Origin of the sequence: Terriglobus roseus, assembly GCF_900105625.1 — a bacterium.
Lineage (GTDB): Bacteria > Acidobacteriota > Terriglobia > Terriglobales > Acidobacteriaceae > Terriglobus > Terriglobus roseus_B.
The window spans coordinates 458475-689160 of sequence record NZ_FNSD01000001.1; the positions used below are offsets into that span (position 1 = coordinate 458475).

Below are 230686 nucleotides of genomic sequence, written 5' to 3' on the forward strand. Positions count from 1 at the left end.
GCCGGTTGCCAAGTGCGCAGCGAGCGTGGCAGCCCAGCGTTCTCCTAAAAAGGCTGCCCGGCAAAGTCGTTGCAGACTTACCCTGAGAAAATCGGGTCAAGCGAACTGGGACTTCGCGCTAAGGGGACATCAGTGCCAGGTGTCACCGATTCTTTTCTGACACCATGTAAATGGTCGAGTATTCGTCCTGCCATCGACCGCTTTGAGGCGCGGTGCAACCTGACTTCCCCGCCCTCCCAAAGAATTACGCCCGCATTGTCATCAGACTCGAAGCCTGTGTCGCTTCCGGAGACATCGTTGGCTACGATCATGTCGACGCCTTTCTCGCGGAGTTTTCGCCTTCCCTCTTCGAGTATGTTCTCGGTCTCAGCCGCGAAGCCAACCACCAATGTCCCTGCAGCGCGGGCTTGAACAACCTGCCGGAGGATGTCCGGCGTCTGCGTGAGTTCCAGGGTCAGGCTCGCCTGCTTCTTGAGTTTTCGCGTCGCGGGTGAGACCACGCGATAATCCGAAACGGCAGCCGCCATAATAACCATCGATGCTCGATCTAGCTGCGTAAGTACCTGCTGCTCCAACTCAGAGGCCGTCGTGACCCGCAGATGATCACAGCCCACAGGTACGGGGATGGCGGTTGATGCACTGATGAGAATCACCTTCGCGCCGCGCGCGAGTGCAGACTCGGCGAGTGCAAAGCCCATCTTCCCGCTCGAGCGGTTCCCGACGTAGCGCACGGCATCAATCGGTTCACGCGTCCCTCCCGCAGTGATGAGGATGGTCTCTCCGGCCAAATCAGATGTGCGTTGTCCAAGCTCAAAGACGTGATCTGCGATCTGCATCGGCTCTGCCATGCGCCCATCGCCCACCATGCCACACGCGAGTTCCCCACTGCCCGGCGCGACGATGTGGACGTTTCGCTGTCGCAGGGTCACTAGGTTCGATTGCGTTGCGGGGTGCGACCACATGTTAGAGTTCATCGCTGGCGCAATTATGATTGGCATCTTCGCGGCCAGGCATACCGAAGATAAGAGATCATCCGAAAAACCATGGGCCATCGTCGCAATGAAGTTCGCAGTCGCTGGAGCGATCACCAGGAGATCGGCATCCTGCGTGACACGGATATGCTCGATGTCGAAGCCATGGGCTTCATCGGTTGCAACATCGCTATTCACAGGTTGCCATAGAGACGTCATGACCTGTTGCCCGCTGAGTGCCGCGAAGGTCAATGGCGTTACGAAGCGCTCTGCATTCGCGGTCATGATCACCTGCACGGTTGCGCCTCGCCTTCGCAACTCACGTGTTAGTTCGGCGGACTTGTAGGCAGCGATGCCGCCACACACTCCCAGCAAAATCTTCACGACGTAGCCTCTCCCAGGTCAACGATGCAGTTGTCGACCAGACGTGTCTTGCCAACCCACGCTGCCACCGCAACCAGAGTTTCGGGCAGAAGTTCTTCGACACTCTCCAACGTCTCCGGATGCACGAGATCCGCATAGTCGACTCGCAATGAACCAGAAGACTTCAGGTCTCCCATCATGCTGCTGCGAAGGTGCGCAACGCTTCGTTCACCGTTCGCGACCGCATCCTCGACATGACGAAGGGAGCGCGACAGTGCCTGTGCATCCCTTCCTTCGCATTCGGTGAGATAGCGGTTCCTGGAACTCATCGCCAGCCCGTTGTTCCTGCGGACTGTTGGACACACAACCACTTCCAGTCCGTAGTTGAGATCGCGCACCATGGCGCGCAACACGGCGACTTGTGCGGCATCCTTCTGCCCAAAGAAGGCATAGTCCGGCTGGACGATGTTGAAGAGCTTGCTGACTACCGTGGCGACGCCGCGGAAGTGCCCTTGTCGCGACGCACCATCCAGCCGCCCGCCGATCTCCGGGACATCTACGACGGTTTGCATCGCCGTGGGATACATCTCGGCCGGTGTAGGAGCAAACAGGATGTCGACTCCTTCCTGTTCGAGGAGCGTGCAGTCTTCTTCGAAGGTACGTGGATAACGTGCGAAGTCTTCCGTCGGACCGAACTGCAACGGGTTAACGAAGATGCTTGCCACCGTGCGATCACAGCGCTCGCGTGATGCGCGCACAAGGGACAGGTGCCCCTCGTGCAGCGCACCCATCGTCGGCACCAACCCTAATGATTGTTCGACTACGCCTCGTTGATATCCCCTGCAAGCGGAGCGCATTTCCATGGGCGAGGTCACTATCCGCATACGACGACCTCATTGGCGCGTAAAGCGTCCGTCACTTGCAGCGATACGCCTTTGGGCATGTGATAGCTTTCGGCATCGTTAGGAAAAGTCTTTTTTGTCACCGCATCGCGATAGCTTCGAAGGCCTAGCTCAAGGAACTGTCGACCGTTCCCGAAGGAGCGTACAAACTTCGGTCGCTTCGCGAAGGACAGTTCGAAGAGATCATGGAAGACAAGGATCTGACCATCGCAGTCTGGGCCGGCCCCGATACCGATGGTCGGGATTGTGAGCAGCGCTGTGATCTGCGCTGCAAGCTCACGGGGGATGCCCTCGAGGACCAGGGCGATCGCCCCCGCCTGCTCGAGTGCCAGGGCATCCGCGCGTAGCTGATCGGCCGTCGCTTCCGACCGTCCTTGCACCTGGTAGCCACCCATCCGGTACACCGACTGCGGCGTGAGGCCGATGTGGCCCACCACGGGTATCTCCGCTGCTGTAAGCGCTCGCACGCGCGACGCCTGTGTTGCGCCACCTTCCAACTTCACCGCCTCGGCTCCAGACTCCTTCACAAGGCGCAGGGCGTTGCGCAAGGTGTCCTCCACGGAGACCTGATAGCTGCCGTATGGCATGTCGACAACAAGCATGGCGCGTTCCACACCACGCCTGACAGCGCGGGCATGATGCAGCATGTCATCCATGGTGACGCTGAGTGTGTTGTCGTAGCCAAGGACAGCCGTGCCGAGGGAATCCCCCACCAGAAGTAAGTCGATGCCAGCCTCATCCACAAGGCGCGCCGTTGGGTAGTCATAGGCTGTAAGGGCTGTAATGGGGGTGGCAGCTTGCTTGCTTCGCAGCAGCGCTTGCGGCGTGACCTTTGTCACGCTCCTGGGACGTAGAGCGTCCCGCACTTCCGTAAGACTCATCTCTTCTCCAGTGCCACTTCGCACTGATGCGCGAATGCAGCCCGTTGCCAGCAGTATAGCGACTATGCACCACGAAATGCATGTACCAGCGCCTGCACTACAGCCAGCCTGGCCGACGGAAGATGTAACGCAAGGCTAAAGCCACGTCTTCCCATTGCAGTAAGCCGTTCAAGATGTCGGTCGCCTGTTCGAGTCCCATCGTCCCCACCACTCAAACGCTGATCAGCAGACGAACGAATCCAAATTCGATACAAGCGCAGTAGAAGGCTCACGTCGCGTGCTTGGGCTCCAGCATCTTTGTCTAGCAAGAGCATCTCCACGACATTGCTCTCTGCCTCCGGGTGTCTGAGTGCCCTCGCCTGTGTGGTCACACCTACCTTTTCGTGCGTCGACATGCAAGTCGCACATGATGCCTTCGTGCCATGCCCGCGCTGTAGCACAACAGCGCCGTATAACGCTGCAACGAAAAGCGATCAGCGAAGGTTGCACCCGCTGGTCATGTCATCACCGATCATGGTCTTGCTACGACATCTTGCGCAGCAGAGCCTCAACGTCTTGACTTGCATTTCCCGCATAAGTAGAAAGCCCTAGTCTCGGAAACGCCACTCAAAGACGTTCCGAAATCTAAAGCCGATTCGTTCGCCCTTCTGGAGGCAGTATGTTTTGCAAACGATCCTTGGCGAGGCCACTCATTGTGGCTTCGTTCGTGCTCCCGCTCGCCCTGAGCGCAGTTGCACAGTCTGACAGTTCCTCGCTGTCAGGCACCGTCACCGATGCGTCGGGCGCGTTGATACCGAACGCGAAAGCGACCATTCACAATGAAGCAACCGGTTCCGACAATGTGGTCACGACCAACGCAAGCGGCAACTTTGTTGTTCCGAACGTGCGGCCAGGCGCATACACCGTAAAGATTGAAGCCGCAGGTTTCCAGATTTCTACGCTCAGCTCTGTCGCTGTTGATCCGAGCATCGGCAAGCATGTCGATATCGTCCTGAAAGTCGGTGACACTGGCGTATCTGTCAATGTTGAAGCGAACATCAATACCGTTCAGACAGAGAGCGCGGTTGTCGGTCAGCTCGTCACGCAGGAGCAGGTCAAAAGCATCCAGCTCAACGGCCGCAATCCGATGTACCTCGCGCAGATGGAGCCCGGCGTTGTAAGAAATTCACCGATGGCCGCTTTCTCCTTCGGTCTCGACAACGGCCTGAACATCGGAGGCGCTCGCAGCCAGGAGAGCCTGCTGACATTGGACGGCGCCCCCATGGTCCGCACGCGGTCGAACGGTACCTCGGTCGGTGTGGCAGATGTCGATAGCACGTCTCAGGTCCAGATCCTCACCAGCAGTTATCAAGCGGAGTACGGTCGCTCCGCTGGTGGTCAAGTCCGCATGGTGCCGAAGAGCGGCACCTCGGAATTCCATGGCTCCGCATTCGAGTACCTGCGTAATAACTTCTTCAACGCCAACCTCTGGCAGCGGAAATTGCCCGGCAATGCCCTCAACATTCAACAGCATCCCCAGTCGTTCCGGTACAACCAGTACGGCTTCAACATCAATGGACCCGGTTATATTCCGGGCTTCATGAACAAGAGCAAGACGCATCTGTTCTTCCTGTTCGGCCAGGAATATACAAAGTACGTTCAGGATGAGACGATATTCCGCAAGGTCCCCACAGCGCTCATGCGTACGGGCAACTTCAGTGAGTTGCTTGGACCGAATATCTTCTACAGCGGCGTGCAGCAGATCGTAGACCCGACAACCGGGGTGCCCTACGTCAATAACACGATTCCAGCGGCACAGCTTAGTGCCAACGGTCTTGGCCTGCTCCGTGCGTTTCCTAATCCAAACGCTTCCGGCAGCAACTACAACTGGCTTGACTCTGCGCCGAACATCCAGAACCAGCGCAAGGATACGCTCGTCGTGGATTGGATTCCCTCTGACCCGCACCGCATCCGCTTGAGCATCCTGAACTACGCGTTCAACCAGGTGTCTCCCCACAACGGCAACTTCAATCTGCTGCCGCAGCTTTGGCAACGCCCGAACCAAATTGCCGTTTTGCACTACTCGTGGACGATCAATCCATCGATGGTGAACGAAGCAATCGCCTCTGCAGCGTCAGATCATGTAACGATCGACATCGATCAAACAAAGGGCGGTGCGGACCGCACTGCATTCGGAATCAATTACCCCTACTTGTATTCACCAGCAACGAAAAATATCCCTAACAAAATCCCGACGGTCCAGCTGCCTAACTTTGACCTTCTGGACGGTACGCCATATCCCTCTCGATCGGGCGGTATCGTTTACAGCTTCGCTGACAATCTGACGAAGGTATGGGGTAATCACACAACTAAGTTCGGCGTCGTTGCGGAGTATTCCGGCGAGAACAACTTCGATCAGATCACCGTGTCGAATACACCGGGATCCACCAACAACCAGAACGGTAAGTTCACTTTCACCGACACCCGTACCGGGGGCACTACCAGCAATGCCGGCGTTGCCAATGCCGCTTTGGGTCTCTTTGACTCGTACGGCGAGATCGGGCAGCGCTCCTACACGCTGTACCGCTCCTGGATGTACGAAGGCTTCGCCCAGGATTCATGGCACGCCACATCGAAATTGGTGATCGAAGCCGGCCTGCGTTACAGCTGGTACAACCCCTACTACGCTAAGTGGGGAAACCAGTCCGTGTTCAGCCAAAAGGACTACAACTCAGGAATTGCCGCAACTGTAAACCCGGTGACGGGCGTCGTAACCGGAACTGATCAACAGCGCCTGAATGGTGTTGTTATTCCCGGCAGCGGCTTCCCCAGCAGCGCAAACGGTCACGTCTCAACCGACATTCTTGCAAACGGGTACGCGTACCTCTTCCGCGGCTACAGCAGCCAGTACTCCCCCACGGTCAAGACGAATATTCAGCCACGCCTGGGTCTCACCTACCAGTTGCATCCTGGCATGGTCCTGCGCGCAGGTGGTGGCCGCTACGTCCAGCGTCTCGGGATCACGGACAATGTCTTCACGGGCGGCAACACACCGTTCCAGCCTTCATCGACCGTACAGCTGGGTCGCGTGGATTCACCGGGCGGCGCGGGAGCGAACAACTTCCCTCTGAACTACTCTTCGCAGGCTTATAACTATCCCAGCCCCGAAGCCTACAACTGGAACCTGACTCTTGAGCAGGAAGTACCTGCCCTTGGCGTATTAACCATGTCATACGCCGGCCGCAAAGGCATCCACCTTGAGAACATCCTGAATGCCAACCAGCTTCAGCCGGGAACAGTGCAAGCGAACCCCGGAATTAATCAGGATGCGTTACGACCGTACAAGGGCTTCTCTAACATCAACCAGGCAACAAACACAGGCGCATCAAACTACAACGCGTTGCAGGTTAACCTGCGTCGACGCCTCACGAAGGGGTTGCTCTACGGTGTGGCGTATACCTGGTCGCGTTCGTTCGATTTCGGTTCGAGCAACGGAACGAATCTTCCGAACGCCTTTGACAAAAACATCAATTACGGTCGCAGCGACTTTGACGCCACCCATGTGTTCCTGGCGAACTTCGTTTACAACATCGACCAGTTCAATCATTCGGAACACCTGATCAATCGCGCGGTGCTCGGTCGTTGGCAGTTCTCTGGAACTCTTCAGGCCCAGACCGGACAACCGCAAAACGTAACGACCAGCGTCGACTTCGCCGGTGTTGGACCCGGTTCGGGCGCGCAGATCATCCCGATCATCAAAAAGGTGCAAACGATCAAGGGCTTTGCGGGCCAGACCGGGACGCAAAAGTGGTTCGACACCTCTGCGTTCGTGACCTCCAATGCAGTTCTGACCTCTCAATACGCGGGTAAGTTCGCTGGGCGAGGTTCACGTAACCAGATCATCGGTCCCGGGTTCCAAAGCTATAACGCCGCTCTCAATAAGAGCTGGACGCTCGTCCCCGGACATGAAAATACGGCACTCACCTTCCGCGCCGAGGCCTTCAACCTGCTCAATCATCCAACGGCAGACAACCCGGACGTCGGATACACTTCGGGAACTTTCGGCGAGAGCACCACGAAGGGTCAGACTTACGGCGCAGATCGTCAGTTCCAATTCAGCCTGCGCCTTGGGTTCTGACGAAAGACAACGCTCCACACTCTAGGGTTCCGCTCATGGCGGAACCCTAGCTTTATGCCCGGCTGCGTCAGCTCTCAGTCTGCTCGAAATGTAAGGACTCGACCGCTGCATTGGTAGTTCCCCTCCTGGGTTCGCGAGCAACTTACAGGAATGTGAAGGTTCCGTGAGCGATCGGCAGGTGCAAGCTCCGCTGGCAGCGTGATGACTGCAGAGCTTCCAACCGGAAGTCGTATCGCGAGTCGCCTGGCTTGCGGCTTCCACGAGACGAACACCGCTCCCTTGGGGGTCATGGTCGTGCCCTCCACCAATTTCAAGCCACCGCTTTGCGGCTTGATCTGGAGCAAGCTGCCACCCGGCTGCGAAATCCTTACGCCAAGAAGACTGTCATGAAGCCACACAAGGGCCACGGAGTTCCATCCGTGGGATCCCGTAGGATCCAGAGGCTGGGCAGGGTTTGGCGTTCCGTCCTGCAAGCCAAGATCTTCACGACTGACCCAGTATTCCGGTAGTGGGCCGCCCCACGGTCCCTGAAGAATCACAGGGTTCAGGTTCCGCGGATCGCCCGGAAGGTAGGGTGCGAATCGTTCAAGCAGGTGCCGCACCGCCCGGTTCGCGTCACCCGCCAAGGTAAGTGCGTTCAGCGAACGATACAGATAGGTGGGGTTGTTCCAACGATCAACCTTGTCGGTAGGATTGCCGTCCGGCGCAGAGAAGCTGTAGTCAAGATCAGAAGCTGCTTCTTCCGGTGTAAGCAAGCCCCCTTCAATCGCCATCGCCTGTGCGGCCTGACTGTATCCTCGCGTCACATCCGTGCGCCCGGGAGCAGCGACGTCGTCCACATGCAACGGCACCTTTCCGGAGCCAGGAACCAAGTGGTCGCGGCGGAATGCTGCGAGCATACGATCGTGCATCTTCGTCCATGCCACCGCATGATCGTGATCACCGATCGCTTCCGCCATCGCAATGGACAACGTCAGCCGTTGAATAATCTGCGCGGACGCGATGCCGCTTGATTGCCCCTGCGCTGCATGAGAACCAATACGGATGTCGGCAAAGACATTGCTGTCACGCCAAAGCCCCGTTCCATCGACCTTAGACAGCACCAGGTCCCACCACTTCACAACCTTCGGCCAGTAGAGGACCATGCGCGATGTCTCACCCGTCCACAGGTAGTCGTCGTAGAGCGCGCCAACCCACTCGGCAGACCAGTCCGCATTGGACAGGATGGGATAGTTACTGGGAGGAAACGGATGGAGATGGCCGTCCGCGGTCTGGCTTTCTGATGCAAGCCGCAGAAATAGCTGGCGAAGCCTGACATCGCCGAACCACTGCGCAGCGAGTTGTGCGCGCAGTCGTGCATCCTCCAGCCACATGCCGTCCTCTCTGCCAGGCGTATCGACGTAGGTGTCGCTCATCGAGACAATGGCGTGCTCCAGGCTGAGGCGCACCACAGCATCCAGACGCTTGGCGCCACTGTGAAAGCTTCCCTTCACGTCCGTTGGATATTGCGAGCTGATGAAGCCCGCCTGCCGCACACGAAACACGCCGTCTTTGGGGAAGTAGAGATGCACCGTGAGCCAGCGGGCCGTGCGTTCCTCCGGAAACTCGACATGTTGCGCACCTGCTGTCGCGTAATAGCGATCGATGTACCCCTTACCAACGATGGCCTCCGGATTGATCCAACCGTTGGTGTCCACCAGGAATTTACCCGTAAGCGGCGATCGATTGAGCTCACCGTATGCAAAATCAATCGTCGGAGCGGTGCCCTGCGCAGTTGCTGATAGGAAGGGATACCCGTGGACGGGACGGCCAAAGTCGAAGGTGATGTAGCGAGTCTCTCCGGCATGCCCTCTCACTTCGATCGCATGGGTCTCTTCCCCGAAGGGTCGGACCATCGCTTGGGCGCCGAAGGGATGATACTCGCCGTGAAGGATGGCAGATCCAATTGCAACGGGATCGTTTCGCTCCACGTGTGGCTCGATGACGGTTCCCTGCGCAAGAAGGAGCCGCGGCAGAACCGGTCGCTCGCGCTGGCCGGGCGTTCCACTTGGCAAGGGATGTGCCGGCCACGGGCCGTCGGTGACGACTTCGGCATTCGTCCACTTGGACTCGTCGAAGTCCTTGGTGAATGCGAACGCTGGCGGTATGAGAGCACCGTTGACAAATTGTGCGAAGCGTATGCGGTGGTCGCCTGCGCCATCCGTACGCGCTGAAACACCTACGATCTGCTTTTCATTCGCCGCGAACTCATCGGCGTGCCGCACCTTCCATCTTGCGTCAGAGCTTACCCATGAGGACGCCACAAAAACACCAGCGTGTTTGCAACCGGTGCGTTGAAAGGCGACGATTGGACCCCAACTGTGATTCAGGATCACCACCGTATTCACACCGACATGCAGCAGGCCGCGTGCGTCGATGGTTTCCGTCGTGATCAGCGGCTCGGCGTACCGCGTAACCTTTCGACGGACGATGGTGCCGTTGATCCACACGTGCGCGTTGCTGTCCGCGGCGACATGCAGCGTGGGATCCGCAGGTAGCGAGGCAAGATTCACCTCGCGCCGGAAATAGGTGAACGAATTGGTGGGGCAAGGGGAACCGCTTGGTGTCGAGATCCAAACCGCGCTCGATGGGCTGGCGTCCTGCGCGGTCATAGCCATCGATGTCCCTGAAACAAACAAGAGGGACACGGCCAGCACACGCGCAGCCTGGTGCTGCAAGAAAGACGTTCTCAAGGACGCCACCTCCCTTTTGCCGTAACTTTGGCTCGTCCGATGATCGTAAGCGAAATGGCCAAATGACAGACTTCCACGCCAGGCCCTGCGAACCGCACGGGTGTGCTCCGTGCCAATCTTGCGCACATTGGAGACATTTGTGAGTAGTCACGCAAAGGAACGAAACCGGGTGTCACGACATGACACACCAGACCCTTCGCGAGGAGTTGCGTAAGCGGCGGTTCCATGGGCTCTGCCTTCTCGACCCCTGACGCTGTCGCGCGACCGCTTCCATGTTGGAGAATGCAGTATGTGTTTCAGGCAGAGATTCCCCAACGCAAGATTGCTGCTGGCTTCTATCGGTCTGCTGATCGGCAGTACCCTTACCCAGGCCCAGACACCTGCTGTCTGCTTCAGCGAGCAGTCACAGGAGGCAATTGATCGCTCGATCGATGCGCTCATTGCGAAGATGAGTATTGCAGAACGCATTGCGCAGCTGCAGGATCGTGCTCCGGCGATTCCGCGGCTGAATGTTCCCGCCTACAACTGGTGGAATGAGGGTCTGCACGGACTTGCCCGCAACGGGTATGCGACGGTCTTCCCGCAAGCGATCGGCCTTGCCGCCACGTGGGATGCGCCGTTGCTGAAGCAGGTCGGCGACACGGTGTCGACCGAAGCTCGCGCGAAGTTCAACGCTCGCGAAGAGAAGGACTCGCCGCGTTATGGCGGCCTCACGATGTGGTCACCGAACGTGAACATCTTTCGCGACCCACGCTGGGGGCGCGGGCAGGAGACCTATGGCGAAGATCCTTACCTGACGGCCACGCTAGCGACAGGTTTCGTGCAGGGTCTCCAAGGAGCCGATCCGTTCTATCGCAAGGCCGACGCGACACCCAAACACTTCGCGGCACACAGCGGTCCAGAGGAGGGTCGCGACAGCTTCAATGCTGTCGTATCGCCTCACGATCTTGCCGACACCTACCTGCATGCCTTCCATGTGCTCACAGGTCAGGCGAACGCTGCCGCGCTGATGTGCTCCTACAACGAAATTAATGGAACACCCTCCTGCGCGAGCGCTACGAATCTGCAGAGCATGGTGCGGCAGGATTGGGGTTTCAAGGGGTATGTCGTATCAGACTGCGATGCCGTCGGAGACATCTCTGCCTACCATCACTATGCTCCCGATAAAGCCCACGCTGCTGCCGCAGCTCTGAACGCTGGTGTTGACCTCGATTGCGGCAAGACTTATGCCGCTTTGCAACAGAGCCTGGAACAACACCTCGTAAGCGAGGCCACGTTGAACCTTTCGCTGCATCGACTTTTTCTGTCACGCGTGAGACTTGGCATGATGGATGCGCCATCGTGCTCTCCCTATGGGCAGATTGCCACCTCAGAGATCGACTCCGCAGCGCATCGTGCATTGGCACTGCGTTCGGCGGAAGAGTCCATTGTGCTTCTGAAGAATGACGGCACGCTGCCGTTACACGCAGCGACGGAGCGCATCGCAGTGATCGGTCCCACAGCTGACACGCTGAAGGTTCTGGAAGCCAACTATCACGGAACGGCGCGCAACCCAGTCACGCCTTTCGACGCCCTCCGATCATCGTTCGCGCACGTGGAGTACGCCCAGGGAAGCCTGCTGGCGGAGGGGGTCTCCGCACCGGTGCCACGCGATGCCTTACGGCTCAACCCGAATGAAGACGCGGCGCGCGGGCTTCACGCCGAATACTTCAATGCAGGGATGCCGGGCGGTGCGCCAGTCGAGGAAGCGACTGTCGAAAGGGTGGAGTATGACATCGATCGTGTCGCACTCACCCCAGCGCTGACCTCGAAGCAGTACAGCGCCCGATGGACCGGCTTCCTTCTACCTCCGGCGTCAGGGCAATACGTGCTACGCGTTAATGTCGAGCGGTGCTGGGATTGCAAGACTCATGACAGCTTCGCTTTGTATATCGACGACAAGCTTGTTCTCGATAACCGTGGGGAGAAGGCCGATCCAGACCGTGTGTCTCTGAATTTTGCGGATCAGAAGTCGCATGCCCTGCGATTGGAGTATCGCCACACCGGTGAGGATGAAGGCGTCGCGCTGGAATGGGAACCGCCCGCGTCTGCTCTGTTGGAACAGGCCGTGAAAACAGCCTCCAAGGCAGATGCGATCGTGGCCTTTGTGGGCTTATCACCTGACTTGGAGGGCGAGGCACTCCAGGTGAAGTTGAAAGGTTTTAACGGTGGTGACCGCACCAGTCTGGACCTGCCGGAGGCTCAGCGCACGCTGCTCCGCCAACTGCAGCAGACTGGCAAGCCATTGATCGTGGTGCTCACTTCCGGCTCAGCGGTCGCATCCGGCGACGAAGTGGAGAAGGCCAAGGCGATGCTGGAAGCCTGGTATCCCGGCGAAGCAGGCGGAGAGGCCATTGCGAACATCCTGTCCGGGAAATCCAACCCCTCCGGACGGCTGCCCATTACCTTTTATCGCTCCGTCTCCGACTTGCCACTTTTCGCCGACTACAGCATGGCCCATCGCACCTACAGGTACTTCGATGGTCCGGTCCTATACCCCTTCGGTTTCGGTTTGAGTTATAGCCGCTTCCGCTATGGTGCCGTTCGCCTCACGAGCTCGACCGCGAGCAGCACCACACAGATTACTGCCCTCGTGAAAGTAAGCAATACCGGGCGTGTCGCTGGTGGAGAAGTTGCAGAGCTTTACCTGCAACCACCGCAGCAGCGCGGCGCACCGCGACTGGCGCTCGAAGGTGTGCAGCGCGTCACATTGCAGCCGGGAGAGGAACGCGAACTCTCCTTCATCCTGACACCGCAGCAAATGGGGACCGTGAATGACAGCGGCCAACGCAATCTGAATGCTGGAAGGTACCGGATCTATATTGGCGGATCCCAGCCATCGCTCAAAACACGGAACGCGGGAAGATCGTTTCAGGTCAAGCGCACGGAGGCGCTGACGCCTTAGAAGCAATCGGTCATCACGGTGGAGATTTCGAAACGGCGGGGACTGCGCAGGCTGCCGCCTGCACGTCACCTCAATTCCAGAGGGTCATCAGTTCTGCAACGGCTACGACAGCCTGGTCGCGGCCGTTGCGCTTGCCTTGGTAGAGCAGGCGATCTGCCTCTTCCACGACCTCTTCCGGCCGCCGGTTCACCATCTCCGGTACGACCGGCAAGGCTCCGCAACTGATCGTTAGATACAACGGACCCGCGCTGGTCTGCACCGGCACCGATCGTACCGCCTCGCAGATCCGCGCGCTGACGCTGGCCAGGTGCTCTGGGCCGCAGCCATCCAGCAGCAGCAGAAATTCCTCGCCACCGTAGCGTCCCACGGCACCCTTCCGCACGTTGCTCCGCAGCCTTGACGCAACCTCGCGCAACACTTCGTCCCCAACCGTGTGACCGTAGGTATCGTTGATCAGCTTGAAGTGATCCAGATCGCACAGCATCACGCTGAATGGTTCCGAGGGGAGGATTGCCCTATCCATCTTGTTCGCCAGGAACTCAAAGATTGCGCCGCGGTTCAGCAGTTGCGTCAGCGCATCCTGCGTCGCATGCACACGCATCTCCTCATGCGCCTCGACCAGGATGTCTTCCAACTGCAAGATCCGCCGCCCCGTTCGCAGCCGCGCGAGCAGCTCTTCTGGATGACAAGGCTTCGTCAGATAATCATCCGCGCCCGCCTCAAGTCCAGCGACCAGGTCCTCCTTGGAATCCTTCGATGTAAGCAGCGCAATGTAGATGTAAGCCTTCCGCAGTCCACTGCGGATCGCACGGCAGACCTCAAGCCCGCTGAGCCCCGGCATCGTCCAATCGAGCAACACCAGCCGCGGTCCGTCTTCTTTCGACAGGATCTGGATCGCCTCCAAACCGTCCTTCGCCGTAACCACCTCGAAGTCTGTCGTTCGCAGCATCCGCTGCATCAGCAGCCGGCTTACCGCATCATCGTCTGCCACAAGGATCTTCACCGAAGCGACTCCTGGCAGAGCTGCTGCAGCGCCCTCACCACACGCGGCATCTCCTTCTCTAATTGGGGGATAAGGTCGGAAGCCGCGGACAGATCAGAGGCGCTGCCGAGATGTTCGAGCTGCGCTGCAAGCGCCGCGCCGCGCGTCGCCGCCAAGTTCGCGAGCGCCCCCTTCAGCCCATGCGCCGCCCGCCGAAGCGCATCGCCGTCTCCGCAGGCAACCGCGTCGCGCAAGGCCATCAACTTCTCCGGGTAGTCCTGTTCAAACGTCTCGGACAGTTCCGCGACAAACTCCACGTCCCCATCTATCCGCTCCAACAGGTCCGTCGCATCAACGACCTGCTCCTCTCTTGGCTCTGCGGCGTCATCTGCCATCGCCGCCGCTTTGCGGGCCGTGTACGTCTCCAACACGGTATCCAATTCCTGCGGACGGATCGGCTTCGACAGGTAGCCATCCATATCTGCAGCCATGCAGCGCTCGCGGTCGCCCTTCATGACCAGTGCAGTCATAGCCACAATGGACAGACGCTCGCCCGTTTCAACCTCGCGTGCACGAATCGCCGTCGTCGCCTGGATACCGTCCAGCTCTGGCATCTGCACGTCCATCAGCACCAGGTCGTACCGCTTGCTTTCGCTTGCCTCAACCGCTTCGCGGCCATTGTTCGCGACGACGACCGTATGCCCGCGCTTCTGTAACAAGCGAACCGCCAGCTTCTGGTTCACCTCGTTGTCTTCCGCCAAAAGGATGTTCAACGAACGTGCAGCGGGCAGATCCGCCACCAGCGTCGACTGCGTAATCATGCTCTTATCCTTCTTCCGATCCGTGCTGCCACCCAGCGCACGTGCAATGGCATCCTGCAATTCCTGCCGTCTCACCGGCTTCAACAGGTAAGCCGAAATCCCAAGCTGCTCACACCGATTCGCGTCGCCGTGGTGCCCACCTGAAGACAGCATCATCACCGTCGGCAGCGCCAACGATGTGTCCTGCTTCATCTGTTGCACCACCATAAAGCCGTCCATCTTCGGCATATGCATATCCGTCAGCAGCAGACGGTACGGCGAGCCTTCGAGTCCCGCTGCATGCAGCATCGCCAGTGCCGTGTCGCCCTCAGGAGCGCTTGTGACCTCCATACCCCAGAGCCGCAGAAGCCCTTCAAGAATCCGCCGATTCGTCTTGTTGTCGTCGACGATCAGGACCTTCACGCCTGCCAGCAGCGGTAAGGGTTGTGGAACGACGGCTGTCGCCGTGGCATCGGCCACCCGTGGCAGCGGAACCATGAAGTGAAACTGAGATCCTTTGCCTGGCGTGCTTTCGCACCAGATACGGCCCCCCATCAGTTCCACCAGCCGGCGCGAGATCGTCAAGCCCAGCCCGGTACCGCCATATTGCCGCGTGGTCGAAGTATCAGCCTGGCTGAAGGATGCGAAGATGCTTTCCAGTTTCTCCGGCGAAATGCCAATCCCCGTGTCACTGACGATGAAATACATCTGGTCCGGCCCTTCGCTCGGATCTGCCATCGCCACATGCAGCGACACTTCTCCGCTGCCTGTGAACTTGATTGCATTCCCCACAAGGTTCACGACGATCTGCCGAAGCCGTCCCGGGTCACCAAGCACCACGTCCGGCAGGTCCACACTGACGTCGCAGAGCAGTTCCAGACCCTTTTCATCAGCTCGCAGTGCCAGCGTCTTCAACGTCGTCTCGACACACTCACGTATGTCGAAAGAAATCGTCTCCAGATCCACCTTCCCGGCTTCGATCTTTGAGAAGTCCAGAATGTCGTTGATCACCGTCAGCAGAGAGTCCGCGGAAAACTTGACCGTCGTCATGTATTCGCGTTGCTCGCGGCTCAACTCTGTTTCGAGCGCAAGATCGGTCATGCCGATCACGCCGTTCAAGGGCGTCCGGATCTCATGACTCATGTTGGCCAGGAACTCGCTCTTAGCGCGATTCGCGGCTTCCGCAGTGATCCGGGCCTCTTCCATATTCCGCTCGGCCAGTTTGCGCTGCGTCACGTCATGCACAAACGCCGCGAACATCTTCTTCTCGCCCACCGCAATGGCAGAGACAGCCATCTCCGCAGGAAACACGATGCCCGTCCGATGCAGTGCCAGCACCTGCATCCGACCGTGCAGACCGCCATCCGCATCCATTGCGGAAAAGTCCAGTGCTGTTGCGCCGTCGGTTTCCGACCGCAACAATCCCGACACCGGCCTGCCAATGATCTCGCCCGCGTTCCATCCGAAGGTTTGTGTTGCCTGGTCGTTCCAGTCCGTTACCAGGCCGTTCTCTGAGATACCGATGAACGCATCGAATGCCGCACGCACAATGCGCCGGTAACGCTCCTCGCTGCTCTCCAATGCTTCTGCGTGGCTGGAAAACCTGCGGTCGATGAATGCCGACAGGTAAACCAGGCTCAACAGCACCACCGTCACCAGCACGATGCTCGCGGTGCCCAGGTCAGAGATACCGACCGCATGCCGCAAACGGTCCGAAGCCATCGGTGCGCGCATAAACGACACGGCCGCCATTCCCAGGTAGTGCATCACGGGAATCGCCAGACCCATCACAATGGCGCTCACGCTCTTGCGCCAGCTGAACATCGACCGAATATGCCTGGAAGCGAAGGTCAACCGCAGGGCGACAAAGGAAATGACCACCGCAGCCACGACCGACAACGCTACCAGCGTCATGTTGTACATGGGCTCAGCGTCCATACGCATCGCAGCCATTCCCGTGTAATGCATGGCCGCAATACCGCCGCCCATGAACAGACTGGCAACGCCGGTCGCGATCCACCCCAGGCCACGGCGGCTCACCATATACAGAGCCAGCGCCGAAGCCAGCACAGCCGCCAGCATGCTCAGCAGCACCGTCGGCCAGTCATACAGCACCGGCATATCCATCCGGTAGCCGAGCATTCCGATGTAGTGCATCGACCAGATGCCGATGCCCATCGCCATCGATCCGCAAGACAGCCAGGAAAAGCGTGCTCCTGCGGTTCTGGTGGACGTCACTCGTCCCGCAAGGTCAAGGGCGGCATACGCCGACAGGATTGCAATGCCGATGGAAAGAAGCACAAACGAAAGCTGAGACTGTCCATGCATCATGAGTTCACTGTTCACAATCGCTCCACATCCGCGATGCCACAGTCCAAGGGAGAAAATTTGTTCCAAATAACCCATCACTCTATCGGCGATTCGGCATCTAAATCGCCCGCGTTAAGCAGACCCGCAGGACTACCTCACACAATACGGTGCCTTCAGCACAATGTGAGTACACCGATGGTGTTATCTACAGGACACTTTCTTCCCACAGTGCATCGAGACTGGACGGATCGGCTTCGTCGGTGAGCAGCACGCACGAGGGACATCGACCCCACCCCACCATCCAAGGCGCCGCCGCTACCAAGGATCGTGTACACCGGCTCTTACGGGGTCGGAGTTGCCGTTCGCCTGTACACACCTACATTCGTTACCGACACGCCCGTAGAGTCTGAGGAGATCGTCGTGATCGTCATTGTCCGACCATCATCCGACAGGGTGCGCTTGCTCGTCGCAGCCACTTGAAATGCGTTGCGATAGGTGGCAATCACGGCGGCTCCGTCTCGCTGAAGACTTACGGGAAGCAGGATGCTCTTGCTGCCTGTTACCATGGCGGGCTTGCCGTCATAGTCGGCTGTGTAATCCACGTCGAATGGCTCGCCTGCCATCGGCTGCGTATGCGAGTGATAGTGCACTCCACGAGCTTCCCGTGTCATCTCAATGGTCATTTCCCTGGGGCACGTCTTCCCGGGATAATGCGATAACTCCGGCTCAAGAATCCACGTCCCTAAAAAAGGGTCCGAGGCACCTCCAGCGCCTCGGACTTGTGAAGGACTTAATGTCAGTAGAAAAAACACGACGGCAGTCGGAAGTTTCATAAGGACTCCAGAAAACCCCAACATCAAAGGGCCCTCAGAAACTCCAGGATGGATTGCTTATCGACTTCCGGCAGTCTGTTGAAGCGACTGACAGTCCCGTTCGCCTCCGAGAAGCCATACTTCGCAGAGTCGCGATCCTTTGCAGGGTTATCGCCGCCGTCGAAGCCGGGGAATGAGAAGTGGTCCTGGATGGCGGTCATCAGGTCGGACGTGCGTCCGTCGTGCAGGAAGTAGATACGCTGCCCCAAACCCCAGAGTGGCGTGGTCCGAAACTCATCGGGACCAGCATTCCCCTGCACAATGTTGTCCGCCAGAGTCGCGCCCATGTGGTGCACCAGCAGATCGGAGTACAGGTTCACCGTCTGCCCGCGGAGAGCCACGGTATGCGCACCGACTTCATCCCACTGGCCGGACGGGTTGGCCGTGCCGGGCGTCTGCATGGAAGGCGTGTGGCAGAAGGCGCAACCGACCTCCTTGAACAACTGCTTCCCGCGCGAAGCAGAGGCGGTCATCGGAGCGGGCTGCGGAGCGTCCACAAAACGCATGAACTCTGTGAACATAAGCCACGCGGGCATGATCTTCAGGGGATTGTTGTAAGACACTGCGTCGGTGCGCGGAACATCAAAGGGCTCGTAGGCTTTGTTGCACTCGGGATCTTCGTTGCGGGCGATCGGAAACAGATCGTTGCTGATGCCCATCTCCACGTTGTACGCTTCACCGGCGAAGACTGTCAGCGAGGCATTTTGTGCCTTCCATCCGAAGCGGCTGATCGTTCCGGTGTTCGGGTTGATGTTGGGACGACCCTCGATACCAAGCGACCGCTTCTCGTCGCGGTCGGCACGCATATTCTCCCGAATGGTCGAGTCCTGAATCGATTCAATCAGCCCAAGTCCGAAGAGCTGCAAGGGAATGCGAAAGGCCAGATTGCGCTCCTGCATCTCCCTATCGAAGTCGGGCTGCTGCACTCGGCAGGCCGCCGGAACGTCTGATCGACCCGCGAGGGTGAACAAGCTATGGACGCCACCGTCCCGTGCGCCATTCTTTCCAAACTTGAACCGCACCTCGCGGAAGGCGCCGTTGCGTTCCTCGAAGCTGGGCACGGTATTGTTCGCACCCATCCTGCCAGCCACCTCGAAGGCAGCGTTCTTCCGCTGGGCACTGCCACCGATGGCAGGCTGGGAGTGGCAGGTGAAACACTGGTCTGCGTTGAAGACCGGCCCCATACCCGCCGAGTTGACGAGCTTCTTGGGCGAGAACGGATTGCTCGGATCGGGATCGAGCGGCAGCACGCCCTGGGGCTGCTGCACGCAGGTGTCGCAAGTGCCCTCAAGCTCCGAGACACGAAGCAGACTTTCCGTGAACAGTGCGATCTCGTTCGCGTTCAAGTTAGGAACAGGATTCGGAATCGCGCTCTTCGGATTCGGGCGCGGCCCGGGATCGCGCGCGCGGAATCCCGGAGGTGTGTGCTGGGCGAATGCCGGCGTGAGAGACGAGGCAGAGAAGAGCAGCAGGAACAGAGGACGCAAAGCGCGACGGACAGGCTTCACAGGTCGAACTCCTTGGAATGGCCTTCTCCCTGGAGCATCTCGATGACATTAACGGGACGCGTGAGGCGCAAGCGAAGACCCGGAGTTGTCGGTGCTGGAGGGATGAATCGACAATGCCTCGCAGCGATCCTTTTCGCTCTTAGAAAAGTCCTCTGTTTCTCTTAGGTTTTTATTAGCCGTTCTAAGTCGATGAAAACAAGGAGGCGCGGAGCCGGTGAGCAGACAGACCGGACATGAACCGCGGGCAACCTACGATTCCATGGGCGTGCTTAGAGTTGAGAGCGACCCCGTGTCGCTTGTTGGAGTATCGGAAATCCAGGATCTGCACCGCTCAAGCGCTGCAAAAGAGCCTGGTAAGTGCTCTTCGCATCCTCTAGCCTTCCTTCCGCGACGTAAGCCTTCGCCAGATTCAGCTGAACGACATTCAACAGCGGGTCATTCAGCACCAGGCCGGGATGGTCGGCTATCTTTTGAAATTCCGCAGCAGCGTCGGACGCCTTTCCTATCGCCATAAATGCCTGGCCACGAAGGAAGACTGCGTCCAGCGGCAGGCTCATTTCAAATTGCGAGGTTCGTTGAAGCAACTCAATCGCCTGCTGCGGCTGTTTGTGGGCCAGCGCGAGGGCTGCCTGGATGGAAGGGACATAGTCGCGGGTAACGAGCGTGTCCTCGGGAAATCGCCGGCGGAGATCCGAGACCAGCTTCCCAGATTCGTCATCATGGCCGGTCATCGCGAACACCAGCGCGGCGGGGTATTCAACACTACGCCCGTTCGATAGCCCAAGCGCAGCACGAGCTTCCTTCACAGCCAACTCTGGGTAGCCGTAGAGTGCGTCTGATATCGCTTCCGTCGCGGTAAGCTCTGCCTCAGCCTCTGGCTTTGAGTTGCGCCGCGTGATGCTCACGGCCTGCTCCTGAAGAGCCTGCGCCTGAGACATCCTTCCTGCTTGTGCCATCGTGGCGGCTCTGTAGTGCAACAACCAGGGATTCGTAGGCGCCGCATCGGACGCCCGCTTCATGCCTTCCGGATCATTTTTCAGAAAGGCCATCCGATAGGCCGTACTGACAAAGCCGGGCAGAAAGAGCTTTCGCTGCGATGCCTGCCGCAACACCTGCTCGGCCTCGCCGACACGATTGAGAGCGATCAGATTGACCGCGGCATTCCGGTAACCCACCACGAAATCGGGATCGATAGAGATCGCGTCCTTCGCTTCTGCCAGGGCTCTTTCATACTGGCCGTACGCGGGGTACACCATCCCGGACAGGAAGACCCGCGGGTAAACATCGCGTGGATACAGCTGGATCCACGCCTCGCAGGCAGCCTTTGCCTTCTCAAGATTTCCGCTGACCAAAAGTTCGTAGGAGACATCGATCGAGAGTTGCTCGCGATAGCTTGCACGTTGACGCAAACCATAGGCTGTCTGCGTACTCTGGATCGCAGACGTCTCCTGACCGAGGTCGGCATACATCCGCCCCAGCCACACATGCGCTTCGGCAAACTCCGGATCCAACTCGGTCGCTTGCAGGAATAACGGCACGGCTGCGGCACTGCCCTTCGCATTGAAGATATTCATGCCCCGGCTAAAGGCCTTTAGCGCGTCGAGCGACGAAGTAGTCGCCTCGGCAAGCGGTGTATCCAGATCGTGGATGGACGTCCGAGCCTCCCCAATACGGGTGCGGAAGCGCGTTGAGATCTGGCTGAGGGCGTTCAGCGCATCTTCTTTTCGTGCGATCTGGACCTGTTCCGCCTCCAGGTTCTCGCCCGTGCTGCAGCGTCTGGCCTGCAGGCTGATGACATACTCATTCCCCAACCTGGAGATGGAGCCATTGAGCACCACGGTCCCGCCGATCCGTTGGCAGAGCTCCCGGCCAACCTCCAGTGTGAGCGGAGCGTCGCTCTGCAAGCCCATTAATTTGAGCGTGGTCCGTATCTGACTATCGCTTGCCAGTCGCAGAACGGGCGACTGTTCCAACTGCACCAGCGTCCCCTGACGAAGCGCATAGTCGAAGACGGGGTCTCCCGTAGTGTTGGCAAAGTCAGCAAGGACGATCGTGTCTTTCGTACTGAACGCCGCCGCCCGATGCCTCTGATAAAAAAGGAACGCCACGAGGCCCGCGACGAAGAGTGAGGCCGCAACGGCGAATGCCACAGGTGCTTTTCGCTTCGGCGGGATCCCGGATGCTTGCCTTTCCGGACGAATATCCGCGGCGGGCACATCAGCAGAGGGAGCCGTGGCTTCCTCGAACGTGGACTGTTCAACGAGCGTCGCAGGGGCAGGATCCGGGCCCACTTCCGGGGCTACATCCATCGGACGGACTGCGACCTCTGCAATGAACCGGTAGCCGCGCGTGGGTACCGTCTCGATGTACCGTGGCACGCGCGGATCGTCCGCCAGATGCTTGCGGATCACGGCAATGGCCCGCGTCAAGGTCGTTTCCTCGACGTAGGTGTCTTTCCAGACAGCCTCGAGGAGCGCCTTCTTTTCCATCAGCTTGCCCTGGTTCTTGACCAGAACAAAAAGCACCTGAAGTGCACGCGGCTCAATCGACAGGCGCCGGCCGTCACGGCTGAGGGAGAATTCCTGCTCGCTGAGCTCAAAAGTGTCAAACAGATAAAGCATCGGGGCCTCTCACCGTAAGCGCCTCAGAAAAATCTCACAACAGATCGATAAAACAGCTACCCGCGAATCAATGCTTCTGAGCTACGACCAAGATACTGGCCGCGCCGCAGCTAACGCCACAGGCGTGGATTGGTCCGGCTTTCATAGGGCGCACATCGAGACCGCAATCTACTCCCAGGCTCATTCGGTGCACAGCATTCGGCGAATGCCGAAGCGTTCCCCAGTTTATGGCATGGGAGACCTGCGCCTTTTCAGCGTCATTTGGGGTAGGAAAATTTCGAAGTGAATGAGCCTGTATTCGAAGAGGGAGGCGGGAGGGTGTTACAGCACGTACGTGAACTGGAGCGCTGGACGCGCCTTGATGAGTAGATTGCCATTTAGCCACATGAAACTGAGATCAGTACGAAGTATCGAGGACACCGCCATAGGGCTGAGGCGGTAAAGAATCGCTGCGGGCGTGGATCTCAAGGTAGCGGCACTCTATGTTGCTTTCTCGATCACGCAAGTCTCTTACCTTGGAAGCTTGATGCTGCGGTGAGCAAAGAGCAGCGTGACTATTCGCCCTCGCTGTCAATCAGGCTGTCGACGTCCTGATCCTCCTCAGAGTCATCCAGGAGCTGGCCCTTCCGTGTGGCAAATTCCAAAACATCTTTCCCATCGAGCAACACCGTGCCAACTCCCGGGATTGAGACGAGAAGATCACCGCCCACAACTTCCACATCCCCTCCTTTCAGTTTTGTCACTCATACTCCGCCTATAGGCCACTCCTTGGGTCGATCACTAACCTTCTGCAATCACCCGTGCGGAAAGTCATCATCCTGCGCACGTAAGAAAACAGCAAGGGCGCAGCGAGATCAAATCTGTATCGGTCACCTGACGACGTTATGCCCATTGCACGACAGACGACGTGCGTCAGAGTCCGTTCTTATACCCCTACGGTTGACGACTTCCAGCTGCGCCGAGTTCGTGCCCCCTCACGGAGCAGCATCCTGCGAAAGATGTCGATCGAATGAAGGAGTCCTTCCGTGCAAATCACTGGCAACCTCTTGGTCGATTGCCTCTCCCCGTCCCTCCGGACGGTAGTGCTTCAAGGTGCCCAGCGCGTGCAGCTTCGCGCGAATAGCCCAATCTTCAGAGCGACACCGCCGATGAGCCTGCTCTTCGTAACCGCTGGTGCGGTCTCCGTAACTACGAAGCTTCAGGACGGGGCTACACCGGAGGTAGCCTCCATGGGACGCGAAGGCCTTCTAGGCTATGAGCTGCTTCTTGGCGCCCGATCTTTGACCAATGGGTATCTCATGTTGGGGGAAGGCTCCGGCGTCAGCGTCCCGCGTCGACATCTGGAGACCTTGTTCCAGGAGGATAACGAGTTCCGTATGCGCATCCTGGAACTCGCATTGGCGCAGACCAGTGTCACGAAGCAGCTGACCGCCTGCAGCCTGACTCACGAGGCCGACCAACGGCTCGCCAGGTGGTTACTCTCCACATCTCATCATCTCGGTTCCCGCACAGTATCGGTGACGCAGGAGCTCATCAGTATGCTGCTCGGCGTCCGTAGGACAACAGTCTCACTAATCAGTAAGAGATATGAGCGTGAGGGACTGACACGCACCCGGCGCGGCGTGATGACGATCCTGGATCGCGATGCGCTGTCAGCCCGGAGCTGCGAATGCTGCCGGACACTCGTTGCTCTCAACAGCTCGATATACGGACAGCATCAGGATGCTTGGAATGCAAGCCATCATACGGACTCATTCCCGGCAGGTCCGGTCGTGCATGGAATTCCGGACGAGTTGCAGGCGCAGCGATGAACCACGGCGGTAGGCGCCTTTGCGTCGATGAAAAACTGCGATCGCGCTGCCCTCGCCGGTCCATCCAGGAGATCTGCACTTACACATCGTGGAAGTAATACGAAACGTGGTCTGATCTCCTGGCGCTTCCTGTGTCGGAGGCTTCCCCACGCTCGCAATCGTCAACCGGTGAATGTTTGCATAAGATTCGGCTCGGCAAGCACCGCGCTGAGTGCCTCTGCAGTGATTGGAGGGCTGAAGTAATAGCCCTGTCCTTGACGACAGTGTGAACCCTTCAGAAACTCCATCTGCTCCTTCGTTTCGATCCCTTCGGCGATGACGCCCTTATGCAGAGACCTTCCCATGTTGATGATGGCCCGTACCAGAGATGCGTCCTGCTGCTGCGAAGTACAGTCGGCAATGAAGGAGCTGTTGATCTTGATCACGTCAATTGGGAAGTCACGGATATAAGCGAGGTTCGAATAGCCGATGCCAAAATCATCGATTCCCAAACGGATGCCGGTCTTTTTAAGCGACGAGAAAAGCGCCCGCTTCTCTTCTGTCTGCAGACGAAGTACCGATTCAGTGAGCTCAAGTAAAGCACAGCCCGGGTTTGCTCCGGCCTGCTGAATGATTGATTCGAGATGGCTGTAGTAGCCAGGTTGCCGCAGCTCCATTGGCGACACGTTCACGGACATCATAATTTCGGGAAAGCCATCATCGCGCCAAAGAACTTGCTGCCGGATCGCCTCTTTCAGCACCCATTGGCCAATCGGAATGATCAGTTCCGACCGTTCCGCAACCGGAATGAAGCTGGACGGCGTGAGCAGCTTGCCGTCCGGAGTTTGCCATCGCAGAAGAGCCTCGACTCCACAGATCCGCCCCGTCTCAAGATCAACCTGCGGTTGGTAGAGGAGTCTGAACTCCTCCGATGTCAGGGCCCTGCAGAGCGCGGCTTCGAGATTGATGCTGCGATGAAGGAAGCTCGATGTGGCCGAGGTTTGGGAGTGTACCCGGTTGCCTCCGGCCTGCTTCGCTGCGTACATGGCAGCGTCGCCCTCTTGTAAGAGCTCACCCGCGCAAAGGTGCCTACGTTTCTGTAAGACGGCGCCTATGCTTGCCGTTAGGTTTAGCGTCTCGCCGTCAACCAGAATCGGCATTCTCATCGAGGCCAGAACCAGATCCGCCAGTGACATGAGTGCTTCGGGCGATGGGAGCTCCGGAAGCAGGATCACGAACTCGTCGCCACCCAAACGACAGACAGTATCCGATCCGCGTACGACGCCCTTCAATCTCCTTGCGACCGCACGCAGGACCGCGTCCCCAACACCGTGTCCGCGCGAGTCATTGATCGCTTTGAAACCGTCGAGGTCGAGGTACAGCAAGCCGATCAGGTGAGGATGGCGGGAAAGCGAGGCGATGGCCTGGCCGATCCTGTCTTCGAGGATCATCCGGTTGGGCAGGTCGGTAAGCGGATCATGATGAGCCTGGTGAACCGCTTTGAGGAGGAGGATACGCGCGAGGCTTGCGTTCCGAAAGTTGATGACGGCTCCCGCGACCGCTCCCAAACGGTCGTGGACGGGTGAGATCGCGTCTTCGATGGGCAGCTTCACCCCATCCCTGCGGATAAGCACAGTGTCCAGCGGCAGGCTCCGCTCCCGATCGTCCTTCAGCACTGCTTCCACAACAGCAGACAAGGCCAACTGATTGGTGCCACCAACGGTCCGGAAAACCTCCGAGGCTGGCCGCCCCAGAGCCTCTTGCCAGGACCAGCCGGTAAGGCGAGCTGCCGCCGGGTTCATGTAGATCACGGTTAAGTTCCGGTCGATTGCGAGAATGCCATCGCTCAACGATTCAACGGCCTCAACGGCTCTTGAAGTCGCACTTGGATCGGGCAGAGAGAAGAAATGATCCGTCACGGTCAGCTCCGGATTCGTATCCCCTGAGTCTTCATAGACTTGTGACTCATGGTCTGCGAAAAATAAATGGAGGCGTCATTCTACGTCTGTCCGATTTCAGACATAACACTTTCGCGGGTGTGTCCGTTTCATGAAGCAACAACTATTAGGACAGCACGCAACGCGCAGGGAGGTTCAGCCTTCTCGGGGCTACGTCCAGCGCATGACTACATGAGCTCACCGCAGACGGAAGGGTTCACGGTCGAACCGCTGCCCGATCCTCTATCCTTGGTCTTATCTTCATGATGCCTTCGTTCGCGCTGCTGAGCGCACTCGTCACACTCGGTGCTCTCTTCAGCTACGCGAGTCACCGCGTGCTTCGCTTACCAACGAGCATCGGGACGATGCTGCTGTCCTTGGCGACGGCCTGTGTCCTCATCGTGGGTGGACACACCATCCCGGCGCTCCAGAGTGGCGCCCATATTCTGGTATCTGGCATCGATTTCAACCAGGCCGTGCTTCACGGCATGTTGGCCTTCCTTCTGTTTGCCGGAGCGCTGCAGCTCGATCTGAAACAACTGGAACGCGAGATGGCCCCTGTGCTCAGCCTTTCCGTTGTCGGAACTGCCTTATCCACAATCCTTGTCGGGTTCTTGTTTCGCACAGGCCTTCACCTGGTCGGCATTCCGATCAGCTGGAAAGAGGCGCTGCTCTTCGGAGCTCTCATCTCTCCAACAGATCCCATCGCGGTTTTGGATATGCTGCAGCGTGTGGGTGCCCCGGCGGAACTCAGAATTCAGCTTGCGGGCGAATCGCTGTTCAACGATGGTGTGGGCGCCGTGATCTTCGTCGCACTGCTGGGCGCGGCCACAACAGGAGCAGGCCAACACGGTCTCCCCTCTCCGGCGACCTTCGGAGTTCTGCTGCTTGTTGAGGCGGGGGGCGGCATCGTGTTGGGGGCGACGCTTGGCTACCTTACCTACCGACTCATCCGGGAGGTCGATAGCTACCGCGTCGAGGTAATGCTGACGCTGGCTTTAGCCATGGGCGGTTACGTCCTTGCCGATAAGCTCCACCTCTCGGCCCCTCTCGAAGCCGTCGCTGCCGGGCTGATGGTCAGCGGCACTGCACGCCGCTTTGCTATGTCTCCGGCAACGCGCGATCATCTGGAGAAGTTCTGGGAGTTGATCGACGACATCATGAACGTCGTGCTCTTCCTCCTGCTGGGACTTCAACTGCTCGTCCTTCCGCTTGGCTTCTCCCTGCTGATCGCCGGCTTGATCGCCATTCCAGTCGTGCTCGTTGCGCGCTTCGCAAGCGTAGCGACGGTGGTGCGGACGCTGGCGCTCTTTCGTCGCAAAGTCACCGGCAACGTCACCGTGCTGACCTGGGGTGGCCTGCGTGGAGGCCTTGCAGTCGCTCTTGCACTCTCGCTGCCCCAGGAACCGGCAGGCGAACGCAATCTGCTGCTGGCAGCGACTTACATCACGGTTATTTTCTCGCTGCTTGTTCAGGGGCTGACAATCTCACCGCTGCTGCACCGCCTGCAACGGCGCCAGGCTCCTTTCGGCGTCCAGGGCGGATAACTCGTTCCTACGTCGAAATGTCCTCAGCGGGAAGTCCTGGAGCTCAAGCCGCCAAAAGCAAAGTGCCTCCCATTCCGGGAGACACTTTGATTTTGGTGGCTGCTTCAGATGGACTGATTCAGAACGCGATTCAATCGCTGAACGAAGACGGCAGGGTCCTTGAGTGGAACGCCCTCAAGCAAGAGTCCTTGGTCGAAGAGGAGCCATGCGGCGTCTTCCACCTTGCTGTTGCTGGGATCAGCCAAGAGCTTCCGGATGATTTCGTGATCGGGATTGATCTCCAAAGTCGGAGTCGGCTCAGGCAATTCTTTCTGGCCCATCGCTCGCATCATCTGGCGCATGCGGGCACTGGGTTCATCTTCATCCGACACGATGACGGAAGGGCTGTCAGCCAGGCGCGATGAGGCTCGAACCTCCTTTACCGCATCGCCCAGAGCCGCTTTAATCTTCTCAAGCAACGGCTTCAGCTCCTCAGACTTTTCGGGAGCGGAGTCATCCTTAAGGTCCTCAGATGCGGTGGCAGAATTAACTGCCTTCAGGTCGATGTCTCCGTACTTCGGCACAGACGAGAAGACGATCTCGTCGATGTCATCGTCCAGCAGAAGTACCTCAATCCCCTTCTTCTTGTAAATCTCCAGCAGAGGCGAGTTCCGCAGCATGCTCTCTGACCCGCCCGTAATGAAGTACAGCGCCTTCTGCTCAGGCTGCATGCGGTCCTTCACTTCGGCAAGCGAGGTGAGGCCATCCGCCTTGGTCGTCTTGAAGCGGACCAGCTCCAGCAGAGTGTCACGGTTCGCGTAGTCGCCGTAAACGCCTTCCTTCAGCGGCCGGTTGTATTGCTCGATGAACTGCCCGTATTTGGCTGGGTCGTTCGCGGCGATGGTCTTCAACTCGCCGAGGATCTTCTTTACGCTGGCAGTCTTGATGCTCGTGAGCACCTTGTTCTGCTGCAGAATCTCGCGTGATACGTTCAGTGGCAGATCTTCGGAATCAATGATGCCGCGGACGAAGCGGAGATACGGCGGCAACAGCTCCTTCGAATCGTCCATGATGAAGACGCGCTTTACATAGAGCTTAATGCCACCCTTGTAGTCCGCCTGGTACAGGTCCGACGGGGCCTTCGCCGGAATGTAGAAGAGCGTGGTGTACTCCATCGTGCCTTCAGCGCGGGTATGGAACCAGAACAATGGATCTTCCCACTCACCGGTGATGGACTTGTAAAACTCCTGGTAGTCCTCGTCGGTAAGTTCAGACTTGCTGCGCTGCCACATCGCGCTGGCGGCGTTGACCTGCTCCGTGACGCGAGACTTTTCAGACTCCTTCTTCTCGGCGTTCCACTCACTCTTGTCGTAGGTGAGGAAGATCGGAAACGCGATGTGATTGGAGTACTTTTTGACGATCTCCTGCAGGCGATAACCGTTGGCGTATTGCGCGCCTTCGTCGTTCAGGTGGATCAGAACGGTTGTCCCAGCGGACGCGCGGGCACCCGACCCAGTTGCCTCTTCCAGATCAAAACCGGTCTTACCGTCCGAGGTCCACTTCCAGGTCTTGTCTTCGCCGGCCTTGCGCGAGAGAACCTCAACCTTGTCGGACACCATGAAGACCGAATAGAAGCCGACACCGAACTGGCCGATCAGGTTCGAGTCCTTCTTCGCATCGCCAGAGAGCTGTGCAAGGAAGTTTTTCGTGCCGGAGCGGGCGATGGTACCAAGGTGTGCGACCAGATCCTCTTCGTTCATGCCGATACCGGTATCGGAGAGGGTTAACGTCTTGGCGTCTTCGTCGAGCGTCAGGTCGATGCGCGGTGCATCAATGCCACTGCCAACGAGCGCTTTAAGCCGCTCATCGGTAAGAGCCAGATGGCGGAGCTTGTCGAGCGCGTCGGAGGAGTTGGAGATGAGTTCGCGAAGAAAGATCTCCGGGTGAGAGTAAAGCGAATGGACGATCAACTGCAGGAGCTGGCTGACTTCGGTCTGGAACTGTTGCTTTGACATGGCAACTCCATTATGGCCAAGAATCGCGATGCGGTGAAGCCCCGGCAGCACATGAGCGCTGCCAGGGTGTCGACATCAGACCACCACGCGGCTCCGCTCTACGCTCCGGGAACCGCAGACCTAACCGGAACGGGGCCAGTCCGAATCATCCTGCCCACTCGTCTCCTTCTTCGACTACGTAGTCTGCCTTCCCTTCAAAAAAACCGTAGACAGACGGCACGAGTAGCAGTGTCAACGCCGTCGAGCTGACGAGGCCGCCGATCACGACAATGGCGAGCGGGCGCTGAATCTCAGAACCGGGTCCCGTTGCGAACAGGAATGGCACCAGGCCAAGGGCGGCAACAGTCGCCGTCATCATTACGGGCCGGAAGCGGAGACGCGTGCCCTCACGCACCGCGTCGTCCTGGCTCATACCTTCCTGGCGCAATTTGCGGATATAGGAGACAAGGACGACTCCGTTCAGAACCGCAATGCCCCACAGAGCGATGAAGCCCACCGAAGCAGGGACTGACAAGTATTCACCAGACAGGAACAGACCCAGCACGCCGCCGATGGATGCGAGCGGTAGTACCGTGATGATGAGCGCCGCGAACCGCACAGACTTGAACAGCACAAACAGCAGGAAGAAGATTGCAGCGATGGTGATGGGGACGATGATCATCAGGTGATGAAGGGCACGCTCCATGTTGTGGAATTGTCCTCCCCACTCAATGAAGTAGCCCGCCGGCAGTGGCACCTGCTTATCAACTTTCCCCTGCAGTTCCGATACAAAACTGCCGAGGTCGCGCCCCTGCACATTGACACCCACGACGATGCGTCGCTTGCCCATGCTGCGGTTGATGAGCGCAGGACCTTCAACAACCTTGACGGTTGCCAGCTCCTTCAGCGGCACACGAGGCCCATCCGGAGAACTGATCTGAAGCTCGCGGATATCGTCCATGCTGTCGCGTTGTGCACGCGGTAGCCGAACCACGGCTGCGAAGCGGCGCTCACCTTCGTAGATCTCCGTTGCAGATTTCCCTGCTATGGCGGTTTCGATAATCTCATTCACGTCCGCCGCGTTGATGCCATAGCGGGCGATGGCCGCACGGTTGATGTCGATGGTCAAATACTGCTGACCGCCGACACGATCGACGCGCGTGTCCTGTGTGCCCTGAATGCCGCTTGCCACCTTGGCAATCTCATTCGCCTTGGCGACGAGCACATCCAGGTCATCGCCGTACAACATCACGGCAACATCCGCACGGACGCCTGACACCATCTCATCGACGCGGTCGCTGATGGGCTGCGACATTACCAGGTTGATGCCGGGGATGGATGCAAGCCGCTCGCGCATCTCGTCGGCAATCTTGTCCTGCGTACGATCTCGCGGTCGCTCATCATAAGGCGTGAGCGATGCGAGCACGTCGGCCTCGTTGGGACCGGCAGGATCTGCAGGCGACTCGCCACGGCCGATGCGCGACACAACATTCTCGACGCCCTTTACCTGCATCATGCTCTTCTGCATCGACATTTCCATCTTGAGCGATTCTTCAAGAGAGATATTCGGCACACGATCGGCATTTGGCGAAAGGGTGCCTTCCTGCATTTCCGGGATAAATGCGGTACCCAGGAACGGGAAGAGCGACATAGCCGCGATGAAAATGACGCCAACCGCGACCACAGCTTTCCGACGATTCTCCAGCGTCCATCCGAGCAGGGCATCATAAGGCCGCCGAAGCAGCCGGACAAGCCGTGTATCGTCCTCCGACCCACCTTTCAACAGGTACGAGGACAGTACCGGTGACAGCGTGAGTGACAGCAGCAGTGAGATCGCCAGTGCAATGGCAATCGTGTAGGCAAGCGGCGCAAACATCTTGCCTTCCATGCCCTCCAGAGTCATCAGCGGCATGAACACCAGGATGATGATGGTGACGCCAAAGACCGTAGGCGTTGCGACCTCGGTGACTGCCGCAAGTACGATGTTGAGCTTCTGTCGTGCGCCGATAGCCTCCGCCGCATGTTGCCTTGCATGGCTCAACTTCGCGAAGACATTTTCGACGACGACAACTGACCCGTCCACCATGAGGCCGATCGCGATCGCAAGACCGCCAAGCGACATCAGGTTCGCCGACAGACCCACCTGGTTCATGATCAGGAAGGTCAGCAGCGGTGTCACGACGAGCGTGGTGCTCACGATAAGACTCGAACGAATATCGCCGAGGAAGAGGACCAGGACAACGATGACAAAAAGAATGCCCTCGCCCAGCACCTCAGTCACCGTGTGAATGGCTGCGTCGACAAGCTGCGACCGATCGTAGTACGGCACGATCTGCAGTCCACCCGGGATCATATGGCGGGCGTTGATGTCGGCGACGCGCTCCTTCACGCGGCTGACGATCTCCTTGGCATTCCCACCGCTGGTCATCAGCACAACACCGCCGACCGCCTCAGTGTAGCCATTCTTGATCATGGCGCCGTAGCGAACTTCAGTCCCCAGTCGCACCTCTGCGACGTCACGGATGTAAACCGGTGTGCCCCGGCTTTCTTTCAGAACGATGTTGCGGATGTCTTCAAGATTCCGCACCAGGCCAACGGAGCGGATGAGGTACTGCTCCGCGTGCTGCGGCAAAATGCCGCCGCCGGCGTTGGCATTGTTATGCGCCAGTGCATTGCGCACATCGTTGACGGTCAGGTTGTAGTAGTGCAGCTTCTGCGGATCGACCAGTGTCTCGTATTGCTTGACGAAGCCGCCCGTCGAATTGATCTCTGCAACACCCGCAATGGAACGAAGCAGTGGTCGAACAACCCAGTCCTGCAGCGTCCGGCGCTCGACCAGCTCCTCGTTCGTCAGGACATGCTTATCGTCCGCTTCACCCGGACGTTCCAGTGTGTATTGAAAGACTTCGCCCAGTGCATTCGTGATGGGACCGAGCACAGGCGCAACGCCCTCCGGCATGCGGTCGCGCACCTCTGAGAGACGTTCCGAAACCATCTGCCGTTCCAGGTGAAGATCGCTGCCATCCTGGAAGACAAGCGTGATCAAAGATAGGCCCGGCTTGTTGAGGGAGCGCATGTCCGTCATGCCAGGCAAGCCGGTCATCGCAATCTCAATGGGAACAGTAACGAAACGTTCGACCTCTTCGGGCGATTTCCCCGACGCCTCGGTCGCGATCTGCACCTGGACATTCGCGACATCCGGAAAGGCGTCCACAGAGAGGTGCTTTGCCGCGTTGAGACCGAAACCAACGAGCACAAGAGAGACCACAACCAGGATCAGCCGCTGCCGAAGCGCGCCCGCAATGATGGCTTGCAACATGCTTAGCGGCTCCCCTTGATGGCATCCTGTTTGCGTTGATTATTCAGGTGGAAGGCACCGTCAAGAACAATAAGCTCATTGGCGGTGACACCGCTTAATACCACGCGTTCGTCGTTGCTCTCGTCCCCCAACTGCACCTCGCGCAGCAGGAAGCGATTCACCGCAGTCTGGACGAAGATGTAGTCCTTGTTTTCTTCCCGGACAATGGCAGTCTGTGGGACGGTCAGCTTCTTTTCTGTGTGACCGCCAAAGGTCACGCTGGCCAACTCGTCCGGCTTAAAGAGTCCCTGGTTGTTCCGCAGATCCATGCGCACTTCAACGGTGCGTGTTGCGGGGTCAACAGTGGGTGCCACATAGGCCAGCGCTCCGTGGATATCCTGTTCCGGCCGTGCCGGAATCCGTACGCTCACTTCAAGTCCCTTGCGTAACATGCCTGCCTCTTCTTCCGGCACATTCGCTACGACCCATACGCTTGAAAGATCCGCGATCGTGTAAGCAGGATCGGCGGGTTGAACGACCTGCCCCACGGTTACTTTGCGTTCGAGAACGGTGCCCGCGCGCGGCGTCACAATGGGGTAATCCGCACTGAGCCTGCGCGTGCTCTGCAACACCTTCATCTGCGAGTTCGTCATGCCAAGCCCGCGCAGTTGCGTCTCGTACGACGACACCTCCGCGCTTGCCTGCACCAGCTCTGCGCGACGGCGCTCCAGTTCAGCCCGGCCAATCACATCAGCTTCCACAAGCTGCTCTGCGCGTTTCGTTGCGGCCTCTGCGAGCGTCTGGTCAGAGTAGGCCTTGATCAACGACATCTGCGTGTCTGAAAGGTTCGTGCTGTGGAGTGTCGCAAGCACAGTACCCGCGTGAACATACTCGCCTTCAAAGGCATTCAGTTTGAGAATGCGACCCGCGACCGGAGAGCCGACGCGGGCGATGCGGCTTGCATCTGTCTCAACACGTCCAGAGACCTGCAGCGTGCCTCGGACATCCGTGAGACGTGGAGGTCCAATCTTCAAGCTGCCGGTAAGGGCTGGCGGAACCTTCACCGCAAACGGATCGGTCTGGGTCTCAGCGGCCGCAGGCTTGACCTCTTTCTTGCACCCGTCGAGCGACAGCACGGAGGCTGCCGCAATGACGGCAAGGAGGGAGACGCGGAGGGGCATCCGAGTGCATGCGTAGAGATTCAAGGCTGGTGAGGTCACGGTCTTCCTCCGGGCACAATGGCGCCAAGTTCTTCAAGATCAATCAATGCAGACTGGCGCGCGAACTGTGCGTTCAGCAGATCTCCACGGGCGCTCTGCAGGACACGTTGCGCATCGAGCACCTCCACAATGCCACGCTCGCCGTAGCGATAGGCGGCCTGTGCCGCGTCCACCGCGCTGGACGCCGCACGGAGTTCGCCAGCCTCAAGCGATGTCGCCTGCTGATCGGCGAGCTGGTACTGCTCATACGCACGTTCGGTCGCGGAGATCAGTTCCAGTCGCCGCTGATCCGCTTCTGCTTGTGCCTGCGTGATGGCAGCCTTCGATTCCTCGATAGGCCCTCGACGACGGTCCCAAAGAGGAATGGGCACCGTGACGCCGGTGCGCCAGAAACGAAGATCGGGTTGGTTCTCAAACTCGGCGAAGACGGTGGGCTGCGGAATACGCAGGCTGCGTTCGCGTGCGAGTTTGGCGTCCGCGGCCTCGACATCTGCCTTCGCCTGCGCGATCGCAGGGTGTGTTCGCAGCACCCCTTCTCGCAGGACAGCCAGCTCGGGTAGCTTGATGCGCGCGTCGAGGGTGCCCTGCGGATCGAGTGCTTCGTCAGCCGGTGCAGCAATCGCGATCCGAAGCAGTGCGATTGCGTTTGCAAGCTCCAATTGCGCGCTGCGGACCGCGAAACCCGCACGGCCCAGTTCCGCCTCGGCACGCGTCAGTTCCAGGCGGCCCTTCTCGCCAACGCGATATTCCACTTCCACGCGACGCCGCAGATCTTCCACGAGCTTCAGATTCTCCTGCTCGTGCCTCACTTCTTCCTGCCTGCGCAGAACTTCGTAGAAGGCATGTTTCGCATCGGCCGCGACAGAGCGTGTCACACCCTGCTGGCCGAAGCCTGCGCTGGTGCGTGCGAGTTCTGCGGCGCGGGTACGGGCCCGACGTTCCGACGGTATCTCGACCGGCTGATAAGCCGCGTAGTGCTGCAGCAGTCCGGGAACACCAGGGGTCGCGATCGGCCGCGCATACTGCCGCCCTCCATACACTTCGACGGACGGATTGCTATAGGCCCGACTGGTCTGTACCGCCGCAGCAGCACGCTGTGAGGCCGCCGCTGCGCCGCGGAGACGAGGGCTATTCTGCTCTGCCATGGCGACTGCTTCCGCAAGGGTCAACGGATGTGCCGGCGCCGCTGCGGGCACATCAGGCAACGGCGGAGGCAAGGCCTGAGTTGTCACAGGCGAGTTCACGGTCGCAGGACCGGGCGGACTCAACGTCTGACCTGAACCGGCAGAAGCCAGGAACAGGGCTGCGATGGGAATCACTGCATAGGACTTCACGAGACCTTCAAGTGCAATCAGTGGGCCAACGCGGATTCAAGCAAGAACGGGCGTTTCGCGCAACGAGCTGTCCCTTATGGGACAGTGATCCCTACCGTAACGACGCAAAGCGGACACCTCCGATGCCTGCACCCCGCATGGCTGCCGTTGCACAGTTTGGAGGATCGATTGCAACGATCATCATCCATGCAGCGCGCCGCTCAGATCGCGATCTATCCCACTCCGATGCGCCAGCGCCCAGCGTGGGAGAATACTCCCATGGAGTCCGTACAAAGCCGGATTCGTTCGCCCGAGTGGAAGGCTGCGGTCATCGCGTTCCTGATCGTTGCGCTCGCCGTCACGACGTGGATCATACCGCCGCATGCAGTCGTGCTCCACAACATCCTTCATCACCTGAACATTCTTCCGTTCATGCTCGCCGGCATGATCTTCGGATGGAAGGGCGCGCTGCGCGCCATCGTATTCGCTGTCGCGCTTCAGTCCCCCATCATCTATCGACACTGGTATCGCGCTCCCGTGGACGCGCAGGATCAGGTCGTCGAACTGAGCACCTTTGGCATTGCCGGCATGATCGCGGGGCTTGTCGCCGATCGTGAGCGGATGCAGAGAGCACGCGTTGAGGCGACCAAGCGCGAACTCGAACGCGTCTACTCGGAGTTGCGCGAGAACATCCAGCAGATGAAGAAGACCGAGAGGTTGACCGCTGCCGGTGAACTCGCTGCGAGCCTGGCGCATGAGATCCGAAACCCACTCGCCAGCATCAGCGGCGCGGCGGGTGTTGTCGCACGCGGGCATGCACCCGCAGCCAGCCAGCAGGAGTGTCTCGAAATCCTCATGAAGGAATCGCAGCGCCTGAATAAACTGCTGACAAACTTTCTGGACTTCGCGCGTCCGCGTCTGCCCCGCTTTCAACCGACGGACCCAGCCGCTGTCCTGCAGTCGGTAACGACCCTCGCTCAGCACAGTGGAGTGGAGCGTGGTGTCGATGTTGTGCTTCACACGAAGACCCTGCATGGAGAGGTAGAGTGCGACGCTGAGCAGGTGAAGCAGGTGCTCCTGAATCTGGTCCTGAATGCAATCCAAGCCACGACCGCGCCAGGAACAGTAAACATTCGGGCCGCCATGGATACGCAGAGCTTATCCGTTGAAGTGGAAGACGAGGGTTGCGGTGTTGAGCCGGAGAACATGGACCGCCTCTTCGATCCCTTCTTCACCACGAAAGAAAATGGTTCCGGACTGGGCCTCGCGGTATCTGCCAACATCGTCGCGCAGCACGGCGGTACCCTATTCTGCCGCATGAATGAAGCCCATCGGCGAGGGATGACCTTCCGTGTGGATCTGCCCTTGCATCCACCGTCCGTAAGCGAATTGGCAAAGGCGAAAGATAAGGCGGTTCTGGATTGAAGAAGGCCAGCATCCTTGTCGTGGACGACGACAGTAGTCTGCGACGCGTCATGAAGATTCAACTGGAAGAGGCAGGCTACAACGTATCGCTTGCCGCTGACGGTGACGAAGCATACGGTATGCTGCCGGAACTGCAGCCAGCCCTCGTCATCACGGATCTGCGCATGCCCAGCGGCGGCCTTGACCTGTTGCGGAAGATCGCGGTCTCCGCGATGGACACGACAGTCATTGTGATCACCGCATTCGGTACGGTTGAGACCGCTGTTGAGGCAATGAAGATCGGCGCGTACGACTACGTCACCAAGCCGCTGGACTTCGATGCCCTGGTGCTCGTCGTGCATCGAGCAATGGAGCGGCAAACACTCCGGGAAGAAGTGCGGGCCCTGCGGTCTGTGCTCGATCAGCGTTTCGGATTTGAGAACATCATTGGTCGTGCCAAGAGTTTCCTGCGGGTCCTCGATCAGGCATCGCGCGTCGCGCCGCATGACACGACCGTACTGATTCAGGGCGAGACTGGCACGGGAAAAGAGTTGCTCGCTCGAGCGATTCACAACAACAGTGGAAGACGCGCCCGCGCCTTCGTTCCAATCAACTGCGGTGCTATCCCGGAGGACCTCGTCGAATCCGAATTGTTTGGCTATGTTCGAGGCGCCTTCACCGGCGCACTCACAAACAAGACCGGTCGCATCGAAGCGGCCGAAGGCGGAACGCTGTTTCTGGATGAAGTAGGTGAGTTACCGCTGGATGCGCAGGTGAAATTGTTGCGCGTGCTGCAGGAAGGCGAGCTTGCAAAGCTAGGCGCCAGCACGCCCACGCGAGTTGATGTGCGCGTGATCGGAGCAACCCATCGCAATCTCGCCGCGATGGTAGAAGACGGGACCTTTCGTGAAGACCTGTATTACCGGCTCACGGTCGTATCGCTGCGTATTCCGCCGTTGCGGGAACGACGCGATGATCTGCCGGAATTGATCGACGTTTTGTTCAAGCGAGCCAAGGAAAGGCATGGCCTGCTTCAGGCGCGGATGTCTCGACCACTGCTACAAAAGCTCATCAGCTATGCGTGGCCGGGGAACGTACGCCAGTTAGAAAATGTTATTGAGCGTCTCCTGGTGCTGTCGGCGGACGATCTGCTCACGGAAGACAATCTTCCGGAAGACCTACAGGCGGCGTCAGAATCCAATGCCTCGCCACTGAACTTTCCGCTACCGGAAGAGGGCATCAGCCTGGAGGCAGTCGAGCGCGAGTTAATCAGCCAGGCGCTTGCCCGCTTCGATGGGAACCAAACGCACGCCGCCCGATATCTGGACATCAGTCGGCGGGCGCTCATCTACCGGATTGAAAAGCACGGCATCTTTCACGAGGATCAGCCGGAATAGAACACGGCTTATCGCGTGCGCCACTTCGAAGACAGAGCCGCAAGCTGATCACTGACCGTGACAGGCGCCGCCTCTTTGGCCGGACGACTCTTTGGTGAAGCTCCGGACGGCGCCTGCAATGCTTTGATAGACAGCGCAATGCGCTTCGTCTTCGTGTCCGCTGAAAGCACTTTCACCTTCACGATTTGTCCCGCTTTGAGTATCTCTGCCGGATCTTTGATGAACCGGTTCGATATCTCAGAGATGTGGACCAGACCATCCTGGTGAACACCAACATCGACGAAGGCACCAAACTTTGTCACGTTGCTCACAACACCTTCGAGCACCATGCCCGGCACAACATCGGCAAGATCGCGTACCGCTTCGTTAAAGCTCGGAGCGACAAAGGTGTCGCGTGGGTCACGTCCCGGCTTCTTCAACTCTTCCAGGATGTCGTTCCACGTGAAGGTGCCCGCGCCGAAGCTGCTCTGTTTCACACCCGAGAGCAGATGTGGCGAACGAATCAGGTCCGCGACCGGCGTGGAAAGCGACTGCGCAATCTCTTCGACGAGGCCGTAGGACTCCGGATGAACTGCAGTGTTGTCCAAGGGCTGCTCGCCATCGCGAACGCGTAGGAAGCCCGCCGCTTGTTCAAATGTCTTCGGCCCAACGCCCGGGACCTCATGCAGCTGTGACCGTGATCGGAACTGACCATGCTCATCTCGGAAACTCACGATATTAAGGGCAACGCGCTCTGTGACGCCTGAGACGTACCGCAGCAACGTCCACGACGCTGTATTGAGGTCAACACCAACCCGGTTCACGCAACTTTCAATGGCAGCCTCGAGCGACTGCTGCAACTGGCGTTGATCCACATCATGCTGATACTGCCCGACGCCGATGGACTTCGGGTCGACCTTCACCAACTCCGCAAGCGGATCCTGCAGACGGCGTGCAATCGAGATCGCTCCACGTACCGTCAAGTCAAGGTCGGGAAACTCCTGGCGGGCGATGTCCGATGCCGAGTACACACTTGCCCCGGCCTCCGAAACCGTAACGCGGAAGATACCGGAAAGGTTCTTCGCTTCCAGAAACTCGCGGAGGAAGGCATCCGTCTCACGCGATGCGGTACCGTTGCCGATCGCGATGGCACGGATATTGTGCTTTGCAATGAGTGCAGCCAGCTTGTCCATCGCTTCCTTGGTACGCCCTGTGTGCGGATAGATCACATCGTCCGCAAGGAACTTACCTGTCTCATTCACGACGGCCAGTTTGCAGCCCGTCCGCAGCCCCGGATCGACACCGAGCACCCCGATGGGACCGGCTGGCGCGGCCAGCAGCAGATTCTCAAGATTGTCGCGAAAGACATCGATCGCCGCCGCATCCGACCGACGCTTCAGCTCCATACGAATCTCGACCTGGATCGATGAGTTGAGCAGACGCTTCCAGCAATCGTCGATGGCAAGGTTGAGATGCGCGGTCCAATCGCCATCGGCTCTTAGAACACGAGACCGGATGAGCCCGAGAACCCGCGGTTCCTCCAGCTCGATCAGCCAGTACAGAACGTTCTCCGATTCGCCGCGACGAACCGCGAGCATGCGATGGGACGGGATCGTCTTCACCGGCTCGCGATAGTCGTAGTACATCTTGAACTTCTCTTGCTCATCGACGGCATCGAAAGCTTTGCGGCTGGTGATGAACCCTTCTTCGAACATGAGGTGACGCGTTGCCTTTCGCACCTCCGCATCTTCACTAATCCGCTCCGCAACAATGTGGCGGGCTCCTTCAAGCGCATCGTCGATTGTTGCAACTTCCCTCTCCGGATCGACGAGCGATTGGGCCAGTGCAATGAGATCCACCGCTGCAGGAGCCTGACCCCAGATGTAGTCCGCCAGAGGCTCGAGCCCCTTCTCTCGCGCGATGGTCGCCTTGGTGCGGCGTTTCGGCTTGTACGGCAGGTACAGGTCCTCCAGTTCGGAGCGATCCATTGTCGCGAGGATGCGCGCCTTCAAATCGTCGGTCAACTTACCCTGCTCTGTGATCGACGCAAGGATCGTCTCGCGTCGCTGCCGAAGTTCCTGGAAGTATTCGGCTTTCTCTGCAATTTCGCGGATCTGTACCTCGTCCAGGTTGCCCGTCGCTTCCTTACGATAGCGAGCAATGAACGGGACCGTGGAGCCCTCATCCGTCAAGGCAATGACAGCGCGCACGCTGGGTAAAGGCAGGTTCAGAAGTTGGGAGATGTGGAGAAGGTAGGCTGCGTCGAGGGGTACGGAAACTGGCATGCTTCTTGCAGTCTAAACTTCTGCCCTCAGGAAATCATGGCCGGCGTTTGCAGGCAGCACACGGACACCTCGCGGACGCGACGATGACTCATCGCTAAGTTGAAGGACCGGCAATGCACCGTCTTCGAGAGGCCCGCAAAGTACGAGCGATGCAATCCAGTCCCATAGGCGGAACGTTTACTTCGACAGATCGCTCACGATGAGCACCGGGCAGTGCGCCGACCTCAGGATCTGTCCGACCGGATGCCAGGTGAAATGGTCTGCACCGGCGACGCGCTCACCGCTGCCCAGGACAATCAGCGCCACGCCTTCCCTGTCCGCCATTGCGAGCGTCTCCGCGGCGGGATCGCCGTATTGCACACCATAGCGGATCTTGCTGGACGCCTCCGTCGGTTCGGCCAGAGCCATACGCATCGTCTCTTTGGCGAGGTCTTCCTTCCAGAGTCGGTCCGAAGCTTCTGCGGGCGGACGGTCGGCCGCAGTGTGCATGGCGATCAGGTCCGATCCGAGCCGTTCCGCGATTGCCTTCGCGTACTCCGCTGCACGGACGTTCAAGCCGGATGGCGTGCTCGCAAAAAGCACGGCACCTTCGCGCCGCATAGTCGCTTCACACGCAGGCCCACACACAAGGACCGGGCAAGTGCAACGGAATGCAAGGGATTCTGATACGGAGCCGAAGAGAAATTGCTCAATCCCCTTCCTGCCGTGCGATCCAACAACAACCAGGTCGGCATTTGTCCGCGTTGCGGTCTGCAGCATCAGCTTAGCCGGCCCCTCAAAGGAGACAACCTGGGTGACGCCTTTTTCCGAATGACGGAGATGCTCGCGAATCTCTCGTGCCACCTTGGTGTGCGCTTCCTGCAGGACGTCTTCTTTGAGTTCCTCATAGTAAACATCGACCACGCCAGGGGGCGGCGGCACAGAGTGCGTCACGATGAGCTGCGCTCCAACGGAGGCAGCAATCTCCTCGGCCCAGCGCAAGGCTCTGTTACCGCAATCGTCATTGACATAGCCGACCACAATCTTATGAATGGACAGCGGCGGAACGGACACGACCGGCTTGCTTTGACCTGTGGGTTCAATGGTGAAGATTGACTGCGACATGAGATCCTCCTGCAATCTCAGGATGCGCCGGTACCCATTGCATTTCTGTGATCGCAGTCACACGGGGGGCCGCGGAAGCTTACATTCTCCAGGCCTTTGCGGCATAGAGTCACACGAAGAAGACACGATAGCTAAGGACGCAAATCCTCGAATTCCTCTCGAACACCATCTATCCTCTCCCGATACATACGAGCATCGCCATAGGGCAGAAAGGAGCGGTAGCGACTGTGCTGAGTGATCAACTTTTGCGCATGCTTCAAAGGGCACCAGTGCTGCTCTGTTCGTCCGACGATCTCCATGACATAGGCGATCAACCCGTTGGCGTACGAGCAGTTGATGCAGTTGAAGCGTTCCAACGCGTTGAGATAGAGCAGCGCTCCCCGATCAAAGATCAGATAGTCCGACCGTCTCGCCTTGGGAATGCCATAAATCGGGAAACAGATCGCCTGGTAGAGCGAGACGAAGACATCCAGCATAAGAAATGCGACCAGGCAGAGATAGATCAGTGGGGCCGTCAGGAAAGCAAGGGGCCGCGCACTGAGCACATATTGAAGCAACGGAGTTTTCGTTCTGCGATGGGTCTCCTTGACGTCGTCCGGGAAGACCGGCGTACGCCCCTTCATGGGGTACATGGGAAAAAGATCTGCTTCGTTCTTGGGAGCCGGCACAGCGACCACTTGCGACTGTTCATCCATCGAAAAGCCTGCTCTCATATCCGGCCTTTGAGGGAGCGCAACGCAGACCCCGGATGCGTTCATCCTACGCTTGGCAATCAGACGAGCCAGGAAGGAACCCGAACTGAGTTTCCGGCTGCCGTCCGATCACTTCAAGCACGCGTCGGTGTAAACATTCCTGGCATTCCAAAGGGACCAGCCGTCAGCGTGGGCGTCCGTGGCTGCACGGGTTTGTGATGCGACCTCTGCAGCGCCAAATGGACGGCGTGAGAACGCGTAATCGCGGAAGCCCTGGATCCACGGCCGGAACATCTTCGGATCAGCATGGGTGCGCTTGATCGATTCCTCGAGTGAGAGTCGAACGGTCTGGTAGATGTCTTCATTCGTGCCCACGGGATTTGGGTGCCCGGGGATGCCAAAGCTGAATCCTGAGGGATAGAGCATAGGACACACGTAGTCCACTGCCGGCACGATCTCCTCAAGCCGCTGACCAATGCCGGTGTCATTCCTGTTCCACAAGACATAGCCGAAGATGTCGACAGACAGGAACGCGTTGAAGGGCTCGAGTGCTTTGTGCGCTTCCGCCAAGAAACTGGTGACTGCCTTCACGCGGCCAGCTTCGTCGGCGGTTCCGCTGAACTGCAGCTTCTGCGGGCAATCGGGGAAACGCACATAGTCGAACTGCACCTCATCGAAGCCCGCCTTCGCAGCTTCAACCGCGATGGCGATGTTGTAGTCCCGTACCTCGCGACGGAAGGGATCTGTCCACGAGAGGTGTTCCCTGTCCTTGAACAACCCACCTGAATTCAAGCGAACTCCATATTCAGGATGTGCCGTAGCAAGCGGATCGTCTTTGAAGGTGACGATCCGTGCGATGAGATAGATGCCCTTGCTATGAAGATCCGTCACCAGGTCGGGCAGTGAGCGGATGGTTGTCATCCTGCGCGCACCGATCTGTGTTGCAAGCGGGATCGCGCTCGGATAGGCAAGGTTGCCTCGATCAGACTTGATCGTGATCACGAGCGCGTTGGCGCCGCCTCTCCGAATGATATCGAGCACTGGCTCGCGCAGTGCCTTGGAAGCGATGCCATATTCCGTGAGATACAAGGCATGAACTGCGATGGGACGTAGTGAAATCGTCGACTGCTCACGCAGCGCCGCGATGTCTGAGTGGTAAGGCCAATAACCGATCGCGCGCGCACTCACGGACTTTGCGGATGCCGCAATCTCAATGCTGCCGGAGCCGTCTACTGGCGCGGTTCTGCCATCGATCACGACCGTAACGCGCGACACTGCTTTGCCCGTGTTGGCGTCGGTGATAAGCACGCGCTGCGATACAGCAGCAACGCAATCGCGGACTGTCCATATGCCGAAGGCAGCGAACAGGAGAACAAGACGCATCGCGTTCATCGCTTCTCCCCCAGCCTGGCTGCAGCCATCTGCTCGAGCACCGGGAAGCCTGCGAGACCAGGGTGATCGAGCAATGCGATGGATTGCCAATCTGGGATCGTTCGGCATTGCGATCTTTCCGTCGTATGCAAACGCGGCGGTATAGCCCGCCTGCTCCGCTGCCTGCATGAGGTCGTCATCGAAGATGCCGTAGGGCCACGCCAGCAAATGAACCTGTATCCCAAGGCGCTGTTCGAGAATTGAGCGAGACTTCACGAGCTGATCGTGAACCAGGGCCGCGTATGCCTGCCCGTCCAGTCGCTTCCGCTCCGCTCGGAAGTCGGGGTGCCAAAGCGTGTGAGACTCGATACGGACAAGCCCGGACGACTTCATCTCCTGCAACTGTTCCCACGTCAGCGCGTACGATGCCTTCGAGATGACGGTCGGATAGATGAATAAAGTGATGGGGATGTGACGGACTTTGATCAGCGGGTAAAGCTCGGTGTAGACGGACCGATGCCCGTCATCGACCGTAATCGCCACTTGCCGAACGCTCGGCGGCAGGCGGTTCTCTGTCACCATGGACACGACATCCTGCAAAGGAACGATGCGGTAGCCATGCTTCGCGAGCCAGTCTATTTGCTCCACAAAATTTTCTGTAAGGACCGTGGTCGCACCCGTCTGTCTCTGGTCAAAGCGGTGGTATACAAGCACAGGGATGCCGCGAACCGGATCGCGCTGCGCCTTCACGGGTAAAGGCCAAAGGATCAGCAGCAACAGGAACAACTTCGACATGAAGGCCTCTGCATGGACTATGTCTGATAGCGGTCTGCATGGACGTGATGTGCGTCACAGGCGGTCGAAAGAATCACGAATCGCCGTGACTTGTCACACCAACGACATGGGGGATTCTTCGATGCACATCGAACGTCATCGCATCAATCGAGTCGGCTGGCTTCGTGCTTCGGTACTGGGTGCGAACGATGGCCTGCTGTCGACCGCCAGCCTCGTGCTTGGTGTCGCGGCAGCTCACGGAACACATCACGCCGTCCTGATCTCCGGCGCTGCAGGCCTTGTCGCCGGAGCCATGTCCATGGCCGCGGGCGAGTATGTCTCCGTCTCGTCGCAGGCTGACTCGGAGGCATCGGACCTTGAGCGCGAGCGGCAGGAACTCGCCACCGATCCTGTCGGCGAACACAGTGAGTTGAAGCACATCTATGTGAGCCGCGGCCTCACGCCAGAACTCGCAGCCGAGGTTGCAAAACAATTGATGGCAAAGGACGCGTTGGCTGCCCATGCTCGCGATGAACTGGGCATTGCAGACGGTTACACTGCCAGGCCAGTGCAGGCAGCGCTCGCTTCGGCTGCAAGCTTCGCAGCGGGCGCGGTGGTTCCGCTGATTGTCGGAGTTCTGGCCAGCCAACATTTAATCCCGCTTGTCGTTCTGACGTCCCTGGTGTGCCTGATGGTCCTGGGCGGTCTGGCCGCTCGCGCCGGCGGTGCGGGTGTGCTGAAGGGATCCCTGCGTGTCACCTTCTGGGGAATCCTGGCTATGGCCGTGACATTCGGCGTCGGCGCGCTCGTTGGAGAAGCAGTGCCGACTCTCTGACCATCACAAAGGCCAGATGGTCCAGACTGCAATCAGCGTCAGCAGCATCATGTCTGCATACAGCAGGAAAAGCACGCCCCCGTGGTGAAGGTCCCAACTAACGTGCATGCTTCGGACTGCGTCGCGTGTCGCTGCCATGCAGAGGATGAAGGGGAGCACCATCAACCAGCGATTGGCCTCTGAGCCATGCACTCTCAGAAACGCTGCGCAGAGGAATCCCGCAAAAGCGAACATCACCCCGCGTGCGACATAAGTGCGCGGCCTGCGAGCCGATCGGTAGCGAGTGGGCGGCAGCACACGATATGGCAGACGGCCGTTATAGGGAGTGGAGTTTGCAGGGACGGGCTTCGGTGTCAGCATCGATCCTCATCTAGCCCTGAGAATCCGCTACAAACGCAACGCGTGGCTGTGATGTCCATCACAGACCCTTGGAATCTCCCGAGCCGACAGCGATGGCAGGTATGACCAAACCACTGTGAGCGCGGTCACAGCGGCACGGTACTCCCGTCGCTACTTTCAGGGAGAACCGATCTCCGATGAAAGGCAGTAATCCTATGTCGACCGCGGCTCCCACCAATTACCCCTACGCAATTCCTCACGAAATCCTGCTTGCGTTCGATCCAGCGGATATGAATCAGAAAGCGATGGAGTGCTCCAAGTCGCTGGCGCGCCGCTTTGGATCGCATGTGACCATCGCGCACGTCAGCCAGCCGGTAAGTCCCATTGTGACTCCCGAAGGTATGTACTTCGAGGATCTGGACAGGAGCGCAGCCGCCATCACGGATTCCCAGTTAGACCAGGCGGTGGAAGATCTTCGCGCCAGCGGCCTGAAGGCCGACCGTGCCGAGCACTGGGGTCTTGTCACTGAGGAACTACAGAGCCTTGCACGCGAGAAGTCAGCCGACCTGCTGGTGCTCGGGACCCATGCGCCTCGCGGCCTGGACCGCTTGTTCTTCGGTTCCACCGCCGAGGATGTAGCCGACCGCTCGGGCTGGCCGGTGATGATCGTCGGGCCGAATGCGGACATGCCGAGCGGTGCCTGGGCACCAAAAGAAGTTGTCTGCATCGTTGGGCAGTCACGCGAAGACGTCAGTGCGGCAGTGTACGGATACCACCTGTCTCGTGAAGTAGGCGCGGCGTTTACGCTGTTCTCCATTACTGACAAAGGCTCAGAAATTGCGAATCCCGTCGACAGCGAGGTCTTTTTTCGGAGCCTGGCGGACCAGCTCCCGGGCGTGAACGTCTCACACGAAATTCCACGGCGCGAAATCCGCCAGGGCATCGCGAAGGACTCTGTTCTCAGGCTTCTGAAAGCACTTCAGCCGGGAGCCGTGGTGATGGCTGCGGAGCATGCCGGCCCACTGCACAGCCACTTCCACCGCGATCTGCTGTCAGACGTTGTAGGAGAAGCAAAGTGCCCCATCATCGTCGTAGCTAAGGATGATCAACGTGCGCAGGGGTAGACTGGACGCCTGACCATGGCACAGCAGATGGAACACTTACGCAGTTCCCTCCCCAAGCAGGCGGGGACATGGTCGGATCCAGAGCGGTGGCTCGCTGCGATTGTGGAGTCATCCAACTCCGCCATCATGGCGGAGTCCCTCGAAGGCACCATCATGACGTGGAACGCGGCGGCATCCCGCATCTTCGGCTATACCGCGGAAGAGGCGATCGGTATGCCGGTCTTCGCGCTGGCGTGGCCGGGCGAAGAATCCATCGTGCGCGGGCTGCTGGATGTGCTGCGGCGCGGCGAACGTATCGATAACTTCGAAACCTCACGCAGACATAAAGACGGGCACCGGGTCTTCATCGCGCTGAGCCTCTTCCCCATCAAGGATGAAGATGACGTCGTAATTGGCATCGCCAAGATCGCGACGGACATCACCCAGCGAAAGGCGGCAGAGGCGGCAGAGGCCCAGACCCGCACGGAATTGCTGGCAGAGCGGAAGTATCGCGAAGTGATCGAACATGCGCCGGACGCAATTCTTGAGGTCGATGCCGGCGGCATCATCGTCATCGCCAATCAGACCGCGGAGAGACACTTTGGCTACCCGCGGGAGGAATTGCTGGGCGCTCCGATTGAGATGCTGATTCCCGCAGCGAACCGCTCACAGCACGCATCGCATCGAGACGCTTTTATGCAGGCCGACCGGGCCAGGGCCATGGGCGAGGGACTCGACCTGAGCGCCCGGCGCAAGGATGGATCTGAGTTTCCCGTTGAGGTCAGCTTGAGTCCCATCGTGATGGATAGCGGCGTTCTTGTCGTCGCTGCCATCCGGGACGTCACGGAACGGCGACGGTCCGATCAACAGGTGCGCCTGTTGCAGGAGAGCTATCTCAGCGAAGTCTCCGCGCGTCAGCAGGAGGCAGAGCGCCTGAATCGCTTGAAGAGTGAGTTTCTGGCAAGCGTCAGCCACGAACTTCGCACACCCTTACACACCATCATCGGCTTTACGGATCTGTTGCATGAAGACCCTCAACACACACTTTCCGAACGCCAGTTACGCTTCGTTGAAAACATCCGGCGCGATTCAGAACACCTTCTGGAACTCATCAATGATGTGCTCGATCTAAGCCGGATTGAAGCCGGTGGACTTACGATCCATCCGGAAGAACTCTCGCTCCATCAGGCATTCACCGAGGCCATCGAAACCGTGCGGCTCTCCTGCGAAGCGAAGGCGCTGCGGGTGACCGTCTCGTGTGATCCTGACCTCGTGTTGCTGGCCGATCCGACGCGTCTCCGTCAGATCCTTACCAACCTGCTGAGCAATGCGATCAAGTTCACCGCTCCCGGTGGCGCCATTCGCATGAAGGCAACCCGCGAACCGGGATTTGCGAAGATCTCGATCCGGGACAACGGTATCGGCATTGCCCCGGAAGAGCTCTCAAACATCTTCGGGAAGTTCTACCAGGTGGGCGTGACCACGGGCGGCGTGCGCGAAGGCACTGGCCTTGGCCTGGCGATCTGCAGAGAACTGGTGGAGACGCAGGGCGGCTCTCTCTCCGTCAGCAGTCAGTTGGGAACCGGAAGCATCTTCTCCTTCACCATGCCACTGCCGTAGCAGCCATGTGATCTCGGTCACATCGCGCCACCCGGTGTGCAGCTATCTTCATCGAATTGCCGATCTGCACGCCTCTTCTCTGCTGGGATTCTTGATGATTGCGACTTGCCTTATCGCTGATGGAGCTGCCCTCGCGCGCGAACTATTGCGGTCCATCCTGGAAGATATGGGGTTCGACCTGATGGAAGCGGCGAATGGAGAGCAGGTCGTGCGTCTGGCAATCCTCTTCCCACCGCACGTCATCGTCATGGACATGGATCTGGCGAAGAAGAATGGCCTTGAGGTCATCGCGACGTTGAGGCGGCACGCTGCCTTTAAAGAGACTCCCATCATCGCCATGACCTGTGTCTCTGCGGAGCACCACCCTGCGCGTCTGCGTCAGGCTGGTTTTACCGACGTCCTGGTGAAACCCATTCGCCCGGCAGCCCTGCGATCCCTGCTTCAGACCGTTCTGGCGCCTTAGGAAGACAAGCCGTACTTATTCAGCTTGTAGCGAAGCGCATCGCGCCCAATCCCGAGGCGCCTTGCGCTCTCTGACTGGTTTCCCTTCGTCTCCCGATGGATCTGTTCCAGCAGCTGCCGCTCCTGCTCGGCAAGTCGGGAGACCGTCGCCGCCGGCGACGGCTGCGACCCTGCCACGACATCTGCCGGTAGATCTTCCCCTTCAATCAGTTCCCCCTCCGACAGCATGCAGGAACGTGCGATCACATGCTCAAGCTGCCGGACATTACCGGGCCAGTCATAGCGGTTCAGAATCAGCTGTGCCCGAGGCGAGATGCCACGGACTTTCTTCTGGAACTCTGCGGAAAATCGAACTGCGAACTGACCGGCCAGCAGCTCAATATCGTCCCTGCGATCGCGCAACGGCGGGACTTCAATCTCCACCATGGACAGCCGGTAGAAGAGATCTTCCCGAAAACGGCCCTCTTTGGCTTCCTGCTTTAGATTGCGATGGGTGGCGGCGATCACCTTCACGTTTACCCGCGTCGGAACGAGCGAACCTATTTTGTAGATCTCCTGGTTCTGAATGGCGCGCAGCAGTTTGGCCTGTGTTGCAATGGGCATATCGCCAACCTCGTCGAGGAACAGCGTGCCACCGTCAGCCGCGACGAACAGACCGGTCTTGTCCCGGTCAGCGCCGGTGAACGATCCGCGAGTGTGTCCGAAGAGCTCGCTCTCAAACAGCGTCTCCACGACGGCCGAACAATTCAGCACAACGAAGCGCCCCTTCACCCTGCTGCGCGCATGAATCGCCTGCGCAACAAGATCTTTGCCTGTGCCGGTTTCGCCCTGAATCAAGAGCGTCCGGAAGTGCGGCGCCACCTTGTCGATCAACGCGAAGACGTTCCACATCGATGCACTCTTCGCCAGGAGCCCCTCAAAGCTGAAATCGTCGAACTGCGTCGAGGAGCGTGATAACGCCACCTTGCGGCTCTCGGCTGCGGCCAGTAGATGCCGGACACGGTCTCGAAGGGCGGCCACCCTGACTGGCTTCTGCAGGTAGTCTGCAGCACCGTTGCGTATGGCCTCGACGGCGGTCTCCGTAGTGTAGTGGGCCGTCATCAGGATGACGTTCGTGGCCGGCGCAAACGCCATGATCTCGCGCAGGACGTCGAGGCCGCTCAGCCCCGGCATCACCAGGTCCGTGATGACCAGCTGGGGCTTCAGCTTCCGCACCAGGTCGAGTCCAAGCACCGGGTCCGAAGCCGTGTGAATCGCGACATCCTTCTGCTCAAGTGCCGCAGTGAGCAGTTCCAGGCTGCTGAGGTTGTCGTCGATGATGACTGCGCGGATCAACTCGGCCATAAGAACCTGCAGCTGCGTTATCTGGCCCAATATGCTGCGCCAAAAGACGCAGTGGCCCCTGTTCAGGGAACCGAAAGAAAGCGACAAGTGATTGATATCACAACAATGTGTGTTTGGTTCCCCAAATGCTACTCCCGCGGTAGAGAAGCTCAGGAGACACGCATGTCCAAGTGCACGAACTGCCCACATGTTGGTAAGTACGCGTTCTGCAATTTGGGCGAAGCGGCCAGAAATTTTCTGGAAGCCAACTCCATCACCATGGAGTACCCGCGCGGCAATGTTCTTTTCCGCGAGGGCGAAGCGGCAGGGGCAGTCTTTCTCGTCTGCAGCGGCAAGGTCAAGTCCACAGCGACTTCAACCGAGGGCCGGTCGGCGATTCTGCGGCTTTCGGGACCCGGAGACGTGCTGGGCATGAGTGCCGTCATGGGCTCGACACCCTACGAAATCACCGCGGAGGCCGTACTGCCAAGCCGGATTCGCGTGCTTCATGCGCGCGTCCTGCAAGAGTTCATGCGCGAGTTCAACGACGCCAGTCTTGGCGCCGCGCGCGCGCTCGCACAGGACTACCGATCCGCTTTCCACGAGATGCGCCTGATGGCGCTGCCGGAGACTCCCGCAGGTCGGCTGTCGCGCCTGCTCCTTGACTGGTCGGAAGAGAGCGCTGCCGCGGGAACGCCGCTCACCATGACGCTGACCCACGAGGAGCTGGCGTGCATGACGGCAACGACCCGCGAGACGGTGACCCGGACCCTGAGCCGTCTTCGGAAGGAAGGCACCATCACCATCAAGGGCATCTCGCTGACAGTGCTGAAGCCTGCCGCACTCCGTCAGCTGGCAAGCTGCTAGGTACGTGAGGCCAAACAATTCCGAAATCCCCCTGCCACGTCGGCATCTCTGGAAGACGAATGGACTGCATCGAAACAATCCGGAACCGCAGGTCTGTTCGATCCTTCAGCGATCGGTCTGTGAACGCTGCCACGGTGCAGGATCTGATTGAGGCTGCAAGCATGGCTCCGAGCGCTCGGAATGCGCAGCCCGTCGCCTTCTGGACGTTCCTGGATGCCGACAGCATCGAGGCGCTAGGCCATCAGGTGAAGAACTGGATCATGCAGCATCCACCCAACGAACCATTTACCTCTCCGATGCGGCCAGTCCTCTCCGCGGCGGATTACCGTGTGTTCTATGGGGCTCCGGTCCTGATCCTCGTCCTGGCCACGTCCCGACAGGCAGACACACGGGACGCGTGCTGTCTTGCAGCAGAGAACCTGATGCTGGCCGCGCGTTCCGCAGGGCTTGGTTCGGCATGGGTAGGTATTGCGACCGACTATTTCGAACTACCAGAGACCAAACGCAAGCTGGCGATCCCTGAGAGCTACACGGTGGTCGCCCCCCTTGTTCTTGGGTATCCCACAGCATGGCCCGCCCCCACTGCCCGGCGCGCGCCCGAAGTACGCTGGTGCGCCCTGCCCCATCCGAGCCATCTCGCTTAAAAAAAGTTCGCCAAAGTCCCGCCCGGCGAAGACTCACATTGCAGCCGCGTAGGTCGGGCGCACGGGCTTGGGAAGCAACGGCATCTGGACGTCTGGCGGGACCGTCGCTGCCTGTTCACATGGCAGCGCAACATGAAGCACGCCATCAGAAATCCAGGCCGCAGAGCGAGATCCGCGAACCGTTTGCGGAAGCTTGACGCGTGCGTAGAACATCTTCGCTCCTCCATCCGCATTTTCTGTGTAGCCGCAGAGACCCAACAGGCTCCTCTCCGTGTGCAGGCGGATGTCTTCTGCGCGATAGCCACCCACCGGAACGCGTACGAGCATGCCGTCATTGCGAACGGTGGACGAGACTTCGGCCGGATCCAGAACAAGCTCCTCGGCAAACTTCCAGTCCTGCTCAGTAAGCGGTCCCTCCCAGTTTCTGGACTTCGGGATTTCAAGCGTCTTCGCACCGATGCACGACTCGATGTGATGGACCATCGAGAAGAATTCCATGGGAGTTGTTGCCCGGACCATCTCCGCCGTATTCGTCGCCGATTGCTCCATCACATGCATCTGCTCCCTCTTTCCCGTGCGCTTTCGCTACGCGCCCAACCGGGCGATGAACTCTACTTCTTCGCTGACAAATCAACGGTGCCACCGGACAAAGGACGAGGCAGTGATGCCAATCACCGAGGGCGGTAAATCAGGTCACTGTCCTGCGCGCGGAGTGCGCCTAGTTTGAGGTCAACAGCAATATCGGAGACCGAAATGCCCGTGATCGGAAATCGCCCGGAAATAACCCTGGATGACATTGTTTTTGCCACAGACTTCGCTCCTGCATCCGCGCGGGCCGAGACCTACGCAGCACAGATCGCCCGCCGCTACGGCTCGCGATTGCATGTCGTAACGGTTGTGGATCTGAACACACCCATTCCTGCGGGCGATGGAACCTGCGTGTTGCCCATTCAAGACCTGGTCGAAGCACGGCATGCACAATTGAATGCGCTGATCTCCAGGCTGTCCGGCGTTCAATCCGTACTACACGTGGCTGAGTCGTTCTCCGTGGCGCAGGCAATCCTGAATGTTGCCATGGAGTGCGGTGCCAACCTGATCGTGATGGGCACAACTTCGAAGGGCGCGCTCAAGAAGCTGGTCCTGGGTTCGGTCGCGGAGGAAGTTATCCGTACCGCGAGAATCCCGGTCCTGACGATCGGGCCACGCGTCGCTGCGAGCACCGATGCGATCGTGCCATTTCAGAAGATCCTGTTTGCGAATGACATGAGTCCACAGGCGAACAAGGCGCTGCCGGTCGCGCTGGCATTTGCCGAAGATGGAGGCGCCCGTCTCGTTATCTGCCGCGTGAATAAGGGCGAAGGCTCCACGCTGCTGTCTGAGGATGACATCGCCCTAGAGAGTTCGCTGCTGAAGGCGCTGCCAGCGGCCGCGATCGACTGGTGCGATCCAGAGTCCATCGTTGAGCATGGCAACCCATCGGAAGCACTGGTTGCACTGGCAGACCGCACGGGCTCCGACCTGATCGTGCTGGGATCGCGCCGCTCTACCTTCCGGCTGGAATACCTGGAACGAGGCGTCACGCCCGCGGTCATCGCACAGGCGAAATGCCCCGTCCTTAGCCTGAGCGCTTAGGGTCGCCAAGCAACATCGAGGAGGAACATCCGATGCCCGCATCTTCCATCCACCTGTCCCCGTTCCCCGTATGGCAAGTCAATCGTGGGCCCTCCACGCGCAGGCACTGGCTCAGCTATTTGCTGGGAGCCGCTTACATCGGCCTGCTGTTGACATGGCTTGCCGTGGTTGTGCTTTGAGTCGTTGTGCTTTGAAAGGATCCACGCACCGATGATGGAAAGACCCATGTCCCCGGTAAGCATGCGCGCGGCAATCTTCCGTGGGACTGGTTCGCTATCCGTAGAACAGGTGCCGACGCCGCAACCGGCGGCGGGCGAGTCCCTGATCAAAGTCCTCGCCTGCGGCGTTTGCCGCACCGACCTCCACATCCTGGAAGGGGACCTGCCCCAGCTTCAGCCGGCAATCATTCCCGGCCACCAGATTGTAGGGGAGATCGTGACCACATCCGGCAACCGCTTCGTCGCAGGCGACCGAGTCGGCGTGTCCTGGATGGGCGGCACCGACGGAACGTGTAAATTCTGCCGCAGTGGCAGGGAGAACCTGTGCGATCAAGCCGTCTTCACCGGCTACTCCCGCAACGGTGGCTACGCGGACTATGTCACGGCGCGCACAGACTTTCTGATTCCTCTCTCAAGCGCGATGACCCCTGAGGTTACGGCACCGTTGCTGTGTGCGGGCATGATCGGCTTTCGCAGCCTTCGTGTTGCGGAGGTGAAGCCCGGCCAAAGGGTTGGCCTCTTTGGCTTCGGCGCGTCGGCCCGACTGGTCATGCCGGTACTGCGGTTCTGGGGATGCGAGGTCTATGTCTCGACGCGAGGCGAACGCCACCGTCAGGAAGCCGTCGCCATGGGTGCCGTATGGGTCGGCGATGCCTTCGACCAGCCGCCTGTGGCGCTCGACGCGGCCGTCATCTTCGCGCCGGTTGGCAGCGTGGTTCTTGCCGGTCTGAAGTCCCTCGATAAAGGCGGAATCGTCTCGATCAACGCCATTCACCTCGATGGGATGCCTGCCTTCGACTACGACTCAATCCTCTGGCATGAGCGCCAAATCCGAAGTGTCGCGAACATGACGCGACAGGATGCAACCGACTTTCTGAGCATCGCCCAGCAGATCAAGATCACTCCCGCAATCAGGGTCTTCCCCCTCGAGCAGGCGAAAGAAGCGCTGGCCGCCATCAAGGATGAAGACGTCGTCGGCTCTGCGGTCATCGTTCCGTGAGTGACCTGAGCAGATCGCAGCCAATTGATGCGAAGGACTACGTAGGCCTCACGACGCGGGAGGCAGCGGATCGCCTCAAACAGTTTGGAGGGAATGAAGCGTCGACGAAGCATCGGAAGGCGCCCTGGCTCGATCAACTACTGCTTCTCTTCAATCCCCTTTCCATCGTGTTGCTCGTTGCGGCCGCCATCTCCCTCTCCATTGGCGAACATTTCGATGCCATCCTGATCACGGCCATCGTTCTGATCGGCGGCGCCATCGACTTTGCGCAGACCTACCATGCACGCATCACCATCGAGCGTCTGCGGGCGACCGTCGCCGCAATGGCGACGGTTCAACGCGACGGCTCATGGCGGGACATCCCGCGGTCTGCGATCGTCCCCGGTGATCTGGTACGCCTATCAGCCGGTGACCTGGTCCCGGCAGATGCGCGGCTCATTGAATCGCGCGACCTGGCTGTACTGCAAGCCATGCTCACGGGCGAATCCACATCGGTAGAGAAGGTAGCGACCGCCCAGGCCGCTTCCCAATCGGCGGACGCGACCAACATGATCTTCCTTGGAACGTCCGTAATCAGCGGCACCGGGACGGCAATCGTGACGGCAACCGGTCGCAATACCGCGTTTGGCGACATCGTCGCCCACCTTGCGTCCAGACCTCCCGAGACTGCCTTCGATCTGGGCATCAAGCGCTTCAGCTACATGATTGCCCGCATCGTCTTCGTCATGGTGCTGCTGGTCCTGGCGGCCAACCTTGCGATGCATCGTCCGCCGATGGAGTCATTGCTCTTCGCCGTTGCATTGGCCGTCGGTCTTACCCCGGAATTCCTCCCGATGATCACCTCCGTCACGCTGTCGCGGGGAGCGGTTGCAATGGCCCGCAAGCATGTCGTTGTGAAGCATCTTCCCGCGATTCAGAATCTGGGAAGCATCGACATCCTCTGTTCCGACAAGACCGGCACGTTAACCGCCGGCACCATGTCGCTGGTCACAAGTGCAGGGCCGGATGGCGTCGTGTCGACCACTGCGCTTGATCTCGCGGTCATCAACAGCAGCGTCCAGGCGGGCATTCGCAGCCCTCTGGATGCGGCCATTCTTGCTGCAGGTACTCAGACCGGACAAGCTACGAAGGTCGACGAACTTCCATTCGACTTCCAGCGCCGCCGACTGTCTGTGATCGTCGACCGTGCGGGCGAGCGCACACTCATCTGCAAAGGTGCTCCCGAAGGTATCTTCCCGCTGGTCACATCCCTGCTGGTCAACGGAGAGACGCAGCCGTCAACCAGCGAAGCCATCGTTCGCGCGCAGAACTACTGCATCGCCCAAAGCAGTCTCGGCTATCGTGTCCTTGCGGTTGCCGTAAGATTGCTGCCAATGCAGTCGCGCTACACGCTGGCGGACGAGTGCGCCCTGACGCTCTGCGGTTTCCTGTCCTTCGCCGATACGATCCTGCCCGACGCGGCCGAGACGATCGCTCGTCTGTTGCAGGACGGAGTCAGCATCAAGATCCTCTCCGGCGACAACGAACTTGTTGCGGCACACATCTGCGCAGAGGCTGGACTCAACGTCACCGAGATCGTACTGGGCAGCGACCTGGAATTAATGAGTGAGACGGCCCTCACGCAGGTCGCGGAACGGGCGAACGTCTTTGCCCGTGTCTCACCTCCACAAAAGCTTCGCATCCTGACAGCGCTGCGCAGGCGCGGCCATACGGTGGGCTTCATGGGCGATGGCATCAACGATGCTCCCGCACTCCACGCCGCCGACGTCGGCATCGCTGCGCCGCACGCGGTCGACGTCGCGCAGGATGCAGCCGATGTCGTCCTGATGCAGCCGGGCCTTTCGGTACTGCATCAGGGCATTCTGGAAGGCCGGCGCGCCTTCGGCAACGTCATGAAATACCTGCTGATGGGGACCAGTTCGAACTTCGGTAACGTGCTCAGCATGGCCGCCGCCGCCGTTGCACTGCCATTTCTCCCGATGCTTCCGGCACAGGTGCTGCTGAATAACTTCCTGTATGACCTTTCGCAGTTGACCATCCCAACGGACCGCGTGGATGCGGAGTATTTCGCACAACCGCAGAAATGGGACATCGCGATCATTCGTCACTTCATGATCCTGGTCGGTCCCATCAGTTCCGTCTTCGACTTTCTGACCTTCTATGTCCTTCTACATTTCTTCCGGGCTGGTGAAACCGAGTTTCACACGGGGTGGTTCGTGGAATCCCTTGCGACACAGACGCTCGTGTTGTTGGTGATACGCACCGTCAGGTCGCCCTTTCAAAGCCAGCCAAGCTGGGGTCTCCTGGCATCCGTGGTGCTCATCGTGGCGACCGGCATCTGGCTGCCCTACTCACGCTTCGCGGCGAGACTCGCGTTCAGCCGTCTGCCTTTGAGTTACTTCGTGTTTCTGTCCTTGGCAACGCTCTGCTACCTGGCGCTTGTCGAAGTAGCAAAGCGCTACATCATGGCACGTGCCAGGCAGCGAGTCTTCCAATCGCGCACGAAGGAGGTCGTGCAGGCCTGATCGCTCTTCCGTCGTGGGACAGCTTGCTATCGAGGCGCCTTTGAAGGCGCTACCAGACCGATCCCGTGTCCGCGGTCCCGCTCAAAGGAGACCTTCGAGAAAAGCATGCGCAGGGACGTTGCAGATTGCGCAAGACCGAACAGCAGCAGGTAGAGATAGATTGCGGTCGCCAGTTCTGCGGGAGAGAACCTCGATCCTGCATGGATTCGAATCGCGGTGTAGGTCACGCCAAAGCACGTGGCCACAAAGGCGCCTGCGAAGTCCCAGAGGGCCCATCGCTGCGCCCTGTTGTGGTTGAGAAGGACAAACTCACCCACAGCGGTGCTGAAGGCCTGCACAACGGCCATGGGCAGGAACCACTCCACGGCGGCATGATCGAAGAGCAGCGTGAGAAAGAGAGCACCGATCACGATACCCAGTGCGCCCTGGATCTGCATCACCCGCCTCGGCCACCGATGCGGATACGCAAGGCTGCTTGCCAGTAGAAGGACACTGTCGACGATGCCGTAGACGGCCAATGCGGCGACAGCCACGGCGATGCCGACGGAAACCAGGAGCAAACTCTTGTCCATGTCCACCGTGACCATCACAAGGCAACCGGTAAGAAATGCAAGGCCGCCGCGCACCAGGGTCATCATCCAGAAACGTCGAAATTTATCCCGCATCGCTAACCCTCACGGATTCAGCATCGGGCACGGACACTTGTGCGGCAGTGACACCGAGCATTCGACGCGGTGACGCACATCACAGCTTTCATCTGCCCGTTCGCTCTAGGTTGATGCCGGAGGTGTTTCGTGGGCTCCGTTTCGAAACTACCGGCAGTGCGCTCCTCTGAACCTTCCGTCGCGGTCGACCTCGCGGCTCCTGCGCTCCAGTTGAAACGCGTGACGGTGTGCACAGACTTTTCCGAAGTATCGGCACCAGCCGTCGACGAGGCCTATCGCCTCTGCCTTCGCCACCACGCCGCGCTAAGCATTCTCTTTGTCCTTGAGCATGACGATCTCTCCGAATGGCCCGATGCAGAGAAAGAACTGGCACTGCTGGGTCTCCAGCGTCGCCACGAGCTGGACCTTATGGCTGCGCGACTGGCGACACCGTCCGTTGTGGTACGACCCATCTTTCTGGACGGGAACGCGTCCACCGTTCTTCTGCAGGCAATCCAGGGCGAAAGCCCTGATCTGGTCGTCGTCGGAACGCATGGCCGGCGCGGGATCGACAGACTCCTGCTCGGGTCCACCGCTGAGGCCATCGTCCGAAGCGCGGAGTGTCCGGTGATGACAGTTGGGCCGGGTGCGCTGCGGGCCCATGATCATGCTGCTGGGCCCATCGTATGCGCCACGGACTTCCACGACGGTGCGGAGGAATCCGTCGCCTATGCCGCGTTCCTCTCCGAGCAGCACCAGGTACCGCTGCACTGTATTCATGTGCTGCCGATGTCCTCCATTGCCACCAAGAATCACATCGTCGCGACGATCATGGAAACAGCGCTTGTCGACCTGCAGATGTCGTCCGGGAAGAATGCATTTCAGCCTTCAAGTCGGGCGGTCTTCGGTCGAGAGGTCAGTCGTGCCGTAGTGGAATACGCACGCGAGGTCCACGCGTCGGCCATTGTCCTCAGCGTTACCCGGCGAACCAGTCTGTCCTCGCATCTGCCCCTGCGCAGGACCTCACGCATGCTCATCCTTGCGAACTGCCCCGTGTTCACGCTCTCTCACGAGAAGCACGTCTCGCCTCTGCTTCGCTCAACCGTGATGTAGGTCAGTCCTACACCATGGCATGCCGCAAGAGCCCGCTTGCAAAACGCCTACTGTGCCGGAGTCACTGTGATGCGAGGCCTGGTTGCACGTCGTGGTGACGAGCGGTGCTGCGCAGACGTGTGCCGTGTTGGGGCGTTTCGCGGGGAGCTGGCGGTGCGAATGCCACCGGGGGATCCGTAGGCTTCTCCGTGGCGGACCACTGCCTTCTCATTCACCACGCGGCCTTCCTGATTGAAGGTGGAGCCGATGGGCAGGAAGACGCTGATCACCTGGGCCTGGCCCGCACTTTCCGCTCGCACCTGGATGCGAGAGGGGTCAATGCCCTTCTCCTGCGATAGGTATTGCTTCACGTTGACGGCCCGCTCCGCGGCCAGGGCGATGCCTTCCCTGCGCGTGTGATCGCCCACCAGTACCAGCGTGGCATCCTGCTGGTGCTGCATTGCCAGCGAGATGTCATCGAGGCAAGCCTTCGCCTCATTGTTCACACGAGCCGGACGGCGGCGATCTCTTGTGAACGAGACAGAGCACATGTCGCTCTGGAGCGGCAGGGCCGGCAGCGAGGTCTGTGCCGCGGTTCGTGTCACCGAGACCGTCACGTTGGTCGTCGCCGTTGCCATGTGTTGCAGATCATCGCGCGCCGAGCAGGTGACCGCAATGTCGCCTGCGGTGGTCGCGGAGAGTGTTGCCACGTTCCCCGTCTGGCTGATGGTTCCTGCGGTCGAGACAAACGTGTAAGTGAGGGGCCGGTTCCGCACTGTGCTACCCGTTGCCGTGATGGTCGTACGACCGCCGACGTACAGGGTCGCGGGTAAGGCAGAGCATGTGATGGTGGGCGGATCGTAAGGCCGGATCGTGAAGTTCGCATTGCACGAAGCACTCTCGCGCCCGTGCCTGTCCTGAACGGCTGTGCCCATCACGCGATAGTCGCCAACGGGCAGACCGGCCGTGTCGATCGCGATGACGTCTCCGCCCTTGCCCAGAATGCGACCACCGGAGGTCGTCCAGGTGAACTGGATGGGCTTCAGCTCATTGAACCCGAGCAGTTGAGACGCAACGTTCACCGGGTCGCCAGGATATACCTCGACATGCGCGGCAGAGCAGCTCATCTGTCGCACCATGTCTGCATGCTGCGCTCCGCCCAGCCGCAGGACCAGGCCCGCGCTGCCGGCGATCGTATTGATCTTCGCCAGACCACCGAGGGCGCCGTTTCGCTGCAAAGGACCAAAGTCGTTGTAGTTGTACTGGTAGTCAGCCTGGAGCAGTCGCACACCGAACCACTCGTGCCGCAGAGACGGAATCCAATCGAGGCCGACGCCGGCAGTGCCGGTCCACCCCCATTTCTTCACATTCAGCGCAGGTCCGCCGAAGTAACTGGGACCGGCAAGCGCGTGCGCAAACGGTACAAATTTGTGTACATTCCCCTGCAATTGCAGGCCGAAGCCTGTCGTGTACTGCGTGCTACGCACCGGATCAACATGCGCACCGGCTTCCGCCTGGATGCCAAGCCACGGCTTCAGGAAGTAGGTGACGCTGCCTTCCGCGCCGTAGGGCAAAGGCTTGTAAGGAACATAGTTAATGTCCGCTGACATGGGATGCCAGTAGGAGTAGCCTGCAAAGACTTCGACCCTCGGGCGATTCAGTTCGCCATCGCGGCTACGGAGAGCCTGTCCAAACGCAGCCTGTGCAGAAGTGGCAAGGCAGACGAATCCCAGCATCAACTGCTTTTTGTCTTTCATGCCCATGTGTGGACACAGTCTATAGGTAGTCCACCGGACATAAGGTGCCACTTCAGGGGCATACTCTCCGTGCCGCAACCGCGGCATTCCGAGATGATTTCGACGTGAAACGTACAAAGGCCGCCCACGACTGGGCGGCCTTTCGAAAGCTGACCCACCGACGTAAGGGTCTGCTTTGTGATGCGGAGTAATGCAGTGCTTAGTTGTTGATCGCGACGTGCAGCGTGACCGGAACGTCAACGGCGGTGCCGTTCAGCGTACCTGGGGTGTAGCGGACCTTGCTGACCGCATCCAGAACACGCTCGTTGGTCGCGCTATCCAGCGACTTCACAACGTGTACGTTCTGGGGGACGCCGGCCTTGTCGACCGTGTACTCCACAACAACCTCACCAGAGACGGCGGGCGATGCAGCAATCTTCAGAGCGTTCAGACGGACGGGTGCAATCAGGCCGGTGTAGATGTGCGGTGCAGCGGCCTTCACAGCGCTTGCCTGGAAGGCGAACGCGGGAGCATCGACGGATGCTACGAGATGCGACACATTCGAGTGCAGAGCCTGTGCAGGCATCATGACGGGGGCGATGAGCAGAGCGGCGGCGGCGAGGATCGAGCGCATGGGTTGAACTCCTTGATTGGGTCGTCGGTTAGACATGTTTGAGGCGTCCCTCGGTGTGTTCAACACCAAAATATCGCCTTTACCTAATCGTTGTCAACAAATCCTTGAAATTATTTTCAACAGAGCTACTGAATCGTCTCATTAGCATGCCACTTTTGCACTTAACTTGCTTATTATCAATTGGATAAATCCATTTTTTCTTGGTCGCTTTTCTGCCCATCCCTAGGCAATAAACAATGGGCCGGCACAAGTGCCGGCCCATTCACTGCCCTCATCTTCGAGTCGTTACGGAGTTATCGCAGCAGGCACGACCGGCAGGCTGATGAAGCTTGCACGAGCGCCGTCGTGGTAGATCCGCTGCGTCGCCTTTTCGTAGTCGGCAGGCTTCGCGTTAAAGATGTTTGGCACAAACTTCTGCGGATTGCGGTCATAGAGTGGGAACAACGAGCTCTGGACCTGGACCATGATCTTGTGACCGGGCTGGAAGACATGGTTCACATTCGGCATGTCCCACTTGTACGTCAGCGCTTCGTTTGACTTCAGTGCTTCAGGCTTCTCGAAGCTGGTGCGATAGCGCCCGCGGAAGATGTCCATGGATATTGGTAGCTCATAGCCTCCCATCGGCTCGGAGTGTCCATCCGGGAAGACGTCGATGAGCTTCACAACCCAGTCGCTGTCGGTGCCCGACGTTGCTGCAACCAGATTGACCTTTGGGACACCGCTCACACGCAGCGGCTCCTTCAGCACGTCGGTCGTGTACGTGATGACGTCCGGGCGGCCGTCCACGAAGCGCTGATCCGTGACCAGCCACGTCCGCCAGTTCTCGCCTGTGTAGGGACGAGGAGAGAACGGCACAGGCTTGGCGGGATCAGAGACGAATTCATCGAATTTCTCACCACCGCTCTTCGGTGCATCGAAACCGAGCTTTCCACCGGCTTCCAAGTAGAGCGGCTTTGACTTGTCTGTGCAGCCTGCCTCGCAGGAAAGCGGCCACTTCTCCAGGCGATCCCAATGATCTTCGCCCGTGTTGTAGATGAGCACAGGCGGCGTCTTGGCGACGGGCGCGCCTTCCCGCAGATACTGATTGAAGAAGGGCAACTGTACGTTCTGGAGATAATCCGCGGTCGTGTCTGTGTCCCAGACCAGCGGCCCAAGCTGGTGCCCTTCCCGGTTCACCTGGCTGTGAAACCACGGCCCCATCACCAGGAAGTTCATGTTGTTGTTCTTGTCCCTTGGCTCCCAGGCGGCGTAGCTGTGATTCGCGCCGTACATGTCTTCCTGATCCCAGAGGCCCTGCAGCCACATGGTGGGCACGGTCAGGTCGGTCTTTGCAATCAATTTATCCAGTGCCTGCGACTGCCAGTAGGCGTCGTACGCTGGGTGCGCCTCCACCATCTTCCAGAAGGGCAACTGCTCTTCGCCCATCGCTCGGGCCATATCGCCTGCGGAGCCCTTACTCAGGAAGTTGGTGTACTCGTCGTGCCCCTCACGGGAGACTCGCACACCGGCGCCGCGAGCCGTAGTCTGCGAGATGAAGTAGTCGAGGTTGGGCTGGCGGAAGGCGCCGTACTGGAACCAGTCGTCGCCCATCCAGCCATCGACCATCGGGCTCTCCGGCACCGCTGCCTTCAGCGCGGGATGCGGATGCAGCAGTGCCATGACGACCGTAAAGCCTTCATAGGAGGAACCGGTCATGCCAACGCGCCCGTTGGACTCCGGCGTATTCTTCACCAGCCAATCGATCGTGTCGTAGGCGTCGGTCGTGTCGTCCGCACCCGTGGGATTCCAAGGGCCGACGGGTGGCGGCGTCATCAGGTAGACACCTTCGGAACCATACTTGCCGCGCACGTCCTGGTAGACACGGATGTAGCCGTCGCGTACGTACACCTCGTCGCTGAGGTTCAACTCATCAATCATGTGCGGCGCGTCGGGCTTTACCGTACCGCGACCCGCAGGGACCGGTGCAGCAGCGCTCCGCCCGCTGGATGCAGCGAGGAGAGCCGCCTTCGGATCGCGTGCCGCGTGGGCGCGTGCCGCAGCGTTGTAGCAAGTGCGTGTCAGGAGGATCGGCGCGTTTTTAATGCCCTTCGGAATCACAATCACCGTGTACAGCTTGGTCCCATCCCGCATGGGAATCATGACGACGCGCTTCTCGTAGTCGCGTTCGACCTTTGGCGCATCGACGGCTGCAGCAGCCTTTGGCGGCGTAAAGGTTTGCGGAATCATGTTGCTGTCCATGGGACGCGGAGGCGCTGCACCCTTCTCCTGCGCGTATAGGGGAGCAGCAACAGCGGCGACGGCCAGGACGGCCACAGCCCAGCGGGAATGACTGATCATGAATCTTCCTTCGGCCCGGAATGCAAGGGCACACAAAAAATGAGTGCCCTCAGCATAACGCGCTGCAACTCACCCGACGGAAAGGCGGGACAGCATAGGGACATCGACCTGGATTTGATCAAGTCCCTGCGCCCCTAATTCATTCCTGTCGCTACTCTTTAATCCCTCCAACTACTGCGGCAAGACCAGCTCATCCAGCGCCATGAAGTCACGCAAGATGGGATCATCGCTCTTCTCAAGCTCCGCGAGCGTTCCAAAGAAACGTGCGGTGCCCTCATGCAGGAAGAGCAGGCGATCCGCGAGCTTCTTCGCGAAGCGCATGTCATGCGTCACGACGATGCTGGTCAGGTGCAGCTGCCGCTTCAACCGCTCGATCAGATCGCCGAGCAAATGGGCCATTAAGGGATCCACCATGGTTGTGGGTTCGTCGTACAACACGGCTTCCGGCTGCGCCGCCAGCGCACGCGCAATTGCCACGGAACGCTTCATGCCGGTGGACAGGTCGCTCGGCAGAAGGTCGTCCATACCGGCGACGCCTACCATCTCCAGCAGTCCCTTCACTACCTGGCGAATCTGCTCTTCTTCGAGCTCGCCCTTTTCGCGCAGTGGGAAGGCAACATTCTCACCGACGGAGACGGAGTCGAAGAGAGCGCCGTTCTGGAAGACCATCGTGACCTTGCGGCGGATGGGCTGCATCTCTTTCTCATTGAAACCGCAGATGTTTTCGTTCGCGACAGAGATGATGCCCTTATCCGGCTTCAGAAACCCCATCAGCATCTGCAGCGAGACAGACTTGCCCACGCCTGACCGGCCGAGGATGCAGAGTGTTTCGCCAGGCTTGACGAAGAAACTGACGTCTTCCAACACCTTGAAGTCGCCGAAGGACTTGAAGACGTGCTCGAACGAGATGTACGGCTTCCGGCTGTCTTCAACGGAGACTTCGTTCTGCTCCTTGGACTGCTCAAAGAACTCGCCCACCTCTTCCGCGACGTCTTCTGAGACTTCGTCCACGAGGGGCTTGTTCAGCAACTCCTCGGTAGCCTGCTCATCGGCGGTCAGAGGCACATCCTGCTGGGCCGATTCATCGTCGCGCAGCACCTGGTCCTGCTTCTGCAACTTGTTCTGATCTTCGAGTGGCTGGTCGGGCATGCTAATTCGATGCACCTCGCGCGACTTCGGTCGGAACTCCCGCGAGATCGCGTGCGATCTCAAGATCTGCGGGCGTATTGACGTTGACGAACGCACGCGACGCAGTGACGGCTGACACCAGCGACGATACCTCAAACGTGCAGATGGATTTACCGTCTGCCCCCGGGGTGCAAGGATTGTCTGCCACAGCATGAAGCACCGGTTGAAGCTTCAGAGCGCCATTCTGAAGTGCCTGGCGAACGACCTCGCGCGCATCCGCGCGGATCAGCAGGGGCAACGGCTGCGCGAAGCCCTCCGTGACCATGTGCGCGACCGCGGCACCTGAGGCGATAGCCGTTGCCACGAATCGAATGAGCAGCGAGGAAGGCAGCAGCGGTAGGTCGATCGGATGCAACAGCACGTACTCGGCACCGGCGGCATCCTGCAGGGCTGCATCCAGAGCGCCAACCGGCCCGCATCCGCAGGTGACGTCCGGCACAGTACGGCCGTAGACGCTCAGGCGCTGGCAGCGATCGGGCGTGCCGCACAGAATGGCCGGATCGCTACCCGGAACAGCTTGGTGTACCACGCGGAGAGCCCGCTCCAACAAGGTCTCGTCGCCCATGCGTAGCAGTGCTTTATCGATGTCATGGGATCCCGGTTCGCGTTGCATCCGCGAACTTTCACCGCCGGCAAGAACATAGGCGCGGATCATGCGCCCAACAATGTGAGGAAGCGAATAATTGACTCCGTCCCGCGGTAGAAGTTACTGAGGTTGAACTTTTCATTAGGCGCGTGCAGATTATCGTCGGGCAGGCCAAAGCCCATCAGGACGGCCGGCACTTTCAGCTGCCGTGCGAAGTCTCCCACAATGGGGATCGATCCTCCGCCGCGAACAAAGACGGTCTCCTTGTTGAAGACCTCGCGCATTGCGTCCGTCGCGGCCTGCACGAACCGGTTGTCCGTGCCTACGACGATGGGATCTCCTGAATGGATCATGCGGACTTCGATGGATACTCCCTTCGGCGCGATGCTTGACACGTAATGTTTGAGCTTCTCGAACGTATCGGCAGGCGTCATGCCAGGCACAAGCCGCAACGAAACCTTCGCCAGCGCCTTTGCCGGAATCACGGTCTTCGCACCCGCACCGGTAAAGCCACCGGGCATACCGTGCACATCGAGTGTCGGTCGCGCCCACGTGCGCTCCAGAACGGAGTACCCTGGCTCACCCGGCAGGGTACTGCTGCCCACCTCTGTTTCGCGATAGTGCTCTTCGTCGAAGGGCAGCGACTTCCAGGCCGCCAATTCTGCTGCAGTCGGCGCTTCGATGCCGTCGTAGATGCCCGGGATCAGGATGCGCCCCTCATCATCTTTCAGCTTCGCGATCACTTGAGACAACGCGACGAAAGGGTTGGGAGCAGCGCCTCCGTACATGCCGCTGTGCAGGTCGGTGCGAGCGCCATGGACCTCTATCTCCGTGTAGATCATGCCACGCAGACCTATACACAGCGTGGGCAGATCGGGCGCGAACAGATCGGTATCGCAGACCAGCGCGACGTCGCAGGTCAATTCTTCGGGATGCTCACGCAGGTAGGCTGCAATACCTTCACCGCCTACTTCTTCCTCGCCCTCAGCCAAAACGCGGATGTTCACCGGCAGCGGCCCGGCCTGCAGGAGCGCCTGCAGTGCTTTGACTTCCATCCAGAGTTGGCCCTTGTCATCGACCGCGCCACGCGCATAGATGTTGCCATTCCGCTCGGTCGGCTCGAAGGGCGGTGACACCCATTCGTCCAGCGGATCAGGCGGCTGCACATCGTAGTGACCATAGCAAAGGATCGTTGGTTTGCCGGCAGCGTGCAGATGATCGGCGTAGACCAGCGGGTGCCCCGAGGTCTCGATGAGACGCACGTTCTCCATCCCAATCCGTTTCAGCTCGTCTGCAAGAAACTGCGCAGCGCGGCGAACGTCGCCCGCATGCTCGGGCAGCGTAGAGATGGACGGGATACGCAGGAAATCCTTGAGTTCAGCGAGCGCGTTCGCCTTGTTTCCAGCGGCGAATTCGAGTGCAGATTGCGGCATGTCTTTCGTGATCCTCTTATGACCCTGTGCAAACTTCTTATTCTGATTGCGCCAGCTCGACTCCGGGCGAACAATCAGGTGCATGGCCAGCACACCACAGACAGAGCACACGACGCAAACGGAACGTACACAAACCTGGGATGCCGCGCGGTATGCGGCCAACGGGCGCTTCGTCGCCAATCTTGCCGGCGAAGTGCTCTCGATGTTGGATGCAAAAGCCGGCGAACACATCCTGGACCTGGGCTGCGGTGACGGTGCCCTGACGGAACGCATTGCGGCGAGCGGTGCGGAAGTCACCGGCTGCGACGCGGACGCGTCGATGCTGGCTGCGGCAAAGCTGCGTGGATTGACGACTGTCCAGGCTGACATGCGCTTGCTTCCCTTTCACGGCGAGTTCGACGCGGTATTCTCCAACGCCGCACTGCACTGGGTGACGGATCAGACCAGCGTGATCCGAGGCATACACCGGGCGCTGAAGCCTGGCGGACGCTTCGTTGCGGAGATGGGCGGACTCGGCAATATCGCCTCCCTTCGGACGGCTCTGTCGGCCGTTTTGAGACGATTCCATCTGGACGCCGAAGCGATTGGTGGTTCCTTCTATCCGTCCGAGGCAGATTACCGGGCTCTGCTGGAAGCGAATGGCTTCCGCGTGGTGACGATGGCACTTGTGCCGCGGCCGACGCTGGTGAAGGCGGGCATGGAGGAATGGCTCAGAACCTTCCGCAGCGGCGTTCTGGCGCGCCTTCCCGAATTAGATCGCGAGCCGGTCATTGCCGAGGTCACAGATCTGTTGCGACCGATGCTTTGTGATGGCAGCGGTCAGTGGTGGGCCGACTACGTCCGGCTGCGATTTCATGTCGAGCGTGACTGAGCGCTCATGCGCCTGTGCGATTCGTCGATAAGGCCTTTGGAGCACACAGGCCATGATCGAACTCACACGTCTCAACGGACACCCGATGGTCGTCAACAGCGACCTGATCAAGCACGCAGAGGCCATCCCCGACACAACGCTGACGCTCGTCACCGGCGAAAAGCTGGTGGTACTTGAGAGCTGCGCCCAGGTCACGGCGCGCATCCTGCGTTATCGCGCACATGTGCTGGCTGAGGCATGGCCCTCCGCCGAGACAGCCATTGCCGCACACAACGCGCTGCGCCTTGCCATCGACGCCGAACGCCGGGCCAACGACTAGAACTGCTCAGCAGACGGAGGAACCGCATGGATCTCGCAAGCATTGGTGGCATCGTCATCGCTCTTGTCGCCATTTTGGGCGCCATGATGATGGAGGGCGGCAGCATCGGCCAGATCACCCAGCTGACCGCCGCCATCATCGTGATCGGCGGCACAGTGGGTGCAGTCAGCGTGCAGTTCCCGCTCAATATCCTTCTTGCATCGCTCAAAGGCATCCTGGGTGTGTTTCTACACAAGGGACATGATGACGAGGCTGTCCTGAAGCAGATCGTCGAGTTCGCCAATAAGGCCCGTAAGAGCGGCATCGTGTCGCTGGATAGTGATCTTGCTGGCGTCCGAGATCCCTTCCTGAAGCAGGGCCTGATGCTGGCCGTGGACGGTACCGAGTCCGGTGAGGTCCGCAAGATTCTGCAGCTTGAGATCGACAACAAAAGCGAGATGGAGGAGAAGGTTCCCCAGGTGCTGGAGTCCGCAGGCGCCTTCGCACCGACCGTCGGCATCATCGGTGCGGTGCTTGGCCTGATCCAGGTAATGCAGCACCTCGACAACATTGACGAGGTGGGTAAAGGCATTGCGGTTGCCTTCGTCGCGACGATCTATGGCGTGGCACTGGCGAACCTGTTCTGCCTGCCTGCGGCGGGCAAGCTGAAAATCCGCCACAAGGAGCACGTCATGATGCAGGAGATGATGCTTGAAGGCGTCATCAGCATCCTGGAAGGCCTGAATCCGCGCATGATCGAGACGAAGCTGAAGACTTTCATCTCGAACCCGAGCGCGGAGGCTAAGGCTTAGCCGTGGGCAAGAAAAAGCACGCCGAACACGTCAATCACGAGCGCTGGCTCGTCTCCTGGGCCGATTTGCTTACGCTGTTGTTCGCATTCTTCGTGGTGATGTTCGCGTCAAGCGTCAGCGATAAGAAGAAGTCCGCGAAGATGGCCGCGGCAATGCAGACTGCCTTCCAGCAGAACGGTGTCTTCGAGGCACACGCTGCGAAACCGCCGCTCGCGCCCGGTGGGGGCACGTCCAGCGGCGATCCCAATCCACTGGAAATGCCGATCGAAAGCTCCCAAGCAAAGAGCTATGGCGATGCCGCCAGGAAGGCCATCGAAGCGTCGATCGCGCCTGCATTGCAACAGCACTTGGTCAGGATGCGTGAAGCGGAGGACGGCATCACGCTGTCTCTCGATAGCGCTGGATTCTTTGCTTCGGGATCCGCCGAGGTGAAGGCGTCGGTCAAGCCGATCCTTGCAAAGCTTGCCGCAGCTCTGCCGCAGGGTGCGCTCCGCGTGGAAGGCCACACGGACAACCAGCCGATCCACACTGTTCAGTTCCGCAGCAACTGGGAGTTGTCCACGGCGCGCGCTGCCTCTATCGCAGAGGTGCTGATGCAGCGCAGTCTTGTCTCACCCGCCGACTTCACCATCGCAGGTTATGGTGAATTCCATCCTGTCTCGGGGAACGACACGGAGGCCGGACGCGCAGCAAATCGTCGCGTAGACATTGTGCTGCTACGACCGAAGACCGGTGCTGTGATCAAGAAGGAAGGTCCGCCAAGGCCGACGATATGACCCACTAACCCGAGGCCAGGAATCGGGTGCCAATGGGTGGATTATCGCTCGAGGCGGAAATTCTCCGTCTGGCTTAAACGGTTCGCACTTTGTGCGAATACCCCACCCTTTCGCGATGCTGCGAAAGAATGGGGCACCTCGATGCCAGGACTGTCACGCGGAGACTACGCTGCTGCTTCCTGATCGCGGTTCTTCAGGTGGCTCCAGACGAACCAGATGATGCCGGCGAGCACGAGCACGATGATGGCTGCGTCGGCCTTATGCAGCACGCGCTTCAACATGCTGTGTGGATCGTTCCAGCTAGCACCGGCCTTCATACCGACATAAGCGAGCGCAAAGCACCAGGGCCAGGAACCCAGAAATGTATAGATGTGGAAACGCAACTGCGGCATGCGCGCGATGCCTGCGGGCAGCGCGATGAACGTCCGCACAACCGGCAGCAGTCGGCCAATCAGGACCGTGATGTCGCCGTACTTCTGAAAATAGCCGTCAACACGGTCCAGGTCGTGCTTGCTCATCAGGACGTAGCGGCCGAACTTCTCCACCAGCGGACGCCCGCCGTACGCGCCGATCCAGTAGGCGATGACAGAGCCGATGTTGCAGCCAATGGCACCTGCCGTCGCGGCGGCGTAGAGGTTCATCTTGCCCTGGTCGACGACGAAGCCCGCAAAGGGCATGATGATCTCGCTGGGCAGCGGTATGCATGCGGATTCAATCGCCATCAGAAGCGCGACGCCGGGATAGCCGATCGCCGAGATCAGGTGCGTGACGTACGGCAGAAGAAAGTTAATGATTTTTTCGGTCATGTTGTTTGGGGGAACTGCGCAAAGTATACCCGCGCAAGGAGTTCCTCAACCTGAATATCACCTTACTCACCCGGGCGCCTGCCGCTCCGATATCCGTCAGGCCGTCCGCTTCCGCTGATATCCTTGAAGACATGGCTGAGACTGTAACCGCGCCCGAGACCCCGACTAATTCCGCACACACCGTCACACCGGTAACGGCTGCGCCTGCAGTCACGGGCGGACGGCCCGCGAGCAGCTATGGCGCTGCTCCGGCCACGCATGGTGGCCCACCGGTCAAGCGGCAGATTGTTGCCTTCTCTTTCTACAAGATCCTCCCCGAGTGGAAGCGCCTGCCCGCCGCCGAGAAGGCTGCAATGAAGACTGCGTTCGTCGAGGTGATCGACCGCTGGAACAAGCCCGGCGAATTCCTGACGCTGACCTACTCGACCGTTGGAACGCGTGGCGATGTGGATATGTGCGTCTGGTCCATCTGCTACTCGGTCGAAGAGATGAACCGCATGCGCAGCGAACTGCTCTCGACTCCGCTCGGCGGCTACCTTGAGACCCCGCACAGCTTCCTCTCCATGACGAAGCGTTCGCAGTACCAGATCGACCGTGAGGATGAAAGCGAAGGCGAAGGCCGTGGCGCAATCCGTCCCGGCGGCCACAAGTACATCTTCGTCTACCCGTTCTGGAAGACCCGTCCGTGGTACCTGCTGTCGCTGGAAGAGCGCCGACGCCTGATGGAAGAGCACATCCGCGTTGGCCTGGCCTACCCGCGCGTCAAGCTGAATACAACGTACTCATTCGGCATCGACGACCAGGAGTTCGTCGTCGCGTTTGAGACGAATTTCCCTGAAGATTTTGTCGACCTGGTGCAGCAGCTTCGCGAGACCGAGATCAGCATGTACACGCTGAAGGACTTCCCGATCTTCTCGTGCGTGCGCGTTACGCCCGCCGACATGCTGGATCGACTGGGCTAATGGCCAAAGTCGTTAAGCCGGCAAAGCCGCTGCCAGCCAGGAAGGCGATCTCACCTGCGGCCGCGAAGGGGATACGAGCGCGGCAGATTGCTGCGTCCGAACCCGTCGCGCCGAAGAAGGCTGCTGGCAGGACGAAGAAACCCTTGGCACCGGAGCGCATCGCTGCCATTATTGATGCGCTGGCGAAGACATATCCGGACGCCGTCTGCGCGTTGCACCACAGCAATGCTTGGGAACTTACCGTTGCCACGATCCTCTCGGCGCAATGCACGGACGCGCGCGTGAACATGGTGACACCGGCGCTCTTCCACGCATATCCGACGCCGAAGGCGATGGCGCACGCGACGCCGGAAGAGCTGCAGCCGATTCTGAGTTCCTTGTCCTTCTTCCGCATGAAAGCGAAGTCGCTGGTCGGCGCGGCGAAGGTCGTTACGGAGGAGTTCGGCGGAAAAGTTCCGCAGACCATGGACGAGATGCTGCGTATTCCAGGAGCTGCACGCAAGACATCCAACGTGGTGCTCGGCAGCTGGTACGGCATAGCGTCCGGCGTGGTCGTGGACACACATGTCCTGCGGCTGTCGAGACGGCTGGAACTCACCGAGAACGACGATCCGGTGAAGGTCGAGCGCGACCTGATGCAGATCATTCCGCAGACGGAGTGGATCAACTTCTCCCATCGCCTGATCCATCATGGTCGACAAATCTGTGACGCGCGTAAGCCGAAATGCGTGGACTGTTCGCTGGAGACACTCTGCAATTCTGGCGACAAGACCTGGGCATCGCATTAACGGAACGGTCCGAGGGGTCCCCCCCCCGCAATTTTTGCAAAAATTAGATTCAAAAGGACTTACGAGCACGTCGGCCCGTAAAAATTAGATTCTAATGGACTTACACGCAAAAATCTCATTCTAAAGGACTTAGGGAGATCGTGGAATCTTCCGCCTCGCCATACTGGCGTGGAAGGCCTACTAAAAGGATAACAGTCAGACGCTAAGTACGGTCCACCTACATCCCCTTTGTATTGAGAGAGATACATGGTCCCGGGACTTGACACGGTCGGACATTACCCCGCAAACGAGTTGGAGATCGAACTGAAAGCTACAGACGTACGGATTGAGTTACTGGCTGGACTGACCGCGGCCCTGTCGTTGGTCCCCGAGGTGGTCGGCTTCGCACTGGTAGCACATGTAAATCCGCTCACAGGCCTGTACGCCGCGTTCATCATCTGCCTGATCGCGGCACTGTGGGGCGGTCGGCCCGGCATGATCTCTGGGGCTGCCGGCTCCATGGCCGTAGTGTCGGCGGGTCTGGTGGTGCAGCACGGCGTGGAGTACCTGTTCGCAACCATCATCCTCACCGGCATTCTGCAGATGCTCTTCGCCGCGTTTCGGCTGGGCAAGTTGATCCGCATGGTGCCCCATCCCGTCATGCTTGGCTTCGTGAATGGCCTGGCGATCATCATCGCGTCCGCCCAGTTACAGCACTTCCATGTGCACAGACCAGACGGTACAGAGGGATGGCTGGCACCAGCAGGATTGCTCACGATGCTGGGGCTGGTAGCGGTGACCGTGCTTGTCACTGTTCTGCTGCCAAGGTTGACACGATCCTTCCCGTCTGCGCTTGCCGGTATCCTTGCCGCAACAGCAGTCGCTTTCGCGCTTGGCATCCGTACGCGAACCGTTGGCGACCTGGCATCCATCCATGGGACACTGCCCGTCTTTCACCTGCCACAAATTCCCTACACCTTCGCGACGCTCCAGATCATCCTGCCGTACGCGCTGATCCTGGCGGTCATCGGTCTGGTCGAGACGCTGCTGACGCTGAACCTGATCGACGAAATCACCGACACGATTGGCCAACCAAACCGCGAGTCAATGGCACAGGGCGCAGGCAATCTTGTTGGAGCGCTCTTCGGCGGCATGGGCGGTTGCGCCATGATTGGGCAGAGCATGATCAACCTGAACGCCGGTGGGCGCCGACGGCTGTCCGGCGTTGCAGCAGGCGCATTCCTGCTGTCGTTCATCCTCGTCGCATCTCGACTGATTGAGCGGATCCCGCTGGCCGCGCTGGTCGGTGTGATGTTCGTTGTCTCCGCAGAGACCTTCAACTGGAAGAGCCTGCGCAATATGTTTCGGATTCCCGGCCATGACACGCTCGTGATGGTCGTGGTGACGCTCGTGACTGTTCTGACAAACCTTGCAGTGGCGGTGGTCGCTGGCATCGTGATCGCGGCGCTCGTCTTTGCATGGGACCATGCGCAACAGTTGGATGTGGAGATCGCGCAGACGACCGAGGCGAAACGGTATCTGCTGCGTGGCAGTCTATTCTTCGCATCCGCAGCGCAGTTCACGCGATTCTTCACACCGAAGGAAGATCCGGCAGACGTGTACGTGCAATTCGATCACGCACGCATCATGGACTCGTCCGCACTCGAGGCGATTGAAGCTCTGGCAGGTCGTTACCGCGCGCTGGGCAAGACGTTGCATGTACGAGGTCTCAGTGAGAACTGTGACCGGCTGCTGCGCCGCAAGGATGGCAAGGTGACCCTGCTGCCGCCCGAGTCTTTCGACATCGCCTGAGACAGGCGGCGCTGCCGTCGCGCGTTGCTACTGGTTTCGCAGCGCCGTGGCCACCGCGCTGGCGAGTGCGGCGACACTTGCATCCCGGGCTTCAATGGTCGGCTTGTGGCCCAGATCGCGCAGCGTGGCTGTGGTGATTGGACCGATCGAAGCGAGCACGATGCCGGGCGGCAGCGTCACCTTTGCCGCGTCCATCAAGGCGAAGAGATTCTGCACAGCAGACGAGCTGGTGAAGGTGATGGCGTGCACGTTCGGCAGTTCGCGCTTAAGGCGATCCACCGATTCCATGGGAATGATGCTGCGATACGCGGGACTGAGCGTGACTTCGGCCCCGGCATCGGTAAGCGTATCGATCAGGACGTCACGGCCCTGCTCTGCACGCACGAGGAGCATCTTCGATCCCTTGGCGTGGGGCACAAGCGACTTGGCGAGTGATTCCGCGATCGCGGTCTGTGCCTGCAGGCGCACGGGAAAGCCTGCCTCGCGCAGTGCCTTGGTTGTGGCGGCGCCGATGCTTGCGATGCCGCAGCTGAGTGGGACGGCCTGATCCTCCAGTCGCTCGGCAAAGACAGCGACGGCGTTGGCTGACGTGAAGAGCAGCCAGTCGTACTCGTCGAGCTGCGTGAGTTCGCGATCGAGCGATGCGTAGTCGTCCGCAGGCGGAGCCAGAGCGATGGTGGGAATCGACACCACGCGCAGACCGTACGCAATGAGTGCGTCGCCAAGGGCAGACGCCTGGTGGGGCGCGCGTGTGACCAGAACCCGAGCTGCCAAGCGTTACTCCGCGTCCGCCATGGCGAAGTCTCCCGCCAGCAGCTCTCGCGCTCCCTGCGCGATCAGGTCGTTTGCGGCACGCGTGCCGAGGCTCTCGGCGGACTCGCCCGCTGTAGCGAAGAGCGTAACCGTTGCCATCGCTTCACCGTCCGGTGAAACGACGGTCGACTGCAGCTTTGCGACACCGTCCACTTCCGTACAGAGGGCGCCTACGGGCAGTGAGCAGCCGCCGCCAAGCGCGTGCAGCAGCCAGCGTTCCGCCTCTACGGCGTAACGCGTGTGGGCGTTGTCGAGCGGCTTGATTGCGGCAATGGTTGCGGCATCGTTTGCGCGCGTTTCGATGGCGAGTGCGCCCTGTCCGGGCGCGGGGCACATCATCTCCGGGTCGAAGCGCTGGCGAATCCAGTCGGCCTGCCCTGGCAGGTCTTCGCCGTGCCGATGGCTATCGCCATCGAAGTGGTCGGCCAGATGATCGTGATCAGGATGCGTGATGCATTCGATGTGCGGCTTGCGGCCGAACTCGGGGTGCAACGGATCGAGGTCGACGGGCTTCAACAGTCTAGATCCAAGGCGGTCAAGACCGGCTGCCGCGAGTACCAGTGCGTCGCAGTCGCCTCGACCGAGCTTGCGAATGCGTGTGTCGATGTTCCCGCGAATGGCGACGAACTGGAACTCTGGGTTGTGCGACCGTAGTTGTGCGATGCGACGCGGCGAAGTCGTGCCGATGCGTGCATTCGATGGCAGTGTGTGAATCTGCAGCCATTCGGGCACCAACAGCACGTCGCGAGGGTCGGCACGCTCCGGGATGGCAGCGAGTGTGAAACGAGCATCAAGCTGTGTCGGCAGGTCTTTGAGCGAGTGCACGGCGAGGTCGATGGAGCCGCCCTCGAGCGCCTCTTCGATCTCTTTGATGAAGATGCCCTTGCCGTCGATGTTAGCGGGGATCTTGCCGTCCGGGCCGAGCACGCTGGCAGCGAAGGCGGGATCCTGCAGGCGGTCGCCGGTGGTGCGGATAATGATGATCTCCGCGGTGTGGCCAAGCGCGCGCAGGTGTGCGGCGATGTGGTTCGATTGCCAGAGCGCGAGCCGGGAGCCGCGCGATCCAATGCGAAGGTGCATGCGGCCATCATACTGCGCTCGCGTTTCGATGCAAGTTGCGTACCAGCTTTGAGGCGTCTCAATCGCCCATTACCTGCGGCCTGCACCTTCCGTCTCTCCCGTGCATCAGAGCAAAGGTACGGCTCACGATTTGCGATGACGCCAAATCCGCGCCGCGTGGAGTGGTGTGCAGAACAAGGACACACAGGAGACGAGTTCGGAGTCGCCGGTCACTGTGGCGCTGCGAAGCAGACGTGTATGGGCGTGGATCGGGGCTGCGGTGCTCATCGGCCTGCTTGCCTTGCTGGTTGCCGGTGAAGTCATGGTGCGTCGCGCCGGCCCCATCGTGAAGGGCCGCGTCATCGAGACACTGAGCACACGCTTCAATAGCCATGTGGAGCTGGATTCGTTCGACGTTTCTCTGCTGCAGGGTCTGTCGGTAAGTGGCGGTGGCCTTCGCATCTATGCACCCGCGGATGTCGTTGCGGCGGGCGCGACGGAGCCCCTGATCGCGATTCAGCGCTTTGAGTTTCGCACCTCACTGCGCAGCTTGTTTGTGAAGCCGATGCATGTCGGCACGGTTCACGTGGCCGGGATGACGATCTACATCCCTCCACGGCAGCAGCGTGCCGTCGGTGCTTCTTCGCCCCGGAAGCGTCGCAAGCTGGAGGTGCTTGCGGACGAGATTGTTGTGGAGAACTCAACGCTGGTGATTGGCACACTCAAGCAGGACAAGGAGCCGAAGCGCTTCCAGTTGCAGCGCATTCGTCTGCGCAACGTGGGCAGGACGGAACCGGCGCTGTACGACGCTACGCTGGTGAACGCCTTTCCCCGCGGTGACATTCATGCGACTGGTAAGTTCGGGCCCTGGAACGAAGAAGTGCCAGGCGAATCTCCGGTGACTGGCGACTACACCTTCGACCATGCCGACCTGAACACGATCAAGGGCATCGGCGGAACACTGTCTTCGGTTGGAAAGTTCAGCGGACGCCTCGACCGCATTGAGGCCGATGGGACCACCGTGACGCCGGACTTTTCACTGGACACGGCCAAGCATCCGATGCCGCTGACGACGCACTTTCACGCAGTGATCGATGGAACAAATGGCGATACCTATCTGCAGTCTGTGCAGGCAAAGCTGGGCAGCAGCCAATTCACTTGCGCGGGTGCTGTCGTCAATGTGAAGGGCGAGGGACACATCACGGACCTGGACGTGAACATCCCGGCTGGACATTTGCGCGACTTCCTCGAGCTTGCCGTGAAGACGCAGCCGCCCTTCATGCAGAGTGTCGTGAACATGAAAGTGCATCTGCGTGTTCCCTATGGCAAGGAGAGTGTGACCAGGAAGCTACAGATCCAGGGTGGCTTTACGTTGCAGCAGATTCACTTTACGAATCCGCAGGTGCAGGACAAGGTCGACATGTTGAGCCTGCGCGCCCAGGGCACTCCAAAGGAAGCAAAGCCTGGCGCCACCGATGTCAGGTCGCAGATGAGCGGATCGCTGGCGCTGAGCGGTGGACAGTTGACGGTCAGTCGCCTGAATTACCTGCTGCCCGGCGCGCAGCTCGCGCTGGACGGTGTCTACACGCTTGACGGTAAGACCTTCGGTTTCCACGGCAAGGTGCGCACGGAGGCGACACTCTCCCACATGATCGCTACGCCATGGAAGAGCTTCCTGTTGAGACTGGCCGATCCCTTCTTCAGCAAGCACGGCGCAGGTGCTGAGATCCCCGTGAAGATCACAGGGACGGAAGGCGCGCCGAAGTTCGGCCTGGACTTTGGCAACAGGGATAAGAAGAAGACAGAAGCTGAGGAGAGCAAGGACGACCTGCAAAGCCGCAAAGATGAACTTACGCCGGATGGCCGGATCGCGCGTCGTCCGCCACCGGGCTTGCCGATAACCAGGCGTCCGCGGCAATGAAAGAGGCGACCCGGAGGGCCGCCTCTCAGGTCGATCGCTCTACCGCGTCTACTGACGTGTGTGTGTCTTGCCGTTGCGGTTAGGATCCTGTGGCGGCTGGTTCAGGCTGCCGGCCTCCCTGCCTTGCTTGCCGATACCTTCGGCAGCGAGATGAACTTTTCCTTCGCTGGCCAGATGGGCGGCGTGCGAGTGAGCGTGCGCCTTATCATCGCCGGGGGACTGCGTCGACGTGCTCAGCCTTGACGGCCTGACTCAGCTTGTCACCGTGCATCTTGCTTTGCTCTTCTTTGATGTTTGCCATCGTTACTCCTTCGCGAGCGCTTCACGCGCCCTTGCTACCTTGTCATCCGATGCCAGTGGAGCGGTGTCGACCGGCTCATCGCCGAAGTCGCGGGCGCCGTACTCGTAGTCGGTACCGCCGTCGGTGTTCTGCTTGCCCGGGGCGAGCCTGGTGCGTTCCTCCTCATTCAACTGCCAAACCTGCTCGTGAGCATACTCGCCCGCAAGACCGCGGCTGTGTTCGCCCAGGCCGCGGGGTTCTCTCGGTTTGTCGTTCTCCGGTCCTGCCATGGAACCACCTCACCTTATGTAAGATGGAAGTGGGTGCTACGCAGTGGTCTGTGCGAGCGATCATTGGCTCCACTTGCATCGAACGGACTAGTGCCCCGTGCAGACTGGGTGCCCCATTCTTCCGCAACAGGGGTGGGCTGTCGTGCGAAGCACGAACCGCTTTCCTCTTACCCTCCGGACAGCGTGCCAAACACGGTCGCGCTGTGCGCGATACCTCACCCTTTGCGCAGAAACGCGCAAAAAAACGGGGCACCCGGATATGGTGGCGAGCGCTAGCGGTCGCGGCTGAAGAGGCGCTGGATGAGGCTGAGTGTTGCGGAGTCACCCTCGTTCGCGCTCTTGCGCAGGCCGGTCATAGGGGTGTGCAGGAATTTGTTCATCATCGAGCGGGTGAGCGCGTCGACGGCTTCCTGCTGCTCTGGTGTCAGTGAGCTCAGCCTGGTGCGGGCGCGGTCGAGTTCGGAGAGGCGCAGCTGCTCGGCGTGCTGTTGCAGAGCGAGGATGCCGGGAATGGCATCCAGCGTCTGAAGGCGAGCGGCGAAGCGATTGACCTCGTCGGAGACGATCTGCTCGGCTGCTGCGGCCTCCTCGGCGCGTGCGTTCATGTTCTTTGCAGCTACCTGTTGCAGGTCGTCGACGGAGTAGACGAAGGCACCGTCGACACCATTGACGGCGGGATCCACGTCCCGTGGCACGGCAATGTCGATGAAGAATACGGGGCGGCCCCGGCGCACCTGCAGGATGGCCTGCGCTTCGCGGACGTTAAACAGGTGTTCGCGTGCGCCGGTGCCGGTGACAATGATGTCGGCCTTGGGCGCGTGCTTCTGAAGGTCAGCAAATGGGACGGCAAGACCATGGAACTGCTCTGCCAGACGCTGTGCACGCTCCGGCGTGCGATTGGCGACAAGGATGGAGCTGGCACCCTGCGCGATGAGATGGCGTGCAGCCAGTTCACTCATCTTGCCCGCGCCGACGAGCAGCACCTGCTTGCCTTTCAGCGAACCGAAGATCTGCTTGGCGAGATCTGCGGCGACGGACGCGATGGAGACGGACGAGGAACCGATCTCGGTCTCGGTACGGACCTTCTTGGCAACGGTAAACGCCGATTGGAGCAGCCGTTCCAGCGTGGATGAGACTGCTCCAACCTCGCGCGCAACGCTGTAGCTCTCTTTCACCTGCCCCAGGATCTGCGGCTCGCCAACGACCATGCTGTCGAGGGACGAGGCGACACGGAAGAGGTGACGCACCGCTTCCTGCTCGCGGAATTCATAGAGGTGGGGGGCGAGCACCGAAGTCGGGACGGAGAAGTAGTCCGACAGGAAGCTGTGAAGGTCGCTGGCCGACTCGTGCTCCATGATCAGTTCCACCCGGTTGCAGGTGGACAGGATCAGGCCCTCGCGCACGCCGGGATGATGCAGCAGAGAACGCGTCGCATCGGCAAGGCGGCCCGGGGCAATCGCGAGCCGTTCGCGCACGTCGATCGGAGCCGAATTATGGTTAACGCCAAGTAGTGACAGGCTCAAGGGCGCCCCGCAAACTGGTGGACGCTACTAACCGTGTCTGCCGACCAAACGGCCAGCATAATGAAGAAAACGAAGGAACTGAGCCAGACAGCGCGGCGTCCGCGCAGACCGCTGCTGCGCCGGATAGCGATCATGGCTACGTAGGCGATCCACATCGCGAACGAGAGCAGCACCTTGGGGTCGCGAAAGTAGGCGGCGCCGTAGGTCATCTGCGCCAGTGCGGTGCCAATCAGAAGCCCCGCGGTCATGCACGGCAGGCCGATCAGCAGAGATTTGAGCGCGATCTGGTCAGTCGTCTCCAGCGGCGGCAGCTTGCTCAACATGCCGGCCGAGGTACGCGACTTGAGACGGCGTTCCTGGATCAGGTAGAGCACGGACGCCAGCACCGAGACGCAAAGCGCCGCATAGGCTGCCAACAGCAGGCCGATGTGGAGCCATAGCCATGCCGAGTGGAGCAGCGGGACGTCCAGTTGACGGCGGCCGGGCGCGAAGGCGGGGAGCACACCCAGGAGGAACACAGCGGGCAGCAGCACGACGCCGACGGTCAGGGTTCGGTATCGCGCGTAGACAGCGAGAAATGCCGATGCGAGCAGCAGGCCGAGGACCGCCTGGACCTCGCTTGCGTTGACCGGAACGAAACGGTGGGCGGCGTTCAGCATCTCTGCCACGGAGACGAAATGGAAGAGCAGCGCGGCAACAGCGGCGGGCACCGCCAACAGGCGCCAGCGGGGCCGGTCATAGAGCACGGCCGGCAGCACCGCCAGAGAGGCGACGCCGTAGAGAATGACCGCGACTTTGAGCCAGAATAGCGACATTGAGTTGCGTGAATCGCCCCGGTACGAACCGCGATCGAAACCAGCTACCAGTATACGAGCAGGCGATTTTTCAGCTCTCAGAATGGCGGTTGAGCGTCACACGGTCAGTGCTCTACTCAGCCGCTGTCATATGCGCGTCACATCAAAGTTGCAGGAATCCTGCTATCTCATCGAAATGGCGCAGATACAGTGACCTCCGGATGCGAGAAAGCCTGCATCCGAGTGAGGGAACGGGAACGAAGTGTCCCGGCAGGAGGAAGTTATGGCATTGGATTTTTCAGGTGACAAGCGCGTTCACGCAGGCGACGCAACCGAAGGCCAGACCACGGCCTACATCGAGAGCTACACGTCACAGGTTCCCAGCGGCATCTTTTTGACGGCTGCCATCGGTTCCATTACCGCCTCGCTGGTCTTCAAGGCCATCAAGAAGGATCACGCCGCGCTCTTCGTGGGCCAGTGGGTCGCGCCATTCCTGATCCTGGGTCTTTACAACAAGATGGTGAAGCAGCACGGCTCTGACGCCGAAACCCGCGCATAAGCGGAATCATCGAAACCAGTCTTCCGAGCGCCAGTATGCCGTGAACCGGTATGCTGGCGTTCTAGTCATGTCCGCAGAAAAAGCCACAATCGATCCACCCCAGAAGACCCAGGCGGAGACGCTTGCGTCGGACAAACTGTCGCCCATGATGCGACAGTTCGCAGCGGCCAAGGCCGCCCATCCCGACGCCTTGCTGTTCTTTCGCATGGGCGACTTCTATGAATTGTTCTACGACGACGCCGTCGTCGCCTCCCGCGAGTTGCAACTGACACTGACCGCGCGCGACCGGGAACGCCAGCAACCCATGTGCGGCGTGCCGTATCACGCAGCCGAGGGCTACCTGCAGCGACTGCTGCGCAAGGGCTACCGCATCGCAATCTGCGAGCAGATGGAAGATCCCAAGCTGGCCAAGGGCATTGTGAAGCGCGAGGTCACACGCGTCTTCACCCCTGGAACCGCACTGGACCCGAGTGCGGGCGCCGGCGAGAATACCTTTCTTGCAGCCCTTGCTGTCGCCACCGATCGCAAGGCAGCAGGCATCGCCCTGCTGGACCTGTCCACGGGTGAGTTCCGGACAACCGAGTTCCGTGGCTCGGATGCTGTGAGCGCGGCGACCGAAGAAATTGCACGGAATCGTCCGCGCGAGGTGCTGCTGCCAGCGGGTCTGCACCTGGGTGCATCGCAGCCTGGACTGGATGGTTCCGACGAAGGCGATGACATGCTGTCCTCCGTGCGAACGAAGACACCGGTGGAGGATTGGGTCTTCACAGCGGACTATGCCCTGCCGCTTCTGCAGAATCACTACCGTGCGCATTCACTGGAGGGCTTTGGACTTGCCGGCCACACGGCTGCCGCCACAGCAGCCGGCGCGTTGCTCCACTACCTGCGAGCGACAAAGCACGAAGAACTGGAACACCTGGACGTGCCGCGCTTTTACGAGCGGTCGACGTGTCTCGAGCTGGATGCCGTCAGCGTCCGAAATCTCGAACTGGTTGAGCCGCTTTTTAGTGGAGAGAGTTCGCAGACCACGCTTTGCTATGCGCTGGACGCCTGCCGCACGCCAATGGGCAAGCGGCTGTTACGCGCTGTGATTCTGCGGCCCTCGATTCAAGCGGGGGAGATCGCCGCGCGTCACGACGCTGTGGGCGAAGCGATGCGATCGCTTGCTGCGCGTGAGCGCCTGCGTCGGGCACTGGAATCGGTGCTGGATTTGGAGAGGCTGCTGGCGCGGCTGGCACTGGACTCTGCCGGCCCGCGAGAGGTGGTGGCACTGGCCCGGACGCTTGCTGCACTGCCGCCGGTGCGGGACGCATTAACCGAACTATGCACGGGCCGATGGGCGGTGTTGCGAGAGCGCTTCGACACCATGGAAGATGTCTGCGCACGCATCCAGGTAACGCTGGTCGACGAGCCTCCACTGAAGCTTGGCGAAGGCGACGCAATCCAGGTCGGCGTGGATGAGGAACTGGATGAGTTGCGTGGACTGAGCCGCAGCGGCCGCGAAGCCATCGCGGCCATCGAAGAACGCGAACGCACGCGCACTGGCATCGGCAGTTTGAAGGTACGCTTCAACAGCGTCTTCGGCTACTACCTTGAGATCACTAAAAGCAACCTGGCAAATGTGCCCAGCGACTACGAACGCAAGCAGACGCTCGTGAATGCAGAACGCTTTACGACGCCAGAGCTGAAGGATTACGAGCGCAAGATCCTGACGGCACAGGAACGTGTCGGCGAGATCGAGCGACGCATCTTTGCTGCGTTGCGACGCGAGGTGCTGGATAGCGCTGCGCGCATGCGCGAGGCCGCAAGACGGCTGGCGGAGATCGATCTGCTGGCGAACTTCGCGCACATCGCCGCTTTGCGTGGATGGTCCCGTCCTGAGATCGTCGAAGGCAGCACCGTCTTCGAGTTTGCCGAGGCGCGTCACCCTGTCGTGGAGCTGCGACTTGAGGAGGGTGGCTTCGGCCGCTTTATCCCGAACTCAGGTTTTCTGGATGGCGCTAACGGCCCTTCACTGGCGTTGATCACCGGGCCGAACATGGGCGGTAAGTCCACCTACCTGCGCATGGCTGCGCTACTCGCCATCCTGGCGCAGAGTGGATCCTTTGTACCGGCGGTTGCGTTGAAGATGGGTCTTGTCGATCGCATCTTCACACGCATCGGAGCCAGCGATAATGTCTCGCGCGGCCGGTCGACTTTCATGGTGGAGATGACGGAGACTGCGGCGATTCTGAACTCGGCGACTCCGAAGAGCCTCGTTCTGCTGGATGAGATGGGACGCGGCACCGCGACGTATGACGGCCTGTCGCTGGCTTGGGCTGCGGTAGAGCATCTGCACGATCGCGTGGGTGCACGGACTCTCTTCGCGACGCATTACCACGAACTAACGTTGCTGGAAGAGAAGCTGTCGCGACTGAAAAATCTTCGCGTCGCATGTCGCGAGACTCCACAGGGCATTGTCTTCCTGCACCAGGTTGAGAGCGGTGCTGCCGATCGCAGCTATGGCATCGAAGTGGCCAAACTCGCAGGCCTGCCGCGCGATGTGATTGCGCGTGCGCGTGCTGTATTGAAGATGCACGAGAAGGCCGAGAGCGCGTCCATCGCAGCGGCGGGGCAGGCTGTACAGGTTGCGCCTGCTCCGATGCAGATGACCATCTTCACGCCGCTGTCGCAGCGCGTTGTCGACCGTGTGCGCGAGGTGGACGTCGATCGCATGACGCCAATGGAAGCATTACAGTTGCTGGCCGAATTGAAGCGGGAGATCGCCGAATGACCGAAGCGCCGAAGCCGATGATTGTGGCCGGTGTGATGAGTGGAACCTCAGCCGACGGCGTGGATGTGGCTCTGGTGCGCATCGCTCCAAGCAAGGACAACGGCGCGCCAAAGCTCAAGCTGCTGGGGCACGCTGCATTCCCTTATCCCAGGAAGTTGCGCGAGGCCGTGGTTGCCGCTATGGACGCGAAGTCGATTAGCACGGCCGATCTCGCGCGCGTACATTGGCGCTTAGGCGAGTTCTACGGCGATACGATTGTGCACGCGCAACAGCAGCTTGGCGTGAAGGCGAAGCTGGCAGGTGTGCATGGGCAGACGGTCTATCACCAGGGCACCGCAACAAGATTCTTAGGTGACCCGCTGCGCTGCACCTGGCAGATTGGAGAAGCGAGCGAAGCAGCCGCACGTGCAGGCGTGCCGGTTGTGAGTGACTTCCGTCCTGCGGATATGGTTGCGGGTGGACAGGGCGCGCCGCTGGTGCCAATCTTCGATCGCGTCTTCTTCTCGCATCGGAAGCGGAACCGTGTGCTGCAGAATCTTGGTGGCATCGCGAACATGACGGCGATCCCTGCCGGCACGAGCGATCTGCTTGCATTCGATTCAGGGCCTGCGTCCGTTGTCATCGATGGCTGCATGCAAGCGCTCTATGGCAAGACATATGACCGAAACGGGGCGACCGCGAAGCGTGGTCGAGTGATCGAAGATGTTCTTCAACGTACGTTGAAGCTGCCCTACTTCTCTGCTACCCCACCCAAGAGCTGCGGTCGAGAGGAATTTGGCGGCGCCTTCGTAACGCGCTTCATCGCCGACTGCAGGAAGAACGGCGCTCAGGATACGAACGTGATTGCAACGGCGACTGCGTTGACTGCCGAAAGCATTCTGCATGCTTACCGCACGTTTGTCTGGCCATTCCTTGGGCAGCGAGCACCGTTGGCTGATGCGACGGACTACATCGTCGCAGGCGGTGGTGCAAACAACACGCTGCTGATGAACCGGTTGCGTGCAGGCCTTGCGCCGCTGGGCATTACCGTGAGTACGACGGCGGACCACGGTGTCCCTGCCGAAGCGAAGGAAGCGATGGCCTTCGCGCTACTTGCCTGGCTTCGATGGCACAAACTGCCCGGCAATGTGCCTTCGGCGACCGGTGCAACGCGCGACGCAGTGCTTGGACGGATTACGCTGCCATGATCGATCGCCAAAGGATTGTGTTTCGGAGCCTTCGAGGCGTTGTACTCCTGGGTTCGCTTGTCGCTCTGTCTGCGTGTCATGAGCGTCCCGATCGCGACACTGTGGTCATCGACATTGAAAGCTCACCCACGAATCTCGATATCCGCATCGGCAGTGATGCGCAGGCCGAGCACATCGGATCGCTACTCTTTGATTCCATCGTGCGGAAGGATGAGCATTACAACCTGCAACCGGCAATCGCCGATGCGTGGGAATGGCGTGATCCTCTGACACTCGTGCTGCACATCCGCGACGGGGTGCACTTTCACGATGGCAAGCTGCTCGACGCTGACGATGTTGCTTGGTCCATCGACAGCATGCACAACGGCGCGATCACGACGTCAAAGAGCGGCAACTTTGCCAGCGTCGACCACACGGAAGTGACTGATGCGCACACCTGCATCGTCCACCTGAAGAAGCCGGATGCAAGTTTGCTGTTCAACATGAGCGACGAACTCAGCGCGGTCGTGGAAAAGGGTGCGGGGAAAACGATGGGCGAGCACCCGATCGGCAGCGGTCCCTTCCGCTTCGTCAGCGAGGAGCAGGATAAGGACGTTGTGCTGGAACGCAACCCAGACTACTGGGGCGGTGCGCCGTCGATTCCTCGTGTGCGTTTCGCAATTGTGCCGGACTCAATCACCCGTGCTCTCGAGCTGCAGAAGGGTTCGGCAGACGCAACATCGAACGCGCTGACCGGCGATACCGTGGCAGTCATGGCGAATGATCCGAACCTCGTCGTTGAAAGCAAGCCAGGATCCATCGTGAACTACATGACCTTCAACGCCACCGATTCCCTGTTGAAGGACAAGCGTGTGCGGCAGGCGTTCGCCTATGCAGTGGATCGACCCGCGATCACGAAGGCGTTGCTACACGGCCAGGCAGAGGTACAGGACACGCTGCTGCCACTTGGGCACTGGGCTGCACCCGTTGCGAACGATCCCATTACGCGTTATACGCATGATGTGACGAAAGCAAAGGCGTTGCTGGAATCCGCTGGCTTTCATGCGGATGCGAAGGGTGTGCGGATCCACCTGACACTGAAGAGTTCGACAGATGACACCATGCGTCTGCTGGCAGCCATCGTGCAACAGCAGGTACGCGAGGCAGGCATCGATCTGACGCTGCGACAGAACGAGTTCGGCACCTTCTACAGCGATGTCACAAAGGGCGCCTTCCAGATCTACGTGTTGCGCTGGGTGGGATCGAATGAGGATCCGGATATCTTCCGCTATGCCTATAGCTCAGTCATGATGCCACCCAAGGGATCGAATCGGGGCCACTATACGAATGCCCAAGTCGACGCGCTGATCGCGCAAGGTGCAGGCGAAGTGGACCAGACAAAGCGACGCGAAACCTATTTGAAACTGCAACTCATCCTGGCAGATGACGAGCCGACGCTGGTGCTTTGGTCCCCCGACAACGTGGTCGTCCACTCGAAGCGATTACACGGCGTGGTTCCCGCATCGGCAGGCAGCTTTGGCTGGTTGCGCACAGCAACACTGCAGTAGTCGCAACGGTTGACGGAAAGGCCGAGTCTTCGTACACTCGAAGAGGCGGTTGAGTTGTTCGAACGACTCTCGCTTCCATCCTCTGCAGGGTTCTCCTGCACCGTATTGCCCTCTCGTTCAATGGTAGGACTAGCGACTCTGACTCGCTCAATCGGGGTTCGAATCCCTGGGGGGCAACCACCTATGCTGGTTGCAGCACTTCCTTCTACAACAAGGAATGATTGGTACCATCATCCTCACACATGTCATAGCTCTTTCCTTCAAACGAAGGTGCGAAGCTCTTTCGTCTTGTGGCTGGCGCTGTCCCGCTCCCCAAAAACAGGGCAGCGGAATGTCCGCTGCCCTGTGTCATGCGTTGATCGCGTCAGAAGGTAAGCCGCACTGCAGCCTGCACCTGACGCTGCGTGCCGGACGTATCGGTTGGTTTCGTCCCTGCTGTGGTGGTGATCGTGCCGATCGCTGTGCTGCCGACCGTAACGTTCGGATTACCGAGCTGCACATGATTGAGGACGTTGTATCCCTCCAGCCGGAAGTTCAGGTTTCCACCTTCCCAACGCGGAATGCCGAAGTCACGCTGCACGCTTAGGTTCAGTTGGTTTTGTCCGGGGCCGCGAATCGCACCCTTGTGCGTGTTACCAAAGGTGAACTGTGGCTGTGCGACAAAGCAACTCGTGTTGAACCATTGGCCGATTGTGTGTGGTGCATTCGCGTTCGCATTGCAGACCTGATTTGGCCGATTCGTCTGACCGGAGTTTGTGATGTCCGTGCTATCCGTCGGTGTGAGCGGCTGTCCACTCTGCCATACGTAGATGGGCGAAAGGCCCCATCCACCCAGCACGGCAGAGGCCAAGCGATTGTTCATAACTGCGTGGCCGCCCGCAGGCACCGAGAAGAGACCGGTGAGCACGTAGCGGAATGGGATATCGAAGTCGCTGGGCCCCCAGTTCGATGCATGATCGTAAGCATTCTGTAACTGGTCGCCGTTGGTGCAGGTATCGCATACGTCCAGCGCCTGGCTCAGGAGACCGAAACTGCGACCGTAGGTGATCGAGTTACGAAACTGTATGCCCTTGGAGAAGCGCTTCTCGACACGAGCTGATAGCCCCTCGTATTGTGTGGCGTTCCAGTCCCCGATTTGATTCACCGCAGACTGCGTCACGTTGAACAGCGGCCGGCGCGACTGGACCGTCGTGGCATTGTTCACGAGTGGCTGGTTGACATTCGACCGCCCCAATAGATGAACACCATGATTGCCAACGTAGTTGATCTCTGTGAGGACGGACCATGGGAGCTGCTTTTGTGCGGAGAGGCTCCACTGCTCGACATATCCCATCTGCATATGCTCGACCCAGCTGGTGATGCCACCTGTGTAGGTCGGAGCAAGGGTGAAGGTTACCGGATCCACCGCAGGCGGCCGTGGAATGGACTGCGACGCCGTCAACTGGAAGGACGTATTCGTATGGATCTGGTCGCTGCTCTGGCTAATCGCGCCGTAGTTGTTGTACGGAGGATTCGTGGAAAGCCGGCTGGTAATGCCAAGCCCCTGATCCTGTGCATAGAACATCCCGAACGAGCCGCGGATCGTCATCTCTTTTACGCCGGGAACGCGATAGGCGAAGCCGATACGTGGTGCGATGTTGTTCTTGTCTGCGTAGACCAGCGCACGCGGCAGCCGCGTGTCGATGCCGGACTTGATGTACTGAAGGTAAAGTGGGCTGTCCTGATCCGTAATGAAGTTCGCTTCGCGGTTGTTTACGTCGTAGAACGGAGTGAAGAGCTCATAGCGCACGCCGAAGTTGAGGGTCAGGTTCGTAGTCGCGTTCCACTGGTCATTTGCATAACCGGCGTAATACCAGCCACGCTCCTCGCTGCTGAGGGTGGATCCTGTATTGACGGAATTCGCGTAGCCAAGCAGCATGTCGGCTATGCCGTACCCAGTGTTGGAACGCGATGATGGCAGCTGTGTGAATGCGCCGGTAAAGCCAAGGCTCCCACGGCCATTTGAGGCGGCTCGCGTATTCGGGCGAATCCACATCATCTCGCCACCAAACTTGGTCAGGTGCCTGCCGTGAGACCAGGACATGTTGTCGGCCCAATCCCATACGCCTGATGTCTTGTGCAGCGGCGAGTTCCCCACTGCCTGGGAACCAATCGTGCTTTGACCGGTAATGGTGAAGGTGGGCCAACCCTCCGTGATGGCCGGGTCAAGCAGCCCGGGAACAAACTCCTGCCGGGCAAAGGTGCCGAGTCCATCGTCGGCGATTGTGGTCCAGGAGAAGCGCAGTTCGTTCAGTAATTGCGGTGTGATGATCCGGGTGTAGCCGGCTCCAATACCTTTCGAATCGATGCGGGTATTCCCGGGATCCTGCGCTCCCGGCAAGCCCACCCCGGTGAACGTGTTATTCAACGTTTCCCCATAGCGCGCAAAGAAGCTGTCCTTACTACTGAGGGTGTAATCCAGACGACCGATACCGTTCTTCACGTCTACCGTGCTCGGGATGTAGGACGTGTAGTAATGCGTGAAGGGATCGGTCGGACTCGTCGCGTTCGGCAGTGGAAACAGGTTCGCAAGCTGCTGCCCGAGCGTGTTGATGCGGGCCGTCGGGATTCTGTTTTGAGAGAATGGCGTGCGCGTATAGTTCGTACCCACCTGAGTGGTGGTGGAAGGGTCATACACAGTGAACTTCGATTGCGAGAAGTCCCCGGCACGTTCTAATGCAGTGGGCACTGCTGCCTGACTGAAGGAAGAAGACTTAGTGTGCCGACCTTCGTAGGCGCCGGAAAAGAAGAGCCGGTCACGAACGATGCGCCCTCCGAAGCTGCCACCGTATTGATTCTGTACCAATTGCTGCTTTGGCGATGCTGCCGTGGAGAAATAGGGCCGCGCATCGAGCGCCTTGTTACGGATGAAGTCGTAAGCCGAACCGTGCCAGCGGTTGGTGCCGCTCTTCGTGATGGCGTTGAGCAAAGCACCTGCCCCTGCACCAAACTCTGCAGAGTAATTTGACGTCTGCACCGTGAACTCCTGCAGAGCGTCGAGCGGTGGCCGCACCATATCGCGCTGCCCGTTATCGAGGCCGCGCAGGTAGTTGACGTTGCGTGCACCGTCCAGCAGGAACGAGTTTTGCAGGCCATCGTTGCCATACGCAACGAACGAGTTGTCGCGACCCGCATTCTGCGGCACAACACCCGGAATGTAATTGGCGGCCTGCACATAGTTCCGGCCATTCAAAGGAATATCCGTGAGTTCCTTATTTTCGATGACCTGTTGAATGGTCTGCGACTTGTCTTCAATCAGCGGCGCCTGGCTGGTTACCATAACGGAGTCCGCAGCCTCGCCAAGCTGCAGCGAAGGCTGCAGGGTCACCGTCGCGCCAACCTGCACGTTGATGGATTTCTGCTGCAACGTCTTAAAGCCGGGGGCTGCGATCACTACGTTGTAGTTGCCGGGTGGCACTAGCGGAACTTCCGCGATGCCCTTGTCGTTGGTTTGCATCGTCCTTAACTGCGCGCCTGTGTCCGTTCCGGTAACCGTGACTGTCGCTCTAGCAAGAGCTGCGCCGCCCGCGTCAAAAACTGTAATGCTGATCGCTCCGCTCGAGCTTTGCGCATGCAGCATGGTCGCTGACAGCGCAATCGCTGCCAGCGGTGCGCGCCTTAGGATTGCCCTGCGGTAGATGGATGGATTCATATGTTTTTCGCGGCCATGGACCGCTTCTCCTGAAGGTGTTGCCGTGGTTTGAAATCGGAACGCTGTCTGGTCTGCGTCAGTAAGAGTCACCCTGCTTGACCGCTGGCGGTGCATCGATATTGAGCGGATCGCCCAGCTTCGCCTGCATGGCTTTCAGCTTTGCGATCATCTCGGTCTTCACGCCTGCGTACTTCGGGTCATCGACAAGGTCATGCATCTCCCATGGATCGTTTTCCAGATCGAAGAGCTGAAAACGCTTGATTGGCACGTAGAAGATGAGCTTGTGCTGCTTTGTACGGATCGATCGCTGGATGACATTCAGCCACCCGAACATCGCGTCGTGGACGGGTAGCGTCGATTCTCCGGTCAGGTATGGCTTCAGACTGGGGAACTCCACGTGCGGCGGTACGGGTACGCCGGCTAACTCGCAAGTCGTCGCATACATGCTGTGCTGATAGACCATCTGGTCGTTATGCGAGCCCGGCTTGATGCCGGGTCCGCGTACGATCAGCGGCATGCGCATCGAGCATTCATACTGGTTCTGCTTCCCCATAAGGCCATGCTCACCTACAGCCAGGCCATGGTCCGCCGTCATGATCACGTAGGTGTTCTTCGCCTGCCCACTGCGATCCAACGCATCGAGCACGCGTCCAATCTGCGCGTCCATATGGGTGATGATCGCGTAGTACTCCTTGCGGTGTGTCTTTACATCAAATTCAGTCCGCGGGAACGGCGCCAACTGCTCGTCCCGCGTGTGGAAGTCACCCTGATCGAAGGGATGCTGTGGCAGGTAGTTCGGAGGAAGCGCGATCTTGTCCACCGGATACATCGCCTGATATTCCTCGGGCGCCTGTCGCGGATCGTGGGGCGCATTGAAGCCGACGTACATGAAGAAGGGCTTGTCGTGGCCCGCACGCTGCCCGTTCAGGAAGTCGACCGCAGAGTCCGCATAGACCTCCGAGGAATGCTTCGTCTCACCTTGCGGGCCATCAAGCCAAAGGTGCTTATCCAGCCAATGCCCCTTCAGTGTCCGATCCGTCGGGCTCCATTTGTTGCCAGGCGCAGGACGGTCGTACATGTCTTTCGTCGAATCCAGATAGCCTGGGCCGGTGGTTGCAAGATCGGTGAAGGAGCGCTGCAGCGACACCGCATCCAGGTGCCACTTCCCCGTCTGAAACGTGCGGTAGCCCGCGTTGCGCAGCGTTTGGCCCCACACGGGCACCATGCCCGACTGATTGTCCAGGAGAGCCTTCTGCGCCTTGAACGGAGACAGGCCGGTGTTCAGCATCGTGCGGCTTGCGACGCACACCGCACCTGTCCACGAACCGCTATGGAAGCAGTGGGTGAAGTGCATTCCTTCATGCACCAGCCGGTCGATGTTCGGCGTATGAACCTCGGGGTTGTTGATCGAATGGATCGTGCGGAACATGAGGTCGTCTGCGATTAAGAACAGAAAGTTGGGCCTGTCACCCGCATTGGCATCAGCGGAAGCGATCGGTGAATGCACCTGAGCGGCGGCCAGGGCAACAGAGGATAGTCCTACAAATTGACGTCGGTTCATGGGTGCTCTCAGTATGGGTTTGGCATGGGCCAATGTGGCACCAGCGATTCTTGTTGAAAGGCTCGGCAAACAGATGCGTTGCGAGGTGCTCGCGGAGCAATTAGCAGGAGATCTGTGGTTCATTTCTCAGACAAATTTCCAAGAACGAACCAGAAATCTCAACCACTTAAAGGCAACAACAACAAGCAGGCTCACTCGAGCGAGCGGCCTGCGCCGAGGTGATCGGCAACGTGTTTGCGTAGAAAATGGGAGGTGATAAAAGCATGACGTGTGAAACGTCAGAAACCTTGGTCGCTGCAGATGGTGCAACCGAACGGATGACGCGGCTTACCTTGCCAGCGATTCCATTCCCTTGGTCTCCGAGGCTCTGTTCCCTCCCTGTGCTCTATCGTAACCGACTCCCCGCCCACCTCTGACGAATCGCTGATGCAACTGTCGCGATCGCGCTTGACACCTCACACCTCGTCCCAACGCACACCCAGTGTGTTGGTCTTCGGTCGATGAGCAAGAAGTGACAAACCGATGACGAAAGGGTGACATCCGCCAGAGAACGGAGAGCCTAGTTTGATTCCCGACCACTGCAGAAGTAAGCCCGCGCGACGAATGATCTGCAGGGCCAAGGAGAATCGAATGAAACACTCTCGCAATGTCTGCAACGCGGTCCTGGCCAGTCTCGCTCTCTGGGGGGCCATTTTGGTCACAACACCTCTTCATGCTCAGGCACATCCGCCACTGATCGATCCGCTTCCCGCAGCCATCCCTTCCTCTGCAATCACAGTCAGCCTGACAACCGTGCTCTCCAACCTTGTGCAGCCCACGGCTGGTGCAACGGCTCCCGGAGACGAAGATCACCTTTATATTGCAGATCAAATCGGTCAGGTCTGGAGCGTGGATGTGTCACGGCATCCAGCTTCCACATCGCCGCACCTGGTGATGGATATCCGCAGTCTGATCATTCCCCTGGGTCTTGGACCTGCAAAATACGACGAACGTGGATTGCTTGGAATCGCTTTCCACCCCAACTTCCGACGCAACCACCTCTTCTACACGTACTCGTCCCAGCCAGTAAAGGGCAAAGCAACGTTCAGTACGCTGCCTGCCGGGGCCGTGCCGAACTGCCAAAATGTCCTGCAGGAATGGCGCATGATGGACCTCGGCGACGATAACTTCGTGGTCGATACCTCCAGCGTTCGCGAACTTATGCGCGTCGACAAACCGCAGTTCAATCACAATGGAGGCGCATTACTCTTCGGACCAGACCGTCTTCTTTACCTCTCGATCGGAGACGGCGGAGGTTCCAATGACTTTGGCGTAGGACACGCCGCCGCCGGCAACGCACAGACGCTGGAGCCGGGGAACGTGCTGGGAAAGATTCTCCGCATCGATCCGCGCGGTCACAATTCCGGGAATGGGCAGTACGGGATTCCCGAAGACAATCCGTTCACCTATTCCTCGTTGTCGCCAGCGCCTCAACCTGAGATCTATGCCTACGGCTTCCGGAATCCGTGGCGGATGTCCTTTGACTCCAAAACCGATGCTCTGTACGTCGGAGATGTAGGCCAGAACGACGTCGAGGAAGTGGATGTGGTGAAGAAGGGCAGAAACTACGGGTGGCCCAACAAAGAGGGTACGTTCCTCTTCGACGGCTTCCTTCCGGGACGTGGCGGCACCGGGTACGTCTGGCAAAACAGCCCCGGCGCACCCAACGGCTTGATCGACCCTATTGCAGAGTATGACCACGGCGAAGCGGAGGTCGCTCCTCTTCACTCTGGAGTCCATCTACGGCAAGCCGTGATCGGAGGCTTTGTCTACCGCGGAGAGCGTGCGGAAGCACTAGAGGGCAAGTACATTTTCGGTGACTATGGATCGGCTACCACGCCCATTCAGGGGCATCTCTATGTCTTGCGGGGTCACGACAAGCACATTGAGGAGCTTCAGGTAGATGGCAGATCTTCGCTCAACCTCGCGGTCCTGGGCTTCGCACAGGGACGCGACGGAGAGCTTTACCTTCTAGCCAGCCAAACAGGAACAGTGCTCGGTAACACTGGTGTGGTGATGCGGATTCGGTCCAACCAAATGGGTCGCGACGAGGACGATGGCCACAGACGCGACGAGGACGACGGTCACGGACGCCACGAAGACATGGACTAGACAGAACACAGTCTTGGGGCGCTGGAACTTATCGCCAACCCCACAAGGTCGGTTCTGCGCGGAAGGACGTGAGGCCGCAGTGGCTCTCACGTCCTCTTTTTTGTCCACTCGCGGGAAGGGTTGGTGAGTGTGGCGCTGTCGATCGCGAACCGAGTGTCGCACGAGAGATTCCCTGCGATACCCAGTGACCATCTAGCCCTATCATGCTGTTGTGGGGTCGGCAGACGACATCATGATGGAGGCAGGTGGTATGTCTACTGTGAAGCTGTGGACGGACGAAGATGTGGCTGGTGCACCAAAGGTCAGCGCGGTTTTTGACGACATCCGCGCCACGCGTAACTCGGATTTTGTAAATAATTTCTGGCGTGCGCTCGCGAACCAGCCAGAGCTTTTGCAACGGACTTGGGCAAGCGTGAAAGCTGTAATGATTGAGCCGGGCCTTCTTGATCCGCTGACGAAAGAATTGATCTACATCGCCGTCTCAACGGTCAATAGCTGCACCTACTGCACTCATTCGCACACCGCTGCGGCGCGCGCGAAAGGAATGACGGAGCAGCAACATGCGGAGTTGCTCGCGGTCATCAGCCTTGCAGCACACACCAACTCTCTGGCGAATGCGCTCCAGATCTCTGTCGATAAGGAGTTTTTGGTCGACTAAGTAAGCACGACCATCTCAGTCCCCTTGCCTCTCCCGGGAGATCTAAGCGCGCCATAAAGAATTTCGAATGACACTACAAAAGTTGCCTCGCTTGAAGTGAGGATCCTTGTCTGCCAGGACGTCTGCTTTCACGTTGCCAAAGGTGGTCTCCGGTTTGTGCTTGATCCCGTCGTAAAACGCCTGGATGATGTCTTCTTTGAAGTGCGGTGTCCGTGGGAAGCGCGCGACGATGTCATCCCGTACCTGATCGCTGAAGCTGGAATAGTCGATTCCGAGAACATCCATCTCGACACCTGCCGTCACCAGCGCAATTACTGGACTCATGTGGCGCGGTATACCCGGAGTCGTGTGGAGCGCTATTGCCGTCCAGACCTCATCGATCGCACTCTCTGAAATGCTTCGGGATCGGAGAAAGCTCCGGGCCGCGTTGGCGCCATCTACCTCAAAACGCTCCGTCGGGCTACTATGCTGCGCTATCAACCCGACGTCATGAAACATCGCTCCTGCGTAGAGCAACTCCCGATCAAATCTGAGCTTGAGGCGCTCACCAGCCAAAGCTCCGAAATAATACACGCGGCTCGAATGATGGAACAGCAGATCCGTCTCCGTATCACGGACGAACTCCCGAATCTCTCTCGTCAACTGGGTATCCGGGATTTCTATAGAACCCAGCGAGGCCGACAGGGTATGCAGCTCTGCGGACATGTCTTGCATTCTCCTTTGGGGTCGTTGGTGATGCGCTTCGCGTGGCACAAACCACCGCCAACGCTCCAACTGTACCCGCACAGGAATTGAGCATGATTGGCAGAAGTTTTCCTAGTTTGTAAAAGCTGACCCGTTCTATCGTGCCCCGGGACTCCATAAAGACCGAAATGCGCAGGTACTGGCTCGAAGGAAGCCAATGCAGAATCTGAAATGAAGACGGTGAAACAATGACAATCGCCCGCCGCGTCAGAACGTGGAGACGAGGTTTTCGCGGATCGCGTAGCGAACAAGCGCTGCAATCGTATTAACGCGCAATTTCCGATAGATGTTCATGCGATGAGTCTCGACTGTGCGGGTACTGATTTCGAGGTTTGCAGCGGCCTCTTTACTACTGAGTCCCATCGCAAGAAGCACAACGATGCCCCGCTCGCGCTGTGTCAGCTTGTCACCGATCTCTGCGTCGGTCTGCCGGTTTAGATATCCCGTCCGCATCATCTCCAGAGCGCGAGAGTGGTAGTACCGATCACCAACCAGGACCGCTTGTAGCGCTTGCCGCAGATAGATATCTGCTTCACTTTTCAAGACGTAGCCGTGCGCGCCGCACTCGACAATCGCGCGCAGAGTCGTTTCGGAATCGTGCATTGTAAGCACGACAATGCGGGTGCCGGGCGCTGTGCTGGCGACGGCCAATGCGACCTCAGGGCCACTCAGAATCGGCATGCTGAAGTCCAGGATAGCCACGTCAGGCTGCAGTTCGTCGATCTGGCGAACCGCATCGTCTCCCCTTGATGCTTCACCGACAACGACCCAGTCGTCACAGGCAGAGACTAGATCCCTGATGCCACGGCGCATCAGGTCGTGATCGTCGGCAATTACGATACGCATAAGATTCTCTCTCCCAACGGAACCTGAGCGCACAGTTCGACACCCCTGCCAGTCGACGTAACGCGAAGAGTTCCACCAAACTCCAGCAGCCTCTCGCGCATGCTGCTGAGGCCAACTCCGTGAAGTAAGGACAGACCGGATACGGGCGCCGGCATGGACGCAACATAGTTAGCTAAAGTGAGCTGCAGGAGGTCGCGCTCAAACGACAGCGTCAAACTTATGGAAGATTCCCTGGCGTGTCGAAGCACATTCGCGAGGCCCTCCTGGATAAAGCGGTACAGCGCGGTCTCAAGTGCCAGCGGCAGTCGCTCCTGCATTGGTTCGAGGTGCAGCTCGATTTCAATCCCGCTGCGCCGTTCAAACCCCTCGGTAAGCCAGAGGATTGCGGTGTGTAAGTCTGCTTCGCCAAGTTGGGGCGGATGCATCAGAAAGGAAGATGTTCGGATCTGGCCGACACAGACGTCCGCCAACTCGCTGGTCTGGGCGAGGAGTGACTCCATCCTCGCGTCGCCCGCGACAAGCTTCGAAATTCTTCGGAGATTCCACGTTAGTAACGCCAGGTCTTGCGAGAGAGAATCGTGGAGATCGCGCGCGAATCGCCTCCGTTCTTCCTCTCGTACAACATCCAGCCTTGTCGTCATCTGCTCAAGCACGGCGGTGACGTCCATGCGCTCGGTCACGTCCTGGTACAAGCCGTAGACGCCAAGGACGACACCGTCGACAATAAGCGGGACGCCGTGCAGTTCCACGTCGATGATGAGTCCATCTTTGCGGCGGCGCTTGGTAACGGTGTGGACCCGTTTGCCACTCAACACGCGGTGCGTTAATTCGGTCGCTTCTAGGAGGAAGTCAGGGCCAGCAATCATGCTGTCAAGTGCCCAGGTCTCGAGTTCCGCAGCTTCAAACTTGAACAGATCAAGGAATGCAGGGTTACAGAGCTGAAACTTGTGTTGACTATCCAAGACGATGATTGCGATGGGGTTGTACTGAATCAGCGCATGGAGATAGGCCGTTGACGCGTGATCATCCAGTTGCAATGCAAAACCTGTAGCTGCCGAGAAAGAAGCCTGCATATCGCCTCCACGTGAGTGGTAGTCGTAATGACAAAAGTGGATTCTATGAAGGAATAGCCGAATTTTAGCGCGGAAGCAATGTCATGTGAAACGGGCGTGAAGGAATTCCACGCCGTCTCATGACCGGAAACCGAATCTACTGCTTCGTAAAGATCTTCTTTGGGCACATCGCGTGGACACCGACGTTGCCATCGACCAGTTGGGTGATGTCGAGATCGACAGCCACGCTTGAGAGCATGTAGGCATCGTCACGTGTCATGTGCTTGGTTTCCACCAGGAAGTCGATCATGTCACGCAGCGCGTGTTCCGTCGCTTCTTTCAGGTCGGGGCTAAAACCCATCGAAATGTAATAGTCCGGAGTCTCTGCGCGCGGCCAAAGCAGCGCCTGTTTCTTGTGAACAATAAACTTGAACGTGCCCGTGAGGTACGTCTCCATCGCAGTGATATCGACTTCACCATTGCCCTGCCCTGCATGACCATCGCCTGCTTCAAACAAGGCGCCTTTGGCCGCGACCGGTATGTAGAGTGTCGTTCCGGCAACAAGCTCTTTGTTGTCCATATTGCCGGCGTGTGTGAACGGTGGAGCGGAATCGATCTTTCCGCCGGCGGGTGCTACCCCCATGCTGCCAAAAAACGGGTGCAACGGGATGTCGATTCCAGGAGCGAAATGCCCGATCATCCTGGCGCGGTCCAGCGGAATGATGCGGCTTCGACTGTAAGGAAATTCCATCGGAAGGAAGCCCCGATGAAGACCAAAACCGTTGCAGGCGAAGTTTGCATCGATGTCGATCTTCAGGATCTGCACTTCAAGCACGTCCCCTGGCTCGGCTTCTTCAATCGCGACCGGTCCTGTCAGGATGTGACCACCTGGTCCCTTGTCCTTCACTTCGTTATAGATGGCATCCGTATACGCCGGAATGTCTTCGGGCTTCACGCCTCCCTTCAGCATTCGCTCCCTCGGCCCGCACGTCGAGAGCGTTTGCATGACGACCGTGTCTCCCGATCTAACAGTCAACGCGGGTTTCGCCATGCCCGAGTAGTACCCCCATGCGACGGTATCTGGTTTCGCAAGCAACGTATGTTGCTGCTGCGCAAGCACCGGTAGGCTGGAGGTGGAAAGCAGGATGCCGGAAACGAAAAGTGCACGAAGCATCGGAAGAGTCCTTTCGCAAGAGCAGGTTACTTGTAGGCTGTCTCCCGATTATGCAGCACGTTCGACTGCTCCACGCACGCGGAAACTACGTATGCAACCTACGTATTTCTACTTAGGCGTACATTTCTGCGCTGCGATATCCGGTCCGGCTTTACACTCCCTCCAAGCGTCCCGCTAACGGATGACGAAGGCCGGCCCATGCGTGCACGGTCGTATAGGGAGGGCTACCCATTGAACCTGCTCAAGCGCAATCTTCGGCTCACGACGCTGCTTGTCTTAGCGTGCGGCCCCCTCTCGGCACAGCGCACAAGCCAACCAGGCGTTGAGAATACGCGATACCACTACGGCCAGGATCTGCCGATAAAGGTCCTGCATCACGTTCGCGTGATCGACGGCACAGGCGGCCCCGTCTTACAGGACCAGAGCGTCATCATCGAGAATGGCAAGATCACGCGGGTCGGTCCGGATGCACCGGGTCCTGCCAACGCAGAGACATTCGATCTGGCTGGCTACACCGTACTCCCCGGCCTCGTCGGAATGCACGACCACATGTACTACCTCCAACGGCCGAACACCACAGCCGACGGCGCCGAAGCGCCTGTCCTGCTGCCGCAGATGACCTTCTCCGCACCGCGCATGTACCTTGCCAACGGCGTTACTACGATACGCACGGCAGGCTCTGTTGAGCCGTATGCTGATATCAACCTGCGCAATCTGATCGATGCTGGCACCCTGATCGGGCCGCATATAGAACCGACGGCACCGTATCTGCAGGGCGTGAGCAACATTTTCATGCAGATGCATGTACTGAGCGGCCCAGAGGATGCGAAGAACTTTGTGAATCAATGGGCGGACGCCGGTGCGACGAACTTCAAGGCCTATATGCACATCACTCGAGCAGAGCTAAGCTCGGCGATCCAGACAGCGCATGCGCGCGGCTTGAAAGTGACGGGCCATCTTTGTTCCGTTACCTATGCTGAAGCAGCCGAGCTCGGCATCGACAACTTGGAGCATGGCTTTTTCGTCAATACGCAACTGGACCCTGACAAGAAGCAGGATCAATGCTCACGTGAGACGGGTGCGGCGACCCTCGCGAAGATGACGCCCGACAGTCCTGAGGCGACCGCTCTTGTGAAGCTGCTTATTTCAAAGCATGTAGCGTTGACCAGCACGTTGCCAGTCTTTGAGGCGTCCCTCGCCGGCAAACCCGCATTGCGCCCGAAAGCGCTCGCGACCATGTTGCCAGAGGCACGGGAAGCGTATTTGCTGGGGCGTAATCGACGGAACACTGCGCCTGATTCACCGGCTTTGCAGCGTTCCGCGCAGAACTACCGCAATGCCGCCGCGCTTGAGAAGAAGTTCGTCGAGGCAGGCGGATTTCTGATGGCTGGCCTCGATCCGACAGGCAACGGCGCCACCCTTCCCGGCTTCGGCGATCAGCACGAAGTGGAACTGCTGGTGACAGATGATGGTTTCACCCCGGTCGAAGCGGTCAAGATAGCCACGTTGAATGGCGCTACGTATCTCGGCAAAGCCGATCGGATTGGATCTGTCCAGGTCGGTAAGGATGCGGACCTGATGATCGTCAAGGGTGACCCTTCGACGCAAATAACGGATATCGAGAACGTCGAGATCGTACTGAAGGGTGGAACTGCGTGGGATTCCAACAAGCTGCTGGAATCCGTGCGCGGCCGTTATGGCGAATACTGAGCTCAAGAGCAGTCGAGAGGATGCGTGTCGCTCCTATCCGATCCGTGCAGGGCAACGTTGCAAGTTTGCTCTTTCCGGCAAGGAGCCTTATGCCATGCGGAGATGTAATCGCTGGAGAAAAGATGGCTTGCAACGCTCTCACTGATGCCAATCGACTGGCCTCTGCGTAGAAATACGGATGTTTTATTTTCATAAAACCTTCATAGTGCTAGTAACCCAGACAGAGGTTTCACGACTATGAAGAGGCGTCTTTCTCTCCTTAGCCGCACAGTGCTTGGATCATCCCTTGCCGCTGTGTCGCTCGCAACGCCGTTTGCGTTCGGTCAAACGTCTACCACTGGCGCTATCCGTGGCATCGTTACCGATGCGCAGGGGGCCGTGGTCGCGGGCGCTGCGGTCACAGCCACGTCGAAGGCAACGGCGCAGATCCACCGCACCAAGAGTGACAGCGCGGGCCAGTTCACCATCGGCTTGTTGCCTCCGGAAACCTACACACTCACCATCACTGCACCAGGCTTTAAGACGACAGAGCAGCCGCCCATCACGGTGAACGTGACGGAGACTTCCCGGGCAGACGCAGCCTTGACTGTCGGCAGCGAAGGCGAAACGGTGGAGGTTAGCGCAGGCACAGCCCAATTGCAGGTGGAGAACGCCACCCTGGGAACCGTGGTGCAGGGTGCGACGATCCGCGAAGTACCCCTGACGAACCGGAATTTTACGCAGGTGCTAACGATGTCGGCCGGCGTCTCTGGGGACGTCAACAACGCCGCGGCTTTAGGAAAAGGAACGCAGGATGTCTATGTGAACGGCGCCAGCAGCATCAGCAATAACTTCCACATGGATGGCGCGGACATCAACAATTTCGGCTCTGGCCGCGCCGGTGACTTCGTGCAACAGGCCGGCATTGCAATTCCAAATCCGGACACCCTGCAGGAATTCAAGATCCAGACGACGAACTACGACGCCGGGTTTGGTCGCGATGCTGGCGCAAACGTCGACGTCGTCACGAAGACGGGCTCCAACGCAATTCACGGATCAGTGTGGGAGTTCTTTCGCAATGATGTCTTGAATGCAAACGATACTTTCCTGAAGATCGGCGGCCAGAAACGTGCCGTGATGAAACAGAATCAGTTCGGTGGCACACTCGGTGGCGCCATCAAGAAAGACACGGTCTTCTTCTTTGGGTCCTATCAAGGTACCCGCCAGGTGAACGGTCTGTCTTCCAGTTCCCTTGCAAGCAATACCCTTTTCCCACTGAGCGATGATCGCAGTGCCGCCGCGATTGGTGCAGCGGGCTGCACCTCGGCAAAGCCATTCAATGGTGGTGTGTCGGTCGCGTGCAATGGAAGCAACATCAATCCTGTCGCGCTCAACCTCCTGCGACAGAAGATTGCAAACGGCACGTACCTCATCCCGACACCACAACGTATAGCCACGGTAAGCGGCAATACCGTTGGCCTCTCGACCTTCAGCATCCCGTCCCACTACAGCGAAGACCAGTTCCTCATAAACACGGATTATCTGTTCAGCGCGAAGCATACCCTGTCTCAGCGCTACTTCTACTCCCGTCAGCCGCAGAACCAGCCCTTCAGCAGCACCGCCAACACCCCGGGAAACGGCGTCACGCCCAACTTCAACAGTCAGGTAGCGGTATTGAAGCTGACCTCCGCGCTGAGTTCTCGATTGTTGAATGAGGGCTTAATCGGCTACATCCGCAGCGTGGGGCGATTGCAGACACAGGCAAATCTGACCTTCGATCAGATTGGCATGACAGCTCCCAGCGACCCTACGTATCCACTGACGCCGATCATCTCCACCACGGGATACTTCAGTCTCGGCGGCGTGAACAATGATGTCTCGTTCTCTGCAGTAAACACGTTTGAAATCAGCGATCAGGTTTCCTTCAGTCGTGGGCGTCAGAGCTTTCGTGCTGGCTTCACCGGCGAGAAGAATCAGTTCAACTTTGACGATCCCAACAACAAACGCGGCAGCGTAACTTTCTTGACGTTCCAGGATTTCCTGTTGGGCGAAAGTGCAGCCCAGAATGGAAGCGGTTTCAGCAACGTCAGCGCCAGCAGCAGTCAGCAGGGCTCGTACTACAAGGGCTTCCGCGGTACCTCGATGGCAATGTTTCTGCAGGATGACATCAAGCTAAGCAGCAGATTCACACTCAACACGGGCGTTCGTTGGGAGTTGAACAGTGGTGTCAGTGCAAATCATGGGCAGCTCAGCAGCTTCTATCCGTCGCTGGTCACACCGTTCCAGCCCGTTCCGGCGGGCGGTACCTTTGCCGGCTTTGTTGTTCCAAACAACTACCGACTCACGCTTCCTGCGGGCGTTACCCGTCTTGGGAGCACCAGTCTTTCGAACAACGACATCCCTTTGCATAACTTTGGGCCACGAGTCGGCTTCGCCTATCAACCCTTACGCGATACCGTGGTTCGCGGTGGATACGGACTTTTCTACACGTTGCCGAATGGCAACTCCGTCCTACAGACGCTTGGCGGTCAGCCCTTCGTAAGTTCGTCCACCCTTAGCGGCACTGCAAACGCTGCGGCCACCTTCCAGACACCGTTCACGACGACGCTTACGCCGGGTGTGTGGCGGCCGCGCTCGACCGCGTACACGCTCACTGTGACTGGCGTTGCGGACAACATCGACTCCCCTTTGGTCCAACAGTACAACCTCGAAGTGCAGCAGCAGTTGCCGAGCAAGTTCGTATTCGAGCTTGGCTACGTGGGCACGCGGGGTACGCGCCTCGCAGAATCGCGTGCGCTTAACCGTGCATATCTCGCAGGACCGTCCAATCCAATCAATGGCGTCACCACCAACACGCTAGCGTCAGCGAACATCCAGGCGCGCGTGCCGTATCAGGGGTTCACGCCAGGTGGGGTCACCAGGATTGAAACGTACGGCTTCTCAAACTACAACAGCTTGCAGGCTGTTCTGCGAAAGCAGATGTCCCATGGCCTGTATATGCAAGCTGCCTACACCTGGAGCAAAGGCCTGACCACCGTTACCGCTGGTGATGGAACGAATGGCGTCTTCGCCGGGGGAAGCGGCAACAGCAACGATCCCAACGACCGGCATCAGCGCTGGGGCCCGGCGGGATTCGACCGCACAAACCGCCTGGTCGTCGTGTACACCTACCAGCTTCCCACGTGGAAAAATGCAGGCGCGCTTGTCCGCGGTGTCACTGGTGGATGGAAGGTCTCAGGCGTCTCAACATTTCAATCGGGTAAGCCTTTGGTATTTACGGACACGCGCAACGGCACCGCCTTCGGTACTGCAAGTCGTGCACAGTTCGCACCAGGGTTCAGCAATAAGGACATCAAGAACGGAAATGGCGGATCCATGCTGGACCGCATCCGTAATAACACGTATTTCAACCCTGGCAGCACCGTGTTCACGGCGGCCCCCTTTGCGCCGAACAGCACAACCGTCACGCCGGGTGCACCTGTCACTGCGACCTCAGTTCCTACGCTCTATGGCAATAGTGCGATTGGCGCCGCGCGAGGTCCTGGCAATCAGAACTGGGACATGACGCTGGTGAAATCGACGAAGGTTGGCGGACTGCGCGAAGATGCCAACCTTGATTTCCGAACGGAGTTCTTCAACGTATGGAACCACGCACAGTACGCCAATCCCGGAACAGCGGTAGGCACAGCGAGCTATGGGCTCATCAACGCTTCGTCGGTAGCCCCCAGGCTGATCCAATTCGCACTCAAATACGGTTTCTAATCCAGCACCACTGATCCAGTTCCGCACGGGGCCTTTGCGAAGGTCCCGTGTGGAGTCGAGTTTCGCGCTTCTGCTGGGCAGCGGACTCCCCTACTCGTGAAACGTCCGCTGTCTCGGCAGCGTCTCCTTACGCATGGTTTGCCGCTCTAGATACGGTGGCTCGCGAGCGACTTCCGTGGCGAGCGCCTCGGCGATGGCGGTCATCGCCTCAATCCTTGGATGAAAGGGAGCTGGGCCGAATCGAAGGATATGCTCCGAGAAGACAAAGCCGTAGACCCAGGGCTGTGCCGAGCACACATCGTGCCCCTGGGTAATCTCCGATGCCTTTATTAGGCCTGAGTTCGTTGCTCTCGCAACCTCTGCCGTCACCGCCGCAAGACGTGCTGCTATCTGTCGACCTGTTTCTGCCTCCTGCGACGAGAGATGCAGTTGACCGCACGTACCCTGGCTTGGAAGGACCGTTGCGTAATCGATAAAGAGGACGCGCGCTACCGGAGCCCGGCGATGTATTTCTTGCACGACTCGGGTCATCTGCGCTGGCAGAGTGACAAAGGCTTTCTGGACCCTGTCATTCGACATGCCCATGCAAAGACCAACCCATCGTGCACCGGCTGGAACGGCCGCGGGATCATTTGCACAGGCCCATGCTCCAAGCGTTCCAAGGTAGAAGACATCGTTGCCACCAATTGTCACGGTTACCAGCTTCGTGGTCGTATCGACTGCATCAACCTGCGCTGGTTGGAAAAGCTGGCCGCCATCCAGGATATGCCTCGTAGTCGCGCCCGAGCACGTCACGTCTTTAAGCTTCATACCAGTTCGTTTCGCCAGCAGGTGCGCATAGTTTTCACTGGAGCGCATGCACGGGAAATAGCTGCCCGGAGCCCGCTGTCCATCGCCCGGCCCAGCCGCGAAGGAACTGCCCATCGCAACATACTCGGCATTCCCCGCAGGCAGCTGTACCACATGACGGATAGCGAGCGGCCCTGTCAACAGAACGAGGACAGCGATGCCGCACGCCACCTTTTGAGCGAGCACAGCAGCTGATGAAAACGGACCCGGCTTCCGCCGAGGAAAGCATACGATGCCCGCTTGCCTGCGAGTCTTCGAGAAACTGATCAAAGCCCACTTCTCCTCACCGACCGAGGCTGCGCAGATGTCGAGGAGCCCGCCCCGGACTCCCGCGTTTGAAGACTATGTTTGAGCTTCTCCTTGACTGCCGGCTCACATGGAGCGCTGTACACATTGCCCATCCAACATGGTCATCAATTTCTTACGCGCGCGGTAGGTGCGTGACTTCACCGCGGGCAGGCTGAGACCGCGCTTATCGGCAACTTCTACTAGCGATAGTTCCTCGTAGATGTAGTCCTGCGCTACCTCCCTCAGGCGAATGGGCAGCAGTGATACAGCTTTACCCAGATTCTTCCGCATCTGCCGACTTGAATATTCCTGCTCAGGGTTCAGTCCTGAGGCAGCGATGAGTACGAATGCTGCGTCGTCTCCGCCCGTTAGCTCTTCGAGAGAAGAGGAAGGTCTGGAACGTGCACGGCGCAAGCGCTGCAGACTGGCGTTCACCGCGATACGCGTAAGCCATGTCGAGAATTTGGCATTCCCTTCGAAGGTGTGGAGCTTTCGCAGAACGCTCAGGGACACTTCCTGCACGACATCTTCTGCATCCTCCCAATTCTTGAGGATCGCAGTTGCGGTGCGGCGAACCGTACTTCGATGACGGTTCATGAGTTCGCCGAAAGCCTCGTCGTCTCCAGAGCGTGCCAGCTCCACGAGATCCTCGGTGCTTCTCTCTTCGGATGAGTCACATCGAGCTTCAGACGGCATAACAGGCTCCTTGACGGTTCATTCGCTGAGTGAATCCAACGGAGTTGTGCGACTTCCGCATGACCTCTGAGGTTGCTCCTTCTGCCAGCACCCTCAGTGTGCGGGGGTGCTGGCATGGAGCGCACAAAGTCGCAGACTCTTCGTGGCACTATTTCGTCAGTGTCGTGGCCTTCTCGATCACTGCTGCGACTTCTTTTGGGTGCGACAACATCACAACATGGCTGGCCGGAAGAATCGTCGTTGAAGCGTTCATCTGCTTCGCCATGCTCTTCTCCTGATCCGGAGCGATCATGCGGTCGTTGCTCGAAACGACATACCAGGTCGGCTTATCGCGCCACGCAGCTTTGCTGATTTTTGCTCCGAAAATCGCACCGGCAGTCATTGGCTGCACCGCGACCAGCACGTCCTTCTCGCTTTCAGTCAGGTCCTGCGCAAAGTTTTCCTTGACACCCTGTTCCGTGAGCAGCAGGAAGCCATCTGCCTGCGGGGCCAGCGTGTCCATGCCAGGTGGCTTCGGGAAGGACTTGCTGATGTCGACAATGTTCTGTCCGCTGTCGGGAGCGAAGGCTGCGACATATACAAGTCCGGCAACTTTTGACTCATTGCCGGCCTCACTGATGACAACACCGCCGTAGGAATGTCCGACCAAAAGGACAGGACCATCCTGTGCGGCAATGGCACGCTTGGTGGCAGCGACATCGTCGTCAAACGACGTCAGAGGAATCTGCACTGAGACAACATGTAATCCCTTTGCCTGCAAGAGCGGAATGACCTTTGCATAGCTGGAGCCATCCGCAAACGCACCGTGTACGAGAACAACGTTCTTGATGGGAGATGATGTGGATTGTGCCATAAGCTTGCCTCCTTGGTTGAACAAAGTGAATGCAGCTGCGAGTGCGACTCGCGCGAGGAATTTCATACTTATCTCCACTTCTTGTTGCGTTCCAGATAGGGATATCTCCCAAATCTAGAGAAGTGATTGCCCGATCTCTTGGCAGATCAGGGCGCAATTTGGAAAACTTTTGAAGATCATGAAAGCGCCGCTGCTTACTGCCAATGGATCGCAAACTGCCGACGATATCGTCCCGGCGTGATGCCCGACACTTTCCCGAAGCTTTCCGTAAAGGTGGCCTGATCGGCATAGCCCACCTCATGGGCCACCTCTCGCAGTGAGAGGGAAGAGGCTTGGAGAAGATGCTTCGCGCGCTCAATCCTCAGCATTAATACGTGTCGATGTACCGACTCTCCGAACGTCTGTCGGAATGCCCTCGCGAAGTGTCCTACAGATAACCCGCATTCGGATGCGAGTTGCACCACACTGACGCCTTCGCGCAGATCCCCCGACAAACGCTTACGGACCTTGCGAATATGCTTCGGCGGAAGACCACCTGAGCATCCAGCTGGCCCGTCACTATCATTCGGTCTATGCCGATCTATGAGCCGGGATACGACGGCGCGTGCAAAGGCATCCTCAGGCTCGTGCGAGGTAAGCTGCTGCGCGTGAAGCAGATTCGCCATCGCGCGCGAAAGGTGATGAAGGACAGGGTCTTCGACCGCACGTAGCTGAGAAAGTGTTCTATCGGCGCCTCCAAACAATTGGTCATCGTGACGTTCACCCAGGCCTGTATCGATTCTGTATTCGATCAAGTCAATCGAAGATGGAGAGAAAAACGTGGCTTTGATCTCCGGATAGAGAACACACACTTCGCCGCGTTGCTGAGGGATTTTTACGGAACCCGTTGCATCCTCAGCATGGAGAGTAATTGTGGGGCCAATGTTTGTGATGACGCGAATGAGGGTAGCTTCGTGCGGGTACGGGCCGCCTACAAGATCAAACGGAAGCCCCTGCTGTGTACCCGATAAATCATCGCCAGCATTCCGACCGATCTTCGAAACTCTCAATCTGTATGGTCGCTGATCCGGGCGGTCAGGCCGACCAGCCGGGTGAATGGTCCTCATGCAAAGACTCCTGAGGTCTTCCTGGATCGAGTCGTCAGCAGTTGCCCACGAAGGATTTCTGACCTGCGGTGATGGCACGCCAGCGCCCCGGGGGAATACCGATCGCATTGGTAAAACAGCGGGTGAAGCTGGATTGATCTCCAAAGCCCACGTCGAGTGCGATTTGCGAGATAGGGCGGCTTGTCGTACTCAGGAGCACCCGGCTTCGGGCGACACGGGCTTGCACAATGTGCCGATGGAATGAGGTGCCGAAGGTTAGTCTGAAGCGGCGAGCAAAGTGACAACCCGACAGGCGGCACCTCTTCGCGACCGCTTCCACGGACACATCAACATTGCCTGCATTGTCCAATGCCTCCTGAATAACGACCAGCTGCCAGGCGTGGAACGGATCGCTCGCACCGTCATTCGGTTCAACGCTTGAAGAGGAGCAGGTCTGCAGCCTTTCGCATAACGCCTCAAGGATGTACTGGCGCGTGTCACTGCCCGCCGGTGCCCGACCGGCATGTGAATAGGTAAGTGCCAATGTCAGTTCGCGAGCGACGATGTCGTCAACGAACCGGAAATCCTGGGGATTGTCTGTTGCGTCTTCGATGAGATCCCGGCTGACGCACACCTTCAACCGCTCTTGACCCCTGAGGTCAGATAGACCAAATACTTGTTTGAACGTTGTGTCGGAAGGACAATGGAAGCGGCCACCCGTACCGTGAACTTTCAGATCCTTTGGAGTGGATGGGTTGTTGATGAAAAACGTTTGATAGGCTTGCAGCGCTCGGGTCTTACGCATCCTTAAAGCTGAATCCGCTGACACCCATATGTCGATGCTTTTCCCGCGTCGTCTCAGTACGACATGCGGCGAAGGCTTTCTTGAATCCTCTTCACGAAACAATGTTGAGGGCGACGGTTGACTAGCAAGATGAGCCACAGTGCTGATCCCTTCGATCCACACATCGACTTCACAGAGCATGTGGACTGCGCTCATGCTAGCTGTCACGCATAAGAGTGCGATAACCCCGTTCAGCCAGATTTCTTATCCCTCTTAAGAGGGGTATCATCGGACGCTTCCCCTCTCCGCGGACGAGGAACGCTGCGTCAGAAATCGAGGAAGCCGCGCTGTGTTGCTATCGTGACGGCATGGGTGCGGTCGCTGGCGCCCAGCTTTGAAAGGATCATCTTGAGATGTGCCTTGACTGTATGTTCCGAGATGGAAAGCTCGGCTCCAATCATTTTGTTCGACTTACCAAGCGCTACCTTGCTCAGCACATCGATCTCCCGCGGAGTCATCTGGTTGTCCATTGCGTGTTGCGCGAGTAGTTGTGCGATTTCGTCGGGAATCCGTCGCCGCCCTTCGTGGACTTCCCGGATGGTGGTGATGAGGTCACCGCGAAGCATATGTTTCAACAGGTAGCCAGCAGCTCCCATGCGAAAGGCACGCACGGCATGCACATCTCCAGCAGATGTTGTGAGGACTACCAAACGGGCGAGAGGAAAATCCGCACGAATGGCCGAAAGCAATTCCAGACCATTCATTTTCGGCATGCGGAGATCGATCAGAGACACGTCTGGCCGATGGACCCGGAACAACTCGAGCGCTTCCTCGCCATCTTCCGCCGAGGCGATTACTGACATGTCCGGCTCCGCATTGATCTCGGCAGCGATGCCCGAGCGCATCAGCGGATGATCGTCCGCGACTAGGACGCGGATCTCCTTACTCATACAAGCTCCCGGCATCGAATTGGAGTCCAGAGCGATGCAACAGGTTGATTCTGCCATAAGCCGGAAGGCATCGCTTCAGCAACGGCCCCCTCGATACGGAGAAAGAAAGTCGTCGCCGTTGCGAGAACCGCGACGAAACGGAGAGGCCTGATTTCGACATTGGCCTTCTTCCTTTGACAACAGTCATCGAGAATTCCAGTGGGACCGCGAGCGAGCGCTGCCATCTGGATCAATGGGAGCGATGCTACATATGAGCGCTTGTCCAGTCGTGATCGGGATCAACTCTTTTGGGATAATCAACCGTCACTTGCAACGGACGCGTGTACATGCCGCGGCAGCCGGAAGCCAAAGTCTGTTCCAACAAAATCTGGTCGCCCTCGCACAGAAATCGCTTCCAGTCCGTTCTATCGTTGCGCTGCCATACCGGAAGGCTGCAGACGAGGAGGTAACTTGAAATACACCGTTGGAAATTCAGTACTACATGTTGAAGTCCAGGGCGAGGGTCAGTCCGCTTTGGTCTTTCTCCACTATTGGGGAGGGACGCATCGCACATGGCAGGGCGTAGCCGCCCTGCTCGCCGATTCATTCCGTTGTGTGACGTACGATTCGCGAGGCTGGGGGGAATCAAAGGCGGGGAGCGATGATTTTTCCATCTCTGAACTCGCAGACGATGCCCAGGCGCTGGTTCGCCAGCGTGGCCTCGAGAAGTATGTGCTCATCGGTCACTCCATGGGTGGCAAGGTGGCGCAACTACTGGCATCGCGACGACCGGAAGGACTGACGGGGCTGGTACTGGTCGCGCCGGCATCCCCGGCCCCGACGCACTTCCCCGAAGAAGCATTCCAACAGCAGTTGCACGCCTATGACAATCGCGACACGGTCCTGCAGACGATCAACTTCCTGACGTCGAGTCCTCCATCGCCTGAGCTTGTCGAGCAGATTGTCAGCGATAGCTTGTCGGGATCACCCGCGGCCGTGATGGCCTGGCCAACCACTGGCCTAAGGGAAGACATCTCGGCTGAGGTCCCAAAGATCGATGTACCCACACTGATCCTTGCCGGAGAACACGACAACCTCGACTCGATCGAGCAGCATCGGCGGGAGGTGCTTTCCAGAATCTCCAGGGCATCACTGGAAGTTGTCAGTGGCAGCGGCCACCTGATTCCAATCGAAGCACCGCAGCAACTGGCCACAGCGATAAAACACTTCGTGTCGCAACTCAACTAACCCAGGGGCGGCCATCGATCCCATGGACCGATGGCCAATACTATCCTCCGCTGATTGTGTCGGCCTGGTAGAAGCCCTGATTCAGAACAGATCACTGCACAAGTGCATCAATCCAGCTAGGCGAATGCTCGAAAGGTTTCCTTGCGTGGCCAGTAGCACCTGCGCATCGCTCCTATCAAGCTTCGCGCAGTAAACGCTGCCAGCAGGGTCTGTCACGAACATTCAATGTCCTTTCAGGTCAAGCGCGAGGCAAACCCCTTACACCCAGATGTGACAAGGATTTGTAGTGCTACCGGTGAGGCCGGTTGCGTGTCCATCGAAGGAGTGTTATTCCGTTGTCCGCTTTTCCAAAGCGCGCGTTCTTTCGCAAGGAGCACCGAGCGTTGCAGGCCATAGACTTGCGCAACGAAGCGAGCGACGCGCGACTGTAAGGACGCGTTTCGCGCTGGAGGCCCGACTTGTCCCGGATCGTACGAATCCCCATTCTGCCGCTCAAGATATCCAACGCTCATCTGCTCATCGGTAATGGGGGATGCGTGCTGATCGACGCGGGACTACCTGGATCGGCACCGAAGGTCGAGAGGGCGCTGCTAAAGAACGGACTTTCGTTCCGGGACATCACGGCCATTGTGGTCACCCATGCTCATGTTGACCACGCCGGGTGTGCGGCCGAACTGCGGGAGAAGACACGCGCGCCCATCATCGCGCATGAGGCTGACCTTCCCTATTACAAGCGGGAAAAGCAGATGCAATTCTGTCCGACAGGATGGGCGGGAAGACTCTTCTTCAAGACACCTATCCCGCACGAGAGTTACGCGGCCTTTGAGCCGGATGTGTTGCTGCACGACGAAGAGACTTTTGACCTGTCGCCCTATGGGGTTACCGGCACGGTCACACACACACCCGGACACACGAAGGGCTCGATCTCCGTGGAGCTCGGCAATCGGGAGGCGATGGTTGGCGATCTACTCGCTTCGGGAATTTTCATCGGTGGCCTCCTTCGCACAGGCCATGCCATCAGGCCCCCGTTCGAGGATGATCCTGCCGCTGTCCGTAAAGAATTGCTGCGACTGGTTGGTCTGGGCTTCGAGCGATTCCACGTGGGCCATGGCGGCCCCGTGGAAGCCCACGAAGTCCGCCGTCACGCGGAGCGTCTCATCTAACCAGTCGGGCCATGCCGCAGCAGCCCAGGGTCATGACTCTCCCGACAGACCACCGAACCACCTCGCCGAGAGTTCCAGTGCCCGGGATCGAAATGCTAACCCGGCCCGCATGCGTATGTGTACTTCAGTCCCGCCGTGCTTTCTAAGTGAAATTTTAAGTTCTGCACCGGCTTCTTCCGCTCGCCGTCGCATGCTTGGCATGCCCCAGTGCCCCTGGCGGCCGCCTTCTTCTAAAATGCGAGGATCGATGCCGGTACCGTCATCCCACACACAGACGAGGAGCGTGCTGCGCGTGTAGTCAATTTCGACGCAGACATTCGTTGCACGCGCATGCCGGAAAGCATTGTTCAAACCCTCCTTCACGATCTTGAGGATCTCTTCCGAGGCCGCGACCTTCAGCACACGCTTCGTCCCGGCGGTCTTGACCTGGAATTGAGCGTCTGACATTTGCCCGATGTCTTCTCCATAGCCTCGGATAATCTCATCGAAGTCTCTTGGTTCGAACTGCTTCCGGGAATCGAAAACGAGGCTTCTCGCAGACGCCATGACCCGATTCATCTCTTCGAATGCGAATTGCAATCTTTGTTTCGAGGATGGTTCCAGTTCGATACGGGAGGTGACGGCATGGATCGACAGCAGGCCACCCTCTACCCCCTGAAACAGGGTGTCATGAAGATCGTGAGCGATGCGCTCCCGCTCAGAAAGGCGCTCCATCATGAGCGCGTTCGACCGCCGCACAAGATGGTTGACTCGCCATGTGTATAACAACCAGCCCAAGGCTAGAAGGAATACAAGACACATCATCCGGAACCAATTTGTCTGGTAGTAAGCCGGCAGCACCCGAATAGTGATCGCAGACCCTGTTGTATTCCAGACCCCATCGTTGTTACTTGCAATCACGTGGAATACATAGGTTCCAGGTGCGAGGTTCGCATAGGTGCTTTCCCTGTGATTTCCGACGTCCTGCCACTGCTTATCCCATCCATCCAGCCGTACCTTGAATCGGTTACGAGAGGCGTTGGTAAGACTGAGGGCAGTGTATGCGACGTTGAAGGACCTGGTATTTGGCGGCAGCAGTACGGTGTCGTTCGTAGGATAGCTGAGCTGGTCCGTGGACACTGACGTAATACTGACCGGCGGGACCATTGCATTCCGCTGTAAGTGTGCAAGGTCGACGGTCGCAATGCCGCTAATCGTCGAGAACCACAGCTTCCCCTGATGCAACTCACGCGACGGTGTGCTCGCAGTAACTCCGGTTCCGATAGACCAGTCCGAAGAGCCCGGCGCTATGGAAAGAGGCTCCGGAAGATCCGTTTCCGTGTCGAGGATTTCGTACTTCACACCCTTCGTATGGTCTGCCAAGTACGCTTGCAGATCGTCTTGGAAGATGTGCAGGATACTTCTTCCGGTGCTAAGCCAAAGGCCGTCGTGGGCCGTCTCCATGATCCGATGGACTGCGGGAAACGGTGTGCGGTCGATCGCGGTCACAGGGATGAAGCGAGTTCCTTGCAGGACTTCTAAGCCACCTGTTCCCCCCACCCAAACGTCCGATCCGATCGTCGACACGGTGCTTACTGTGCCAACGGCGAGGCCGTCCGCCGGCCCAAAGACATGGGAGACTACGCCATTCTGAATCAAGGCCACGCGTTGCCGCGCGTCGTACCCCAACCAGATCTGACCGTGCCCGTCGGCTTTCACGGACGTCGGCGCAATATCTGGATCGTGCGGCAGCACCGGAACATTCGTCCATGTGCTTCCCATCAGTTTCATCAAGCCCAGACCAGAGATCGACACCCAGATCGTGCCTGCATTATCAACGTCGAGCGCATAAATCTTGCTGTGAGAGTCGTATTTGGGATACGGGAACACCGCTACGGTCCCGTTTTTCCAGCGCCAAGTGTTATTGAGACCGAGAAACCACGTACTGCCATCGCCTGAATGGAGTGCAGAGGCAACGGCACGAATAGTGTCAGGAAGGAATGGAACAGGCTTATGGGAAGGAAGAAGCTCGGGCGGGAGGTCTGTGTCGTAAACGACGAAAAGACTGCCATCGGCTGCTGCTACGGGCGTGGGAGAGTAGCCTGTCTCGGTCCAACTCAGCCGTCTTGGACGAAAGCGATCCAGACCACCGTCAGTGGCTGCCCATATGTTTCCCTCCCTATCTTCCAGTAAGCGACGGATTACCTGCCCCGTTGCCCCATCTTTTCGACTGAATGTTTCCGCAATGGCAGCAGTGTCTTTCTTCACTTCGGAGAGATGTGCTGCAGATGGGAACCGTCTTACACCGTGTTCCGAACCCAGCAAAAGGCTACCGTCCGAAGGAAAGAGAATGTCCCAGGAACCGATGCTGATGGGCTCCGGCAATGGATCGGAGGTGGCTCTCTCAAGAGGGGAACGGAAGGGTCGGACGACTTCCTTATCCCCATCGGACAGCCAGAGCACGCCGTCGCGCGACTCCCTCACCGCCACGATCCGGTATATCGGGATTCTTCTGTCGAGGAATGCGTGACTCCCCGATGGAAGGTAGCGAAGGCTACTCCCAGTGCCTACCCACAATGTGTCCTGCCGGTCGACAAAAACACATAACGCTGAAGATTCCGGATAGTCCCAGTCCTTGCGTACCCTGTGCCACGAGGTCCCGTCGAAGCGGGTCAGACCACCGGTAACAGCAGCCCAGATAGCTCCGTCGTGCGTCCGCGCAATGGCCCTGGTAGCACCGTAGGCGTATCCATCTGCCTCCGTATAGGTGCGAGAGACGCCGTCCTTTAGGTAGGCGATGCGGCCACCTGTGTACGAGATCCAGAGTCCACCGTCAGGAGTCACCAGCAGATGGCTTGCTGCACCATCCGGCAGCACTCCGCGTATCGGCGTATAAGCTTCGAACGTCACACCATCGAAGCGGAACAGACCTGCAGTCGTGGAAGTCCAGAGGAAGCCGTCAGGCGTCTGAGCCAGCGACGTGACTGAGCCATAGAGCCCATCCTTTTCAGTCCACGCAGTGTGCTGCTGCTCATGGAGAGTCTGACTCACGCTTTGCGCCGCAATCGATTGCGTTAGGCCTCTTGAGAGAAGAAACACCAGCACGAGTAGGCCAAATGCCCAGTAGCATCTGACGCTGCGGTTCCGTTTTGCGCCTGTCCTCGCATGCTTCATCGAGTCTTAGATTCCTGAAACAAATGCCCTCTCGACAGGCAAGTCGGTAGCACGGCAATGTCCTGATTCAGCAGTCCCTAACGATCCGTGTCACGCACGCACCGGAAGCTGATATTCGTCGTCGCGCTGTCCGGCGTATTGGAACTGCGCGCCGCGACACGATAGCGATTACAGTATGACCGATGGCAAAGGTAGGACCCGCCCTTCAGCACTCGTGCCACACCCTCCGGCGGTCCCATAGGATTGTGCCGCGTGGCGTGCTGGTGCCACGTGGAATGCGACCAGTCGGCGATCCACTCCCATGTGTTCCCTGTCATCCCGTAGAGCCCGTAACCGTTCGGCGGGAAGGCATCAGCCGGACACGTCGCGGTAAAACCATCCTCTGCCGTGTTGCTGGCCGGAAAGACACCCTGCCAAATGTTGCACAGATGCTTCCCGTCAGGCGTAAGTGTATCTCCCCAAGGGTAGGCAGCCTGCTCCAGACCGCCACGTGCCGCGAACTCCCACTCTGCTTCCGTGGGCAGGCGCTTGCCCGCCCATGCGGCGAAGACTGCTGCATCGTTCCATGAGACATGCACTGCGGGATGGTCGGTGCGCGCGTCAATATTTGAGGTAGGACCTTCGGGATGGGTCCACGTTGCGCCCTCGACGGCCTTCCACCATTCGGCACCATGGACCTGCGCCGGTGCGTGTCCCTCGGAACCAGCGGGAAGATCACCCGCAAAGACAAAGGACCAGCCGATGCGCTCGGCCTCTGTTACGTACTGTGTCGCTTCCACGAAGGCGGCGAAGTCGCGATTTCGGACCACGAAGCGGTCCATCCAAAACGCATCCACCGTGACTGGACGGACCGGCCCCTCGCCGTCATCGGGAAAGGAGTCCGCTGACTCCGACCCCATGAGAAAGCGGCCTCCAGGCAATAGCACCATGTCCTCTGTGCTGCCGCTGGTTATTCGGATGCGATCTGTTGCGGTCTGCTGGGACGCCTTTAGGACTTCCGCATGTTGCTTGCTTGGAACGCAGCAGGGACTAACTCTGGTGTTCACTCAATCCCCCTCCCATGCGCGACGCTGTGCTCTGGCTCACTTGCCACCTCAATTTGTGCACCGTTGAAGATTGCATGAAGTGCCTCTTCCAGCACGCCTTGGCGGCGATCGTCGAAGATGCGACGTGCAAGATCGGCTCGTATTTCCTGGAGCGGCTGCAAGCCGGCAGGCTTATGGTCCTGAACCAAGGCTATGTGCAAGCCGAAGGGCGTCTCGAAGATTTCGCTTGGCTTGCGTGGCTGCAATCGAAGGACGTTCTCTTCAAACTCTGCCACCATGTTGCCGCGGGAGATCCATCCCAGTGCTCCTCCACCGCCTTTGCAGTCCGAGTAGCGCTCAGCGACTGCTGCGAAAGACTTGCCGCGTTTCAGATCTGCGGCGGCTAGTCTCAGCGTCTCCATTGCAGCCTGTCGCTCCGTTTCGTCCTCCGCGATCCTCACGATGTGCGACACCAGCCAACGCTCAGGCAACGTGAACGTCGCAGGGTTGGCGCGATAGATTGCTTCTACTTCCCGGCGGCTCGGTCGCGGCACGTGGCGCGTCAGATGCCGCTCTGCCTTACGTACAGCGGCTCGCTCTTCCATCTCATCCGTGATTCCGCGACCGCAAGACTGGTTGGCCGCACTGCCCCATACGGAGCGGCGTTCCTCTTCAATCTCCTGTTCCGTCACGGCCAAGCCTTCGCGATCTGCGACCTGTCGAAGCAGCACGGCTCGAAGCACGTTTCGCTCCGCCACCTCCTGCGCTTGGCGGAAGTCGGCTGGAGACGTCAACTGCATCTGCTCTGGCGTCATTCCGCCAGTGACCGCGAGGAATTCACGGTAGAAGCGTTCGTCGCTTATCAGTTCGCCGTCCACACGAAGTGCCATGCAGAACAGTTTACTTTCCATCGCCTGCTCGCGCTTTACGGCTCGAGGGATGACTGGAGACGGCACGTCCGATGCCCCACGATCCGGGACCTTGTTGCTTCTTCGCTCATTTCCACTTCAACGTCTTAAGAAGGGTTGCCGATGGATCCCATTCGCCGATCGCGGGATAGAGCAGCATTGCCTTTCGCAGTTCTCGTTCGCTTCCACTGATTACGGCATCGATCGCGGTGCGTTCATAGGCCTTAACTGCCAACACGAGACCGCGCACCGCCTCTGGGAGTGGGCCGACCGGTAGTGGAGAGATTAAGCCCTTTCCGACGACGCTCATCGCCTCGATGACATCGTCGGCTGCTATCTCAGGTATGGTGTCTGCGTTGCGGGTGTTGACGATGATGCGACTTGTGTCGTCACTAACAAGCGCATTCATAACCTGCAATGCAATGCGGTGATATCCACTGGCTGCGCGGAATGGGTCTTCCTGCGGCGCATCATCATCGAACGCGGAGCTCCCCTGTCCTTCCAGCTTCATGTACGAACCAGAACGGAGGTTCAGATAATCGATATAGGCTTGCAGAGCACCGGCGTCGTCACCGCCAGCGTGAAGCTTCAGCAGTTTCTCGGCCAAGGCCTCATTCATTTGTCCAATCTGTTCCCCACGGGTAGCCCCCTGGCGACGCTGATTCTCAAGTGCGCGGGTGCGTGAGTAGTAGAAGAACAGGTATTCCGTAGGGATCAGACCGAGTGCGCGAATCAAGTCAGGCTCAAATAACGGCGCCGAATAGAGCTGCAACAGGATCGCATCATCATTCAGGATTCTATGGGTGACATCTTCGCCTCGCAGCATGACTCTGCGCACCCACCCCAGGTGGTTCAGCCCGATGTAATCACACACGACTTCGTCTTGTGTTGCGTCCAACGCGATTGCAATACGATGAAGCATCTCCGTCGGCGTGTCACAGATGCCCACGACCTTTGCGTTGCTGTTCTGCATGATTGCCTGGGTGATAAGTCCCGCAGGATTGGTGAAGTTTACGATCCACGCCTGGGGTGCGACACGCTCCACTAGGCGCGCCTGCGCAATGGCGATCGGGATGGTGCGTTGTCCCATGGCAATGCCACCAGGCCCCGTAGTCTCCTGCCCAGGGTATCCACAGGCGATGGCAGCGCGCTCATCGTGTGCGCGTGTACCGGTGCCGCCGACGCGGACGCTGTTGAGTACAAACGATGCGCCATCGATCGCTTCTTCCGGCGTAGCCGCCACCCGAATGCGAAGCGATCCCCCGTCCCGTCGAACGACTTCACGGCTCAGCCTGGCCGTCATCTGGGCACGTTCCGGATCGAGATCATACAAAACCAGTTCTTCAGCCTGCAACGATGTGGCGGACTCGTTGATGCCAAAAGCAACAAGGGGGGTCCGCACCCCACCTCCGCCCAGAAACGCGATCTTACGCGGCATAGTGCTCCTCAAGAATGGCGCGGATCTCCGGCCGGTTCGGTAGTGCTCCTAATGCGCCCGCAGCGCGAGTGGACATAGCCCCGCAGATGCAGGCCCGCTCCAGCACCTCTCGAGGGCCGACACCATCGAGAAGTGCGTCAATAAATCCCGCGTCGAAGGCATCCCCTGCGCCGGTGGTATCCGTCACGGAAACGGTGGGTGGTCTGACGCGGTGCTTCGTTCCGTTTGACAGAGAGACCGCTCCGTCGCGACCAAGTTTCACCACGGCATGTTGTAATCCGAGGCTGCGACATCGTTCAAGATACTGGTCGGGATCACCGCTAAGAATCGACGCCTCCTTCTCATTTGGCATGGTGTAGTCAATCGCTCGAAGCACATCGACACTCGCCTCGTCCTGCAGCCAGCCCACATGGTGGCCCACGTCCAACGATGTAGTGGCCTCACGCGCTCTGAGTTTCGGAAGTATGTGCTGGGCAAGCCGTGCGCTGAGAGGCATGGCAAGATGTACGTGACGTGACCTGGCGGCTTTCAGAAGCAGGTTATCGTCGTGCATCAAACGTGCCTCCAACTCCTGATTGGCCCCGCGGAAGGTGAAAAACGTGCGGTCTTCCACGGTCGAGATGCTGACGCTTACGCCGCTGCGGACTGAACTACTTGCGATGCTGTCCGCGCCCACACCAAATTGCTCTAGTCGCTCTGCGATGCGTGAGAAGTTATCCTGTCCTACCACGCCGATGATCTGCACGCTGCGTCCGAGACGGGCAAGCGCACACGCTGTCGTCACCGCACCGCCGCCAAGCTCCCACTCGTACGCGTCGGTGAAGATCTCTTCGCCTGGCGACGGCCACGAGCGAAAGCCGCTGAACACATGGTCCTGATAAATCTCACCGATTACTGTGACGTCGTAATTCATGATGTTTGAAATGGCCACTCCTGTTGGCTTCTCGCACGTAGCAAAAAGGCTGCGACACCCGCGGCGCCAAGCGCAATAGCGATGGCGATGTGGCGCGGCTGCCCGGTGGTGACGATGTATGCCCAGCCAGCCAAAGCAACCACGACAGGCAATGGGTAAAGCGGCATGCGGAAGCTCTCCTCAGACTCTCCACGCTTGTTCCTACGAAGCAGGATGACGGCCACACACTGCGCCATGAACTGCAGCAAAGTCTGCACCACGATCAGCGCCGCAATCAGTTCAGCCAGAGAGACGCTGCAAAGGATTGCCGACGCTACTCCCATGAAGATGAGTGAAGTTGTAGGGAAATGCCCTCTGGCATGTACCTTCGCGAAGAAGTGGGGGAAGGTTCCGTCGACGGCTGCGGTATATGGCACACGCGAGTACCCCAGGAGGATCGCATAGGCGGACCCCCAACTCGCAAGCAGGATCAGGACCGTCACCGTTCTTGCAGCCCATGTGCCATGGATCGCACGCATGAAGTCAGCGACCACCGCGCTGGAGTGCTGAGCGCTCTGCCAGGGCAGCGTTCCGATGATCGAAAGATTCATCGCGAGGTACAGCATCGCAATCGCGACGATCGAAACCAGGACCGCCCGGGGGATATTTCGTCGCGGCGACTGGATCTCTCCGCCCAGCAGGCACACGTTGTTGTATCCGCCATAATCGTAAGTCGCTATTAGGGTCGCGGAGCCAAGTCCAGTCCAAAAGGCTCGGTTCAGATGAAATGCGCCTTCCGGAAAACTGAATGCAATCGATGCATTAAAGTGGAGGGCGCCGCTCACTACGATCCACACGCAGGTCGCTAGAACAGCGGACATTACGACCACAGACATCGCGGCGACAGAACGGATAGGGCGGTACAGGACAGCCATGTTCACCAGGCAAAGCGCCATGGCAAGGAGCTTCGCCTGCAGCGATGTCATGGGATGCAGCACCCCTGCATATTCCGCGAAGCCGACGGCGCCGGAGGCTATCGAAATGGGGCCAATCAGCAACGATTGCCACAGGAACAGGAACGCAATCATGCGTCCATAACTATGGGGACCGAAAGCCTGCAGCAGGTAGTGGTAGGGACCGCCGGAGCGCGGGAAACGGGAACCTAGCTCCGCCCACACCATGCCATCGCATAACGCCAGCAGCGCGCCCAGCACCCAGCCCAGCATGGCCTGTGGTCCCCCCATCGCGGCAAGGGCAAGCGGTATGGTCAGAAATGGTCCAACGCCCACCATGTTGAGCACATTGGCCGCGATGGCGCCCGGCAACTTCAGGCTGCGTTCAAGCTGTTCCGACGGTGCTGCCGTTTGCGTCATGCGTACTCAAGCGAGCTACTTCAGCTCAGGGTTCTGCGGCAGGCTCAACATATTGGCAAAGAGGCGGAAGGCGCCCGGTACACCGAGGGGTAGCTGCCGATAAAATGCATACGCGTTGTAGATATACACGCCCTTCCCATAGCGCGCGTACAGCAAGCCACCCTTTTGTTCAGGCTGTCCCTTATCGTGCGTTTCGACCAACGCAATGTACCTTGGATCCCAAGTCTGCAAGAACTTCGATCCACGCTCTTCAATCCATCCCTCAAAGTCTTTCGTTCCAATTTTGTTCGGCCATTGGAAGATCGGATTCTCAGGAACGAGAATATTGACTTTTGATTTTTCGTCCGTCACTTCTTCCGGATCATTGCTCATGACGTAGGGGTAAGGACCGAAGTTATGGTCAAACTCTGGGGTGTTGTATTGAACAACGGCAACACCGCCGTTCTCTACGTACTGCAGCAAACGGGCGTTATTGACGATGAGATCAGGCCGGACCGCATAGGCCCTCACGCCAAGCACGATGGCGTTGTAGCGGCTTAGATCGCCATTTGCAAGATCCTGCGCTGACAGGTACGAGACGTGAATACCAATCTGCTGCAAAGCAGCGGGAACATCATCACCGCTGCCTTCTACATAGGCCACATTCATTCCCGGTGCCACCTTCACATCGGTACCGGTGGTGCGATACGTTGCGGGCGCATAGAGAAAGTAGGGTCGCAACCCGGTATACCCAATGGTGGTGTAGCCCTCGGTATACTTCTGGCCATCAAGCTCCGCGACTGCGGTGACCTTATACTCCTTGCCCTCCTGCACCTTCGGCACAACGTTGAAGCTGACTGTCCGCTCCTCGCCCGTTTGAGTGAAGGAAACGGGAATGGCGGAGGGTTCGGCAGTCCAGCCCGAGGGCAAGATGAGACGTACTGTTGGCTTCACAGCCCCCTGCGCGTTGTTCTTGACACGGACGCGCACCGTTGTGGATTGGCTGTCGAGCGGAACGACACCGGCTGCTGGAGACAACGCTACCGAGAGCGCGGGTCCAACAGGCATAGGATGACGCACTACACCTGGTCCATTCAGCTTGCTGACCACTTGTACAACTGTGGTGAGCTCTACCTTGGCTCCCGCATATTCCAGGGTGGCGCGCGCCTCCAGCGGATAAGGCGATAGAGGCGTGTTCCGCTTCGCCTTTGCATCCACCTCATAAAAGGCGTTTTGCAATCCATCGCGTACAAAATAAGGGCGCGTGAAAGGTTCGCTACGGGGCACGGTCACATTGAACTTTAGATCGACAGCCTTGGACGGCTCCAGCAACCGGGGCGCCTCAGTCCGTTTGGCCTGCCAATCGCTCCCCGTCGTTCCCGTGACTTGCAGGTTATTGATGGCGACACCGCTGGCGGCAGGCTGATACAAGTGCACTGCCACCGGAAAGTTGAGCCCCGGTGTTGCCATACTGAACGTGGTCCGCGGCCCGCGGAACATGGCTGCGGCAGGGTCGTCGCGGTCGGGCGGTGTCACGTCGGCCTGTAAGGAGACTTCCAGTGCGGCAGCCAGTGCTTCATTGAATTGCCGCTGCTTTGCGCGCAGTTCATGCAATACGTTGTACTTTGCTTCAGCAGCCATCCGGCTTCGTTCTACGGTGTCGATGAGTGCCTCTGTGGCAAGCTTGCCTTCGGCAAGATGCGGTGCTATGGCTGACGGCTTTTGAGCTGAGAACTCCGCAATCGCCTTTTCGACGTGCGCGTTAATCGCCAGCAACTTACCGCGCAGCATCTCCTGAACTTTCGCGTCGGCAAGTGTCGCAATGCCGGCCAGCGAAATGTCGATGCCGTCGAAGAAACTTACCTCCGTGGGCTTCGCATCGATATGCGATCCAAAGCGGTGATACATGGCCGGCTGGTCCCCTGCGAACGGGACGCTCGGACCACCATTTTGCGATGCCTGAAAGCCCAGGCCTGTGCGCGAAATCTGCGTGTAGCTCTGCCCCAGAAATTCGTCAAAGGTGCCGGCTGGAATCTCTACCGTAACGCTGGGCTTACCGGGCTCCCACTTACCCGTTACATGATTCGTGACGCCTACTGGTCCCCAGGTATGGTTCGCATAGTCGTACATACCTTTCTCCGTGACCCGAAGGAACGGCGCGCGCGCATAGGTCTTTACCGGAGCCCATGGCAGCAGCCCCTCCTTGATCTGCTCTGGGAACATCTTCGGATCGCCGGCTGCCTTGAACACTTCCTGCGCCATTAAGCCTGCGGTCGCGTGCTGTCCATGACCATCTGTCGGTCCACCCACGAACACAGAACAGACGATCAGAGGGCGCACCGTACGAACGACACGCACGGCTTCCTCCAGCACTCGATCACGCCCCCACTGGCCGAGAGCCTCGTCGAGAGATTTCGAAAAACCATAGTCGGCCATGGACGTGAAGTACTGTGCGTCAAGTCCGTAGTAGCGACCTGCCTGCAATAGTTCTTCGGTACGGACCAATCCGAGGGCATCCCAATAGTCCGCTGACATGACGTTGGCTCCCCCCTCGCCACGATCCAGCGTTAGCAGCGCAACGCGCGCGCCTTCTCCTCGGCTCTCGTACGTGAGCGTCGCTCCATCTTCATCGTCGGGATGCGCGACGATCATCATCACGCTCGAGCGTGTGTGCAGTTTTTTCAGGGATTGCCACGTCGAGGCCGCGCCTTGATCTGGCGGAATGCGCCAGGCGTCCACCATCGGCTTGGCTGATTGTGCCGGCAACGGCGCGACGGAAGTAACAAGGCAGGCACTTGCCGCCAGGGAACAGAGAGCTTTGTTGAACATGCCCAACATGAAAGCCTCGCGGCAGGACGAGCGATCCGCGTCGATCGCCCTGCGGGATGGGTTTGATTAGAAGTAGAATTTACCGGCCAACTGTACCTGGCGAGCGGTATTCACAACCCCGCTGATACGACCGAAGGTTCCGGGCGTCGATACGGAAGCCGCTGGATTTGCCAGATTCGCGTGGTTGAAGACATTGAACCCTTCCAGGCGAAATTCAAGCCGCCTGGTATCCGTGAAGGCGAATTGCTTGAACAAGCTCATATCGAAGTTACGCCGTCCGGGCCCTGCAAACGCGCGAGGCCGGCATGTACCAAAGGTGCCAGCACCAGGCTGCGTGAATGCTGCGGGGTTGATGTACGCTGCTGTGCCCGACAAGCTCGTCAAGGAGTTGCGGTCATGGGTCGTGTTGTTAAATGCTCCGGCAAGGCAGTTGGCATACGCGGCGTGATTACCACCCGTCTGGCTGTTATCAGCAGCAGTCACATTGAACGGGTTGCCCGATTCAAACGTTGCAATGATGTTGTACTGCCATCCGCCGAGAGCCTTTGCCGCGAAGGACGTGTTATTGAGCAGCAGGCCATTCTGTCCAATAGGCAGCTTCCACTGCGCACTGAGTACCAAGCGATGACGCTGGTCGAAGGGTGACTGAGAGTATTCGTGCTCGTAGTCGTACGCATTCTGGGGGGTCGATCCCGCAGTGAGGTTGTCAGCGTAGTCGCTGAAGTTGTGAGCATAGGTGTAGCTGATCTGGTAGCCGAGGCCTTTTGTCATCTGGCGACGAACGCTGGAAACAAGGCCGTTGTAGTTCGTATTGCCGTCATTTGTCGCGAGCTCCAGAAATGCGTGCGTGCCGCCGTTATTCAAGTTGGCATAAGGAAATGCCACAGTCGGTGTTGCGCCGCTGAAACCGGTAATCAAACCCTGGTTGGCATTCCGAAGGCGATTCATCTTATGGCCCAGATTACCGACGTAGACCACTTCAACAGTAGTACTTGGGCTCAACTGAAACTGCGGTCCAAGGCTGAATTGCTGCACGTAACTGGTGCGCTGGTTTGGGTCTTGCCAATTCGACTTCTGAATATAAAGCGGCGTAGTTGCATTGGCGTAAGCGGGACCGGGGAAGCCGTTACGCAGCTGAAAGACGGTGCCGGAAGCCACCGTGGTGCGTGCGTCGTTAACGAATTTCAGAAAAGGTTGATTCTGTCCAAGCGCCGCCTCTGAGCCGATCCGGTTGTAGTACTGGTAGAACACACCATAGCCACCACGCAGAACCATCTTCTTGCTTGCCTGGAATGAGAAGCCTACACGGGGTGCGAAGTTATTCTTGTCCGGCTTTACCAGACTGCGCTGAAACCAGTTTCCGTCACGCGCGACCGTGAGGCTTCCTGCACCGCTGCCGTCGAAGTTTGAGAAGCTGTTCGTACGATTCAGCATGGGGGAATAGAGCTCATAGCGTGTGCCGTATACGATCGTCAGCCTTTGGGACGCACGCCAGGTGTCCTGCGCGAAGAACGAGTGACCAAACTGGTAGTTATGGACCACAAGGTAGCTGTTAAAGATGGTCTGATTCACATTCCCAAGCAGGAAGTCTGGCCATCCAAACCCGTTAGTGTTGGTAAAGACGCCGGAGAAACTCATGTAGCCCTGGGGTGCCGTTAGATCCAGGAAGTTGTTGGTATTGCGATGGTACTCATACCCGAACAACATGCTGTGATTGCCCTTGAGCTTTGTGAAGTTATCCAGAAACTGCCATACGCCTGCAGCCTGAAACTGCGGACGGAAGAGATCGACGCCAATCCGGCGAAATCCACCGGAGATGTTGATCGGCGGCAAACCGCCCGACTGCGGCGTGACCGGGATGCCAGTGAGCCCAACGCTTGGTGCCGCAGACGTTCCCAGGGTTACGCCGATTGGATTGCTATGGGCGCTGTCACGCCCCCAGCCAAAGCGGAACTGGTTGACCGCGCTGGAAGAGAGAGTTGTCGTCAGTCCGAAAGCAACCTCCTGATTGCGAATTTTGTAGTCTGTAGCGAAGCCACCATTTCCAATGTCCGAGTTCCCTGTCCATGGCGGATCCTGCCGATGCTGATCGAGGAAGCTGTATCGCGTGAAGAGCTGGTTGCGCTGTGTGACGGTGTAGTCGATGCGGGTGTCGAACGAGTTGACCTGCTGCGGCAGCTGATACTGGTAGACGTAGTTCGGTGTCCCGTTCCAGGCACCCGTGGCATTGTTTGGATTGGGCAGCAGCGCAGCTATCGCGCGCGCCACCGGGTCGATGCACGATGGCTGGATAACCTTAGCCACGATGCAACCTGTCTGCCCAGGTAATTGCCCCACAGGGTTGAAGGTCACCTCGCGCAAATCACCCGTCTTCATAGCAGCCGACGGAACGACAGAACTGACCGTGGTCGATTGAGTTGAACGAAGACCCTGGTAGTCCCCGAAGTAAAAGAACCTGTCACGGACGACATGGCCGCCGACCGTCCCACCGAACTGGTTCTGACTGAAGTTCCCCTTTGCCAGTGGTATCCCGACCACATGTTTATTCGCCCAGCTATTCGCGTCGAAGACGCTATTCCTCGCATATTCCCAGACACTGCCATGGATCTGGTTTGTACCGCTCTTCGTGGTCGCGTTCACGACTGCGCCAGCTGAAGTTCCGAACTCCGCAGAGTAAGTACGGGTCTGGAGGCGAAACTCCTGAATCGCATCCGGGGGCGGCTGTACGTTCTGGACAGAGCCCTCCTGCAAATTCGTCGATCCGGAATTGTTGTCGACGCCATCCAGCGCAAAGTAATTCTGCGTCTCGAGATTTCCGTTTGAGGAGAATCGATCCGGTGCCGGGTTCGCAGCACCGGGATTTTTGAAGATACCCGGCTCCAGAAGAGCCAGGTCAGCATAGCGTCGCGCATTCAGCGGCAGATCATTGATTTGCGTTGTGCCAATGACATTGCCGACATCAGCCGACTGCGTCTGGAGGCCCTGAACGGTCGAGACCACCTCGACCGTATCGGTCGCCGATCCCGCCATCAGGCTGAAATCGATCTGGGCGCGTGTCTTAACGTGAACTTCCACGTTTGCGTTCCGTGCGGTACTAAATCCGCTCGCCGTTGCCTCGACCGTGTAGGTGCCGGGAATGAGTGCGAGCGCCTGGTATGAGCCATCGCCGTTTGTCTTAAGCGTTGTGGCCACTCCTGTGGCGGTGTTGCGGATGGTGACGCTTGCGCCGGGAATCACGGCACCCGCAGCATCGCGCAGAGTACCAGTGATGGAGCCGTTATCAAGCTGAGCGAAGGCCGCAGGCACGCTGAGCAGCAGCGCGAGAGAAAGAACCGCGCTCTGCGCAGAACGGTAACGCGCAAACCGAAGAGAAGAAACTGCCAAAGTGCCCAGACCCATGTGCCTGCCCCTTAGGAATATCCCGATCTGCGGTTCGCTGCTATTGCCGCATTTATCGGTATCGTTATCGGTAACGGATGATGGCGAAGCTAACGCCTTGGCGCGCGATTGTCAACGAAAATTCACACGGATACTGCGCAGCTGGCGCCCCGATCGGCTAGGCGGGGCGCCGGGGTTTCCCGGACTTCAGTGTGGCCAGGTGCTGGCGAAGTTCTTTGGGCGTTGGGAGCCCCTGCGAACCGCCGGGCTGGGAAGCAGACAGGCTGCCACAGACATTTCCGGTACGCAAGCAATCATCCCACCCAGCGCCGTGAAGGAAAGAGTGCAGAAAACCGCCGTCAAAGGCATCGCCAGCTCCGGTCGCATCGACGATATCGATGGGGAGAGCAGACTGTCGGTATAGCTGACCATCCGCCATCAGCATGGCACCGCGCCTACCCAGTTTGACGACGGGGACTCGCACCCAATCCTGCAACTTTTCCAGCGCGCGCAGGGCGTCGTTGGTGCCGGTGATGGCCTTGGCCTCGTGCTCGTTGGGAAAGATGAATTCGCAGTGACGGACGATTGAAAGTAGCTGCTTCGGGGATAAATCCGGGTTCCATCCAAAGTCGGCGGATACAGTGATGCCCGAAGCCAGAAGGTCTCTCATCACTGGGATCCACTTTGACGGTCGTCGCAATGCACACGCAAAGTGCACGTGCCGAGCCTTATGCAGTTTGGCCAGAACCGTTCTGCTTGACAGCAGATCTTCAAGGTTCTGATTGATGGCATCGTGCGTCACCATCATGCTGTTCGATTGGTAGGCAACGGAGACGGTTAGCGCCGTCGGCTGGTCCTTGCGTACTTCACACGCGGAGACATCCAACCCCTCACGAAGAATCTCACCCCATGTGGGCAAAGTTTCTGCGTCGCCTCCGACGCGTGTCACGATGGCTGTTGCGCTGCCGAGTCGGCTGGCCGCCAGTGCGGAGGTCGCGAGTCCGCCACCGGGCGCAATCAGGAACGAGTCCGTCTTGACCTCTTCCCCGAATCGCGGCTGAGCACGGAGGCCGTAGAAGATCAGATCCGAGAAGAACTCGCCGAACACAACGAGGTCAAATTTATTGGCGCTCCCGGTTCGCAGAGCCATGCGCATCTATCCTTTCTTCTCTCGCCCAGCAGTGGTCGTAGATCGCGTCGTTGCACGCGCGATGACGCGCGGCGAGACGGTGAGCGAACGTGGTTTATCGTTGGCACCATTTTCAATCGCTTTCAACGCAAGGCGCCCGGCCTTGGTTCCAATCTCTTCTCCCGCCAGGTCGACACTGCTGAGTGCCGGACCAATCGAGCAGACTTGTAGGTTGTTGCCACATCCAATCACCTGGAAGTCTTCGGGCACGCGGAGTCCGCGCCCCAGGGCGGCATCCCGCGCACCTGCGGCAAGAGCGTCCGTATAGGCCATGACTCCGTCTGGCGCCATACGCCCCTGCAGCATTCCGCGAACTGCGCCGAAAGCAGATTCGTATTCGCTTCCGCCATGCCTTGGCTCGATAGCCAGTTCCTGTCGCGGCGCAATGCCGGCATCGCGATGCGCCTCCAGATATCCGCTGAAGCGCTGATCCGCCGCAAATGTTCTTGGACCCCGCAGGTAGGCGATCCGACAGGCGGAGCGCGCGAACAGGTGCTCTGCGGCAGCTTTTCCCACCTCAATCTCGCGAAGCCCCACGGACCAGGCTGGAAGCGTTGCCGGCTTCCGTCCGAGATACACGATAGGAACATGACTGTTTCGCAGCGCCTCGGGGGCGTCCGGCGAGCCGTCATTTCCGAACAGAAAGAGTGCATCCACCTGACGGGAAAGATGAAGCTCCGCTTCACGCTCCTCGCCCTCGGGATCATCGTCTGTCGAGGACACCACCAGGCCGTAACTGGCCGCGCGGAAGACCCTGTTTAAGCCGCGGCAGACATCTGCCACGTGAGGATCTCTGAGGTCACGAACGACCAGGCCCACCAGGTACGCCTGCCCTGTGCGGAGGCTGCGCGCCGAAATATTTGGACGATAATTAAGCTCCTGCATGCGCTTCAGGACCAGCGCCTTGGTATCAGCGCTTACGTCCACATGGCCGCGCAGCACCCTGGAGATCGTCATCTTGGACAGCTTGAGATCGTCCGCGATGTCCTGGAGCCGAATCTTCATGATAGGAATGCTGCCATGCTATCGCACTCACCACACTCGCTGGCGTCGTCGTTCCCTCATGTCCCGCCGCATCGTGCCCTGGTGCCTAAGGTCGCCACAAAGTGAGGTGATCACCGTTGATTCCTCGGAAGCGACCCTGACCACCCCGGATGCGTCTGAGAGATCATCTGGAGATTTATTTTTGAAAGCAATAGCCACCGTAGCTCTTCTTGTCTCATCGTCCGTCGTGCCATTCGCTGCGCAGGCTCAGCAAAGCCATCCGAAGGCCGGTAAGAAACGACCACCTCTGTCGGAGTCTGCGTTCCAATCGCAGGTTTTGCAGAAGCTCTCGCAGATGCAGACCGAGATCGAAGATCTTCGTGGACAGATGGCTGAGAAAGACGCGCAGATTGCGGCGCTGAAGCGAAGCAGCGAGAGTTCCAGCGGCGCTCAAGCACAGACCGCCGCGCAAGTCGACGCACTGGCGACCTCCACGGCGCAGACATCTGCGGGAGTCAGTGGTCTGCAGACATCGGTTGCAGCCGTTAGGCAACAGACCTCCGAGGTCAAGAACGATGTGCAGCAAGTGGCGCAGGAGCAGGTGGCGATCAAGAAAAATGTAGATGAGCCTGTGTCGATCCACTACAAGGGCGTGACGATTACGCCGGGTGGTTTTCTTGCGGGCGAGAGTATCTGGCGGCAACGCGCATTGAATGCAGATGTCTATACGAATTTCAACGGCACCCCCTACGGTGGAGCAGGCGAAGCTCACACCAGCGAGTGGGTGCCATCGGCGCGAGCCACCAGGCCCTCCGTCTTGATCACAGGTAAGGTCCCCTTCGGCACCTTGAGCGGATTCTTTGAAGGTGATTTCCTGTCGGCAGGCAGCACATCGAACAACCTGCAATCCAACAGTTACACGCTGCGCGTTCGTCAGGCATGGGGACAGGCCGCGTTCGGGCGCTACAAGTTCACAGGCGGTCAGATGTGGACATTACTATCAGAGAGTAAGAAGGCCGCAGACCCTGGGCAGGAGGCGTTGCCGTTGATCTTTGACGGCAACCTGCATGTCGGCTACACCTATGTGCGACAGCCCGGATTTCGATTCCAGGCGGCCCTGTCGCCAAAGACAACGCTCGCTGTCGCTCTGGAAGCCTCGCAGTATCAGTTCAGCGCTTCCAACGCGTCCCCAAACTTTTTCTTCGGGAACGCGGGAGCGGCGCCGGGCCTGAACAACCCTGGTATCACCTACACCAACCAGGTCGCTCCGGATGTAGTTGTGAAGGCCGCTTTTGACCCAGGCTATGGACATTACGAGATTGGTGGCGTGGTGAGGCTGTTCCGTGACCGTTACTACCCGGCTGGAACTACGGCAGCGAATGCACAGAACGACACTCGCGTTGGTGGCGGCTTCGTCGCAAGTGCGCGCTTCCCCATCTCAAAACTCGATCTCGGTCTGCACTTGGTAGCAGGAGACGGAACCGGACGATATGGCGCATCGATCTTGCCGGACGTGACCGTGCGACCGGATGGGACGCTGTCGCCTCTACGCAATGCACAAGGTCTGCTGTCCTTGGAATATCACGCAACCAAGAAGCTGGACCTGTTTGGCTATGCAGGTACGGAGTATGTTCAGCGAACGTTTTACCGGAGCGCCACGGGCACGCTGGTAGGCTATGCGCCGCCTTCCGCGAACAACACCGGATGCAATACCGAGGCCGTGCCCACGGGCTCCACGGGCTATCTTCCGGGTACAGGAACGTGCCTGGGAGCAACGCGCGATCTCGTACAGGGTTCCGTCGGATGGGTCTATCGCTTTTACAGCGGACCAGCGGGAAAGTTGCAGTATGGGGCGGCTTACAGCTATCTTTCACGCTCTGGCTGGGTGGGAACGGGCGGCGCTCCAACGGCGACGAACAACTTGGTGTACACCAGCTTCCGATACTTCCTGCCGTAGTGTAGAGAGGTTCATCAAAATCATGAAGGGAGCCGGGCTTACTGGCTCCCCTCACTAACCGATCCGCCAGGAACGCGCCGCTCGAATCTTCATGGATACGTTGAAGTCAGGCGAACGCCAGCACGATTGCACCCGCCGTAATCAGTGCTCCTCCAGCGGCCTTCATCAACGTGATGCGCTCTCCCAAGAGCGGCCACGCCAACAGAATGACGAAGACCACACTGAGTTTGTCGATGGGTGCTACCTTCGACGCCTGTCCCAAGGACAATGCGCGGAAGTAGCAAATCCACGAAAGCCCTGTTGCGAATCCGGACAGCCCAAGGAAGATCCAACTCCGACGCTCGATGTGCGCAAGGCCGTCATGCGCTCCAAAGCTGATGGCGATGACCCAGGCAAAGAGAACCACGACCGTAGTCCGGACAGCCGTAGCAAGGTTAGGGTCGACGCCAGCGACGCCTAGCTTGGCCAGTAGCGCAGTAGCCGCAGCAAAGACGGCTGAAAGCATCGCCCAAGCAATCCATGACATCGATGACTCTCCCTGCGTGATCCCACCTGCGCATGCCGGCGGAAGAATCTGTCCATGATCCTCTCATCGAAATATTAAGGCTAACTAAAGGCCATTTGTGTGATTCTGTAGACGCTGTTTCTGGTGGCGCAAGTGCGAGTCTTGTTGGTTGAGGATGAAGTCCGTCTGGCAGAGAATGTTGCGCGTGGCCTGCGCGAGGGTCCTGGTTATGCTGTTGACGTCGTTCACGATGGAGCAGAAGCGCTCGAGTTCTGCAACGCCGGCGACTACGACCTGATCGTACTGGATCTTATGCTGCCGGGCTGCAACGGTGACGAGATCGTACAAACCCTGCGAACCGCCAGGAAGACGACGCCTGTACTGATACTGACCGCAGTCAGTGATACCGATCGCACCATCGCATTATTGGACGCGGGCGCCGACGACTTCATGACGAAGCCTTTTGATCTGGGAGAATTGATAGCGCGCTGCCGGGCACTGATTCGACGCAGCAAAGGCGCGAGTCAGGCGCTGCTGCGCTTCGGCGACCTGGAACTGCACACAGGGGAACAGAGTGTGATTCGGGAGGGCCGGTCGATCGACCTCTCCCCCACGGAGTTCCGCATTCTGGAGTATCTGATGTATCGTCCACGCATCGTGGTATCGAAGCGGGAGTTGCTGGAGCACTTGTACGACTTCACATGGGAGCATCATTCCAACGTGATCGAAGTACACGTTTCGAATCTGCGAAGGAAGTTGCGTGGCAACCATGATCATGACGTTGTGGAGACGCTGCGCGGGCGCGGCTACCGCCTGGCGCAGTCCTAGTCGCCCGTGAGATCCCGGTCTATAACTCGTCAAACGGTTGTCAGTGTCCTGTTGGCGCAGATTGCGTTTGCTCTGGTGCTAGGTGCGGTCGCAATTCTGACGGAGCGCCATACCCGTATGCGTGCGTTGGATCAGCAGATTACGGGTCGTTCGGACTCCTTAATGGGAGCGATCCAGGATGCGGAAGACCCGGAAGACAACATCACCATCGACCCGGCGGAAGTCCACGTCATGCGCGAGGATCGCTATGCCGTTTACTCGGAGAGCGGCAAGCTGATCGGCAGGTCTGCGGACGATCAGCCAGCGCTGCCTTCTGTCGGCGCGATGGGCATGAGCAAGCTCCGAATTGGCACGGTGTCCTATCACGTGCTTCGTCGTAAAGCCTTACGCATCATTGATCGCGCGGAGAACGGTGGCGTAGGGCTGCGGCGTCCCGTCGTTCTTGTTTACGCCTCGCCCGAGAGCCATGTTCTACACGAGGTATTCGAGGCCGTCGGGCAACTCCTGGTCGCCATCGTGGTGATCTCAGTCGTCGCGGCTTTCACGACAGCTTCCGTGGTGCGGAAGACATTACAGCCAATTCGCGACCTCGCTTCCGCGGCACAGAAGGTGTCGCCAGCATCCCTGCACTTCGAGCTGCCGTCGAGTGCAATGCGGGTGGACGAACTTCGACCGTTGGCAACGACGCTCTCTGCGTTGCTCGACGAAGTGCGCGAGGCATTCGCAAAGGAACAGCGTTTCGTTGGCGATGCTGCACATGAAATGCAGACGGCCGTTGCAGTGGTTCGCTCTGCGATCCAGGTTCTTATGCTGCGGCGCCGCAGTGAACACGAATACATCGCGGGGCTCGAGCAGCTCCTACAGGACAACGCACGGGTGGAGTCGCTCGTGGCCAGCATGCTGGATCTCGCCCGCTTCGAGCAGGCATCTGAGGCAAGTACACCGAGCCTGAACTTTGCGGATGCGGCGCGTGAGGCCTGCGCGACCATGGAGTCGGTCGCAGAGACACAGGGGGTCCGACTGGTCGTCTCGGCCGATGACAGTGTCCGCACGAATCTGCGCATGGATCGGGCGCAGACGTTGCTGACCAATCTGCTTTCGAATGCAATCCGCCACAGCGCCGCTGGATCCACCGTCGTCGTGGCTGTCAAGAATGAGGCAGGCCACGCCATCCTGCAAGTGATCGATGAGGGCAGCGGGATTCGTGCGGAGGCACTCCCTCACGTCTTCGAACGGTTCTATCGCGAGGACCCCTCGCGATCTCGTGCCTCGGGTGGAACCGGCCTGGGCCTCTCCATCTGCCAGACCATCGTGAACGCCGCGGGAGGCCGGATTGAGATTACGAGCACCGCAGGAAAAGGCACGCGGGTGACGGCTTCCTTCATCAGCGCTTAATCGGCTCTAGCCAGACTTAATTGCTGGCCATTCCTGGCCGCCAGGTGAATACGATGAAACGATATACGGCATCTCTGGCAGCGACGTGCTGCCTTATCGCGATGAGTTCGATCGCGCAGACACCTTACAAGATTGTCGATCAGTGGAAACTCGGCGGCACGGGCGGTTGGGATTACCTGCTTGCCGATGGCGCGGCACATCGCCTTTACATCACGCATAATGGCCGCGTGGAAGTGGTCGATACGGCGACAGGTAAGGCAGTTGGTGCGGTGACCGGCCTGAAGAGTACCCATGGCGTCGCACTGGATCCGGATGGAAAGACCGGTTATATCAGTGATGGTGCGGGCAATGCCGTAGTCATTTTTGATCGATCGACCTTCGCCGTGCTTGCTACGATTCCGGCCGGAACAAACCCGGACGGCATCGCCTACGAGCCGACGACCAAGACCGTGTGGGCTTTCAACGGCCGTAGCAACAACGTCTCTGTGATCGACCCTGCCAAGAAGGAAGTTGTCGCGACCATCGCACTGCCTGGCAAACCGGAGTTTCCGCAGGTCGATGGTAAGGGTTCGATCTTCGTCAACATTGAAGACAAGAACAGCATCGTCAAGCTGGATGCCGCAGGCAAGAAGGCCGTAGCGACCTGGGCGCTACCGGGCTGCGAATCCCCTTCCGGCATGGCGCTCGACTCGGATCACAGTCGCCTGTTCTCCGTGTGCGACGGGAACAAGATGCCGGTGACGGATGCGAAGACCGGTAAGCAGATTGCTCTCGCAACCATCGGCGCTGGTCCCGACGCTGCAGGATATGACGCGAAAGCTCAACTGGCGTTCTCTTCCAATGGCGAGACCGGGACCCTGTCGGTCGTAGACGCGGCTAACGGGTACAAGACCGTGCAGACCCTCGCAACGAAGAAGGGCGCGCGTACGATGGCATACGATGCGACGAATAACAGAATCTATCTGATGACGGCCGAGTACGGTGCACCGGCAGCTGGATCGAAGCGGCCTTCCGTCTTACCAGATACGTTCACAGTGCTCGTCGTCGGCAAGTAACTTCTCCGCACGTGATAGGAGAGGCCCGCCGTTGCGGGCCTCTCCTATTTGCGTAACATGTCCGTTACACCACGATGGCCTCGTCGTGCGAGGAACGTGTGAGCCCGTAATAGATGAGGGGCGTCACGATGAGGCTAAGCAGCATGGAAATCGCAATGCCACCAATGACCGCAATTGCGAGCGGCTGCAGCATCTGCGATCCAGCGCCGATGGCGAGCGCCAAGGGAAACATACCCGTCACCGCCGCGAGCGCGGTCATCAGGATGGGTCGCAGGCGGCGCTGTGCAGACATCTTCATGGCATCCAGTGCGGACATTCCCTCTGCACGGAAGCGTTCATCTGCATCAAGCAGCAGTATCCCGTTCTTGGCTACGATGCCAATGACCATGATCAGTCCCATGAACGACGCGACGTTGAATGCGGTTCCAGTGATGAGTAACGCTCCAACGACCCCGGCAATGGAGAGCACGGAGGACGACAGGATAGCGACGGGAGCCGCGAAATTCCGGAACTCTGTCAGCAGCACACCGAATACGAGGATAAGTGCTAGCAATAGCACCCGCACAAGTTCGCCGAAGGACTTCTGCTGCTCTTCATAGGTGCCGCCATACTCCACCCGTACCGTCGCTGGAATGTGCATAGCCTGTACGCGTGCCTGCACGGCCTTCACGGCTGTTCCGAGATCGGTCCCTTCGAGCTGAGCGGTGACGGTCACCAGTCGCTGCAGGTTCTCTCGCTTGATCTCATTCTGGGGTGGGAGCTGCGTGATTTCAGCAAGCGAGCCAAGCGACGCGGTGCGGCCCGAAGCTGAATTGAAGACAGTGTCGCGAATGGTATCGAGATCTCTCCGTGTTGCGTCGCCGAGCCGAACACGCACGGTATACGGACGGCCGTTTGCAATCACAGGATCGTTAACCGTAACACCATCCAGGATCGAGGTTGCATCTTCTGCGGCTTCCTGCGGCGTGAAGCCCAAACGTGCGGCAAGTTGCGGATCTACCTGGAAGTTGGTGGCCGGTCCGCTTATGGTGTTATCAATGCCGTTCTCGATACTGACGACGCCCTTGACCTTACCGATCTCGTCAGCGATGCGCGGTGCGAGCTCACTAAGCAGCGCGAAGTCCTGGCTGAAGAGCTTGATCTGGATGGGTTCAGGCGCGTTAGACAGATCGTTGATGTTGTCCTGAAGGACCTGGATGTACTCAGTATCGAGCTGCGGTTCAGCGGCCTTCACCTTGGCGCGAACATCGGCGATGACCTCATCGATCCCGCGATCGCGCTTTCCCTTGAGCTTGACGGTCATATCGCCCGTGTTCGCCTCAGTGACCGCTGCAAGCCCCATCTGGAGCCCGGTGCGGCGGCTGACGCTCTCGACCTCCGGCGTCTTTCTGAGGATCTCTTCAACGCGCGCGAGCACATCGCCGGTGGACTGCAGCGAGCTTCCAGCCGGCATGATGTAGTCGAGGATGAATCCACCCTCGTCCATTTCCGGCAGTAGATCAGAACCGAGCGAACGGTACGCGAACAGCGTGCCAACGATTAACACTGCGCACATGCCTACGAGTGTCCAGGGTCTCGCCAACGAGAAGTCCAAGGCCCGGTGGTGCCACTGCATGACGCGCCCCAGGATCTTGCCAGGCTCACCGTGATCATGGGCACTTTCACCAACGGGCGTCTGCTTCAGCAGCAGAAGTGCAAGCCCCGGAGTGAAACTCACTGCCAGTACCAACGATGTCAGCAGTGACACCGTCATCGTGGTGGCAAGTGCGCGAAAGAAACTGCCGGTAACACCGGTAACCGCTACCAGCGGCAGGAAAACCACCACGGGCGTGATCGTTGACCCGATCAATGGCACTGAAATCTCTTTCAGCGCGAGGCGCACCGCGTCCAGGCGCGACTGTCCACTGTCGCGATGGAGCACGATGTTCTCAACGACCACGATCGCATCGTCAATCACAAGACCGATGGCAGCAGCCAGACCACCCAGGGTCATCAGGTTGAAGCTTTCGCCGATGAGCCAAAGCGCGAGTACGGTCGCAGCAACCGTGACGGGTATGACGAGACCTGCAATGAGCGAGGAGCGCCAGTCCCGCAGAAAGAGATAGAGGATGATGCAGGCGAGCACCAGACCGATGAGGATCGCGTCGCGCACGCTGCTGATACTCTCCCGAACGATTTGCGACTGGTCGTAGTAGGGCTTGAGGACGACGCCTTTGGGTAATTTCGTCTGGAGGTTCGCAACGACGGCGCCTACGCCATCCGCCACTGCGACGGTATTACTGCTGGGCTGGCGCGTGATGTTCAGCAGCACCGCGGGCTGATCGTCCGCAGTGACCGCGGTGTAGATAGGCATGGTTGCCTGGATGACATCGGCGACATCGCCAATGCGCACCGGCGCGCCGCTGGTCGTGGTTTTTACAGAAAGCTGCTTCAGGCCGTCTATATCGTGTGCCTGCGCGCCTACCAAGGCAAGAACAAGCTGATGATCCTGTTGATAAAGACCCGGAGAATCAATGATGTTCGAAGTCTGAATCGCATTTGTCAGGTCCAGGATCGTGACGCCCGCTGCCTGCAGCTTCGCCATGTTCGGAACAACATGGAACTCGGGGACCTGCCCGCCTTGAATGGCTACAGTGCTTACGCCGCTCACGCGGTTGAGCGGTGGCTTCAACGTGTATTGCGCCAACTCCCATAGCTGCGATTGCGAAAGCTTATTCGAAGTAAGCGAGTAGCCAAGAATCGGGAATGTTGCAAAGGTTAGCCGGTTCGTCGTGAGCTTCGCCGTTGATGGCAGTGATTGCTGTACTTTGCTCAATGCTGAGTCGACCAGTTGCAGCGTTCGGAACATGTCCACGGACCAGTCGAAGAAGAGGCTGACTTCGGCAGTGCCGCGGCTGGTATTCGAGCGGACCGTGACCAGGCCGGGGACGCTGTTGACAGCATCCTCGATCGGCTTGGTGATGGTGACCTGCATCTGCTCGACCGGCATCACGCCGTTGTCGACGCCGATCACGACGCGCGGGAAGTTTGTTTCCGGAAAGACCGCGATCGGTGTACGGAAGAAGGCATAGATACCTGCGACCGTGAGGACTACCGCCAGGAACAGCACCGTCCGGACGGACCGCGCCAGCCAGTACTCTTCAGACTCATCTAGGGTAGCCATCAGCCCTTGTCCTCGGCTGCCCTGCCCGCCGCAGGCTTGTCATCTTCGTCTACGTCCGCGCCGGGTTTGCCAATCTTTACCTTTGTGCCATCGTCCAGGCCATAGCCCCCCTCTGTGATGACATTGTCCGTGGGCGCGAGGCCTGAGACGATCTGTACGGTCTCCGGGGTGCGGATGCCGACCTTCACCGTGCGCTTGTGCGAGGAACCGTCCGCACCGATGACGACGACTGCAGTGCTGCCATCCGCTGAAGGTACGATCGCAGCGGATGGAACCTGCATTGCGTTGCTCACTGTGGTACCGCTCAACGTTGTGTGGACCGGTGTCCCCACTTTGAAGATCCCGCTGGGATTGCTCAGCTTGACCCATACTTCGACCGTCGTCGAGCCTGCATCGAGCGCTGGACTCAGGAATGAGACAGTGCCCTCGAGTGGATCATCAACACCTGGAATCTTGATCTCGGCTTTGTCGCCGACGTGCAACTTCTGAGCGCTCGGCTGCGCGAGGTGCAGCTTTGCGAGCAGCGATGAAGTATCCATTACCGTGATGATGGTCGCACCAGACTGAGCGGTCTCGCCGGGAAACAGCGGACGGTCCGTCACAACGCCATTGATGGGGCTCCGCAGTTGTGCATAGCTCACCTGCGCCTCGGCGCTCATGAGCTTGCCCTTGGCTGATGTTAGTTGGCCTTCTGCGGTCTGTTTCGAAGTGGCGCGAGTCGTCGACATCACGCCTTCCAGATGCTTAGTGGCGACATCATAGGTCGATTGCGCCTGGACGGCAGCGGCGTAGGCGGTGTCCGCGTCGCGGCCCGACAACGCTCCCTCCTGGAAAAGTTTTTTGCGTTCGTCCGCCGTGCGCACGGCGACATCGCGCGCGGCACGTGCCTGCGCGACATCGGTCTCCGCCTTCTTCACGTCTTCCGGTATGGAAGCATTCACGGCGGTGGTCAGCGCAGCATTCGCCGTCGTGACGGTGCCTCGACTGTCAGCGGCGGCGCCGCGCAGATCGCGATCATCCAGTGCGATGAGTAGTTGTCCCTGCTTCACACGCTGACCGCGTTGCACATACTCACGCAGGATAGGGGCGCTGATGCGTGGCGCGATGGCTGCTTGAGAGAGCGGTGCAAGAATCGCGTCGGCAGCGATCTCTTCCGAGATGGGGCCGACAGTTGGGTGAGACGCTTGTACCGTGACGACGGAAGATGCTGCTTCTTCCTCTTTGCTCTTGCAAGCGGTCGTTGCAAGGAACACGAGTGAGAGGAAAGCAACAACGCTGCCGCTGAAGCTGCGTTGAATTATCATGGGAGCCTTCCCGTTAGGGTCTGCAGTTGCGCACGCGCAAGCTGATAGCGAAGTTGCCCGTCAACCTGCGCGTTCTCGGCGGTGATGACAGCCGCCTGCGCATCGACGACTTCAAGCGCAGTGCTCTCTCCATCGACGTAGCGAAGATTGGTAAGACGGAGGCTCTCCCGCGCTGTGATGACACTGGCGTCAAGCGAGCGAAGTTGTTGCGCGGCTAGATTGGCTTCGGCATAGAACTCTTCCAGGTTCGCCAGCAACCGCCGCTGCGCTGCTGTCAGGACAACCTTTGCAGCATCTGCACGTAACCTGCTTGCCTTGATCCTTCGCTCGGTTGCGAGCCAATCCCACACAGGGATGTCGAGCGTCGCGCTCATCGCATATCCGAGGTTGTGAATGCCATCGGGACCATTGACGCCGAAGTTCGTCGCATCGATACCGTAGGTGTAGTTCAGTACAAGATCCGGAGCGAGCGCGGCTTTCGCCGTGAAGGTATCCGCCTGTGCAACCTGCAGACCTGCGAGCGCGCTGCGGATCTCTGGATTGTTCTGCTTCGCCAGACCATCGATACCCGCACGGTCGGGCAAGGGCGGCGGCATGGTCGGGATGTCGAGGGAGTAGGGCGTGGAAGGGTCGGCGTATAGCAGCACACCCAGTTCGAGCCGCGCCTTGGTGGCAGCGAGTTTGGCGTCGCCCAGTTCGCGCTCACGCTGTTGTTGCTGAAGCTGAGCCTTTAGAACGTCCGCGTGAGCCACTTCGCGAGCCTGCTCGCGCTTCTGCGTGATGTCCAGAAAGTGGTTGGCCTCGTTCAAGGCCTCAGTAGCGACCGTCGTTTTCTGAGCAGCGCCTTGCGAGCCGAAGAAGAGGTTTGTCACCGTGACAACGAGGCCGCGCCGGGCAAGTTCGGCTTCCGCCTCTGCCCGCAGCGCGCCGGCCGTGGCAGAGCGGATTGCCGCGATCTGGCCTAAACCAATCTTCTCATCCACCACGCCCTGGCTGGCATACTCGCGGATGGCGTTGTTCGCGATAAAGATCGGTGATGCATCGCCGGATACTTGTCCAATGCGGCTTGCGGCGACGCCATTGGGCTGCGTGTAAACGGCCTGGTTGTGATAGGTGACGGTCGGCAACAATGCGGTCTTCGCATTGGTCCGCTCAAGTGCCAGCGCGCCTCGTTCCGCAACAGCCGCAGCATACTGCGGCTCGTTCGCCTGCACCATGCTGATGGCCTGTTCCAGAGATAGTGCAGCTCCCTGCGCCGCCGGCGCACCGGATGAGACCGCCTGGCAAGAGGCACTCATGGCGCACATGGTCAGCCACCAGAAAAGTCCGATCCGCATAGGTCGAGATTAACCGACGTACCTGAAATTTGTCTGAATTCGGATGGCCGCCTGGAGGTGAACTCGCCGGCCCCGCCAGTCGAGAATTCGTTCAAATCTGGGCAAGTAGCAGAAGTATCAAAAGTGGAAGATCAAATCCGTGGCGGCAGTGAACTGGTTGGCCCGCGTGCCGTTGTCGTACGAACGACGATCCCACGCATGATCGAAACGAATCTCTGGACGGATTTGGACTGTCGTTCCAACCCAATGGCTTAGCATCAGTGTCTCTTCGCTATAACGTGTCGCATACCCAGTGCGCTGACCCTTCTTGTCATTTAGAAAATCCGTCCGCAACGAGACGAAGTCGTGAGCCGAGAGCTGTTTGTTCAGATAGTGCACCGCAGCCCATTCCGGCGCGAAGCACGTCTGCACTCTTGGCCTGCAATGGGCGCCGTTGGTTCCCTTTTCCGGGACCAGCGTGCCTGTCACGCTGGGCACGTCCCTCTGCGACATGGAGTAGATCTCCGCGGCCATGTGCCAGGTGCTGCCGAACTTGTGGTACCAGGTTGCGTCGTACATCTGAAGATTATTGAAGGCATACTTGCCGTCATTGATGCCGTTGGCGCAGACGTAAAAGTTGTCCTTCACACTGGTCGTTGTGTAACTGACGCACCCGGTAAACGCTGGCTTCGCATCCGGTGTCCACGGGGCCACGTCATGACTGGCAGACAGCCCCGCCTGCACCGTCCACCGATCATTCAACTGAATGGTGGCAAGTATTCCCGTGTCGGTGAATGGGTCTACAGCATAGAGCAGTGAGTGGCTGAACATGTAGTTATTGGGTGTGAGTTGCGCTTCAATACCGGGGATGGAGATATAGCGACCGGCTCGCACATTCATGCCGTGGGCGACATGCGGGAAATAAACGTCGACATACTCCAGTACAGGATCAAAGCCGTACTGACGATTTTTGTCCAGCAATTGCTGACTGAAGTATCCCTTGTTCGTGGTGGATCGGTAGTCCGTTCCGAAGAAGCCCGTGATGTGGAAACCCCAGTCGATATGATCCCGCTGCACAGAGTCGGGTAGCCGCTCGACGTAAAGTACGGCCTGCCCGAGTTCGACGCGATTGGAATAGATGTCATTCGTCTCTGGATAGTTTCGATCGCGCGATGTCGACACGTTTGCCGTTGGCTCAATCCATCCATAGACCTTGGTTCGCCCTGTCGCTCCATTGATCGCTGTCTGGAGCGGATAGACGTTGCCATCCGACTCACCAATCGTGGGTGATCCCCCGTAAGACCAGTCAGCACTTGGAAACGGTGGCGAGTTCAGGGGGGATGGAACGCCGCGGCGCGGAGCGGCCGGACCGCTGGTCGCGGCGCCCTTCCAGTCCGCACGATAAAAGTCGATCCAGCGACCAACGAAGCCGGGTCTTAGGTCTCCTCCTGGGGGAACAGCAGCTGCAGGTGCGTCCGGGACGTTCTGCGCCGCGAGGACGGATACGTTGAACGCGATCGCCGCCACCGTCAGGAGTGCGGCTGCTGAGCGGCGGCGCGTGCGCTGGATCAATCTCTTCATCGTCCCTTGCAGACAGCGGTACCATCCGGACAGTCTCGTCCCAAGGTACCCTGCTGACAGGTCGTTGGATGCAACATAAGAGCAAGCCACTCCTAACATCGTAAGAAGCCTATCTTTCCAGAGCATGACCGCCAAGAGAGCCTACGGAACACCGGCAAATGCAGGTTTTGCAACACCGGAGGGGTCTGCGATCCGCGGTTTCGAGAGAACGGCGGAAGCAACTGCCTTTCCTGTATTCGCGAGATCGAAGATCGCCGGGTCAGGATCGGCGAAGAACTCTCTATGCAGGGAGCGGACCGCACCCTCCACGGCCGTGCCGTCAATCATGAAACTCATGTTGATGCCATTCGCACCCTGCGAGATCATGTCCAGGTTAATCTCACGAACAGCGGAAAAGACCCGCTCTGAAAGCCCCTTGTGTCCCTGGATATTCTCACCCACAAGACAGATCAGCGCTTTCCTCTCTTCGGTTCGCACCGTGGCAATCTGGGACAGGTCGGCAATGATACCCGGCAGTTCGTCCGTGGCGTCGATGCTGACGGAGATGCTGACTTCACTCGTGGAAACCATGTTGACCGCGCAGGCATAGCGGTCAAACACCTCGAAGGATGCCCGGAGAAACTTGTGCGACATCAACATGCGTGAAGAGACGATATGAATGATGGTCAGGTGCTTCTTGGCCGAGATACTCTTCAGCGGGCTACTACTGCGGGGTGCGAAGGCCGTGATCTTCGTGCCCTCGTTCAAGGGGTTGTGCGAGTTCAGGACCCACACGGGAATGTCCTTCTTGACTGCGGGGAGGATCGTAGAAGGATGCAGTACCTTTGCGCCAAAGTAGGCAAGTTCGGCAGCCTCTTCAAAGCTGAGAGCTCTGACGCGAAGTGCATCCGGACAGATCCGCGGATCCGTCGTCATGATGCCATTCACGTCGGTCCATATTTCGATTGCACCCGCGTTCAAACCACTGCCGACAAGCGCCGCAGTGAAATCGCTTCCGCCCCGGCCAAGCGTTGTCGTAATGCCATTCGCGGCGGATCCGATGAAGCCGCCCAGGATCGGGATCGCGCTGACCTCCAACAGAGGCAGAACATGCTCATGAAGCCTTGCGCCGATGAGTTCCGTCTGCGGCACGGCCCTGCCGTGATGGCTGTTCGTGATAATGCAGGTGCGCGCATCAACATGTGCGCTGCGGATGCCGCGATGCTCAAAGGCGTCCGCAACAATCCTGCTTGAGAGGCGCTCCCCGTAACTGCTGATGAGGTCTATGGTGCGCTTGGTGAGTTCTCCTACGGCAGCCACGCCACGGAGAATGTCTTCCAGCTTGTCGAAATTCTCATGGATGACCTTCGCAACAGCTTGGATATTCCTGCCAACGAGATCCGCAGCCGTACCCAAATGGCGTTCACGAAGAGACCGCGAAATTTCCATCGCCTGCTGAGTATCGTTTACCGCTGCGGCCTCGGCCGCCAGAAGCAATTGGTCTGTCACCTTCGCCATGGCAGAGACTACGACCACAGGCCGAAGCCCTCGATCCCGCCTTCCCTTCACAATGGAAATCGTTCTATGGATAGCAGCCGCGTCCTGGACGGAAGTGCCTCCGAATTTCATGACTACAATCGGTGCCCCGGAACTCTTGGGCTTCCTTTGGTCACCTGCGCTTGATCCTTCGACCATTGCTCTCCTGCCGCGGGTCCAGTCCAACACCGGCGGCATAATCCATTTCATGCCTTCCTCCATAAGAAAGGCATAAGAACGGTCAGAAAGATCAAAGGTTCGTCACGCTACAGCTTCGCAATCGGAAGCGTGAAGGTGAAGACCGAACCTTGTCCCAGCTGACTGGTCACCGAAAGCGTCCCGCCGTGCGCACTGATGATCGCCTTGCTGATCGCCAGCCCCATGCCGGTGCCAGCCACGCGGTCGCCGTGGCTGCGTCCGCGATAGAAGCGATCAAAGATCAGCGCGACTTCGCTCGAGTCGATCCCGGCACCACGGTCGGCAACACTTACTTCAACAAAGGGACCCGTGAGCCGCGCTGAAACGAAGATCGGTGCACCCTCCGGCGAATACTTTTCAGCGTTCTCAATCAAGTTGCAAAGCACTTTTTGAACGAACTCGGGATCAGCCGTGACTTGTGGCAAGTCGGGCGCGCTTGAGATTGTCAGGGGATGTTTCGATGGGTCTACCAGGCACGTCGGACCACCTGCCTCCAGAATTTCCTGCACGCTGACCTGCTGAAAGGTCATGTGAACCTGCTGTGCATCGAGCTGAGCCATCTCAGTCGCCTGAGAGACCAGCAGATTCAGCCGGTCACTCTCCTCGTTGATGATCTGCAATAGCTCTGTCCTGGCCTCCGCGGGCGTGTCGGTATTCGCAAGCAACGCGCTTGCTGCGCCCTTGATGGATGTCAAAGGGGTCCGCAGCTCGTGCGTAATGGAGTCAATGATGAGCGTACGAAGCCGCTCACTCTGACGATTTGCCTCACCCTTCGCGACGTTCTCTAGGGCCTGTGCCCGGTCGAGCGAGATCGAAACGAGGCCACCAATGGTCTCAAGGCTCTCCCGGGAGAGTTTCACACCCTGGATACTGACAAGCCCCCTGGGCATCACGCCGACTTTTAACGGCACGCGTGCTTCACCTTGCTCCGAGACCTCGACGTTGGTCATGGTGAGCGCCAACTGTCGAAGGTGAGGGACCTCGAATCCCGAAAAGACATGCAAACCGTGTTCGAAGAACCGATCGCCGTCCAGCAGGAAGAGCACGACGGAGTTGGCGCGGGTAACACGCGCAATCAACATCGGGAGGGAGCTGACGAGATTGGCCACGTCGTCAAGTTGCAGCAGCTCACGGCCCAGTTGAAAAGAGAGCTCCACTTCCCTCTGTCGCGCATTCGCCTGGTCCGCTTCATCGCGGGCACGCTGCGAAAGCCTGCTGCCGATGACGGATGTGGAAAGGAAAGCGAGCAGTGCAAGCCAGTTTTGCGCGTCGGCTATGGTGATACTTCCAATGGGCGGCAGGAAGTAATAGTTATAAGCTGCCGTCGCAGCCAGTGAGACTGCAACGGCATACCGCAGGCTGAAGTTAGCCGCCAATCCGAGGATCAACAGAACCAGTGTCAACGCGACCGTGGTCTGATTCACGTGGAGCCAGCGACTGTACACGAGTACAATTCCGGCCAGAGCCGCGAAGGAAACGATCCAACGAATGATCATAAGAAAGCGGCGCGAGTTCATGGGGTGGATTGTAGATGGTTGAAGCGGAGCGGAAAACACCGGAAGACTGGCTCGCTTCCAGCGACCAGGACAAACAGACCGGCCGCCTCAAGATTTTTCTTGGGTACGCACCAGGCGTGGGCAAAACGTTCAGCATGCTGAGCGAAGGTATCCGCCGGCGGAGTCGCGGCGAGGATGTCGTCATTGGCGTCGTTGAGAGTCATGGCCGACGAGGCACTGCGGAACTCAGCACCAAGCTGGAAGCAGTTCCGCCAAGGGAACTCAACTACAGAGGAACCGTCTTCCGTGAAATGGATGTCGATGCCATACTTGCCCGCGCTCCGCAGGTGGTGCTGGTGGACGAACTCGCTCACACCAACGTTGAAGGCAGCCGCTTCGGCAAGCGGTATGAGGATGTACTCCTGCTGCTGGAGCACAACATCGATGTCCTTTCCACCATCAACATCCAGCACATCGAGAGCTTGACACCACGCGTCCAGTCACTTACCGGCATCACCGTTCGGGAACAGGTACCGGACTGGGTACTGGACCGAGCGGACGAAATCGTCATCAGCGATTTGACGCCTGAGGCGCTCGCGACCCGTATGCGCCGTGGCGATGTCTATCCCATGGAACGCGTCGAGCGAGCGCTTGCAAATTTCTTTCGCAAGGGGAACCTGATCGCACTGCGTGAGATGGCTCTCCAAAAAGTGACCAGGGCAGTTGATCGTAATCTGGATGCGTACGTCCGTCGCAAGCGCCTTGGCGCGCACTGGTCAGTCTCGGAGCGTGTTGCCGTATGTATCAGCTCCAACCCGCAGTCGCGGGATCTGATTGCCCGTGGCGCACGCCTTGCGGAGGGGCTTGGAGGTGAGCTGTATGTACTGCATGTTGCAGCCGATCGCGATACCGAGGGACAGCGAAAGCAGACACTCGATGCCCACATTCAGTTCGCACAGAATCTTGGAGCGCACATCGTGCAGTTAGCCGGCAGTAGTGTTGCAATGGCCACGGCCGCTTATGTCAAGGAACATCGCATCACACAGGCAATCTTCGGCCGATCCGCGCTGCGTGGCTTCCGTAAATATCTGTACTATCTTGCGATTGGAAAGTTCATGTCAGAAGCGCCGCACGTCGATCTACATATCATCACGCAGGATGCCGAATGAGTCGCATCCTGATTGTCGACGATGAACCGCAGATCCTGCGCATGCTGCGTGCCTCCCTGACCGTGAATGGTTATGAGGTGGTCAGCGCGAAGAACGGGCTGGAAGGCTTCACAGCCTTTGAGCAATTGCAGCCCGATCTGATCATCACTGACATGAGTATGCCTGTCATGGATGGTCTTTCGCTGACGCGTGAGATACGCCGGATTTCGAAAGTGCCCATCATCGTGCTCAGCGTGCGAAACATGGAGCCGTTGAAAGTGGACGCGCTCGATGCGGGAGCAGATGACTATGTCACCAAACCGTTCACGATGCCGGAACTGCTCGCACGCGTTCGCGCTCACTTGCGCCGAGTCAGTGACGCGGAGAATGAACCTGAAGACGCCCTGCAGGAGGGCGACTTCTCCATGGACTTCCGTACACGAACAGTTTCTGTGCGGCAGAACTCCGTCCACCTGACGCCGAAAGAATTCGATCTGCTGCACTTCTTCCTTAAGTCTCCGGATCGTGTCCTGACACATCGCTCCCTCGCAGAAGCAGTTTGGGGAACCGTGAATGACGGTCAGACAGAGAATCTACGTGTGCTGGTGGCGCAGTTGCGTCGCAAGATCGAAGACAAGGACCTTCGCTATATCGTTAGCGAGCCATGGGTCGGCTATGCGCTCAAGGTGACCGGCGCGAAGACCTCCTTATGACTTCTTAATGCCTTTCTTACGGACTTCTTACAGGCTCTCGCATTGGAATAGGCGATGGAGCCGTAACGATGTCTTCCGCAGTGGCCAGAATCGCGTATTTCACGATCAAGGTGGAGTTCTCCCGCGCATCGCAGATCAATCGGCGATTCCAGAAACCATCTCGCACAGCGGTCTGTAACGAGCCCAAACGTGGAGCCTCTTTCTGCTCACACGCCCTCACGGCCCGACCGTGCCTGATACCACTGCAATCCCCTCAACAAATCTCCATGAGTCCCTGCGACCCGACAGGTCTGAGCGACTTGCCTTCGCCTTCTCCTGGGCCTTACGAACGAAAGGAATTCCCATGCTCGATGTGTTGGCTATAGCGCTCTTGCTGCTCCTATTCGGTGCCTGCCTGCTGTACGTGCGCGGCTGCGCCAGCCTGAAAGGTGGCCGCTGATGGTCTTGAATCTAATCCTGCTCATACTAGCCGGCGCTCTTATGGCCTACCTGATCTACGCGTTGCTTCGCCCGGAGAAATTCTGATGTCTCTCAATGGATGGCTGCAGATTGCAGTGTTCATCGCGGCAGTACTGCTCCTGGCTAAGCCAATGGGCAGCTTCATGACGAGCGTCTTCGAGCGTCGTCGGACCTTCCTCGATCCGGTCCTTGTTCCCTTTGAACGTCTGCTCTATCGTGTCACCGGCGTGAACGCTGACGAGGAGATGAACTGGATGCAGTACGGCGTCGCGATGCTGATGTTCAGCGCAGCCAGCCTCACGCTGACCTACCTGGTCCAGAGATTGCAACACGTCCTGCCGCTGAACACACAACATCTTCCGGGCATCCCTGCGGACCTTGCCTTCAACACCGCCGTTTCTTTCACAACGAACACCAATTGGCAGTCCTACGTGCCTGAGACCAGTATGAGCTACCTCACGCAGATGCTTGGGCTGGCGACACATAACTTCTGGTCTGCCGCTGCGGGTCTTGCACTCGCGATTGCCTTTATTCGTGGCATTGCGCGTCGTGAGGCTAAGACGCTTGGCAATTTCTGGGTTGACCTGACGCGTGGCACCTTCTGGGTGCTATTGCCGCTCTCGGTGATCTTCGCCCTAGTGCTGGTGTCGCAAGGAGTTGTTCAGAACCTCAAGTCGTATGACACGGTGAAGCTGCTTGAGCCACAGAAGATGACAAGCGCGGACGGCAAAACATCGATCGCGACGACGCAGACGATTGCACAGGGCCCGGTCGCTTCGCAGGAAGCGATCAAAATGCTGGGCACCAATGGCGGTGGCTTCTTCAACGCAAACAGCGCTCATCCGTTCGAGAACCCGACGCCCCTTACAAACTTCCTGCAGATGCTTGCGATCTTCCTGATCCCCGCTGGACTTACGGTCACACTTGGGCAGATGGTGGGTTCACCGAAACATGGATGGGCCGTTCTCGCAGCCATGACGGTGCTGTGGTTTGCCGGTGTCTTCACGGTCTTTTGGGCTGAAGCGAAGGGGAATCCGCAACTGGCGAACGTCGATCAACAGGTTTCGCTGCAGCAGTCGGGCGGCAACATGGAAGGTAAGGAAGTTCGCTTCGGTATCGCGAACTCTGCTCTCTTTGCCACGGTCACCACGGATGCAAGCTGCGGGGCTGTGAACAGCATGCACGACAGTTTCACACCGCTGGGCGGTCTCGTTCCTTTGACGAACATCCTGCTGGGCGAAATAGTCTTCGGTGGTGTTGGCGCAGGCATGTACGGCATGCTCGTCTTCGTCATCGTTGCGGTCTTCATCGCTGGCTTGATGGTCGGTCGTACGCCGGAGTACCTGGGCAAGAAGATCGAGTCATATGACGTGCAGATGGCAATGCTGTACCTCCTGATCTTTCCGCTCATCATCCTGGTGCTCGCTGCCATCGGACTTCGAACGCCCACTGGCTTGGCAGGACTGGCGAATCACGGACCGCATGGATTGTCGGAAGTCCTGTATGCGTACACCTCTGCGACAGGTAACAACGGCTCTGCGTTCGCGGGCCTGAGCGCGAACACACATTGGTATAACTTCTCGCTCGGCATCGCCATGTTCGCAGGACGCTTCCTGATGATCGTCCCGATGCTCGCGATTTCGGGAAACCTTGCCGCGAAGAAGATTACGCCGGCCACAGCGGGCACCTTCCCCGTGACGACACCGCTGTTCACGGTGTTGCTGACCGGCCTGATCGTGATCGTTGGCGCGCTCACGTTCTTCCCGGTGCTGAGCCTTGGCCCCGTTCTGGAGCACCTCCTGCTTCGCGCGGGACACCTGTTCTAACTGTTCGTTGACGCGGACAAGGAAAGATAGACATGGCGACTCAAAAGAAATCCTTATTTGATCGGGCGATTGTAAGACGGGCTGCCGTCGATGCCCTGGTGAAGCTGCATCCCCGCGGCATGATGAAGAATCCCGTCATGTTCGTTGTGGAGATCGGCAGTGTGCTCACCACGATTCTGCTCATTCATAACGTTGCAACGCACACCGGCCACTTCCGTTTCGACGTGCAGATCACGCTCTGGCTCTGGTTTACAGTGTTGTTTGCGAACTTCGCGGAAGCAATGGCGGAGGGCCGAGGTAAGGCCCAGGCGGATGCATTGCGCCTCGCCAAGTCAGAGACGACGGCTTACCGCGTGAACAAGAGCGGCGAAGTGGAGGAGATCCCAAGTTCGCAGCTTCGCCTCAACGACGTCGTTCGCGTGGTTGCCGGGCAGATGGTTCCCGGGGATGGTGAAGTCATTCAGGGTGTTGCGTCCGTAGACGAATCCGCCATCACGGGGGAGTCGGCTCCGGTCATCCGTGAGGCTGGCGGTGATCGCTCGGCTGTCACGGGCGGAACACGCGTGCTCAGCGATGTCATCCAGGTGCGCATTACGTCAAACCCAGGCGAGACGTTCCTCGATCGCATGATTGCACTGGTCGAAGGCGCCGAGCGGCAGAAGACTCCTAACGAGATCGCTCTCAATATCCTGCTCGCAGGACTGACGATCATCTTCCTGCTGGCCGTCGTTACACTCCAGCCATTCGCGCAGTACTCCGGTGCACCTCAGACAGTCTTTGTACTGATCTCGTTGCTCGTGTGCCTCATCCCGACTACGATTGGCGGACTCCTTTCAGCCATTGGTATCGCGGGAATGGATCGCCTGGTGCAGCACAACGTACTTGCCACATCCGGCCGTGCAGTGGAGGCAGCCGGTGACGTCAACACACTGTTGCTCGACAAGACGGGAACCATCACCATTGGAAATCGCCAGGCATCGGAGTTCATCCCTGCACCCGGAGTCTCCGCCGAACAACTGGCCGACGCGGCACAGCTCTCATCCCTGCCGGATGAGACGCCGGAAGGCCGCTCCATCGTGGTGCTCGCAAAGGAGAAGTACGGTCTTCGCGGACGCGAACTTGGGCAGATGAACGCAGAGTTCGTTCCCTTCTCTGCGACCACACGGATGAGCGGCATTGAGGTGGACGGCCGCAGCATCCGCAAGGGTGCCGTGGATGCGATTGCACGCTATCTCCAGGAGCATGGCAGCGCCATGCACGACGAGGTCCGCAGTGCCGTCGAGCAGGTCGCCAACAGCGGCGGCACGCCACTGGTCGTCGCTGAAAATGGCCGGGTACTTGGCGTCATCCATTTGAAAGATGTCGTAAAGGGCGGCATGAAGGAGCGCTTCGAGCAGTTGCGTGCCATGGGCATCCGCACCGTCATGATTACGGGTGATAACCCGCTGACCGCCGCAGCCATCGCGCGCGAGGCCGGCGTGGATGATTTCCTTGCCGAGGCAAAGCCCAAAGACAAGATGGATCTGATCAAGCGTGAGCAGTCGGAAGGAAAGCTCGTCGCGATGACAGGCGACGGGACGAATGACGCACCCGCACTTGCGCAGGCAGATGTAGGAGTTGCCATGAATTCCGGCACGCAGGCTGCAAAGGAAGCCGGCAACATGGTCGATCTGGACAGCAATCCGACGAAGCTGATCGAGATCGTCGCCATCGGCAAGCAGTTGCTGATGACGCGTGGTGCCTTGACGACCTTCTCCATCGCGAACGATGTGGCGAAGTACTTCGCCATCATCCCAGCCATGTTCGCGGGTGTATTCCCTGTTCTGAACGCCTTGAACATCATGCATCTGCACAACTCGGAGTCCGCCGTGCTGTCCGCCATCATCTTCAACGCTCTGATCATCGTAGGGCTCATTCCGCTGGCACTGCGGGGAGTTTCGTACCGCCCTCTGTCTGCCGCAGCTCTGCTACAACGCAACCTGCTGGTCTACGGTGTCGGCGGCATTGTGGTGCCCTTCATCGGCATCAAGCTCATCGACATGCTCGTCACCGCAATGCACCTTGCCTAGGACACCCTCATGAAGAAACACATCATTACCGCCTGCCTGTACACCGTCATCACCGCAGTCCTGCTCGGAATTGCCTACCCGCTTGCCATTACCGGTCTGTCGCACCTGCTCTTTCGTGATAAGGCGGATGGTCAACTGATCCAGCGAAACGGCGAAGCTATTGGCTCCCGTCTGATCGGTCAGCCTTTCACTGGCGCCCGCTATTTTCATAGCAGGCCTTCGGCCGCCGGCGCAGGGTATGACGCAGCAAACTCCGGTGGGTCGAACCTTGGACCATCTAACAAGAGCTTGATCGATCGTGTCGGCGTCAGCACAAGGGCAGAATCAAACGGCGCTCCTGTCCCGATCGACCTCGTCACCGCATCCGCATCCGGTCTTGATCCTGACCTGTCTCCTGCCGCCGCGCTCTACCAGGTGCCACGCGTGGCAAGAGAGAGACACCTACCCGAAGTCGAGGTGACGCAGATAGTCAGGAAAAGCATTATTCCGCGCCAGTTCGGTCTGCTCGGTGAGCCGCGCGTTAATGTGTTGCAATTGAATCTTGCATTGGACCAGGGCCGCTGAGGCTGTTTGGCCGCTGCACGCGGCGGCCACGCAGCACTTCCACCATCGCGATATCCACTGCATCAAAGGCAAAGCCCTATCTTTACGACTTTCTTATGCGGATCTACGCTCTAATACCCTTTGACCTCTCCCGGTCATCGAGGCTTTTTTCGCATGAGATTGTTCGACCTGCTTCTTGGAAAGCCCCTCGCAACAAGCGATGCGCACAATGAACACATTGGTGTAGCCGCGGGCATTCCGATCTTCGGTCTGGATGGACTTACCAGCGCCGCTTACGGGCCTGAGCAAGCCATGGCCATACTCATCCCGCTTGGACTGCTCGGCGTGCAGCAGCATCTGCTGCCCATCTTCGGCGCGATCCTTGTGCTGCTGGCCATCCTGTACTTCAGCTACCGGCAAACCATCGAAGCGTACCCGAACGGCGGTGGATCCTTCACCGTGGCGAGTGAAAATCTTGGGGACGGTGCGGGTCTGCTCGCTGCTGCCGCCTTGATGATCGACTACATCCTCACCGCAGCGGTTGGCGTGTCCGCAGGCGTGACGGCCCTTGTCAGCGCGGTCCCTCGTCTGCATCCGCACCAGCTCACCCTGTGCCTGCTGATCCTGATTGTTATTGTGGTCATCAATCTCCGCGGCGTGAAAGAATCCGGCTTCGTATTTATGCTGCCGACGTTCTTATTCGTTGGAACACTCCTTGCAACGGTTGGCGTGGGGATTTGGCATGCCTATGCCGCACATGGTCATCCGATTCCCGTCTCTGCGCCGCCGCCACCCATCTCAGCAACCATGCAGTACGTCACGATCTGGCTGTTGCTAAAGGCATTTGCAAGCGGCTGCGCTGCTATGACCGGCGTGGAGGCCGTCTCCAACGGAGTCACCGCCTTCAAAGAACCGAAGTCCAGGAAGGCGAACCAGGCGCTCACCGTCATCATCGGTTTGCTCTTCATCATGCTTGCCGGACTGGCTTACGTGGCCCGCGCGTACGGTGTTACCGCCATGGACTCCAATGATGCTGCATATCAGAGCGTGCTCTCAATTGAAGTTGCGGCGGTCTTCGGGCGTGGATGGTTCTATTTCCTTACGATGGGCAGCGTTCTCGCCGCGTTGAGCTTCAGCGCAAACACTGCCTTCGCGGACTTCCCGCGCATGGCTCGTGCAATCGCTCTGAAGGACTACATGCCGCGGGTCTTCCTGCTGCGTGGACGGCGCCTCCTCTTCTCGCACGGCATCTATGCGCTCACTGGCTTCACGGCGCTGCTGCTCATCATCTTCAACGGCGTCACGGATCGGCTGATCCCGTTATATGCGATCGGAGCATTCCTTGCCTTCACTTTGAGCCAGGCAGGTATGGTCCGCCATTGGATGAAGCATCCCGAAGCGAAGCATAGGAGCATCAAAATGTTCCTGAATGGTCTCGGCGCGGTGGCTACGGGCGTTACTCTTATCGTCGTCCTGGTGGCGAAGTTCACCTCCGGCGCTTGGATCACAGCTCTGCTGGTCCCCGCCATTATCTGGCTGATGCACGGCATCAAGCGTCACTACACCCGTATCAATCACGAGACGGCAGATCCCGAGCCCCTTCGCTTTACAGACCTTGAGCAGCCCTTGGTTGTGATCCCCGTTGCACGCTGGGACAAGATCACCGAAAAGGCTGTCCGCTTCGGTCTGGTCATGAGTCAGGAAGTAAAGATCGTCACTGTAGAAACCGATACGGACAGTGGATTCGATGAGACCTGGGAGCACATGGTCATGGCGCCCATCCGCGCGCATGATGGCCCAGTGCCGCAGATGGTCCAAGTGAAGAGCACTTACAGGACGGTAATCACGCCCTTGATGGACTACATCCTGAGCCTGGAAAAGGAGTACCCAACCCGGAAGATCGCCGTGCTCATACCTGAGCTTGTCGTGAAGCACTGGTGGGAGAATCTACTACATAATCAGCGGACACAGATGTTGAAGCTGCTTCTCCTGGTCCGTGGCAATCGCAGGATTGTTGTTGTAAACATCCCTTGGTACCTGTAGTGGCCATAGCACCGAACGCCCATGTCGCCGGAGGCCGTTCGATCCTGACGTCTTGTCAGGGTTCGGACGGGCTCGACGTTCTAGGGGAAGACGAATGTATGTTTGTGGCGTGAGGGCTCATGTCGAGTTGCATGTCGACAGGCCCGGGCACCATCTTCCAGTGACGCAACTGCGCAGACGTGAGTGGATGCATCAGATCCACGGGTGGCTGTTCGTGCTCCTTCGACGCACGAAGCCAGCGCTCCTGATCGGTGGAATCGGTAAGGATCACTGGCATCCGATCGAAGAGAGTGCGCAATACCGGTGTAACCAGCGTCGTTACAACGGCGAAGCTCTGAATCGCGTGGCCTTGATCATTTGTCCACGTCTCCCAAACGCCGGCAATTGCGAACAGTTCACCGGACTCCAGTGCGAACGAGCATTGCTGCTCGATGTCTGTGCCTAGATGACGTTGCTCATTCAGTACGCTGGCCGGGATAAGGCAACGCCGCCGCAGGAAAGCGCTCCGAAAGCACGAGTCGCAGGTCATCGCCTCAGCATGTGCCTCCGATCGGTGTTCTGCTCCACGGTCATCGCACGCATACGAAGGGATCAAACCTTCGCGCATCCATACGATCTCGCGATGTCCTGTCCTGGGTGAAATCCTGATGACGGGGTGAAACCTGCTCCGCGCGCTGGAGCTCTTGAATGAAGCCATCGATTTGATCGAAGTGACCGTCGCCAAAGAGGACACAACGCCAGCCCACGCCGTCAGGTGAGCCCAGTCCTCGTGCATTTCAAACCTTGGGGACATACAAAGCGCCTCCCGGGAACGCTTCCAGCTATTAATGGGTTACAGAGAAGTGGCGCCAAAGAACGATGAGAATCATTGCGGCGAATGCCGCCATGATCAGCATGCCGATGAGTTCTCCTCGCAGATCAAACTTCGCAGGGTAGTCCAGGCGATCTGACCGGTGCCGCCTGCCAGCGAAGGCCAAGAAGATTCGCTCACCACTTCCACGTTTGATCTCGGAGGTCTTATGCAGTTTCCCGTCGAACATTGTTCCCTCTTACAAGTGCTGAAATGCACGGACAAGACAAATGGCGATGAAGGATGCGAAGAGGAGAAACAAGCTTCCACACGCCCGCGCGCGGCTCGCTTTGTAACTCCCCTCCCGCACGCATTCCACGGCGCGTTCGTCTCCAATCAGGAAAGAGAGACAGGTGGCTGCACTGCCGGGACGCACCAGCATCAGTCCGATGAGACAGAGCAGCAGAACCCCGAGAATTGCTCCGCCGTACGCAAGGATGTCGACAAAGACAAGGCTGGACATCGTGAAGACTTTCCCCGGTCTCAAGTGCCGGTGGGCGTGTTGCCGTCTCCTTCATCTTCGAAGAAGGAACATCAGGGAGGCATAAAGAGGTGCGCAGGAAACCTAAAAGGGCCTCAGGTCTCCCGCGCCTCCGTTAGAACTTATAAATCAGGTCCGCGCCCACAAAGAACTGGTTGCGCGCCGCCCCGGCGTTGTAACCGGGCCTGTCCCACGAGTGGTCGAAGCGGACCTCCGGACGCAGGATTACGGTGCTGCCGATGTACTTCGTCGCGTACAGGGTGTTCTCTGTGTACTTGCCCGCGATGCCTGTGCGTTGGCCTTTCTTGTCATTCAAAAGGTCGGACCGAAAGCCTACGGACAATTTTGGAGTGATCTCACGATTGATGTAATTCACAATCGCGTACTCAGGCGCAGTGCAACGCAGTTGGCCAACTGCGCACATGGCGCCATTCGCGCCTGTTTCTGTGGCTACGGGATTGGACACATTGCCTGCGACATTCGGGACCTCGCGCTCGTACATGTACCAGGCTTCCGTCGCCATGTGCCACTTGGCGTTGAAGCGGTGATACCAGGTCAAATCGTAGTCCTGAAGATTGTTGTAGGCGTACTTCCCATCATTGATGCCATTTGCACAAGCGTAGAAGTTGTCGTGGTTGGTCGCGGTCGAGTAGTTCAGGCAGGCAATACCCGACGCCTTTCGATCATCCGACCACGGCGCAACGTCATGCCCGGCTGAGACACCAAGCTGCACCAGCCACTGCTTGCTGAGCTTCAGCGTTCCGAAGATCCCGGTATCGGTAAAGGGATCGATGGTGTAGAGCAATGAGTGCGTCATGTTGTAGTTGTTCGGCGCCAATTGCGCTTCAATTCCCGGTACCGAGAGGAAGCGTCCAATGCGGATGTTGAGACCTTCCTTTACAGGGAAGTACAGGTCGGCGTATTCAAGGACGGGATCAAAACCATAGCGACGATTCTTCTGCAACAGTTGCTGGCTGAAGTAATCCTTCGCGGTAGTGAAGCGATAATCGTTGCCATAAAGGGCGGTAAAGTGATAGCCGAAGTCGAAGTGCTTTTTCTGCACCGTGTCTGGTAGACGCTCGACATAAATCACAGCCTGGTTCAGCACAATGCTGTTGGGGAAGACGTCATAAGAGACCGGGAAGTTGTTCGTGCTGGACGTGCTTGCGTTGAAGCTCGGTGCGACCCACCCATAGATTTTCGTGCGAGAGTTCTGAAGTTGTAGCGCCGTCATCAACGGGTAGACATTCGAGTCAGGCACACCGATCAGTGGGGAGCCGCCATAGCCCCAGTCAGAGCTGGGAAAGGGCGATGAGTCCAGCGGCCCATCCAGAGCACGGCGCGGGGCTGGGGGAGCGGAGGGCAACGTACCGGTCCAGTCCTGACCATAGAAGTGGACAAGTCGGCGGAAGAAATTGTCACCGTTCCGAGGAACCTCACCCACCACAGGACTGCCCTGCTTCTGCTCGTTTTCAGGGTCAATGGGGGATCCAGATGTTGTGCTGAAAGCAACGAGAGAACTGCTGATAGGACTGGCGGCTGTCTGCGCCGTCATGTTTGCGGGGTATTGCAGAAAGATTGCTGTCGTTGCAACTGTCGCGTAGAGCGCCAGCTTTGTAAGCTTTGTGCTTCTCATACTTCTCCGTCCAGCATCCTCAGGGGGCTGTGTATCCTGCGGTGCCATGGAGAATGCTAGGCTTCGGGGCCTAAAGAAGCCGTAAGAAAGTCATCAAAAGTCCATAAGCAAAAAGAAGAAAAACCGCGACGGAAATCCATCGCGGCTCTTCGTTCTTTCACTCGCTCTAGAAGTCGATCCGTAACGCGGCTTGGCCTGTTCGATTGCCAGCATTCTCCGCCGCCTGCGGTGCGCTCAGCACACCGAACGTGGAAGGGTTATCGACCTGCGTCGCGGGTGGCGCGAAGTTCGTGTGGTTCAGCACGTTTGTGAAGCTACATTCGAAACGCACGCGGATGCCTTCCCGCAACTGTGTCGTCTTTGCTGTGCCAAGGCTGACCGCAATCGTTCCTGGTCCCTGCAACATGCCAACGGCTGCATTGCCGAAACGTCCCGCACCGATCGGTGTTGGAGCGAAAGCAGCCAGGTTGAAGAACTGTCCTCGCGACTGCCCGCGGTACAGATCGCGAGAGATCACATCCGGCCGTAGCGTCGCGCCGCGATTGACGACATTGGTGTTGGATTGATCATTCGTTGCAGGTAAGCCGTTCGCCAGGGCCGGGCAACTACCATCCGGGTTTGTAGCAAGCTGGCAACCGCCGGCGCTGATGCTTGGCGTCAGAAATGACCCCGACTCCAGCAGCGACACGGTATTCAGTTCCCACCCGCCAACCAGGTGGCTTAGCCATCCGGAGGTCAGGTAGGCATGCCCCGGGCCAACAGGAAGCTGATAAGCGCCAGATATCAATGCCCGGTGACGTCGAGTTCCCGAGACATTCCCATAGGCGCTGCCCACATGGAAGCGATCGGCGATCGGGATGCCATAATTCACCTCACCAGCAAATGCCGACGGGGTATCCCCTTGATTGTCCGCAAGATTTTTCGCGAGCGTATAGCTTGCATCGATGTACAGGCCCTTTGATGTGGTGTGAGTCTCCTGCACTTCGAACGCGGTGTATTTTGCCTTGCCCGCGTTGAACGTGCTGAAGAGTTCGAACCAATTCCTATAAGGAGACCGAGGATCCACATACGGGCTTGCCGCAGTTGTCTGATACGGCGTCGTGCTGGCCGGCAGTTGGTTGAGGTCGCCGGTGATACTTAGCCGGTACGTATGCATGCCGACGTAGCTGGTACGGAGTATGTCTGAATGAGAGAGCTGACGCTCAATTGTTACGTTCCACTGATTTGACTGAGGATCGCGGTAGTTTGGATCGACGCCTTGATCCAGGCTGCCGCCGCCATACTGAACTGCCACGGAAGACGGCGAGGTCTCGGGAAACTGTATCGCCGGGTGTGTCCCACTCGCATCGGTCACCAGCGAATTGGTGTACGTGTGTAGATTCGACGTCGGATTGCCACTGTTATTGAAGGACAGAGGTCCAAGGTTCGTCATCGTAAAGATACCGAATCCCGCGCGCACGACCGTCTTCGTATCGCCGAAGGGCCGATACGCAAATGACATCCTGGGCTGCACGTTCCCGAAGAAGGTGTTACGAAGGCTCTGCGGTAGATGCGCCTGACTTGCCGTGATGTAGTTACTGCACGGGAGTAAGGTGTTCCCCAGGTTGCAAGCGTTGAAGGATTGCTGGAATGCCAGGTTCGACGACTGCAGATGGTTCCTTGAGAGATAGCCTGCCAACTGATCTGGAACAACCACAGAATTTGTCCGCGGATCGAAATTGGCAGCATTACCGCCGTCGAGACGGAAGGCAGGCAGGACAGACCAGCGAATTCCGTAGCTTGCTGTGAGCTTCGGCGTGATCTGGAACTCATCCTGTGCGAACAAGCTCGTTTGCCATGCCTTGCCTGCGACGTCAGGGCTGGAGACGGCAAAGAAGATATTCGTCGGCGCGCCAATGAGGAAGTCTCCGAAAGCATTTCCAGTGAAGGTCGACTGGAAGGTGAACTGACCGAAATCATCTGACGGCAGGAACAGCTCAACGTCCTGATACTGCACACGACGCACATCCACGCCTGCTTTCAGGGTGTGCTTACCCATCGAATAGGTGACATTATCTGAAAACTGCATCGTACGAGATTTTGTGACGCCGGTCTTGTCACGTCCAATCGCCGTGAAGCCGGTACCACTGTTGAAATTAAAGGTGGGAAAGGCGTTTGTGTCCGGATGCTGGCTGATGTCCACGCCTTGCAGGTCCAGTTGCGTTAGAGCATCTGCGCCCTTGATACCGAAATTTACAGCTGTATTCACATCCGTGAAGCCAAATCGGAACTCATTGAGCAGGCGCGGCGTGATCGTAGTCGTGTGTGAGACGAGGAAGCTACGGTTGTGGATGCTACCCACGTCGTTGGGCAGCAAGGCATTCGCCTGATTCTGCGTGATGTTCTTTCGGCTGAAGTGCGCGTACAGTGACTGCTTCGCATTGATCGTTTGGTCGATGCGAAGATCGGCACCGTCTGTCCGAGAGGGCGTTGCCTGAAAATGCTCGTAGTTATAGTTCGATTGCCCCGCGACGTTCGGCAGAGGGTAGTAGTCCAACAGAGCCTTGGCCGTTGCGCTGATGCGATTCGATGCGATGACCGGTCCCTGCAAAGCAGTCAGGTCGCCACCGCGCTCCGCAGGGGTCGGCACCAGAAACTGCTGTGCGACAGACGTGGTGCGGCGGTTGGCCTCATAGCTTACAAAGAAAAATGTGCGGTTGTGGCCGTTGTAGAGGTGCGGAATGACGATCGGTCCTCCAAGTGAAGCGCCGTAGGTATTGAAGCGCTTCGGTGCCTTTCCACTGAAGCCGTAAGGAGAGGCGTCCAGCGCGTCGTTCTGCAGGTATTCGAAGACACTGCCATGCACGCTGTTTGCGCCACTCTTCGTGATGAAGGTCACGTCGCCCACCTGTGAAAACTCCGCGCTGTTATTGAAGGCCGTTACCTTCATAGACGCGATGCCCTCCTGAGACGGGTAAGCATCCTGCAGGGCCCCGTTCGACCGTACGTTGGCAGTGGAGATACCGTCCACGGAGAAGTTCACCATAGACGAACTTGCGCCCCCCACAGCGATGTTCCCCTGGCTGTCGGTCTGAACATTCGAAGATAGTCCGAGCGCACCCAACGGGCTGGTCGACGTTGCGCGGTTGTTCAGCGGCAGTTGCGTCAGCTGTACATTGCTCTTCTCATCGCTGATCGTTCCATTCTCCGTGTTGATGGCTATGCTGTCCGCTTGCACATCGACCGTCGTATTGTCAGACGTGACCTTCAAGGACACCGGCACGCGAAGTTCCTGGCGAGCCGCAAGCGTTACGGCGGAGACAAGTGCATCCGCGAATCCATCATGATGCACAACAACCCGGTACTCGCCGGGTTTGAGATTCTCGATGCTGAAGTCGCCGGCATCGTTCGTGGTGATGGTTCGGTCGGTATTCTCGGCCATCGAGTGAATTGTTACCAGCGCGCCCGGAACGACGGAGCCCGTACTATCCTGCACGGTTCCCCGCACCGTTCCAAAGGTGGACTGACTGAACCCAGCGCCCGAGCATGCGAGCGCCAGCAAGAGTGCGCCAGTAGCCGTTTTGATGGAATTCGCGTGCGGCTGCGGCCTTCCCACCTTGTCGCACTTCGCACGCACGCGATAGCGAATACGTGAGACGGCTGTTGGCAACTGATCTTTCTTAACTTCCAGACCTTGTGTGCCCAAATCTCCCTTGTTCGTCATGGACCTCTCCCACCCGGCATCAGCCGGACAAATTCATTCCATGGCTTAAGGCCTGAAGAAGGCATAAAGATTTGAGGCGGCCACTTTTACTGAATTCTTATGCGCGCAGCGAATACGCTCAGCTGCAGGACTTATATGAAGGCTCTTCCGTTCAGGTCGTTCGCATGGGCACTTGGCGGATGCGTACTCGTCCTGGGATCCGGTTTTGTCAGCCTCCATCACGCGCTGGAGCCGGCAGTTTCGATCCCGCTCTACATGCTGTTGACGGTCTTTGTGGCTTGGAGAGCAGGTTTCCGCGCGGCGATTGCAGTTGCTGTGTGTGCAACGCTGGGACTCGATTTCTTCTTCACAGAACCGCGTTTTGCTTTCAGTGTGGATTCTGAGCAGGACGTCTTCGCTTTAATCGCGTTTGCGGTCGTCTCGTTGCTGATCAGTCACCTGTCCCGCCGGATCCGCGCAAAGTCGGATGATCTTTATCGTTCCGAAGCGCAGCAGCGTGCTCTGTATGAGTTGTCACGAAGTGCGTTGCTAGTCGACTGGAGAAGCTCTGTCGAAACGCAGTTGTGTGCATTGATACAGGAAAGACTTCGCCTGACAGGCGTTGCGTTGTGGAGCGCTCGCGAGGCGAGCTTCACCTTCGCAGGCGACAGCGCTCATGCAATCGATCGTCTGGAGGCATCCTTCCGCGCGGATCGTAGCTACGACTTGCCAAACCAGTCCGAGAGCGTTCGCATACTGCGCTTCGGCATGCGCCCACTTGGTGCGATTCTTTTCCGCGGGCCAATCGAACAACTCCTTGCCGACGCCGTCGCAACGCTAGCCGCTACCCACCTGGAGCGTATCCGCTCGCTCAAGGCAGAGGTTGCTGCAGAGTCGCAGGCCGTGTCCGAACGATTGAGGACCACGGTGCTCGATGGCCTGGCGCACGCCGTGAAGACCCCACTTACCACTATCGTTGTCTCAAGTTCCGGCTTGCGCGAAATTGGCAGTCTGACAGCGCTGCAGAGTGACTTGGCGTATGTTATCGAGAACCAGGCTTCTTACCTATCGGAGCTAACGGACAAGCTGCTGCGGACCGCGAAACTTGAGAGTCGCGAAGTCGTACTCCATACACAAAAGACGCATCTGCAGGATGTCATCGAGACCGCCATTGGCGAGCTACGAAGCGCCCATGACACAACGCGACTGCAGTTCAAGGGCATAACGGATACTGACGTCCGCCTCGATCCCGCGCTATTTCGGATGGTACTTGTGCAATTGTTCGAGAACGCGCTGAAGTACAGCACGGATGGTACGAATATCCGTGTTCGTTTTGATGTTGCAAAGGGATCTCTCACCATGTCTGTCCACAATGAAGGATCGTTTATCCCCGCAGCCGAACAGTCGCTCGTCTTCCAGAGGTACTACCGTACAGAAGCCATGCAGCATCGTGCTCCGGGTACGGGTATTGGATTGTCCGTGGCAAAACAGGCCGTCGAATCGCACGGCGGTCGCATCTGGGTCCAGAGCGATAAAGATCGCGGCACTACCTTCTACATCACACTGCCGGTTTAAGGAGAGAACTCATGCACCAGGGTTCGGTGTTAATCGTCGAAGATGATACGGCCCTGCGCCACACCGTTGCGAGCACGCTCGGTGCACTTGGCTTTGAAGTGCGTGGGGCATCAAATGGCGAAATCGCGCTCGATGAGCTTCGCAACCGGATAGCAGAAGTCGTTTTGCTCGATCTGAATATGCCGGGCATGGGAGGAATGCAAACTGCGGCGAAGATGCGAAGCCTCTTCCCGAGCCTGGGCATTATCGTGTTGACGGTGCGCGATCGCGATGAAGATAAGATCCAGGCTCTCGACGCCGGCGCAGACGACTACGTCACGAAGCCGTTTCGACTGCCGGAACTGGCCGCACGCATCCGTGCCGCAGTGCGCCGCGCCCGCAAGCCGGCGGACGAAGCCGCCAGACGCATCGACATAGGCGAGATAAGCCTTGATCTCGTAGGCTACCGCGTGACCAAGGCGGAACAGGAAGTCCACCTGACCCCAAAGGAGTTTGAACTACTGCATGTGTTGATGCAGCACGCGGGGAGTCCCATGACACATCAGAAGCTGCTATCGACCGTGTGGGGGCCTGAATACGGTAATGAGCGGGAGTACCTGAGGACGTACATCAGTCAGCTGCGTCGCAAACTGGAAGACAATCCTTCGACTCCCCAATACCTGTTGACGGAGAATTACATCGGCTACCGATTTCAACTGTCTTAGGCGTTACTCTTCGCGCAGAACCTCCAACGGCTTCTGACCCAGCACACGGAAGCTGGCAAGCCATCCGGTCACTACGGTGAGCAACGCGACACCAAACAGTGCAAGAACATTGATCAACTTCAGGAAGTGATAGTCGAGGTCGAGTTTTCCGAGCACGATCCGCGCTGTCAGATTCGCGAAGATTAATCCGACAAAGCCCGCGATCAGGCCGAGCGTCGCGAACTCGATCGAGAAGATAGTCGCAATGCGTGATCGTGTGGCACCCAGTGTCTTCAGCACCACAACTTCACGAATGCGTCGGTAACGCGTGCCAGCAATGGCGCTTGCGAGAATCACAAGGCCGGCGAAGATCGAGAAGCCCGCCAGAAACTGCACGACCAGCGAGACCTGCAGAAGGATGCCGCGCAACGTCTCCATGGCCTGCGCTACATTGATAACCGTGACCGTCGGATACTTCGCGTACAGGGCACGCTGCAACTCACCAACGTGACTTGGATCTGCATGTACGCCGCCGTACCAAACTGTCGGCAACAAAGCTAGCGGAGCACGCGGCAGCAGGAACTCCGCGCGCGAATAGGCGTGCTGACCATCTGACTTAATGATCGCGCCAACCGTTGCGTCGACCGGGTGGTCGGGATCGCCCGGCGCGGCAAAGACAATGTGAGATCCAACATCGACGCCAAGCCGCTGCGCCATACGCTGGCCAATCGCAAGCTGTGTGCGCTGCTCACCCGGTTGCCAGAAGCTGCCGCGCACGATCTTGGTGCCGGGTGGCATGCTCTCGATCCACGTGAGGGAGATGGACTGCAGCATGCGCTTCGGGAAATTCTGCAGCTTTAAGTCCGCGGCGGCCGTACCGTTCACGGACAGAATGCGCGACGCGATCACGGGTAGCATCTCCGGTGTGCCACGCACGGAACTTTGTGTCTTCAGCAGGGCACTCACACCTTCGATCTCACTCGGTGCAATGTCGATCAGGAAGACATTCGGCAGGGTCGGTTGCGTGGAAAGCTTCAGTTCACTGATCAGCGCGTGCGACAGGAAAAAGACAGTCGCAATCTGCATCACACCGAGGCCAACAGCGGCGAGCAGTGCCGCCGAAGGATTCCCAGGGCGATAGAGGTTCGCCAGGCCGTGGCGCACAACCGGTGTCATCGAAGCCCTGGTCCTGCGCAGGAAGAGTCGCAACGCAGCCAGAACCAACGTCGACGTGATCAGCAGGACAAGCAGAACAGCGGCAAGTCCGCCCGTGAAAACCCGACCGACTTCTTTCGAATCGGAAAGCGTTGTGGCAATGAGCGTGATGCCCGCCAGAATCAGGATGCCCGCAATGATCTGCGCGCCCGAGCGACGAATCTTCGCGAGGTATCCGCCGATCGCACTGCCATCTCCCGCATCATCCACGGTGCGGCGAAGAATGAGGATAGGCCGCACATTCCGGATGTCCAGCAGCGGCGGCATCGTAAAGAGCAACGTGGTGACCAGACCGGTCGCGAGTCCGGCGAAGATGGCGGATGCGGCGATGTGCAGGTCCGGCGTTACGCCTAACAGCCTGGCGAGCAACAGCGGCAGCACCAACTGCACGCCGACACCCAGCGCCACGCCCACAATTCCGCCGAGCAGGCCAAGCAGCAGCGTCTGCAATAGATAGATACGCAGGATGTGCGACGATCTCGCGCCCAGCGACTTCATGATGGCGATGGAGTCCATGCGCTGCAGCAGGTGCGTGCGCATAGCCATGGCAACGCCCACCGCGCCAAGCACCAGCGCGACCAGCGACACAAGCGAAAGCACTCCCGTCGCACGGTCCAGCGCCATCGTCACAGCAGGGTTGGTCTCGCGATAATCCGTCACTTGCGATTCAGGCAGGATCGTCTCAAGCTGCGACTTCAGCCGCGCGACATCGCGGTCATTCTTGACCGGCAGCTTGAACAGGTAGCGCTGACCGGCGCGCGACCCGGGCGCCAGCAGGTGCGTGCTCTCAAGCTGATCCTGCGTCATCAAGATGCGTGGCCCTGCAGCAAACGATCCTGAGAGGCGATCCGGCTCACTCAGGACAATGGCCGAGACGCGTAGTGTGGCGTCACCAAGCTGAATACGATCCCCCGTATGCAGCTTCAGGCGGATGAGGAGATCTTCTCCCACCGCAACATTGTTGCCGCCAACGGCTTGCGCCAGCGGCATGGATGGCTGCAGCTCGACCGTGCCGTAGAAGGGATACTCAGCCGTGTCGATGGCCTTGAGCGCAACGAGTAACGGATCGAGAGAATTGGCAGCGGTCGCCATGCCGGCCATCTCGGTGATGGGCGTCATCCGAACACCACCGGTCTTCAGAGCGTCGAGCTTTGCGACCTGGGAGGCGTCGGGCTGCTGGAACATGCGCGCAGAAAGATCGCCCGCAAGGATGGAACGAGCGCGCACCAGCAACGTTTGTCGGAATGCCGAAGAGAAGCCGCGAACACCCGTCAGTGCCGCCACGCCGATCGCAACAGAGAGGATGACGAAGAAGAATTTGCCGCGTGACGATCGCAGTTCGCGCGATGCAATGCGGCCGGCAGTTGTCCATGAGAGCGCGGCCACGGATTACGCCTGCTCCGGCATTTTGTAGATGTCGGAGATCACTTCCCCGTCACGAACCGTCAGCACCCGCGTTGCGTGCGCTGCGACCGCTGGATCATGCGTGACGAGCACAAGTGTGGTGCCCTCCTGCCGATTCAGATCAAGGAGCAACTGCATGATGTGCGCACCGTTGTGCGTGTCGAGATTACCGGTCGGCTCGTCTGCGAGGACGATAGGTGGACGTAGGATGAAGGCGCGCGCAAGTGCGACACGCTGCTGCTCGCCGCCGGATAACTGCACGGGATAATGGTCGGCACGTTCCGCCAAACCAACGGCTGCGAGAAGGTCTTTAGCGCGCGCGATGCCTGCGGCCTGCTCCATCGAGGGGGCATTCAGTTCGTGGGGTAGCAGCACATTCTCGAGCGCGGTCAGTGTTGGGATCAGTTGGTAGCTCTGAAAGACGAAGCCAATCAGCCTGCCACGGACCTCGGCCAGTTTGTCCTCAGCCAGATAGCTAATGGCTGTCCCCTGCAGGGTCACATTGCCCTCTGTGGGCGTGTCCAGGCCAGCCAGCAGGCCCAGCAGAGTACTTTTGCCCGAACCCGAGGAGCCGACGATAGCGACAAACTCGCCCGGGGTGACATCAAACGTAATGCCGCGCAAAATTTCGATCGTGCGTGGGCCATTGCGGATCGACTTGCGAAGGCCTGCCACACGGATGCTGGGTGCGGCGCTGCTGGCGGTTGAGGTCTCGGGGTTCAGGCTCGCACTCGCTTTCAGAAACTTTGCTACGTTGGACGGATGATGCAGGGATATTGTTCCGGATTGAGCACGATGATACAGCGCCTGCCGCTGAGGCACAGCAGCAAGGCAGCCGCAATGATGACCGCGTGCGCCCTGCTGATGATCTCAGGTTGCCAGCCGGGACGTGCCGAATCGGCAAGCGATACCAACAACGGAGGCGCGAAAGCTTTGCCATCCATCACCACTCATGCGGCTCCGGTTGCTACCGACGACGCTGCCGCCACGGACGCGCGGCCCGTCATCGCCTGCTTTGGCGATAGCCTCACCGCAGGCTACGGTGTCGACGTCGAAAGCAGCTATCCCGCCGACCTGCAGCGCGACCTGGACAGTGCAGGCTATCGCTATCGCGTCGTCAACATGGGCATCAGTGGCGAAACGACGAAGGACGGACTGGCTCGCGTGGACCGCGTCCTGGCCATGAAGCCCGCGGTCGTTGTAGTGGAGTTCGGCGGCAACGACGGCTTACGCGGCGTGCCGGTAGCCAGCTCGCGCTCAAACCTCGACAGCATCGTCAGCAAATTACAGAACAGCGGCACGCAGGTGGCCATGGCCGGCATCACGCTGCCTCCGCAATACAGCCAGCCCTATATCAAGAGCTTCAACGAGACGTATACGGTCCTTGCGAAAAAGCACAAAGTGCCGCTTCTGCCGTTCGTGCTGCAAGGCGTCTACGGCGTTCCCGGCAGTATTCAGCAGGACGGCATCCACCCCACAGCACAAGGCTGCAAGCAGGTCTCAAGGAATATTTTTGGCCTAATCAAGCCGTTGCTAAAGAAGTAGCCGCTCAGGCAAGATTCACAAAGGGCTGTATCAAAGTACCTGCCACTCGGCGACCGATGCCCAGCAGCTCGTTGCGGTCCTTGAATATCCGCACGAGCGGAGCATCAGAAAACTCCGGCAGGTTGACTGCCATGCCGTTTCGGAGCTTGTTCTGCGAACCTTCATCCGCCGTCACGGCGGGCATGCCCGGCAAAACGGTACGCGCATGGGGCAAGAGCGTCTCGACGTTGCCAGCGTTGACTGCTGCGATCAGTTGCTCCCGCGTGATCGCTTCGGCCAACGTAAAGGGACCAGCCTGCACGCGGCGCAGTGCACTCAGGTGCGCGCCGCAGCCTGCCAGTTGGCCAAGCTCATGCGCTACGGACCGCACGTAGCCGCCAGCCGACACATGCATGGTAAAGCTCGCCGTGTCTCCAACGAGCCCCGTGAGTTCGAAGCCGTGGATGGTGATCCGCGCGGGCTTCACAGTCACTTCCTTGCCCTGCCGTGCCAGCTTGTGCGCAGGCACACCGCCAATCTTCTTTGCGGAGAAGACAGGCGGCACCTGGTCGAGTTCGCCGTGGAAGCGCTTTCCTAGTTCGCGCAGCTGGTCCAGCGTGCAGGTTAGTGGTTGCGCTTCGCCTGCGGGCTCGCCTTCGGCATCGTAGGTGTCGGTCGCGAAGCCGAAGCGGATGGTGCCGGTGTAGTGCTTCTCCGCAGCGTTAAAGAACTGGGCCAAGCGCGTCCACTTGCCTAGCAGCAACGGAAGGACGCCGGTTGCCATTGGATCCAGTGTGCCCAGATGGCCAACGGACTTTTCCCCCGTGGCGCGGCGAACGAGAGAAACAACATCGTGCGAGGTGAGACCGGGGGGCTTATCGAAGATCAGGAGTCCATTCATTGCAGTCTTCGATTAGACCACCGATTGCGCCTGCTCGTGATGGTTTGCCGCTGCCGGATTCGGCAATGCCCGTGCCGAAGACGTGCTATCAACCAATTGAGCATTGCAGGTGCACGCACTTCACCGCGTCGCGAATGGTGCGAGGCACTAGAAGCCGCTGGGTCTGCGGATGAGCGACAGAAATTCGTTGCGGGTCTGCGCGCTCTCACGGAAGCAGCCGAGCATGGCCGATGTGGAGGTCATGCTGCCCTGCTTCTCCACTCCACGCATCATCATGCACAGGTGCTGTGCCTCAAGGATGACGGCCACGCCCATCGGGTGGATGGCCTCAACGACCGCGTCGGCGATCTCGCGCGTCATGCGCTCCTGCACCTGCAGGCGGCGTGCAAAAACATCGACCAGGCGGGCGACCTTGCTGAGGCCAATGACCTTGCCCTTCGGGATGTAGGCGACGTGCGCCTTGCCGAAGAAGGGCAGCATGTGGTGCTCGCACAACGAGTAGAACTCGATGTCGCGCACGATCACCATCTCGTCATAGTCAACATCGAAGAGCGCGCCGCGCAGGATGTCCGTCGGATTCTGCTCATAACCGCGCGTCAGGAAGGTCATCGCCTTCTCCATGCGCTCCGGCGTCTTCAGCAGGCCATCCCGCGCAGGATCCTCGCCGACACGCTGTAACAACTCGCGGTAAAGCTCTGCGGTGGTCGCATCGTGAAGTGTTACTTCTGGTTCGGCAATAGCAGTATTCGTTTCCAGTCGACTGTCTTTCATAATTCTTCTTTCAGACGCGCGGCTATGCAATCGGTTGCAGGGCGTGCATTTATTGCGCTGGAATCAAGGCATCGGACTGGCCCGGAGCCAAAAGATCGAAGCTGTTGTTCTTTGTCTCTTCAATGCGTACACGATGTAGCTGGAGACGGCCCATGGAATCCAGCAGTGGCACCTCGCGGCGGAACACCCGCTCCACTTCGACGCTTAGGTTCTCAGTCGATGGAACAAAGTCGCCACTGAAGACCGAATCGGCATTCATGTGCTGCGCGTCGAAGCGGTCGGTCAGTTCGCGCTTCGCAAGCTCATCCAGCTTCACCATGTCGACCACGAATCCCGTCTCCGGATCGATGGGACCAGCTACCGTAATCTCAATGAAGTAATTGTGGCCGTGCCCAAACGGGTTGTTGCACTTGCCGTAGGTGTCGCGGTTTTGCTCCTCCGAGAGGCAGGGCGCATGCAGCCGATGAGAGGCCGACAAGCGGTAGCGGCGAGTGAAATGAGCGATCGGCATCTAGGCCACCAACTCTGGCGCGACACGATCCGCAGGCAGATCGTTCACGCCCTCGCCGTAGAAGTCGGCGAAGAGATCGTCCATTTCGTAGACACGCACACGCTGCAGTTTCGCGTTCGGGATCTTGCCATCGAGGCGCCGCCAGATCGCGACCGCGATGTTCTCCGTAGTCGGCACGACATTCGCAAACTCTGGAACTTCGTGGTTCAGGTGGCGATGGTCATAGACGCTGACCACCTCCTGTTCCAGGATGTCCTTCAGCAGCTTCAGGTCGACGACAAAGCCGGTGACGGGATCGACTTCGCCGCCGACCGTGACTTCGAGCGTGTAGTTGTGGCCGTGCCCGTTCGTGTTGGCACACTTGCCAAACACTTCGCGGTTCTTCTCCTCGCTCCACGCGGGGTTGCGATAGAAGTGGGCGGAGGAGAACTCGGCTTTGCGTGTCAGGTAAATCATTGTCGTATTGGATGAGTCTACGGCCCCAAGGGTCGCTAGGTCGTGTACTCTCTTCCCTTCCACGTGACTGCCTTCGCGATCTTCACGTTCTGCCAGGAGCGGAACAACAGGGCCGCGAATAAAGGCAGTGCCATGACCGTAAGGATGCGATCAAGAAAGGGCGCGTGCGATTGTCCGACTCGTGAGAAGTAGCGCAGCAGCACGCGCAGCCAGACGATGAAGACGGCGAGCGCCTGCCAGACGACGAGATTCGGCATCAGGAGTGGCAACAGTGGCAGGCCCAGAAGGAGAACGAAGTTCAGCAATGCGATGGCTGCCATCATCAGCGGATTGCCGAAGAGCAGTGCGAGGTTCTTCGTCCAGCCCTCGATCATCTCCGGTGTGGACGCATACATTCTGGCGCTGACCGCCTCCGGTGCATAGCGCAGGCGGATGGGGTGGCGACGCTTCAACAGCCTGGCGAGTGCTACGTCCTCCAGCACGGACGAGCCCACAGCCATGTGCCCTCCCACATCAAAATAGGCCTGCCGACGGACGAGCAGGAACTGGCCGTTTGCCGCGGCGATGGGATTCGATGGGTCGCTGACCTTCTTTGGTGGATAGGTGCTTGCGAGCTCGGAGAAGATAAGTGGCATCAGCGCTCGCTGCGCGAAGTTGGCAACGAGCTGTCGTGGCGAGTAGCTCAGCATGGCGAGCTCGTGGCGCTCGGCTTCGACTATGGCTCGGCTGGTGCTGCCCGGCTCATGCAGGGTGTCGGCATCGGTGAAGAGGAGCCATTTCGCAGTGTGCGCCAGTGGCTGCGAGGCGCCAAACCAGAGTGCAGCATTTTTGCCTGTGAGACCGCGGGTAGCGCTCTTCAGCGAAGGAGCGCTTAAAGCCATGATACCATTACACTTATCGGCAAATGTCGCTATAATTTGAGACGTTTCATCCGATGAATTATCGTCAATGACCAGGATGTGCCACTGCTCCCCCAGAACGAATCCAGGTTCGGATTGCCTGACCAGAGAGTCCAGGCAGCCAGGCAGGTTGTGAGCCTCATTGCGAGCCGGAATCAGGACGGTCAGGGTGTGCGTTGACGGCTCGTCCTCCTCGATGTGGAGGACGGGTGCGGTCCGCCGCAAGCTGGAGGCAGAGGGGCTGCCGTCAAAACGAAGGTCAAGTTCCGGCGCTGGAGCGACGCGGTCGGTGGTCTGGTGCTCGGGTTGGGAAGTGCTGGACTCGTCTGGCATGCGCCTCCGTATTATAGGAAGCGTGAGAGTTTCTGCGACGCTGCGTTTTGCTTTGGCCGCTGCCCTGCTGTTGACGGGCTGCAATCGTGGTGACCATCCGCAGCAGATTGCGGAAACTGCGCCCGACTTCACCATCCAGGACGGATCGCAAAGCGTCCGCCTAAGCCAGTTCCGGGGCAAGGTGGTTGTCCTGAACTTCTGGGCAACGTGGTGTGCGCCCTGCATCGATGAACTGCCTAGTCTGCAGGCCCTTCAGAGAGCCCGGCCCGACGTACAGGTTCTTGCCGTCTCGATCGACGACGATCCGGCAGCTTACGCCAAATTCCTGAAACAGTACGACATGAGCATCCTCAGCATCCGTACCGGTATGGAAGGCGCGAACCTGAAATATGGATCGGTCCGCCCGCCCGAGACCTTCCTGATCGACCGGGGCGGGATGATTCGCCGGAAGTTCATTGGGCCCCAGCAGTGGACGAACCCTGAGATTCTTGGGTACTTGCAGAAGATTTCTTAAAATCCTCTTCAGGCACCGCCAAATCCTGAGCGGAGTGCAGCGGAGTCGCAAGACCTGCATTTCCGTTTTCGGTGCCACAGACCTGGGTCGGACTGCCGATCGGTTTTGTGGCGCCGTCGGCGAAATGCGGTCCTTGACTGCACTCCGCTGCGCTTCGTTTCGCCCAGGATGACGGGGTTGGCTACTTCACGCTTGGGCTGTCATCTGCTGGCAGATCGCCAAGTGCGTACTGGATGCCGGCGAGGACGTGTTCCATGATCGGCGTTGTGGCGTAGATGTGTTCGCTGTGGCCGAGTGCCTCGTAGAAGACGCGGCCCTTGCCTTCGTGGCGGATCCAGCTCAGCGCGTAGTCGCCGTCCGTACGCTTGGTCGCCGGCGTCTCCTTTGCCTTGTCGACGTCGCTCATCTTTGCGTAGTCCAGGCTGGTGAGAACGTGAACCCGCTTGCGTGAGAAGGAGTCCTGCACGAAGGTGTAGATCTCGTCATGCACGGTGAACTCCTGGCCGTGGAACATGGCGGTCAGGGGACTTTTCGGATCGTCGATCTTCACGGTGATGGGCTGCGGGAAGAGCCAGTGAAATTTGAAGTAGCCACCGATCATGGTGTCAAAGTCCTGCCATGTGCCAGTCGGTGCTTCGGTCGAACCGCGTGGCGGAGACGTATGGTACGAGTCTCCCGCCGCATGAATGCCCGCCAGACCTTTGCCGTCACGCACAAAGTCCAGCAGCGCCTTCTTGCGCGCCTCCGTCGCTGCAGCATCCTTCGGGTCATCGAGGAAATTCAGCGTTGTGCTGTCGAGGAAGATCAAGTCATAGTTCGCCAGGTTCGCCGCGTTGATGTCCGCGGGATCGAAGGTGATGGTGGTGCTATACGCGCCGGTAGCCTCGCCCATCGCCTTCACGGCCTCTGCCGCGATCGGAATCGACGAGTGCACAAAGCCGGCCGCATGCGCCAGCAGCAGCACCTTTCTTGGCTTTTTCGGCTTTGCCAGTGCGTGACGTGGAATGTTGTCGAGCATGGCCACATAGTCCTGTAGCTGTGGCTTCTGGAGCTGCACGCCATCCTTGATACTCTGCGGGCGCGTGTCCGGACTGGGTACGGTCTTTTCTCTCAGCTCAGCCGTCGAGCCGGTGTCCGGCCGGGGTGCTGGACGCGGTGGAGCTGCGGGTGCCTGCGCGACGGCGGCTGTGCTGGTCAGGACAAGGGCTAGGGGCAGGGCGAAGCGAAGGCTCATCTTTTGGAAACTCCCGGCGCTGCTGGTGGGCTGCCGTCATACGGTAACTGCGGTGCGGAGGATCGTCAACGGTTCGCGGAATCCCCCACGTTCGGTTCGCGTAGGGACAGGGCACCCGCTCTATCGTTGCTGCCGAGAGCGGGTGCCGCACTCCTGACAGCTTCACCGTCATGAGTGGGATCCTCACTGCGCTTGCCTCTACGGCTTGCCGTCGCGGAAGACACGCATCGATCGGCCGCCCAGGATCACCTTCTCGCCGAGGGTCTCCGGCGCGAACGGGTCATCGATGTTCTGGGTATCCAATACCTGGTGCCAGGGTGTGTCGGAGGGCGGCGGTGGCAGCGTGAATTCCACGCCATCGTGTGCGGCGTTCACCATCAGCAGGAAGCTGTTGTCGGTGACGGGGTTTCCATCGTCATCGCTGACACCCAGTGTCCGTCCGTTCAGCATGAACGCCAGCGACCTCTGCCAGTCGGCATTCCAGTCCTCGTCGCGGAACTCGTCACCGCCCGTGCCGTACCAGGCAATGTCCTTTACCAGGGAGCCACGAATGGTGCGGTCCTGGAAGAACTTCTTGCGGCGCAGGTTCGGATGCTTGGCACGCAGTTCAATCAGCCTGGTTGTGAATTCCATGAGGCGCTGCCGGGGCGGGTCCAGCTTCCAGTCATACCAGGTGATCTCATTGTCCTGACAGTAGCCGTTGTTGTTTCCGCGTTGCGAACGGCCAACTTCGTCTCCACCGCAGATCATCGGAACACCCTGAGACAAGATCAACGTTGTGAGAAAGTTACGCGTTTGACGTTCACGTAATTCATTAATGGCCGGATCGTCCGTCGGACCTTCCGCACCCATGTTCCAGCTGTCGTTGTTATCGGCGCCATCCGTGTTGTTGTCGCCGTTGTTCTCGTTGTGCTTCTCGTTGAAGCTGACCAGGTCCGTCAGCGTGAAGCCGTCGTGAGCGGTGATGAAGTTGATGGAGGCATACGGCTTGCGCCCGTCGTTCTGGTACAGATCGCTGGAGCCGGTAATGCGATAGGCGAAGTCCGACAGCAAGCCCTCGTCGCCCTTCCAGAAGCGACGCACCGTGTCGCGGTACTTGCCATTCCACTCTGCCCACAGCACCGGGAAGTTGCCGACCTGGTAGCCACCCTCGCCCACATCCCACGGCTCTGCAATCAGCTTCACGGACTGCAGGATGGGATCCTGGTGGATGACGTTGAAGAAGCTTGAGAGCTTCTGGACGCCCTCTTCGTCGCGGGCCAGCGTGCTTGCCAGATCGAAGCGGAAGCCGTCGACGTGCATCTCCGTAACCCAGTAACGCAGCGAATCCATCACCAGCATCAGCACCTGCGGATGAGACACGTTGAGTGTGTTTCCAGTACCGGTGTAATCCATGTAGTAGCGGGGACTGTCCGCAACCTGCCGGTAGTAGGTCGTGTTGTCGATGCCTTCCATCGACAGCATCGGCCCTTTCTCGTTGCCTTCACAGGTGTGGTTATAGACCACGTCCAGGATGACTTCGATGCCCTCCTTGTGCAGGGTCTTCACCATCTCCTTGAACTCGCGCACCTGCTCGCCGGTGGTTCCGGTAGAACTGAATCGAGACATGGGCGCGAAGTAGCCGAGGGTGTTATAGCCCCAGTAGTCGCGAAGGCCGCGGTCGACCAGATGGCCTTCATCGATGAAGTGATGGACTGGTAGCAGTTCAACGGCGGTGACGCCCAGCATCTTCAGGTACTTGATGCTGGGTTCGGAGGCAAGACCCGCGTAGGTACCGCGGAGCTTTTCAGGGATTGCCGTGTTTTGCATGGTGAAGCCGCGAACACTCAACTCGTAGATGATGGAATCGGAGAGCGGCAGGTCTGGAGGACAGTCATCCTCCCAATCGAAACGGCTGTCGATGACCACACTCTTCGGCACGCCTGCGGCGGAATCCTGGGTATCCAGCTTGAGGTCGTCACCGCTCATAACGTCATACGGGAAGACAGGCGCTTTCCAGTCCACGTCGCCAGTGATGGCCTTGGCGTAGGGATCGACAAGCAGCTTTGCCTTATTGAAGCGAAGTCCCTTCTCCGGCTCCCAGGGCCCGTCTACACGAAAGCCGTAACGCTGCCCGGGCTTGATGTTGCGCACCAGGCCGTGCCAGACGAAGGCAGTTCTTTCCTTCAGCTCAACGCAATCGATCTGCTGGTCATTTTCGTCGAAGAAGCAGACCGAGACGGCTGTGGCGTTTTCGCTGTAGAGTGCAAAATTTGTGCCCTTTGAGGACGCTGTAGCGCCCAGCGGGTAGGGCCTTCCGGGCAGAACGGTGCGTGTCATATGTGTCGTTCGTTTCCTATTCCGATTGAGTCTTCGGTGGTGGGATGCATGGGCGCGACGGGAGGATGGGCTGCGCGAACGATCGCTTCTGCGCTATGACTGGTATCCAGCGCAGAATGGCGCGCACGTTCGCCCTCGCTCGATATCGGGCGTATTCTTGAAGGCGGCATGATGTTGCGACTTACGTCTTACACGATCCTTGCGGGCCTCGCCCTGGCGTTGCCCATCCACGCCCAGAAGGCTGAGCCTGGCACGCCACCGGAGACTCCGGCACCGGCACAGCAGACCAAACCCGCCGCACCGGTGGACGATCTGCCTGACTCTCCCGGAGCATCGGAGGGCCTGGGTATCCCACCAATGCCAAACGGTCCGACGGCCATCATCGACACCAGCATGGGCCGCCTGACCTGCCACTTCTTTGCGAACGAATCACCCAAAACGGTTGAGAACTTTGTCGGCCTTGCAACTGGAACGAAAGCCTTCACCGATCCAATCACCGACAAGCCGATGAAGGGTGTGCGCTTTTACGATGGCACCACATTTCACCGGGTGATTGCGAACTTCATGATCCAGGGTGGCGACCGCGCCGGCACCGGCGCCGGGGATGCGGGTTACTACATTCCGGAAGAGCGCTCGCCAGGACTGAGGTTTGACCGGGAAGGCCGTCTTGCGATGGCAAACGCCGGGCCGGGTACGGGCAGCACACAGTTCTTCATCACCGAAGCGCCCGTGCCGGAACTGAATGGGAAGCACACCATCTTCGGTCAGTGCGATGCGCACTCCGTCCTGATCGTGCAGTCGATCGCACGCGTCGAAAAGAACTCAAACGACAAGCCTGTAACGCCGGTGACCATCAACAAGGTCACCATCGTGCCGGAAGGCCAGCCACTGCCGGCCGATCCTGCAGCCCCTGCCGCAGTCCCCGCGGCGAAGTAGATTTCACACGCCGTTTTCATGGCGAAGGCATCACACAGAACGGCACCAAAGAAGGAGAACGAAACCATGGCAGAACGCACACCGGGAACCTACGCGATCTTCAATACCAGTGAAGGCACCATTGTCACCAAGCTGTATGAGAAGGACGCGCCGGAGACCGTCGCCAACTTCATCGGACTGGCCGAGGGCACGAAGTCCTGGGAGAGCCGCAGCAAGAAGGGCGACAAGCTGTATGACGGCACCGTCTTTCACCGCGTGATTCCTGAGTTCATGATCCAGGGCGGAGATCCGGAAGGCACCGGCATGGGCGGCCCCGGCTACAAGTTTGCCGATGAGACCAAGGGTTCGCCGCACGGCTTCCAGACCACCGGCAAGCTGGCCATGGCGAACGCCGGCCCCAACACGAACGGCTCGCAGTTCTTCATCACGGTCGCTCCTACCACATGGCTGACCGGCCGCCACACCATCTTCGGTGAAGTGGTCGAGGGCTACGACATTGTGGAGAAGATCAGCAAGGCTCCGCGCGACGGCATGGACCGCCCGAAGAAGGCCATCACGCTGGATACCGTTGTGATCGAGCGCGTCTAATTCGAATCAGCAGCAGACAAGACGACGCCAGCGCCCTTCGGTGCTGGCGTCGTTTCCTTTGTTTGCGGCGACGCCCAGTCGGGCTTGGAATTACAGTGTGCTGATGACGCAAAGCTCAAGCGGCGGCCTGCGCCGGTTCTCCCGCGCAGAGGTAGTCTTCGTCACCGCCATTGTGATGCTGTACGTCCTGCTGTTCGACCACTTCCGCACCTTTCAGGTGGATGATCCCTGGTTCGCGAGCTTCAGCTACAACTACTGGAACGATGGCATCGTGACAGACACGCTCTATAAGCGTCATTTCCCGCGAGGGATGGGCGGAGTAGAGGCCTTTGGGAAGCTGGCCGCCTGTGTGCAGGCGCCCCTGATGAATGCGTTGGGCTGGTCACTGCGGGGACTCGCGGCTCTGAGTACCTGCTTCGTGGCCGCCTCGCTGGCACTGCTGGCGGACGTCTGCCGGCGGCTGAGGCATTCTGTCCACTTCACGCTTTGCGTGATCGCCGTTGCTGGTCTTACGGAGCCGTTTGTTGTCGTAAGTCAAGGAACGCGATTTGAATTCCTGGCGCTGTTCCTGTTGATAGCGGCGCTGTGGTGTGCCGTTCGCGGATGGGTCTTCTCTGCCGCGCTGATCGCGTGCGTCAGCGTTGAGATTGAACCTGCCGCGATTGTCGTGGTGCTGGGCGTCTTCACTGCCCTATTGATGATGCCGGGTACGCGGTACGCACGCCTGCGTCGATTGCCGTGGATGGCACTTGCCGCAGGACTTGCCGTCGCCGTCTACTTCGCGCTGCATCCTCATGCTGTCAGCACCTTTTATCACGCCGACTGGTCGTCGGTGGACGCCTCCGCCGGCACGCATGGTTTTGTCTTTCAGTACCTGTTCCTCTACAAGCGACATTGGCCCGAGATGATCGCGCTTATCACCGCAACAGTGATCAGCGTACGTACGCGGCAACATCTATTGAAGGAATGGCCAGCAGTGGCGATCGCCGTGACCGTCGTGGCATCAGTGGTTCTCAAGTGGGGCAACCCACGCTACTTCGTCCTGATCATGCCATTCTTCGCGTTGTTTGTTACAGGTGCATTCTTCACGGAACGTCGATGGAAGCTCATCGTCCTGGCAGTGCTTGCGATCATGCTGCCGCAATATGCTTACCGCTACTCGATATCCATTCGGCAGGCTCCGGCACTGACAAGTGCGGACCAGCGCGAAATAGGCTGGGCTATCGATCGCACCGCACGAAGCGAGGGTCTTCGCATCGCTGATGCCAGCGTGTTGGGCAACAGCAACGTCTGGTTCGCGCACCCGGGGCATTTCGTGGCACTTGACCGAAGAGTGTTGCAGACGGGCAGGACCGTCTCGGGGGATGTCATCGTCTGCTTCGAAAATAAGCTCGACCCAACCCTGCGTGAGATGGGCAGCGAATTGAAGTGCTCGGAGCTTAGGGGCCTCCCAAACCCGGTCGAACGGATAACGGTGCATGGCTATCCGTTGCAGGTCATTGCAGCGACCGGCAAGCCAATCACTGCACCGCTACCAGATTGGCTCTTGAGAAGACTCAAAACCCGGGACGCGCTGCAATAAGGCTAGGCCAGTTGCAGCAGGCGATTCGTCTTCGCGGTCATCTCCGTCAGCAATTCTGGATCGTTATTCATGGACCGGCCATAGCTTGGGACCAGGTCGCGCAGGCGTTCGGCGGAACCTTCTTCGGCTGACAGCACCGGCGTTCCCTTCATGATCAGCTCCAGCATGATGGAGACGGCGGTGGATGCTCCGGGAGACGCGCCCAGAAGCGCGGCGAGCGAGCCGTCGGCGCTGCGGACGATCTCGGTCCCAAACTCCAGTTTGCCGCCCATCTTTGGATCGGGCTTGATGATCTGCACGCGCTGACCAGCGATCTCCAGCACCCAGTCTTCGCCGCGAGCCGTTGGGACGAACTCGCGCAGGGCGTTGATGCGATCTTCCTGCGACTGCAGCACCTGGCCGATGAGGTACTTGGTTAGCTCCAGATTGGTTGCGCCTGCGCCCAGCATGCTGACCAGATTGCCTGGACCAACGGAGCCCGGCAGATCCAGGAACGACCCGGTCTTGAGGAACTTCGTCGTGAAGCCAGCGAAGGGTCCGAACAATAGCTCACGCTTGCCGTCGATGACGCGTGTATCCAGATGCGGCACAGACATCGGCGGAGCGCCCAGCGCGGGCTTGCCGTAGACCTTAGCCGCATGCTGCTCGATGACCGCGCGGTTGGTGCAGCGCAGCCACTGGCCGCTGACCGGGAAGCCGCCATAGCCGCGACCTTCGGGGATGCCGGACTGCTGCAGCAGCGGCAGGGCGCCTCCACCAGCGCCCAGAAAGATGAAGCGCGTGGTGATGCGTGTCCGCTTCTTCGTCGCGAGATTCTCGACCTCGACGTACCATCGGGTGTCCGGCAGTTTCGTCAGACCGGTCACCTTGTGGCGCATGAAGATGCCGCTGCCCTGCTGCTGCAGCGAACCGAGCATTAGGCGCGTCAGCGCGCCGAAGTTCAGGTCTGTTCCCTCTTCCGAGCGCGTCGCAGCAACGGGTTCGGAGGCGTCGCGCGAGGCCATCATCAGCGGGATCCACTCGCGCACCTGTGCGGGGTTGTCGCTGAACTGCATGCTGCGGAAGAGCGGGCTCACCTGCATGGCAGCGAAACGGCGACGCAGGAAATCGACTGCCGGTGCGCCGGAGACGAAGCTCATGTGCGGAATGCGATTGATGAACTGCCTCGGGTCGGCCAACAGCCCGCGCTGCACCAGCGATGCCCAGAATTGGCGCGAATGCTGGAACTGTTCATTAATCTTGATCGCGCGATCGATCGCGATCGTGCCGTCCGGACCTTCCGGCGTGTAGTTCAGTTCGCACAGCGCAGCGTGTCCGGTACCCGCGTTATTCCAGGCATCCGAGCTCTCAATGGCAGGCTGTTCGAGGGCATCGACGACCGTGATGCGCAACGAGGGCGCGAGCGTCTTCAGCAGCGTCCCCAACGTGGCCGACATGATACCGGCACCAACCAGAAGAACATCGGTTTCAGCGGGAAGAGAAGCTACGTCAGACATTTAAAAAGCCTAGCAGGGCAAGATTACGACTCGCAATCCGATGTTCGCCCAAGTGGGCGGCTATCGCACGGCTCATCCGCATAGGTCGACTGCCCGATCACGTACTTTGCACGGGCAGAAGGATTGTTTCGCGGCTCGGGGATCCGTATCCCCGCAGCCGCGTGCGGATAAGGCCAAAAGCTCTAGGCAGGCTCCGCGATTGCCCGGTGTGCTCGCTGCATGGTGCTCAGGACGTCCGTGTACTTGTTGCCGGTGCCAGTGTTGAAGATGACGACCCGATCGCTCGGGCTCAGGAATTCGCTCTCAATCAGGCGGTCGTAGGCTGCGGTGGCGGCGGCGCCTTCCGGCGAGAGCAGGATGCCTTCGCTGGCTCCCCAGTCCTGGATGGAGGCGAAGATCTGGTCGTCCGTCTGCGAGATGACGGTACCGCCGCTCTGACGAACGACGTCGAGGATGATGTAGTCGCCATACGGCTTGGGCACGCGCAGGCCGCTGGCCAGCGTGTGAGCGTTCTGGAACATCTCGGACGCGTCCGCGCCCTCGCGGTAGGCCTTGGTGACAGGCTCACAGCCCGCAGCCTGTACGGCGATCATCTTCGGTCGCTTGCCGGTAACCCAGCCAAGCTCTTCCATCTCGAGGAAGGCCTTCCACATGCCGATGAGGCCGACGCCACCGCCGGTGGGGTAAAAGACCGCGTCGGGGTAGGTCCAGCCGCACTGCTCGACCAGTTCGTAGCCCATGGTCTTCTTGCCTTCGACGCGGAAGGGCTCCTTCAGTGTGGAAACGTCAAACCAGCCCTCCTCTTCCTTGCGCGCTGCGACGATCTTGGCGCAGTCGCTGATCAGGCCGTCGACCAGTGTCATGTGCGCGCCGTAGGCGATGCACTCCACCTGGTTGGCCAGAGGGACATCCTGCGGCATGAAGACGTGCGCTTCAATGCCGGCAGCAGCTGCATACGCAGCGCATGCGCCGCCGGCGTTGCCCGCGCTGGGCACGGCGACCTTGCCGATGCCGTAGTGCTTCATCATCGTCATGCACATGCTCATGCCGCGCGCCTTGAAGGTGCCGGTCGGGTTGGCACCCTCCTCTTTCAGAAGCACATTAGGATTGCGCCGGGACGGAAGGATCGGCGTCCAGCCCTCGGCCAGCGTGACAGGAGCGACATCCGGCAGGACAGGGGTGTAGCGCCACATGCTATCGATCTGCGGCAGGTTGTTCCGCACCTGCGTGCCACGGGCAGCCGAAAGGTCGTAGCGGACATAGAACGTACCCGCACAGACGGGACAGACGGTCTTCGGCGTTTCAGCACTCTCGCGATGATGGCAACGCGAACATTCCAGGTGATCGATCTTGGGCATAGATCTTCAGGATAGAAGATTTTGCTTCTGGTTGGAGGCGTTGACGTACATCGATACATCGAGTCAGGTCGGCAGAAGGATTGCCGGTGATGCGGAGGTCAAGGCTTCCGATATCCCGATACGACCTTATGAGGTGAGGCTCAACTTCATAGGATTTGGGCCTTCGCCCTCGGAACGGACAAGAAAGCGGACCTCAGCGGCTAAAGCCTTCTTTCATTTTGAGTGGCGGTTGGCACAGCTGAAGCGGTGCCCTTCCGCACGCCGTCTTCCCGCAACGGGTACTTACCGTAAGCCTCCTCTACACTTGTGCGATGCGGTCTGTCCTTGCCACCCGATACGTTCTGGCCCTACGCGAGGGCGGTTCGCTGCCCGCAATCGTCGAGGCGGACGACCTCGGCATGTATGTCGTGAAGTTTCGTGGGGCGGGTCAGGGCGCACTGGCGCTCACGGCAGAGATCATCGCCGGCGAGATCGGACGCGCACTTGGCCTGAGCGTGCCGGAGCTGGTGCTGGTAGAGGTTGATCCTGCACTTGGCCGCAACGATCCCGATGCGGAGATCCGGCACCTGCTGAAGGCGAGTGTCGGCACAAACGTTGGGCTGGACTATCTGCCCGGCTCTACGGACTTCAACGCGGCAGCAGGCGATCTCATCTCTGCGGAGACGGCTTCCATGGCTGTCTGGTTCGACAGCTTTGTGCAGAACGTCGACCGCACGCCGCGCAATCCAAACCTGCTGATGTGGCATCGCGAGGTGCGCTTCATCGACCACGGCGCGGCGATGTTCTTCCATCACAACTGGGAGACGATGCCGGCGAAGGCTCAGTCAACCTTTACGCCGATTGAACACCACGTGCTGCTGCCGTTTGCGAGTGACCTTGTGACGGCGTCAAGGCGCGCACATGCTGCGTTGAACGCAACGGTGCTGCGCGAGATCGTTGCGATGGTGCCGGATGCTTTTCTTGCGGCTGCGATGGTCGACAGGGGCGATGCGGAAGCGATTCGTGCCGAGGCAACCGCGAAGCGCGAGGCATACGTGCGCTTCTTTGCCGAGCGACTGGCGCACTCATCTATCTTCGAAGAGGAGGCCGACCGTGCACGCCAACGCCAGCTTTGATTACGCAACGCTGCGCGTCGTGCCGCGCGTGGAGCGTGAGGAGTTCGTCAACGCCGGCGTCATCCTCTTCTGCCTGGAGCGGCGCTATCTCAAGTGCCGCATCGAGTTCGATGAAGAGCGAGCACTTGCGCTGGCTCCATCGCTGGACGTTGCGACGATCCGCCAGCATCTGCGCGCGGCGGAACTTGTCTGCAACGGCGATCCAGCGGGCGGCCCGATTGCAAAGCTGTCACAACGCGAGCGCTTTCACTGGCTCACGGCGCCGCGGAGCACGGTATTGCAGACGTCACCAGTGCGCACGGGTGTCTGTACCCGGGAGAATGGCGACTGCCGGGATCTGGACAGCCGCCTCCGGGAGATCGCCGCGATGATGTTGGGGACGAAGTAGAGCGAGTTGCGCTTCGCGCAAATGAGTGCCGAGGCACCGGCTCATGTATTAAAAGCGGTACATGGGGCACCTCATCCGTGTCATGGGCTGCGTCCGCGCCCTGTTCTCGGAGGTCCATGGCTTCAGCCATGCCATCTTTCTTGCTGAAGTGATCGGACCTTCAGCCCCTGAGGGAGTTCGCCTAAGCGGCTGAAGCCGTTTCTTTTTTTCGATTCGAAATGGCACGGCTCAAGCCGTGCCCCTCCGAAGGCCAGCGCCACACCTCGGAAACAGAACCTTAGCTTCGGGCGCAGGTAAAGCTGCTCGGTAGAAACAGAGCCTCAACTCCAGGCGCGCGCTTCGATGACTCGCTGGTAGACCTTCAGGTACTCTTCGGCCGGCTTGTTCCAGGAGAAGTCCTGTTCCATGCCGCGCTTCATCATGCCCTCCCACTGTTCCTTGTTCTGGAAGGTGGCGACGGCACGGCGGATGGCATCGAGGAAGTCCCACTGGTTGTAGCCGTGGAACTTGAAGCCGTTCCCCTGCCCTTCGTGCAGCTCGACGATGGTGTCTTCCAGGCCGCCGGTTGAGCGGACGACCGGCACCGTGCCGTAACGCAGGCTGTACATCTGGTTCAAGCCGCTGGGCTCATAGCGCGATGGCATCAGAAAGATGTCGCTACCCGCCTCGACCTTGTGTGCGGTGGTGTTGTCGTAGCGGATGTCGACGCGTACCTTGTCCGGATATTTCGAGGCGAGTTCGCTCAGCAGGCGCTCGTAGTATTCCTCTCCCGTGCCCAACGCGATCAGGACAATGTCATCCTTGACCAGTTCATGCAGGATGCCCGCGAGGAGGTCGAAGCCCTTCTGTGTGGCGAAGCGTGAGACGATGCCAAGCACTGCCGTCGTGTCCTCAACATGATCGAGGCCGAAGGCATGCAGCAGATCGCGGCGGCACTCCTTCTTACCCTTCAGGTTGTCGGCACAGTAGTGCGCGGCGATGTGCGCATCATGCAAAGGATCCCACTCGGCGTAGTCCACGCCGTTCAGGATGCCGAAGAGGTCACCACTCCGCCTGCGGAAGATGTCGTCCAGGCCATTGCCGAACTCGGACGTCTGGATCTCTTCGGCATAACGTTTGCTCACCGTTGTCAGGGCGTCCGCGTAAACAAGGCCGCCCTTGAGCAGGTTGACGCTATCGAACGCCTCCAGCTTTTCAAAGGTGAACATGTCCCATGGCAGCATCAGGCGAGGCATCGTGTCCGACGGAAACCAACCCTGGTAGCCCGCGTTGTGAATGGTAAAGACAGACGGCACCTTGCGCAGAACCGGATCGAAAAAGTAGATCGAGCGCAGGTAGATCGGGATCAGCGCGGTTTGCCAGTCGTGTGCGTGGAAGACATCGGGTACACCAAGGATCTTGCTCGCCTCAATCACCGCACGGCTGAAGAGAGCGAAGCGCTCCCAGTTATCCATGTAGTCGCCGCTGGGCGTTGCATAGAAGCTCTCGCGATCGAACATCTCCGGACAGTCAAGGAAGTAGACCTGCACACCATCGTGCACGCCGCCGTCCAGTACGCGAACGTAGCGCTGGTAAGTCGGGAATGGAATCGTGATGCTGGGTAGCACGGTCGGCAGATCCGGCAACTTGCGCGCGACCTGCCGATAGTACGGGACAAACGTGGTGACGCGGTGGCCCATACGGACCAGGACGGGCGGCAACGCACCGACAACGTCTGCCAGGCCACCGGTCTTGGCCCAGGGCACACACTCCGATGCTGCGAAAACTATATGCATCCAAACTCCTGCAAATGTGCAGACCTCACAATACCGCACGCGCAGGCGCGGTAACCTAAAGATCTAGTCATCGGATGCAGCCACGCAAGCCAAAGCTCGGACAAAATTTTCTCGTCGACGACAACGCGCGTCATCGCATCGCGGATGCGCTTGGCGATGTGTCGCAGCGTACGGTTATCGAAATCGGACCGGGGCATGGTGCCATCACGACGATTCTTGCGGAACGCGCGAAGCGGCTGGTGTGCATCGAGCTCGATCGATCGCTGGCGCCGGAGCTGCGCTTCAAGTTCCGGAACCATCCGAATGTTGAGATCATCGAAGCCGACGTGCTGCAGACCGATCTGACAGCCCTTGTCCCTGCGGGCGAGAAGGCACTCCTGATCGGTAACCTGCCGTACTACATCACCAGCGACATTCTCCTGCATTTGTTCGCCCATGAAGCCGCGCTGGAACTGGCCGTGGTGATGATGCAGCGCGAAGTAGCCGACCGTGTGGCGGCAGAGCCGGGCACACGCGACTTCGGCCTCCTAGGGGCTACCGCGCAGATGCACGCGCAGGCGAACGCGCTGTTCACGCTGCCTCCTGCTGCATTCGATCCGCCGCCGGACGTCTATTCCACCGTGCTGCGGCTCGCCTTCGCACCGCGATTCGACGATCTGGGCATCACCGACCGCAAAGGCTTCGATCGCTTCCTGAAGCTGTCATTCCAGCAGAAGCGCAAGACTCTCAGCAACAATCTGCGCGCCGCCGGCTACACACCAGACCAGATCGCCGCAGCCTGCGCAGCCGCCGGGATCGAATCGTCGACGCGTGCTGAGGCGTTACCGCTGGACCGATTCGCAAAGCTCTTCCAGGCGATCTAGAACGCCGGGTGCCCCATTCCCTGCGCCGCAAGGTGCGGCACCCGGCGTCTCGGAGAATTTATTTGCTTGCGGTTTCCTGATCGACCATGGTCAGCAACTGCTGAGCGCGGGTGCGTACGCGTTCCAACACGGCGACGTCTGTCGCCAGGCTCTCCAGTGTCGGCCGAATGGCGCCGAGTTCCGCGGCGCGCCCCGTCTTCACATCTTCTGTAAGGCGGATCATCACCGGATCAAGCCCGAGGCGGTCATACCGATGCAGCCGGTCGAGTTCCAGGCCTGCCTGCACGGTTCCTGCGATGGCGAGCATGTAATCCAGCGCGTCGCTGAGCGGCTTGTTGTCCGTAAAGTTGAACGCACAGCGTACCGGCGTACCGTCCGCAGCAGCGTACTCCACTTCCTTGGTGCCCATGTTGGCGATGCCCTTGGAGTGCGTCTCGCATGGCTGCAGGTTGTGCGTGCGGCCCATCAGTGTGCCCAGTCGTGCGCGGCCTGTGCCGGAGAGTCGAAACAGGACCTGCCCGGGGTCACTGCCCTTCACAGGCTTGCCGGTGTACTCCGCCATGCCATGCAGCGGGACCGTGATTTGCCAGTGCGGCACCTGCAGACCCGGTCGGTCATAGCGGACCACCAGGCGAAAGGGCGCTGTCTCCGAAGCTGTTTCGGACGCCGCTTCAGGCGCAGCGTCCTGTGCCTGGGCCAGAAGGGCGAATGCGAGCAGCGGACCGGCGATGAACAGAGGTTTCAACGGACACCCATACCAAAGTGTGTTTGTGCGGTATGCACATGGCAGATCGCAATCGCCAGAGCGTCGGCTGCGTCCGCTGGCTCGGGCGCTTTTTCCAGATCAAGCAGCCGCGCAACCATGAACTGTACCTGTTCCTTCGCGGCAAGGCCATAGCCCACAACGGCGCTCTTAATGGATAGCGGAGCGTACTCACTCACCTGGAGATTGCAGGTCGCCGCGGCGAGCATGGCGACTCCGCGCACATGGCCCAGCTTCAGTGCGCTCTTCGCATTGGCGGCGAAAAAGACATCTTCAATAGCCACACAGTCGGGTTCGTACATCACCATGAGGCCGGTCAGCTCCGCGAAGACCTGTTGCAGGCGAAGCGGCGTCTTCTGCTTCTTGTCGAGTTTGATGGCACCTGCGGCGATGGGAACCAGACGGCGTTCCCGCGCAGTCTCTTCTACCTGCACTACGCCCCAGCCGGTGTATTCCGTGCCGCAGTCGATCCCGAAGACGCGCATAGAAGGAGTGTACCGGCAATATCCGTCGCCGGGCAGCCCCGAATCCTGCACGCCACTGCCACGCCAAAGTACGCTGAGAAACTCCGAAAGCGCTGTTTCCGCAGGCTTTCAGCGCTCGTCCGATGGGCTTACAGAACTGTTACACACAGGTCGGGGGACTTCACGATAGCTTTGGTGGTGAGGCGGACCAAGACCGCCAGAAACGAGAGTCACATGTCTCCTGTTGTTGATCAATCCGCTGCGGAACAGACTCGCAGCGCCCCCGTTGCAACTGCGCCTGTGCGCCTTGTTGCGGCAGCCGTTGAGGCTCGCGAGAAGGTCAAGATGGACCTCCGCATGGGCCGTGAGCACCAGCAAGGCCGTATCAACTGGATCACCCTGATCGCCTTCGGCGCGTTTCACGCCCTCGCTGTTGTCGCTCTCTTCTTCTGGTCGTGGAAGTACGTTGCCTGCTTTGCCGTCATGTATTTCCTGGCGATCAACGTCGGCATTGGCATGACGTACCATCGTCTGCTGACGCACCGCGGGTACCGTGTACCCCGCTGGCTTGAGATCTTCATGACCGCCTGCGGCACCATGGCCCTTGAGGGCGGACCCATCTTCTGGGTGGCCACGCACCGCGTGCACCATCAGCACAGCGACCAGGAAGGCGATCCGCATACGCCGCACGACGGAACCTGGTGGGCGCACGTGGGCTGGATCATCACCGGCCGCGCCATGCACAGCGAGACTGCCCTGCTGGGCCGTTACGCTCCCGATCTTACCCGTGACCCTGCACAGCGCTGGCTCAGCAAGTACCACTGGCTGCCGCTTACCATTACCGGTTTCCTCCAGATGGGCCTTGGCTACTATCTGGGCGGCGTCCACGACATGCTTGGCATGGTTCTCTGGGGCACCTTCCTCCGCGTCGTCGTCGGTGTAAACGCAACCTGGTTCGTGAACTCGGCTTCGCACATGTTCGGCCGTCGTCGCTTCGAGACCAAGGACGACAGCCGCAACAACTGGTGGGTCGCAATCCTCACCGGTGGCGAAGGCTGGCACAACAATCACCATGCCCATCCCGTCAGCGCTCGTCACGGCCTGGTCTGGTACGAGTTCGACATCAACTACTACGGCATCCTGCTGCTGAAGAAGCTGGGCATCGCGAAGAAGGTTCAGGTCGCGAACTGGGATCCGGCAAATCCCAAGCCTGCTGGCGCTTAATTCTGTCGCACGCATCCCTGAAAGGCCCGGTGAAAGCCGGGCCTTTCTGTTTCTATCTATCACCGCGCTTATTATCTGAGCGAACGCAGCACAGCGGAGTGCAGTCGAAGGACCTGCATCCCGGTTGCGGGGCACACCACGGTGCGCGGTATTCCCCATCACATTTCTGGCGCGATCAGCAGGATGCAGGTCCTTCGACTTCGCTGCGCTTTGCTCAGGATGACAAATCTGTGGATAGGGCGAGTAAGACGTTCCCATCGACGACTGGGCCGCCATAGGTGAAAGAATGATCACGCCATGAACATCACCCGCCGCCGTGGCGCCATCGCCTTCTACACCACACTCGGCATCTGCCTGGTTGGGCTGGCCGTTGCGCTGAATGTTGGATGGATCATTGTCAACGTGACGGAGCGACGCATCGCCATGCTGGTGGCTGGTGTCGTCTTTTTCGCCGTAATCATTGCCGGCATGGTTCTGAACACCATCTTCCTGGTGCGGGAGATCCGCCGGAACGAGCGGCAGGACAGCTTTCTGAATGCCGTCACGCATGAACTCAAGACGCCCATCGCATCGATCCGCCTCTACCTCGATACGCTGCAGCGACGTCCGCTGGAAGAGTCGCAGCGGCAGGAGTTCTATACGCGCATGCGCGAGGACAACGACCGTCTGCTGGGGACGGTGGAACAGATTCTGCGAGCGGGCGAGGCGGGCGCCAAGGGCCTGCAGCGCAATGGCAAAGGACTTTTGCCGGTCGACATCCGTGCGCTGATCCGAGCATGCCTGGACGAGACGGTGCGGCGTCACCACCTGCCCGAAGACGCCGTGAAGATGGAGGATGAGACCACAGGCGCGGACCTCGCCGTCAACGGGGATGCCGAGGGCCTGCGGACCGCGATCCTGAACATCCTGGACAACGCCGTAAAGTATTCGCCGGGCGGTGTACACATTACGGCGGAGCTCAATACAGTGCGGCACGGCTTCGTGATGCTGCGATTTACGGACACCGGAATGGGGATACCGCCCGGCCAGCTAGGCCGCGTCTTCCATCGCTTCTACCGGGTGGGCGGCAGTGCATCGGCCAAGGTCAAGGGGACGGGCCTGGGCCTGTTCATCGTGCGCGCCATCGCGCGGCAGCATGGCGGAGACGTGACCGCGCAGAGTCACGGAGAAGGCCGCGGCACGACCATTACGCTTCAGTTGCCGCTGATGACCGCAGACACCACCACGAAGACATCGAGGAGACTGGCTTGAGCGACTCACCCCTGATAGCGCTGGTCGAGGACGAGGAGCACCTCGCCGATGCCCTGCTCTTCAACCTGAAGGCTGAGGGCTTTCGCGTGCACCACGAAGCGGACGGCGAGGCCGCGCTGAAGTGGCTGCTGAATGCCCCGGAACGCCCGCGTGCGGTCCTGCTGGACGTGATGCTGCCGGGCATGGACGGCTTCGCCATCGCACGTGCGCTGCGATCCGCGAACAACTACGTTCCTATCCTGATGTTGACGGCGCGTGACCGCCCGGAGGACGTGCTGGAGGGTTTCGAGTCTGGTGCGGACGACTACCTGAACAAGCCCTTCGATCTGTCGATCTTGCTGGCCCGGCTGAACAGCCTGCTGCGCCGCATGCAGTGGCAACAGGAGTCGGTGCCTGCGGAACCGATCCCCGAGCCGGAAGAAGTCCGCGACATCTACGAGTTCGACGGCAAGACCATCAACTTCGACACGCTGGAGATACACGCCAGCGGCAAAGTCACCCGGCTGACGCTGATGGAAGCGGACCTGCTGCGCTACCTGCTGGTCCGTGAAGGACGCGTCGTCTCGCGCAAGGAGATTCTGGAAGAGGTCTGGCGCGTCCGCGAAGACACCGATACACGCGCCATCGACAACTTCATCGTGCGTCTGCGCCGCTACCTTGAAGACGATCCCGTGCGGCCGAAGCACCTGCTGACCGTCCGCGGGGTCGGATACCGCTTCGTCATTGGAGAGTAGTCAGGCTGCTCTTGCGGTCCTGCGAACCTTTCAGGCGACGGATCGCGTCCAATCACTACACTTAGGTACATGAGGAACCGTTGACACCGTGCGAATTCTGACGCGTTACATTCTGCGCGAGGTGCTGTCGCATGCGGTGCTGGGCGGTGTGCTGTTTACCTTCGTTCTGTTCATGCGCGACCTCGGTCGCATCCTGGAGTTGCTGGTGCGCGGCTCCGCGTCGCTGCACTCGGTCATGCTGGTCTTTTTCTATACGCTGCCGACGACGCTGATCCTGACCATTCCGATGACGGTCCTCGTCGGCATCCTGCTGGGGTTGTCCCGGCTATCGGCGGACAGCGAAGTCACAGCCATGCGTGCCGCGGGCTTCGGCGTCATGCAATTTGTGGGAGTCGTCTCCTACGCCGCAGTGGCTGCGCTGCTGCTGGGCCTGTTCAATTCGATGTACGTTGCTCCGCGGTCGGCGGCAGCGCTGTTGCGCCTGGAAGCCAACCTGAAGACGCAGCAGGCCAGCTTTGAAGTCCAGCCGCGTGTCTTCTACGAAGACTTTAAGAACTACGTCCTTTACGTGCAGGACACGCGCCCTGCGCAGGGCGCAACGCTCTGGCGTCATGTCTTCCTTGCCGACCTGACGGAGCCCGCCACGCCTGCGATCACCACTGCCGAGCAGGCCGTGGTGCTGCCCGGTCCGGGCGCATCGCTCCGGCTGCACTTCCGCGATGGATCGAAGCATGAGATCTCGCCAAAAGACCCGAACCAGTACGACATCTCCACCTTTTCCGAGACCGACACACCCATTCAGACCGGCGCGCAGGAAGACCTGAAGCTGGGCCATGCGGACACGCCACTGGTCGCCATGTCATTCAGTGAACTGTGGCACCGCCGCTTTGAGCCGCAGGGCCGCGTCTACATGATCGAGTTACACAAGCGCATCAGCTATCCGGTCGCATGCATCGTGCTGATGCTGGTAGGTGTGCCGCTCGGATTATCATCACGGCGTGGCGGCAAAAGTACCGGCTTTGTGCTGACGGTGGCGCTTGTCTTCGTGTACTACTTCCTGTCGAGCATTGGCGTCGCCATGGCCAAGCAGGGCAAGCTATCCCCCGGCGCCGGTGTGTGGATCGCCAATATCGTCTTCGCAGTCGTCGGCCTGCTCCTGCTGCGGCAGATGGCACGGGGCGATGTCGGTATGCGCGGCACCGCGCTCGTCCGTGCTCTGTCACCGGTCGGCATCTGGCTCGAACGACGCCTGCCCGCGCGTTTCCGGTCCGCAGGCACAACGTCACAGGCCGCGAAGAGCGAACGCCCGGCAAGCTATCGTCCGCTCCGCAACAACCGCTTTCCCCTGATCTTCGATGACTACGTCATGCGCCAGTTCCTGTCGACCTTCGCGCTGGTGCTGGTCTCATTCGTCGCGCTGTCCATCATCTTCAACTTCTTCGAACTCATCGGCGACATCTTCCGCAATCGCACGCCGCTGATCACCGTTGGCGACTACCTGCTGAACCTGATCCCGTACATGCTCTACAACCTGACGCCGCTGTGTGCGCTGCTGGGCGTCCTGGTCACGCTCGGTTCCCTGTCGCGCACCAGTGAACTGACGGCGATGAAGGCCAGCGGCGTGAGCCTTTACCGCCTGATCGCGCCTTTGCTGTTAATCGCCACCCTCCTCGCCGTAGGCCTCTATGCCTTCGGCGACTTTTACCTGCCGGGTGCCAATCGCCGTCAGGAATCGCTACGCTCCGAGATCAAGGGCAAGCCCGCGCAGACGTTCCTGCGCCCCGACCGTAAGTGGATCAGCGGACAGCAGGACACGGTTGGCGAACCGGCCCGCATCTTCTACTACCAGTTCTTCGATCCGGACAAGGACGTCTTCGCGAACCTGACGGTCTTCGAATTCCAGCCGGGAAGTTTCCATCTCAGCCGCCGCATCTTCGCCAGCTCCGCGCACTGGGACGCCAAGGTACAGCGCTGGGTGCTGGAAAACGGTTGGCAACGGACCTTCCAGGGCGAAGCCATCTCAGACTACAAACCGTTTGCACTCTCCGTCTTCCCGGAGATCCACGAGCAGCCTTCCTACTTCAAGAAAGAAACCCGCCAGTCGCAGGAGATGAGTTTCGGCGAACTGGACAACTACATCACCAACCTGCAGCAGAGCGGCTTCGAAACCATGCGGCTGCGCGTCCAGTTGAACCGCAAGCTGGCGTACCCGCTTATTACGCTGGTCATGGCCATCTTCGCCGTGCCGTTTGCGCTGACGATGGGCAAGCGGGGCTCGCTGGCCGGCATTGCCACAGCCATCGGGATGGCGGTGGCATACACGGTCGTCGCCAGCATCTTTGAAGCAATGGGGAATGTCAACGCACTGCCGCCCATGCTGGCGGCGTGGTCCCCAGACCTGCTGTTCGGCATGGCTGGCGGCTACCTGCTGTTGAAGGCGCAAACTTAGTCCCCAGAACGACTCGTCATCCCGAGCGAAGCGCAAGAGTTGTCATCCTGAGCGAAGCGCAGCGAAGTCGAAGGACCTGCATTCCGGTGGCGGCTGCAGAAAGGTCTACGGCAATCCCTGCCACTTTTGTGGCGTGACCGGCTGCATGCAGGTCCTTCGACTTCACTTCGCTTTGCTTCGTTCCGCTCAGGATGACAATTTCTATCGGTGAAGGGCTGTATTCCACTGCGTTCCGCTCAGGATGACAGATGTATAGCAAATAATTCTTATATCTATACTTAGCATTTCTGATTATTCTGTACGAGTCCTGCACAGATTCGCAGATTCAATAACTTGTAGCGAAAACCTACACAGAATCTGCACAGAACGCGTCTTAGTACATGGAGGCGATCATGGCATTCGTCACCGATAAATCGGAACTCAAGCCGGGATTGGTGATCTTCCGGCGTGGCGACGTGGAGCATCGCATGTGGTACTGCCGGATGAAGATTCCGAAGGCAGACCGCTACAAAACCGTCTCTCTCAAGACAACCGATATCGAAGTGGCGCGGGAACGCGCCTTCGACCAAGATGCAGACATACGGTTCCGGCTGAAGCATGATGTCCCGGTGTTCAACCATCCGTTTCGCGAGGTCGGCAGAGAGTATCTGCTAACGCAGGAAGCCCGAGCGCAACGGGGGGAGATCAGTGCGGCGCGTCCAAAAAAGATTCGCGCCGTCATCGAAGGAGCCTTAGATCGGTATGTAGGTTCCACTCAAGTGCATTTGATCGGCGATGAACTGTGGGGCGGCTATCCGGCTTGGCGAAGAGTGAACGGCGCAGGACGCCTTAAGCGGAACGGCGTCCGCGAAGTCAGCGATGAGATGGCGCAGAACTTCGCGAATAAGGAAGCGGAGCGTCGCACCAAGACCCTGAACTCTCTTGGTATTCGAGTCTTGAAACCGATCAAGGTGGAACCGTCTGCGGAGCGGACTGTTCCCTTCATGAGTGATTCCACTATCCGCTTCGAGATGTCCATCTTCGGAGCGGTGATGAACTTTGCGATCAAGAAGCGTTACGTTCCTGCCAGTCAGCGTTACGACGAGCGCCCGAAGCTCAAGACAATGCGGCGGGATGAGTTCACGTTGGAGGAGTACCGCAAGCTTCATACGGTCGGTAGGAAATGGATCGCGGAAGCGGATAAGCCTGCAAGCACCTGGTATCGCACGGTCACATACAACATGATTCTGATTGCCTGTAATACAGGCATGCGGCCAATCGAGATGAAAAATCTACGCTGGCGAGACATCATGCCCGCAAAGGATCGTGAAGGGCGTGAAATCACTGTCTTGTTCGTGCAGGGCAAAGATAAGTCGCGGAGGTTGGTTGCGCCCAAGAGCGTCGGGGGGTATTTGGAACGTGTCCGCGCGATCTCCAAGAGAGCAACGTTGGAGGATCGAGTCTTTACTACGGTGAACGGCAAGCCTGCCAAGACGCTCTATGTATCCTTGATCGCTGATCTCTTGGACAAAGCAAACCTGCGCGAAGGCACGCAGGGCGTGCCGAGATCGACGTATCGCTTTCGGCATACCTATGCCACCCTGCGCTTACAGGAAGGCGTGGACGTGTACTTTCTTGCTGAGCAGATGGGAACGTCCGTGCAGATGATCGAGCAGCACTACGGCCATGTGAACACGATCAAGCACGCGGATCGCGTGCTACAAGGTATGACGGGATGGGAGCTGCCGCACGCGGAAGTGGACGTCATTAAGGCTAAGGCATCGAAGGCGGCGCAGACGCACGATAAATCCAGGAGAGGTCAGCACCGCAGGACAGGCTGACCGTGATTTTCCCGAAGCCGTCTTTCGCCGGAGCCGTGGCGGAGGCGGGCGCAGGGATTCTCGATATCAATGACCGCTCCGGATATGGGGTGGATTTGCCGGGCCCCGCTGGGGCGTTCTTAGCGGCAGTCCCGCGCACTAGCCGCCGCTGGCGGCTGTTTGTGCGCGCAGACCATAGCTAACCGAGCAGGCTTGTGCGCTCTTCATGTTCGCGCCCACCCGAATACAAGTCGCAGGCATCTATTTCCATCCAGCCATCGAAAAGTTGGCGGTGAAAGAGTGGGCTGGACGGACTGCCTTCTACTACTGGTTCACGACCTTCCGAGCTGCTGCGTGACGCCAGGAACTTCTATTGTCACTTCTACATAACAGCTTGGTAGTAGCCTTGATCTCATGCGGTTCGATCACATTAGAAATCGTCCTGATCATGACGATTGCGGCCAAAAGATCGTGCATCTCCGCGCGGCCGAGAGCACGGAGTCTTGCCTTTGCGGACGCTGTGCCGTGGTCCCCGTACCCATGGGCTGCATTGGTCTGCGTGACATGCCCCGTCACCAGCCAGTCGAACAGCATCCGGATCGCGGCCAGGTGCTGCTTAACGGTCGGCTTCGAGTTCGTGCAGCCGAGTGCTGAATATATGCGGCGACGTGGATCGGCGTCACCACCGACAGATCCTCCAGCCCCTTTTCTTTTCACACCAGACTGCGAACGCTCAACGGCTTTGAAGTAGGCGCGACGGGTGTTCGGATTGCGGATATCGACGGTGAAGAACTCCCGAAACCGCCGACCACCATCGGAGACAGTCCGGAAGAGCACCGGTAGGCGATCGGGCGGCTTGAGAGAAACAAGTGTACTCTTGCCTAGCTCGGGGCCGTGTCGCCCGCAGCGGCATTAGGAGAAGCCGATACAGTCGTGAACTTCCCAGGTACGTGCGCAATGAGCATTTCGATGAAGCGGCCGTGATAAACGGCATAGACTTCCCGCGAAAGGCCAGCTTGTGTGCCCATGATCGTCAACCGCAACTTGTCGTCTTGGACTTCCGGCCTAAGCCAGGCTTTGTTCTTCCACTGCGTCGGCGAATGCGTGAAGTCACCGTCACTGTCGTATTCCCATGTTTCGATGTGCCCTGATTTGATCAAGGCCTTTATCCTTGCGAGAAGTGAGGCTGGATCATCTGAGAACGCACGAATCGACATAAGGGCTCCTGTACATATATCTGATAACGTCCTTTATTATCAGATGCAAAGCAGCCGGTGCGTCGTGCACTAAAAGGAAAAAGGCATGGTCAAGCGGCCGCACTAGAACAACCACGCACCGTAGCAGTACTGCAGTAATCTTCACAATATGTGATTGGGAGAAGGTCTTGGATTTCACGAAGAAATTAGGCAAACCGCAAGTTCAGAAGATCCTGGATCCACGCGCTCTTTATGAAACCTTAGACCGCGCGAGTGATAAGGGCCCTCTCCGCCCAGCGCAAGATTACATTCTCAGAACCTGGCATGAGACGCGTCGCAAGGAACGGGATCTAATCATCAAACTTCAGACTGGCCAAGGAAAAACTCTGATTGGGCTTCTGATGCTACAAGCCCGATTGAACGAAGGATTGGGACCGGCAGTTTATCTTTGCGCGAACAACTTTCTGGCGGATCAAACAAAAAAACAAGCTAGGGAGTTTGGGATTACTAACGTCTGTGATGACCCTGACGACTCAGAGTTTATAGCTGGCCGCGCCATACTCATCAACAACGTAAGCAAGCTCTTTAACGGAATGACGCGATTCGAGTTGGGACCTCAGTCACATCCTGTGGGGACTTTGCTGCTGGATGACTCTCATGCATGCGCCGACTCAATACGTTCAACCTTCAGCATCTCTCTAAAGGCGGGTTCTTCCCTCTATGCGGCTCTACGCGATTTGTTCGAACCAGATCTGGAATACCAGGGTTTAGGCTCCTATGCCGATATTAAGTTGGGCAAGTTTGACTCCGTTCTTCCTGTTCCATATTGGGCTTGGCGGGATCGGCTAAGCGACGTTACGCGCTTCATCGCTAAGGCCGCCGACAGTGAGGACCTCAAATACACTTGGCCTCTTTTGAAGGATTCGTTGGCAGATTGTGCCTGTGTGTTCTCAGGGACAGGCCTTGAAATCGCTCCTTATCTCCCCGACCTCTCTCTATTTGGCTCTTATTGGAAAGCAAAACATCGCATCTTCATGTCAGCTACCGTCACGAATGATGCTTTTCTCGTAAAGGGGCTTAATCTCTCCCCAGAAGTGATCCGCAATCCGCTCACTTACGATGGTGAAAAGTGGTACGGAGAGAAGATGGTTCTGATTCCGTCTCTAATCGACGGATCCCTGAGTCGGTCAGCAATCATCGGCGGTTTCGCGGGAGCCTCCACCAAGAAAAAATCTGGCGTAGTCGCATTGGTCCCGGGTACTAAGCAATCTCGAGAGTGGAAAGCTAAAGGAGCTCATGCCGTAGACCGCTACTCGATTATCGAGGGGGTGAAAAAGCTTCGAGAGAAGCAGTTTTCCGAGACCCTGGTTATAGCGAATTACTACGATGGAATAGATCTGCCCGACGACACTTGCCGCGTCTTGATCCTCGACTCAAAGCCCTTTGCAAACGGACTGACTGATACCTATGCGGACTCCTGTAGAGCCTCCAGCGAGGTTACGTCGCTCAAACTGGCCCGAACCATAGAGCAGGGCCTCGGACGCGCAGTACGAGGACAAAAAGACTATTGCGTGGTGCTCCTGATTGGCGCAAGTCTGGTCAGAGCAATCCGAAGCGGTAAATCCCGACTTCAATTTTCAGAACAGACACAGCAACAAGTTTCGATAGGTTTGAGTGTCTCAGAAGACGCGAAAGGGGAAGTCGGAGAAGGCGTCGATCCAGTAAGCGTCTTGAACGCCTTGATCCGCCAATGCCTCGGAAGAGATGAGGGCTGGAAGGCCTACTATGCGCAGGAGATGGACAGCTTGACGGTCGTGGCATCTGAACCGAAGCTGCTAGACATCTTCGCAGCAGAGCTTAAGGCGGAACAGCTCTATCGCGACGGATCGTTTGAGGAAGCGAAGCGTACGACTCAGAACCTGGTAGACACTCATTACACACAGGAGGACATTGAAGATCGTGCTTGGTACCTACAAGAAATGGCTCGTTACATGTTGCCGGTGAGCGCTACGGAGTCCAACGATCTTCAAGTCAAAGCCCACAAACGTAACAAATACCTTCTCAAGCCAAAATCGGGATTCGTGTTTGAACGCCTTGTTATCTCCGAGAAGCGCATTTCTGCCATCAAAACATGGATGAGGTCGTTCGAAAGCAATGAAGCAATGATCCTAGGAGGCGAAGAGATCATCGCCGACTTGGCTTTTGGAGCGGCGGCCAGTGACTTTGAAGAAGCCTTAAGGAAGCTTGGTGTAGCGCTGGGATTGGCTTCACAGCGGCCTGACAAAGAGTGGAAGGAAGGCCCTGACAACTTGTGGGGACTGCGCGAAGGCGAATACCTCTTGATAGAGGCTAAAAACGAGGTCGATACTGAACGCAAGGAGATCCACAAGGACGAAACTGGCCAGATGAACAACGCTTGCGCGTGGTTCAAAAAGAACTATCCCGGTGCAAAAGTCAAAAACATCATGGTTATTTCGACCAAAAATATAGCCAAGGCGGCAGGTTTTAACGATCCCGTTCAGATCATGCAGAAGAAACAGTTGAATGAACTAAAGACTCGTTTTCGTCAGTTCCTACTAGAGTTTAAGCAGGCGGATCTTCACGATTTGGACGACGAAAGTTTGCAGAGAGCCTTGCAAAAGCATTGGCTCAATAATGATGATCTAGTTTCCAAGTATGCTGTAGATCCTTTATCAGCTGTCTGATTCTCTCTCGGTGGCTGCGCGTGTATGTAAGGCGCAGTCGTCGGATTAGGCTTCGTCTGCTGCTTCTTCGGCTTCGGCCTGCTCGGCGGCTTCTTGCTCCGCAAGAGCCTTCGGGAGCTTGGCTAGAGGCTTACCAGCAAAGTAATCCTCGATTCGCTGAATCAGAAACTCTGCTGATGCTGGCGCCTCCGCGAGTTTCTCCGCAAACTGCCTACCCGGATGCACGACGTCCCAAGGCGACTTGTACTGCGTTGCTCTTCGTCTGCCAGGATCTTTATTGCCAAACCCATCAAGAGCCACGTTCCATACGGGCTTGAAGGATTCGATGAGCATGTTCTCGCCCAGCGGGATCCAGATGTCATCCAGTACCAAATGTCGAACACTGAAATCAGCAAGCTCAAGGTTGGAGGCTTCGGTTATCGAGCTCGCATGCTGCCGAAGACGATCAGCAAGGGCTTTCCCTGATGCTGAGACATCACGACTCAAACCGCCTTTGCGACCGCCCTTTGGTATCGCTTTGCCAACGTAGATAGGCTTGGAATTCAATCCATCCGCGTTTGCTGAAGCGATCGGGCCATAGGCCTGGAAAGGCCCAGAGTAGTAAATGACATAGACTCCAGCACCCGTGATGGCATCGACTTCGGAGAGCGCCATCCCAGGACGGCCGAGGAGTTCCGTCTCAATGCTCTTCGCCAAGTTCAGCTTGTCTAGTGGATTGTAGGGCTGCGATTGGGGCGTGCTCATACGTTCAGCTTCTCCATGACAGCGCTACCCACGCAGTGAGCAAGCTCCACGGGTACCGCGTTCCCGAGCTGGCGCATTGCTTCGCTCCATGAGCCATGGAAGACGTAGTTATCGGGGAACGTCTGAAGCCGAGCACTTTCTCTCACCGAGAAGTAGCGAACCGAGCCATCCGGACGAGCGAGCATGTTCTCGCCACCAGGTACACCATGAACACCCGCCTTCAATGTCTTCGCCGGCTCGTCCAACGGGCTACCAGTGTGACCAGGGTATGCCTTGGCTCCTGGCTGAAACTGATGATTCCAGATTTCCGCCGCCTGCCGCGGAGATTTCTCCGGATCAGGTAGGCCGACGAGAGCGTCTCTAACTGTACGCCACGCTGAGGTCGAAGGCTTCTCCTCAATGCCTCGGGCTCTCTCCAACATCCGCAGTGACACATGGCGAGCCCCCTTAGATACGCGGTTCCGTTCCCAGTACGTTGACTCCATGACCTGCTCCCAAGCAAGAGCGTCAAGAGAGTGCGTCTCCTGGGGGAAACTCCAGGAAATTTTTAGATCATCCCGGAAACCTACAAAGAAGACCCGCTCACGGCGTTGGGGGATGCCGAAATTTGCGGAGTTCAAGACCTGAGCAACTACCTTGTAGTGGAGATCTTCTCGTTTTCCGCTCGTGTGGTGTCTTTCCAAGCGGGCGAGGTGATCCATCCAGCACTCGCCTTTTTTTCGAGCAATGGTAGGATGTTCCATCTGGAGCTTGATGTACTCGTAGTAATTGCGAAACGTCGTCCGGGTAAGGCCCTTAACATTTTCAAAAACGAATGCTTTCGGTCTAGCTTCACGGACCGCTCGCACGGCCTCTGGGAACATGTCACGGCTATCGTTGTAGGCCTGGTGCTTGCCACCGACAGAAAATGGCTGGCAAGGTGGCCCTCCCGAAACGAGGTCGAGCTTCCCCTCATACTCTTTGAAGTCGATCGTGCGAACGTCACAGCGGAGAACATCCCAGTCTTTGACGGCTTCCACTTTGAGGCTTTGATTCTGCCGAATGGTGTCGCAGCAGTAGAGATCACGCTCAATAACGTTGACGGGCCTGAAGCCCGCTTCGTGGAGGCCAATTCCCAGCCCTCCCGCACCCGCGAATAGCTCTATCGATTTCATCTGTCCAGAAACGATCTTACCGTTTCGGCGACGCTGGGCATAGCGGTAAGTTGGCACTCCCAAATCGTCAAGGCTTGCCAACCCTGTTCTGCCAGTTCCCTAGCGACTTGCTCATCCCTTTGCCGATTCCTCTCCAGCTTGGGACCCCAAAAATCCAGTCGGCTCTTTGGCATACGGGCCAACTTGCACGTTATATCCGGGTGGCGATGCCAAAAGCAGCCGTGAACAAAAATTGCCTTCTTCCGACCGACGAACACAAGGTCGGGCTTCCCGGGAATCCGTTTGTCATGAAGTCGGTACCGGTACCCCATGCCGTAGATCATCTTTCGAACGGCGAGTTCGGGGCCAGTGTCCTTTCCATGGATGAGGGCCATTCTCTGGCTGCGCTCTGTCTCGGTGAGGGTATCGGCCATGTTTTTTAGATGTTGATCCGCTCAAGATATGCAGAACAGTGCGTCCGCGTGACGTGTTGAAACCTTACGCCCCTCAGAGCCTCGCGACGGACCTTTCTTGCCTTCGACTTCGCGATGATGCTGTTACCCCTCGACGAAGCTGACGACTCATTCTGGTATCGATGAATCGCTATAGTTTGGGTATCAATAAGGAATCGTTTTAAGACGATTGCCCTGGCTCAGTAACGAGCTACGAGAGAGGCGAATCCGTATTGTATGGGCACAAGAGAACCATCTGTGGGAGAGTCGAGTGATGAGTGAGGTGCAGCAAAGGAATGTGTCACCTCAGAGGGGTGGGGGAGATGGCTTGGTTGGCTATGAGTATCAGGTCGATGTGTCCGTCTGGCTCGCTCTCGATCTGTTGGTTGCGAACAAGCTCGGCCATGAAGTCACTCTCGAACCGGCAAGCCATGAGGATCTTGAGGCGGAACTCGAAGAAGCGGAACCAGGTCGCGCTACGAGTGTCTTGCAGATCAAGAACATGCGGCTTGTCGTCCAGGCAAAGCTCCGGACGGGAGATGCGTGGACTGCACCGGCAATCAAAGCACTCTTGGAACATGGCGGCCCTTCACGGCCTTCTGCCGCGACACGCCTTGCAGATGCCGACGTTCGTTATCTCTTGGTGACGAGCGCAGGCCTCAATGGTGAAGCACGAGGGCTACAGGTGAGAAAGCCTGGTGCATGGCCGAATCCTGCGAATATGTCTGTGTCGATAGCCAGTGCGTTGCCTGAGGGTTCCGCTGGACGCGTAGCGGTTATCGCCAACGAGGACTTCGAACGTTTGGCCACCGATATCAAAGAAATTTTGGTGGAGTATGCTCGGGTTCCGGCCGCAGACTGGGAAGCCTGCCGCCAGGCGCTCCGAGAGGAGGCCCGCGCCCGCATGTCGGGTGCAGGTGGGGGACGTTGGCGTCGCGAGGAGATCGAAAGTGTGATCTGTCGGCATGACGGCTATCTTGCCAGTTCACCTGAGCTGGCCGATTACGTAAAGCCCACAAACTGGCAAGATTTGCGCCGAGCGATGAGCACCAATCATGCGGCACTCATCATGGGACAATCGGGAACCGGAAAGACAATGGCAACGCAGAAGCTCTACGAGGAGCTGCGCGCCGAGATCCCAGCATTGAAGCGAGTGTTGATTACTCGAGGGCCCTCCGAACTTGCAGCAGACCGGACCGAACGTCCGGTGCTCTACGACATTTCCGACCCATGGGGAAAGTTCCGCTTTGAGCCCGAGAGCCGCGAGTGGAACGACGAACTCGCGAAAGCATTTGCTCGTGCAACGCATGATCGGATGTTCGTTGCCACCACCCGGAAAGACGTCGCGGATTCCGCGAACGTTCTCAAAGTCGTGAACCGTTGGGTCGTACCTCTCGAAGCAGAGGACTATGGCGACGTGGAGAGGGAGCAGCTCTACACGTCGCGGATTCGTGCGTTGCCGTGGAATATGAGGATTCCGGTAGGCAAAGCCCAAATCAGAGTTCTCAAGGAATTGAAGACCCCTCTCGAAATCCAGAAATATTTCGATGCTGTTCCCACGCTTGATAGTGTGCGGTACGGCAACAGTGATCTTCTGATTACCGAGGCCATACGATCCGCTCACCAGAATTCCATTGAACAGACGGTCGTGGATCAAATCGCCGCGCGTAGCGATGTCTTGGCAGCCGCCGTGGTCTGGGCGGTACTTAAGATCTCAGGGAGACTCTCCCTCTCAAATCTTCGACAGTTGGAAGAGGAGCTTGCGATCCGCAATCCCCAGATGGTCCGGGGCGTTGCGCCACTGGTCCAATTTTTCATTGCCGCACGCAATCTCCGTCAAAACGAAGATATCGTCACGTATTACCATCCACGCGTCGAGGCGGGAATCGAGCAAGCTCTTGCCCAGGGAAGATTGCTCTCCGCACAAGGCCTTAGGACTCTCATCGAGTGCTGGGTCCTTTCGGGTGATGACGGCCCAACCAAGGGGGCTGGGATGGCCGCGCACCTCCTCGCTTCAATTCCACGGAAGACGGATATCCGCGTTCGTTTGGATCAGCAGTCTATCAGCGTGATCGACGCATGGCTTCACAGCCTTTTCGCCGAGCCCGAGAGGAAGTTTGTTGACGATCTTCAACTAGCGGCTGCCGCTGGCTCCGTGGCAAGCCACCAAGCAGAAATTGCTCGTTATCTCCTCCATCGCGGAGAACGAACACGAAGCTTCGCGCTCGATACGTGGGAGCGGCCAGATAAGAGCAATGAATGGTATGAGCTTCACCGCACTGCACCATCGACGAGACCGCTCGTCGAGCGGTTTGTGCGCGAGGTGTTGCCATGGGAACACGACTGGTATCGCACCGATTTCGGGCGTGATGTCACCCGCCTTGTCCCGGAAATCACGCTAGCGTTCCTCGATGCTGCCCACAGCATCGTGAGCTGTGGCGTGATGCGGTCCGATGACGCGATTGCAGAGGGAGCTCTGGAGGACCTTGAAGGCTTCGAGCGGGTGGTAGATGAGGCCGTCCAAGCTCTGATCCCCACGGCCGAACAGAACGCTGAAAATCGAGGGATCAATCTTGCGCTCGCGAATTGTGAATACAACGAGGAATATGCGGACCACCTTTGCGATAGCAACGAGGATGGATATACAGCCGCTCAATTTTTGGAAGCCTACACCGTCCGCGTTCGTTCGGCGGGAGACTGGCAGCGTCTAGCAGGGCACCGTCACATAGAAACCCTCTTGCGCTACTGGCTACTTGATCTCGTTCGTGCGGCAACGCCGAGATTTCGGCGTGAAGAAGACGATGATGCTCAGAGAACAGCTATCTCCTTCGATCCGGCAGAACTCGACGGAGCACTCGCGTGTTCGCGCGGCACGAAGGACGAAGCTGAATTCTGGATCTTGCAACGAGAAGTGTGGGAGGAGCGTTACCGAGCGCCGCTCACCATGCGAGTCGAAGAGGGCAGCGAATTCGCCCTGGTTCGACTCGAGGCAACAGCCTGCCTTGTAGAGAAAGACCTCGAGACTTTTAAGGAGGTCGTCGGCAGACTTGATCTCGCGGGACGGAACTCTCGTCTCGTCGAGATCGCCCTCGACCTCGCTCACTTGGCGGAAAGGCGGCAAAGACCACAGTCCGATCATGATCCGGCGATGATCGCCGCGATTTCCACGCTGTCAGCACCGCACTCTGAGCTCGGATCCGCATACTACGAGCACTTGAAAGGCCGTAGGCAGGCGCTTAACGAGGCTGCGTGCACTCTCATTCAGACTGTCGAACCCAGAACGGAGGACATACGCCGCTTGGCAGCGTCTCTTGGTAACCCATCCGACGAGAGTTGGCTGAAGGACGTCCAGTGGCTTCTGGAGCATGATACTGATGATGTGGTCGCGGCAGAGGGAGCGCAAGCTCTCGCCCGAGAGAGCCAGTGGGATTTGCTGACTCCCCTGTTGAATCATAAGTTCGCCAAGGTCAAACGAGTTGCTCTCGTTGCGTTGGGAGAGCATGCAGACCTGCCATTACCTGATGTTCTTTTGGAGATGTCGAACGATAAAGGAAGCGGTGTCAGGAAGGCCCTGGCAAAATTGCTCGGAGAACGAGTCCATCCATCACACCTTCCAACCGTCATGCGTCTCATTGGGGATAAGTACACTGAGCGGTCCAGATATCTGGGGGAGCAGGGGGAACACCCTGTTGCCCAACTCGCCGTCGATGCCTTGGGGAAATACGGACCATTCGGCGGCCAGATAGTGGAGGACTTCATGGTGTCTTCCCAAGAGACCAATGATCGTCAGGTGCGACGAGGAATCTTTGAGGTTCTGGCTACCGAGTGTCAGGTGGAAGGTCAACAGTTATTATTCGATCTCGCGACTCAGCCAGGGAGAGTCGGTATGAAACGTGATGCGGCATTGTCGCTCTGGCAGCTTTCGGGAACGATCGCGCCTGAAGTCATTGCGCAAATTTCTCCAGCCGTCCTTCTGTCACAGAACGCTTCAGTCGCGGTGCGACTGACTAACGTGTTGGCCTGCGAAGGAAGCCTGGAAGCGGTTCGCGTTGCGGCGCATGCATTGGCAGTCAGCCAGACACGAAAAGCGTTGATCTTGCTGCTCATTCGCTACGTCTCTAAGCGAAACACCGAGGTCGCTGAATCGTTGGCAACATTGTTACCCACCGACCACCCGGCTCTCACGTGGGCGATGGGAGGAGAGATTGCTTGGACTGATGATGAGGCTCTTTCAGATCTCGCGTCTCCAGAGGTGTGCAGAGAAATCTTTGTATTCATGAAACCATCCCAATAGGGCTCTTAGGCTGGTTGTAGCTGCAGGCCAAGAATGCTGAGCAGAGACTAAATCGGCGAGGCAAGAATGATCTGGTTACGAAGCGGTATAGTCCTTGAGGACGGTCGCACAACTAGCGAGTAAGAGTAACATTGGGGCGTTATGAAGAAGATCAACCCTCACAACCGTTGCGTTTATACCTCGCCCGCAGGACTCTGTTCCGGAAGTTCTCGGCTGCATCCCAAAGAACATTATCTTCCTGCCGGATTCGGCAATTTCAACAACGATCTCCGGCTGAAGGACTATATCTGTAACGAATGCCAGCGCCGGTTTTCGAAGCCGGAGGAAGTGTTTCTTCGCAATAGTACTGAAGCGTTCTTCCGAAGCATTCTCGACTTCAAGGGCCGTCGCAGCCATGAGGGCAAGAACATTTTTGTCGAACCCACTCTGGGCCTGCCGCCGTTGACGGTCAAAGGACTGCACCCAGCTTTGCAACACGAGCTGCTATGGCAACCCACGTCAAGCGATGAAGCGTTCCTACTGCACCAGTTGGTATTCCGCAAACCGGATGGAACCCTGCAGCACATGGCTATCCGTCCCGGATTGATCGCCCAAGATCTCGCCCGCTGGGCGGGAGAATGGAAGGGATGGCAGTTGGTGGTCTGCATTGCGGGTGATGCCGAGGAGCCGGAGTTGCAAAGCATATTGGGGTCCGCGCTGGAAACGATGGGGGATGCGCCGATGGATGTCATGCCTGGCCAGGAGCTTGAGGCCCGGATGGACGCGCCGATCTCATTGCCGTATCTACAGGCCATGGCGAAGATCGCATTTCATTTCGTTCTGGCAAGGTTCCACTTTTCTGGTTTCGAAACGGAGTTTGACGAAGTCAAGCGATTCATCTATCAGGGAACCGGGAAACCTCCCGTAAAAACTGTCGACGACGTGATCATGCCGGAGCTCGTTCCCGAGGAAGCACGGCTACGTCAGTGGAATCACATCCTGACCGCAGAGTTCAATCGAGACGGGTTCTTTGCCAGGATGCAGTTCTTTGCCGGTTCGCGCCTCAAGCCCATCACTTGGCGCGTCTACTTAGGCCAGAATCCTTCCCGCATCCTCGAAGAACAGGGTGTGGGATTTCGCTACCCCTACTACGATCAACCGGACAGGTCCGGGTATGTAGGTGAGGTCATCGAGATGCAACAAGGGCCGAGGGTATTGGCTAAGCTCTAATCAAGTCCTATTCACATCGGACTCGGGTGAGAAGCGGAGTCCGAAACAAGCTAAGGCATGATCTCCGCATGAGTATCTGACAAACAGACGCAAAGAGTTGAAGCAGCGCCAACAACAAGCCTGGCCTGTCTGGCGCCAATTTCACCACCACCTGCTGCCTTGCCATGTCCGGTTCCATGTAGATTCCGAAGCTCGGCGAGCCCATTAATCAGAGTCGCCAGAGCCATGGAGACGGTCTTATTGGCTTCAACGACTCCGCTTGACTGAGGAAACGGATCAAACCCCCGCGCCGCTCTTTCAGACCATGCTTGCGCATGGGGTTTAGGCATGACACGTCACCCCAGAATGGGAGCTGCAGGGTAACCTGCGGTTACCGTCTGGGAACTCGTTGAAAAGACTCGTTCAATAGAAAATCCTCAATAAAAACGCTATTCTTAGAGCCGAACGCAGGTTGCTGATGGGGAACGCTATGAGCTCCAGCCCTTTAGCCCGCTTCCGGCCACGTTGCGCGAACCTGAGCAGCGCAGAATTCTTATGTGGCCTCCAGGTCCTCCCCGGCATGGACGGTGTCCGATGAAGCCGCCCGTCCGTACGAAGTCCGTTGGAACGAAAGTCAGCGAGGCTGAGTTTGCCGTGCTCGACGAACGTGCACGTGCAGACGGTCTCACTTTGAGCGAGTGGGTGCGAGCCGCCCTGCTTGCCTCCTCGGCGGAGCCGTCCGCTGATTTTGGCAGCGAACTGATCTTGGCGGAACTGCTCGCGATCCGATCTCTGTTTCTGAATCTCCAATTTCGCGCAGGTCGCGACCCGCTTACCGAAGCCGAGCTTCGTGGGTTGATCGAGCGAGCAGATGCGACAAAGTTGGCACGGGCGCGCGAACGCCTGCAGGCCGTTCATGCGATCCCGTCGGAGACCCAGCCGGAGGAGGTATCAGAGGATGGCGGATTGGGGACGTAAGAAGTATTCAAAAGCGTGGCCAAGCAGGACACCGGTATGGACCCTGACGGCGATCCTGCTGTCGTTCCTGTTCTTCGCTGCGGCAATCACCGTGCAGTACGAACAGAGCTGGACAGCGGCAGAGCGCCTCTATCTTTCGGACTACCTGAAGAGCGGAATGCTGGGTGAGGCCTCAGCGACATCGTCGAGCAAATACGTGCTGCTCGAGGCCGTGATCGCCAAGGGGCAACAGCGGCTCGTGCTGGGTAATGAAATCGAGCAAGCTTCGGATGACAACGGCAGGCCGGGCTATCGACTCACGGCCGAAGGAGTGAGGAACGGGATCTCCCGGCTCACCTGGGTAACCGGCATCTTCAGAGACAGGACGCTGCACCGGGTGATGAGTGAAGCCATCTATGCGAATCACGAAGCCTGGGAGGCTTGCCAGAAGCCGTTCTATGCGACTGCCATGTTTTTTGCACTATCCCTAATCGTGGGAGTTCGGCAAGACCGGCAACGGCGAACGATTTGGAAACATGGTCGCCGTCTACGCGGACCGGAACTCGTCACGACAGCTGAGTTCAATAGAAAGCTCGGCAAAGCCAAGACCCTAGGGTTGCGACCGCCCGATGGCGTTGCGTTCATTAACGAAGAGATCGGTTGGTACGACAAACTCTTCCGTAAAGCTCGGAGTCGCTGGGCGCGAATTCCGCGTGATCGCGAGGCTATGCACTTCCTGATCGTGGGTGACAGCGGCACTGGTAAGAGCGCGGCTATACGGCAAGTCCTTAGCCAAGTTTCCGATCGGGGTGAGGCAGCCATCGTGTACGACCCTGCGATGGAGTACCTGCCCCAGTTCTACAACGCTGCGCGCGGCGACGTGATTCTGAACCCGCTCGATGCAAGATGCCCGTTCTGGATGCCCGGCGACGAAGTTCCGCACGAAGCCGAGGCCCTGACACTGGCAGTCAGCCTGTTTCCTGACCAGGGCCGTGAAAACCGCTTCTTCGTCGAAGCTCCGCGCAAGATCTTCGCGCACTTGATCAACCTCAGGCCGACACCGCAAGAACTCACGTACTGGATGAGTAACGCCGAGGAGATCGACAAACGAATCGAAGGCACGGAGATGGCGGCCATGATCGACCGTGGGGCTGCGAACCAGCGGAGTGGTGTGCTTGGATCACTGAACATGGTCGCGGATGCGTTCAAGCTGCTTCCTCCAGAGCGCGAGACTAGGCAACGGTGGAGCACCGTTGAATGGGCCAAAGAGCGTAAAGGCTGGGTCTTCATCACATCGAAGCCAACGATGCGCGAGCGCATGCGGCCACTGGTGAGTTTGTGGCTTGATCTCCTCGTGCTCCGGATGATGAACGACGACAATACCCGGCGCAAGACCTGGTTCGTCCTCGACGAGTTGGCCAGCTTGCAGCACCTGCCTCAACTGAAAACGGCGGTGACCGAAAACCGTAAGTCAGATAATCCGATTGTCATGGGCTTTCAGGGGAAGGCGCAGGTGGAGGCGATCTATGGACATGTCGCCGAGGCAATGCTGAGCCAGCCTGCTACGAAGATCTTCTTGAAGACGAGCGAGCCGAACGCTTCGGAATGGATATCGAAAGCCATTGGGGAGGTCGAAGTCGAACGTTTTCGCGAATCACGCACGAAGAGTATGTTTCCTCGTGGACGCGAGAGTGAACAGCGTGACATCACACGTGAGCCCCTTGTGATGGCATCCGAGGTTGGTGGCCTCGCTCCATTGCACGGTTTCCTCAAGCACGGCAACCTCGTCGTGCAAATGCGTTTTCCTTATATCGAGCTGCCGAACCACACTGAAAAGTTTGTAGAGCGGAAGATCAAGACGGCTCAGGCAGAGTCAACGCATGGATCGGTTGTCGATCAGGAACAGACCGCACAGCCGGTCCCACGACGAACAGCGCCACGGAGGGTATCGACGGCCCACTCTCAGGCAGAACTGAACGAGCAGCATCCATACTTCGAGTGAGGCGGCCATGGTCACCCTCTCCAAACCGATCAGCTCAGGCCAGGCGCAGGCGTATCACCGTGAGGAATTCTCCAATGCCAAAGAGAACTACTACACCGATGGCGAACGTGTGCGTGGCGAGTGGCAGGGTAAGCTCGCGGAGCAATGGGGACTGTCAGGCGAGGTGCAGGAACAACAGTTCGCCTTCCTTTCGGAAGGTCAACATCCCGTAAGCGGCGAGCAGCTTGTGCGTCACCAGACACCACGCGAATACCAGAACGAGCGCGGCGACAAGGTGCAATCCATGGAACACCGAGCAGGTTGGGATGCGACTTTCAGCGCCCCGAAGTCAGTATCACTGACCGCATTGGTCGGTGGCGATGTTCGCGTCCGCGAAGCACATCGAGAAAGCGTGCGAACTGCCCTCAATGAGATGGAGAATTACGTGCAGGCTCGGATCGGTGGCAATGCGCCCGCGCAGACGACAGGCGCGTGGGCCGTCGCCAAATTTGAACACGATAGCAGCCGCCCGGTTGATGGTTATGCAGCGCCGCAGCTCCACACACACGCCGTCGTCTTCAACGTAACGGAAGCAGCTGACGGCAACGCCCGCGCATTGCAACCCCAAGAGCTTTACAAAACCCAGCAGTATGCCACTGCGGTGTATCGCTCGGAGCTGGCAGCACATCTCCAGGAGCTTGGCTACGAAATCGAACGCGGCGAACATGGGCAACCGGAAATTAAGGGCTACTCACGTGAATATCTAGAAGCGTCGAGTCCACGCCGCAAACAAATCCAAGAACACTTGGAGGCTGCCGGGCGCAGTGGTGCAGGAGCCGCACAGATCGCGGCACACCAAACCCGCGATGCGAAGCAACCGCTGTCTCATGATGAGGTGCGAACCCAGCATCGGGTAATGGCTGCAGAACATGGCCAGCAACCGCAGCGCGTGTTGCATGAAGCCGCGCATCGCGCGGGAACCGTGCTGATACCGGAGGAAGCTCAACGTGCGGCTCATGAGGGGATGAGCTATGCACGCGAGCGTGGCATGGAGCGTGAAGCGGTTGTGGATGAGCGCTCTCTGATCCGTGACGCGCTCAAACACACGATGGGCGAAGCTCGTTTGCCAGAGGTCCGCTCTGAGTTCGATAGACGTGTAACGGCTGGAAATCTGATTGAGCTGGAGGGCAGGGCTGGATCCGCATCACGCGCATACACCACGCGCGAGATGCAGCGGTACGAGGGCGAACTTATTGAGCGCATGAAGGAGGGACAAGGCACACGCGAGGTCCTAGTCGACGGCAACATCCGCCAACAGGTCATGCAAGAACATCGGCATCTGAGCGTAAGCCAGCGGGATGCGGTCGAGGCAGTCCTCACCAATCGTGATCAGATGATGGCGTTGGAGGGTGTCGCGGGCGCTGGAAAGACCACATCTCTCACAGCCGTCCGAGAAGCTGCAGAACGCGGAGGATTCCGAATCGAGGGTCTCGCCCCAACCTCGCGAGCTGCACAGAAGCTGGCCGAATCTGGAATTGAGACGCAAACTTTACAGCGTCATCTCGCACGTGGCGAATCGTCTGAGGATGGGCGGAAGCGGCTCTATGTGGTGGATGAATCCAGCATGGCTAGCACCCAGCAGCTTCACACTTTCGTCGAGCGGCTTAAGGCGGAGGACCGCGTGCTGTTCGTGGGTGACACTAGACAGCATGAGGCTGTCGATGCCGGTCGACCTTACGCGCAGTTGCAGGACGCTGGTCTGCGCTCAGCACAACTCGACCAGATTATTCGCCAGAAAGATCTGGCATTGAGAGAAGTAGTCGAACAGCTTGCACGCGGTGAGGTGCGCACTGCGATCGGGAATCTCGACCAGCAGGGCCGAGTCATCGAGATCAAAGATCGCTCTGAGCGCATTGATGAGATCGCTCATGAATACGTACGCTCTCCAGAGCAGACGTTGGTTGTTTCACCGGACAATGAATCTCGACGTGAGATCAATCAGCGCATCCATACGGAGATGCAGGCGCAGGGCAAAGTTAGTGGCGAGGAGTATCGCGTCCATGTGCTGCATGCGCGGCAAGACATGACAGGTGCTGATCGGCAATACGCGCAAAACTATGTAGAAGGCGATGTCATCCGATACGCGAAAGGAAGCAGGCCTCTCGGAATCCAAGCCGGAGAGTATGCCCGCGTTATCGGTTCCAACCGAGAGACGAACACGGTAACGGTGAAGCATCATGGCGGCGTTGAACTCAGCTACGATCCCCGGCGTCTACAAGGTGTCACAGTCTATCGCGATCATGAACGCAGCTTCGCCCAAGGTGACCGCATCCAGATGACTGCACCATTCCATGAACAGAAGCTTGCGAACCGCGAACTCGGCACGGTGGAGAAGATTGACAAAGATGGCAACCTGACACTGAAGATGGATTCGGGACGCAGGGTAGCCTTCATTGCGAAACAGCATCCGCATCTTGACTACGGGTATGCGGTGACGAGTCATAGCAGTCAAGGACAGACAGCCGACCGTGTACTGATCCATGTGGACTCTTCGCAGTCGCACGGCGAGTTGTTGAATAGCCGCATGGCCTACGTGTCCGTCTCCCGTGCTCAGTTCGACGTCAAAATATACACGAATAATGCTCGGGCGATGGATCGGGAACTGAGTAGGAACTTGACCAAATCCACGGCGCTTCACGAATCCCAGGGATCGGCTACTCCTGAATGGGAGGGGATAGCCCGTCCGGCTTCGACTCAGGAAAGATCACACAGTTTCGGCTTGAACTAGAAGTGAAAAGATCGAGATCAGTCGCCTCAAGTAGTTCAACCTCATCCCCACCGCAAATCCCAGACATCGTCGCGCCCTTGATTGCGGTGGGCGAAGAGTGCGTCTTGTGTAGTGGATGATCCGATCATCGCCTCTTCCAAGATGAACGTCTATCAACACACGCGATCAAAACGGATACAAGCTCAGTTCGACGACCGATAGGCCTTTGACACCAGCCTACAAACGTAGGGCAAGCTCCAGTACGGAATTGCTGATTTAAGCCTCAGACAGATTCCCGCACTGGCCTCGCCGGGTTCTATTCATGTACTTGCTGCTCCCACTCCTAATTTTGCGGCGGCGTGGGAGACGGAGGCGGCGTTGGAGTAGGGGGAGGTGTCGGGCTCGGCGGCGGCGTGGGTTCAGGATGAGGCGTCGGCAGCGGTGCTTGGCGCTCTGTTGGATCTCTGGGTGTATTGCCGCAAGTCGCGCAATCAGTGTTGCGCTGCGGTGGGCCCGACGTGTTGAGAGGCTGAGCGATAGGTTGTAAGGTCGACAGGATAAGGAGCGACACTGCGAATAGCATGGGTTACCTCCGGTGTGCGGAATGCTATGAGCCAAGAATTGATATTGTCAATCTTTTTTGAAAAACACGTGCTAAGGAACAGGATTCTACCGCCAGGGGCGAGCCTTGCTTCGCTTAGGAGCGATGCAACCTCCTCCATGGCTACCTGACCTTTGCGCTTGCAGTCTTTTCTTTGATTTTTTGCGGGGATACTTTCTTCCACGCCGTGTCACTGAATCTGTGAAGTTCTTCAGACCGGATCGCCAAGAATGACGGAGTATATCCGGGGTAGCCATTTTCTAAATCCCTAGCTGCTTGCACAGCTTGCGCTGTGTCCACGCCAAATCCCAAAGTGTCTAGCTGAATAGCCAAGCCTGCCCAATGGACATTTCGGTAGTCCGGGAGCGCTGGTTGAAAAGCTTGATCACCGCGCGCGACTCTCCATACATAGGTACGCTGGATGTCCACACCAGCTTGCGGACCTCTCACTATATTGCCGATCCGGAAATCGAGTTCATTTAAGCGGAAGTCGAACTCTGCGAGAAGTTTTCTAGCGTTTTCATACTTTGCTTCCTTCTCATGTTGCGCTTGATTCCAGTATGTGATCGCGCCGCCCAACCCTGAAACAAAGATCGCTCCGAGGAGGAACAACGCGAACTGGGAGTTCAGAAAGCTCCAGAGAGTCAATGGTTGCGCTGCTTTTGATTTCTGTTCTGCAGCCAACTCTTCCCTTATCAGGAGCCTGGCTTTTTCCTCTAAATAAATCGCTTCCCTTGTGCTCTTAGAGATGACCGGTTTATGCAAAGTTGGCATTCGAACGTTCTCCGCAGGAGTTTTGCTCAAAGTGGGGCGTGGTTGACCGCTTGGTAACAGTTGTAAATCGACAGCCTATCCTACACAATCAATCACCGTGACACCTAGCAGTAACTGGCCTGTCGAGGTGGCCTGATAGCTCTATCTCCTGTGCCCAACGGGCGCGTAGTTCGTTTGCGAGTTCTCTGACCAAGAAGTTGCTGCAACGCTGGGTATTCGCTAGATATGCTCCGCCCAAGAAGCTTCTGCAACGTGCTGTTTCCAGCTTCGAGATGGCCAAACGCGGTCCTTCAGTACGTTCTTCGCGTTCTCTTCGCTGTGCCTTTCTTCGCTGTATCTGTCTTCCCGGTGGTTTCCTTCGGCGGCCTGCCGCTGGGGTTCGCGACGAACGCTTCCACTTCAGAACGCCGCACAAGCTTGCGGCCCGCCACTTCCATACTTTGGAGTCGGCCACTTTGGACAAGCTGACGTATTCGCTCTTGGGATATTCCCCGGATGCGCGCAGCTTCGGCTTGGGAGATCCAGTCCGTCAAATCTCCGTTCCCATCGCTATTTACTCTTGAACTATTCAAGAGTTATTGCTACGATCTTGGAGAGTTCGCTCACGGTTCAACTATAGCCGCGACGGCGCACCCTCGTGCGTCTACGCAAGCCCTTGTTTCCAAACAGCTCTCTTCTCTGGAGGTCTGGCATGAAATGGGATTATCGGCATCACTTACTCCTGCAGATCGAGATGCTGCGCGGGGACGTATCGCACGAAGAACTGAGTGAGAGGTTGGGTGAGACGGCCGAGCGATGCCTTGCCCGATACCTTGCGGGGAAGCAACCCATCTACGAAAAAGATTTGATTCTCATCGCGAAAGCAGTTGACGTGGCTCCGCAGATGCTCGCCGAAGCCTGGGCGTCTTCCCTGGGTTTGCGGGTGTCCTCCACCGACGGTGTCGGTCAGATGTACCGCAGAGCATACGACCGCTGGCGGCACCATTCCCGAATCTGTGGTGTGCCATCAAGTCCTTCTCCAATGGCCATCATTCGGGCAAAGTATGCCCATCGACTGCCAAGGAAGATTCCTTCTCTTTGGTGTGGCTCTCACTTCCTAAACCGATCGAGGAAGGACACGCTTGCAAATAGAGCGCGTTTCGCTCGCGCTTACAAGATGTTGTTGGAGTCCGTGCACGACAGGAAGTCCCACAGGGAAATAGGTGCCCGACACGGTATCAGCGGCGAGAGAGCACGACAACTGATGGTTGATGCGGCATATACATGGGCCAGAAGCGAGAAGATTGACCTCTCCGACAGATCTGTTGGCTTCAAGAAAGAGGGCGCGCTTATTCGGAATCTGTATGCGGCGTTGAGGTTCTTTGCCAGACAGGAATTCAATGCTCTCGCGGCCGAAGACTCCCTTCGCGGGATGCTTCCAAACAGGGACAAGTCTCTCTGAGACCCATCACGAAGTGGGCTGCTCTGGAGCGTTATAGGTGCGGGCTTGTCAGTTGAGGGACCGCTAAAGATGGTCTCGCGATCCAAACGAAGAAGGGACGTCGCCTCCGGGCGGTGACCAAGTCGCCGCCGCCCTGACGTGGATCTCTTTGAATTCATCAACCGCGCGGCTAATGACGGCACTTCCGTTATGAATCAAATCGAGGGAGGAAGGCAAGGATGGCTAGCCGCAATCGTGCTGTAGTGGTCATTGATGAGGCCGCAGGGAAACGGATAAAGCAGCTCGCTCTAGAAGAGCCCTACCCAAGATCTGATCACGTCTACCTCACCGTTGAGTTTGATGATGCGACAGAGGTTCTGATTGAATTGAGCTGTGGCCTTCTCTTCGGGGTCATTCATCTTGATAAAGATGCCCGCGGAGATCTGGCGCCCACGAGCCGCAGAGTTCACGGATCGATTCAAGCACTCGAAAAGAGATCGAAACAAATCAAGGATCAGCAACAGAAGGTTGTCACCGAGGAACCCTCATGAAACTGTCCGTAAGAGAGCTTCCAGAAGCGATTGCAGTCCGTTTCTATGCGGACTTCGACGTCAAGATTCAGCCCAAAGAGATTTCGCAGCTTACGAGAAGATAAAGAGGGCTCCTACAGGCCATAGCCGCTTCCCCTGCGACTTTGCGGAGGATTGCTCGTATGAGCTTGGAAACAGACCTTGCAGGGCTCACAGGCCGACACCTGAGCGGACTGTTTGACGGCCCAGACAATGAAGAGATACTGCAGTGCGTTCTGCTATGTCTCCCTGATGTCGAAAGAATCTATTGGCAAGAGCTGCAAAATGCCCCTGGCGATGTGCTTCACGACGCGATCACGCCTGTGTTCTTGGCATTCGAGGCGAGGCTGCGAGTCGCCGGAATTGAGGAACGGTCCACCGACGTTGAGCCATGCAAGAAGACAGTCGGTCCGATCCTTGATGTCCACGATCTAGGACAGTGAACAGAGCATCCTCAATGTGCATCGGTATTTGGAGCTCGCTTGGAGCCTCGGGCGGATCATGACCCCTCGCGTGCGATCAGATGAAAAATCCTTAAATTTTCGGGAGGTGTTATAGCGAAAAGTTGAACGATGGGAGTACGCTCCACATGCCGTGGAGTACCCCTCCGATGCTGACGCCACCTACCAAACCGTTAGGTTCGATGAGGAGTGCGGCGCAGTATGTGCGAATGTCCACAGAGCATCAACAATATTCGCCGCAGAATCAGTCGGATGTAATCCAGAAGTTTGCAGCGACGCACGACATGGCGATCGTCACAACGTATGACGATCATGGCCGAAGCGGACTGAATCTCGCAGGCCGTACCGGCCTGCAACAACTTCTTAAAGACGTGGAAAGTGGTGAGGCAAAATTCACAGAGCTACTCGTCTACGACGTGAGCCGGTGGGGCCGTTTTCAAGACGCGGATGAGAGCGCTTACTACGAATATGTTCTGAAGCGCGCAGGTATTACCGTTCACTACTGCGGCGAGCAGTTTGCAAATGACGGGAGTGTCGCCTCGGCATTGATGAAAACGCTCAAGCGGACGATGGCCGGAGAGTACAGCCGCGAACTCTCGGTCAAGGTTTTTGCTGGGCAATGTCGCCTCATTGAACTGGGATTCCGACAGGGCGGTCCAGCCGGATACGGCCTGCGCCGCCAGCTCCTTGATCGAGATGGCAAGGAAAAAGGTTTACTCATTCGAGGTGAGCGGAAAAGTTTGCAGACGGATCGCGTTGTGCTGGTGCCGGGACCGGAGGCCGAAGTTTCCATAGTGCGAGAGCTGTTCTCGAGGTTCGTTACACAGGAGCGGTCGGAGAAGGATCTAGCGGAAAGCCTTAACGCAAGAGGTATTCTTTCGGACCTCCGAAGACCTTGGACACGGGCATCAATCCATCAGATCCTCACCAATCCCAAGTACGTTGGGGACAACGTCTATAACCGTCGCTCCTTCAAGTTAAAGATGAAGCGCCTCGTCAATCCGCCTGAAATGTGGGTGCGTAAGGACGATGCTTTTCAGCCCATCGTATCTCTCGAACTGTTCCTCCAGGCCCGTAAGCTTATTGAGGCGCGGCATATTCATCTCACCGATGAAGAGTTGCTGGACAGGCTCCGGACACTGCTGAATCGTTGCGGCAGACTCTCCGGATTCCTAATCGACGAAGCGGACGATATGCCATCTAGTTCGATCTACGCCGCTCGCTTCGGCGGCCTCCATCGAGCTTATGAGTTGATTGGGTGGAGCGGGAAGCGTGACTTCAGCTACATCGAAATCAATCGGATTCTCCGCGACCGTCATCGCGATCTTGTGGGAAGTATAACGGCTCAATTATGTGCAAACGGCGCGGAGGTGTCATCCGATGAACACTGCCCCTTGCTGACGGTCAACTCGGAAATCAAGATCTCCCTAGTACTAGCGCGCTGTCGCCAAACGCTGGCGGGATCTCAGCGCTGGCATATTCGGCTTGAATCCGCTTTAGACCCTGATATCACCATCGCCGTACGCCTAGCACCTGGAAATGAATCCGTGCAGGATTATTACCTTTTCCCCCGTATCGATATCTTACGCAGCCGCCTCAGCCTCGCTCCGAACAATGGTGTTTGTCTCGATCTTTATCGCTTCGACAGCCTCGACTATCTATACCGACTCATGAAAAGAGTTCCCTTGAGGGATGTCGCATGACTCAACAGACAATCTCAATGATCCCGCTTGCAGAGATACGAATAGCAAATCCCCGATCCCGCAATCAGATCAAGTGGCGGATGGTCGTTCAGAGCATCGCAGCTGTCGGCCTAAAGCGACCCATCACAGTAGCGAAAAGGGCTGCACCGGATCCTAATGGCAAAGTTTACGATCTCGTATGCGGACAAGGGAGAATGGAGGCATTCGCGGAACTTGGGGAAGAACGTATCCCGGCTGTCATCGTGGTCGCGCCCGAGCAGGAACGACATCTTATGAGTCTGGTCGAGAACATCGCGCGCAGACCGGCCCTGAGTCACGCAATCTTGGCCGAGGTCCGTACACTCCGTGGACGAGGCCACAGCCCAGAGGCCATCGCCGGAAAATTGGGTGTGCACAAGTCGTATCTCTTCGGCATTTGCCACCTGATTGATAAAGGCGAAGACTTTCTCGTTACATCCGTGGAAGCCGGTCGGATTCCGCTGAGTGTTGCCGTTGAGATCGCGAGCGGAAACAACCAGGACGTATCCAAGGCTCTGACCGAGGCATACGAGAAGGGTGACTTGCGCGGTGCTCGCATAACAGCGGCTCGTCGGGTCATCACACAGAGACTCGAGAAACAGCGGCTTTCAGGGAAGATGGTACCTGTCCGGCGCAAGCTCACAGGGGAGGCGCTCGTTCAGGAATATAAGCAGAAGATTCGTGAGCAGAAGGCCCTTATACAAAGGGCGGACCGTACGAGAGAGCGATTGATTCTTCTCACCTCAGTCGCTCGTCTTCTATTCAAAGATGAGAACTTCCGCACTCTACTCCGGGCAGAAAATCTCCAAGACCTACCAGCGGAACTCGCAGAAAGGTTGTGATCCATGGACAAATCGAGGAAGCAGCTGCGGTCTGCTTTTCAGCGGGAAATCTTAACGCTGCCTTTAAGCTCCATCTTACCGCAAAAGAATACGGACCCCAAGGTACTCCGTTCGACTGTTTTCAAGCAAATTCTCGCGTCCGTCCGCGAGGTCGGACTGATCGAATCTCTTGTTGTTTACCCGCAGGACGGTAAAGGGTTTCTTTTGCTGGATGGCCACCTCAGACTCGAAGCTCTCAGAATGCTTGGTGTTAGTGAAGCGGCCTGCATCCTCTCGACGGATGATGAAAGCTATACATATAACAAGCGCGTCAACCACATTCCACCTGTCGCGCAGCACCTCATGCTCTTAGAGGCGATGAAGAGCGGGCTTACCGAAGATCGAATTGCAGCGGCGCTAAATATCGACGTCGCAACAGTAAAGAATCGCGCTCAGATGTTAGACGGAATTTGCCCAGAAGTCGTTGAGATGCTGCGGAATCAGAAGCTGAGTGTCGAAGTCTTTCCCATATTGCGGAAGATGAAGCCAATCGGACAGATCGCCACGGTAGAACTGATGATGCTGAGGAACGATTACAGCGTTTCGTTCGCGAAGACACGTCTCGCGATCAGCCCGCCTTCACTGCTTTCCAAAGTAGTGAGCACCCGACAGTTAAAGGCTAATGCAGACGCGGCCGATGCTCTTTTGGCCGAAGATACCGAGAGCCTGATACAGAACCTCCGTGCAGTAGAAGAAACCTACGGGATGGATGTTCTGACATTGACCGTCGCTTGCGCCTATTTCGAACGACTGTTTGCGGAGCCGACTATCGTTCGGTATCTGAGTCAACATCACCAAGGGCCGATGGAAACCCTCAGGTCCATCGTCACAGATATCCGGGCACGTACAGCATCCGAGAGCGCTGCCTGATGCCACCAGGCGGTACTACTTATGCCGGTCCGCTGTTTGTGACAAACCGTGCCCCACGCCCTGTCATTGATTGGAGTGCTATCGATTCCAATGTGGGACGGGAGGAGGTCTCCTCCCACGCTCCAGCCGCCGTGCGTCTTTTGCTCCTACCTCTGCGGGCCGTTCCCGCCCGCAACGCCCACCCTTTGTGAACGAAGCGTGCGTCCGCACGCAGATACGGAAACCAAGCCTTCCTTGTGGGCTCCGCCCCCCGCGCGGCGCAAGGGCATCCCCAATCTTCCGCGCTTCGCTTGTGCAGACCTCCGCTGCGCTCCGTCCTTTGCGCTCCAGCTTTGCTTCCGCTCCAAGGATGGGGAAACCCCTCCCTTGCACCTTGCTACCCCCGCCTTCGCCAGGAGGCGTTCGGCATGTACATGCCGCGTTTCAACGCGGAAGTGCAAAAGCCGAAGCAGAAGGAGCAAACATCATGAACATCACCAAGACCGTCGCCGCCATCGACAGCAAGAAGCCCAACACGAAACAGGAACTGATCGCCGCCAACGTCAAGCTACTCATTGAGCAGTTGGAGGCCGGACACTCCGAAGCCCTTACCCACTACCTCACTGCCATGAGCCGATTCCATCAGTACAGCTTCGGGAACGTCCTGGAGATCGCGCGTCAAATGCCCACCGCGACGCGAGTCGCTGGTTTCTGGACGTGGAAGAACCTTGGCCGCAATGTGAAGGCCGGGCAGAAGGGCATCCGCATCCTTGCACCGATGGTTGGCGTTCGTCGCAAGAAGGACGAGGAGGCCAAGAAGGACATTACCAAGCAGAACGAGCGCGTCCTGTTGGGATTCCGCAATGCCTACGTGTTTGACATCAGCCAGACCGAGGGTGTCGACCTGCCCAACCTGCACGAAGTTTGCGGCGACCCCGGTGAGAACATTGACCGTCTAGCTGCGTTCCTCAAGGGCAAGGGCATCCAGCTTGTCTACAACGAGAAGATCGCACCGGCCCTCGGCTTGAGCTACGGCGGACGCATTGCCATTCTTCCCGGTCTCTCCAAGGCTGAGGAGTTTTCGACGCTGGTGCACGAGACGGCGCATGAACTCCTCCACAAGGCCGAACGCAGGACAGTCACCACGAAGACCGTGCGGGAGACGGAGGCGGAGGCAGTAGCTTTCGTGGTCGGGAAGGCTGTTGGGTTGGTGACGGGTTCGGCATCCGCCGACTATATCCAGCTCTATCATGGCAACGCCTCACTCTTGGCGGAGAGCTTGGAAGTCATCCAGCAGACCGCAGCATCCATCCTTGCCGCACTGGAACCACCCATAGCAGAGGACGTAACCAGCGAGGAACTGGAAGACGTTGCCGCGTGAAGATCATGCCCACCACCATGTAACAATCGCACGACACCGAATCGGACGGACGGATGCAAATGCGCCCGTCTGCCGTTCTTCAGCGGCGCGGGAGACACCCTTGCGGGTTTCTCCCGACCCTCTTCCGCCGATGAAAAGCTGTCATTCAGGTGGATTCTGCACATTCCGTCTGCACAGTTCCTACACAGCCAAAATTTGGCCTTTTAGCTCAAATAAAATGAGAAACTTCTAAAATCTCTCTCACCCGCTCAGGATGACAGATCTTGGGTGGAACGGGCGGGAGGGCGGTCCTCTCTATGCCTTCTCGCTCCATTCCGCATCGCGCGCCGCCCTCGTAGAATCAAATGCGAGGATTGTTCATGCGAAACCTTGCACCAGTGCTGCTCGCGACGCTTGCTCTTGCAGCTACCGCGCAGACCCCGAAGCCCGCAACCACCACCGCTAAGCCTGCCGCGAAGACCACCACCGCGACGCACCGGCCGACCGCTCACGTTCCAAGGACGACCATGTCTGATCCCAAAGCAACGGAAGGCCTCGCTGCGGTCGGCACCATGCCCGCAGTAACTGGCACGCCAGCGCCGCTGTACGCGCTGAGGTACGTCGACACAAAGATTGGCGATGGCGACCTGGCGCGCATGTCCACGCCGCCGTCGAACGTCGTCTTTTACACCGTGCATTACACGGGCTGGACGCTGGACGGCAAGAAGTTCGATTCGTCCGTGGACCGCGGTCAACCCATCGTCTTTCCTATCGGCCTGAAGCGCGTCATCTCCGGCTGGGACACGGGATTTGAGGGGATGCATGTTGGCGGTAAGCGCCGGCTCATCATTCCCTACCAGCTCGCCTACGGCGCTGCCGGTCATCCGCCCGACATCCCGGAGAAGGCAGACCTTGTCTTCGATATCGAGCTTGTCGGTCAGGGCAACACGCAACAGCCCGTCACCGGTTCGCACTTCGAGCCGCCAACCCCTGAGGCAGCACGTCCGACGCCGCCGCCCAGTGCCAGCCCGGCAGCCAAGCCGGCAGAACGTCCCGAAGAACACCCGGAATAGACAGGATCAACCATGTTGGAAAAGCTGAACCCGCTGCGTCCTTACCTGAAGCGATACCGCGCCCAACTGGCGCAGGGCGCAGTCGCGGTGCTGCTTTACAACGGCTCGAAGATCCTGATGCCGGTGCTGATCGGCCGCGCCGTGGATGGCATCGTCCACCACGGCGCGCCGACGGTCGTCACCCATACGGTCTTCCTGCTGATCGCTGTCGCAGTCGTCGCTGCCGTGTGCCTGTATGCCACGCGATGGATCATCATCGGCGCCAGCCGCGAGATCGAATACGACCTGCGCAATGACCTGTTCGGGAATCTTGAGAAGCAATCGCTCTCGTTCTTTCACCAGCACCGCACGGGCGACATCATGGCCCGCGCGACGAACGACCTGAACGCTGTCCGGCAACTGCTTGGGCCGGCCATCATGTACTCGGCCAACACGGTTGTCTTCACCGCAGCCGCGCTGCCGTTCATGTTGAAGATCTCGGGCAGACTAACGTTGTTTGCCTTCCTTCCCCTGCCGATCGCCTCCGTCGTTGTGCAATTGATGGGTCGCAAGATTCACTCACGCTTCGAGCGTATCCAGGCCATGTTTTCTGAGATCAGCGCCAAGGCACAGGAAAACTTCAGTGGTGCACGCCTGGTCCGCGCCTTTGCGCAGGAAGAGGCGGAGATCAAGTCCTTCGAGACAGCGAACCATGAGTACATTCGCCGTTCGCTCTTCCTTGTTCGCATCATGGCCATGCTGTGGCCCACACTGGAGTTTGTGCTCGGCATGTCGATCATGCTGACGCTGCTGGTCGGTGGCCGAGAGGTCGTTGCGGGCCGCATTTCAGCCGGGCAGTTCGCCGAGTACATGGTCTTCATGGTGCAGCTCACCTTCCCCATGCTGGCCCTTGGCTATGTCATCAATCTCTTCCAGCGCGGCACCGCGTCAGTCGTCCGTATCGACGAACTGTTGCGCTGGGAACCGTCCATCAAGGATGAGAGCGGCCTGTCTGTGCCCATCGACGCTGTCCCGCGCGGCGACATCGAATTCCGCAACCTGACCTTCGGCTACGGCGATGGGCCGCGCATCCTGCAGGACGTGAACCTTTCCGTTCCCGCAGGCAGTTCGCTCGCGATTGTCGGGCCGACTGGCTCAGGCAAATCGACACTGGTGAACCTGATTCCACGCCTGCTGGACGCACCCGCGGGCGCAGTCCTGGTCGATGGGCTCCCCATCCGCGAATGGCCGCTGGCTGCCCTGCGCCGCGCCATCGGGTTCGTGCCACAGGAGACGTTCCTCTTCTCCACCAGCATCCGCGACAACATCGCCTTCGGCGTAGAGAACGCAACCGACGCAGAGATTGAACGTGCCGCCTCTGTCGCCCATATTGCGAACGAGATTCTTGAGTTTCCTCACGGCTTCGACACGCTGGTGGGCGAACGTGGCGTAACGCTCTCTGGCGGCCAGAAGCAGCGGACTTCCATCGCTCGGGCCATCATGCGCGATCCACGCATTCTGATCCTCGATGACGCACTGGCCTCCGTCGATACCTACACGGAAGAGCAGATCCTGCGTGGCCTGCGCGAGGTTATGACGGATCGTACGACGATTCTCATCGCGCACCGCGTCTCCACCGCACGCAGCGCCGACCGCATCGCTGTCCTCATCAATGGCCGCATCACACAAATCGGCACGCACGAAGAACTGCTCGCCAGCGGCGGCTACTATGCCGACCTGTTTGAGAAGCAGCAGCTGGAAGAAGAGATCGTAGCGAACTGACGCTCCCAGCGTTGCGGTTGTTAGCAGGAGACATGCGCCTTGTGTGATCTCCCACTCATCCGTGAGCCCCTTTTATGGCGACTGGATAAGCAGGGCGCTCCGGGCTCTCTTCCATTACACACAGCACGCGTGAATGGACCACACGGCATGGTCGCGAAAGCGAGCGAAGGCTCATTAGATCAGGCTCAGTCCACCATCGACCGCCATCACCTGCCCGGTGATGAACGCCGGCGCCGTCGCGAAATAGAGGACAGCGCTCACGACATCTTCTGGTGCCCCGTCGCGGCCCATCGGCGTCTTCCCTGCCAGGCGCTCCGGCTCGTCCGGAAAACGGATCATGCCGGGTGCGACGCAGTTCACACTGACCTCTGGAGCCCACGCCTTCGCCATGGTCTGCGACAGCATGTGCAGCGCCGCTTTGCTGGCGCAGTAGTGGCCATGCGTCGTCCACGGCTTGATACCGCCGAGCGATCCGATGTTGATGATCCGACCGTGTCCGCAGGCACGCAGGTGTGGTAACGCCGCCTGCGCTACAAGGAACGGCCCGCGAGCATTGACCGAGTAGGCATCATCCCACTGTTCCGGTGTGAGTAATTCCAGGGGAGCCGACTCAAACATACCGGCGTTGTTGATCAGCAGATCCAGTCCGCCAAGAAAGTCCGCGGCTTCCGCGACCGAGCGTGTGACGGAGTCCGGAGAGCGGACATCGCACACGAGGCTATGCGCACGAACTCCCATGCCGCGCATCTGCTGCAAGACTGCATCGGCGTCAGCATCCACGGACCTCGAAGTCACGACAACATCCGCGCCCGCGTCCGCTAAGGCCAGCGCAAAGGCGCGCCCCAGTCGTCGGACACCGCCGGTGACCAGCGCGCGCGTGCCGCTGAGTGGCAAGGTCATATTTAGTTCGAAGGTGAAGAGGTGCCCGGCGAGCCGTCTGTCACCGGCGTCGTATCGCCACTGGTGTTCTTCGGGGCCTTGGCGGGTGCACTTGGCGGCGGCGTAACGTTGTGATCCGCAGGTGCCACGGTCGAGTCACCCTTGGCTTTGGGATTCTGCGGCAGCGCCGGCAGTTTGATGATGGGCGCGCTCGCCGGCAGAGGCTTCGGCGTAGACGTCGGTCCGGCATTCCGGATCGGCTCCTGTACGCCAACACTGCGGTTCATGTCCTTCGCTTCATTCTCGCCGTAGGCCGAGACCTGCGTGCTGGGCCGCTTCATCCGAACGATCAACTGCTTTGAGGGGCCGTCCAGCAGCAGGGTTCCGGCGTACGTTGTGAAGCCGTTGGCGATGACCTGGACACCGACCTGCGATCCTGTCGGGATGACGTCGATGAAGGCCTTGCCATCTGTCCCGGACTTGATCTCGAGGTTGCCCTCGTCGTTCCCATCCTTCGTCGGATGAAAGATAACGGCAGCGTTCTCCAGGATTTTGCCGTTCGAATCCTTCACGACCAGTACCTCAAGGTGACTGGTCTCCGGCGGCGCCTTGTATTTGCGGCCGTGGCGCTCATTTTGAGCAGGGGCCAGCGTAGCGGCCAGGGTAACAACACTTGCAACGGAGATGAGAAGCGAACGGCGGAACAGCATGGGTGCATTCTACCGCTCCCTGCGCGCGCGTGTCTTTCCCAGCTGCCGGAGAGATGTCGCGATCTGACGCTCCTGGCACGCGCCGGTGGACCTTGAGCGACATTCACTCATATTTCATTGAGCGGCCTTGACTCGCGCCATGGCCGGGCCGTACATTAGCAATCGGAGCGGCGGAGTGCTAAAACGCCCTACCGCCCACCCACACATCAAGGAGAACGAAGAACCATGGCATCGACATTTACACCGCTGCACGACCGCATCCTGGTCCGTCGCCTGGAAGAAGGCGAAACGCTTCGCGGCGGGATCATCATCCCCGATTCTGCGAAGGAAAAGCCCCAGCAGGGCACAGTTATCAGCGTCGGCAAGGGTAAGAGCAACGACGAGGGCAAGGTATTCCCGCTCGACGTCAAGGCTGGCGACACGGTTCTCTTCGGCAAGTACTCCGGCACTGAGATCAAGCTGGAAGGCGAAGATCTGCTGATCATGCGCGAAGAAGAAGTCCTCGGAATCCTCAAGTAAGCATTGCATGCAGCGGACGCGCTTCGCGCCTCCGTTGTCTGGAATGAGTCCACTGGCTTCCCTGCTGTCCTGCAGCAGATTAGAAATTCTGAACGACGCGCTTTGAGCGCGAACAAAGGAAAACACAATGGCAAAGCAAATTCTGCACGGTGAAGATTCCCGTCAGGCTATCCTCCGCGGCGTGAACGTCCTGGCGGACGCCGTCAAGGTGACCCTCGGACCCAAGGGCCGCAACGTCGTCATCGAGAAGAAGTTCGGTTCGCCGACCATCACCAAGGACGGCGTCACCGTCGCCAAGGAAATCGAGCTGCCGAACTCGCTCGAGAACATGGGCGCACAGATGGTCAAGGAAGTTGCTTCCAAGACCTCGGACGTTGCCGGCGACGGTACGACCACCGCAACCGTTCTGGCACAGGCGATCTTCCGCGAAGGCGTGAAGACGGTTGCGGCCGGTGCAAACCCCATGGCCCTGAAGCGCGGCATCGACAAGGCTGTTGCAGCCATCATCGGCGTTCGCGACAACGACGGTGTGGTTCAGGGCGGCGCCCTGTCGAAGTTCTCCAAGCCTGTCTCCGGCGACATGATCGCGCAGGTCGGCACCATCTCGGCGAACTCGGATTCGCAGATCGGCACCATCATTGCCGAAGCGATGAAGAAGGTTGGCAAGGACGGCGTCATCACCGTCGAAGAGGCGAAGAGCATGGAGACCCAGCTCGACGTCGTCGAAGGCATGCAGTTCGATCGCGGTTACCTGTCGCCCTACTTCGTCACCGACGCAGAGCGCATGGAAGCTGCCTTCGAGGATCCGTACATCCTCATCTATGAGAAGAAGGTCTCGTCCATGAAGGACATCCTTCCCCTGCTGGAGCAGATCGCTCGCACCGGCAAGGCACTCGTCATCATCGCGGAAGATGTGGATGGTGAGGCTCTCGCAACGCTCGTGGTCAACAAGCTGCGTGGCACGCTGAACGTCGCTGCTGTGAAGGCTCCTGGCTTCGGCGATCGCCGCAAGGCCATGCTGGGCGACATCGCCATCCTGACCGGTGGCAAGGCCATCACGGAAGACCTCGGCATCAAGCTGGAGTCCGTGAAGCTCGAGGACCTGGGCACGGCGAAGCGCGTGACCATCGACAAGGACAACACCACCATCATCGACGGCGCCGGCAAGGAAGCCGACATCGACGGTCGCGTGCGTGAGATCCGTTCGCAGGTTGAGAAGACCTCGTCGGATTACGACCGCGAGAAGCTGCAGGAGCGCCTCGCCAAGCTGGTTGGCGGCGTTGCAGTCATCAAGGTCGGCGCTGCTACCGAGACCGAGATGAAGGAAAAGAAGGCTCGCGTCGAAGACGCAATGCACGCAACCCGCGCTGCCGTCGAAGAAGGCATCGTCCCCGGTGGCGGTGTGGCCCTGATCCGCTGCATCCCTGACGTGGATGCGCTGGTGAAGACGCTTGATGGTGACGAGAAGATCGGCGCCAACATCATCCGTCGCGCCATCGAAGAGCCGCTGCGCATGATCGCCTACAACGCAGGCGAAGAAGGCGCAGTCGTGATCGGCAAGATCACCGAGTCGAAGGACATGACCTTCGGTTACAACGCAGGCACCGACAAGTACGAGGACCTGGTTGCGGCCGGCGTCATCGATCCCACCAAGGTAACGCGCACTGCCCTGCAGAACGCAGCCTCCATCGCCGGCCTCATGCTGACGACGGAAGCCATGATCGCCGACATCCCGGAGAAGGCCCCCGCGGCTGGCGGCCACAACCACGGCGGTGGCGGCGGTATGGACGGCATGTACTAAACCATTGCATGGAGCGGATGCGGCTAAAGCCGCAGAAGCAAGTGCATCGAAACACACGGGTAATCCAAGTCTCTGAGACATGGGTTCACCAAAACAAGAAAGCCCCGGAGCAATCCGGGGCTTTCCTGTCTTGAGATTCGTTTGCTTGCTTTCGCTCCTACCGTCACCTGCGCGGATACCAACCTGCGGAGATTCGCCATCGTATCTCATGAGCAGCAGATACTCTTCCTGCAGCCAGTCGGGTAGGTCTATCTGCGGTTGGAAACCATGACGTGTGCCGTGGCTCTCATCGCGGGCGCCCTTCTCTTCTTCTATCACTCGCTGGTGCGCAAGATCCCCCAGAGCAACAGAGGTTTGAGGTCTCATCTATTCAAAGAATTGTCACGAACAGCCGCGTCGGTCGACGCCACCTATCGCCAGGGTTTGACTGCAATGAACTTCTCGCTTGGAGAGAAACGCGAAGACGCGTGCCTCGATTGTTCACCACTTACTGAACGTATTCGGTGGAGGTGTTCGTTCTACGCGATAGCGTTTCCTTAACACGACGCGCGACGGCATCATCCGTGGGGATCGCGGAGTACAGGATCGCAGCAGGATAGATGAACTCCTTGCCATCGTCGAAGACGACGACGATAGCGTTTTCCGTGTGATTGACAGATGCGATCTTGACCCGGGAAACAGCCTGTACCATGTCTTTCTCCTCCGCAATAACGATGCATGGAAGTCAAGAGCAAATCTGTTGTCAGTCAGACATAATGCAATATTCGGCGAGCCTTTGTATGCCGTTCCCGTCGCTGGATTGTTACAAGCGTGTCGGGTTCACCGGCAACCGGACTGGCTTCATCCCGCGGAATGTCGTTGTCGCCGGAACACATCGCAAAGGCAAACACGATGAACAGACGCGAGATGATGCTTGCAATTTCAGCCTCGGCATTTCTGGGTGGAACGTGCGCGGCGGAAGTAGTCGCTGTTACTGAGACCGAATCGGAACTGAAGACTTCCAGGGTCTACCAGTTTGCCGATCTCCCAAGGGTCCCTCTTCCCAACGGCCAGGAGGACCAGGTGGTACTTCGTGGAGCACTCGCGACGGGTGAAGGCCTTGAGGTGCATGAGACCACATTGCCACCGGGACAGATGCCGCACCTGGCGCATCGTCATCGTCATTCAGAACTGATGCTGGTGCGATCCGGTCTGCTGGAGTTCGATAACGACGGCCAGAAGACTACTGCCGGGCCGGGCGGCGTTTTCTTTGTTGGATCCAACGTACTGCATGCCGTGAAGTGCGTGGGTTCAGAGCCAGCAGACTATTACGTGGTCGCGATCGGCAGGGGCTGAGTCACTTTTCAGATTCGCCTCTGACATCGTCGTCATACGAGGGAGGTATGCTCGGCATAAGAGGACTTTATTCATGTCGTGTAATCCCGAAGAACTGAAACACGTTCCGCTGTTCGCCCTGCTTGATGACGATGAGACGGCGATCCTTGCGGCGCAGGTGGAGGTGAAACGCTTTGCCGCGCGGCAGCGAATTTACAAGATCGGCGATCCAGGCAGGAATGCCTACGTGGTGATGGCAGGCAAGATCCAGGTGACGACAGTCGACGAGGATCACCAGGAGGTGGTGTTGGATGAACCCAGCCATGGCGAGTTCTTCGGCTTCGCGTCCATGCTGGAAGAGTCACCGCATAAGACCAACGCCGTCGCATTGGACGACGCCGTCTGCCTCGAGGTCGATCGCAACGACATCGCGATCCTGCTTACAAAGAAGCCCATGGCCGGTATGGACATGCTGACTGTTCTTGGCCGTCAGTATCACGCAACCCAGCAGCTTGTGCGGCTGCGCGCAAGCCGCAACGCGAACGAGTTGATCGATGAGGAAGAAACTTTCGGCGAACGGATCGCGGACATGGTCGCGAAGTTCGGCGGTTCGTGGACATTCATTATCGCGTTCGCCATCACGCTGACCGTCTACACCAGCATCAATGTCTTCCTGCGCGGCAGGGCGTGGGATCCTTATCCGTTTATTCTGTTGAATCTGTTCCTGTCGATGCTCGCTGCGATTCAGGCGCCGGTCATCATGATGAGCCAGAACCGGCAGGATACGAAGGACCGCGTTCGCAGTGAACTTGATTTCCAGGTAAATGTAAGATCGGAATCAGAGATTCAAGGGCTGGCGAACCGGTTGAATCAACTAACCGATAAGATCGGCGACCTGGACGATCTCTTCCGGACCGCGGTGAAACAGGACAAGCAGTAAGCCTGACACCTGCCGATCCGTAGTGATGCGCAACGTCGTACACCACAACCGTGTGCTGCGGTTGTTCCTGCTATGTTGCGAACCGTGACCAGCATCTGAGTAGCCCGATGAATGACTTTGACGAACAATCCTTCAAGTTTTTAACTGAGAACAGCGCAGATATGATCTTCCGCTGCGACTTCACCCCGAAGTTCACTTATGTTTCGCCGTCGTCCGTTCGACTGCTTGGCAAAACACCGGAAGAGTTTCTCGGAAAGCATCCGTCGTCGGCGGTCCTTGCGGAAGACCTAGGCACGATTCGCAAGCACATCGAGGAGCTGCGACAGCGCGGTTCTGAACCATCCAACGTGGCCGTTCGCTTCTTTCACCACAACGGCTCACTGGTGTGGATGGAGGTCAGTGCGCGCATGATCGAAGATCCAAAGACAGGCGAACCGGCGGAGATGATCCTCGTCGCGCGCGACATCACCGAGCGGAAGAGGCTCGAAGATCAGCTCCTGGCCATGGCCATGACCGACAGCCTCACCGGCCTTTCCAATCGGCGCGCTTTCAATGCGGAACTGGAGCGCCATTGGTCCCATGTCCTGAAGGAAAGTTCGCAGGTATCGCTGGTGCTGCTCGACATCGACCACTTCAAGCAATTCAATGACGAGTACGGCCACCTGGCGGGTGATGACTGCCTGCGCGTCGTGGGCGCTGGCGTCAACGGCGCCGTCCGCCCCGGTGACGTCGTCGCACGCTATGGTGGCGAGGAGATCGCCATTATTCTGCCCGAGACAGGCCCAACCGACGCTGTCGCCGTTGCTGAATCAGTAAGAGCGGCGATCGAGGGCCTGAACATTCCACACGCCGGGAATCCCGACGGTGGCAACAGGGTCACAGCAAGCCTTGGCGTAGCTACGGCGCTTGCACGCGCAGGCGGCATGGTCCGCATGCCGGAGTCACTCGTTCTCTCCGCCGATAAGGCGCTCTACATGGCAAAGTCAGAGGGGCGAAATTGCGTTCGCAAGGTGATGATGATGGCCGCGCCAAATCAGACGACAGAGCGTAAGGCTGATCCGCAGCAATCTGCGTGACGCGCAAAAGGAAATGGCAACGCGATGAATCGCATTGCCATTTTCCTTCACCTGGAAGCGTTTACTTTGAGCCGGCCGCTCCAGCAATTTGCTGAGCACGCAGCTTCACGCCTTTGGTGCTGGAGCTCACCTTCACACGCTCCAGCCGGCTCAGGCCCGTCTGAAAGGTGACCAGGTAGCTCTCGCGCAGATCGTCTTCGAAGCGCTTGAAGTACGGATCCAGCGAGACCGGATTAATGGTGCCGCCGTTCAGCGTTTCACCGCCCGTGCCTTCAGCCATCTGGCTCAGGTAGCTCTGTCCGCTGAAGCTGGACAGATTGCCATTCACTTCGCGGCGACCATAGTAGATCGAGTAGACAGGAACTCCAGAACGTTGCGCGTCGGTCACGGCCTGGGCAACGTAAGGGCTGTCCTGGTTCAACGGGCTTACCGAGCCGTTGTAGCGGTCGATGCCACTGGTGATCATCAGCACAACCCGAGCGACACCGCGGTGTGCGGGCCACTTCTTCAGAAGGTCCTGCAGGCAGAAGTAGGGGCTGCCATCCACGCCCGCCATCGAAATGGGCAGGCGGATAGCCTGCAGCTCCTTTTCTGGCTCTGTGCTGAAGCCAACTGGGAAGTCCACGCCACCATTGCGCATATAACCAACACCCACCGCAGTATTCGGCGACGCAGTATTCTGCACAAACTTCTCAACATCGCGAAGCTGTGTGCCGAAGTTACCGCGCAGGCCATCGTCAATCAGCAGCGCTACCTCCGTACGCACACCCGGTTTGTTACCCACGCCAAGCGCCTGCAGCGAAGTGACTGTGACGGGCTTGCCATTGAACTCAACTTTGAGATCCGACGGTTGAAGCGTCGGTGCCCCGCCCTTGCTCTCCGCGCGCACGATAATGTTGACGGGCTGCGGGCCTTCGGTGTCCGCGTTGGAACGTTGCGCCCGGGCACCAAGTGTTGTGAGGCAGATTACGCCCGCGGTCAGTGCGAGAGAACGAAACATAGCGAACTCCTTCAAAGCCTCTGAGGGGCTCTGTAGATAAGACGCATATTGTCAGCTTTGGATTGAATTTTCGCCACGCCAATACGGCATGCTGCCCGGCGGGCTGGATGCCCGCCGGGTAACATGCGGACGCTATTCCCTGGGGAA

At 58.6% G+C, this 230686-nt stretch carries 174 protein-coding genes and 1 tRNA gene (1 of these 175 running past the window's edge); 81 read left to right on the forward strand and 94 right to left on the reverse strand.

The features are described from left to right. Window positions 1-77 precede the first annotated feature (77 nt). Genes coaBC through panB form a run of 3 tightly spaced genes read right to left on the reverse strand, consistent with a single transcriptional unit; the run spans window position 78 to window position 3117 of the window. Window positions 78-1355, reverse strand: coding sequence for a bifunctional phosphopantothenoylcysteine decarboxylase/phosphopantothenate--cysteine ligase CoaBC (gene coaBC / locus BLW03_RS01930; RefSeq protein WP_074652102.1), 1278 nt, complete (start codon window positions 1353-1355; stop codon window positions 78-80). Further along, the gene (gene panC / locus BLW03_RS01935; protein ID WP_074652103.1) at window positions 1352-2218 is read right to left on the reverse strand and encodes a pantoate--beta-alanine ligase; all 867 of its coding nucleotides are present in this window, start codon (window positions 2216-2218) and stop codon (window positions 1352-1354) included. Before panC ends, coaBC begins: the two co-directional genes overlap by 4 nt. Beyond that, the gene (gene panB / locus BLW03_RS01940) at window positions 2209-3117 is read right to left on the reverse strand and encodes a 3-methyl-2-oxobutanoate hydroxymethyltransferase (protein WP_074652104.1); all 909 of its coding nucleotides are present in this window, start codon (window positions 3115-3117) and stop codon (window positions 2209-2211) included. The genes panC and panB overlap by 10 nt, the downstream gene beginning before the upstream one ends. Window positions 3118-3793: 676 nt before the next feature. On the opposite strand from panB, the gene BLW03_RS01945 reads away from it, so the two are divergent. After that, a complete protein-coding gene (locus BLW03_RS01945) occupies window positions 3794-7234 on the forward strand; it encodes a TonB-dependent receptor (protein WP_244501918.1) in 3441 nt (1146 codons plus the stop codon). A 74-nt stretch (window positions 7235-7308) separates the two neighbouring features. On the opposite strand, the gene BLW03_RS01950 is transcribed toward BLW03_RS01945, so the two are convergent. After that, window positions 7309-9966, reverse strand: coding sequence for an alpha-L-rhamnosidase-related protein (locus tag BLW03_RS01950; protein ID WP_139285063.1), 2658 nt, complete (start codon window positions 9964-9966; stop codon window positions 7309-7311). 322 nt (window positions 9967-10288) lie between these two features. Between BLW03_RS01950 and BLW03_RS01960 the strand changes: the two genes are divergently transcribed. Continuing rightward, a complete protein-coding gene (locus tag BLW03_RS01960) occupies window positions 10289-12910 on the forward strand; it encodes a glycoside hydrolase family 3 C-terminal domain-containing protein (RefSeq protein WP_244501919.1) in 2622 nt (873 codons plus the stop codon). A 70-nt stretch (window positions 12911-12980) separates the two neighbouring features. Here BLW03_RS01960 and BLW03_RS01965 read toward each other — a convergent pair whose 3' ends face one another. The 6 genes from BLW03_RS01965 to BLW03_RS01995 form a co-directional block, all read right to left on the reverse strand. After that, window positions 12981-13913 carry a diguanylate cyclase domain-containing protein gene (locus BLW03_RS01965; protein WP_074652109.1) on the reverse strand — a complete coding sequence of 311 codons (933 nt, stop codon included), beginning with the start codon at window positions 13911-13913 and terminating at the stop codon, window positions 12981-12983. Beyond that, the gene (locus tag BLW03_RS01970) at window positions 13910-17038 is read right to left on the reverse strand and encodes a response regulator (RefSeq protein ID WP_170834926.1); all 3129 of its coding nucleotides are present in this window, start codon (window positions 17036-17038) and stop codon (window positions 13910-13912) included. Before BLW03_RS01970 ends, BLW03_RS01965 begins: the two co-directional genes overlap by 4 nt. A gap of 305 nt (window positions 17039-17343) precedes the next feature. Beyond that, window positions 17344-17673 carry a hypothetical protein gene (locus tag BLW03_RS01975; RefSeq protein WP_139285064.1) on the reverse strand — a complete coding sequence of 110 codons (330 nt, stop codon included), beginning with the start codon at window positions 17671-17673 and terminating at the stop codon, window positions 17344-17346. Between the two features lie 185 nt (window positions 17674-17858). After that, window positions 17859-19382, reverse strand: coding sequence for a di-heme oxidoredictase family protein (locus tag BLW03_RS01980; protein ID WP_074652112.1), 1524 nt, complete (start codon window positions 19380-19382; stop codon window positions 17859-17861). 269 nt (window positions 19383-19651) lie between these two features. After that, complete coding sequence (locus BLW03_RS01985; protein ID WP_074652113.1) at window positions 19652-22003, reverse strand: winged helix-turn-helix domain-containing protein; 2352 nt, start codon at window positions 22001-22003, stop codon at window positions 19652-19654. A 554-nt stretch (window positions 22004-22557) separates the two neighbouring features. After that, window positions 22558-22746 carry a hypothetical protein gene (locus tag BLW03_RS01995; protein WP_074652115.1) on the reverse strand — a complete coding sequence of 63 codons (189 nt, stop codon included), beginning with the start codon at window positions 22744-22746 and terminating at the stop codon, window positions 22558-22560. Between the two features lie 360 nt (window positions 22747-23106). On the opposite strand from BLW03_RS01995, the gene BLW03_RS02000 reads away from it, so the two are divergent. Further along, the gene (locus tag BLW03_RS02000; protein WP_212733110.1) at window positions 23107-23814 is read left to right on the forward strand and encodes a Crp/Fnr family transcriptional regulator; all 708 of its coding nucleotides are present in this window, start codon (window positions 23107-23109) and stop codon (window positions 23812-23814) included. A gap of 161 nt (window positions 23815-23975) precedes the next feature. Here the strand turns inward: BLW03_RS02000 and BLW03_RS02005 are convergent, their stop codons facing one another. Then, entirely contained in the window at window positions 23976-25712 is a 1737-nt protein-coding gene (locus tag BLW03_RS02005) for a putative bifunctional diguanylate cyclase/phosphodiesterase (protein WP_074652117.1), read from the reverse strand. Window positions 25713-25993: 281 nt separating this feature from the next. Here BLW03_RS02005 and BLW03_RS02010 point away from each other — a divergent pair, with 281 nt between their 5' ends. After that, window positions 25994-27277 carry a cation:proton antiporter gene (locus BLW03_RS02010; RefSeq protein ID WP_212733111.1) on the forward strand — a complete coding sequence of 428 codons (1284 nt, stop codon included), beginning with the start codon at window positions 25994-25996 and terminating at the stop codon, window positions 27275-27277. A 104-nt stretch (window positions 27278-27381) separates the two neighbouring features. Here the strand turns inward: BLW03_RS02010 and htpG are convergent, their stop codons facing one another. From htpG to BLW03_RS02030, 4 genes are all read right to left on the reverse strand, one after another. Continuing rightward, window positions 27382-29271, reverse strand: coding sequence for a molecular chaperone HtpG (gene htpG, locus BLW03_RS02015; protein ID WP_074652118.1), 1890 nt, complete (start codon window positions 29269-29271; stop codon window positions 27382-27384). Window positions 29272-29416: 145 nt separating this feature from the next. Then, complete coding sequence (locus tag BLW03_RS02020; protein ID WP_074652119.1) at window positions 29417-32569, reverse strand: efflux RND transporter permease subunit; 3153 nt, start codon at window positions 32567-32569, stop codon at window positions 29417-29419. Window positions 32570-32571: 2 nt separating this feature from the next. Then, window positions 32572-33768 (reverse strand): efflux RND transporter periplasmic adaptor subunit, encoded by a 1197-nt coding sequence (locus BLW03_RS02025; protein WP_244501920.1) that lies wholly within the window; start codon window positions 33766-33768, stop codon window positions 32572-32574. Next, window positions 33765-35102 carry a TolC family protein gene (locus BLW03_RS02030; protein WP_074652121.1) on the reverse strand — a complete coding sequence of 446 codons (1338 nt, stop codon included), beginning with the start codon at window positions 35100-35102 and terminating at the stop codon, window positions 33765-33767. The genes BLW03_RS02025 and BLW03_RS02030 overlap by 4 nt, the downstream gene beginning before the upstream one ends. Before the next feature lie 186 nt (window positions 35103-35288). Between BLW03_RS02030 and BLW03_RS02035 the strand changes: the two genes are divergently transcribed. Further along, window positions 35289-36506 (forward strand): ATP-binding protein, encoded by a 1218-nt coding sequence (locus tag BLW03_RS02035; protein WP_074652122.1) that lies wholly within the window; start codon window positions 35289-35291, stop codon window positions 36504-36506. Then, window positions 36503-37882 (forward strand): sigma-54-dependent transcriptional regulator, encoded by a 1380-nt coding sequence (locus BLW03_RS02040; protein ID WP_074652123.1) that lies wholly within the window; start codon window positions 36503-36505, stop codon window positions 37880-37882. The genes BLW03_RS02035 and BLW03_RS02040 overlap by 4 nt, the downstream gene beginning before the upstream one ends. A gap of 8 nt (window positions 37883-37890) precedes the next feature. On the opposite strand, the gene BLW03_RS02045 is transcribed toward BLW03_RS02040, so the two are convergent. The 4 genes from BLW03_RS02045 to BLW03_RS20085 all read right to left on the reverse strand — a co-directional run bounded on the left by BLW03_RS02045 (window position 37891) and on the right by BLW03_RS20085 (window position 44108). After that, window positions 37891-40146 (reverse strand): Tex family protein, encoded by a 2256-nt coding sequence (locus BLW03_RS02045; RefSeq protein WP_074652124.1) that lies wholly within the window; start codon window positions 40144-40146, stop codon window positions 37891-37893. A 177-nt stretch (window positions 40147-40323) separates the two neighbouring features. Next, the gene (locus tag BLW03_RS02050) at window positions 40324-41250 is read right to left on the reverse strand and encodes a universal stress protein (RefSeq protein WP_074652125.1); all 927 of its coding nucleotides are present in this window, start codon (window positions 41248-41250) and stop codon (window positions 40324-40326) included. 131 nt (window positions 41251-41381) lie between these two features. After that, window positions 41382-41945, reverse strand: a complete 564-nt coding sequence (locus BLW03_RS02055; RefSeq protein ID WP_074652126.1) for a hypothetical protein — start codon at window positions 41943-41945, stop codon at window positions 41382-41384. Window positions 41946-42071: 126 nt separating this feature from the next. Next, window positions 42072-44108 (reverse strand): putative glycoside hydrolase, encoded by a 2037-nt coding sequence (locus BLW03_RS20085; protein ID WP_083350260.1) that lies wholly within the window; start codon window positions 44106-44108, stop codon window positions 42072-42074. Between the two features lie 121 nt (window positions 44109-44229). Between BLW03_RS20085 and BLW03_RS02070 the strand changes: the two genes are divergently transcribed. Beyond that, on the forward strand, window positions 44230-44922 hold the full coding sequence (locus tag BLW03_RS02070; RefSeq protein ID WP_139285066.1) for a VIT1/CCC1 transporter family protein: 693 nt from the start codon (window positions 44230-44232) through the stop codon (window positions 44920-44922). Window positions 44923-44925: 3 nt separating this feature from the next. Here the strand turns inward: BLW03_RS02070 and BLW03_RS02075 are convergent, their stop codons facing one another. Then, a complete protein-coding gene (locus BLW03_RS02075; RefSeq protein ID WP_074652128.1) occupies window positions 44926-45282 on the reverse strand; it encodes a hypothetical protein in 357 nt (118 codons plus the stop codon). A gap of 176 nt (window positions 45283-45458) precedes the next feature. On the opposite strand from BLW03_RS02075, the gene BLW03_RS02080 reads away from it, so the two are divergent. The 3 genes from BLW03_RS02080 to BLW03_RS02090 all read left to right on the forward strand — a co-directional run bounded on the left by BLW03_RS02080 (window position 45459) and on the right by BLW03_RS02090 (window position 48447). Beyond that, window positions 45459-46385, forward strand: a complete 927-nt coding sequence (locus BLW03_RS02080) for a universal stress protein (protein ID WP_074652129.1) — start codon at window positions 45459-45461, stop codon at window positions 46383-46385. Between the two features lie 15 nt (window positions 46386-46400). Continuing rightward, window positions 46401-47984: a PAS domain-containing sensor histidine kinase gene (locus BLW03_RS02085; protein WP_074652130.1), complete on the forward strand. Its 1584-nt coding sequence runs from the start codon at window positions 46401-46403 to the stop codon at window positions 47982-47984. 94 nt (window positions 47985-48078) lie between these two features. Further along, entirely contained in the window at window positions 48079-48447 is a 369-nt protein-coding gene (locus tag BLW03_RS02090; RefSeq protein WP_074655706.1) for a response regulator, read from the forward strand. Here the strand turns inward: BLW03_RS02090 and BLW03_RS02095 are convergent. Next, window positions 48444-49790, reverse strand: coding sequence for a sigma-54-dependent transcriptional regulator (locus BLW03_RS02095; protein ID WP_074652131.1), 1347 nt, complete (start codon window positions 49788-49790; stop codon window positions 48444-48446). The genes BLW03_RS02090 and BLW03_RS02095 overlap by 4 nt on opposite strands. Before the next feature lie 162 nt (window positions 49791-49952). On the opposite strand from BLW03_RS02095, the gene BLW03_RS02100 reads away from it, so the two are divergent. Together BLW03_RS02100 and BLW03_RS02105 are read left to right on the forward strand one after the other, a co-directional pair. Then, on the forward strand, window positions 49953-50636 hold the full coding sequence (locus tag BLW03_RS02100) for a Crp/Fnr family transcriptional regulator (RefSeq protein ID WP_074652132.1): 684 nt from the start codon (window positions 49953-49955) through the stop codon (window positions 50634-50636). A 59-nt stretch (window positions 50637-50695) separates the two neighbouring features. Continuing rightward, window positions 50696-51280 carry a nitroreductase family protein gene (locus BLW03_RS02105; protein ID WP_244501921.1) on the forward strand — a complete coding sequence of 195 codons (585 nt, stop codon included), beginning with the start codon at window positions 50696-50698 and terminating at the stop codon, window positions 51278-51280. 33 nt (window positions 51281-51313) lie between these two features. Here BLW03_RS02105 and BLW03_RS02110 read toward each other — a convergent pair whose 3' ends face one another. Continuing rightward, complete coding sequence (locus BLW03_RS02110; RefSeq protein WP_074652133.1) at window positions 51314-51829, reverse strand: Hsp20/alpha crystallin family protein; 516 nt, start codon at window positions 51827-51829, stop codon at window positions 51314-51316. A 204-nt stretch (window positions 51830-52033) separates the two neighbouring features. On the opposite strand from BLW03_RS02110, the gene BLW03_RS02115 reads away from it, so the two are divergent. From BLW03_RS02115 to mgtA, 4 genes are read left to right on the forward strand one after another with little or no spacing between them, the layout of a single operon-like run. Then, window positions 52034-52912 (forward strand): universal stress protein, encoded by an 879-nt coding sequence (locus BLW03_RS02115; protein ID WP_074652134.1) that lies wholly within the window; start codon window positions 52034-52036, stop codon window positions 52910-52912. Between the two features lie 32 nt (window positions 52913-52944). Next, the gene (locus tag BLW03_RS20530) at window positions 52945-53091 is read left to right on the forward strand and encodes a hypothetical protein (RefSeq protein WP_170834928.1); all 147 of its coding nucleotides are present in this window, start codon (window positions 52945-52947) and stop codon (window positions 53089-53091) included. Between the two features lie 46 nt (window positions 53092-53137). After that, window positions 53138-54130, forward strand: coding sequence for a zinc-dependent alcohol dehydrogenase family protein (locus BLW03_RS02125; protein ID WP_083350261.1), 993 nt, complete (start codon window positions 53138-53140; stop codon window positions 54128-54130). Further along, window positions 54127-56655 (forward strand): magnesium-translocating P-type ATPase, encoded by a 2529-nt coding sequence (gene mgtA, locus BLW03_RS02130; protein ID WP_074652137.1) that lies wholly within the window; start codon window positions 54127-54129, stop codon window positions 56653-56655. Before BLW03_RS02125 ends, mgtA begins: the two co-directional genes overlap by 4 nt. Window positions 56656-56681: 26 nt before the next feature. On the opposite strand, the gene BLW03_RS02135 is transcribed toward mgtA, so the two are convergent. Further along, window positions 56682-57293, reverse strand: coding sequence for a hypothetical protein (locus BLW03_RS02135; RefSeq protein ID WP_244501922.1), 612 nt, complete (start codon window positions 57291-57293; stop codon window positions 56682-56684). A gap of 156 nt (window positions 57294-57449) precedes the next feature. Between BLW03_RS02135 and BLW03_RS02140 the strand changes: the two genes are divergently transcribed. Then, the gene (locus BLW03_RS02140) at window positions 57450-58412 is read left to right on the forward strand and encodes a universal stress protein (RefSeq protein ID WP_074652138.1); all 963 of its coding nucleotides are present in this window, start codon (window positions 57450-57452) and stop codon (window positions 58410-58412) included. A 47-nt stretch (window positions 58413-58459) separates the two neighbouring features. Here the strand turns inward: BLW03_RS02140 and BLW03_RS02145 are convergent, their stop codons facing one another. The 6 genes from BLW03_RS02145 to BLW03_RS02170 all read right to left on the reverse strand — a co-directional run bounded on the left by BLW03_RS02145 (window position 58460) and on the right by BLW03_RS02170 (window position 66305). Continuing rightward, complete coding sequence (locus BLW03_RS02145; RefSeq protein WP_074652139.1) at window positions 58460-60154, reverse strand: OmpA family protein; 1695 nt, start codon at window positions 60152-60154, stop codon at window positions 58460-58462. 193 nt (window positions 60155-60347) lie between these two features. Then, entirely contained in the window at window positions 60348-60761 is a 414-nt protein-coding gene (locus BLW03_RS02150; RefSeq protein ID WP_074652140.1) for a TonB family protein, read from the reverse strand. 285 nt (window positions 60762-61046) lie between these two features. Further along, window positions 61047-63098, reverse strand: coding sequence for a CocE/NonD family hydrolase (locus BLW03_RS02155; protein WP_074652141.1), 2052 nt, complete (start codon window positions 63096-63098; stop codon window positions 61047-61049). A 171-nt stretch (window positions 63099-63269) separates the two neighbouring features. Beyond that, the gene (locus BLW03_RS02160) at window positions 63270-64247 is read right to left on the reverse strand and encodes an ABC transporter ATP-binding protein (protein WP_074652142.1); all 978 of its coding nucleotides are present in this window, start codon (window positions 64245-64247) and stop codon (window positions 63270-63272) included. Window position 64248: 1 nt separating this feature from the next. After that, window positions 64249-64941, reverse strand: a complete 693-nt coding sequence (gene mobA / locus BLW03_RS02165) for a molybdenum cofactor guanylyltransferase (RefSeq protein ID WP_074652143.1) — start codon at window positions 64939-64941, stop codon at window positions 64249-64251. Further along, window positions 64938-66305 (reverse strand): dipeptidase, encoded by a 1368-nt coding sequence (locus BLW03_RS02170; protein WP_074655708.1) that lies wholly within the window; start codon window positions 66303-66305, stop codon window positions 64938-64940. The genes mobA and BLW03_RS02170 overlap by 4 nt, the downstream gene beginning before the upstream one ends. An 82-nt stretch (window positions 66306-66387) precedes the next feature. On the opposite strand from BLW03_RS02170, the gene BLW03_RS02175 reads away from it, so the two are divergent. From BLW03_RS02175 to BLW03_RS02190, 4 genes are read left to right on the forward strand one after another with little or no spacing between them, the layout of a single operon-like run. Then, complete coding sequence (locus BLW03_RS02175) at window positions 66388-67176, forward strand: class I SAM-dependent methyltransferase (RefSeq protein ID WP_074652144.1); 789 nt, start codon at window positions 66388-66390, stop codon at window positions 67174-67176. 52 nt (window positions 67177-67228) lie between these two features. Beyond that, complete coding sequence (locus tag BLW03_RS02180) at window positions 67229-67495, forward strand: flagellar FlbD family protein (protein ID WP_074652145.1); 267 nt, start codon at window positions 67229-67231, stop codon at window positions 67493-67495. A 26-nt stretch (window positions 67496-67521) separates the two neighbouring features. Beyond that, on the forward strand, window positions 67522-68286 hold the full coding sequence (locus tag BLW03_RS02185) for a flagellar motor protein (protein ID WP_074652146.1): 765 nt from the start codon (window positions 67522-67524) through the stop codon (window positions 68284-68286). 2 nt (window positions 68287-68288) lie between these two features. Further along, a complete protein-coding gene (locus BLW03_RS02190; protein WP_074652147.1) occupies window positions 68289-69062 on the forward strand; it encodes a flagellar motor protein MotB in 774 nt (257 codons plus the stop codon). Between the two features lie 164 nt (window positions 69063-69226). Here the strand turns inward: BLW03_RS02190 and BLW03_RS02195 are convergent, their stop codons facing one another. After that, entirely contained in the window at window positions 69227-69868 is a 642-nt protein-coding gene (locus BLW03_RS02195) for a DedA family protein (protein ID WP_074652148.1), read from the reverse strand. A gap of 131 nt (window positions 69869-69999) precedes the next feature. On the opposite strand from BLW03_RS02195, the gene BLW03_RS02200 reads away from it, so the two are divergent. The 3 genes from BLW03_RS02200 to BLW03_RS02210 all read left to right on the forward strand — a co-directional run bounded on the left by BLW03_RS02200 (window position 70000) and on the right by BLW03_RS02210 (window position 73409). Further along, window positions 70000-70830, forward strand: a complete 831-nt coding sequence (locus BLW03_RS02200; RefSeq protein ID WP_074652149.1) for a chlorite dismutase family protein — start codon at window positions 70000-70002, stop codon at window positions 70828-70830. Beyond that, window positions 70830-71618, forward strand: a complete 789-nt coding sequence (gene nth / locus BLW03_RS02205; RefSeq protein ID WP_074652150.1) for an endonuclease III — start codon at window positions 70830-70832, stop codon at window positions 71616-71618. Before BLW03_RS02200 ends, nth begins: the two co-directional genes overlap by 1 nt. Window positions 71619-71864: 246 nt before the next feature. Next, a complete protein-coding gene (locus BLW03_RS02210; protein WP_170834930.1) occupies window positions 71865-73409 on the forward strand; it encodes a SulP family inorganic anion transporter in 1545 nt (514 codons plus the stop codon). Between the two features lie 27 nt (window positions 73410-73436). Here BLW03_RS02210 and BLW03_RS02215 read toward each other — a convergent pair whose 3' ends face one another. Beyond that, window positions 73437-74183: a uroporphyrinogen-III synthase gene (locus tag BLW03_RS02215; RefSeq protein ID WP_074652151.1), complete on the reverse strand. Its 747-nt coding sequence runs from the start codon at window positions 74181-74183 to the stop codon at window positions 73437-73439. 3 nt (window positions 74184-74186) lie between these two features. After that, a complete protein-coding gene (gene hemC, locus BLW03_RS02220) occupies window positions 74187-75302 on the reverse strand; it encodes a hydroxymethylbilane synthase (protein WP_074652152.1) in 1116 nt (371 codons plus the stop codon). Between the two features lie 166 nt (window positions 75303-75468). Between hemC and BLW03_RS02225 the strand changes: the two genes are divergently transcribed. Next, entirely contained in the window at window positions 75469-77202 is a 1734-nt protein-coding gene (locus BLW03_RS02225) for an AsmA family protein (RefSeq protein WP_074652153.1), read from the forward strand. Between the two features lie 303 nt (window positions 77203-77505). Here the strand turns inward: BLW03_RS02225 and BLW03_RS02230 are convergent, their stop codons facing one another. From BLW03_RS02230 to ccsA, 3 genes are all read right to left on the reverse strand, one after another. Continuing rightward, window positions 77506-77772, reverse strand: coding sequence for a hypothetical protein (locus tag BLW03_RS02230; RefSeq protein ID WP_074652154.1), 267 nt, complete (start codon window positions 77770-77772; stop codon window positions 77506-77508). A gap of 272 nt (window positions 77773-78044) precedes the next feature. Continuing rightward, window positions 78045-79295 (reverse strand): glutamyl-tRNA reductase, encoded by a 1251-nt coding sequence (gene hemA, locus BLW03_RS02235; RefSeq protein ID WP_074652155.1) that lies wholly within the window; start codon window positions 79293-79295, stop codon window positions 78045-78047. Continuing rightward, entirely contained in the window at window positions 79292-80110 is an 819-nt protein-coding gene (ccsA, locus tag BLW03_RS02240) for a cytochrome c biogenesis protein CcsA (RefSeq protein WP_074652156.1), read from the reverse strand. The genes hemA and ccsA overlap by 4 nt, the downstream gene beginning before the upstream one ends. A 262-nt stretch (window positions 80111-80372) precedes the next feature. Here ccsA and BLW03_RS02245 point away from each other — a divergent pair, with 262 nt between their 5' ends. The 5 genes from BLW03_RS02245 to BLW03_RS02265 all read left to right on the forward strand — a co-directional run bounded on the left by BLW03_RS02245 (window position 80373) and on the right by BLW03_RS02265 (window position 86335). Then, window positions 80373-80648, forward strand: coding sequence for a hypothetical protein (locus tag BLW03_RS02245; RefSeq protein ID WP_074652157.1), 276 nt, complete (start codon window positions 80373-80375; stop codon window positions 80646-80648). Window positions 80649-80715: 67 nt separating this feature from the next. Further along, window positions 80716-83421, forward strand: coding sequence for a DNA mismatch repair protein MutS (mutS, locus tag BLW03_RS02250; RefSeq protein ID WP_074652158.1), 2706 nt, complete (start codon window positions 80716-80718; stop codon window positions 83419-83421). After that, window positions 83418-84608 carry an anhydro-N-acetylmuramic acid kinase gene (locus BLW03_RS02255; protein WP_074652159.1) on the forward strand — a complete coding sequence of 397 codons (1191 nt, stop codon included), beginning with the start codon at window positions 83418-83420 and terminating at the stop codon, window positions 84606-84608. The genes mutS and BLW03_RS02255 overlap by 4 nt, the downstream gene beginning before the upstream one ends. Continuing rightward, a complete protein-coding gene (locus BLW03_RS02260) occupies window positions 84605-86155 on the forward strand; it encodes an ABC transporter substrate-binding protein (RefSeq protein ID WP_074652160.1) in 1551 nt (516 codons plus the stop codon). Before BLW03_RS02255 ends, BLW03_RS02260 begins: the two co-directional genes overlap by 4 nt. 106 nt (window positions 86156-86261) lie before the next feature. Beyond that, window positions 86262-86335: transfer RNA gene (locus BLW03_RS02265), tRNA-Gln, on the forward strand. Window positions 86336-86519: 184 nt separating this feature from the next. Here the strand turns inward: BLW03_RS02265 and BLW03_RS02270 are convergent. Together BLW03_RS02270 and BLW03_RS02275 are read right to left on the reverse strand one after the other, a co-directional pair. After that, complete coding sequence (locus tag BLW03_RS02270) at window positions 86520-89846, reverse strand: TonB-dependent receptor (RefSeq protein ID WP_244501924.1); 3327 nt, start codon at window positions 89844-89846, stop codon at window positions 86520-86522. Between the two features lie 76 nt (window positions 89847-89922). Further along, window positions 89923-91407, reverse strand: a complete 1485-nt coding sequence (locus BLW03_RS02275) for a sulfatase family protein (protein ID WP_083350263.1) — start codon at window positions 91405-91407, stop codon at window positions 89923-89925. 630 nt (window positions 91408-92037) lie between these two features. On the opposite strand from BLW03_RS02275, the gene BLW03_RS02280 reads away from it, so the two are divergent. Continuing rightward, window positions 92038-93558, forward strand: coding sequence for a PQQ-dependent sugar dehydrogenase (locus BLW03_RS02280; RefSeq protein ID WP_074652161.1), 1521 nt, complete (start codon window positions 92038-92040; stop codon window positions 93556-93558). A gap of 211 nt (window positions 93559-93769) precedes the next feature. Then, window positions 93770-94216 (forward strand): carboxymuconolactone decarboxylase family protein, encoded by a 447-nt coding sequence (locus tag BLW03_RS02285; protein WP_244501925.1) that lies wholly within the window; start codon window positions 93770-93772, stop codon window positions 94214-94216. Window positions 94217-94258: 42 nt separating this feature from the next. Here the strand turns inward: BLW03_RS02285 and BLW03_RS02290 are convergent, their stop codons facing one another. The 4 genes from BLW03_RS02290 to BLW03_RS02305 all read right to left on the reverse strand — a co-directional run bounded on the left by BLW03_RS02290 (window position 94259) and on the right by BLW03_RS02305 (window position 98032). Beyond that, window positions 94259-94921 carry an HD domain-containing protein gene (locus BLW03_RS02290; protein ID WP_212733112.1) on the reverse strand — a complete coding sequence of 221 codons (663 nt, stop codon included), beginning with the start codon at window positions 94919-94921 and terminating at the stop codon, window positions 94259-94261. A 246-nt stretch (window positions 94922-95167) separates the two neighbouring features. After that, window positions 95168-95806, reverse strand: coding sequence for a response regulator (locus tag BLW03_RS02295; RefSeq protein ID WP_074652163.1), 639 nt, complete (start codon window positions 95804-95806; stop codon window positions 95168-95170). Further along, complete coding sequence (locus BLW03_RS02300) at window positions 95794-96879, reverse strand: PAS domain-containing sensor histidine kinase (protein WP_074652164.1); 1086 nt, start codon at window positions 96877-96879, stop codon at window positions 95794-95796. The genes BLW03_RS02295 and BLW03_RS02300 overlap by 13 nt, the downstream gene beginning before the upstream one ends. Before the next feature lie 136 nt (window positions 96880-97015). After that, the gene (locus tag BLW03_RS02305) at window positions 97016-98032 is read right to left on the reverse strand and encodes an acetamidase/formamidase family protein (protein ID WP_074652165.1); all 1017 of its coding nucleotides are present in this window, start codon (window positions 98030-98032) and stop codon (window positions 97016-97018) included. A 231-nt stretch (window positions 98033-98263) separates the two neighbouring features. Between BLW03_RS02305 and BLW03_RS02310 the strand changes: the two genes are divergently transcribed. Then, entirely contained in the window at window positions 98264-99742 is a 1479-nt protein-coding gene (locus tag BLW03_RS02310) for an amidohydrolase family protein (RefSeq protein WP_244501926.1), read from the forward strand. Window positions 99743-99979: 237 nt separating this feature from the next. After that, on the forward strand, window positions 99980-103483 hold the full coding sequence (locus BLW03_RS02315) for a carboxypeptidase-like regulatory domain-containing protein (RefSeq protein WP_074652167.1): 3504 nt from the start codon (window positions 99980-99982) through the stop codon (window positions 103481-103483). Window positions 103484-103573: 90 nt separating this feature from the next. Here the strand turns inward: BLW03_RS02315 and BLW03_RS02320 are convergent, their stop codons facing one another. The 6 genes from BLW03_RS02320 to BLW03_RS02350 all read right to left on the reverse strand — a co-directional run bounded on the left by BLW03_RS02320 (window position 103574) and on the right by BLW03_RS02350 (window position 108988). After that, the gene (locus BLW03_RS02320; protein ID WP_083350265.1) at window positions 103574-104518 is read right to left on the reverse strand and encodes an SGNH/GDSL hydrolase family protein; all 945 of its coding nucleotides are present in this window, start codon (window positions 104516-104518) and stop codon (window positions 103574-103576) included. A gap of 186 nt (window positions 104519-104704) precedes the next feature. Continuing rightward, on the reverse strand, window positions 104705-105316 hold the full coding sequence (locus BLW03_RS02325) for an RNA polymerase sigma factor (protein WP_074652168.1): 612 nt from the start codon (window positions 105314-105316) through the stop codon (window positions 104705-104707). A 148-nt stretch (window positions 105317-105464) separates the two neighbouring features. After that, window positions 105465-106169 carry an alpha/beta hydrolase gene (locus tag BLW03_RS02330; RefSeq protein WP_212733113.1) on the reverse strand — a complete coding sequence of 235 codons (705 nt, stop codon included), beginning with the start codon at window positions 106167-106169 and terminating at the stop codon, window positions 105465-105467. A gap of 194 nt (window positions 106170-106363) precedes the next feature. After that, window positions 106364-107275 carry a helix-turn-helix domain-containing protein gene (locus tag BLW03_RS20090; protein WP_170834932.1) on the reverse strand — a complete coding sequence of 304 codons (912 nt, stop codon included), beginning with the start codon at window positions 107273-107275 and terminating at the stop codon, window positions 106364-106366. A gap of 34 nt (window positions 107276-107309) precedes the next feature. Continuing rightward, window positions 107310-108239 (reverse strand): helix-turn-helix domain-containing protein, encoded by a 930-nt coding sequence (locus tag BLW03_RS20095; RefSeq protein WP_170834933.1) that lies wholly within the window; start codon window positions 108237-108239, stop codon window positions 107310-107312. A 125-nt stretch (window positions 108240-108364) separates the two neighbouring features. After that, the gene (locus BLW03_RS02350; RefSeq protein WP_139285068.1) at window positions 108365-108988 is read right to left on the reverse strand and encodes a response regulator; all 624 of its coding nucleotides are present in this window, start codon (window positions 108986-108988) and stop codon (window positions 108365-108367) included. 450 nt (window positions 108989-109438) lie between these two features. Between BLW03_RS02350 and BLW03_RS02355 the strand changes: the two genes are divergently transcribed. After that, the gene (locus BLW03_RS02355) at window positions 109439-110215 is read left to right on the forward strand and encodes an alpha/beta fold hydrolase (RefSeq protein WP_074652172.1); all 777 of its coding nucleotides are present in this window, start codon (window positions 109439-109441) and stop codon (window positions 110213-110215) included. Between the two features lie 458 nt (window positions 110216-110673). Beyond that, entirely contained in the window at window positions 110674-111378 is a 705-nt protein-coding gene (locus BLW03_RS02360; RefSeq protein WP_074652173.1) for an MBL fold metallo-hydrolase, read from the forward strand. A 30-nt stretch (window positions 111379-111408) separates the two neighbouring features. Here BLW03_RS02360 and BLW03_RS02365 read toward each other — a convergent pair whose 3' ends face one another. The 10 genes from BLW03_RS02365 to BLW03_RS02410 all read right to left on the reverse strand — a co-directional run bounded on the left by BLW03_RS02365 (window position 111409) and on the right by BLW03_RS02410 (window position 128547). Further along, a complete protein-coding gene (locus tag BLW03_RS02365; RefSeq protein WP_170834934.1) occupies window positions 111409-114267 on the reverse strand; it encodes a sensor histidine kinase in 2859 nt (952 codons plus the stop codon). 341 nt (window positions 114268-114608) lie between these two features. After that, window positions 114609-115577, reverse strand: coding sequence for a formylglycine-generating enzyme family protein (locus tag BLW03_RS02370; RefSeq protein ID WP_074652175.1), 969 nt, complete (start codon window positions 115575-115577; stop codon window positions 114609-114611). Next, on the reverse strand, window positions 115574-116446 hold the full coding sequence (locus BLW03_RS02375) for a peptidylprolyl isomerase (protein WP_074655716.1): 873 nt from the start codon (window positions 116444-116446) through the stop codon (window positions 115574-115576). Before BLW03_RS02375 ends, BLW03_RS02370 begins: the two co-directional genes overlap by 4 nt. Before the next feature lie 106 nt (window positions 116447-116552). After that, complete coding sequence (locus BLW03_RS02380; RefSeq protein WP_074652176.1) at window positions 116553-117902, reverse strand: family 4 glycosyl hydrolase; 1350 nt, start codon at window positions 117900-117902, stop codon at window positions 116553-116555. Next, entirely contained in the window at window positions 117892-118815 is a 924-nt protein-coding gene (locus tag BLW03_RS02385) for a carbohydrate kinase family protein (protein WP_074652177.1), read from the reverse strand. Before BLW03_RS02385 ends, BLW03_RS02380 begins: the two co-directional genes overlap by 11 nt. Further along, window positions 118812-120167 carry an APC family permease gene (locus BLW03_RS02390; protein WP_074652178.1) on the reverse strand — a complete coding sequence of 452 codons (1356 nt, stop codon included), beginning with the start codon at window positions 120165-120167 and terminating at the stop codon, window positions 118812-118814. Before BLW03_RS02390 ends, BLW03_RS02385 begins: the two co-directional genes overlap by 4 nt. Before the next feature lie 15 nt (window positions 120168-120182). Continuing rightward, window positions 120183-122975, reverse strand: a complete 2793-nt coding sequence (locus tag BLW03_RS02395) for a PIG-L family deacetylase (protein ID WP_212733114.1) — start codon at window positions 122973-122975, stop codon at window positions 120183-120185. Window positions 122976-123041: 66 nt separating this feature from the next. Then, window positions 123042-126374, reverse strand: a complete 3333-nt coding sequence (locus tag BLW03_RS02400) for a TonB-dependent receptor (RefSeq protein ID WP_074652180.1) — start codon at window positions 126372-126374, stop codon at window positions 123042-123044. A gap of 157 nt (window positions 126375-126531) precedes the next feature. After that, window positions 126532-127503: a carbohydrate kinase family protein gene (locus BLW03_RS02405; RefSeq protein ID WP_170834935.1), complete on the reverse strand. Its 972-nt coding sequence runs from the start codon at window positions 127501-127503 to the stop codon at window positions 126532-126534. A 6-nt stretch (window positions 127504-127509) separates the two neighbouring features. Further along, a complete protein-coding gene (locus BLW03_RS02410) occupies window positions 127510-128547 on the reverse strand; it encodes a LacI family DNA-binding transcriptional regulator (protein WP_074652182.1) in 1038 nt (345 codons plus the stop codon). Between the two features lie 181 nt (window positions 128548-128728). Here BLW03_RS02410 and BLW03_RS02415 point away from each other — a divergent pair, with 181 nt between their 5' ends. Next, the gene (locus BLW03_RS02415; RefSeq protein WP_139285069.1) at window positions 128729-130483 is read left to right on the forward strand and encodes a hypothetical protein; all 1755 of its coding nucleotides are present in this window, start codon (window positions 128729-128731) and stop codon (window positions 130481-130483) included. 106 nt (window positions 130484-130589) lie between these two features. Here BLW03_RS02415 and BLW03_RS02420 read toward each other — a convergent pair whose 3' ends face one another. Further along, window positions 130590-131009, reverse strand: a complete 420-nt coding sequence (locus BLW03_RS02420; protein ID WP_074652183.1) for an EamA family transporter — start codon at window positions 131007-131009, stop codon at window positions 130590-130592. A gap of 132 nt (window positions 131010-131141) precedes the next feature. Between BLW03_RS02420 and BLW03_RS02425 the strand changes: the two genes are divergently transcribed. The 3 genes from BLW03_RS02425 (at window position 131142) to BLW03_RS02435 (ending at window position 134266) form a co-directional block, all read left to right on the forward strand. Next, window positions 131142-131816, forward strand: a complete 675-nt coding sequence (locus BLW03_RS02425; protein ID WP_074655718.1) for a response regulator transcription factor — start codon at window positions 131142-131144, stop codon at window positions 131814-131816. A 117-nt stretch (window positions 131817-131933) separates the two neighbouring features. Continuing rightward, window positions 131934-133211 carry a HAMP domain-containing sensor histidine kinase gene (locus BLW03_RS02430; RefSeq protein WP_244501928.1) on the forward strand — a complete coding sequence of 426 codons (1278 nt, stop codon included), beginning with the start codon at window positions 131934-131936 and terminating at the stop codon, window positions 133209-133211. 53 nt (window positions 133212-133264) lie between these two features. Then, window positions 133265-134266 (forward strand): YncE family protein, encoded by a 1002-nt coding sequence (locus tag BLW03_RS02435; protein ID WP_074652185.1) that lies wholly within the window; start codon window positions 133265-133267, stop codon window positions 134264-134266. A 64-nt stretch (window positions 134267-134330) separates the two neighbouring features. On the opposite strand, the gene BLW03_RS02440 is transcribed toward BLW03_RS02435, so the two are convergent. The 6 genes from BLW03_RS02440 to BLW03_RS02465 form a co-directional block, all read right to left on the reverse strand. Next, window positions 134331-137429: an efflux RND transporter permease subunit gene (locus BLW03_RS02440; protein ID WP_074652186.1), complete on the reverse strand. Its 3099-nt coding sequence runs from the start codon at window positions 137427-137429 to the stop codon at window positions 134331-134333. Then, window positions 137429-138733 (reverse strand): efflux RND transporter periplasmic adaptor subunit, encoded by a 1305-nt coding sequence (locus BLW03_RS02445; RefSeq protein ID WP_074652187.1) that lies wholly within the window; start codon window positions 138731-138733, stop codon window positions 137429-137431. Before BLW03_RS02445 ends, BLW03_RS02440 begins: the two co-directional genes overlap by 1 nt. Further along, the gene (locus BLW03_RS02450) at window positions 138730-140070 is read right to left on the reverse strand and encodes a TolC family protein (RefSeq protein ID WP_244501929.1); all 1341 of its coding nucleotides are present in this window, start codon (window positions 140068-140070) and stop codon (window positions 138730-138732) included. The genes BLW03_RS02445 and BLW03_RS02450 overlap by 4 nt, the downstream gene beginning before the upstream one ends. 117 nt (window positions 140071-140187) lie before the next feature. Continuing rightward, entirely contained in the window at window positions 140188-141630 is a 1443-nt protein-coding gene (locus BLW03_RS02455) for an outer membrane beta-barrel protein (protein ID WP_074652188.1), read from the reverse strand. Between the two features lie 141 nt (window positions 141631-141771). Beyond that, entirely contained in the window at window positions 141772-143304 is a 1533-nt protein-coding gene (gene lysC / locus BLW03_RS02460) for a lysine-sensitive aspartokinase 3 (protein ID WP_083350270.1), read from the reverse strand. 107 nt (window positions 143305-143411) lie between these two features. Then, window positions 143412-144860, reverse strand: a complete 1449-nt coding sequence (locus tag BLW03_RS02465) for a sensor histidine kinase (RefSeq protein ID WP_074652189.1) — start codon at window positions 144858-144860, stop codon at window positions 143412-143414. 14 nt (window positions 144861-144874) lie between these two features. On the opposite strand from BLW03_RS02465, the gene BLW03_RS02470 reads away from it, so the two are divergent. From BLW03_RS02470 to BLW03_RS02500, 7 genes are all read left to right on the forward strand, one after another. Beyond that, window positions 144875-146008 carry a universal stress protein gene (locus BLW03_RS02470; protein ID WP_074652190.1) on the forward strand — a complete coding sequence of 378 codons (1134 nt, stop codon included), beginning with the start codon at window positions 144875-144877 and terminating at the stop codon, window positions 146006-146008. Then, on the forward strand, window positions 146005-146700 hold the full coding sequence (locus BLW03_RS02475) for a response regulator transcription factor (protein ID WP_074652191.1): 696 nt from the start codon (window positions 146005-146007) through the stop codon (window positions 146698-146700). Before BLW03_RS02470 ends, BLW03_RS02475 begins: the two co-directional genes overlap by 4 nt. Before the next feature lie 438 nt (window positions 146701-147138). Further along, a complete protein-coding gene (gene kdpF, locus BLW03_RS21255; protein WP_074652192.1) occupies window positions 147139-147225 on the forward strand; it encodes a K(+)-transporting ATPase subunit F in 87 nt (28 codons plus the stop codon). After that, on the forward strand, window positions 147225-148985 hold the full coding sequence (gene kdpA, locus BLW03_RS02485) for a potassium-transporting ATPase subunit KdpA (RefSeq protein ID WP_074652193.1): 1761 nt from the start codon (window positions 147225-147227) through the stop codon (window positions 148983-148985). Before kdpF ends, kdpA begins: the two co-directional genes overlap by 1 nt. 32 nt (window positions 148986-149017) lie before the next feature. After that, window positions 149018-151054 carry a potassium-transporting ATPase subunit KdpB gene (gene kdpB, locus BLW03_RS02490; RefSeq protein WP_074652194.1) on the forward strand — a complete coding sequence of 679 codons (2037 nt, stop codon included), beginning with the start codon at window positions 149018-149020 and terminating at the stop codon, window positions 151052-151054. Window positions 151055-151063: 9 nt separating this feature from the next. Further along, a complete protein-coding gene (gene kdpC, locus BLW03_RS02495) occupies window positions 151064-151618 on the forward strand; it encodes a potassium-transporting ATPase subunit KdpC (RefSeq protein WP_074652195.1) in 555 nt (184 codons plus the stop codon). A 153-nt stretch (window positions 151619-151771) separates the two neighbouring features. Then, on the forward strand, window positions 151772-153640 hold the full coding sequence (locus tag BLW03_RS02500) for an APC family permease (RefSeq protein ID WP_074652196.1): 1869 nt from the start codon (window positions 151772-151774) through the stop codon (window positions 153638-153640). 55 nt (window positions 153641-153695) lie between these two features. On the opposite strand, the gene BLW03_RS02505 is transcribed toward BLW03_RS02500, so the two are convergent. The 3 genes from BLW03_RS02505 to BLW03_RS02525 all read right to left on the reverse strand — a co-directional run bounded on the left by BLW03_RS02505 (window position 153696) and on the right by BLW03_RS02525 (window position 160310). Continuing rightward, window positions 153696-154433, reverse strand: a complete 738-nt coding sequence (locus BLW03_RS02505; RefSeq protein ID WP_074652197.1) for an SOS response-associated peptidase family protein — start codon at window positions 154431-154433, stop codon at window positions 153696-153698. 653 nt (window positions 154434-155086) lie between these two features. Then, on the reverse strand, window positions 155087-156607 hold the full coding sequence (locus tag BLW03_RS02520; RefSeq protein WP_074652199.1) for an outer membrane beta-barrel protein: 1521 nt from the start codon (window positions 156605-156607) through the stop codon (window positions 155087-155089). Between the two features lie 166 nt (window positions 156608-156773). Further along, window positions 156774-160310: a carboxypeptidase-like regulatory domain-containing protein gene (locus tag BLW03_RS02525; protein ID WP_083350271.1), complete on the reverse strand. Its 3537-nt coding sequence runs from the start codon at window positions 160308-160310 to the stop codon at window positions 156774-156776. Window positions 160311-160445: 135 nt separating this feature from the next. On the opposite strand from BLW03_RS02525, the gene BLW03_RS02530 reads away from it, so the two are divergent. Continuing rightward, on the forward strand, window positions 160446-161864 hold the full coding sequence (locus BLW03_RS02530) for an ATP-binding protein (RefSeq protein ID WP_074652200.1): 1419 nt from the start codon (window positions 160446-160448) through the stop codon (window positions 161862-161864). Between the two features lie 11 nt (window positions 161865-161875). After that, the gene (locus BLW03_RS02535) at window positions 161876-162568 is read left to right on the forward strand and encodes a response regulator transcription factor (protein WP_074652201.1); all 693 of its coding nucleotides are present in this window, start codon (window positions 161876-161878) and stop codon (window positions 162566-162568) included. Window positions 162569-162571: 3 nt separating this feature from the next. On the opposite strand, the gene BLW03_RS02540 is transcribed toward BLW03_RS02535, so the two are convergent. Further along, on the reverse strand, window positions 162572-165148 hold the full coding sequence (locus BLW03_RS02540) for an ABC transporter permease (RefSeq protein ID WP_074652202.1): 2577 nt from the start codon (window positions 165146-165148) through the stop codon (window positions 162572-162574). Between the two features lie 3 nt (window positions 165149-165151). Beyond that, window positions 165152-165841 (reverse strand): ABC transporter ATP-binding protein, encoded by a 690-nt coding sequence (locus tag BLW03_RS02545; protein ID WP_074652203.1) that lies wholly within the window; start codon window positions 165839-165841, stop codon window positions 165152-165154. A gap of 120 nt (window positions 165842-165961) precedes the next feature. On the opposite strand from BLW03_RS02545, the gene BLW03_RS02550 reads away from it, so the two are divergent. After that, window positions 165962-166711 carry an arylesterase gene (locus BLW03_RS02550; protein ID WP_244502182.1) on the forward strand — a complete coding sequence of 250 codons (750 nt, stop codon included), beginning with the start codon at window positions 165962-165964 and terminating at the stop codon, window positions 166709-166711. 4 nt (window positions 166712-166715) lie between these two features. Here the strand turns inward: BLW03_RS02550 and truB are convergent, their stop codons facing one another. From truB to BLW03_RS02575, 5 genes are all read right to left on the reverse strand, one after another. Continuing rightward, window positions 166716-167591 (reverse strand): tRNA pseudouridine(55) synthase TruB, encoded by an 876-nt coding sequence (gene truB, locus BLW03_RS02555; RefSeq protein ID WP_074652204.1) that lies wholly within the window; start codon window positions 167589-167591, stop codon window positions 166716-166718. A gap of 147 nt (window positions 167592-167738) precedes the next feature. Further along, entirely contained in the window at window positions 167739-168362 is a 624-nt protein-coding gene (folE, locus tag BLW03_RS02560; protein WP_074652205.1) for a GTP cyclohydrolase I FolE, read from the reverse strand. A 49-nt stretch (window positions 168363-168411) separates the two neighbouring features. Continuing rightward, window positions 168412-168873, reverse strand: a complete 462-nt coding sequence (locus BLW03_RS02565; protein ID WP_074652206.1) for a 6-carboxytetrahydropterin synthase — start codon at window positions 168871-168873, stop codon at window positions 168412-168414. Then, window positions 168874-169329 carry a 6-pyruvoyl trahydropterin synthase family protein gene (locus BLW03_RS02570; protein ID WP_074652207.1) on the reverse strand — a complete coding sequence of 152 codons (456 nt, stop codon included), beginning with the start codon at window positions 169327-169329 and terminating at the stop codon, window positions 168874-168876. It abuts the gene before it with no gap. 35 nt (window positions 169330-169364) lie between these two features. Continuing rightward, window positions 169365-170561: a glycosyltransferase family 2 protein gene (locus tag BLW03_RS02575; protein ID WP_083350273.1), complete on the reverse strand. Its 1197-nt coding sequence runs from the start codon at window positions 170559-170561 to the stop codon at window positions 169365-169367. Between the two features lie 22 nt (window positions 170562-170583). Between BLW03_RS02575 and BLW03_RS02580 the strand changes: the two genes are divergently transcribed. Then, entirely contained in the window at window positions 170584-171075 is a 492-nt protein-coding gene (locus BLW03_RS02580; RefSeq protein WP_348270827.1) for a TlpA family protein disulfide reductase, read from the forward strand. A 181-nt stretch (window positions 171076-171256) separates the two neighbouring features. Here BLW03_RS02580 and BLW03_RS02585 read toward each other — a convergent pair whose 3' ends face one another. Both BLW03_RS02585 and glgX read right to left on the reverse strand, forming a co-directional pair. After that, complete coding sequence (locus BLW03_RS02585) at window positions 171257-172309, reverse strand: ThuA domain-containing protein (protein WP_074652208.1); 1053 nt, start codon at window positions 172307-172309, stop codon at window positions 171257-171259. Between the two features lie 198 nt (window positions 172310-172507). Further along, window positions 172508-174628: a glycogen debranching protein GlgX gene (glgX, locus tag BLW03_RS02590; RefSeq protein ID WP_074652209.1), complete on the reverse strand. Its 2121-nt coding sequence runs from the start codon at window positions 174626-174628 to the stop codon at window positions 172508-172510. Window positions 174629-174796: 168 nt separating this feature from the next. On the opposite strand from glgX, the gene BLW03_RS02595 reads away from it, so the two are divergent. The 3 genes from BLW03_RS02595 (at window position 174797) to BLW03_RS02605 (ending at window position 177734) form a co-directional block, all read left to right on the forward strand. Then, entirely contained in the window at window positions 174797-175564 is a 768-nt protein-coding gene (locus tag BLW03_RS02595) for a peptidylprolyl isomerase (RefSeq protein ID WP_074652210.1), read from the forward strand. Between the two features lie 66 nt (window positions 175565-175630). Further along, window positions 175631-176152, forward strand: a complete 522-nt coding sequence (locus BLW03_RS02600; protein WP_074655725.1) for a peptidylprolyl isomerase — start codon at window positions 175631-175633, stop codon at window positions 176150-176152. Window positions 176153-176255: 103 nt separating this feature from the next. Next, window positions 176256-177734, forward strand: coding sequence for a hypothetical protein (locus BLW03_RS02605; protein WP_074652211.1), 1479 nt, complete (start codon window positions 176256-176258; stop codon window positions 177732-177734). 2 nt (window positions 177735-177736) lie between these two features. Here the strand turns inward: BLW03_RS02605 and mqo are convergent, their stop codons facing one another. Next, window positions 177737-179230 (reverse strand): malate dehydrogenase (quinone), encoded by a 1494-nt coding sequence (gene mqo, locus BLW03_RS02610; RefSeq protein WP_074652212.1) that lies wholly within the window; start codon window positions 179228-179230, stop codon window positions 177737-177739. A gap of 182 nt (window positions 179231-179412) precedes the next feature. Then, entirely contained in the window at window positions 179413-180588 is a 1176-nt protein-coding gene (locus tag BLW03_RS02615) for a threonine synthase (RefSeq protein ID WP_074652213.1), read from the reverse strand. A 311-nt stretch (window positions 180589-180899) separates the two neighbouring features. Here BLW03_RS02615 and BLW03_RS02620 point away from each other — a divergent pair, with 311 nt between their 5' ends. Both BLW03_RS02620 and BLW03_RS02625 read left to right on the forward strand, forming a co-directional pair. Beyond that, window positions 180900-181703, forward strand: a complete 804-nt coding sequence (locus BLW03_RS02620) for a HipA family kinase (protein ID WP_074652214.1) — start codon at window positions 180900-180902, stop codon at window positions 181701-181703. Next, the gene (locus BLW03_RS02625) at window positions 181681-182091 is read left to right on the forward strand and encodes a DUF3037 domain-containing protein (RefSeq protein ID WP_074652215.1); all 411 of its coding nucleotides are present in this window, start codon (window positions 181681-181683) and stop codon (window positions 182089-182091) included. Before BLW03_RS02620 ends, BLW03_RS02625 begins: the two co-directional genes overlap by 23 nt. A gap of 320 nt (window positions 182092-182411) precedes the next feature. Here BLW03_RS02625 and glgA read toward each other — a convergent pair whose 3' ends face one another. After that, window positions 182412-183866: a glycogen synthase GlgA gene (gene glgA / locus BLW03_RS02630; protein WP_074652216.1), complete on the reverse strand. Its 1455-nt coding sequence runs from the start codon at window positions 183864-183866 to the stop codon at window positions 182412-182414. A gap of 74 nt (window positions 183867-183940) precedes the next feature. Between glgA and rsmA the strand changes: the two genes are divergently transcribed. After that, complete coding sequence (gene rsmA / locus BLW03_RS02635; protein WP_074652217.1) at window positions 183941-184729, forward strand: 16S rRNA (adenine(1518)-N(6)/adenine(1519)-N(6))-dimethyltransferase RsmA; 789 nt, start codon at window positions 183941-183943, stop codon at window positions 184727-184729. Window positions 184730-184787: 58 nt separating this feature from the next. Here the strand turns inward: rsmA and BLW03_RS02640 are convergent, their stop codons facing one another. Together BLW03_RS02640 and ruvC are read right to left on the reverse strand one after the other, a co-directional pair. Further along, entirely contained in the window at window positions 184788-185474 is a 687-nt protein-coding gene (locus tag BLW03_RS02640) for a hypothetical protein (protein ID WP_074652218.1), read from the reverse strand. After that, window positions 185471-185977, reverse strand: a complete 507-nt coding sequence (gene ruvC / locus BLW03_RS02645; RefSeq protein ID WP_074652219.1) for a crossover junction endodeoxyribonuclease RuvC — start codon at window positions 185975-185977, stop codon at window positions 185471-185473. The genes BLW03_RS02640 and ruvC overlap by 4 nt, the downstream gene beginning before the upstream one ends. 213 nt (window positions 185978-186190) lie before the next feature. On the opposite strand from ruvC, the gene BLW03_RS02650 reads away from it, so the two are divergent. The 5 genes from BLW03_RS02650 to BLW03_RS02670 all read left to right on the forward strand — a co-directional run bounded on the left by BLW03_RS02650 (window position 186191) and on the right by BLW03_RS02670 (window position 193434). Further along, complete coding sequence (locus BLW03_RS02650; protein ID WP_074652220.1) at window positions 186191-187180, forward strand: acyl-CoA desaturase; 990 nt, start codon at window positions 186191-186193, stop codon at window positions 187178-187180. Window positions 187181-187477: 297 nt separating this feature from the next. Beyond that, window positions 187478-188431, forward strand: a complete 954-nt coding sequence (locus BLW03_RS02655) for a sensor histidine kinase (RefSeq protein ID WP_074652221.1) — start codon at window positions 187478-187480, stop codon at window positions 188429-188431. After that, window positions 188428-189165: a response regulator transcription factor gene (locus tag BLW03_RS02660; protein WP_074652222.1), complete on the forward strand. Its 738-nt coding sequence runs from the start codon at window positions 188428-188430 to the stop codon at window positions 189163-189165. Before BLW03_RS02655 ends, BLW03_RS02660 begins: the two co-directional genes overlap by 4 nt. 88 nt (window positions 189166-189253) lie before the next feature. Next, complete coding sequence (gene lptG, locus BLW03_RS02665; protein WP_074652223.1) at window positions 189254-191614, forward strand: LPS export ABC transporter permease LptG; 2361 nt, start codon at window positions 189254-189256, stop codon at window positions 191612-191614. A 392-nt stretch (window positions 191615-192006) separates the two neighbouring features. Then, window positions 192007-193434 (forward strand): tyrosine-type recombinase/integrase, encoded by a 1428-nt coding sequence (locus BLW03_RS02670; protein ID WP_074655726.1) that lies wholly within the window; start codon window positions 192007-192009, stop codon window positions 193432-193434. 303 nt (window positions 193435-193737) lie between these two features. Here the strand turns inward: BLW03_RS02670 and BLW03_RS20265 are convergent, their stop codons facing one another. Beyond that, complete coding sequence (locus tag BLW03_RS20265; protein ID WP_139285070.1) at window positions 193738-194250, reverse strand: hypothetical protein; 513 nt, start codon at window positions 194248-194250, stop codon at window positions 193738-193740. A 44-nt stretch (window positions 194251-194294) separates the two neighbouring features. After that, the gene (locus BLW03_RS02680) at window positions 194295-194630 is read right to left on the reverse strand and encodes a hypothetical protein (protein ID WP_074652225.1); all 336 of its coding nucleotides are present in this window, start codon (window positions 194628-194630) and stop codon (window positions 194295-194297) included. A gap of 167 nt (window positions 194631-194797) precedes the next feature. Between BLW03_RS02680 and BLW03_RS02685 the strand changes: the two genes are divergently transcribed. Further along, complete coding sequence (locus tag BLW03_RS02685; RefSeq protein ID WP_212733115.1) at window positions 194798-197314, forward strand: DEAD/DEAH box helicase family protein; 2517 nt, start codon at window positions 194798-194800, stop codon at window positions 197312-197314. A 45-nt stretch (window positions 197315-197359) separates the two neighbouring features. On the opposite strand, the gene BLW03_RS02690 is transcribed toward BLW03_RS02685, so the two are convergent. The 3 genes from BLW03_RS02690 to BLW03_RS02700 all read right to left on the reverse strand — a co-directional run bounded on the left by BLW03_RS02690 (window position 197360) and on the right by BLW03_RS02700 (window position 199625). Beyond that, window positions 197360-197968, reverse strand: coding sequence for an Eco29kI family restriction endonuclease (locus BLW03_RS02690; protein ID WP_212733116.1), 609 nt, complete (start codon window positions 197966-197968; stop codon window positions 197360-197362). 86 nt (window positions 197969-198054) lie between these two features. Further along, the gene (locus BLW03_RS02695) at window positions 198055-199212 is read right to left on the reverse strand and encodes a DNA cytosine methyltransferase (protein ID WP_074652228.1); all 1158 of its coding nucleotides are present in this window, start codon (window positions 199210-199212) and stop codon (window positions 198055-198057) included. Beyond that, entirely contained in the window at window positions 199209-199625 is a 417-nt protein-coding gene (locus tag BLW03_RS02700) for a very short patch repair endonuclease (protein ID WP_074652229.1), read from the reverse strand. Before BLW03_RS02700 ends, BLW03_RS02695 begins: the two co-directional genes overlap by 4 nt. 346 nt (window positions 199626-199971) lie before the next feature. Here BLW03_RS02700 and BLW03_RS02710 point away from each other — a divergent pair, with 346 nt between their 5' ends. Together BLW03_RS02710 and BLW03_RS20270 are read left to right on the forward strand one after the other, a co-directional pair. Continuing rightward, on the forward strand, window positions 199972-203937 hold the full coding sequence (locus BLW03_RS02710; RefSeq protein ID WP_212733117.1) for an nSTAND3 domain-containing NTPase: 3966 nt from the start codon (window positions 199972-199974) through the stop codon (window positions 203935-203937). Window positions 203938-204078: 141 nt separating this feature from the next. Continuing rightward, complete coding sequence (locus BLW03_RS20270) at window positions 204079-205146, forward strand: hypothetical protein (protein ID WP_139285072.1); 1068 nt, start codon at window positions 204079-204081, stop codon at window positions 205144-205146. Between the two features lie 50 nt (window positions 205147-205196). Here the strand turns inward: BLW03_RS20270 and BLW03_RS21260 are convergent, their stop codons facing one another. After that, window positions 205197-205475 (reverse strand): abortive infection family protein, encoded by a 279-nt coding sequence (locus tag BLW03_RS21260; protein ID WP_083350274.1) that lies wholly within the window; start codon window positions 205473-205475, stop codon window positions 205197-205199. A gap of 244 nt (window positions 205476-205719) precedes the next feature. On the opposite strand from BLW03_RS21260, the gene BLW03_RS20275 reads away from it, so the two are divergent. From BLW03_RS20275 to mobF, 3 genes are read left to right on the forward strand one after another with little or no spacing between them, the layout of a single operon-like run. Continuing rightward, the gene (locus BLW03_RS20275; protein ID WP_074652235.1) at window positions 205720-206103 is read left to right on the forward strand and encodes a plasmid mobilization protein; all 384 of its coding nucleotides are present in this window, start codon (window positions 205720-205722) and stop codon (window positions 206101-206103) included. Beyond that, entirely contained in the window at window positions 206084-208084 is a 2001-nt protein-coding gene (locus BLW03_RS02735; protein WP_074652236.1) for a type IV secretion system DNA-binding domain-containing protein, read from the forward strand. The genes BLW03_RS20275 and BLW03_RS02735 overlap by 20 nt, the downstream gene beginning before the upstream one ends. A gap of 7 nt (window positions 208085-208091) precedes the next feature. After that, a complete protein-coding gene (mobF, locus tag BLW03_RS02740) occupies window positions 208092-210851 on the forward strand; it encodes a MobF family relaxase (protein ID WP_074652237.1) in 2760 nt (919 codons plus the stop codon). A gap of 703 nt (window positions 210852-211554) precedes the next feature. On the opposite strand, the gene BLW03_RS02750 is transcribed toward mobF, so the two are convergent. Then, window positions 211555-212205: a hypothetical protein gene (locus BLW03_RS02750; protein ID WP_074652239.1), complete on the reverse strand. Its 651-nt coding sequence runs from the start codon at window positions 212203-212205 to the stop codon at window positions 211555-211557. Window positions 212206-212495: 290 nt separating this feature from the next. After that, window positions 212496-212777: a helix-turn-helix domain-containing protein gene (locus BLW03_RS21265; protein ID WP_139285073.1), complete on the reverse strand. Its 282-nt coding sequence runs from the start codon at window positions 212775-212777 to the stop codon at window positions 212496-212498. A 119-nt stretch (window positions 212778-212896) separates the two neighbouring features. Here BLW03_RS21265 and BLW03_RS02760 point away from each other — a divergent pair, with 119 nt between their 5' ends. The 8 genes from BLW03_RS02760 to BLW03_RS02800 all read left to right on the forward strand — a co-directional run bounded on the left by BLW03_RS02760 (window position 212897) and on the right by BLW03_RS02800 (window position 222300). Further along, window positions 212897-213646 carry a hypothetical protein gene (locus BLW03_RS02760; RefSeq protein ID WP_074652241.1) on the forward strand — a complete coding sequence of 250 codons (750 nt, stop codon included), beginning with the start codon at window positions 212897-212899 and terminating at the stop codon, window positions 213644-213646. A 218-nt stretch (window positions 213647-213864) separates the two neighbouring features. After that, window positions 213865-214176: a hypothetical protein gene (locus BLW03_RS02765; RefSeq protein WP_074652242.1), complete on the forward strand. Its 312-nt coding sequence runs from the start codon at window positions 213865-213867 to the stop codon at window positions 214174-214176. Window positions 214177-214837: 661 nt separating this feature from the next. Then, entirely contained in the window at window positions 214838-216358 is a 1521-nt protein-coding gene (locus BLW03_RS02775; protein WP_212733241.1) for a recombinase family protein, read from the forward strand. Beyond that, window positions 216355-217218 (forward strand): ParB/RepB/Spo0J family partition protein, encoded by an 864-nt coding sequence (locus BLW03_RS02780; RefSeq protein ID WP_074652245.1) that lies wholly within the window; start codon window positions 216355-216357, stop codon window positions 217216-217218. The genes BLW03_RS02775 and BLW03_RS02780 overlap by 4 nt, the downstream gene beginning before the upstream one ends. Window positions 217219-217221: 3 nt before the next feature. After that, complete coding sequence (locus BLW03_RS02785; protein ID WP_074652246.1) at window positions 217222-218127, forward strand: ParB/RepB/Spo0J family partition protein; 906 nt, start codon at window positions 217222-217224, stop codon at window positions 218125-218127. A gap of 466 nt (window positions 218128-218593) precedes the next feature. After that, the gene (locus BLW03_RS02790) at window positions 218594-219487 is read left to right on the forward strand and encodes an ArdC family protein (protein ID WP_074652247.1); all 894 of its coding nucleotides are present in this window, start codon (window positions 218594-218596) and stop codon (window positions 219485-219487) included. A 359-nt stretch (window positions 219488-219846) separates the two neighbouring features. Then, window positions 219847-220539: an FKBP-type peptidyl-prolyl cis-trans isomerase gene (locus BLW03_RS02795; protein WP_074655727.1), complete on the forward strand. Its 693-nt coding sequence runs from the start codon at window positions 219847-219849 to the stop codon at window positions 220537-220539. A 12-nt stretch (window positions 220540-220551) separates the two neighbouring features. Then, window positions 220552-222300, forward strand: coding sequence for an ABC transporter ATP-binding protein (locus BLW03_RS02800; RefSeq protein ID WP_074652248.1), 1749 nt, complete (start codon window positions 220552-220554; stop codon window positions 222298-222300). Window positions 222301-222474: 174 nt separating this feature from the next. On the opposite strand, the gene BLW03_RS02805 is transcribed toward BLW03_RS02800, so the two are convergent. Further along, window positions 222475-223200 (reverse strand): SDR family NAD(P)-dependent oxidoreductase, encoded by a 726-nt coding sequence (locus BLW03_RS02805; protein WP_074652249.1) that lies wholly within the window; start codon window positions 223198-223200, stop codon window positions 222475-222477. Between the two features lie 2 nt (window positions 223201-223202). Continuing rightward, window positions 223203-223889: a hypothetical protein gene (locus BLW03_RS02810; RefSeq protein WP_074652250.1), complete on the reverse strand. Its 687-nt coding sequence runs from the start codon at window positions 223887-223889 to the stop codon at window positions 223203-223205. Between the two features lie 225 nt (window positions 223890-224114). Here BLW03_RS02810 and BLW03_RS02815 point away from each other — a divergent pair, with 225 nt between their 5' ends. Further along, window positions 224115-224408 carry a co-chaperone GroES gene (locus tag BLW03_RS02815; protein WP_014786129.1) on the forward strand — a complete coding sequence of 98 codons (294 nt, stop codon included), beginning with the start codon at window positions 224115-224117 and terminating at the stop codon, window positions 224406-224408. Between the two features lie 127 nt (window positions 224409-224535). Then, window positions 224536-226209: a chaperonin GroEL gene (groL, locus tag BLW03_RS02820; RefSeq protein WP_074652251.1), complete on the forward strand. Its 1674-nt coding sequence runs from the start codon at window positions 224536-224538 to the stop codon at window positions 226207-226209. 487 nt (window positions 226210-226696) lie between these two features. On the opposite strand, the gene BLW03_RS02825 is transcribed toward groL, so the two are convergent. Next, window positions 226697-226900 (reverse strand): hypothetical protein, encoded by a 204-nt coding sequence (locus BLW03_RS02825; RefSeq protein ID WP_074652252.1) that lies wholly within the window; start codon window positions 226898-226900, stop codon window positions 226697-226699. Window positions 226901-227100: 200 nt separating this feature from the next. Here BLW03_RS02825 and BLW03_RS02830 point away from each other — a divergent pair, with 200 nt between their 5' ends. From BLW03_RS02830 to BLW03_RS02840, 3 genes are all read left to right on the forward strand, one after another. Next, entirely contained in the window at window positions 227101-227544 is a 444-nt protein-coding gene (locus BLW03_RS02830) for a cupin domain-containing protein (protein ID WP_074655728.1), read from the forward strand. A 73-nt stretch (window positions 227545-227617) separates the two neighbouring features. Continuing rightward, on the forward strand, window positions 227618-228463 hold the full coding sequence (locus tag BLW03_RS02835; RefSeq protein WP_074652253.1) for a DUF1003 domain-containing protein: 846 nt from the start codon (window positions 227618-227620) through the stop codon (window positions 228461-228463). Between the two features lie 107 nt (window positions 228464-228570). Then, window positions 228571-229539 carry a sensor domain-containing diguanylate cyclase gene (locus BLW03_RS02840; protein ID WP_074652254.1) on the forward strand — a complete coding sequence of 323 codons (969 nt, stop codon included), beginning with the start codon at window positions 228571-228573 and terminating at the stop codon, window positions 229537-229539. Window positions 229540-229600: 61 nt separating this feature from the next. Here the strand turns inward: BLW03_RS02840 and BLW03_RS02845 are convergent, their stop codons facing one another. Beyond that, window positions 229601-230539, reverse strand: a complete 939-nt coding sequence (locus BLW03_RS02845; RefSeq protein ID WP_074652255.1) for a vWA domain-containing protein — start codon at window positions 230537-230539, stop codon at window positions 229601-229603. A gap of 132 nt (window positions 230540-230671) precedes the next feature. Beyond that, on the reverse strand, window positions 230672-230686 hold the end of the coding sequence (locus tag BLW03_RS02850; RefSeq protein WP_074652256.1) for a TonB-dependent receptor. Its footprint extends 2427 nt past the window's final position; the window shows 15 of its 2442 coding nt (coding positions 2428-2442); the start codon falls outside the window, past its right edge — the gene reads right to left on this strand; it ends in the stop codon at window positions 230672-230674.

Bases quoted from the DNA above. Each gene is read 5' to 3' on its own strand.
- BLW03_RS02695 (WP_074652228.1), bottom strand. From the start codon at position 199,212: ATGAAATCGATAGAGCTATTCGCGGGTGCGGGAGGGCTGGGAATTGGC.
- BLW03_RS02615 (WP_074652213.1), bottom strand. From the start codon at position 180,588: ATGCCCAAGATCGATCACCTGGAATGTTCGCGTTGCCATCATCGCGAG.
- BLW03_RS02475 (WP_074652191.1), top strand. From the start codon at position 146,005: ATGAGTCGCATCCTGATTGTCGACGATGAACCGCAGATCCTGCGCATG.
- glgX (WP_074652209.1), bottom strand. From the start codon at position 174,628: ATGACACGCACCGTTCTGCCCGGAAGGCCCTACCCGCTGGGCGCTACA.
- BLW03_RS02455 (WP_074652188.1), bottom strand. From the start codon at position 141,630: ATGAAGAGATTGATCCAGCGCACGCGCCGCCGCTCAGCAGCCGCACTC.
- BLW03_RS02125 (WP_083350261.1), top strand. From the start codon at position 53,138: ATGTCCCCGGTAAGCATGCGCGCGGCAATCTTCCGTGGGACTGGTTCG.
- BLW03_RS02840 (WP_074652254.1), top strand. From the start codon at position 228,571: ATGAATGACTTTGACGAACAATCCTTCAAGTTTTTAACTGAGAACAGC.
- BLW03_RS20085 (WP_083350260.1), bottom strand. From the start codon at position 44,108: ATGTCGAAGTTGTTCCTGTTGCTGCTGATCCTTTGGCCTTTACCCGTG.
- BLW03_RS02395 (WP_212733114.1), bottom strand. From the start codon at position 122,975: ATGTTCAACAAAGCTCTCTGTTCCCTGGCGGCAAGTGCCTGCCTTGTT.
- BLW03_RS02450 (WP_244501929.1), bottom strand. From the start codon at position 140,070: ATGCGGATCGGACTTTTCTGGTGGCTGACCATGTGCGCCATGAGTGCC.
- glgA (WP_074652216.1), bottom strand. From the start codon at position 183,866: ATGCATATAGTTTTCGCAGCATCGGAGTGTGTGCCCTGGGCCAAGACC.
- htpG (WP_074652118.1), bottom strand. From the start codon at position 29,271: ATGTCAAAGCAACAGTTCCAGACCGAAGTCAGCCAGCTCCTGCAGTTG.
- ruvC (WP_074652219.1), bottom strand. From the start codon at position 185,977: ATGCGCGTCTTCGGGATCGACTGCGGCACGGAATACACCGGCTGGGGC.
- BLW03_RS02210 (WP_170834930.1), top strand. From the start codon at position 71,865: ATGGTCCCGGGACTTGACACGGTCGGACATTACCCCGCAAACGAGTTG.
- BLW03_RS02070 (WP_139285066.1), top strand. From the start codon at position 44,230: ATGCACATCGAACGTCATCGCATCAATCGAGTCGGCTGGCTTCGTGCT.
- BLW03_RS02690 (WP_212733116.1), bottom strand. From the start codon at position 197,968: ATGGCGCTCTCCGAAGTCGATGCCATCACGGGTGCTGGAGTCTATGTC.
- panC (WP_074652103.1), bottom strand. From the start codon at position 2,218: ATGCGGATAGTGACCTCGCCCATGGAAATGCGCTCCGCTTGCAGGGGA.
- hemC (WP_074652152.1), bottom strand. From the start codon at position 75,302: ATGCACCTTCGCATTGGATCGCGCGGCTCCCGGCTCGCGCTCTGGCAA.
- lysC (WP_083350270.1), bottom strand. From the start codon at position 143,304: ATGGTCGAAGGATCAAGCGCAGGTGACCAAAGGAAGCCCAAGAGTTCC.
- BLW03_RS02100 (WP_074652132.1), top strand. From the start codon at position 49,953: ATGTCCAAGTGCACGAACTGCCCACATGTTGGTAAGTACGCGTTCTGC.
- BLW03_RS02170 (WP_074655708.1), bottom strand. From the start codon at position 66,305: ATGCCGCAATCTGCACTCGAATTCGCCGCTGGAAACAAGGCGAACGCG.
- BLW03_RS20090 (WP_170834932.1), bottom strand. From the start codon at position 107,275: ATGAGGACCATTCACCCGGCTGGTCGGCCTGACCGCCCGGATCAGCGA.
- BLW03_RS02405 (WP_170834935.1), bottom strand. From the start codon at position 127,503: ATGGCTCTGCGAACCGGGAGCGCCAATAAATTTGACCTCGTTGTGTTC.
- BLW03_RS02760 (WP_074652241.1), top strand. From the start codon at position 212,897: ATGAAATGGGATTATCGGCATCACTTACTCCTGCAGATCGAGATGCTG.
- BLW03_RS02180 (WP_074652145.1), top strand. From the start codon at position 67,229: ATGATCGAACTCACACGTCTCAACGGACACCCGATGGTCGTCAACAGC.
- BLW03_RS02440 (WP_074652186.1), bottom strand. From the start codon at position 137,429: ATGGCTACCCTAGATGAGTCTGAAGAGTACTGGCTGGCGCGGTCCGTC.
- BLW03_RS02300 (WP_074652164.1), bottom strand. From the start codon at position 96,879: ATGCAGGCTTCTTTCTCGGCAGCTACAGGTTTTGCATTGCAACTGGAT.
- BLW03_RS02700 (WP_074652229.1), bottom strand. From the start codon at position 199,625: ATGGCCGATACCCTCACCGAGACAGAGCGCAGCCAGAGAATGGCCCTC.
- BLW03_RS20095 (WP_170834933.1), bottom strand. From the start codon at position 108,239: ATGCTCTGTGAAGTCGATGTGTGGATCGAAGGGATCAGCACTGTGGCT.
- BLW03_RS02350 (WP_139285068.1), bottom strand. From the start codon at position 108,988: ATGAGTAAGGAGATCCGCGTCCTAGTCGCGGACGATCATCCGCTGATG.
- BLW03_RS02790 (WP_074652247.1), top strand. From the start codon at position 218,594: ATGAACATCACCAAGACCGTCGCCGCCATCGACAGCAAGAAGCCCAAC.
- folE (WP_074652205.1), bottom strand. From the start codon at position 168,362: ATGAAAGACAGTCGACTGGAAACGAATACTGCTATTGCCGAACCAGAA.
- BLW03_RS02430 (WP_244501928.1), top strand. From the start codon at position 131,934: ATGCGTGCGTTGGATCAGCAGATTACGGGTCGTTCGGACTCCTTAATG.
- BLW03_RS02575 (WP_083350273.1), bottom strand. From the start codon at position 170,561: ATGCCAGACGAGTCCAGCACTTCCCAACCCGAGCACCAGACCACCGAC.
- BLW03_RS02775 (WP_212733241.1), top strand. From the start codon at position 214,838: ATGAGGAGTGCGGCGCAGTATGTGCGAATGTCCACAGAGCATCAACAA.
- BLW03_RS02680 (WP_074652225.1), bottom strand. From the start codon at position 194,630: ATGTCGATTCGTGCGTTCTCAGATGATCCAGCCTCACTTCTCGCAAGG.
- BLW03_RS02585 (WP_074652208.1), bottom strand. From the start codon at position 172,309: ATGAGCCTTCGCTTCGCCCTGCCCCTAGCCCTTGTCCTGACCAGCACA.
- BLW03_RS02245 (WP_074652157.1), top strand. From the start codon at position 80,373: ATGGCATTGGATTTTTCAGGTGACAAGCGCGTTCACGCAGGCGACGCA.
- BLW03_RS20530 (WP_170834928.1), top strand. From the start codon at position 52,945: ATGCCCGCATCTTCCATCCACCTGTCCCCGTTCCCCGTATGGCAAGTC.
- BLW03_RS20275 (WP_074652235.1), top strand. From the start codon at position 205,720: ATGAAGCCGCCCGTCCGTACGAAGTCCGTTGGAACGAAAGTCAGCGAG.
- BLW03_RS02420 (WP_074652183.1), bottom strand. From the start codon at position 131,009: ATGTCATGGATTGCTTGGGCGATGCTTTCAGCCGTCTTTGCTGCGGCT.
- BLW03_RS02605 (WP_074652211.1), top strand. From the start codon at position 176,256: ATGACGCAAAGCTCAAGCGGCGGCCTGCGCCGGTTCTCCCGCGCAGAG.
- BLW03_RS02330 (WP_212733113.1), bottom strand. From the start codon at position 106,169: ATGGCACAATCCACATCATCTCCCATCAAGAACGTTGTTCTCGTACAC.
- BLW03_RS02010 (WP_212733111.1), top strand. From the start codon at position 25,994: ATGATGCCTTCGTTCGCGCTGCTGAGCGCACTCGTCACACTCGGTGCT.
- BLW03_RS02085 (WP_074652130.1), top strand. From the start codon at position 46,401: ATGGCACAGCAGATGGAACACTTACGCAGTTCCCTCCCCAAGCAGGCG.
- BLW03_RS02105 (WP_244501921.1), top strand. From the start codon at position 50,696: ATGGACTGCATCGAAACAATCCGGAACCGCAGGTCTGTTCGATCCTTC.
- mobF (WP_074652237.1), top strand. From the start codon at position 208,092: ATGGTCACCCTCTCCAAACCGATCAGCTCAGGCCAGGCGCAGGCGTAT.
- BLW03_RS02530 (WP_074652200.1), top strand. From the start codon at position 160,446: ATGAAGGCTCTTCCGTTCAGGTCGTTCGCATGGGCACTTGGCGGATGC.
- BLW03_RS02750 (WP_074652239.1), bottom strand. From the start codon at position 212,205: ATGCCAACTTTGCATAAACCGGTCATCTCTAAGAGCACAAGGGAAGCG.
- mobA (WP_074652143.1), bottom strand. From the start codon at position 64,941: ATGATCCGCGCCTATGTTCTTGCCGGCGGTGAAAGTTCGCGGATGCAA.
- BLW03_RS02835 (WP_074652253.1), top strand. From the start codon at position 227,618: ATGTCGTGTAATCCCGAAGAACTGAAACACGTTCCGCTGTTCGCCCTG.
- BLW03_RS02090 (WP_074655706.1), top strand. From the start codon at position 48,079: ATGATTGCGACTTGCCTTATCGCTGATGGAGCTGCCCTCGCGCGCGAA.
- BLW03_RS02185 (WP_074652146.1), top strand. From the start codon at position 67,522: ATGGATCTCGCAAGCATTGGTGGCATCGTCATCGCTCTTGTCGCCATT.
- BLW03_RS20270 (WP_139285072.1), top strand. From the start codon at position 204,079: ATGAAGAAGATCAACCCTCACAACCGTTGCGTTTATACCTCGCCCGCA.
- kdpF (WP_074652192.1), top strand. From the start codon at position 147,139: ATGGTCTTGAATCTAATCCTGCTCATACTAGCCGGCGCTCTTATGGCC.
- BLW03_RS02080 (WP_074652129.1), top strand. From the start codon at position 45,459: ATGAAAGGCAGTAATCCTATGTCGACCGCGGCTCCCACCAATTACCCC.
- BLW03_RS02805 (WP_074652249.1), bottom strand. From the start codon at position 223,200: ATGACCTTGCCACTCAGCGGCACGCGCGCGCTGGTCACCGGCGGTGTC.
- BLW03_RS02620 (WP_074652214.1), top strand. From the start codon at position 180,900: ATGCGGTCTGTCCTTGCCACCCGATACGTTCTGGCCCTACGCGAGGGC.
- BLW03_RS02500 (WP_074652196.1), top strand. From the start codon at position 151,772: ATGAGATTGTTCGACCTGCTTCTTGGAAAGCCCCTCGCAACAAGCGAT.
- groL (WP_074652251.1), top strand. From the start codon at position 224,536: ATGGCAAAGCAAATTCTGCACGGTGAAGATTCCCGTCAGGCTATCCTC.
- BLW03_RS02390 (WP_074652178.1), bottom strand. From the start codon at position 120,167: ATGACGCAAACGGCAGCACCGTCGGAACAGCTTGAACGCAGCCTGAAG.
- BLW03_RS02305 (WP_074652165.1), bottom strand. From the start codon at position 98,032: ATGCTTCGTGCACTTTTCGTTTCCGGCATCCTGCTTTCCACCTCCAGC.
- BLW03_RS02260 (WP_074652160.1), top strand. From the start codon at position 84,605: ATGATCGATCGCCAAAGGATTGTGTTTCGGAGCCTTCGAGGCGTTGTA.
- BLW03_RS02200 (WP_074652149.1), top strand. From the start codon at position 70,000: ATGGCTGAGACTGTAACCGCGCCCGAGACCCCGACTAATTCCGCACAC.
- BLW03_RS02315 (WP_074652167.1), top strand. From the start codon at position 99,980: ATGAAGAGGCGTCTTTCTCTCCTTAGCCGCACAGTGCTTGGATCATCC.
- BLW03_RS02785 (WP_074652246.1), top strand. From the start codon at position 217,222: ATGGACAAATCGAGGAAGCAGCTGCGGTCTGCTTTTCAGCGGGAAATC.
- BLW03_RS02830 (WP_074655728.1), top strand. From the start codon at position 227,101: ATGAACAGACGCGAGATGATGCTTGCAATTTCAGCCTCGGCATTTCTG.
- mqo (WP_074652212.1), bottom strand. From the start codon at position 179,230: ATGTCTGACGTAGCTTCTCTTCCCGCTGAAACCGATGTTCTTCTGGTT.
- BLW03_RS02290 (WP_212733112.1), bottom strand. From the start codon at position 94,921: ATGTCCGCAGAGCTGCATACCCTGTCGGCCTCGCTGGGTTCTATAGAA.
- BLW03_RS02825 (WP_074652252.1), bottom strand. From the start codon at position 226,900: ATGGTACAGGCTGTTTCCCGGGTCAAGATCGCATCTGTCAATCACACG.
- BLW03_RS02375 (WP_074655716.1), bottom strand. From the start codon at position 116,446: ATGGCACTTCGTGTGGACGGCGAACTGATAAGCGACGAACGCTTCTAC.
- BLW03_RS02135 (WP_244501922.1), bottom strand. From the start codon at position 57,293: ATGATGACCCTGGTGCGCGGCGGCCTTGCATTTCTTACCGGTTGCCTT.
- BLW03_RS02410 (WP_074652182.1), bottom strand. From the start codon at position 128,547: ATGAAGATTCGGCTCCAGGACATCGCGGACGATCTCAAGCTGTCCAAG.
- BLW03_RS02075 (WP_074652128.1), bottom strand. From the start codon at position 45,282: ATGCTGACACCGAAGCCCGTCCCTGCAAACTCCACTCCCTATAACGGC.
- BLW03_RS21260 (WP_083350274.1), bottom strand. From the start codon at position 205,475: ATGCCTAAACCCCATGCGCAAGCATGGTCTGAAAGAGCGGCGCGGGGG.
- BLW03_RS02325 (WP_074652168.1), bottom strand. From the start codon at position 105,316: ATGCCGTCTGAAGCTCGATGTGACTCATCCGAAGAGAGAAGCACCGAG.
- BLW03_RS02110 (WP_074652133.1), bottom strand. From the start codon at position 51,829: ATGGAGCAATCGGCGACGAATACGGCGGAGATGGTCCGGGCAACAACT.
- BLW03_RS01975 (WP_139285064.1), bottom strand. From the start codon at position 17,673: ATGACACGGGAAGCTCGTGGAGTGCACTATCACTCGCATACGCAGCCG.
- BLW03_RS02570 (WP_074652207.1), bottom strand. From the start codon at position 169,329: ATGATTTACCTGACACGCAAAGCCGAGTTCTCCTCCGCCCACTTCTAT.
- BLW03_RS02400 (WP_074652180.1), bottom strand. From the start codon at position 126,374: ATGGGTCTGGGCACTTTGGCAGTTTCTTCTCTTCGGTTTGCGCGTTAC.
- BLW03_RS02565 (WP_074652206.1), bottom strand. From the start codon at position 168,873: ATGCCGATCGCTCATTTCACTCGCCGCTACCGCTTGTCGGCCTCTCAT.
- BLW03_RS02175 (WP_074652144.1), top strand. From the start codon at position 66,388: ATGGCCAGCACACCACAGACAGAGCACACGACGCAAACGGAACGTACA.
- truB (WP_074652204.1), bottom strand. From the start codon at position 167,591: ATGAATGGACTCCTGATCTTCGATAAGCCCCCCGGTCTCACCTCGCAC.
- kdpB (WP_074652194.1), top strand. From the start codon at position 149,018: ATGGCGACTCAAAAGAAATCCTTATTTGATCGGGCGATTGTAAGACGG.
- BLW03_RS02470 (WP_074652190.1), top strand. From the start codon at position 144,875: ATGGTTGAAGCGGAGCGGAAAACACCGGAAGACTGGCTCGCTTCCAGC.
- BLW03_RS02815 (WP_014786129.1), top strand. From the start codon at position 224,115: ATGGCATCGACATTTACACCGCTGCACGACCGCATCCTGGTCCGTCGC.
- BLW03_RS02435 (WP_074652185.1), top strand. From the start codon at position 133,265: ATGAAACGATATACGGCATCTCTGGCAGCGACGTGCTGCCTTATCGCG.
- BLW03_RS02505 (WP_074652197.1), bottom strand. From the start codon at position 154,433: ATGTCCCCAAGGTTTGAAATGCACGAGGACTGGGCTCACCTGACGGCG.
- BLW03_RS02445 (WP_074652187.1), bottom strand. From the start codon at position 138,733: ATGATAATTCAACGCAGCTTCAGCGGCAGCGTTGTTGCTTTCCTCTCA.
- rsmA (WP_074652217.1), top strand. From the start codon at position 183,941: ATGCAGCCACGCAAGCCAAAGCTCGGACAAAATTTTCTCGTCGACGAC.
- BLW03_RS02810 (WP_074652250.1), bottom strand. From the start codon at position 223,889: ATGCTGTTCCGCCGTTCGCTTCTCATCTCCGTTGCAAGTGTTGTTACC.
- BLW03_RS02650 (WP_074652220.1), top strand. From the start codon at position 186,191: ATGTCTCCTGTTGTTGATCAATCCGCTGCGGAACAGACTCGCAGCGCC.
- BLW03_RS02795 (WP_074655727.1), top strand. From the start codon at position 219,847: ATGCGAAACCTTGCACCAGTGCTGCTCGCGACGCTTGCTCTTGCAGCT.
- BLW03_RS02550 (WP_244502182.1), top strand. From the start codon at position 165,962: ATGATACAGCGCCTGCCGCTGAGGCACAGCAGCAAGGCAGCCGCAATG.
- kdpA (WP_074652193.1), top strand. From the start codon at position 147,225: ATGTCTCTCAATGGATGGCTGCAGATTGCAGTGTTCATCGCGGCAGTA.
- BLW03_RS02780 (WP_074652245.1), top strand. From the start codon at position 216,355: ATGACTCAACAGACAATCTCAATGATCCCGCTTGCAGAGATACGAATA.
- BLW03_RS02275 (WP_083350263.1), bottom strand. From the start codon at position 91,407: ATGAACCGACGTCAATTTGTAGGACTATCCTCTGTTGCCCTGGCCGCC.
- BLW03_RS02600 (WP_074655725.1), top strand. From the start codon at position 175,631: ATGGCAGAACGCACACCGGGAACCTACGCGATCTTCAATACCAGTGAA.
- BLW03_RS02595 (WP_074652210.1), top strand. From the start codon at position 174,797: ATGATGTTGCGACTTACGTCTTACACGATCCTTGCGGGCCTCGCCCTG.
- BLW03_RS02045 (WP_074652124.1), bottom strand. From the start codon at position 40,146: ATGCCAGTTTCCGTACCCCTCGACGCAGCCTACCTTCTCCACATCTCC.
- nth (WP_074652150.1), top strand. From the start codon at position 70,830: ATGGCCAAAGTCGTTAAGCCGGCAAAGCCGCTGCCAGCCAGGAAGGCG.
- BLW03_RS02465 (WP_074652189.1), bottom strand. From the start codon at position 144,860: ATGAACTCGCGCCGCTTTCTTATGATCATTCGTTGGATCGTTTCCTTC.
- BLW03_RS02670 (WP_074655726.1), top strand. From the start codon at position 192,007: ATGGCATTCGTCACCGATAAATCGGAACTCAAGCCGGGATTGGTGATC.
- BLW03_RS02800 (WP_074652248.1), top strand. From the start codon at position 220,552: ATGTTGGAAAAGCTGAACCCGCTGCGTCCTTACCTGAAGCGATACCGC.
- BLW03_RS02255 (WP_074652159.1), top strand. From the start codon at position 83,418: ATGACCGAAGCGCCGAAGCCGATGATTGTGGCCGGTGTGATGAGTGGA.
- BLW03_RS02145 (WP_074652139.1), bottom strand. From the start codon at position 60,154: ATGGGCATGAAAGACAAAAAGCAGTTGATGCTGGGATTCGTCTGCCTT.
- BLW03_RS02385 (WP_074652177.1), bottom strand. From the start codon at position 118,815: ATGAATTACGACGTCACAGTAATCGGTGAGATTTATCAGGACCATGTG.
- BLW03_RS02765 (WP_074652242.1), top strand. From the start codon at position 213,865: ATGGCTAGCCGCAATCGTGCTGTAGTGGTCATTGATGAGGCCGCAGGG.
- BLW03_RS02195 (WP_074652148.1), bottom strand. From the start codon at position 69,868: ATGACCGAAAAAATCATTAACTTTCTTCTGCCGTACGTCACGCACCTG.
- BLW03_RS02380 (WP_074652176.1), bottom strand. From the start codon at position 117,902: ATGCCGCGTAAGATCGCGTTTCTGGGCGGAGGTGGGGTGCGGACCCCC.
- BLW03_RS02150 (WP_074652140.1), bottom strand. From the start codon at position 60,761: ATGCGCTCGATCCTCGCCGCCGCCGCTCTGCTCATCGCCCCCGTCATG.
- BLW03_RS02295 (WP_074652163.1), bottom strand. From the start codon at position 95,806: ATGCGTATCGTAATTGCCGACGATCACGACCTGATGCGCCGTGGCATC.
- ccsA (WP_074652156.1), bottom strand. From the start codon at position 80,110: ATGTCGCTATTCTGGCTCAAAGTCGCGGTCATTCTCTACGGCGTCGCC.
- BLW03_RS02160 (WP_074652142.1), bottom strand. From the start codon at position 64,247: ATGCCCGACCAGCCACTCGAAGATCAGAACAAGTTGCAGAAGCAGGAC.
- BLW03_RS02735 (WP_074652236.1), top strand. From the start codon at position 206,084: ATGGCGGATTGGGGACGTAAGAAGTATTCAAAAGCGTGGCCAAGCAGG.
- kdpC (WP_074652195.1), top strand. From the start codon at position 151,064: ATGAAGAAACACATCATTACCGCCTGCCTGTACACCGTCATCACCGCA.
- BLW03_RS02155 (WP_074652141.1), bottom strand. From the start codon at position 63,098: ATGATCAGTCATTCCCGCTGGGCTGTGGCCGTCCTGGCCGTCGCCGCT.
- BLW03_RS02525 (WP_083350271.1), bottom strand. From the start codon at position 160,310: ATGACGAACAAGGGAGATTTGGGCACACAAGGTCTGGAAGTTAAGAAA.
- BLW03_RS01985 (WP_074652113.1), bottom strand. From the start codon at position 22,003: ATGCTTTATCTGTTTGACACTTTTGAGCTCAGCGAGCAGGAATTCTCC.
- BLW03_RS02055 (WP_074652126.1), bottom strand. From the start codon at position 41,945: ATGGATGAACAGTCGCAAGTGGTCGCTGTGCCGGCTCCCAAGAACGAA.
- BLW03_RS02270 (WP_244501924.1), bottom strand. From the start codon at position 89,846: ATGAATCCATCCATCTACCGCAGGGCAATCCTAAGGCGCGCACCGCTG.
- BLW03_RS02655 (WP_074652221.1), top strand. From the start codon at position 187,478: ATGAACATCACCCGCCGCCGTGGCGCCATCGCCTTCTACACCACACTC.
- BLW03_RS02535 (WP_074652201.1), top strand. From the start codon at position 161,876: ATGCACCAGGGTTCGGTGTTAATCGTCGAAGATGATACGGCCCTGCGC.
- BLW03_RS02845 (WP_074652255.1), bottom strand. From the start codon at position 230,539: ATGTTTCGTTCTCTCGCACTGACCGCGGGCGTAATCTGCCTCACAACA.
- BLW03_RS02050 (WP_074652125.1), bottom strand. From the start codon at position 41,250: ATGTCGCAGTCAATCTTCACCATTGAACCCACAGGTCAAAGCAAGCCG.
- BLW03_RS02230 (WP_074652154.1), bottom strand. From the start codon at position 77,772: ATGGCAGGACCGGAGAACGACAAACCGAGAGAACCCCGCGGCCTGGGC.
- panB (WP_074652104.1), bottom strand. From the start codon at position 3,117: ATGAGTCTTACGGAAGTGCGGGACGCTCTACGTCCCAGGAGCGTGACA.
- BLW03_RS02280 (WP_074652161.1), top strand. From the start codon at position 92,038: ATGAAACACTCTCGCAATGTCTGCAACGCGGTCCTGGCCAGTCTCGCT.
- BLW03_RS02035 (WP_074652122.1), top strand. From the start codon at position 35,289: ATGCAGCGCGCCGCTCAGATCGCGATCTATCCCACTCCGATGCGCCAG.
- BLW03_RS02520 (WP_074652199.1), bottom strand. From the start codon at position 156,607: ATGAGAAGCACAAAGCTTACAAAGCTGGCGCTCTACGCGACAGTTGCA.
- BLW03_RS02115 (WP_074652134.1), top strand. From the start codon at position 52,034: ATGCCCGTGATCGGAAATCGCCCGGAAATAACCCTGGATGACATTGTT.
- BLW03_RS02020 (WP_074652119.1), bottom strand. From the start codon at position 32,569: ATGTTGCAAGCCATCATTGCGGGCGCGCTTCGGCAGCGGCTGATCCTG.
- mutS (WP_074652158.1), top strand. From the start codon at position 80,716: ATGTCCGCAGAAAAAGCCACAATCGATCCACCCCAGAAGACCCAGGCG.
- BLW03_RS02095 (WP_074652131.1), bottom strand. From the start codon at position 49,790: ATGGCCGAGTTGATCCGCGCAGTCATCATCGACGACAACCTCAGCAGC.